187 protein-coding genes, 3 tRNA genes, 4 rRNA genes and 2 pseudogenes (2 of these 196 only partly in view) are annotated in these 230,686 nt (G+C 59.3%); 86 read left to right on the forward strand and 110 right to left on the reverse strand.

Going from position 1 to position 230,686, the window contains the following annotated elements; genetic code table 11:
* The 3 genes from ACMXYJ_RS00275 to ACMXYJ_RS00285 all read left to right on the forward strand — a co-directional run.
* Positions 1-47, forward strand: the 3' end of a protein-coding gene (locus ACMXYJ_RS00275) for a methionine ABC transporter ATP-binding protein (protein ID WP_150656850.1). Its footprint begins 1,075 nt before the window's first position; the window shows 47 of its 1,122 coding nt (coding positions 1,076-1,122); the start codon falls outside the window, past its left edge; the stop codon is at positions 45-47.
* Positions 37-681, forward strand: a complete 645-nt coding sequence (locus ACMXYJ_RS00280) for a methionine ABC transporter permease (RefSeq protein ID WP_033058513.1) — start codon at positions 37-39, stop codon at positions 679-681. Before ACMXYJ_RS00275 ends, ACMXYJ_RS00280 begins: the two co-directional genes overlap by 11 nt.
* Before the next feature lie 194 nt (positions 682-875).
* Positions 876-1,505, forward strand: coding sequence for a class I SAM-dependent methyltransferase (locus ACMXYJ_RS00285; RefSeq protein ID WP_415758376.1), 630 nt, complete (start codon positions 876-878; stop codon positions 1,503-1,505).
* 36 nt (positions 1,506-1,541) lie between these two features.
* Here the strand turns inward: ACMXYJ_RS00285 and ACMXYJ_RS00290 are convergent, their stop codons facing one another.
* The 4 genes from ACMXYJ_RS00290 to ACMXYJ_RS00305 form a co-directional block, all read right to left on the reverse strand.
* Positions 1,542-3,800, reverse strand: a complete 2,259-nt coding sequence (locus tag ACMXYJ_RS00290; protein WP_415758377.1) for a glycoside hydrolase — start codon at positions 3,798-3,800, stop codon at positions 1,542-1,544.
* A gap of 100 nt (positions 3,801-3,900) precedes the next feature.
* Positions 3,901-6,954 carry an efflux RND transporter permease subunit gene (locus ACMXYJ_RS00295; RefSeq protein ID WP_415758378.1) on the reverse strand — a complete coding sequence of 1,018 codons (3,054 nt, stop codon included), beginning with the start codon at positions 6,952-6,954 and terminating at the stop codon, positions 3,901-3,903.
* On the reverse strand, positions 6,951-8,018 hold the full coding sequence (locus tag ACMXYJ_RS00300) for an efflux RND transporter periplasmic adaptor subunit (RefSeq protein ID WP_415758379.1): 1,068 nt from the start codon (positions 8,016-8,018) through the stop codon (positions 6,951-6,953). The genes ACMXYJ_RS00295 and ACMXYJ_RS00300 overlap by 4 nt, the downstream gene beginning before the upstream one ends.
* Positions 8,015-9,118 (reverse strand): efflux RND transporter periplasmic adaptor subunit, encoded by a 1,104-nt coding sequence (locus ACMXYJ_RS00305; protein ID WP_415758380.1) that lies wholly within the window; start codon positions 9,116-9,118, stop codon positions 8,015-8,017. The genes ACMXYJ_RS00300 and ACMXYJ_RS00305 overlap by 4 nt, the downstream gene beginning before the upstream one ends.
* 157 nt (positions 9,119-9,275) lie before the next feature.
* Between ACMXYJ_RS00305 and ACMXYJ_RS00310 the strand changes: the two genes are divergently transcribed.
* Complete coding sequence (locus ACMXYJ_RS00310; RefSeq protein ID WP_415758381.1) at positions 9,276-10,436, forward strand: AAA family ATPase; 1,161 nt, start codon at positions 9,276-9,278, stop codon at positions 10,434-10,436.
* 212 nt (positions 10,437-10,648) lie between these two features.
* Here the strand turns inward: ACMXYJ_RS00310 and ACMXYJ_RS00315 are convergent, their stop codons facing one another.
* From ACMXYJ_RS00315 to ACMXYJ_RS00350, 8 genes are all read right to left on the reverse strand, one after another.
* The gene (locus ACMXYJ_RS00315; protein WP_415758382.1) at positions 10,649-11,512 is read right to left on the reverse strand and encodes a transporter substrate-binding domain-containing protein; all 864 of its coding nucleotides are present in this window, start codon (positions 11,510-11,512) and stop codon (positions 10,649-10,651) included.
* Complete coding sequence (locus tag ACMXYJ_RS00320; protein ID WP_415758383.1) at positions 11,509-12,291, reverse strand: amino acid ABC transporter ATP-binding protein; 783 nt, start codon at positions 12,289-12,291, stop codon at positions 11,509-11,511. The genes ACMXYJ_RS00315 and ACMXYJ_RS00320 overlap by 4 nt, the downstream gene beginning before the upstream one ends.
* A complete protein-coding gene (locus ACMXYJ_RS00325) occupies positions 12,288-12,947 on the reverse strand; it encodes an amino acid ABC transporter permease (RefSeq protein ID WP_046047295.1) in 660 nt (219 codons plus the stop codon). Before ACMXYJ_RS00325 ends, ACMXYJ_RS00320 begins: the two co-directional genes overlap by 4 nt.
* Positions 12,928-13,593 (reverse strand): amino acid ABC transporter permease, encoded by a 666-nt coding sequence (locus ACMXYJ_RS00330; protein ID WP_008148239.1) that lies wholly within the window; start codon positions 13,591-13,593, stop codon positions 12,928-12,930. The genes ACMXYJ_RS00325 and ACMXYJ_RS00330 overlap by 20 nt, the downstream gene beginning before the upstream one ends.
* Before the next feature lie 556 nt (positions 13,594-14,149).
* On the reverse strand, positions 14,150-14,932 hold the full coding sequence (locus tag ACMXYJ_RS00335; protein WP_415758384.1) for a MetQ/NlpA family ABC transporter substrate-binding protein: 783 nt from the start codon (positions 14,930-14,932) through the stop codon (positions 14,150-14,152).
* A gap of 163 nt (positions 14,933-15,095) precedes the next feature.
* On the reverse strand, positions 15,096-16,028 hold the full coding sequence (locus tag ACMXYJ_RS00340; RefSeq protein ID WP_415758385.1) for a sigma 54-interacting transcriptional regulator: 933 nt from the start codon (positions 16,026-16,028) through the stop codon (positions 15,096-15,098).
* 72 nt (positions 16,029-16,100) lie between these two features.
* Positions 16,101-16,682 (reverse strand): alpha/beta hydrolase, encoded by a 582-nt coding sequence (locus ACMXYJ_RS00345; RefSeq protein ID WP_415758386.1) that lies wholly within the window; start codon positions 16,680-16,682, stop codon positions 16,101-16,103.
* A 385-nt stretch (positions 16,683-17,067) separates the two neighbouring features.
* Positions 17,068-18,141 (reverse strand): fatty acid desaturase, encoded by a 1,074-nt coding sequence (locus ACMXYJ_RS00350; RefSeq protein WP_415758387.1) that lies wholly within the window; start codon positions 18,139-18,141, stop codon positions 17,068-17,070.
* A 100-nt stretch (positions 18,142-18,241) separates the two neighbouring features.
* Between ACMXYJ_RS00350 and ACMXYJ_RS00355 the strand changes: the two genes are divergently transcribed.
* Positions 18,242-19,246, forward strand: a complete 1,005-nt coding sequence (locus tag ACMXYJ_RS00355; protein WP_415758388.1) for an AraC family transcriptional regulator — start codon at positions 18,242-18,244, stop codon at positions 19,244-19,246.
* 127 nt (positions 19,247-19,373) lie between these two features.
* On the opposite strand, the gene ACMXYJ_RS00360 is transcribed toward ACMXYJ_RS00355, so the two are convergent.
* Both ACMXYJ_RS00360 and ACMXYJ_RS00365 read right to left on the reverse strand, forming a co-directional pair.
* Positions 19,374-19,739: a response regulator gene (locus ACMXYJ_RS00360; RefSeq protein WP_415758389.1), complete on the reverse strand. Its 366-nt coding sequence runs from the start codon at positions 19,737-19,739 to the stop codon at positions 19,374-19,376.
* Positions 19,740-19,809: 70 nt separating this feature from the next.
* Positions 19,810-20,496: a Crp/Fnr family transcriptional regulator gene (locus ACMXYJ_RS00365; RefSeq protein WP_415758390.1), complete on the reverse strand. Its 687-nt coding sequence runs from the start codon at positions 20,494-20,496 to the stop codon at positions 19,810-19,812.
* Between the two features lie 84 nt (positions 20,497-20,580).
* Here ACMXYJ_RS00365 and ACMXYJ_RS00370 point away from each other — a divergent pair, with 84 nt between their 5' ends.
* Positions 20,581-21,105, forward strand: a complete 525-nt coding sequence (locus tag ACMXYJ_RS00370) for a DUF962 domain-containing protein (RefSeq protein ID WP_415758391.1) — start codon at positions 20,581-20,583, stop codon at positions 21,103-21,105.
* A 91-nt stretch (positions 21,106-21,196) separates the two neighbouring features.
* On the opposite strand, the gene ACMXYJ_RS00375 is transcribed toward ACMXYJ_RS00370, so the two are convergent.
* The 6 genes from ACMXYJ_RS00375 to dibA form a co-directional block, all read right to left on the reverse strand.
* Entirely contained in the window at positions 21,197-22,186 is a 990-nt protein-coding gene (locus ACMXYJ_RS00375; RefSeq protein ID WP_415758392.1) for a sulfate/molybdate ABC transporter ATP-binding protein, read from the reverse strand.
* 3 nt (positions 22,187-22,189) lie between these two features.
* The gene (cysW, locus tag ACMXYJ_RS00380) at positions 22,190-23,059 is read right to left on the reverse strand and encodes a sulfate ABC transporter permease subunit CysW (protein WP_007899636.1); all 870 of its coding nucleotides are present in this window, start codon (positions 23,057-23,059) and stop codon (positions 22,190-22,192) included.
* A gap of 12 nt (positions 23,060-23,071) precedes the next feature.
* Positions 23,072-23,890, reverse strand: coding sequence for a sulfate ABC transporter permease subunit CysT (gene cysT, locus ACMXYJ_RS00385; RefSeq protein ID WP_007899634.1), 819 nt, complete (start codon positions 23,888-23,890; stop codon positions 23,072-23,074).
* Positions 23,891-23,960: 70 nt separating this feature from the next.
* Positions 23,961-24,974, reverse strand: coding sequence for a sulfate ABC transporter substrate-binding protein (locus ACMXYJ_RS00390; protein WP_129439495.1), 1,014 nt, complete (start codon positions 24,972-24,974; stop codon positions 23,961-23,963).
* A 142-nt stretch (positions 24,975-25,116) separates the two neighbouring features.
* Positions 25,117-25,299, reverse strand: a complete 183-nt coding sequence (gene oscA / locus ACMXYJ_RS00395) for a sulfur starvation response protein OscA (RefSeq protein ID WP_007945260.1) — start codon at positions 25,297-25,299, stop codon at positions 25,117-25,119.
* A 128-nt stretch (positions 25,300-25,427) separates the two neighbouring features.
* Positions 25,428-27,353, reverse strand: coding sequence for a phosphodiesterase DibA (gene dibA / locus ACMXYJ_RS00400; RefSeq protein ID WP_415758393.1), 1,926 nt, complete (start codon positions 27,351-27,353; stop codon positions 25,428-25,430).
* 147 nt (positions 27,354-27,500) lie between these two features.
* Between dibA and desA the strand changes: the two genes are divergently transcribed.
* Together desA and ACMXYJ_RS00410 are read left to right on the forward strand one after the other, a co-directional pair.
* On the forward strand, positions 27,501-28,688 hold the full coding sequence (gene desA / locus ACMXYJ_RS00405) for a delta-9 fatty acid desaturase DesA (protein WP_008148210.1): 1,188 nt from the start codon (positions 27,501-27,503) through the stop codon (positions 28,686-28,688).
* 238 nt (positions 28,689-28,926) lie between these two features.
* Positions 28,927-29,916, forward strand: coding sequence for a GGDEF domain-containing protein (locus tag ACMXYJ_RS00410; RefSeq protein ID WP_415758394.1), 990 nt, complete (start codon positions 28,927-28,929; stop codon positions 29,914-29,916).
* Between the two features lie 58 nt (positions 29,917-29,974).
* Here ACMXYJ_RS00410 and ACMXYJ_RS00415 read toward each other — a convergent pair whose 3' ends face one another.
* From ACMXYJ_RS00415 to gabD, 3 genes are all read right to left on the reverse strand, one after another.
* Positions 29,975-31,189, reverse strand: a complete 1,215-nt coding sequence (locus ACMXYJ_RS00415) for an HDOD domain-containing protein (RefSeq protein WP_415758395.1) — start codon at positions 31,187-31,189, stop codon at positions 29,975-29,977.
* 149 nt (positions 31,190-31,338) lie between these two features.
* A complete protein-coding gene (gabT, locus tag ACMXYJ_RS00420; RefSeq protein ID WP_415758396.1) occupies positions 31,339-32,616 on the reverse strand; it encodes a 4-aminobutyrate--2-oxoglutarate transaminase in 1,278 nt (425 codons plus the stop codon).
* Positions 32,617-32,813: 197 nt separating this feature from the next.
* Positions 32,814-34,256, reverse strand: a complete 1,443-nt coding sequence (gene gabD / locus ACMXYJ_RS00425; protein WP_150633171.1) for an NADP-dependent succinate-semialdehyde dehydrogenase — start codon at positions 34,254-34,256, stop codon at positions 32,814-32,816.
* A 350-nt stretch (positions 34,257-34,606) separates the two neighbouring features.
* Here gabD and ACMXYJ_RS00430 point away from each other — a divergent pair.
* A tRNA-Arg gene (locus ACMXYJ_RS00430) sits at positions 34,607-34,683 on the forward strand.
* Between the two features lie 167 nt (positions 34,684-34,850).
* Positions 34,851-36,086 carry a tyrosine-type recombinase/integrase gene (locus ACMXYJ_RS00435; protein ID WP_415758397.1) on the forward strand — a complete coding sequence of 412 codons (1,236 nt, stop codon included), beginning with the start codon at positions 34,851-34,853 and terminating at the stop codon, positions 36,084-36,086.
* A 496-nt stretch (positions 36,087-36,582) separates the two neighbouring features.
* Here the strand turns inward: ACMXYJ_RS00435 and istB are convergent, their stop codons facing one another.
* Together istB and istA are read right to left on the reverse strand one after the other, a co-directional pair.
* Positions 36,583-37,386, reverse strand: coding sequence for an IS21-like element helper ATPase IstB (istB, locus tag ACMXYJ_RS00440; RefSeq protein ID WP_415756579.1), 804 nt, complete (start codon positions 37,384-37,386; stop codon positions 36,583-36,585).
* A complete protein-coding gene (gene istA, locus ACMXYJ_RS00445) occupies positions 37,379-38,878 on the reverse strand; it encodes an IS21 family transposase (protein ID WP_415756686.1) in 1,500 nt (499 codons plus the stop codon). Before istA ends, istB begins: the two co-directional genes overlap by 8 nt.
* A 205-nt stretch (positions 38,879-39,083) precedes the next feature.
* On the opposite strand from istA, the gene ACMXYJ_RS00450 reads away from it, so the two are divergent.
* Positions 39,084-40,004 (forward strand): gamma-glutamylcyclotransferase, encoded by a 921-nt coding sequence (locus tag ACMXYJ_RS00450; protein ID WP_415758398.1) that lies wholly within the window; start codon positions 39,084-39,086, stop codon positions 40,002-40,004.
* A 214-nt stretch (positions 40,005-40,218) separates the two neighbouring features.
* On the opposite strand, the gene ACMXYJ_RS00455 is transcribed toward ACMXYJ_RS00450, so the two are convergent.
* Together ACMXYJ_RS00455 and ACMXYJ_RS00460 are read right to left on the reverse strand one after the other, a co-directional pair.
* Positions 40,219-40,527 carry a type II toxin-antitoxin system RelE/ParE family toxin gene (locus ACMXYJ_RS00455; protein WP_415758399.1) on the reverse strand — a complete coding sequence of 103 codons (309 nt, stop codon included), beginning with the start codon at positions 40,525-40,527 and terminating at the stop codon, positions 40,219-40,221.
* On the reverse strand, positions 40,524-40,823 hold the full coding sequence (locus tag ACMXYJ_RS00460; RefSeq protein ID WP_415758400.1) for a type II toxin-antitoxin system prevent-host-death family antitoxin: 300 nt from the start codon (positions 40,821-40,823) through the stop codon (positions 40,524-40,526). The genes ACMXYJ_RS00455 and ACMXYJ_RS00460 overlap by 4 nt, the downstream gene beginning before the upstream one ends.
* Before the next feature lie 178 nt (positions 40,824-41,001).
* On the opposite strand from ACMXYJ_RS00460, the gene ACMXYJ_RS00465 reads away from it, so the two are divergent.
* Positions 41,002-41,862: a hypothetical protein gene (locus ACMXYJ_RS00465; protein ID WP_415758401.1), complete on the forward strand. Its 861-nt coding sequence runs from the start codon at positions 41,002-41,004 to the stop codon at positions 41,860-41,862.
* Positions 41,863-41,895: 33 nt separating this feature from the next.
* On the opposite strand, the gene ACMXYJ_RS00470 is transcribed toward ACMXYJ_RS00465, so the two are convergent.
* From ACMXYJ_RS00470 to ACMXYJ_RS00490, 5 genes are all read right to left on the reverse strand, one after another.
* On the reverse strand, positions 41,896-42,162 hold the full coding sequence (locus tag ACMXYJ_RS00470; RefSeq protein ID WP_415758402.1) for a hypothetical protein: 267 nt from the start codon (positions 42,160-42,162) through the stop codon (positions 41,896-41,898).
* Between the two features lie 20 nt (positions 42,163-42,182).
* A complete protein-coding gene (locus ACMXYJ_RS00475; RefSeq protein ID WP_415758403.1) occupies positions 42,183-42,815 on the reverse strand; it encodes a hypothetical protein in 633 nt (210 codons plus the stop codon).
* The gene (locus tag ACMXYJ_RS00480; protein WP_056745690.1) at positions 42,812-43,378 is read right to left on the reverse strand and encodes an RNA polymerase sigma factor; all 567 of its coding nucleotides are present in this window, start codon (positions 43,376-43,378) and stop codon (positions 42,812-42,814) included. The genes ACMXYJ_RS00475 and ACMXYJ_RS00480 overlap by 4 nt, the downstream gene beginning before the upstream one ends.
* 1 nt (position 43,379) lies before the next feature.
* A complete protein-coding gene (locus ACMXYJ_RS00485; RefSeq protein WP_415758404.1) occupies positions 43,380-45,089 on the reverse strand; it encodes a vWA domain-containing protein in 1,710 nt (569 codons plus the stop codon).
* An 87-nt stretch (positions 45,090-45,176) separates the two neighbouring features.
* The gene (locus ACMXYJ_RS00490) at positions 45,177-45,737 is read right to left on the reverse strand and encodes a YbhB/YbcL family Raf kinase inhibitor-like protein (protein ID WP_415758405.1); all 561 of its coding nucleotides are present in this window, start codon (positions 45,735-45,737) and stop codon (positions 45,177-45,179) included.
* Positions 45,738-45,876: 139 nt separating this feature from the next.
* Here ACMXYJ_RS00490 and ACMXYJ_RS00495 point away from each other — a divergent pair, with 139 nt between their 5' ends.
* Positions 45,877-47,406 (forward strand): FAD-dependent oxidoreductase, encoded by a 1,530-nt coding sequence (locus tag ACMXYJ_RS00495; RefSeq protein ID WP_415758406.1) that lies wholly within the window; start codon positions 45,877-45,879, stop codon positions 47,404-47,406.
* Positions 47,407-47,525: 119 nt separating this feature from the next.
* Here ACMXYJ_RS00495 and ACMXYJ_RS00500 read toward each other — a convergent pair whose 3' ends face one another.
* The 7 genes from ACMXYJ_RS00500 to ACMXYJ_RS00530 form a co-directional block, all read right to left on the reverse strand.
* On the reverse strand, positions 47,526-49,031 hold the full coding sequence (locus ACMXYJ_RS00500) for a YdgA family protein (RefSeq protein WP_415758407.1): 1,506 nt from the start codon (positions 49,029-49,031) through the stop codon (positions 47,526-47,528).
* 309 nt (positions 49,032-49,340) lie between these two features.
* Positions 49,341-49,979 (reverse strand): NADH:ubiquinone oxidoreductase subunit N, encoded by a 639-nt coding sequence (locus ACMXYJ_RS00505; protein ID WP_415758408.1) that lies wholly within the window; start codon positions 49,977-49,979, stop codon positions 49,341-49,343.
* Between the two features lie 82 nt (positions 49,980-50,061).
* Positions 50,062-51,510, reverse strand: a complete 1,449-nt coding sequence (locus ACMXYJ_RS00510; protein WP_415758409.1) for an efflux transporter outer membrane subunit — start codon at positions 51,508-51,510, stop codon at positions 50,062-50,064.
* On the reverse strand, positions 51,507-52,394 hold the full coding sequence (locus ACMXYJ_RS00515; protein ID WP_033058627.1) for an efflux RND transporter periplasmic adaptor subunit: 888 nt from the start codon (positions 52,392-52,394) through the stop codon (positions 51,507-51,509). Before ACMXYJ_RS00515 ends, ACMXYJ_RS00510 begins: the two co-directional genes overlap by 4 nt.
* Positions 52,391-52,600 carry a DUF1656 domain-containing protein gene (locus tag ACMXYJ_RS00520; protein ID WP_033058629.1) on the reverse strand — a complete coding sequence of 70 codons (210 nt, stop codon included), beginning with the start codon at positions 52,598-52,600 and terminating at the stop codon, positions 52,391-52,393. Before ACMXYJ_RS00520 ends, ACMXYJ_RS00515 begins: the two co-directional genes overlap by 4 nt.
* A complete protein-coding gene (locus tag ACMXYJ_RS00525; RefSeq protein WP_415758410.1) occupies positions 52,597-54,669 on the reverse strand; it encodes an FUSC family protein in 2,073 nt (690 codons plus the stop codon). Before ACMXYJ_RS00525 ends, ACMXYJ_RS00520 begins: the two co-directional genes overlap by 4 nt.
* Positions 54,666-55,094: a MarR family winged helix-turn-helix transcriptional regulator gene (locus ACMXYJ_RS00530; protein ID WP_415758411.1), complete on the reverse strand. Its 429-nt coding sequence runs from the start codon at positions 55,092-55,094 to the stop codon at positions 54,666-54,668. The genes ACMXYJ_RS00525 and ACMXYJ_RS00530 overlap by 4 nt, the downstream gene beginning before the upstream one ends.
* 198 nt (positions 55,095-55,292) lie before the next feature.
* Between ACMXYJ_RS00530 and ACMXYJ_RS00535 the strand changes: the two genes are divergently transcribed.
* Together ACMXYJ_RS00535 and ACMXYJ_RS00540 are read left to right on the forward strand one after the other, a co-directional pair.
* Complete coding sequence (locus ACMXYJ_RS00535; RefSeq protein ID WP_095127693.1) at positions 55,293-55,571, forward strand: antitoxin of toxin-antitoxin stability system; 279 nt, start codon at positions 55,293-55,295, stop codon at positions 55,569-55,571.
* Entirely contained in the window at positions 55,568-55,849 is a 282-nt protein-coding gene (locus ACMXYJ_RS00540; RefSeq protein ID WP_415758412.1) for a type II toxin-antitoxin system RelE/ParE family toxin, read from the forward strand. The genes ACMXYJ_RS00535 and ACMXYJ_RS00540 overlap by 4 nt, the downstream gene beginning before the upstream one ends.
* Positions 55,850-55,852: 3 nt before the next feature.
* Here ACMXYJ_RS00540 and ACMXYJ_RS00545 read toward each other — a convergent pair whose 3' ends face one another.
* Together ACMXYJ_RS00545 and ACMXYJ_RS00550 are read right to left on the reverse strand one after the other, a co-directional pair.
* A complete protein-coding gene (locus ACMXYJ_RS00545) occupies positions 55,853-56,098 on the reverse strand; it encodes a DUF2789 domain-containing protein (RefSeq protein ID WP_046047265.1) in 246 nt (81 codons plus the stop codon).
* 138 nt (positions 56,099-56,236) lie between these two features.
* On the reverse strand, positions 56,237-56,698 hold the full coding sequence (locus tag ACMXYJ_RS00550) for an aminoacyl-tRNA deacylase (RefSeq protein WP_415758413.1): 462 nt from the start codon (positions 56,696-56,698) through the stop codon (positions 56,237-56,239).
* A gap of 241 nt (positions 56,699-56,939) precedes the next feature.
* Here ACMXYJ_RS00550 and ACMXYJ_RS00555 point away from each other — a divergent pair, with 241 nt between their 5' ends.
* The 3 genes from ACMXYJ_RS00555 (at position 56,940) to ACMXYJ_RS00565 (ending at position 59,029) form a co-directional block, all read left to right on the forward strand.
* On the forward strand, positions 56,940-57,473 hold the full coding sequence (locus ACMXYJ_RS00555; protein WP_123369111.1) for an NfeD family protein: 534 nt from the start codon (positions 56,940-56,942) through the stop codon (positions 57,471-57,473).
* A 2-nt stretch (positions 57,474-57,475) separates the two neighbouring features.
* Positions 57,476-58,234: a slipin family protein gene (locus tag ACMXYJ_RS00560; protein ID WP_129439535.1), complete on the forward strand. Its 759-nt coding sequence runs from the start codon at positions 57,476-57,478 to the stop codon at positions 58,232-58,234.
* Between the two features lie 411 nt (positions 58,235-58,645).
* Entirely contained in the window at positions 58,646-59,029 is a 384-nt protein-coding gene (locus tag ACMXYJ_RS00565) for a DUF6124 family protein (protein WP_415758414.1), read from the forward strand.
* Here ACMXYJ_RS00565 and ACMXYJ_RS00570 read toward each other — a convergent pair.
* The 7 genes from ACMXYJ_RS00570 to ACMXYJ_RS00600 form a co-directional block, all read right to left on the reverse strand.
* On the reverse strand, positions 59,026-60,111 hold the full coding sequence (locus ACMXYJ_RS00570) for a sulfotransferase family protein (protein WP_415758415.1): 1,086 nt from the start codon (positions 60,109-60,111) through the stop codon (positions 59,026-59,028). The genes ACMXYJ_RS00565 and ACMXYJ_RS00570 overlap by 4 nt on opposite strands.
* The gene (locus ACMXYJ_RS00575) at positions 60,099-60,884 is read right to left on the reverse strand and encodes an aspartyl/asparaginyl beta-hydroxylase domain-containing protein (protein ID WP_415760837.1); all 786 of its coding nucleotides are present in this window, start codon (positions 60,882-60,884) and stop codon (positions 60,099-60,101) included. Before ACMXYJ_RS00575 ends, ACMXYJ_RS00570 begins: the two co-directional genes overlap by 13 nt.
* On the reverse strand, positions 60,881-61,486 hold the full coding sequence (cysC, locus tag ACMXYJ_RS00580; RefSeq protein ID WP_415758416.1) for an adenylyl-sulfate kinase: 606 nt from the start codon (positions 61,484-61,486) through the stop codon (positions 60,881-60,883). The genes ACMXYJ_RS00575 and cysC overlap by 4 nt, the downstream gene beginning before the upstream one ends.
* Complete coding sequence (locus ACMXYJ_RS00585; protein WP_415758417.1) at positions 61,470-62,984, reverse strand: TolC family protein; 1,515 nt, start codon at positions 62,982-62,984, stop codon at positions 61,470-61,472. The genes cysC and ACMXYJ_RS00585 overlap by 17 nt, the downstream gene beginning before the upstream one ends.
* A gap of 41 nt (positions 62,985-63,025) precedes the next feature.
* Positions 63,026-70,918, reverse strand: coding sequence for an Ig-like domain-containing protein (locus tag ACMXYJ_RS00590; protein WP_415758418.1), 7,893 nt, complete (start codon positions 70,916-70,918; stop codon positions 63,026-63,028).
* A 51-nt stretch (positions 70,919-70,969) separates the two neighbouring features.
* The gene (locus ACMXYJ_RS00595; protein ID WP_415758419.1) at positions 70,970-71,815 is read right to left on the reverse strand and encodes a sulfotransferase family protein; all 846 of its coding nucleotides are present in this window, start codon (positions 71,813-71,815) and stop codon (positions 70,970-70,972) included.
* A 120-nt stretch (positions 71,816-71,935) separates the two neighbouring features.
* Positions 71,936-73,507 carry a glycosyltransferase family 39 protein gene (locus ACMXYJ_RS00600; RefSeq protein ID WP_415758420.1) on the reverse strand — a complete coding sequence of 524 codons (1,572 nt, stop codon included), beginning with the start codon at positions 73,505-73,507 and terminating at the stop codon, positions 71,936-71,938.
* A gap of 245 nt (positions 73,508-73,752) precedes the next feature.
* Between ACMXYJ_RS00600 and ACMXYJ_RS00605 the strand changes: the two genes are divergently transcribed.
* Together ACMXYJ_RS00605 and ACMXYJ_RS00610 are read left to right on the forward strand one after the other, a co-directional pair.
* The gene (locus ACMXYJ_RS00605; protein WP_415758421.1) at positions 73,753-74,340 is read left to right on the forward strand and encodes a phage tail protein; all 588 of its coding nucleotides are present in this window, start codon (positions 73,753-73,755) and stop codon (positions 74,338-74,340) included.
* A 55-nt stretch (positions 74,341-74,395) separates the two neighbouring features.
* Positions 74,396-74,707, forward strand: coding sequence for a DUF6916 family protein (locus ACMXYJ_RS00610; protein ID WP_415758422.1), 312 nt, complete (start codon positions 74,396-74,398; stop codon positions 74,705-74,707).
* Between the two features lie 117 nt (positions 74,708-74,824).
* Here ACMXYJ_RS00610 and ACMXYJ_RS00615 read toward each other — a convergent pair whose 3' ends face one another.
* The 4 genes from ACMXYJ_RS00615 to ACMXYJ_RS00630 are packed head-to-tail and all read right to left on the reverse strand — an operon-like array spanning position 74,825 to position 79,520.
* Positions 74,825-75,322 carry a GNAT family N-acetyltransferase gene (locus ACMXYJ_RS00615; RefSeq protein WP_415758423.1) on the reverse strand — a complete coding sequence of 166 codons (498 nt, stop codon included), beginning with the start codon at positions 75,320-75,322 and terminating at the stop codon, positions 74,825-74,827.
* A gap of 11 nt (positions 75,323-75,333) precedes the next feature.
* Positions 75,334-77,430, reverse strand: a complete 2,097-nt coding sequence (locus ACMXYJ_RS00620; protein ID WP_415758424.1) for a biotin/lipoyl-binding protein — start codon at positions 77,428-77,430, stop codon at positions 75,334-75,336.
* Complete coding sequence (locus tag ACMXYJ_RS00625; RefSeq protein WP_415758425.1) at positions 77,431-78,750, reverse strand: efflux RND transporter periplasmic adaptor subunit; 1,320 nt, start codon at positions 78,748-78,750, stop codon at positions 77,431-77,433.
* Positions 78,747-79,520, reverse strand: a complete 774-nt coding sequence (locus ACMXYJ_RS00630; protein ID WP_415758426.1) for an efflux RND transporter periplasmic adaptor subunit — start codon at positions 79,518-79,520, stop codon at positions 78,747-78,749. Before ACMXYJ_RS00630 ends, ACMXYJ_RS00625 begins: the two co-directional genes overlap by 4 nt.
* Positions 79,521-80,016: 496 nt before the next feature.
* On the opposite strand from ACMXYJ_RS00630, the gene ACMXYJ_RS00635 reads away from it, so the two are divergent.
* A complete protein-coding gene (locus tag ACMXYJ_RS00635) occupies positions 80,017-80,706 on the forward strand; it encodes an NYN domain-containing protein (protein WP_415758427.1) in 690 nt (229 codons plus the stop codon).
* On the opposite strand, the gene ACMXYJ_RS00640 is transcribed toward ACMXYJ_RS00635, so the two are convergent.
* From ACMXYJ_RS00640 to ACMXYJ_RS00695, 12 genes are all read right to left on the reverse strand, one after another.
* Positions 80,687-82,243: an efflux transporter outer membrane subunit gene (locus tag ACMXYJ_RS00640; RefSeq protein ID WP_415758428.1), complete on the reverse strand. Its 1,557-nt coding sequence runs from the start codon at positions 82,241-82,243 to the stop codon at positions 80,687-80,689. The genes ACMXYJ_RS00635 and ACMXYJ_RS00640 overlap by 20 nt on opposite strands.
* The gene (locus ACMXYJ_RS00645; RefSeq protein WP_415758429.1) at positions 82,240-83,304 is read right to left on the reverse strand and encodes an HlyD family secretion protein; all 1,065 of its coding nucleotides are present in this window, start codon (positions 83,302-83,304) and stop codon (positions 82,240-82,242) included. The genes ACMXYJ_RS00640 and ACMXYJ_RS00645 overlap by 4 nt, the downstream gene beginning before the upstream one ends.
* Before the next feature lie 26 nt (positions 83,305-83,330).
* Positions 83,331-84,866: an MFS transporter gene (locus ACMXYJ_RS00650; protein ID WP_415758430.1), complete on the reverse strand. Its 1,536-nt coding sequence runs from the start codon at positions 84,864-84,866 to the stop codon at positions 83,331-83,333.
* 215 nt (positions 84,867-85,081) lie between these two features.
* Positions 85,082-86,008 carry a LysR family transcriptional regulator gene (locus ACMXYJ_RS00655; RefSeq protein WP_415758431.1) on the reverse strand — a complete coding sequence of 309 codons (927 nt, stop codon included), beginning with the start codon at positions 86,006-86,008 and terminating at the stop codon, positions 85,082-85,084.
* 201 nt (positions 86,009-86,209) lie between these two features.
* Entirely contained in the window at positions 86,210-87,076 is an 867-nt protein-coding gene (locus tag ACMXYJ_RS00660) for an ABC transporter permease (protein ID WP_415758432.1), read from the reverse strand.
* Positions 87,077-87,096: 20 nt separating this feature from the next.
* Positions 87,097-87,957 (reverse strand): ABC transporter ATP-binding protein, encoded by an 861-nt coding sequence (locus tag ACMXYJ_RS00665; RefSeq protein WP_056745746.1) that lies wholly within the window; start codon positions 87,955-87,957, stop codon positions 87,097-87,099.
* Between the two features lie 5 nt (positions 87,958-87,962).
* On the reverse strand, positions 87,963-88,988 hold the full coding sequence (locus ACMXYJ_RS00670) for an ABC transporter substrate-binding protein (RefSeq protein ID WP_415758433.1): 1,026 nt from the start codon (positions 88,986-88,988) through the stop codon (positions 87,963-87,965).
* Between the two features lie 18 nt (positions 88,989-89,006).
* The gene (locus ACMXYJ_RS00675) at positions 89,007-89,903 is read right to left on the reverse strand and encodes a TauD/TfdA dioxygenase family protein (protein ID WP_415758434.1); all 897 of its coding nucleotides are present in this window, start codon (positions 89,901-89,903) and stop codon (positions 89,007-89,009) included.
* Positions 89,904-90,091: 188 nt separating this feature from the next.
* Positions 90,092-92,638 (reverse strand): EAL domain-containing protein, encoded by a 2,547-nt coding sequence (locus ACMXYJ_RS00680; RefSeq protein ID WP_415758435.1) that lies wholly within the window; start codon positions 92,636-92,638, stop codon positions 90,092-90,094.
* Positions 92,639-93,028: 390 nt separating this feature from the next.
* A complete protein-coding gene (locus ACMXYJ_RS00685) occupies positions 93,029-94,396 on the reverse strand; it encodes an HlyD family type I secretion periplasmic adaptor subunit (protein WP_415758436.1) in 1,368 nt (455 codons plus the stop codon).
* Positions 94,386-96,542, reverse strand: a complete 2,157-nt coding sequence (locus ACMXYJ_RS00690) for a type I secretion system permease/ATPase (protein WP_415758437.1) — start codon at positions 96,540-96,542, stop codon at positions 94,386-94,388. The genes ACMXYJ_RS00685 and ACMXYJ_RS00690 overlap by 11 nt, the downstream gene beginning before the upstream one ends.
* 44 nt (positions 96,543-96,586) lie before the next feature.
* Positions 96,587-97,939, reverse strand: coding sequence for a TolC family outer membrane protein (locus ACMXYJ_RS00695; protein ID WP_415758438.1), 1,353 nt, complete (start codon positions 97,937-97,939; stop codon positions 96,587-96,589).
* 357 nt (positions 97,940-98,296) lie between these two features.
* Here ACMXYJ_RS00695 and ACMXYJ_RS00700 point away from each other — a divergent pair, with 357 nt between their 5' ends.
* Positions 98,297-116,689 (forward strand): Ig-like domain-containing protein, encoded by an 18,393-nt coding sequence (locus tag ACMXYJ_RS00700; protein WP_415758439.1) that lies wholly within the window; start codon positions 98,297-98,299, stop codon positions 116,687-116,689.
* A gap of 148 nt (positions 116,690-116,837) precedes the next feature.
* Entirely contained in the window at positions 116,838-117,176 is a 339-nt protein-coding gene (locus tag ACMXYJ_RS00705; RefSeq protein ID WP_056745772.1) for a hypothetical protein, read from the forward strand.
* A 137-nt stretch (positions 117,177-117,313) separates the two neighbouring features.
* Here the strand turns inward: ACMXYJ_RS00705 and lapD are convergent, their stop codons facing one another.
* Together lapD and lapG are read right to left on the reverse strand one after the other, a co-directional pair.
* Positions 117,314-119,260, reverse strand: a complete 1,947-nt coding sequence (lapD, locus tag ACMXYJ_RS00710) for a cyclic di-GMP receptor LapD (RefSeq protein WP_415758440.1) — start codon at positions 119,258-119,260, stop codon at positions 117,314-117,316.
* Between the two features lie 14 nt (positions 119,261-119,274).
* The gene (lapG, locus tag ACMXYJ_RS00715; protein ID WP_033056174.1) at positions 119,275-119,967 is read right to left on the reverse strand and encodes a cysteine protease LapG; all 693 of its coding nucleotides are present in this window, start codon (positions 119,965-119,967) and stop codon (positions 119,275-119,277) included.
* Between the two features lie 231 nt (positions 119,968-120,198).
* Between lapG and ACMXYJ_RS00720 the strand changes: the two genes are divergently transcribed.
* The 5 genes from ACMXYJ_RS00720 (at position 120,199) to ACMXYJ_RS00740 (ending at position 127,219) form a co-directional block, all read left to right on the forward strand.
* A complete protein-coding gene (locus ACMXYJ_RS00720) occupies positions 120,199-120,909 on the forward strand; it encodes a GntR family transcriptional regulator (RefSeq protein WP_415758441.1) in 711 nt (236 codons plus the stop codon).
* Positions 120,910-121,587: 678 nt separating this feature from the next.
* Positions 121,588-122,364 (forward strand): DUF3050 domain-containing protein, encoded by a 777-nt coding sequence (locus ACMXYJ_RS00725; RefSeq protein WP_415758442.1) that lies wholly within the window; start codon positions 121,588-121,590, stop codon positions 122,362-122,364.
* On the forward strand, positions 122,361-123,290 hold the full coding sequence (locus tag ACMXYJ_RS00730) for a diiron oxygenase (RefSeq protein WP_415758443.1): 930 nt from the start codon (positions 122,361-122,363) through the stop codon (positions 123,288-123,290). Before ACMXYJ_RS00725 ends, ACMXYJ_RS00730 begins: the two co-directional genes overlap by 4 nt.
* A gap of 13 nt (positions 123,291-123,303) precedes the next feature.
* A complete protein-coding gene (locus tag ACMXYJ_RS00735) occupies positions 123,304-126,720 on the forward strand; it encodes an amino acid adenylation domain-containing protein (protein ID WP_415758444.1) in 3,417 nt (1,138 codons plus the stop codon).
* Positions 126,721-126,751: 31 nt separating this feature from the next.
* A complete protein-coding gene (locus ACMXYJ_RS00740; protein WP_415758445.1) occupies positions 126,752-127,219 on the forward strand; it encodes an SRPBCC family protein in 468 nt (155 codons plus the stop codon).
* 57 nt (positions 127,220-127,276) lie between these two features.
* Here ACMXYJ_RS00740 and ACMXYJ_RS00745 read toward each other — a convergent pair whose 3' ends face one another.
* A complete protein-coding gene (locus ACMXYJ_RS00745; RefSeq protein ID WP_415758446.1) occupies positions 127,277-129,157 on the reverse strand; it encodes a methyl-accepting chemotaxis protein in 1,881 nt (626 codons plus the stop codon).
* 313 nt (positions 129,158-129,470) lie between these two features.
* On the opposite strand from ACMXYJ_RS00745, the pseudogene ACMXYJ_RS00750 reads away from it, so the two are divergent.
* Positions 129,471-129,578: pseudogene (locus tag ACMXYJ_RS00750) on the forward strand (sigma-70 family RNA polymerase sigma factor); the annotation flags it as partial.
* Positions 129,564-131,686: pseudogene (locus ACMXYJ_RS00755) on the forward strand (TonB-dependent siderophore receptor); the annotation flags it as partial. The pseudogenes ACMXYJ_RS00750 and ACMXYJ_RS00755, both read left to right, overlap by 15 nt.
* A gap of 162 nt (positions 131,687-131,848) precedes the next feature.
* Here ACMXYJ_RS00755 and rrf (ACMXYJ_RS00760) read toward each other — a convergent pair.
* The 8 genes from rrf (ACMXYJ_RS00760) to ACMXYJ_RS00795 form a co-directional block, all read right to left on the reverse strand.
* Positions 131,849-131,964: ribosomal RNA gene (gene rrf / locus ACMXYJ_RS00760) — 5S ribosomal RNA — on the reverse strand.
* Positions 131,965-132,070: 106 nt separating this feature from the next.
* A 5S ribosomal RNA gene (gene rrf / locus ACMXYJ_RS00765) occupies positions 132,071-132,186 on the reverse strand.
* 152 nt (positions 132,187-132,338) lie between these two features.
* Positions 132,339-135,230 (reverse strand): 23S ribosomal RNA (locus ACMXYJ_RS00770).
* A gap of 250 nt (positions 135,231-135,480) precedes the next feature.
* Positions 135,481-135,556: transfer RNA gene (locus ACMXYJ_RS00775), tRNA-Ala, on the reverse strand.
* A 27-nt stretch (positions 135,557-135,583) separates the two neighbouring features.
* A tRNA-Ile gene (locus ACMXYJ_RS00780) sits at positions 135,584-135,660 on the reverse strand.
* Positions 135,661-135,743: 83 nt separating this feature from the next.
* A 16S ribosomal RNA gene (locus ACMXYJ_RS00785) occupies positions 135,744-137,282 on the reverse strand.
* The 16S, 23S and 5S rRNA genes sit together here with 2 tRNA genes alongside, the layout of an rRNA operon.
* A 642-nt stretch (positions 137,283-137,924) precedes the next feature.
* Positions 137,925-139,145, reverse strand: coding sequence for a CaiB/BaiF CoA transferase family protein (locus tag ACMXYJ_RS00790; protein ID WP_415758447.1), 1,221 nt, complete (start codon positions 139,143-139,145; stop codon positions 137,925-137,927).
* 13 nt (positions 139,146-139,158) lie between these two features.
* Entirely contained in the window at positions 139,159-140,340 is a 1,182-nt protein-coding gene (locus ACMXYJ_RS00795; protein WP_415758448.1) for an acyl-CoA dehydrogenase, read from the reverse strand.
* A 157-nt stretch (positions 140,341-140,497) separates the two neighbouring features.
* Here ACMXYJ_RS00795 and ACMXYJ_RS00800 point away from each other — a divergent pair, with 157 nt between their 5' ends.
* The 11 genes from ACMXYJ_RS00800 to ACMXYJ_RS00850 all read left to right on the forward strand — a co-directional run bounded on the left by ACMXYJ_RS00800 (position 140,498) and on the right by ACMXYJ_RS00850 (position 150,603).
* On the forward strand, positions 140,498-141,397 hold the full coding sequence (locus tag ACMXYJ_RS00800) for a LysR family transcriptional regulator (protein ID WP_415760661.1): 900 nt from the start codon (positions 140,498-140,500) through the stop codon (positions 141,395-141,397).
* Positions 141,398-141,833: 436 nt separating this feature from the next.
* On the forward strand, positions 141,834-142,955 hold the full coding sequence (locus tag ACMXYJ_RS00805) for a Re/Si-specific NAD(P)(+) transhydrogenase subunit alpha (RefSeq protein ID WP_415758449.1): 1,122 nt from the start codon (positions 141,834-141,836) through the stop codon (positions 142,953-142,955).
* Positions 142,956-142,970: 15 nt separating this feature from the next.
* On the forward strand, positions 142,971-143,294 hold the full coding sequence (locus ACMXYJ_RS00810; RefSeq protein WP_003187010.1) for an NAD(P) transhydrogenase subunit alpha: 324 nt from the start codon (positions 142,971-142,973) through the stop codon (positions 143,292-143,294).
* Positions 143,294-144,730 (forward strand): NAD(P)(+) transhydrogenase (Re/Si-specific) subunit beta, encoded by a 1,437-nt coding sequence (locus ACMXYJ_RS00815; protein WP_064675292.1) that lies wholly within the window; start codon positions 143,294-143,296, stop codon positions 144,728-144,730. Before ACMXYJ_RS00810 ends, ACMXYJ_RS00815 begins: the two co-directional genes overlap by 1 nt.
* 180 nt (positions 144,731-144,910) lie before the next feature.
* Positions 144,911-146,404, forward strand: a complete 1,494-nt coding sequence (locus ACMXYJ_RS00820) for an acetyl-CoA hydrolase/transferase family protein (RefSeq protein WP_415758450.1) — start codon at positions 144,911-144,913, stop codon at positions 146,402-146,404.
* A gap of 319 nt (positions 146,405-146,723) precedes the next feature.
* Positions 146,724-146,939: a DUF1127 domain-containing protein gene (locus ACMXYJ_RS00825; RefSeq protein ID WP_008154465.1), complete on the forward strand. Its 216-nt coding sequence runs from the start codon at positions 146,724-146,726 to the stop codon at positions 146,937-146,939.
* Between the two features lie 259 nt (positions 146,940-147,198).
* The gene (locus tag ACMXYJ_RS00830) at positions 147,199-147,408 is read left to right on the forward strand and encodes a DUF1127 domain-containing protein (protein WP_415760662.1); all 210 of its coding nucleotides are present in this window, start codon (positions 147,199-147,201) and stop codon (positions 147,406-147,408) included.
* A 145-nt stretch (positions 147,409-147,553) separates the two neighbouring features.
* A complete protein-coding gene (locus ACMXYJ_RS00835) occupies positions 147,554-147,871 on the forward strand; it encodes a DUF2388 domain-containing protein (protein ID WP_008044656.1) in 318 nt (105 codons plus the stop codon).
* Between the two features lie 108 nt (positions 147,872-147,979).
* Positions 147,980-148,297, forward strand: a complete 318-nt coding sequence (locus ACMXYJ_RS00840; protein ID WP_415758451.1) for a DUF2388 domain-containing protein — start codon at positions 147,980-147,982, stop codon at positions 148,295-148,297.
* A gap of 27 nt (positions 148,298-148,324) precedes the next feature.
* Positions 148,325-148,645, forward strand: coding sequence for a DUF2388 domain-containing protein (locus tag ACMXYJ_RS00845; RefSeq protein WP_309674344.1), 321 nt, complete (start codon positions 148,325-148,327; stop codon positions 148,643-148,645).
* The gene (locus ACMXYJ_RS00850; protein ID WP_415758452.1) at positions 148,642-150,603 is read left to right on the forward strand and encodes a DUF4105 domain-containing protein; all 1,962 of its coding nucleotides are present in this window, start codon (positions 148,642-148,644) and stop codon (positions 150,601-150,603) included. Before ACMXYJ_RS00845 ends, ACMXYJ_RS00850 begins: the two co-directional genes overlap by 4 nt.
* A 50-nt stretch (positions 150,604-150,653) precedes the next feature.
* Here the strand turns inward: ACMXYJ_RS00850 and ACMXYJ_RS00855 are convergent, their stop codons facing one another.
* The 3 genes from ACMXYJ_RS00855 to trpB all read right to left on the reverse strand — a co-directional run bounded on the left by ACMXYJ_RS00855 (position 150,654) and on the right by trpB (position 153,263).
* Positions 150,654-151,109: an anti-virulence regulator CigR family protein gene (locus ACMXYJ_RS00855; RefSeq protein ID WP_415758453.1), complete on the reverse strand. Its 456-nt coding sequence runs from the start codon at positions 151,107-151,109 to the stop codon at positions 150,654-150,656.
* 121 nt (positions 151,110-151,230) lie between these two features.
* Positions 151,231-152,043: a tryptophan synthase subunit alpha gene (gene trpA, locus ACMXYJ_RS00860; protein ID WP_415758454.1), complete on the reverse strand. Its 813-nt coding sequence runs from the start codon at positions 152,041-152,043 to the stop codon at positions 151,231-151,233.
* Complete coding sequence (trpB, locus tag ACMXYJ_RS00865; protein WP_076029113.1) at positions 152,043-153,263, reverse strand: tryptophan synthase subunit beta; 1,221 nt, start codon at positions 153,261-153,263, stop codon at positions 152,043-152,045. The genes trpA and trpB overlap by 1 nt, the downstream gene beginning before the upstream one ends.
* 125 nt (positions 153,264-153,388) lie before the next feature.
* Between trpB and ACMXYJ_RS00870 the strand changes: the two genes are divergently transcribed.
* On the forward strand, positions 153,389-154,282 hold the full coding sequence (locus ACMXYJ_RS00870; RefSeq protein ID WP_415758455.1) for a LysR family transcriptional regulator: 894 nt from the start codon (positions 153,389-153,391) through the stop codon (positions 154,280-154,282).
* Here the strand turns inward: ACMXYJ_RS00870 and ACMXYJ_RS00875 are convergent.
* Positions 154,279-154,605, reverse strand: coding sequence for a DUF883 family protein (locus ACMXYJ_RS00875; protein WP_046044844.1), 327 nt, complete (start codon positions 154,603-154,605; stop codon positions 154,279-154,281). The two genes, ACMXYJ_RS00870 and ACMXYJ_RS00875, sit on opposite strands and share 4 nt — an antisense overlap.
* A gap of 155 nt (positions 154,606-154,760) precedes the next feature.
* Here ACMXYJ_RS00875 and ACMXYJ_RS00880 point away from each other — a divergent pair, with 155 nt between their 5' ends.
* Positions 154,761-154,976 carry a dodecin gene (locus ACMXYJ_RS00880; RefSeq protein WP_008027736.1) on the forward strand — a complete coding sequence of 72 codons (216 nt, stop codon included), beginning with the start codon at positions 154,761-154,763 and terminating at the stop codon, positions 154,974-154,976.
* Between the two features lie 123 nt (positions 154,977-155,099).
* Positions 155,100-155,324 (forward strand): DUF1161 domain-containing protein, encoded by a 225-nt coding sequence (locus tag ACMXYJ_RS00885; RefSeq protein ID WP_095126739.1) that lies wholly within the window; start codon positions 155,100-155,102, stop codon positions 155,322-155,324.
* A gap of 64 nt (positions 155,325-155,388) precedes the next feature.
* On the opposite strand, the gene ACMXYJ_RS00890 is transcribed toward ACMXYJ_RS00885, so the two are convergent.
* Complete coding sequence (locus ACMXYJ_RS00890) at positions 155,389-156,390, reverse strand: LLM class flavin-dependent oxidoreductase (protein ID WP_076029117.1); 1,002 nt, start codon at positions 156,388-156,390, stop codon at positions 155,389-155,391.
* A 241-nt stretch (positions 156,391-156,631) separates the two neighbouring features.
* Between ACMXYJ_RS00890 and ACMXYJ_RS00895 the strand changes: the two genes are divergently transcribed.
* Positions 156,632-157,063 carry an OsmC family protein gene (locus ACMXYJ_RS00895; protein ID WP_008152515.1) on the forward strand — a complete coding sequence of 144 codons (432 nt, stop codon included), beginning with the start codon at positions 156,632-156,634 and terminating at the stop codon, positions 157,061-157,063.
* Between the two features lie 156 nt (positions 157,064-157,219).
* The gene (locus tag ACMXYJ_RS00900; protein WP_415758456.1) at positions 157,220-157,453 is read left to right on the forward strand and encodes a DUF1161 domain-containing protein; all 234 of its coding nucleotides are present in this window, start codon (positions 157,220-157,222) and stop codon (positions 157,451-157,453) included.
* Between the two features lie 6 nt (positions 157,454-157,459).
* On the opposite strand, the gene ACMXYJ_RS00905 is transcribed toward ACMXYJ_RS00900, so the two are convergent.
* Entirely contained in the window at positions 157,460-157,882 is a 423-nt protein-coding gene (locus ACMXYJ_RS00905; RefSeq protein WP_415758457.1) for a hypothetical protein, read from the reverse strand.
* Positions 157,883-157,922: 40 nt separating this feature from the next.
* Positions 157,923-158,345, reverse strand: a complete 423-nt coding sequence (locus tag ACMXYJ_RS00910; RefSeq protein WP_076029119.1) for a hypothetical protein — start codon at positions 158,343-158,345, stop codon at positions 157,923-157,925.
* A 59-nt stretch (positions 158,346-158,404) separates the two neighbouring features.
* On the opposite strand from ACMXYJ_RS00910, the gene ACMXYJ_RS00915 reads away from it, so the two are divergent.
* Complete coding sequence (locus tag ACMXYJ_RS00915) at positions 158,405-159,481, forward strand: aminopeptidase (RefSeq protein ID WP_415758458.1); 1,077 nt, start codon at positions 158,405-158,407, stop codon at positions 159,479-159,481.
* Positions 159,482-159,603: 122 nt separating this feature from the next.
* Here the strand turns inward: ACMXYJ_RS00915 and ACMXYJ_RS00920 are convergent, their stop codons facing one another.
* Positions 159,604-160,254, reverse strand: coding sequence for an HAD family hydrolase (locus ACMXYJ_RS00920; protein WP_415758459.1), 651 nt, complete (start codon positions 160,252-160,254; stop codon positions 159,604-159,606).
* A 26-nt stretch (positions 160,255-160,280) separates the two neighbouring features.
* Complete coding sequence (locus ACMXYJ_RS00925; RefSeq protein WP_415758460.1) at positions 160,281-160,826, reverse strand: gamma carbonic anhydrase family protein; 546 nt, start codon at positions 160,824-160,826, stop codon at positions 160,281-160,283.
* A 62-nt stretch (positions 160,827-160,888) separates the two neighbouring features.
* Between ACMXYJ_RS00925 and prlC the strand changes: the two genes are divergently transcribed.
* The 3 genes from prlC (at position 160,889) to ACMXYJ_RS00940 (ending at position 165,384) form a co-directional block, all read left to right on the forward strand.
* Positions 160,889-162,967 (forward strand): oligopeptidase A, encoded by a 2,079-nt coding sequence (gene prlC / locus ACMXYJ_RS00930; RefSeq protein WP_415758461.1) that lies wholly within the window; start codon positions 160,889-160,891, stop codon positions 162,965-162,967.
* A complete protein-coding gene (locus ACMXYJ_RS00935) occupies positions 162,964-163,251 on the forward strand; it encodes a YheV family putative zinc ribbon protein (protein ID WP_008152496.1) in 288 nt (95 codons plus the stop codon). Before prlC ends, ACMXYJ_RS00935 begins: the two co-directional genes overlap by 4 nt.
* A gap of 111 nt (positions 163,252-163,362) precedes the next feature.
* Positions 163,363-165,384, forward strand: a complete 2,022-nt coding sequence (locus ACMXYJ_RS00940; RefSeq protein ID WP_415758462.1) for a M3 family metallopeptidase — start codon at positions 163,363-163,365, stop codon at positions 165,382-165,384.
* A 9-nt stretch (positions 165,385-165,393) separates the two neighbouring features.
* Here the strand turns inward: ACMXYJ_RS00940 and ACMXYJ_RS00945 are convergent, their stop codons facing one another.
* Positions 165,394-166,038, reverse strand: coding sequence for a phosphatase domain-containing protein (locus ACMXYJ_RS00945; protein WP_415758463.1), 645 nt, complete (start codon positions 166,036-166,038; stop codon positions 165,394-165,396).
* A gap of 299 nt (positions 166,039-166,337) precedes the next feature.
* Here ACMXYJ_RS00945 and ACMXYJ_RS00950 point away from each other — a divergent pair, with 299 nt between their 5' ends.
* From ACMXYJ_RS00950 to ACMXYJ_RS00980, 7 genes are all read left to right on the forward strand, one after another.
* Entirely contained in the window at positions 166,338-167,078 is a 741-nt protein-coding gene (locus ACMXYJ_RS00950) for a gluconate 2-dehydrogenase subunit 3 family protein (protein WP_415758464.1), read from the forward strand.
* A gap of 2 nt (positions 167,079-167,080) precedes the next feature.
* Entirely contained in the window at positions 167,081-168,865 is a 1,785-nt protein-coding gene (locus ACMXYJ_RS00955) for a GMC family oxidoreductase (RefSeq protein ID WP_415758465.1), read from the forward strand.
* 12 nt (positions 168,866-168,877) lie between these two features.
* Positions 168,878-170,179 (forward strand): c-type cytochrome, encoded by a 1,302-nt coding sequence (locus ACMXYJ_RS00960; protein WP_415758466.1) that lies wholly within the window; start codon positions 168,878-168,880, stop codon positions 170,177-170,179.
* A 402-nt stretch (positions 170,180-170,581) separates the two neighbouring features.
* Positions 170,582-171,118 (forward strand): hypothetical protein, encoded by a 537-nt coding sequence (locus tag ACMXYJ_RS00965; protein ID WP_415758467.1) that lies wholly within the window; start codon positions 170,582-170,584, stop codon positions 171,116-171,118.
* Between the two features lie 114 nt (positions 171,119-171,232).
* Positions 171,233-172,291 (forward strand): PA0069 family radical SAM protein, encoded by a 1,059-nt coding sequence (locus ACMXYJ_RS00970; protein ID WP_150657833.1) that lies wholly within the window; start codon positions 171,233-171,235, stop codon positions 172,289-172,291.
* A 243-nt stretch (positions 172,292-172,534) separates the two neighbouring features.
* Positions 172,535-173,266: a carbonic anhydrase gene (locus ACMXYJ_RS00975; RefSeq protein WP_415758468.1), complete on the forward strand. Its 732-nt coding sequence runs from the start codon at positions 172,535-172,537 to the stop codon at positions 173,264-173,266.
* A 92-nt stretch (positions 173,267-173,358) separates the two neighbouring features.
* Positions 173,359-174,885, forward strand: coding sequence for a SulP family inorganic anion transporter (locus ACMXYJ_RS00980; protein WP_415758469.1), 1,527 nt, complete (start codon positions 173,359-173,361; stop codon positions 174,883-174,885).
* A 120-nt stretch (positions 174,886-175,005) separates the two neighbouring features.
* Here the strand turns inward: ACMXYJ_RS00980 and ACMXYJ_RS00985 are convergent, their stop codons facing one another.
* Complete coding sequence (locus ACMXYJ_RS00985; RefSeq protein ID WP_415758470.1) at positions 175,006-175,656, reverse strand: hypothetical protein; 651 nt, start codon at positions 175,654-175,656, stop codon at positions 175,006-175,008.
* A 371-nt stretch (positions 175,657-176,027) separates the two neighbouring features.
* Between ACMXYJ_RS00985 and coxB the strand changes: the two genes are divergently transcribed.
* From coxB to ACMXYJ_RS01005, 4 genes are all read left to right on the forward strand, one after another.
* A complete protein-coding gene (gene coxB, locus ACMXYJ_RS00990; RefSeq protein WP_415758471.1) occupies positions 176,028-177,155 on the forward strand; it encodes a cytochrome c oxidase subunit II in 1,128 nt (375 codons plus the stop codon).
* Positions 177,156-177,237: 82 nt separating this feature from the next.
* Entirely contained in the window at positions 177,238-178,830 is a 1,593-nt protein-coding gene (gene ctaD / locus ACMXYJ_RS00995; RefSeq protein ID WP_415758472.1) for a cytochrome c oxidase subunit I, read from the forward strand.
* A gap of 27 nt (positions 178,831-178,857) precedes the next feature.
* Positions 178,858-179,415, forward strand: coding sequence for a cytochrome c oxidase assembly protein (locus ACMXYJ_RS01000; protein WP_415758473.1), 558 nt, complete (start codon positions 178,858-178,860; stop codon positions 179,413-179,415).
* A 33-nt stretch (positions 179,416-179,448) separates the two neighbouring features.
* The gene (locus tag ACMXYJ_RS01005) at positions 179,449-180,336 is read left to right on the forward strand and encodes a cytochrome c oxidase subunit 3 (RefSeq protein ID WP_415758474.1); all 888 of its coding nucleotides are present in this window, start codon (positions 179,449-179,451) and stop codon (positions 180,334-180,336) included.
* A gap of 18 nt (positions 180,337-180,354) precedes the next feature.
* Here ACMXYJ_RS01005 and ACMXYJ_RS01010 read toward each other — a convergent pair whose 3' ends face one another.
* Positions 180,355-180,558, reverse strand: coding sequence for a twin transmembrane helix small protein (locus tag ACMXYJ_RS01010; protein WP_415758475.1), 204 nt, complete (start codon positions 180,556-180,558; stop codon positions 180,355-180,357).
* Between the two features lie 70 nt (positions 180,559-180,628).
* Here ACMXYJ_RS01010 and ACMXYJ_RS01015 point away from each other — a divergent pair, with 70 nt between their 5' ends.
* Genes ACMXYJ_RS01015 through ACMXYJ_RS01035 form a run of 5 tightly spaced genes read left to right on the forward strand, consistent with a single transcriptional unit; the run spans position 180,629 to position 184,537 of the window.
* Positions 180,629-181,369, forward strand: a complete 741-nt coding sequence (locus ACMXYJ_RS01015) for an SURF1 family protein (protein ID WP_415758476.1) — start codon at positions 180,629-180,631, stop codon at positions 181,367-181,369.
* The gene (locus ACMXYJ_RS01020) at positions 181,335-181,928 is read left to right on the forward strand and encodes a hypothetical protein (RefSeq protein ID WP_415758477.1); all 594 of its coding nucleotides are present in this window, start codon (positions 181,335-181,337) and stop codon (positions 181,926-181,928) included. The genes ACMXYJ_RS01015 and ACMXYJ_RS01020 overlap by 35 nt, the downstream gene beginning before the upstream one ends.
* 10 nt (positions 181,929-181,938) lie before the next feature.
* Positions 181,939-183,018 carry a COX15/CtaA family protein gene (locus ACMXYJ_RS01025; protein WP_415758478.1) on the forward strand — a complete coding sequence of 360 codons (1,080 nt, stop codon included), beginning with the start codon at positions 181,939-181,941 and terminating at the stop codon, positions 183,016-183,018.
* Complete coding sequence (gene cyoE, locus ACMXYJ_RS01030) at positions 183,006-183,905, forward strand: heme o synthase (RefSeq protein ID WP_415758479.1); 900 nt, start codon at positions 183,006-183,008, stop codon at positions 183,903-183,905. Before ACMXYJ_RS01025 ends, cyoE begins: the two co-directional genes overlap by 13 nt.
* The gene (locus ACMXYJ_RS01035; RefSeq protein WP_415758480.1) at positions 183,902-184,537 is read left to right on the forward strand and encodes an SCO family protein; all 636 of its coding nucleotides are present in this window, start codon (positions 183,902-183,904) and stop codon (positions 184,535-184,537) included. Before cyoE ends, ACMXYJ_RS01035 begins: the two co-directional genes overlap by 4 nt.
* Before the next feature lie 179 nt (positions 184,538-184,716).
* On the opposite strand, the gene ACMXYJ_RS01040 is transcribed toward ACMXYJ_RS01035, so the two are convergent.
* From ACMXYJ_RS01040 to ACMXYJ_RS01050, 3 genes are all read right to left on the reverse strand, one after another.
* A complete protein-coding gene (locus tag ACMXYJ_RS01040) occupies positions 184,717-185,490 on the reverse strand; it encodes a MetQ/NlpA family ABC transporter substrate-binding protein (RefSeq protein WP_415758481.1) in 774 nt (257 codons plus the stop codon).
* Positions 185,491-185,569: 79 nt separating this feature from the next.
* Positions 185,570-186,244, reverse strand: coding sequence for a methionine ABC transporter permease (locus ACMXYJ_RS01045; RefSeq protein WP_140676012.1), 675 nt, complete (start codon positions 186,242-186,244; stop codon positions 185,570-185,572).
* A complete protein-coding gene (locus ACMXYJ_RS01050) occupies positions 186,244-187,251 on the reverse strand; it encodes a methionine ABC transporter ATP-binding protein (protein WP_415758482.1) in 1,008 nt (335 codons plus the stop codon). The genes ACMXYJ_RS01045 and ACMXYJ_RS01050 overlap by 1 nt, the downstream gene beginning before the upstream one ends.
* Before the next feature lie 263 nt (positions 187,252-187,514).
* Between ACMXYJ_RS01050 and katE the strand changes: the two genes are divergently transcribed.
* Positions 187,515-189,653, forward strand: coding sequence for a catalase HPII (katE, locus tag ACMXYJ_RS01055; RefSeq protein WP_415758483.1), 2,139 nt, complete (start codon positions 187,515-187,517; stop codon positions 189,651-189,653).
* A gap of 123 nt (positions 189,654-189,776) precedes the next feature.
* Here katE and ACMXYJ_RS01060 read toward each other — a convergent pair whose 3' ends face one another.
* The 4 genes from ACMXYJ_RS01060 to zur are packed head-to-tail and all read right to left on the reverse strand — an operon-like array spanning position 189,777 to position 192,576.
* Complete coding sequence (locus ACMXYJ_RS01060; protein WP_415758484.1) at positions 189,777-190,493, reverse strand: PA5502 family lipoprotein; 717 nt, start codon at positions 190,491-190,493, stop codon at positions 189,777-189,779.
* Between the two features lie 37 nt (positions 190,494-190,530).
* Entirely contained in the window at positions 190,531-191,319 is a 789-nt protein-coding gene (gene znuB, locus ACMXYJ_RS01065) for a zinc ABC transporter permease subunit ZnuB (RefSeq protein ID WP_056738429.1), read from the reverse strand.
* Positions 191,312-192,097 (reverse strand): zinc ABC transporter ATP-binding protein ZnuC, encoded by a 786-nt coding sequence (gene znuC / locus ACMXYJ_RS01070; RefSeq protein ID WP_095126769.1) that lies wholly within the window; start codon positions 192,095-192,097, stop codon positions 191,312-191,314. Before znuC ends, znuB begins: the two co-directional genes overlap by 8 nt.
* Positions 192,097-192,576, reverse strand: a complete 480-nt coding sequence (gene zur, locus ACMXYJ_RS01075) for a zinc uptake transcriptional repressor Zur (protein ID WP_415758485.1) — start codon at positions 192,574-192,576, stop codon at positions 192,097-192,099. The genes znuC and zur overlap by 1 nt, the downstream gene beginning before the upstream one ends.
* Before the next feature lie 66 nt (positions 192,577-192,642).
* Here zur and ACMXYJ_RS01080 point away from each other — a divergent pair, with 66 nt between their 5' ends.
* Entirely contained in the window at positions 192,643-193,563 is a 921-nt protein-coding gene (locus ACMXYJ_RS01080; RefSeq protein ID WP_415758486.1) for a zinc ABC transporter substrate-binding protein, read from the forward strand.
* A gap of 141 nt (positions 193,564-193,704) precedes the next feature.
* Here ACMXYJ_RS01080 and ACMXYJ_RS01085 read toward each other — a convergent pair whose 3' ends face one another.
* Complete coding sequence (locus tag ACMXYJ_RS01085; protein WP_046044879.1) at positions 193,705-194,655, reverse strand: homoserine kinase; 951 nt, start codon at positions 194,653-194,655, stop codon at positions 193,705-193,707.
* 58 nt (positions 194,656-194,713) lie between these two features.
* A complete protein-coding gene (locus ACMXYJ_RS01090) occupies positions 194,714-195,004 on the reverse strand; it encodes a DUF2782 domain-containing protein (protein ID WP_415758487.1) in 291 nt (96 codons plus the stop codon).
* A 74-nt stretch (positions 195,005-195,078) separates the two neighbouring features.
* Between ACMXYJ_RS01090 and polA the strand changes: the two genes are divergently transcribed.
* Complete coding sequence (gene polA, locus ACMXYJ_RS01095) at positions 195,079-197,850, forward strand: DNA polymerase I (RefSeq protein ID WP_415758488.1); 2,772 nt, start codon at positions 195,079-195,081, stop codon at positions 197,848-197,850.
* Between the two features lie 310 nt (positions 197,851-198,160).
* On the opposite strand, the gene yihA is transcribed toward polA, so the two are convergent.
* Positions 198,161-198,802, reverse strand: a complete 642-nt coding sequence (gene yihA, locus ACMXYJ_RS01100; RefSeq protein WP_046044882.1) for a ribosome biogenesis GTP-binding protein YihA/YsxC — start codon at positions 198,800-198,802, stop codon at positions 198,161-198,163.
* A 191-nt stretch (positions 198,803-198,993) separates the two neighbouring features.
* Here yihA and ACMXYJ_RS01105 point away from each other — a divergent pair, with 191 nt between their 5' ends.
* The 7 genes from ACMXYJ_RS01105 (at position 198,994) to ACMXYJ_RS01135 (ending at position 206,330) form a co-directional block, all read left to right on the forward strand.
* On the forward strand, positions 198,994-199,284 hold the full coding sequence (locus ACMXYJ_RS01105) for a c-type cytochrome (protein ID WP_007947948.1): 291 nt from the start codon (positions 198,994-198,996) through the stop codon (positions 199,282-199,284).
* Between the two features lie 46 nt (positions 199,285-199,330).
* Entirely contained in the window at positions 199,331-199,942 is a 612-nt protein-coding gene (locus ACMXYJ_RS01110) for a c-type cytochrome (protein ID WP_074872296.1), read from the forward strand.
* Between the two features lie 200 nt (positions 199,943-200,142).
* The gene (locus tag ACMXYJ_RS01115; protein WP_415758489.1) at positions 200,143-200,784 is read left to right on the forward strand and encodes a thiol:disulfide interchange protein DsbA/DsbL; all 642 of its coding nucleotides are present in this window, start codon (positions 200,143-200,145) and stop codon (positions 200,782-200,784) included.
* A 14-nt stretch (positions 200,785-200,798) separates the two neighbouring features.
* Positions 200,799-201,677: an endonuclease/exonuclease/phosphatase family protein gene (locus ACMXYJ_RS01120; protein WP_033059783.1), complete on the forward strand. Its 879-nt coding sequence runs from the start codon at positions 200,799-200,801 to the stop codon at positions 201,675-201,677.
* Positions 201,674-203,758: a GGDEF domain-containing protein gene (locus ACMXYJ_RS01125; protein WP_415758490.1), complete on the forward strand. Its 2,085-nt coding sequence runs from the start codon at positions 201,674-201,676 to the stop codon at positions 203,756-203,758. The genes ACMXYJ_RS01120 and ACMXYJ_RS01125 overlap by 4 nt, the downstream gene beginning before the upstream one ends.
* A 103-nt stretch (positions 203,759-203,861) precedes the next feature.
* Positions 203,862-204,641 carry an N-acetylmuramoyl-L-alanine amidase gene (locus ACMXYJ_RS01130; protein WP_415758491.1) on the forward strand — a complete coding sequence of 260 codons (780 nt, stop codon included), beginning with the start codon at positions 203,862-203,864 and terminating at the stop codon, positions 204,639-204,641.
* A gap of 75 nt (positions 204,642-204,716) precedes the next feature.
* Positions 204,717-206,330: an EAL domain-containing protein gene (locus ACMXYJ_RS01135; protein WP_415758492.1), complete on the forward strand. Its 1,614-nt coding sequence runs from the start codon at positions 204,717-204,719 to the stop codon at positions 206,328-206,330.
* Positions 206,331-206,342: 12 nt separating this feature from the next.
* Here ACMXYJ_RS01135 and ACMXYJ_RS01140 read toward each other — a convergent pair whose 3' ends face one another.
* A complete protein-coding gene (locus tag ACMXYJ_RS01140) occupies positions 206,343-208,133 on the reverse strand; it encodes a KinB sensor domain-containing domain (RefSeq protein WP_415758493.1) in 1,791 nt (596 codons plus the stop codon).
* A 10-nt stretch (positions 208,134-208,143) separates the two neighbouring features.
* Positions 208,144-209,490 carry a sigma-54-dependent response regulator transcription factor AlgB gene (gene algB / locus ACMXYJ_RS01145; protein ID WP_415758494.1) on the reverse strand — a complete coding sequence of 449 codons (1,347 nt, stop codon included), beginning with the start codon at positions 209,488-209,490 and terminating at the stop codon, positions 208,144-208,146.
* 434 nt (positions 209,491-209,924) lie between these two features.
* Here algB and ACMXYJ_RS01150 point away from each other — a divergent pair, with 434 nt between their 5' ends.
* The 5 genes from ACMXYJ_RS01150 to ACMXYJ_RS01170 all read left to right on the forward strand — a co-directional run bounded on the left by ACMXYJ_RS01150 (position 209,925) and on the right by ACMXYJ_RS01170 (position 214,419).
* Positions 209,925-210,212, forward strand: coding sequence for a hypothetical protein (locus ACMXYJ_RS01150; RefSeq protein WP_415758495.1), 288 nt, complete (start codon positions 209,925-209,927; stop codon positions 210,210-210,212).
* Positions 210,213-210,293: 81 nt separating this feature from the next.
* On the forward strand, positions 210,294-210,458 hold the full coding sequence (locus tag ACMXYJ_RS01155) for a DUF1328 domain-containing protein (protein ID WP_003177151.1): 165 nt from the start codon (positions 210,294-210,296) through the stop codon (positions 210,456-210,458).
* A 2-nt stretch (positions 210,459-210,460) separates the two neighbouring features.
* On the forward strand, positions 210,461-210,925 hold the full coding sequence (locus ACMXYJ_RS01160; protein WP_415758496.1) for an inhibitor of vertebrate lysozyme family protein: 465 nt from the start codon (positions 210,461-210,463) through the stop codon (positions 210,923-210,925).
* A 696-nt stretch (positions 210,926-211,621) separates the two neighbouring features.
* On the forward strand, positions 211,622-212,953 hold the full coding sequence (gltP, locus tag ACMXYJ_RS01165) for a glutamate/aspartate:proton symporter GltP (protein ID WP_415758497.1): 1,332 nt from the start codon (positions 211,622-211,624) through the stop codon (positions 212,951-212,953).
* 236 nt (positions 212,954-213,189) lie between these two features.
* A complete protein-coding gene (locus tag ACMXYJ_RS01170) occupies positions 213,190-214,419 on the forward strand; it encodes a nucleoside recognition domain-containing protein (RefSeq protein ID WP_415758498.1) in 1,230 nt (409 codons plus the stop codon).
* 118 nt (positions 214,420-214,537) lie between these two features.
* Here the strand turns inward: ACMXYJ_RS01170 and ACMXYJ_RS01175 are convergent, their stop codons facing one another.
* The 7 genes from ACMXYJ_RS01175 to ACMXYJ_RS01205 form a co-directional block, all read right to left on the reverse strand.
* Entirely contained in the window at positions 214,538-215,164 is a 627-nt protein-coding gene (locus ACMXYJ_RS01175; RefSeq protein WP_415758499.1) for an ABC-type transport auxiliary lipoprotein family protein, read from the reverse strand.
* Positions 215,161-216,099: an MlaD family protein gene (locus ACMXYJ_RS01180; protein WP_415758500.1), complete on the reverse strand. Its 939-nt coding sequence runs from the start codon at positions 216,097-216,099 to the stop codon at positions 215,161-215,163. The genes ACMXYJ_RS01175 and ACMXYJ_RS01180 overlap by 4 nt, the downstream gene beginning before the upstream one ends.
* Before the next feature lies 1 nt (position 216,100).
* Complete coding sequence (locus tag ACMXYJ_RS01185) at positions 216,101-216,904, reverse strand: ABC transporter ATP-binding protein (protein ID WP_415758501.1); 804 nt, start codon at positions 216,902-216,904, stop codon at positions 216,101-216,103.
* Positions 216,901-218,049: an ABC transporter permease gene (locus ACMXYJ_RS01190; RefSeq protein ID WP_415758502.1), complete on the reverse strand. Its 1,149-nt coding sequence runs from the start codon at positions 218,047-218,049 to the stop codon at positions 216,901-216,903. The genes ACMXYJ_RS01185 and ACMXYJ_RS01190 overlap by 4 nt, the downstream gene beginning before the upstream one ends.
* 53 nt (positions 218,050-218,102) lie before the next feature.
* Positions 218,103-219,134, reverse strand: coding sequence for a DUF5924 family protein (locus ACMXYJ_RS01195; RefSeq protein WP_415758503.1), 1,032 nt, complete (start codon positions 219,132-219,134; stop codon positions 218,103-218,105).
* Between the two features lie 105 nt (positions 219,135-219,239).
* Positions 219,240-220,628, reverse strand: coding sequence for a M16 family metallopeptidase (locus ACMXYJ_RS01200; RefSeq protein ID WP_415758504.1), 1,389 nt, complete (start codon positions 220,626-220,628; stop codon positions 219,240-219,242).
* 56 nt (positions 220,629-220,684) lie between these two features.
* The gene (locus ACMXYJ_RS01205) at positions 220,685-222,343 is read right to left on the reverse strand and encodes a Na/Pi cotransporter family protein (RefSeq protein ID WP_415758505.1); all 1,659 of its coding nucleotides are present in this window, start codon (positions 222,341-222,343) and stop codon (positions 220,685-220,687) included.
* Between the two features lie 648 nt (positions 222,344-222,991).
* Between ACMXYJ_RS01205 and ACMXYJ_RS01210 the strand changes: the two genes are divergently transcribed.
* Positions 222,992-223,240: a DUF6124 family protein gene (locus ACMXYJ_RS01210; RefSeq protein ID WP_415758506.1), complete on the forward strand. Its 249-nt coding sequence runs from the start codon at positions 222,992-222,994 to the stop codon at positions 223,238-223,240.
* Between the two features lie 150 nt (positions 223,241-223,390).
* Here ACMXYJ_RS01210 and ACMXYJ_RS01215 read toward each other — a convergent pair whose 3' ends face one another.
* Both ACMXYJ_RS01215 and ACMXYJ_RS01220 read right to left on the reverse strand, forming a co-directional pair.
* Entirely contained in the window at positions 223,391-224,158 is a 768-nt protein-coding gene (locus tag ACMXYJ_RS01215; protein ID WP_415758507.1) for a TerC family protein, read from the reverse strand.
* Between the two features lie 85 nt (positions 224,159-224,243).
* Positions 224,244-225,551, reverse strand: a complete 1,308-nt coding sequence (locus ACMXYJ_RS01220) for a CitMHS family transporter (protein ID WP_415758508.1) — start codon at positions 225,549-225,551, stop codon at positions 224,244-224,246.
* Positions 225,552-225,870: 319 nt separating this feature from the next.
* On the opposite strand from ACMXYJ_RS01220, the gene ACMXYJ_RS01225 reads away from it, so the two are divergent.
* Complete coding sequence (locus ACMXYJ_RS01225; protein WP_415758509.1) at positions 225,871-226,272, forward strand: GFA family protein; 402 nt, start codon at positions 225,871-225,873, stop codon at positions 226,270-226,272.
* A 5-nt stretch (positions 226,273-226,277) separates the two neighbouring features.
* On the opposite strand, the gene ACMXYJ_RS01230 is transcribed toward ACMXYJ_RS01225, so the two are convergent.
* Entirely contained in the window at positions 226,278-226,604 is a 327-nt protein-coding gene (locus ACMXYJ_RS01230; protein ID WP_415758510.1) for a DOPA 4,5-dioxygenase family protein, read from the reverse strand.
* An 82-nt stretch (positions 226,605-226,686) separates the two neighbouring features.
* Here ACMXYJ_RS01230 and ACMXYJ_RS01235 point away from each other — a divergent pair, with 82 nt between their 5' ends.
* Positions 226,687-227,358, forward strand: coding sequence for an NAD(P)-dependent oxidoreductase (locus tag ACMXYJ_RS01235; RefSeq protein WP_415758511.1), 672 nt, complete (start codon positions 226,687-226,689; stop codon positions 227,356-227,358).
* Here the strand turns inward: ACMXYJ_RS01235 and ACMXYJ_RS01240 are convergent.
* Positions 227,345-228,295 carry a choline sulfate utilization transcriptional regulator gene (locus tag ACMXYJ_RS01240; RefSeq protein WP_095126794.1) on the reverse strand — a complete coding sequence of 317 codons (951 nt, stop codon included), beginning with the start codon at positions 228,293-228,295 and terminating at the stop codon, positions 227,345-227,347. The genes ACMXYJ_RS01235 and ACMXYJ_RS01240 overlap by 14 nt on opposite strands.
* 114 nt (positions 228,296-228,409) lie before the next feature.
* On the opposite strand from ACMXYJ_RS01240, the gene betC reads away from it, so the two are divergent.
* Both betC and choX read left to right on the forward strand, forming a co-directional pair.
* Positions 228,410-229,924: a choline-sulfatase gene (betC, locus tag ACMXYJ_RS01245; RefSeq protein WP_415758512.1), complete on the forward strand. Its 1,515-nt coding sequence runs from the start codon at positions 228,410-228,412 to the stop codon at positions 229,922-229,924.
* A 16-nt stretch (positions 229,925-229,940) separates the two neighbouring features.
* A protein-coding gene (gene choX, locus ACMXYJ_RS01250; protein ID WP_415758513.1) for a choline ABC transporter substrate-binding protein crosses the window boundary here: on the forward strand, positions 229,941-230,686 show its 5' portion. It continues 175 nt past the right edge of the window; 746 of the gene's 921 nt are visible here — the first part of the coding sequence; it begins with the start codon at positions 229,941-229,943; its stop codon lies beyond the right edge, outside the window.

Raw genomic sequence — 230,686 nt, forward strand, 5'->3', positions numbered from 1 at the left:
CCGGCAACTGGGCGCAACAGGTGGAGGTGCTGGGTTATGTGGTTTGATCGCTTGCTGCAGGGCTTCATCGACACCTTCCTGATGGTCGGCGTGTCGTCATTGATCGCACTGCTGGCGGGCATTCCGCTGGCGGTGATTCTGGTCACCAGCTCCAAGGGCGGAATCTATGAAGCACCGGCGCTGAACCGTGCGTTGGGCGCGTTCGTGAACCTGTTCCGCTCGATTCCGTTTCTGATTTTGATGGTGGCGCTGATTCCGTTTACCCGGCTGATCGTCGGCACCACGTACGGCGTTTGGGCGGCCGTGGTACCACTGACCATCGCCGCTACACCGTTCTTTGCGCGCATTGCCGAAGTCAGTTTGCGTGAGGTTGATCACGGGTTGATAGAAGCGGCGCAGGCGATGGGTTGCCGGCGCTGGCATATCGTTTGGCATGTGTTGTTGCCTGAGGCGTTGCCGGGGATTGTCGGTGGTTTCACGATTACGTTGGTGACGATGATCAACTCGTCGGCCATGGCGGGCGCGATTGGTGCCGGCGGGTTGGGCGACATCGCTTATCGCTATGGGTATCAGCGCTTTGATAGCCAGATCATGTTGACGGTGATTGTGTTGCTGGTGGTGTTGGTGGCGGCGATTCAGTTGGGCGGGGATCGGTTGGCTCGGGGGCTCAATAAGCGTTGAGCCTGGCTGAAGTTATTGGTTGTCAGTGACACCGCTTTCGCGAGCAGGCTCGCTCCCACAATGATCGCGTCGTACACAAATCTTGTGTTCACTGCCGGTCCAGTGTGGGAGCGAGCCTGCTCGCGATGGCTGCGCAGCAGCCTTCTGCCTCATGGCGTATATTCGGCAAATCCCAATTGCCTGCGCAGCCGACCATGAAACAGACCCCTACCGACCTCGAGCAGATAACCTCCACCACCCTGGGCCATTACAACTCGGTGGCTGAAAGTTTTCGCGAAGGGACTCGCGATCATGATGTCAGCCAGAACATTGCTGCGCTGCTGCGGCATATTCAGGGTGAGGCGCCGTTCAACATTCTCGACTTTGGCTGTGGACCGGGTCGTGATTTGCAAACCTTCACGCGCATGGGCCACACCGCTGTCGGGCTTGATGGCTCGGAGAAGTTCGCGCAGATGGCGCGCGAAGACAGTGGTTGTGAAGTCTGGCAGCAAGATTTTCTGAAGCTGGATTTGCCGGCTGAGCGCTTTGACGGGATCTTCGCCAATGCGGTGTTGTTTCATATTCCGCGTCAGGAATTGCCTCGGGTGTTGAAGGAGTTGTGCGGGGCTTTGAAGCCGGGCGGAGTGTTGTTCAGTTCCAATCCGCGTGGCGAGAATCAGGAGGGGTGGAATGGGCCGCGTTATGGGGCGTACCACGATCTTGAGTCGTGGCAGCAATTGCTGACGGCGGCGGGGTTTGTGGAGTTGGAGCATTACTACCGGCCGGCGGGACTGCCGCGCGAGCAGCAGCCTTGGTTGGCGAGTGTTTGGCGTAAGCCGGCGTAGCCTGTCAGGACGCCTTCGCGAGCTCGCGAAGGTTTTCTAAGGTTGCACAGCGACTTGATAGGTTGCCACTGCGCCATTCGCGTCAAACGCGGTGATGCTTCGATCGGCCAGCTGTCGCCCATCAATCTCACGTTCGCGCACATCAAAATTCGCCACCAGCCTGGTGCCATCGGCGAACGTTGTCTGCTGTACCTGACGATCCTCAGTCAGCCAACGGAAATCTGTCATCGCCTGAGTCGCCAGACGCTCATGCAGCGGGCGGAAGAACACATCCTGACGCGCAATCACCGGTAACCGCTGCTTCAGCGTCGCCGCACTCAGGTGATACAGCGGCGGCACGTTGTAGAGCAATTGAGTCAGCTCATTCTCGGCGCGCACATTGCTCAACTTAAGGCTGTCGAACAGCCAATGATGGGTGGTGATCACCGAGCCATGGAACACCGCCTGATAAAGCGGCAAGCGCGTTTGCGGAGCAAAGTGAACCGTGCGGTAGGGTTCCTTGAGCGGCACGGTCTTGAAGAAAACCTGCGGCTGTTCATCAGGAAACCAGGGGCCCAGGTAATAGGGCGACTTCGGATTCTTGCTCATATCCGAATCACCCCAGCCAATCACCGGTGTCTGCATCCCATGGGCAAACAGAACACCTTGGGCCGTGGTGGCGTTGCCATCCTCGGAGCCGGTCGGTAGCTTCAACGTCTCGTTGACCCAGCGCGAGGCGGCGATGTTGCCCTCGGCATTTTGCATCTGAGTCATGGTCGCGCCCACACGGTAGCTGTCGAACAGCATCCCGGTGGCGTAGGCATCCAGAAACCAGCTATTGAACCCGGCTTTGCTCTGTACAGCCTTGATGCGCGCCTCAAGCAAGGGCCGAACACAACTCGGATCGGTGTAATGCCCCGATTGCTGAAACCCGCTTTTGAACGTCCCGGATTCCAACACGATCGCACATTCCTGATTGGCTCTGGAGCCCAGGTGCGCGGTGGTCCAGTCCGGGTTTTCAGTGATGGTCAGTGCCGTCTCATAGGAATCATAAGGCGCCACCAGGTAGCCTGCGGCAACACCTTGACGCACCGTTTCAGGGTGCCAGAGCCCCCCTTCCCAACCCTCGCCAAGGCCTAGCCATAATCGCGACAGGCCCGCAGCTTTCAGTTGTTCGATCGTCGTGGGTGACAAGGTATTGCCCCACCGTTCCGGTATTGCCGTCAAAGCATCGGCGAACGCCACTGCCAGTTCTGCACGTAACACGCCGTAGCCGTCAGCCAATTTTTGCATGTCCGGCTCGACCACAGACTGCCAGCCGCTGCGTGCCTTCTTGTTGAGCGCAGCATTGAGGCTGCGTAGCAACGTGACTTGCTGGTAACGATCAAGCGGTGGCTCAGCCCGGGCCAGTAACTGCGAGCTTTCAGCGTCAAAACCGGTACGTAACTCGCTGGCCAGTACGCCGTTACCGCGCAACCCTTTCAGCAAGGCTGGCCAGCTTCGAACATCGTCCGGTCCGAGCAGGTCGTTACCCCACAGATAAACATGGCTGGCGCCCAGGAGCTTTTTGGCTTCGGGAGTCTTCAGCAGTTTGTCGCTCAAGGTTTCGTATTGCCCGTTGTCGACCAACCATTTCCGATAGCGCTTGGCACCCGCCAACAGATCGACATCACCCAATGACAGCTTGAACGTTAGCGGTGCATTGGGCTCAAGGTAGGTGAATTGATGATGGACAGTCAGAGCAAGGGTGTTGTTGTTTTCGGCGCTGAAGATCAGGCGATTGTTGTAAGGATTGGTCATCAGCCAGTTCAGCGTGAAGCCACCGTGATCAACGCCCCACAGCGGCAAACTCAAGTCTTGGGTGGTATTGAACGCCCCCTGATCGAGCAGAAAGGTTTGCCACAGCGGATCACCGGCAGGCACGTAACGCCCCTCGGCCAGCGGCCAGATCAGTCCTTTGCCCATAGAACTGCCGGGCTGCTTTAGAAAGCTCAGCTCACCGGGATCACGGGCCGTGATGGACAGGGACAGGTCACGCTGATCGAGGGCGGCACTCAGCGTCCAGGCCCCGTCATCCCACTGCCAGTCCATGCGACTGGCGCTTTGCTTGAGGTTGCTGACCTTATACCCGGTGACGCCCGACGAGGCTTGCACTGGCGAATGTTGTGCGGGGATGACGCGGATCGCCAGCGTGGCGGGATCGAGTTCGACGCGCCACAGCGAATTTTCCAGCACGCTGCCGGCCAGCGTCGGGGGTGAACACAACAGAGCGCCGAGCAACAGCACATAGCGCAGACAATAGGTCATCGGTGACATCGAAGTCCCTCCTCCATTTGGAAAGGGACCGTACAGCAACGCACCGGCCATGTAAGTAGGACCGTTCCCAAACATCACTCGGGAACGATCAACGCATCCATTACTGCGCTTCTTTTTTCGGTTCGCGAATCTTGTACCAGGCCACATAAAGCGCCGGCAAAAACAGCAACGTCAGCAACGTCGCAATAATAATCCCGCCAATCATCGCGTAAGCCATCGGGCCCCAGAACACTTCCCGGGCGATCGGGATCATCCCCAGGCTCGCCGCCGCAGCCGTCAGCAGAATCGGCCGGCGACGATGCTCCGTGGCTTGCACCACGGCATCCCACGGTGCATGACCGTCCTTCTCCAGCGCGTCGATCTGCGTCACCAGAATCACCGAGTTGCGGATGATGATACCGATCAGCGCCAGAATCCCCAGGATCGCCACAAAGCCCATCGGCGTGCCCGTCGGGATCAGCGCCAGCACCACGCCGATCAAGCCGAGCGGCGCGACGCTGGCCACCAGGAATAGCTTCTGCACGCTGTGCAACTGGATCATCAAAAAGGTCGCCATCAAAAACAGCATCAACGGCACAACCTTGGCAATTGGCCCCTGGGCCTTGCCGCTTTCCTCGACGGTGCCGCCGGTAGCGACCTTGTAGCCCACCGGCAAACTGGCGGCGAATTTATCGATGTCGGGTTGGAGTTGTTTCACCAGATCGGTCGGCTGGATCTCGTCGCGCACCGCGGCCTTGATGGTGATGGTCGGTTTGCGGTCGCGGCGCCAGACCAGCGGTTGCTCAAGTTCATAACGCACGGAAGCGAATGCCAGCAGCGGAATCGACGTGCCGCCCGGCGTGACGATCTGCAAATTCTGCAGGGTTTCCGGGGTGCCGCGTTCGGCGTCTTCCGCACGCCCCACCACGTTGATCAGGTAAATATCGTCATCGACCTGAGTCACTGGCGCACCGACCACGATGCTGTTCATCAGGTTGGCCACGTCTTCCGACGACAGTCCCAATTGCCGAGCCTTGTCCTGCGCGATATCGATGCGCAGGACTTTGCCCGGTTCGTTCCAGTCGTAAATGATCTCGCCAATGTGCGAGTTTTTATCCAGTTCGGTGGCCAGCGCAATGGCGTGTTTGCGCACCTGATCGATGTCCTTGCCGCTGACCCGGTACTGAATCGGCCGCCCCACTGGCGGGCCCATTTCCAGCGCCTGGACGTAACTGCCGATACCGACAAAATCCTTGCGCAGCCGCTCGCGCAAGCGTTGGCTAAGCGCGTTACGCGATTCCAGCCCTTTGCTGACGATCACCAGTTGCGCGTAATACGGGTTCTGCAATTGCTGGTCGAGCGGCAGGTAGAAACGGATCGCCCCTTCGCCGATGTAGGTACTCCAGCGCACGATGTCCGGATCGCCCTTGAGCGTCGCTTCGAGCTTGTCCACAGCCTTGCGGGTTTCGGCGATCGAAGCGTTTTGCGGCAGGTTCAGGTCGACGAGGATTTCCGGGCGGTCCGAGGACGGGAAGAACTGGTTCTGCACGAACTGCATGGAAAACACCGACGCCGCAAACAGTGCAACGGTGATGCCGATCGCCCACCAGCGATTGCGCATGGCCCAGAGCATGCCGTAATTGAACGCCCGACCGATGCGCCCCGGTTCTGCGTTGTGAGGTTTCACGTTGGCGCTGAGGATGTGCACGCCGATCACCGGGGCGAACAGCACCGCGACAATCCACGACACGATCATGGCCACCGCGATCACCGCGAACAGCGTGAAGGTGTACTCGCCAGCCGAGCTCGCGTTCAGGCCGATGGGCACGAAACCGGCCACCGTCACCAACGTACCGGTGAGCATCGGGAACGCGGTCGATGTGTAGGCGAACGTGGCCGCTTGCTCCTTGGTCTCGCCCATTTCCAGGCGCGTGACCATCATCTCGACGGTGATCATCGCGTCGTCCACCAGCAACCCGAGCGCAATGATCAACGCGCCGAGGGAAATCCGTTGCATGGTGATGCCGCTGTATTCCATGAAGACGAAGACCATCGCCAGCACCAGCGGAATCGAGCAGGCCACCACCAGTCCGGCGCGTACGCCGAGGCTGATGAAGCTGACGATCAGCACGATCACCACCGCTTCGAACAGAGCGCTGGTAAAACCGCCGACGGCTTTTTCCACCACTTCGGCCTGGTCGGAAACGTTGTGCACGCCGACGCCCACCGGCAGATCGGCAGTCAGGTCGGTCATGCGCTGGTGCAACGCCTTGCCGAACACCTGAATGTTGCCGCCCTTCTTCATCGCAATGGCGAGGCCGATGGCTGGATGGCCGTTAAAGCGGAATTCCGGCGTCGCCGGGTCAACGTAGCCACGGCTGATTTCGGCGACATCGGCGAGGCGGTAGAAGCGATCGTTGAGTCGCAGGTTGACGTTTTCCAGGTCTTTCTCCGAGGCAAACTGCCCCGTCGTACGCACGGAAATCCGCTCGGGACCGGCCTCGATCACCCCGGCCGGGGTCACCGCGTTTTGCGATTGCAGGCTCTGCACCACTTGACGCTGATCGATGCCCAGCGCCGCCAGTTTGCGAGTGGAGAAGTTCAGGTAAAGGACTTCATCCTGCTCACCGACCATCTCGACCTTGCCCAGCCCCGGCACTTCGCGGATCTCGGCGCGGACCTGCTCGACGTAATCGCGCAACTGGCGCATCGATAAGCCGTCGGCGGTAAAGGCGTACACCGAACCAAATACATCACCGAACTCATCGTTGAACCCCGGTCCTTGCAGGCCTTGTGGGAAGTCGCCGCGAATGTCGTTGATCTTCTTGCGCACCTGGTACCAGATTTCCGGAATGTCCTTGGCGCTGGTGGTATCACGCAAGTTAACGAAGACCGTCGACTCCCCGGGGCGGGTGTAGCTTTTCACGTAGTCGAGGGAGTCGAGCTCTTCGAGTTTTTTCTCGATCCGGTCAGTGACCTGTTTGAGGGTTTCTTCCTGAGTCGCGCCCGGCCAGCGGGTCTGGATCACCATGGTTTTGATGGTGAACGACGGGTCTTCCTCACGGCCGAGGTTCAGGTACGAGAACACGCCCATCAGCAGCGCGACGAACATCAAATACCAGACAAACGACTGATGCTTGAGGGCCCATTCGGATAAGTTGAAACTCCCTTTCATTGCGGGCTGTCCTCATCGACTTTTACTTTTTGCCCCGGTTTCAGGCTGTTCACGCCGGCACTGACCACTCGCTCGCCGGACTTCACGCCGCTGGCCAGGACCATGGTTGAGTCAGTGCGGCTGATCAGGCGGACGTCTCGCGGGGAAACGGTTTGGGTCTGCTGATCGATGACCCAGATCCGCGGTTTTCCATCGACCTCCTGAAGCGCGGTCAGGGGCAGTTCGATACGCGGTTTGATCGCGGAACTGAGGGTCACACTGATCGCCGTGCCCAGGCGAAACCCCGGCGGCGTGTCGGTCAGTGTCAGGCGGGCCCTACGGGTACGGGTCGCGCTTTGTGCCTGGGGTTCGATTTCGCGCACGATGGCTGTGGTGGTGATGCTCGGGTCGAGCTGGACGGCCACCTGAAACACCACGTCTTCCGGCAACTGGTCGACCAGGGTGTCCGGCAGATCTATCACCGCTTCCTTGATGTCCGGCTGCGCCAGGGTCACCACTTGCTGGCCGGCGCTGACGACTTGCCCGGCTTCGGCGTTCCACGCGGTGACGATGGCCTTGTGATCGGCACGCAGTTCGACGTAGTTGAGCTGGTCCTTGGCCTGATCGACCGCAGCCTTCGCTTGATCGAGGGAGGCCAGGGTGGTTTTGAGGTCGGTCTGTGCGACGTCGAGTTGCGCCTGGGCGCCCACGCCGCGATCGAACAACTCTTGCTGACGCCGGGCGTTGGCCTGGGCGTTGATAAGTTGCGCCTGGACGCTGGCCAGATCTCCCTGGGCGGAGCGCAACTGGTTCTGCTGATCGGTGGGGTCAAGCGTGGCGAGCAACGCGCCCTGATCGACTTCGGCACCGACATCGACATGACGGCTGGCGATGCGTCCCGGCACCCGGAACCCGACATTGCTTTCATAACGGGCCTGGATGCTGCCGGCGAAGCGGCCCAGGCTTTCTTCGTCCAGCGCCTGGACCTTGATCGATAGCACCGGGCGTACAGGCTCCGGCGGCGGTTCTTTTTCCGAGCAGGCCACCAGCATCACACCGGCGCAAACCAGTAACAGACGCTTCATGGCTGGGCTCCTTCGGCTAAATCCTTATAGGTGTTTTCGGCGATCTCCACCTTCACGCCGGGGTGCAGCAACTGGCCGCCGGCGATGACGACTTTTTCGCCACCCTTCAGGCCGGCGCTGATGATCACTTTGCCGGTCAGGTAGCGGCCGACAGTGACCGTATGCAACTGTGCCTTGCCCTCGCCGTCCACCAGCCACACGGCCGGGTCGCTGAGATTTTTCGTCAGCGCCGACCAGGGCAGTTCGACCGCCGATTTGCCTGGCGTCTTGGCCGTGGCACTCACCACCGAGCCGAGCTGCATGCCTTCCGGTAGTCCGTTCAGAGTGACTTTGACCTGCACTGTGCCGGTCTGCGCGGAGACGGCCGGGGTGATTTCCCGAACGGTGCCGGTGGTTTTGATCGCGGGGTTGTCGAGCAGGCTGACGATCAACGTTTTACCCTCTGGCGGCTCTGTCAGCAGCGACTCGTAGACGTTGAACACTGCGTCGCGCTCGCCGTCCCGGGCCAGGCTGAAAATCGGCACGGTGGCCTGCACCACCTGGCCAACCTCGGCCTGGCGCGCGGTAATCACCCCCGGCACGTCGGCGACCAACGCGGTGTAGCCCAGTTGTTCACGGGCGTTGGCCAGTTGAGCCTGGGCCGCCGTCAGGGCGCTTTGGCTGCTGCGCAAGGCGGCCTGGGCGGAATCGTATTCGCTTTGGCTGGTATAGCCCTTGGGCAGGAGTTTTTGCTGGCGAACAAATGCGGCGGCGGTCTGTTTGACCCGGGCCTGCTCGGCAACGACCTGAGCCTGGGCCGAGTCGACGCTGGTTTGCAGGTCCTTGGGATCGAGTTTAGCCAGGACCTGTTTGGCCGAAACCCGATCACCGACATCGACCGTACGCTGGATGATCTTGCCGGCAACGCGGAACGACAGGTCGGTCTGGACCCGTGCCTGAACATCACCGGTCAGGGTCACCGTCGCCGCGTAATCCGCGGGTTTTACCTCTTGCACGAACACCCGAGGGCGCTCCTTTTCGACCGGTTTTTTATCGCCACAGGCGCTCAGCAGGACAAGGAGGCTCAGGCCAACCACTGTTTTCAATCCGGGACCTACCATGCAGACTCCTTTGCGTTGTACGTTCGTGCCAATGGCGATACGACTGTGAGCTTAGAACAGGGTTCCAAGGGCGCGCCTCACGGTTTGAAATAAAGCCTGGCGCACGATGACGTCGACAATAAGGCAGAATCGCGCACCACGCAGCAGGAAGCTTCCCATGCTCAAAACCCTCGCGGTGGCCAATTACCGCTCGATCAATAAATTGGTGATTCCGTTGGGCCGGTTGAATCTGATCACCGGCCCCAACGGCAGCGGCAAATCCAACCTCTACCGCGCGCTGCGCCTGTTGGCGGAAACCGCTCAGGGCGGCGTGGTCAATGCGTTGGCCCGCGAGGGTGGGCTGGACTCGACCTTTTGGGCCGGCCCGGAAAACATCAGCCGACGGATGCGAAACGGCGAAGTCCCGATCGAGGCGAGCGTACGGCATGGCGCCAAACGCCTGCGCCTGGGGTTTGCTGGGGAAGATTTCAGCTACTCGATCGCGCTGGGTCTGCCGGAGCCGAGCCTTTCCGAGTTTTCTCTGGACCCGGAAATCAAGAAGGAATGCATCTGGTCCGGCCCGTTTTACCGCCCGGCCAGCCTGCTGGTGGACCGCGACGGCCCGATGATCCGCACCCGGGTCGGTCGCGCCTGGGACGTGCTGGCCCAACACACGCCGAATTTCGACAGCCTGTTCGATCAGGTCGGCAGCTTTCGCACCTCGCCGGAAGTCATGCAGTTGCGTGAATTCATCCGTCGCTGGCGGTTCTATGATCACTTTCGCAGTGACGCCGACGCGCCGGTGCGCCAACCGCAATTGGGCACCCGCACGCCGGTGCTGCATCACGACGGTCGAGACTTGGCGGCCGCGTTGCAGACGATCCACGAAATCGGCGATCCCGACGCTTTGCAGGCCGCCGTCAGCGACGCCTTCCCTGGTGCGCGATTGAATATCGCGCCGTTGCAGGGTGGTCGGTTTGCGATCGAGTTTTACCAGGAAGGATTGTTGCGGCCCTTATCGGCGGCCGAGCTGTCGGACGGAACGTTGCGCTATTTGCTGCTGGTCGCAGCGCTGCTGACGCCTCGGCCGCCGACGCTGATGGTGCTGAACGAGCCGGAAACCAGTCTGCACCCGGACCTGTTGCCGGCGTTGGCGCGGTTGATTATTCGCGCGTCGGAGCAGTGTCAGGTGTGGGTGGTCTCTCATGCCCGGCGGTTGATCTCGGCGTTGCAGGAGGACCCGGAGTGCAATTGCATTGTGCTGGAGAAGACATTGGGCCAGACCGGGATTGTCGGGCAGCGGATGCTGGATGAGCCGGCGTGGTATTGGCCGGATTGATTGGCTGGGCTTTAGATCCACCCCCTCACCCTAGCCCTCTCCCCGAGGGGCGAGGGGACTGACCGAGTTGTACTTTCGAGTTTCATCGACCTGAAAGTCCGAGTCGAACTCAGGTTCTGAAAGGCCCCCAATCTGCTCCCTTTCCCCCTCTCCCCCGTGGGGAGAGGGCTGGGGTGAGGGGTGGTTTCCAGCCTCACCGAATAATCAGCAGATCACCCCTGCCACTTCCCACCCTCGACAATCACGCTCTCAGGCTTGGTGTCATCGCTCAGTTCTTTACGCACATACTGGTCATACAGCTTGAGCAAAAACTTCTCTTCACCCAGCTTCGCCAACTCGACATTCACCCAATCACGCAGCTCGATATTGCCCTTCTTCACTGCCGGCGCAATCGGTGCTTCAGCGCCCAACGTCTGGGTCAGCACGCGGTAGCCAGGGTTCTGCTTCGCCCAGCTGAACAGCACCAGATTGTCCTGCGCATACGCATCGCCCCGTCCATTGGCCAACGCTTGCAGGGATTCAGAGTTTTTCTCGAACTTCAGAAGCTTCCAGTCCGGATGGTTCTTGGTCAGCCAGATATCCGCCGTAGTGCCGGTGGTGACGATGGTGGTGCGGGTCGCCAGGTCATCAAGGTTTTTCACCGAACTGGCCTGCGGCACCAGCGCCTGCACGGCAACTTTGAGGTTCGGGTTGGTGAATTCCACCGCTTCCTTACGCTCGGGGGTAACGGTCATGTTGGCCAGAATCAAATCGACCTTGTCGCTTTGCAGGAACGGAATCCGGCTCGCCGGTTCTACCGCGACGAACTCGACCTTGTTTTCGTCGCCCAACAGATCTTTGGCGAATTGACGGCCGATGTCGGTATCGAAACCCACGTAGCGCCCGGCTTCGTTGACGAAACCGAACGGCGGTTTGTCGGTAAAGACGCCAACGATCAGCTTGTCCCGGGCCTTTATTTTTTCCAGGTAGCTGGCGGTCGCGGCAGGTTTGGCCGGTTCTTCGGTTTTGTTGCAACCGGCCAGCAACGCGAGGCCGAGCAGCGGGAGTAGCAGCAGTGAAGTCTTGGCAGTTTTCATAGCAGTTCCAGTTCCTTTGTTTGAGTCGTTTTGGGTAGTGCGGCGACGTAGGAGAACTTCTCCAGGAACTGCTGCGCTCGTGCGGTTTGCGGGTTCGTAAAGAAAATCTCGGGAGGGTTTTGCTCAAGGATTCGCCCGGCATCCATGAACACAATGCGGTCAGCCACGGCGCGGGCAAACGCCATTTCGTGGGTGACGATCAACAGGGTCATGCCTTCGCGGGCCAGGCCCTGGATGACTTCCAGCACTTCCTTGACCATTTCCGGGTCGAGGGCGGCGGTGACTTCATCGAACAACATGACGTTCGGGTTCATGCACAGCGAACGGACGATGGCGATGCGTTGCTGCTGGCCACCGGAGAGCTGACGCGGGAAGGCATCGCGTTTGTCCGCAAGGCCCACGCGTTCGAGCAAGGCTTCGGCCTGGGCACGGGCCTCGCGGCGGTCGCGCTTCTGCACTTTGACCGGGCCGAGCAGCAGGTTGTCGAGCACGCTCATGTGCGGGAACAGGTGATAACTCTGGAACACCATGCCGATCTGCTGCCGCACTTCGCGCCAGTCGGTGCCTTTGCCCAGCAACTCGCGGCCGGCAAAATTCAAGCTGCCGCTGTGGGCAACTTCAAGACCATTCAGGCAACGCAGCAAGGTGCTTTTACCGCAGCCGCTGGGGCCGAGGATGACGATCACTTCGCCTGACTTCACTTGCAGGTCGATCTCTTTGAGCACCTGCTGCTGGCCGAAAAACTTGTTGAAACCCTTGAACTCGATCAATGCGCTCATGCTTGCGTCCAGCGCCGCTCCAGCACGCGCGAGGCGGCCGAGAGCGGGTAGCAGATGAAAAAGAAAAACAGGAACAGTGCGCCGTAGATCAGCACCGATTCGTAAGTGCGTTCGATGATCTGCTGACCGACCTTGATCACGTCAACCACGCCGATCAGCACCGCCAGGGAGCTGGTCTTGATGATCCGCGTGTAGACGTTGATGGTCGGTGGCGTCATGCGCTTCAGCGCTTGTGGCAGCAGCACGTAGCCGTAGAGTTGCGGGCCGTCCAGGCCAATCGACAACCCCGCTTCGCGCTGCCCGCGCGGCAATGAATGCAACGCACCGCGCACCACTTCGCCGACTTCGCTGGCGCCCCACAACGACAACACCAGCACTGCGCACCAGAAACTCGGAATGCTCAGGCCGAAGAAAATCGGCAGACCAAAAAACAGTAAGTACAACCAGACCAGCACCGGAATTGCGCGGAACAATTCCAGATAAACGCGCAGGATTGCGTTCAGCCATTTCGAATTCAGCGTGCGCAACACACCGTAAAGCACGCCGCCAACGGTGCTGATGGCGATGCTCAGGAAAGAGATCGACAGGGTTTGCGCAGCGCCCTTGCCCAATTGCGGCAACGACACCCACAGCAACTCAAGACCCGAACTGGCCATGCTGGAGCCTCCTTTCCAGACGGCTGAGCAACAGCGACAGCGGTAGAAACAGCAGCACGCAAATCAGCGTCAGCACGGCGAGCATTTCGTAGGTTTTGTAGTAGAGCGCGATGTAGCTCTTGGTGGTGTAGAGAATCTCCGGCACCGCCACTGCCGAGACCACGGTGGTTTCCTTGAGCAGGAAAATGAAATTGGCGAACAGCGACGGCAGGCTGAGGATGCCGGCTTGCGGCAGGATCACGTAGCGCAGCAATTGCCCGTGGGACAGGCCGATGGAGCGGCCGGACTCGAGCTGCGCCTGTGGCACCGCATCGACGCCGGCACGCAGCACTTCGGTGAGGTAGGCGCCGCCGAGGAAGGTCATGGTGATGATCGCCGCTGCAAAGCCCGAGACCTTGATCCCCAGTGCCGGCAAGGCGAAGTAGACGAAGAACAGTTGAATCAACAGCGGCGTGTTGCGCGCCAGTTCCACATAGAGCCCGACCAGGCGCTGCAAGTAAGGCGTGCGGAACACCAGAATCGTCGCGTTGATCAGCGCCACCAGCAACGACGTGCCGATAGCGATGAAGCCAACTTGCAGCGTCACGCCCACGGCTTTGAGAAACGCCGGCAAGGTGCTGAGGATAAATGCGTAATCGAAGTTCATTGAACATCCTGGACGCCGCAGGGTAAGCGACGGTGGTGCAGTCCATGGGCGATGGATAACCACCCGGCAGGCACCGACTTTAAAGGTATAAAAAGAAGAATTTAAATACCGTTAAAGCATATTGATATCACGCAAAAAACTATCCTCCGCATTTGCTGTGGCAGCGGAAGACGACTATTTTTCTTTGCGCTGTAGGAAGGATCTTTTTTTCAGAATCCCCCTCCAAGGATGCACAGCTTTTGGCCAGACTCCCCGGCCGAACCATCACAAGGAAGAGAAAAATGGCTGACGTAAAAGTGCCACAGCGGCTGGACCCGCAGGACATCGTGAAGCTGTTGATGGCGTTGCGCAGGGCGTTGAAGGCCGGGGCGGCCTGAACCTTTAAGCAAAAGATCGCAGCCTCGTTTCACTCGACAGCTCCTACATTGAAATGCGTATCCCCTGTAGGAGCTGTCGAGTGAAACGAGGCTGCGATCTGTTGATCCTGGCGCAATAAAAAACGCCGACGCTCTACAAGCCGTCGGCGTTGAAACCTTGAAGGGGTTTACCTCGCGAATCAGAACGCCGGCAATACCGCGCCGCTGTACTTCTTCTCGATGAATGCTTTCACTTCAGGACTGGTCAAAGCCTTGGCCAGTTTCTGGATGGCAACGCTGTCCTTGTTGTCCGGACGAGCCACCAGGAAGTTCACGTATGGCGAATCCGCACCTTCGATCACCAGCGCGTCTTTAGCCGGGTTCAGACCTGCTTCCAGCGCGTAATTGGTGTTGATCATGTCCAGGTCGACCTGGTCCAGAACACGCGGCAGCATGGCCGATTCCAGTTCCTTGAACTTGAACTTGTGCGGGTTCTTGGCGATGTCTTTCGGGGTGGCCAGGGCGTTTTTCGGGTCTTTCAACTCGATCAGGCCAGCCTTCTGCAGCAGGATCAGGGCGCGGCCGCTGTTGCTGCCTTCGTTCGGGATAGCGATGGTTGCGCCGTCTTTCAGCTCAGCCAGGGTTTTGACTTTCTTCGAATAGCCGCCGAACGGTTCGACGTGTACGCCGATCACGGTCACCAGATTGGTGCCTTTGCCTTCGTTGAAGCTTTTCAGGTACGGCAGGGTCTGGAAGTAGTTGGCGTCCAGACGCTGCTGGTCGACCTGAACGTTCGGCTGAACGTAGTCGGTGAAGACTTTGATTTCCAGGTCCACGCCTTCTTTGGCGAGGGTTGGCTTGATCAGTTCCAGAATCTCGGCGTGTGGAACCGGGGTCGCCGCAACCACCAGTTTCTCGCCAGCCTGGGCCAGGCCCGCGGTCAGGGCAGCCGCCAATGCGGTGAACAACAGAACCTTTTTCATGCAGTGTCCTTATCGAAAATCGCGGTCGTGATCGACGACGGCTTGTTTAGTACGAGTGCCAGTGAAGTGCTATCGCTGGCGTGACGCGGACAATACCGGGATTTTTTATTCCCGAACAATATCTTTTATTCACTTTCATATTCCATTTTGTTCATACAGATCGCTACAACGTCTGCGCCAGGCTTTCGAGCAAATGCTTGAGTGCAGATCGCTCGGCAGCCGTGCCGTTTTTAATCAGCTGAGCAGCTTGTTGCTCGATCTGCACCAATGACGGCGGCGCCTCGGGCAGATTCAAATGCTCCGGCAAAATCTCATCGCCAGTGCTGACCAACAACGCAAAGTGAATGACGTTTTCCAGCTCCCGGGTGTTGCCCGGCCAACTGTGTTGCTCTAACAAATGCTGCGCGGTTTCACTGATCAGCGGCACTGGCAGGTCCAGGCGTTGGCTATAGATGCCGAGGAAATATTCGGACAGCGACAGAATATCGCCCACCCGTTCACGCAAGGCTGGCAGTTCGAGCTGGCCCTCGCTGAGGTAGTGGTAGAGCCGCTCATGGAATTTTCCGGCGGCCACCGCTTGGGCCAGGTCGATGCTGGTCGCGGCGACCAGGCGCACATCCACCGGGCTTGGTTGGTGAGCGCCGACCCGAGTGACTTCGTGATTTTCCAGTGCCGCGAGCAATTTGATCTGGATCGGTAGCGGTAAGTCGCCGATCTCATCCAGGTAGAGCGTCCCGCCATTGGCAGAACCGAACCAACCTGCGCGACTGCTGGCCGAACCGCTGTAACTGCCGGCGGCATAACCGAACAATTCAGCATCGGCGTAAGTCGGGCTGATCGCGCCGCAATTGACCGAGACGAACAACCCGCCACGATCACTCGCACGATGGATGTGCCGCGCAAGCAACTCCTTGCCGCTGCCGGTTTCGCCACGGATCAACACCGAGATCGAGCGCGGTGCCAATAGCTCCAGCTCCTGGCGCAACTGACGCGAACGCGGATCGACAAACACCAGCGCCTTGGCGCGAATACTCAGAGGACTTTTTTCTGCATCGGGGAAGGTCAGCAGCGGCTGACCGAAGGCTTCAAAACTCATGGCAGACTCCCGCCCTGAACCGCCGGGAGACGGGGGGCGTTGTTTAAAAAACAAAAGCAAAAAAGAAAAGGTTCAAGCGCGGCGCAGGGCGTGGTGTTCCATTCGGTTTTGCAGGCGATAGAGATAGGCAAAACCCTGCTCCCAGCGTTGGTGACCGGACTTCACGTTGATGTGCCCGGCGCCCGACAAAATCCCCGCCTCGGCGCCCCAGTTACGTGCCAGTTCCAATGCACGCGGTGTGCTCACGGCGCTGTCGTTGTCGGAGCTGACAACCTGACTCGGGAACGGCAGCAGGTTTGTCGGAATCGGAGCGAAATTGCGCAAGGCCGGTGCGCAGGCCGGACGTTCGACGTCCGCGGGGGCGACCAGCAAGGCGCCACGAACCTGACGCAAAAACTGCACGGGCGCGGCGGCAGCCCAATGCGCGACAGTGATGCAACCCAGGCTATGGGCGATCAGGATCACCGGCGTGCTGTCAGCGGCAATCGCCTCAGCCAGTGCCGCGACCCAGTCTTCACGACGCGGTGTCAGCCAGTCAGCCTGCTCCACCCGCGCGCTGTTCGGCAGGCTGTTCTGCCAATGACTTTGCCAATGATCTTCTGACGATCCTTGCCAGCCCGGCACAATCAGGTAGCGAATTGATTCGTTGCGCATGGGGGAGCTCTCCTGCTGCGTGTCTGTTCCTGCGCAAGTATAGGGAGGAGAGTTATATTCGTTAAGGAATAAGAAGCTATTTATTAAGATCTATAAAGAATATACAGCAGTTTGGGATGGGCAAAAAAAAGGGACCGCACCCTGCCAAGGAGACGGCCCCGGAAACTCAAAATCTGTTAGCGCGATCAACATCACTGGATGCGATGATTGGCTGAAACGGTTATCTGATAAAGGAATATTTAATTACTTTGTTAGATCAAAAACACATATACCAATCACACCACAGTGATCGCTGAGCACCACTGCTCGCGTCATAACGTAGCGACCTTTTGGGTCAGATTGATGACGAGCGCCTTTGCCGTTTTGAGTTTCCGGGGCACATCGATCAAGCCTGAGCGGCACGAACCTCCTGCGCCTCTGCTGTTTCCTTGCGCACAAACCGGTTCGCCCGCCCAAACGTCCCGAAATCATTGAACCGCACACCCATCTCGCGCATCACCTTATGGGCCACCGGCACGGTCATCTGGCGGATGTAAAACGGTTCTTTGACCACAAAGTGATGGATGCCGTGAGTGCTGCCGAAGTTGAAGCAGAACGCCTGCAACGGCCACATCCACCACGGGTTCAGCACCTGGGTCTGCTGGATTACATTGCCCGGCTCCACGTCACCGTAGTAGTGCATGTTCGAGCTGACGAAATGCAGGCAAAAGGTACGCAACACGTTCGGGCCGATGATCACCACGGCGGCGATGTCGATGACTTGCATCACCGACAAAGCAGTCGCCGACCATTCAATCGACGTTCCCATCAGATAGGCGATGCCATTGGCCGCATGGAAGCCCAGGAACAGGTACCAGGCGCCCCAATGCACCAGCGCCAGCGGCGCGTAGACCTTCAGGGTGCGCTTGATGATGCTGATCTTGTGAGCCCAGGTCTTGGCCCGCAACATACGAATGAACGCCGACATCACGTTGTCGCCGACCATCAACAGCCGCGCAAAACCCCACGGCTCGCCGTTGGTGATGGCGCGCTCTTCCAGGTCGGACTCTGTGCCGGAGACTTTGTGGTGATTGAGGTGCAGATGCCGACGAATCCACGGATTGATCGTGCTCGGGCGCGCCAGCCACACCAGGCCCATCATCAGGTTGTGCGGCACGCGCTGTTTGCGAAAGTACATGCTATGAATCAGGTCGTGTTCCAGCTCGTGGGTCAGCGAGGCAAAAAATGCGTTGAGCAACAAGCATACCCACCAGGCCATATGGCCAGTCATGTAGAGCGTTGCCGAGCCAATCATGCCGACCAGTGCGAAGGCCAGAATGCCCGCGCCCAAGGCGTCCTGATGGTTGAGAATCGGGTAGCGCTGACGCAGTTCGACTCCCTTGGCCAGCACCACTTGGCGAATATGCGCTGATCGCTGAGTTGCATTCAGTCGCTGGGGACTTGCAGAAGTACCGTGCATGCTTCCATCCTCTGGTTATTGATGTTCGCATCCTGCCTTGTGAACCCTCGCAACGCGGTAGCCGTGAACGCCAACCTGTTGACCGGAAGCGCCAATCAGCATGACTGAACCGACCTCCCTCGCCAGCTGGACCCGCGCCCTGCGCAAGCAACTCGATGCCCTGGGCCTCGACAGCACCGCTCTGTGCCAACAGGCGGGGCTCGACCCGCAACTGATGGACGACCCGAACGCCCGTTACCCGTTGTCCGGCACCACGCGTCTGTGGGAAATCGCGGTGCAAGTCAGCGGCGACCCGGCGATTGGGTTACGCGTATCGCGCTTCGTCAGCCCCACCACGTTTCACGCACTCGGTTATGCGCTGGTGGCCAGTGGCAGTCTGCGAGAAGTGTTCGAGCGCATCGTGCGTTATCACCAGGTGGTCAGCGATGCCCTGGATCTGGAGCTGACTCGCGCCGAGGACCGCTACCGTTTCCGTCTGAAAGTCCCGCCAGGCAATCCGGCCCCGGCCTTCGAAGCCATCGACGCCTTCACGGCGATTTACGTACGCACCTGCCGCAATCGCCTGGGCCGCGATTACGCCCCGCTGGCGGTGTACCTGCGCCGCCCGGAGCCGGCGGACCCGCATCAATGGCACAAAGTCTTCCGTTCACCGGTGTACTTCGCCGCCGATGAAGACCGACTGGAGTTCGCCGTCGTGGACTTCGACAGCCACCTGGACGACGCCAACCCGGAACTGGCCGAGCACAACGAAGCCGTGCTCAAACGCACCCTCGCCCAACTCAAACCCCTGACCTGGGAACGCAAGGTTCGCGACGCCATTGAGGAGCAATTGCCGGAAGGCGAGCCCAGCGCTGAACACATCGCCCAGGCCCTGCACCTGAGTTTGCGCAGCCTGCAACGGCATCTGGCGGACGAGGGTTGTCGGTTCGATACGCTGCTCAACGAGAGTCGCGAGAACCTGGCGCTGCTGCATTTACGCGATCCGCAATGCTCATTGAGCGAGATCAGCTATCTGCTGGGATTTGCGGACACGAGCAGCTTCAGCCGCGCATTCAAGCGCTGGACGGGGATGACACCGGGGCAGTTTCGGGATGGGTTGCGGTAACAAATCCTGAAAGTGGGTTGTCTGGTCTGGCCTCTTCGCGAGCAAGCTCGCTCCCACATTGGAATGCGGTCAACTGTGGGAGCGAGCTTGCTCGCGAAGAGGCCAAACCAGACGCTACAGAAACGCCTCAGCGCCCCCGATCCCGCCGCAACAACTTGCGCACTCGCTTCACCAATTCACTCACGGCAAACGGCTTGAGCAGGTAATCATCCTCATGCAACTCCAGGTCGCGCAGGCGATCCTCAATGCCGTCCTTGGTGGTCAGGAACAGCACCGACGTATCACCGAGCTTGCGGATCTGCTGCAGCAACTGCCAGCCATTGAGCCCGGGCAGCATCACGTCGAGGATGATCAGCTCGTATTCGCCAGACTCGATGAAACGACGGCCGTCCATACCGTTGACCGCCACATCGACTGAGTAACTTGCCTCGCTCAGACCTTTAGCCAGGAGTTTGGCGGTCTCAGGTTCGTCTTCCACTAACAGCACACGCATGGCACACCTCGATTGTCGTCATCACAGGCTAGGCGCCTTCGCGTCCAAAGCCCACCACTAACGCCGGGTTTTAGATAATCGCCAACTTGCGCAATCGTTGCGCATCCAGAATCTCGATCTCGCCGTACTTGAGATTCACAATCCCCTGCCCCTGCAAGTCCTTGAGAATCTGGTTGGTGGTCTGGCGCGACAGCGACAGCATCGACGCCAATTGTTCTTGGGGCAGTTGCAACACCCGTCGCGGCGGGTCGATCTCGCCATAACCCTCGGCGATCATCAGCAAGCGATGAGCCAGTCGAGCGGCGGCTGGCATCAGGCTCAGTTGTTCGAGATTGATGAAGGTCAGGCGTAGTTTCTGGCTCATCAGCAACGCCAGTTGCCGCCAGTACGCCGGTTGCTCATCAAGCAACGTCAGCAGCACTGCTTGCGGGATGTGCAACAGGGTGCAATGACCCAGACCGAATGCATCATGGGTGCGCGGCTGGCCATCGAACAGGCAGATTTCGCCGAACCAGTGCGGCGACTCCACCAGGCTCAACAGCGCCTCCTTGCCTTGCTCGCTCACCGCGCCGATGCGCACCGAACCTTCGAGCACCGCGTACAGCCCGCACGGCGGATCGCCGCGCTTGAACAGCCGCTGGCCTGGCGACAACCGCCGCACCTTGGCGGCGGCCAGCAGACTATTCTGTAAAGGAACAGGTAAATGGCTGAACCACTGCCCTTTATCCAGCCGCGAACGCCAAACCTGCATGTCCATGAAAACTCCTGGAGATTGTCGCCTGCCTGACAGAGCGAAATGTGGACCCGGGGCATGATCCATCACCCAACAGGAGGAACAACAATGAAAAGCCTCGTCGACCATCTCAGTCAATACGCCGCCTACCACCGTGACCCGCGCAATATTGCCAGCCACTTTATCGGTATTCCGCTGATCGTTGTCGCCGTGGCAGTGCTGCTGTCACGGCCCGAGTGGTCGCTGGCCAGGGTTTGGGTGTCACCGGCCGTGCTTCTGGCGCTGGCTTCGGCGTGGTTTTATCTGCGATTGGAGTTACGGCTGGGCATGCTGATGACGGTGTTGCTGGGGCTATGTGTCTGGCTGGGTCATGTGCTCGCGCAACAAAGCACGCTGGTCTGGCTGGCGAGTGGCATCGGGATGTTTGTGGTGGGTTGGGCGATTCAGTTTGTCGGTCACCACTACGAAGGACGCAAACCGGCGTTTGTCGATGATGTGACGGGGCTTATTGTCGGACCGTTGTTTGTGGTGGTTGAGTTGGCGTTTTTGCTGGGGTTGCGGCATGACCTGAAAGAGCAGATCGAGGCGCGGGTTGGGGGCGTGCGGGTCAATCCGAATCGTGCGGCGGTTTAGACCGCAATCGCCAGCAGGCTGGCTCCCACAGGGTATTTGTGTCGATCACAGATCCAATGTGGGAGCCAGCCTGCTGGCGATGCTTTTTGCTTTAGATGTTGGCGAGTTTCTGCCAGACCTTCGGCTTGAAGAACAGCGTCTCGCCCTTCGCTAACCCGATTAGGCTGTCGTGATCTTTCACCACTTCAGCTTCGATCAACTCGCTCTGGCCTTCGACCTTCAGCGTCACCCGTGTCGTCGCGCCCAATGGACGAATATCCCGCACCTCGGCCGCGTGGTGATCCTCCAGCTCATGACGCGACAGCGACACTTCGTGCGGACGGAACAGCACATGGTTGTCTTCACCCAGATGCAACCGGTTCGAGTCACCCAGGAAGTGATAAACGAAATCGCTGGCCGGGTTTTCGTAGACGTCACCCGGTGAGCCGATCTGCTCGATCACGCCCTTGTTCATCACCACGATGCGGTCGGCGACTTCCATCGCTTCTTCCTGGTCGTGGGTCACGAACACCGAGGTCAGGTTGATGTCTTCGTGCAGCCGCGCCAGCCAGCGACGCAGTTCTTTACGGACCTTGGCGTCGAGGGCGCCGAAGGGTTCGTCGAGCAGCAGGACTTTCGGTTCAACCGCCAAGGCACGAGCCAAGGCAATACGTTGACGCTGACCGCCGGAGAGTTGTTCCGGGTAGCGATCCGACAGCCAATCCAGTTGCACCATGTTCAGCAGCTCGTGGACTTTCACCGCGATCTGGCTTTCGCTCGGGCGCTGTTTTTTCGGTTTCATGCGCAGGCCGAACGCGACGTTGTCGAACACGGTCATGTGGCGGAACAGCGCGTAGTGCTGGAACACGAAACCGACGTTGCGATCACGCACGTCGTGGCCGGAGACGTCTTCGCCGTGGAACACGATGTTGCCCTGATCCGGGGTTTCCAGACCGGCGATGATCCGCAGCAGGGTGGTCTTGCCGCAACCGGACGGGCCAAGCAGCGCCACGAGTTCGCCGCTTTGAATGTCCAGGCTGATGTTGTCCAGCGCCTTGAACGCGTGAAAATTCTTGCTGACGTTACGCACTTCGATCGACATGACTTATTCCTCCGCGGCGCTGGCGCGCAGGCGGTTAATACGGTTTTCGCTCCACTGCTTGAGCAGCAGGATGAAGAGCGCCAGGATCAGCAACAGGCTCGCCACAGCGAACGCGGCCACGTGGTTGTATTCGTTGTAGAGGATCTCGACGTGCAGCGGCAGGGTGTTGGTCACCCCGCGAATGTGCCCGGAAACCACCGACACCGCACCGAACTCACCCATGGCCCGTGCCGTACACAACACCACGCCGTAGATCAGGCCCCATTTGATGTTGGGAACGGTGACGTGCCAGAACATCTGCCAGCCATTGGCCCCGAGCAAGCGCGCGGCCTCTTCTTCCTGCGTGCCTTGTTCCTGCATCAGCGGGATCAGCTCGCGAGCCACAAATGGCACGGTGACGAAAATCGTCGCCAGCACGATGCCCGGCAAGGCGAAGACGATCTGGATGTCGTGGTCCTGCAGCCACGGCCCGAACAGACCCTGGGCGCCGAACATCAGCACGTAGACCAGACCGGCGATCACCGGCGAAACCGAGAATGGCAGGTCGATCAGCGTGACCAACATACTCTTGCCGCGGAACGAGTATTTACTCACGCACCACGCGGCGCTGACACCGAACACCAGGTTCAGCGGCACTGAAATCAGCACGGCGATCACCGTGAGTTTCAGGGCCGACAAAGCGTCGGGTTCGAAGATCGCGGTGAAGAACGCACCGATTCCGAGCTTCAGGCCCTGAGACACCACGATCACCAGCGGCAGCAACAGGAACAGGGCGAACACCAGCCAGCCAAGGCCGATCAGGATTCGCCGCGATGAAGCACTGCCACGGCGGGCGGCGTTCGAGGAAGCAGCAGCAATAGACGATTGGGACATTTTTGCGCCTCCTTATGGGGTTTCGATGCGCCGCTGCAGCAAGTTGATCAGCAGCAACAGGACGAAGGAAACCACCAGCATCAGTACACCAATGGACGTGGCGCCGGTGTAATCGTACTGGTCGAGTTTGACCATGATCAGCAGCGGCAGGATCTCGGTTTTCATCGGCATGTTGCCGGCGATGAAAATCACCGAACCGTACTCACCGACCCCGCGGGCAAAGGCCAAAGCAAAACCTGTGAGCCAAGCCGGGAGCAGCGCGGGCACCAGAATATGGCGGAAAACCTGTAGCGGTTTTGCACCCAGGCACGCCGCCGCTTCTTCCACTTCACGCGGGATATCGGCCAATACTGGCTGTACGGTACGTACTACGAATGGAAGTGTCACAAAAGTGAGGGCAAGGGTGATGCCGAGGGGGGTATACGCGATCTTGAAACCCAGGTCCGCTGCAAACTGACCCACCCAACCATTGGGCGCGTATAGCGCAGTCAGCGCGATACCGGCCACAGCGGTGGGCAATGCGAAGGGTAAGTCGATCATCGCATCGATGACTTTGCGTCCAGGGAAGGTATAGCGCACCAGCACCCAGGCCAGCAGCGTGCCGATGATGCCGTTGATGATCGCGGCATAGAGCGCGGTGCCGAAGCTGAGCTTCAACGCCGCCAGCACCCGTGGCGCCGAGATAATCGCCCAGAACTGGTCCCAGGTGAGTTGAGCGGCATGCACGAACATCGCCGCCAGTGGAATGAGCACAATCAGGCTGAGGTACACCAAGGTGTAGCCCAGCGTCAGCCCGAAGCCGGGTATGACGGGGGAGATACGACGCGACATAAAAGTCCTTGGTTGAGAACGCGCAAAGCCTCGAATCGGAATTCGAGGCTCGTTTATGGCTTATTTCAGGTTATTGCGCCTGATAAATCTGGTCGAACACGCCACCGTCGTTGAAGAATTTCGGTTGAGCGGTTTTCCAGCCGCCGAAGTCCTTGTCGATGGTCACCAGGTCCAGTGTCGGGAACTGTTTGGCGTACTTGGCGGCAACATCCTTGTCACGTGGACGATAGAAGTTTTTTGCCGCGATTTCCTGGCCGGCCGGGCTGTACAGGTGCTTGAGGTACGCTTCGGCGATCTCGGTGTTGCCCTTTTTCTCGGCGTTCTTGTCGACCACGGCTACCGGTGGTTCGGCAAGGATCGACAGCGAAGGCACGACGATGTCGAACTTGTCAGCGCCACCGTCTTCTTTCAGGGCCAGGAAGGCTTCGTTTTCCCAAGCCAGCAACACGTCGCCCTGACCGTTGTTGACGAAGGTGATGGTCGAACCGCGAGCACCGGTGTCCAACACAGGCACGTGCTTGAACAGGGTTTGCACGTATTCCTTGGCTTTCGCTTCGTTACCGCCATTGGCTTTCAGGCCATAGGCCCACGCCGCGAGGAAGTTCCAGCGTGCGCCGCCGGAGGTTTTCGGGTTCGGGGTGATGACTTCCACGCCGTTCTTGGTCAGGTCACCCCAGTCCTTGATGCCTTTAGGGTTGCCCTTGCGCACCAGGAACACGATGGTCGAGGTGTAAGGCGTGCTCGCTTCCGGCAGACGCTTCTGCCAATCCGCTGGCAGGGTCTTGCCGAGCTTGGCGATTTCGTCGATGTCACCGGCCAGGGCCAGGGTCACCACGTCGGCACGCAGACCGTCGATCACTGCCCGCCCCTGCTTGCCCGAACCACCGTGGGACTGCTGGATTTTCACGCTGTCGCCGGCGTGGTCTTTCTGCCAGAACTTGACGAATTCAGCGTTGTAGTCCTGATACAGCTCGCGAGTCGGGTCGTACGACACGTTAAGCAGTTCGTAATCCTTGGCAACCGCGGAACCAGCAAAAAGGGCACTGGCCAAGGCGGCCAAAGCGAAATGACGAATCGACGACATGGTGAAAGCTCCTGGAATTCTGTTTGTAATGGCTTTTTATGGTCTGGAATCGGGGTTGCCTGCCAAAGATCGCAGCCTTCGGCAGCTCCTACACAAAGCCCCCGTAGGAGCTGCCGCAGGCTGCGATCTTTTGATCTTTGTTTCAGCTCGGTTTGTTGCTTGGGTTCTGCAACCGGAATTTCTCTTTGCGTTCGATCTGGACCACCTGCGCGTTGTGCACGGTGATTTCCACTGCGCCAAAACGCAGATCGCGCAAGGCGCTCTGGATCTCACGCAAAATGGTTGCTTCGTCCTGGCCGTCAACGCTACGTAGGGATGCGCTCATGGTGCTGCTCCTTCAACTAGAGGTTGCCTGGCAGTGGCGAGACTGCTTGCGGCGTGAGACCAATAGTAGATAAGCGCTGATATTCTTAAAAAGACTATTTAAGAATTTTAATATAACCAAAAGAACAATCAGTGCTGGCGAATCTGTGGCGTCCGGCCCCAATCCAGCTGCCCGGCCGGCACCGGCCGCCCAAACCAGTAGCCCTGCCCCAGATCGCAGCCGTGCTCGAGCAGGAAACCCGCCTGCTCGACCTGCTCGATCCCCTCGGCATGAACTTGCATTCCCATGCTCTGGGCCAGCGCAATGATCACCCGCACAATCGCCGCGTCATCCTCATCCCACGGCAACCCCGCAACGAAGCCCTGATCGATCTTGAGTTTCTGTACCGGCATTCGCTTGAGGCGCAACAACGACGAATAGCCTGTACCGAAGTCATCGATGGCCAGCCGCACACCTAATTCACGCAACCGGTGCATCTGCTCCAGCGCGACTTCCGGGTCATCCATCACAGCGCTCTCAGTGACTTCCAGCTCCAGACAGGCAGGATCCAGCCCGGTTTCGTGCAGCACCTTCGCCACCTGCCCAAACAGCTCACGGCGGGCGAACAAACGAGAAGAAACATTCACCGCGACAAACGACAACACCACCCCGGCCTGCTGCCACTGGCACATCTGCTCACACGCCTGGCGCATCACCCAGGCATCAATTTCGGCGATCAGACCGGTGCGCTCGGCAATGGGAATGAATTCTGCCGGCGACACCAATCCTCGCTGTGGATGCTCCCAGCGCACTAAGGCCTCGACGCCGATCAGGCGGCTGGTGTTGAGGTCGTGAACCGGCTGGTAATAAACCCGAAGCTCCTGCTGCTCCAGCGCACGGCGCAATTCGAAAGCAGTCTCGACCCGCTGCTGGGCATGAGCGGTCAATTCTTCGGTATAGAGGGCGTAGCCGTTGCGACCGGTACTCTTGGCCTTGAACAGCGCCGAGTCGGAGTTGCGCAACAGCTGCTCGGCGCTCAAGGCGTCGCCGGGGAACAGGCTGATGCCGACGCTGATATTGACGAACAATTGATGCCCGTCGATCTGGAACGGCTCTTTGAGACCATCGATGATCCGCTGAGCCAGCGCCGCCGCGTGCACTATTTGCGGACAGCTTTCAGCCAGCACGGCGAACTCGTCACCGCCAAGGCGCGCCAGGGTGATTCCCGGACCGACCATCGCGCTCAAACGCTCGGCAACACCCTTGAGCAACTGGTCCCCAATGCTATGCCCGAGGCTGTCATTGATCATCTTGAAGTGATCAAGATCGATCATCAGTAACGCACAGCCGCGCTTGTGAATCTGCGCCGAAGCCAGGGCCTGCTCGGTGCGGTCGGTGAACAGCAAGCGGTTGGGCAGATCGGTCAGCGGATCGTAGTGAGCCAGGTGCGTCAGCTCATGTTCGGAGTTCTTGATTGCACTAATGTCGGAAAACACGGCCACGTAATGGCTGCGCCGCCCCCTCTCGTCATCAATGACGCGGATGGTCTGCCATTGCGGGTAGATCTCGCCGTTTTTGCGGCGGTTCCAGATTTCCCCGCTCCACTCGCAGGTGCTGTTGAGTGTCGCGAACATCGCCTGGTAGAAAGCCGGCGGGTGATGACCGGACTTGAACAGACTGGGGCGCTGCCCGAGCACCTCCTCGCTCTGATAGCCGGTAATTGCCATGAAGGCCCGGTTTACATGGACGATCAACCCTTTGTTGTCGGTGACCAGCACCCCCTCACGCGTGCAATCGAACACCGCGGCCGCCTGACGCAAACGCTCGCGCTCTTCAGTACGCTCACGCAATTTTGCGCCGATCCCCAGGCAACGGAATAATCGCGCCCGGGCGAGAAAAATCAAACCGGCGCTGAATACCACCCAAGCGTAACCGTTGATCAGTTGCCATCGCATTAACTCAGCGGAGCTATCGAAGAAACTGTTCAATAAATAACCGCTAAACAGCAACCAACCTACAGAAACCAGAAGGTAAAGCAGCGCTGCACGCAAAGCATCGCGATAGGTGGCAGACATTCGGCTGTCCATGTCCCTTTAAAATGGAAGGAATTATAGTTAAAAGAAACATCCAGCCACTCTTATCTGAAAGGGCGACTGGTTTTATCTGTGGGCTAAGTGATAATGCAACGGCTGTTTTTTTCTTTATCGAGGGCCCAATAGCCTATGTGGTACGAAGGTTTTCTCGGCTTGTCGCCCTGGTCACTGGTGGCAGTCACCCTGCTGATGACCCACGTGACGATCATCGGCGTCACGGTCTATCTGCATCGTTATTCAGCCCATCGCTCGCTTGAGCTCAATGCAGGCCTGAAACATTTCTTCCGCTTCTGGCTGTGGTTGACTACAGCACAGAACACTCGTGAGTGGACCGCTATCCACCGCAAGCACCACGCCAAATGCGAAACTGTCGATGACCCGCACAGCCCGGTCATCAAGGGCCTCTCCACCGTTCTGCGCAAAGGCGCCGAGCTGTACCGTGCCGAGGCGGAAAACCCCGAGACCCTGCGCATCTACGGCAAGAACTGCCCCGAAGACTGGATCGAACGCAACCTGTACAGCCGTTTTCCGCTGCTGGGCGTAGCCATCATGGGCGTCATCGACCTGCTGCTGTTCGGCACCATCGGCATCACCATCTGGGCGATCCAGATGATGTGGATCCCGGTCTGGGCCGCCGGCGTGGTCAATGGCCTGGGTCATGCCATCGGCTACCGCAACTTCGAATGCCGCGATGCGGCGACCAATCTGGTGCCATGGGGCATCCTGATCGGCGGTGAAGAACTGCATAACAACCATCACACCTACCCTAATTCGGCAAAACTGTCGGTGAAGAAGTGGGAATTCGATCTCGGCTGGGCCTGGATCCAGGTCTTCAGCTTCCTGCGCCTGGCCAAGGTTCAGCGGGTCGCGCCCATCGCCCATCGGGTCGAAGGCAAAGGCAACCTGGACATGGACACCGCCATGGCGATCCTCAACAATCGCTTCCAGATCATGGCCCAGTACCGCAAATTGGTGATCGCACCGCTGGTCAAACAAGAGCTGGAAAAGGTCGATCACTCGGTCCGTCACCAGTTCCACCGCGCCAAGCGCCTGCTCTCGCGGGAAACCAGCCTGCTGGATGACAAACACCACATTCGCATCCAGACCATGCTCGAGCACAGTCAGGCGCTGAAGGTAATTTACGAGAAACGCCTGGCCTTGCAGCAGATCTGGGTCAAGACCAGCTCAAATGGTCACGATATGCTGGCCGCCATCAAGGATTGGGTACACGAAGCCGAAGCCAGCGGGATTCAATCCTTGCGCGACTTCGCCGATCAGTTGAAAACCTACTCCTTGCGCCCCGCCGCCGCAGTCTGACTGTGGCGAGGGAGCTCGCTCCCGCTCGACTGCGCAGCAGTCGCAAAACCTGACGACGCGTTCTTTCATTGAAAAACGCGTCGCCAGTACCGCCCGGCGGGAGCAAGCTCCCTCACCACATAAGGCGGGAACTAAGCTCAAAATCCCCTATCTCAAAGACACTTCGCCATCCAGGCGGGCCCTGGTATTGGCCGCTTTCGAACCTCGAGCGGCACACGCCCTTTGAGATTTTGTGTCGATGGTCAATAAAAGCCTACAAGACTCATCCTTCCCGCAGTGGCCCGAGGCCGCTCAAACCCTGCTGGCGCTAATGCATGCACAAGGCGAAGTGGCGCGCCTGAGCGAACGCGAACAACTGTTCAGCGCTCTGCTGGTGAGCGTCAACGCGGTGCTTTGGGCCTTCGACTGGGAATCCCGTCGGGTTCTCTATGTCAGCCCCGCGTATGAACGTATTTTCGGCCGCTCCGCAGGCTTGTTGCTGTCCGACTACAACCAATGGCGCGACAGCATTTACCCCGACGATCTGGACTATGCCGAACGCAGCCTGGCCGAAGTACTGGTCAAAGGTGCCGATGAAGACCGCGAATATCGAATCATTGCCGCCGACGGCCAGGTCCGCTGGCTCAGTGACAAGTGCTTCATCAACCGTCAGGCCGAGCCGGGGCAACCGGTGATCATCGTCGGCATTGCCGAAGACATTACTGACAAGAAGCAGATGGAAACCGAGCTGCAACGCCTGGCTACCACCGACGTGCTGACACAGAGCAGCAACCGCCGCCACTTCTTCGACTGCGCTCACCGCGAATTCGAACAGGCACGGCACCAAGGCACGCCGCTGGCCTTCCTGCTGCTGGACATCGATAACTTCAAAGTAATCAACGATACCTACGGCCACCAGGAAGGCGACAACGTGCTGCAACGAATCGCCGAGAGCGGTCGCGCGGCTTTGCGTCGAGGCGATGTGTTCGGGCGAGTTGGCGGTGAGGAATTCGCAGCGGTGTTTCCCGGTTGTGCGCCAGACATGGCCATGCAAGTGGCCGAGCGCCTGCAACGGGAGATTCAGCGATTGAGTTTCAGCCATGGCGACCAGACCTTCGGCATCACCGTCAGCCAGGGCCTGACCAGCCTCACCGCCGAGGACGAAAGCGTCGACAGCCTGTTTGCCCGCGCGGATGCGGCGATGTACCAAGCCAAACACCAGGGCAAGAACCGCATCGTCTGCGGCTAGTGGGCCCAACACAGAACAATGTGGGAGCAAGCTCGCTCCCACAGGTTTTGTGTGATGCCTATTTCTTGCGCAAACGCATCAATTCCGGCAACCCGATCTTGAGCAACCGCGCCGTCCGGCTCTTCGCCAGGTCCTCAATGCCCTCATGCTCGGTCAGTCGCGCCAATTGCGCAGCCATGTTCATCACCAGCGCTTCGCGGGAGTAAACCCCGCCACCGAACTGGTAGACCGCTGCAATCAGCTCTCGCAGCTCCAGCGGCAGGCGCCAGCGAGTGCGAAGCGCCGAACCATAAGCCGCGCCGAATTCAGCCAGCGCCTCGCCAACCTCCTCCCACTCATCCAGCTCACCACCGGCCTGCTTCCACTCCTGCAAACACCGCAACAGCGCAAGGTCGCCGAGGCGATGCAGCATGCCAGCGCAGTAACAGCGCTCTTGATCCAGATCCAGCAAGCGCGCCAGGGTCCGGCCATACTCGGCGGTGCGCAGCGACAACTCCCAATAGCGCTCGGCATAGTCGGCCAGAAACGGATCGCTGAGGCGGGCACTGCGCTTGAGGGCCAGCCCCAGAATCAGGTTCATGCTTTGCCCGGTGCCGAGGCGGTGCAGCGCCTGGGACAGGGTTTGTACGGCGGCGCCATGATGCTGGGCCGCGCTGTTGGCGGCGGCGATCAGCACAGCGGTGATTTGCGGATCGGTACGGATCTCGTCATGCAGCAGTGTCAGATCGAGGCCATTGGGATTGAGGCTGCGCTTGACCGCCAACTGCACGTCAGTCATCAGCGGCGCACCGTCGGCAAACTCACGACGACGCTCCAGGTAAACCGCCAACGTCATGCCTGGCGACAGCGAAGGTGTTTCGCAAGTCAGCTCTTCACCGGCGTTCAGCAGCAAGTCCTGCAGGCGTTGGGTCAGGCTTTCCATGTTCAGGGGTTTGGTCAGGTACGCCGCAGGCGCCAGGGGCAAGACTTCGCGCACACTGGCGCTGTCGTTACGGCTGCTCATCAAAATGAACGGCAGCGGCGGGTTGCGTTTGCGCTGACGGACATTGCGCAAGACATTCAAACCATCGACGCCGGGCAGCTCCCAGTCGACGATCACCAGGTCGTAAGGATTTTCCGCCAACAGGTGCAGCGCTTCCTGACCATCGGCACACAGATCCAGCCGTGCGTCGCAGCGCACATTCAACAACACCTGCTTGAGCAGGTCGCGGGACCAGGGGTCGGCTTCGGCAATCAGCACACGCGGCGCAGCGGGTAACACCACAGCAGTCATTTACACACTCCAAGGTAGTGCTTGCACCTTAGTCAATGCTGGCCATTCGATACAGCGCATTTGCCATCGATAGGCTCCAGGGACACAAAAAAACCCGCCGAAGCGGGTTTTTTGTCGATCAGTTCACACACTCATCGGAGCACTTTAAATCAAAGCTCAGAGAAGCACTCTTCGATGATTGCCAGACCTTTGTCCAATTGCTCGTCCGGCGAAGTCAGCGGTACCAGGACGCGCAGAACGTTGCCGTAAGTGCCGCAGGACAGCAGGATCAGACCCTTGTCGCGAGCCTTGGCCACAACGGCGGCTACCGCTGGAGCGTTCGGTTTGTGGCTGTCTCCGTCAACGAACAGCTCGACCGCGATCATCGCGCCCAGGGCACGGACTTCGCCGATCACCGGGTATTTCGCCTGAATGGCTTTCAAACCAGTAACCAGACGCTCGCCGACCGCTTTGCAGCGATCCAGCAAGTGCTCTTCTTCGAACACTTCCATCACGGCCAGGGCCGCGGCGCAAGCGATCGGGCTACCGGCATAAGTGCCGCCCAGGCCGCCTGGAGCAATGGCGTCCATGTATTCAGCCTTGCCGCAAACACCGGCCAACGGGAAGCCGCCAGCGATGGATTTGGCGAAGGTGGTCAGGTCGGCAGCAACGCCCATCTGTTCCATGGCGAAGAAAGTGCCGGTACGACCAGCGCCAGTTTGTACTTCGTCAGCGATCAGCAGGATGCCGTGCTGGTCGCACAGGGCGCGCAGACGCTTCATGAACTCTTTAGGTGCGACGTAGAAACCACCTTCGCCCTGAACTGGCTCGATGATGATTGCAGCGATGTCACGCGGCTCGGCGTCGTTCTTGAAGATGCGTTCGATGCTGGCGATCGAATCGTCGATGCTCACACCGTGCAGTTCGTTCGGGTACAGCGCGCGGAAGATGCCGCCTGGCATCAGGCCCATGCCGGCCGAGTAAGGCACGACTTTACCGGTCAGGCCCAGGGTCATCATGGTGCGGCCGTGGTAAGCGCCGGTGAACGCGATCACGCCGGCACGACCAGTGGCGGCACGGGCGATCTTGATGGCGTTTTCCACGGCTTCGGAGCCGGTGGTCACCAGCAGGGTTTTCTTGTCGAAATCACCCGGCACCTTGGCGTTGATTTTTTCGCACACTTCTACGTACGGTTCGTAAGCCAGTACCTGGAAGCACGTGTGGGTCAGCTTGTTCAGCTGCTCGGTCACGGCGGCGATGATTTTCGGGTGAACGTGGCCGGTGTTCAGCACGGCGATACCGCCGGCGAAGTCGATGAACTCGCGACCTTCAACGTCGGTCACGGTGGCGTTCTTCGCGGACTCGGCGAAGATCGGGTGAATCTGGCCAACACCGCGTGGTACAGCGGCTTCGCGGCGTTTCATCAGGGATGCGTTAGTCTTGCTCATAAAGTCCTCATTCACCGCTCATCGGGCGGCGTGGTTCAAGGAAAATGCGGCGGGGAGGCAACTACGGCAGCATGCGATGATCGACTGCCACAGCTTTCCCGGCCACAGAGAAAATTCCGTTTGAAGCACGCAAAGGGACAGCGCTCTCGTGCCCTTTGCGTTTGAAGCAATGCCTTGCCGGGCTTATCCCTTCGAGCTTAGATGCCCAGGCAGAGGTATTTGATTTCCAGGTAATCTTCGATGCCGTACTTGGAGCCTTCACGGCCCAGGCCCGACGCCTTGATGCCGCCGAATGGCGCGACTTCGTTGGAGATCAACCCGGTGTTGACGCCGACCATGCCGTATTCCAGGGCTTCAGCCACACGGAACACACGACCCAGGTCGCGAGCATAGAAGTAGGAAGCCAGACCGAACTCGGTGTCGTTGGACATCGCGATCACTTCGGCTTCATCTTTGAAGCGGAACAGTGGAGCCAATGGACCGAAGGTTTCTTCCTTGGCCACGGCAGCGTTTTTCGGCACGTTGGTCAGGATGGTCGGCTCGAAGAAGTTACCTTCCATGACCTTGCCACCTGCCAGAACGGTTGCGCCTTTGCTGATCGCGTCAGCAATGTGCTCTTGAACCTTGGCCACGGCTTTTTCGTCGATCAGCGGACCCGTGGTGGTGCCTTCTTCCAGACCGTTACCGATCTTGAGTTTGGCGACTGCCACTTTCAGCTTCTCGGCGAACGCGTCGTAGACCGAATCCTGAATGTACAGACGGTTGGCGCAGACGCAGGTCTGGCCGTTGTTGCGGTACTTGGAAATGATCGCGCCTTCGACGGCCTTATCCAGGTCCGCGTCGTCGAACACGATGAACGGCGCGTTGCCGCCCAGCTCCAGGGACACTTTCTTGATGTCCTTGGCGCATTCAGCCATCAGCTGACGACCGATTTCGGTCGAGCCGGTGAAGGACAATTTGCGCACGATCGGGTTGCTGGTCAGCTCGCTGCCGATGTCGCCGGCGCTGCCGGACACCACGCTGAACACACCGGCAGGAATGCCGGCACGCTGGGCCAGTTCAGCCAGAGCGAATGCGGAAAACGGAGTTTGCGAAGCAGGCTTGAGCACCATGGTGCAACCGGCGGCCAGGGCCGGGCCGGCTTTACGGGTGATCATCGCAGCCGGGAAGTTCCACGGGGTGATTGCAGCGGTCACGCCGATTGGCTGCTTGATCACGATCAGGCGCTTGTCTGGCTGGTGGCCCGGAATCACATCACCGTAAATGCGCTTGGCTTCTTCAGCGAACCACTCGATAAAGGAAGCGGCGTAAACGATTTCGCCCTTGGCTTCGGCCAATGGCTTGCCCTGTTCCAGGGTCATCAGGCGAGCCAGGTCGTCCTGGTTCTCGATGATCAGTTCGAACCAGCGACGCAGCTTGTTCGCACGGTCCTTGGCGGTCAGTGCACGCCAGGCCGGCAGCGCTTTGTCAGCGGCTTCGATTGCACGGCGGGTTTCGGCAGCGCCCATTTTCGGCACGGTACCCAGAATTTCGCCCGTTGCCGGGTTGTTGACCTTGATCGTCTGACCATTGTCCGCATCAACCCAAGCGCCATCGATGAAGGCTTGCTGGCGGAACAACTGGGTGTCTTTAAGCTGCATGTCGGCTTTCCTTAACAGCACCGCGGCAAGCGCGGAGCGAATTATGATTATAGAAAGGCGCCTTATAGGCTGCCGTCAGGGAAATCATTCACCGGGCTGAAGCACATAAATAGCGCACTGATTGAAACTCGTGCGGTTCAGCACCCAGACAAGAGCGTTTGAAATCTCAAACGAATCCTAGGATCAAAGGGGGTAAAGGACAATAGCCTGTTCGAAAAAAAGAACGAAAACGCCGCATTTGCCTAATTTTTCTGATCAACGTAGCAACCGCAGGTTACGCTTTTGAAAAACGCAGGCGATTCAGCAGCATGGACGCCCGCAGTGCATATGAGTATCATGGCGCCCGCATTGCACCAGTAGCTCAGCTGGATAGAGTACTGCCCTCCGAAGGCAGTGGTCGTGGGTTCGAATCCCGCCTGGTGCACCATATAGCAGTCTAGACCTGTCTCAGACAGTCTACGAAACACCCCAAGAAGCCCGCCCCGTGCGGGCTTTCTTGTTTCTGGCTATCCCTCCTTGTCTACCCCTATAACTTCACGCCGTGTATGCCCACGTGTATGCTTTGAGATTCATTGAACTGGAGGCATACACGCAGTGAAGCGTACTGAAATCAAACGCCGCCCACTGGCCGACACTACTCTTGCAGGCTTGGAGGCAGAGAGTGCGACGTACCGGGAGCAAGACGGCAACGGCTTGTATTTTCGGGTCAAGGCAAATGGGCAGAAGTCGTGGGAGTTGCGCTACAAAAAACCAGACGGGAAATGGTCCTGGCTGGGCCTAGGCGGTTACCCCGAAATCAGTGGCTCGCTAGCCAGGCAGAAGGCGGCGCAACTGCGGGATGACGCATCGACTGGCAAAAATCCTTTAGTCAGTAAGCAGGCTCGCAAGATTGCTGACCGGGTGGCTGCCAACAACACTTTCGAAGCGTTAGGGCGCGAATGGTTTGAGGCTAGGCGCTCAAGCTGGGAAGCCGGCACGTCCCGTCGAGTCCTTGGAGCCCTGGAGCTTCACGTATTCCCCGTTTTCGGCAAACGCATCTACACAGAAATACTGCCCCTTGAATGGATGGAGTTTCTGCGCGGCATGGAGCAGAAAGGGATCATTGAGCAAATGGGCAGAGTTAGGGCCTTCTGCAAAGAGATCTACGACTTGGCACGCGTGACAGGCCGAGCGATCCACAACCCCCTTGAAGGCCTTAATAAATTTCTCCAGACACGTAGTGCTAAAAATTATGCACACGTATCAATAGAAGAGCTGCCTGCATTACTTCGAGCTATCAACTCTTACCCTCACGCAAAGGATGTCCGTCTTGGGCTCCGTTTGCTTGCTCTGTTAGCGGCACGCCCGAGCGAGATTAGAGAAGCACGCTGGTCAGAAATCGACCTCAATAAAAAGCTCTGGACGATTCCAGCCGAGAGAATGAAGCGTCGGCGCGAGCATGTAGTGCCTCTATCTCGGCAGGCCATTGAAGCGATAACGGAGCTGCGCACGCTGACAGGGGCGTACCCTCTGTTATTTCCAGGAAGAAAAGATCGGACCATACCCCGCAGCAATACCGTGTTTCTGATGGCGCTGCGCAGACTGGGATATGCGGGCCGGCAAACCGGTCATGGTTTCCGTCACATCGCCAGCACGATCCTGAATGAACAGGGATTCGACGAAAACCATATCGAGGCTCAGCTCTCTCACGTAAAAGAAGGAATTGCAGGTGTGTACAACAAGGCGGTGTACCTGCCACAGCGCAAAGTCATGATGCAGTGGTACGCCGATCGTCTTGATGAGCTAGCCACTGGCAATGTCGTGCAAGGCCAATTTGGAAAGGCAGTATGAGATTTCTTATCCATCCCCCCTTCAAAAGCGGTGTTACGCGTGTTACCGGTGTAGCGAACAACACCAAGCCATTGATTATATTGAGCTTTATGCCTGTAACACGTTTGAGAACGGTGGCATACACCTCGTGTAACGCTAGCCATTGGTGTAACACCGAGAGCCCATCATTGCCACTGCTGGCTAGCCATTTACGGTGTGCGCGACCACGCTCGGCCCGCTGGTTTTGCCGCAAAAACACAGGGCGTGGGATGGCTTGGGGTGAATTGGCAAAGAGATTGTTCGCGTGCCAGTGATCCATATTCAGGAATCCTGTGAAAGTCCGAAACCTGTCGGCGCTGATTGAAAACTGACCCACCCTGCCGATTGAAAATTGACCCAGGGCGGATTGCTGATTTTTGCATCAGCAATTGTGGATAAGCTTAGCAGTCGTGTCCCGGTGGAAGAGGCATTAAGCCCCACCGCATGTGGGCATGCGGCAGGGTATTTTCGGTGCTGATCAGAATAGCTCATCGTCCTCGATACCATCTTCGTCCTTGCGCTTTCGTTCACGTGATTTGATCTTTGTCTGCGCGGCCAGAGTGCTGTGTTGCAGGCGGTAGGACTCGTTGCCCGTTTCGACGATGTGGCAGTGGTGTGTCAGCCGATCCAGCAACGCTGTGGTCATCTTGGCGTCACCAAATACACTCGACCATTCCGAGAAGCTGAGGTTGGTGGTGATCACCACGCTGGTGTGCTCGTATAGCTTGGATAGCAAGTGAAATAACAGGGCACCACCGCTCTGACTGAAGGGCAAATACCCCAGTTCATCGAGTATCACCAGGTCTGTTCGTAACAGCCCTTGAGCTATGCGGCCCGTCTTGCCGTCGTACTTTTCGCGCTCCAGCAGATTGACCAGATCCACCGTGGAGTAGAAGCGCACGCGTTTGTGATGCGTCGTGATCCCGGACACGGCTAAGGCGGTGGCGAGGTGTGTTTTGCCTGTACCAGGCCCGCCGATGAACACGACATTCTGCGCGGTATCGGTGAATTCCAGGCTGGACAAATCCCTGACCAGGCGGGCGTCTGCGCTGGAAGCGCTGAAGTCGAAACCGGCCAAATCACGATGCATGGGGAGTTTGGCCATGTTCATCTGGTGGTTCACTGAGCGCACCGCTCGATCCGCATGTTCTTGTTGGAGAAGATGCTCAAGCAGCCATTTCGACGAGGTCGTTGAGGCTTCGCCTTGCGAGGCCAGTTCTTCCCAGGCGCTGGCCATGCCATGCAGACGCAGTTCTTTGAGTTCCGCCTTAAGATCACGCATTGCGAGTCTCCTCATCGGTGGTACGGAGCCGGTCGTAGCGTGCCGTATTGGCGACAGGCGCTATCTTGAGTTGCAGGCTGGTTTCGGCGGACGGAGGGGCTGCTGTCGATGTCAGTCGAGCCAGGACATTCAGGATGTGGTCAGCACTCAAGCTGCCTGATTCCAGTACCAACTCCACAGCCACCAATACGGCGTCGAGCCCGGCGATGGGAACAGCCGCCAGTACCTGCGTCATGACTCGATCACCATTGGTGTGCCGCCTCAGACCGCGTTTTAGCAGTTGCAACGGCTTCGGCAGATCGGTAAACGGAGCGCCATTGCGCAGCGCACCGGGCTTGCGTTCGATGAGCGGGATGTAATGCTGCCAGTCAAAACTGACCTGATCTCGATCAAACAGGCGCTCGTGACTGGCAATCATCGTTTCATCGGCGATGACCACCACCCGCGTGGGATACAAACGGCTGCTGACCCACTGACCGACCCGCTCACACGGCACCGAGTAGCGATTTCGCGCCACGCTGATCAGGCATGTGCTGGAGACCCGTACGGTGCGCTCGACGTAGCCATCAAAGGCAGTCGGCATCGGCATCAATTCGGCGCGTTCCAGCGCCAGGACGTCCGCCACTGTCAGCCCGTTGTACTGCGGGTGCACCAGTTCGTCCCAGAGCGCACGGCAGCGTTGGCCGAGCCAGGCATTCAATTCCTCGAAGGTGTGGAACATGCAGTTTTGAGCATCGAGCCAGATGCGCCGTCGGCTGTCTTGGACGTTCTTTTCAACGATGCCTTTTTCCCAGCCGGAGGCCACGTTGCAGAAGTCCGGATCGAATAGGTAGTGCGCACACATGACCGCAAACCGGGCATTGACCGTGCGGCCTTTACCCTTGTTGACCTTGTCGACAGCCGTTTTCATGTTGTCGTAGATGCCACGACGCGGCACCCCACCTAACGCGCCAAAAGAGCGGGTATGGGCATCGAACAACATCTCGTGGCCTTGGCTGGGATACGCAACCAACCAAAATGCGCGACTGGCGCACAGCTTCATATGGGAGACCTGGATGCGTCGGAACAGGCCGCCGATCAGCAGACCTTCTTCGCTCCAGTCGAATTGAAAGGCCTCGCCGAGTGCAAAGGTCAGCGGCACAAAGGCCCGTAAAGACTTGCCTTGCTGGCCGCGCCACGTGCGTATGAAGGCGGTGAGCTGGCTGTAGCCGCCGTCGTACCCCTCGGCCTTGATCTGTTCGAAGAGTGCTTTGGCACTTCTGCGGTTGTGCTTTGCCCGAAACGAATCGGCCTTGAGCGCCTGCTCAAGCGTCTCGTGAAATGGACTGAGTTTGTTGAAGGTTGCGCACCGTTGGTACGCCGGCTGAGTGGCTTCGGGTGCTCTGACCCATTTTCGAATGGTGTTTCTCGACAGCCCGGTACGCTTGGCTATCTGATGCAGCGAGAGCTTGTCGCGGAAGTACATCCGCCGGATTTTTCCCAACATTTCCATGCTGATCACCCTGTGTTCTCCTGCTCGAAAAGTGAGCAGAAGCAATTGAACACCTGGGTCAGTTTTCAGTCGGCAGAACAGCCTTTACTGGGTCAGTTTTCGGTCAGCGGCAACAGCCCAAGCTGTCATCCCCACCGTTTCGGCTGGCGTACGCGCCATAGCAGTGCTATTGAAAATGACTAGTCGACTGGCAAGGAAAGCAATGATGAGTGACGAGCAAGATTCGCAGATTGAAGGGGAGTGCACCGTTCACTCCCACCCCGTCCCAGCCGATGAACTCTCGCGTTACAGCGTCGAGAGCGACCTCCATGCTGAAAGGGACATCGCTAATTATGTTGAGGGCCAGGCACCCGATGAGATTGTTCAGCATGTAGAGCGGATCAAAAAAGAAATCGTGCTGGGAGACATTTATGAAATTTGGGACGTAACGACCGATAAAGATCGTTGGTGGGTGATCACAAACCTCACGAATCTATACTCCCAGAAGCATTTCCCGACACTCGACTACACCATCTCTTTTCACATTGGCCTGATGATGCGGCTGAGAAGCCGGCCTGATCGGATAGATAGCTCGGACCCCACACCGTTTGACGAGGTCTTTCGACGCATGGACCAGGCGGATGCTCGTCATGGCGCGGCGGTTGAAGCAGAAGACTTTCAAGCCGTAGGCATGCTGTTGCGCGAGGCATTGGTCTCGCTGATGGGTGCCGTCAGAAGATTGAGCGAAATTCCCCAAGAAGCGGAACGCCCACAGGATGCCAATTTCATCGCATGGATCGAATTGTTGATGAATCATCTATGTGGAGGCGGGAGCAACAAGGAGTTACGTCAGCATTTGAAGAATCTGGCCAAGGAGGCTTGGCAGCTTTCGAATTGGTTGACGCACACCAAGAGCGCGAGCAGGACGGCATCTTCAATAGCCATACATACTTGTCAGACGGTCGTAGGTCATATGATGCAGATCCTCAAACGAGAAGAACAGGATCGGACAGACCAGTGCCCGGTTTGTAAATCTCGTGACGTTCGCAAGCACTACGACATAGACATCGCTCCTGACGGCGATTCCTATCTCAGCTGTGGCGTTTGCGACTGGGACGATCATCCGGGAGCCAATCCTAGGAACTGATTTTGTTCATCACTCTGACCGCAGCAGCGGACACTGTGTATGCCCACGTGTATGCCTAACCAAAGCACGACCAGCCAAGCCCTTATAAACCGGGAACCAGAGCCTCCAGTTCAAACGACGCCTGGGCACCATACGTAGAAATGAAAAAGCCTCAGATCTTAGGGTCTGGGGCTTTTTTGTGGGTCTCGGGAAAGTTTGGCAACACGGATGACAATTAATGATTGTTGGTCGAAGACTCGAACAGGCGCCCTATGTCTCTCGCTCCATGCAACACCCGCTCAATCCGTATGTCGTTTTCGACCTGGCAATAAAAGATCAGATACGAGCCGTGGCTTATTCTGCGCAAGCCTTTTGCGCAATCCTCTTGGGAAACGCCAAGAACAGGCTGCTCAAGAAGTAGCTCACATTGCCTACGGAGCTCGCCAACAAAAGACTTGGCCCTGACAGGATTGTCCCGGGCGATAAAACGGGCAATTTGCTGCAAATCGTCACGCGCCATCGCGGTGAGTATCAGTCGCCTCATCGACGATTTTGCTCGGTTGCGACGTCATCAATAATGGCATCCAGCTCCGCAAAAACCGTGTCCCCATCAATGTCTGGGCGCGGATCATTTCTACTGGCAGCAATCGCCTCGCGAATCTCGGCAGCCTGCAATCGATCAAGAAGCTGTTGATAAGCCGCCTGCGGCAAAAGGTAGGCGGCCGGGCGATTGTGGTTCAGCACCGCCACCGGCTCTGATCCGGCCTGCTCAATCACAGTGCTTGGGCTGCGCTTGAGTTCTGTGATGCTGACTGACCGGCTAGCAAGTAGTTGCTCCATGAGCAGGCTCCAAGGTACTGAAAAAGGTACCTGATAGTGCTCGATTTATCTTCACGCGGTCAACGTGCATCTGATCAGCAACCACCCAAGCCAAACAAATGCCGATACATCTCTATCCTTCCGTACCACGCACATTAAGGTTTTCATACGCGCCTTATTTCTGGACAGGAGGTCCTCGATGTTGCTTGACCCATACCTCAATCAACCTTATCTACCAAAGCTTTCGTATTGGGTCGGCAGCTTTAGTGTGTATGACAGGGAGGAAGCCTTGGGTGAAGAACTGAACAAGTACGACCCCAATGACCCAATGGATCGTGACCTACTGATTCGACGGTACTGTTTGCGCGTGCCCCCACGGGAAACTTTCCGTCACCGCAGGGCAGAATATGACTTGCTTGAGCAGGCATTAGCCGATCCAGATTTCGACTTCGCCTCTGTCTGGGAAGATGATGAGGACGAAGAATACTTTTACGACTACTGGTCTTGGCCAAGTGACTGGCCAGAAATCGCTGACCCTCGAGGTTTATTCCAGGCCATTAGAGACATTGCCGAAGAGGTCTGGCAGGAAGATCTGCGGCGCTCCAAGTTACCTACTCTTCAGAGTTGCAGAGAAATACCTGAGCGCGATCTTGGAACTCACGACTGGTTGTTCCGCGTAGACAACCCTCAAAACTGGAAGGAAGTTTTCAATCTCGCCGTTACTCCTAATGACCTAACAACCCAAGGTCCGGTTTTTCACAAAGAAGGTTTCACAATAAGCATTGAGGGCCCGTTAAACAGACTAATTTTTCGACCACCGCATTGGCCTCCAAGCACAGCGTTCAGCTATTGCAATCTCGATGCAACGGTCTCAGGTATCAGCGAAGTGGAAGTGCGCGGTAGCCAGTTTGCCGGTCCATTAAGAGGAGTGCTGACGCGCCTTCGGGATGGATACTACCTGCGCCTGGAAATAGGTTTCGACTGCGTGATCGAATGTGTCGCTCTTCATATACGCATAAGCAACGTGATCGGAAGCCATCGAACCAAAAAGTACGGATAGCGCAAATACAAAAAAACCGCCGAAGCGGTTTTTTCATTCTGTCGTCCAGTCAAACTCGTCGTACTCATCATCCTCGTCGTCCTCGACCACTTCATCATCAAGAACGTCTTCCTCAAACGCTTCCTCTGCCTGCTTCGCCAGCAGAAACTCCTTACGACTCTCAGTAACCGCGCGCCGTAATTCCTGACCCTTCACCGGGCAGTTGAGCATTTGGGCGATGCGATCGATTTTTTTCGCCATGGCTACCTCCAACGCATCGGCTATAGGCCGATAGTGCGCGCTTTCGGGTGTCGATGCCAAATGACTGACCGCTCTGCCTCTCAGTTTTTCTGCAAATCCTTGAGTCTGGCCGTGAGATTTTCCTTGGGAAAGCGTTTGTGCAATGTCGCCATCAGGTCAGCGGCCGCTTGAGCCTGACCAGCCTTTTGCAGGCGGATCACTTCCCTTAATTGATCGTCGATAAACGTTTCCGGAGCTATCGCCGAGCGTTTGCTGACCTTCGCTTCATCAGCCATGCCAGCGCTGATCGATTCGCTCTGCGCGGGGGCGGCAAAATCGGCCATTGGCGCAGCAGGCGCGGGGGCGGACATCGCGCCGGCCGGGACAGCCAGCGAGCGAGCAACCGAAGGTGATACCTCTGCGGCTTCTTTTTTGGCGACCGGTGCAGACGCTTTGGGAACAGGGGCGAAGTCATAACTCGGCAGCTGCTCCTCCGTGCGTTGCACCAGTGCAAGCATCAGGGCCACGCCGACGAGGCTGGCAAATGCGACTTGCCAACGGGGTTTCTGGCAGGCCTGGACCCAGCGTTTCCACAGACCTGGCTTCTGCACCGGGACTTCACGGTGTGCGGCAGCCAGGAGGAACGCGTCGAGATGAGCAGGCGGTTCGCTGGTGGCGTGTTCACGATAGTGCTTCAACACTTCGTCTTCGGGCGTAGGACGGGCGTCAGTCATGTCAGTACCTCCTCGGCCAGCAGCCGACGCAGTTTTTGCTGGGCGTAGCGCAAGCGGCTTTTGACGGTTTCCAGCGGTGTTTCGGTGAGGGTGGCGATCTGCGGCAAATCGAGATCGCCGTGGGCGCGCAGCAGGAACACTTCGCGCTGGTCCGCGGGCAGGTTTTGCAGGGCCGCTTCGAGGCGCTGGTTGTCGCGGCTCAGGCTCAGCAGTTGTTCGGGATCGGCAGCATCATCGCTCAGCGCGTGGATCTGTTCGTCATAGCTGTCGTGCAAGGGGTTGTGGATTCCGTGTTTGCGCCAGTGATCGATCAGGCGGTTGCGGGCAATCTGGTAAAGCCAGGTACGAAAATTCGCCCGGCCTTGTGGCTGACTGGTGCTGCGGATCAGGCTCAGCCAGGTGTCCTGGTAAACCTCTTCGGCCAGCTCGGACTTGCCGCTCAGGCCGAGCAGGAATCGGTAGAGCCCTTGGCGGTGACGGGCGTACAGAATCTCGAACGCCGGCCCGTCGCCTGCGCGATAACGGGCCAGCAGCGATTCGTCGCTCGATTCAGGCGCTGACATGTCAGTTGTAGCCTCCTTTAAGCGGCTCACTGTTCGATGCGGTGGTGGTTCGCAGACTTTGCGCCAACTCCACCAATTGCACGAACTCTGCCCGCAGACCAAATCGATCCTCGCCCCGCGCACCGCGCGCCAAAGCCTCGGTGTCCTTCAGACTGAAATCACCGGTATAACGCCCATCCTTGAGCTGCTGGGAAAACGCCGCGACGGCCGCCGCAAATCGCAGGTCTTCACTGGCTGGCGCAGCACTGTCAGTGATCGGACGCTCGATCAAGCGACTGTTGCCACCTTCGGGCAACTGATATCGCACGCGCAGCATGGCCATTTCCCCAGATCTCCCGGATGCAACTGCCCCAGAGTTGCCATACCGCAGCGGCTCCAGCCAGCCCTTCTCGCCCTTGGGCACAATTTCGTACAACGCCGTTACCGTATGTCCTGCGCCGATTTCACCGGCATCGACCTTGTCGTTGCTGAAATCCTCACGCTTCAACGCACGGTTTTCATACCCCAACAGCCGATATTCACTGACCTGCGCCGGGTTGAACTCCACTTGCAGCTTCACGTTTTTCGCCACGACGGCGAGGGTCGAACCGAGTTGATCCACCAGCACTTTGCGCGCCTCGCGCAGGTTGTCGATGTAGGCGTAGTTACCGTCGCCGGCATCGGCCAACTGTTCCATCAGGTGTTCATTGTAGTTATCCACACCAAAACCCAATGTGGTCAGTGAAACGCCTGTCTTGCGTTTATCCACAGCCATTTGCTTGAGGCTGTCGAAGTCGCTGATGCCGACATTGAAGTCGCCGTCGGTGGCCAGCAGGATGCGGTTGATGCCCTTGGGAATAAACGCCTGCTGCGCCATCTGATAGGCCAGTTCGATGCCTGACGCCCCAGCGGTTGATCCGCCAGCGGTCAGTTGATCGATGGCGGTACGAATTTTCGCTTTGTCGCGTCCTGAGGTCGGCTCCAGCACCACACGCGAATCGCCGGCATAGACGACCAATGAAACCCGGTCCTGCTCGCGCAATTGATCGACCAGCAATTTCAGGGTGCTTTTGACCAGCGGCAACCCCTCGCGTCGGTCCATCGAGCCAGACACGTCCACCAGAAACACCAGGTTCGCCGGGGCCAGTTCCGCCACCGCGCGGTCCGAGGCCTTGATGCCGATGCGCAGCAATCGGGTATGCGGGTTCCACGGCGACGGCGCCAGCTCGGTGGTCACGCCGAAGGGCGAGCCATCGGTGGGCAATGCGTAATCGTAGGGAAAGTAATTGACCATTTCCTCCAGTCGCACTGCACCTTCCGGTGGCAGGCGCCCCTGATTGAGCAAGCGGCGGACGTTGGCGTAAGCACCGGTGTCGACGTCGGCGCTGAAGGTCGAGACGGGCGCTTCGGCCACGCTGTGAATCGGGTTATCCGCCAGCGCTTGATATTGCTCCCGCTGCTCATCCCGATATCCCTGCGCCGATGCCTCGCCCGTCGGCATCGGTGCAAAGCTCGCCGTCGGGGCGGTGCGAACGCTGCGCTTGGCCATCGAGGTGTCTGCCATAACAGCCTCGCTGTGCACCAATACTTCAGCTGGCAGCGCACCTTGAACCGGTGGCGGCGCCGAGGCGGAATCAGGCTTGGATGAAACGCCGCAACCGGCAATGACCAGCAGCAACCCGGCAGCGAAACCCTGGGCGGCCGGGCGGAGAAAATGCAGAGGGAGGGACATGGGGGCTGACCTCAGGAGGAAATTGATCCATTCATCCTCTGAGACGGACAGCCCCGTCGATTCGGGTTAAGACCGCTGAAAAAAACTTCAGCGGTGATAACGCCGCACCACACTGCTGTTTTTCAGCACATGGCCCTTGATTTTTTCCAGTAGCTGCGCGCGTGTCAGGCCGGCGGGCAAAGCTTCCGGCGCCAGGTCCAGGGCGTAGAGCTGGATAATGTAGTGGTGCGCGCTGTCGCCGACCGGCGGGCAAGGACCGACATAACCCGTGGTGCCTTTGCTGTTGGTGCCACCGACGCCCTCAAGGGCGGATTTTGCGCCGACGCCAGCGGCAATCTGATGCGTCGTGGCTTTGATGCCGTAATGCACCCAGTGATCGACGCCTTGGCCTTTTTGCCCGTCAGGATCGTGCATGACGATGGCATAGCTCAACGTACCCGCCGGCCCGGCGTTCCAGTTCAGTGCCGGTGACGCGTTATGCCCGCCGCAACCCGGAGCATCGCTGGCGGCTGCCGAGGTGAACAGTCGATCGTCGGTGACACCTGGGATGTTCAGGGTGAAACGCTCCTGGGCCTGCGCCGGAAACTGCACGCAAAAGGCGACTGCAACGGCCGCCAGCCAAGGGTTCAAAGAGGTCAATCGGGGCATACCGGAGCACCTTGTGCGGGTGGGGCCGTCGTCGGCGTGCAAACTATAGCCGGACCGTTCATTCGGTGGCAGTGGGAATTGGCTGAACCTCCAGATAAGCGCCAAACTCTTAAGTGAAACGCTTGCCTGGAGAGTGATCATGGCACTGCACCGTGTCGCCCGTTTCGCCGATGTGTCCGAAAACCGGGGCCTTGAGGTTCAGATCGCAGACACGAAAATTGTCCTGCTGCGGGTGGGCGATCAACTACGCGCCTTTCAGGGCGAATGTCCCCATGCCGGGGCGCCGCTGGCTGAAGGCGCTCTGTGCCACGGACGTTTGATCTGCCCGTGGCACAAGGCTGCGTACCGGATCGAGGACGGCGCGCTGTGCGAACCGCCGGCCCTGGACAGCCTCAAGCGCTATCCGCTGGAGGTGCGCGATGACGAGGTCTGGGTCGACGATCAGCCGATGTCCGACGCTCACACCCCTCCGGCGGACGACGAGCGAACGTTTGTGATCATCGGTGCCGGTGCAGCAGGCACGGCGTGCGCGGCAGCGTTACGCGAAAAGGGTTTCGGTGGCCGGGTGCTGTTGATCGACCGTGAAACCGACGCCGGTTACGACCGCACGGTCTTGAGCAAATTCGTGATTGCCGGGGAGATGCCGCCGGAAGAAGTCCCACCGCTGCGTGATGAGCACTTTTACCAAGCACAGCGCATTGAGCGAGTAAACGCTGAAGTGACGAGCCTGGACGCCGCGAACAAAACGTTGCGCCTGTCTGATGGTCAATCGCTGAGCTACGACGCTGCCCTGCTCGCCACCGGCGGCACACCCAACCCACTGACGCTGCCTGGCGCCGACCTGCCGCAGGTGTTCGTGCTGCGTTCGAAGGATCAGGCGCAGCGGATTCTGGGCTCGGCAAAACCAGGCCAACGAGCGGTGATCATCGGCGACAGTTTTATTGCCTTGGAATCCGCGTCCTCCCTGCGTCAATACGGTCTGGACGTCACGGTTCTGGCCCGCCATGCAGTGCCTTTCGCCAAACAGTTTGGCGACGCGGTCGGCAAATCGATTCGTGCCCTGCACGAGGCCAATGGCGTGGTGTTTCATACGGATGGCAACGCAACGCACATCGAAGGAACTGCCAAAGTTGAAGCGGTGCGCCTGGACAACGGTCAACGTTTACCGGCGGATTTGGTGCTCGTCGGCATTGGCGTCAGCCCGGCAACCGGCGCATTTACCGGCCTGCCCCTGGAAAAGGACCAGTCGCTGAAGGTCGACGGCGGGATGCGCGTGACCGATGGGCTTTGGGCCGCCGGTGATATCGCGACCTTCCCGCTCAACGGCCAGCCCCAACGGATCGAACATTGGCGCCTGGCACAGCAACAGGCACGGATCGCGGCGATGAACATGCTCGGCGGCGACGAGCATTACCTCGACGTGCCCTATTTCTGGACCTGGCACTTCGGCAAAAACTACGACTACCTTGGACACGCCGCGACCTGGGATGAGGTCGAGTTCAAAGGTGACCCTGACCATCCCCCTTTTATCGGCCTGTACGGCAAGGATGGATTGGTGGTCGCCGCGGTGGCATGCGATGAAGAACGTGCGATAGCGCTGCTCGCCGAACGGATGAAACAGCCGCTGCCGGTGGATGAGGCGTGGCAGCTGATTCGGGATCTGAATTAACGAGATGAGGGAGTCCTTCGACCTCCAGCGGGAGCAAGCTCCCTCGCCACAAGCCACACAGCAAAACGCCCGGCGTCTGCGTTGCGCAGAGGCCGGGCGTCGGTGTGTAAGCCCTGGGTTTACTCGACGGCGACATTACCGCCGAATTTGCTCATGACAAACCCGACAAACTCTTCGACGGTCATCTTCTGGCCGTTGAATTCCACCTGATTATTGGCGTAGTGCAGTTTGGCGACGATGTTGTTGTCTTCCAGTTTTGCCAACTGCGTACCGACTGCCATGCTGCCAAACATGTCGGCAGTGGCGGTCGCCTGATCGGCGATGAGCTTGGCGTCAGTCTGACCGTCGATTTGCGACTGCACGCTCAACAGGTCAACGAGCATTGGCTTGGACACTTTCACATTGACGTCCAGCAGCGCGATCAGTTGTTGGGTCAACTGGTCGGGCGGCAGGTCCATGGATTGTGGTTTGGTCAGGTCGAGCACCAGGTTGGCGCGGCTTTCGCCATTGGCGGTGTTGAACGACAGATTCTCCAGGGCAACCTGCGGGCCGGCGGCCAGCAGTTTCTCCAGGCCGGTTTTGACCTGCGCCTCTTCGGCCGGGGTCAGGACCAGCTCTGGCGCCGGTTCACCCGCAGCGACGGCCTCAGCAGCGGCCCTCTCGTACGGTTGCAGTTTGGTCTGGTAAATCTGCATCAACGACATTGTTGCCGGGATGTCGAGGTTCTTCAGGCTCATGGCCATCTGCGCAGAGCCGACAGCCTTGCCGTTCAAGGACACTTCACCCACCTTGTAATCGGCACGCCCCGAAGCGCTGGTGCCGGATTCCTCGGTCTGGTTCTTCATTTCAAATTTCTTGATACCCAAGTCCGACTGCTTGGCGCCGAAGGTGGTCTTGCTGTCGGTCAGCTCGACGGTGTTCTCGCCGGTGTAGTAGCCGTAGGTACTTTTTGTCAGGTTGCTGGCCAGGGTCAGGCCGTTCAGTTCGACCTTCACTGGCGTCTGATCTTCAGCGACCGTGCTCAGTGTCAGGCTGTCCATGTAGCCGTCGGCCTTGACCTTTTGCGCTTGAGCGCTGGCGGCGACATCGAGGTTCAGCCCGGAGAATTTCAGGCTGGACTTGTCGTCCAACGCCACGTCCAGCGGCAGCAATTGCAGGGTGCCGTTGGTGGCATTGTCGTAACCGATGTTGACCACGCCCGTGAGTGGCGATTTGTCCTTGGCAGCGACGAACCATTTCTCGGTGGTCGGGGTTCTTTCCAGTTCGTAGTGACTGGTGGCCAGGACCGGCAGCCACTTCAACGACATCAGGCGCGAAAACGGCAGCGGACCGTGTTCGATGCGATCGACGAACAGCAACTCTACCGGTGCTTCACCGAACATCTCGCCTTCGCCCTTGAGGCGGTAGTGCGCGGTGCTGCTGAACACATGGCGCTCCAGCGACACCAGTTCCAGCGACGCTGTGCCGTTGGAACCGACCAGCGCGGCTTGCAGCTCTTTGTTGGCGTCGGAGATCGAGGTGTTCAGCACACCTTCGAGTTTGGTGCCGGTGTACCAGGCTCCGCCGGCGCTGATTGCACCGATGGCAACGACGATTCCAAGAAGCACGCCTGCTGATTTATTCATGAATGACCCGATCAATGTCCGTTGTTTGAAGGTGTTGTCGTCTTCCCTGAACCCATGACGGGTTGCGGTCACGACTGCGATAAAAGTGCGATGGAGATTAGCATCAGGCGCACCGGGCGGCCCAATGATTAAAGGTTAAAGAGTGTCTATGGAATGCCACTGCTTGTGGACAACTGGCAGGGGGCGAGAGTTTCGGCGGATATGAAATCGCCATCGCGAGCAGGCTCGCTCCCACAGGGTCCTGTGATCGACACATAACCCATGTGGGAGCGAGCCTGCTCGCGATGGCGTCAGTCCTGCCAACACAGATCAGGAATACTGAACCTCGATCTCATCCAATTGATGATCAAAGCTCTTGAGCCGTGCGGTCCATGTATAGACCAGCACTTCGAAGTCGCGATTGATCACCGCCGTGCCGCTTGGGGATTCCGAGCGCGGGTCGCAGAAGTCCAGTTGATAACGTTCGCGGGCCATGGCGGTGGCGACATCGGAGAGTTCACGGGCGTTATTGAGCCAGTGCCAGCCCTCCTCGGACACTTGCTTGTCCAGCGCCTGGCATTGTTTTTTCAGGGTTTCGAGGCTTTTTTCCAGCGGTGTGCCGGTGAGTTCGCCCATGACTTCCTGGAACGTACGCCCCGGTTGCCAGTAACTGCCCCAGAAATACCGATCGAACACCGTTTCGACACGGCGCAGCGCGACTTTGGTGTCCCAAATCAGCACCAGGGTCTTGCCTTGTTCGAGCTGTCTTTTTTTGATGCGCTGACCCTGGACCGACGCCCAGGCCACCACCACGATTGCCATCACGGCAATCAATGCCGCGGCGCTGTCGAGGAACACCAGTGCCTTGTCGATCTGGTGGGCCAGCATGATGCCGTAGAAATAAGTGGCCGACAGCAACACCAATGCCGCTATAGCGCACCAGAAGCCGGGAGCATAAGGGTTTTTCATTATTGGAATCCCCATGACCAACGCGAGCCTTGATTGATGAGCTCGACGCGCGACCTCATCAACTCAAAGCATAGCAACGGCCTCAGGGTTTGCCGGAGTTCGTGCCTTGCGTTCGTCCGCTTTCCCAGCCGCCACCCAAGGCCAGGAACAAATCGATCTGACTCATGGCAACCTGCGTGCTGGCGGAAGCCAGCTGCGCCCGCACGTCGGTGTAGGTGCGGGTCGCCTGCAAGTCCGCCAGGAACGATGCGCGGCCAGCCTGGAAGAAGCGGTGAGTCTGGTCTGCGGCCAATTGCGCCGATTGCTCGGCGTCGGCCAACGCATCGCGACGTTGCAGCAACGCGGAGTACTGGGCCAGACCGGTTTGGGTTTCGCGGATGGCGTTGAGCACCACGCCATCGAAATGTGCCAGCGCGCCTTGGGTCGTTGCTTCGGCCTCGCGGATTCGCGCCCGGGAGCCGTTGGACGGCACGGTCCAGGTCAGCAACGGCCCGAAGCCCCAGCGATTGGTCGCCGGTTTGCCGAGGTTTTCCAGGATCCCGACGGTACCGACGGTCGCGCCGATACTGATGTCCGGGTACAACTCGCCGGTGGCGATGCCGATGCCGGCGGTCGACGCAGCCAATCGTCGCTCGGCCTGCCGCACATCGGGACGGCGTTTGAGCAAGGTGGCGCCGTCACCCACCGGCAACAATTGCGCAATCTTCGGCAGCTCCGCGCAGCGGTCGGTGCCGGCTGGCAGTTGATCCACAGGTTTGGCCAACAGCATCGACAATCGGAACAACCCGGCCTGACGCGCCGCCTCATAACGCGGCATATCGGCGCGCAAGGATTTGAATTGGGTTTGTGAGCGGGTCACCTGGGTTTCATCGCCACGCCCGGCGTCACGCAAGCGCTGGATCAGCGTGGTGCTCTGGGCTTGCAAGTCGAGGGAATGCTGGGCGATTTCCTGCTCTTCGTTGGCTGCGCAGACTTGGGTGTAGGCCCGAACGACATCGGCTACCAAGGTGATTCTTGCAGTATCGGCCGCGGCTTGCGTCGCATCGGCATTGGCCTTGGCCGCCTCGATGCCGCGCTGCAACGTGCCGAACAAATCGAACTGATACGAGGTGGTAATGCCAATGTCGCCGACGTTGGCCACCGGCACTTTCTCCGGCAGCAGGAATGCTTCGCCGGACTCCTGCAAACGCTGGGCGCCCATCTTCACGCCGCCGCTCCAGCCACCTGCCGCTTGAGCTTCATCGACCTGCGCGCGCGCTCGGGAAAGGTTCGCCGCCGCCACGCGTAAATCGGTGTTGGAGGCCATGGCCTGCTGGACCATTTGATCGAGGCGCGGATCCTGATACAAGCGCCACCAATCGCTGGGCACCGGGGCCGAGACGACATTTTTGCCATTCACCGCCAAGTCGCCCTGCAAGTCTTCACGGTGTACGGCGGCCTCGTCCGGCAAGTGATAATCCGGCCCGACCACCTGACAGGCCGACAGCAACAGGCCTAAGCCGGCGATAGCCAAACCCGAGGCCCTGCTCATTTCGCGGGCTCCTGGGTTTGATCGTCAATGATCGACACCGTGGCGGTCCGCCCGGCGATCATGCGGAAATCCGCCGGCACGTCGTCGAAGGCGATCCGCACCGGAATCCGCTGGGCCAGCCGCACCCAACTGAACGCCGGGTTGACGTTGGGCAGCAGGTTGCTGCCGCTGCTGCGGTCGCGGTCTTCGATGCCGGCGACGATGCTTTCCACGTGCCCGCGCAGGCGAGCGCGGTCGCCGATCACCCGAATATCGACGCTCTGGCCGACATGGATGCCGTCCAGTTTGGTTTCTTCAAAATAACCGTCGATGTGGAATGAATTGCTGTCCACCACCGACAACACCGGACGCCCGGCGGTAACGAATTCCTGATTGCGCGGTGCACGGTCGTTGACGTAGCCGTCCACCGGGCTGCGGATGGTCGAGCGGTCGAGGTTGAGCTGGGCGCTGTCCACCGCCACCTGGGCCTCCATCAGCGCCACCTCGGCGCGGGCCACCCGGGACTGACTCTCTTCCAGTTGCTCACCCGGCACCAGATTGCCGAGGCCACGGTTACGCTTGGCTTCGCGTTGCGCCTGCGCCAGGGTTTCCTGACGGTCGGCGACTGCCGCCTTGGCCTGACGCAGTGCCAGTTTGAAACGGTCCTGATCAATGCTGAACAACACCTGGCCGCGCTTCACTAATTGGTTGTCACGCACATCGACTCGCTGGATCAGCCCGGACACGTCCGGCGCGATCTGCACGATGTCGGCACGGATGTGGCCGTCCCGGGTCCAGGGCGCGAACATGTAATACATCACCATGCGCCAGACCACGACAACGGCGAAGGTCACGATCAGCAGGGTCAGCACGACGCGACCGATGGTCAAAAAAGGTTTTTTCATGTCATCAGGTATCGACTGAGTGAGTCCACGGCGCCGAGCAGCACAGCGTAGAGAGCCACGTTAAACAATGCCCGGTGCCAGACCAGACGGTAAAAGTGCAGACGCGTCAGCAACCCGTGCACCAGCAGGAACAACACGTACGTAATGCCCATCAGCACCAGCAGCGTGGGCAGGAACACCCCGCTGATATCCAGATCACCGATCATAAAGGCGCTCCATCGATGCCATGGGGAAGCGGTTCTTCGAGCTCGCCGGTGCCGACGAATTCCACCCCTGGCAACAGCGACAGACGCAGGCCGCTCAGGGCATGCAGCAGATGCAAACGCGCACCTTCATCGCACTCCGTGTTGAGGGCACGGCGGGTGCGGTCCAGGGTCATCAGCAACGGACTCGGTGCCGGCAACCGTTCGCCAGCCTTGAGGCAGGCCTTGAAATACTCGCCAACCTCGGCCACCACCTGATGCAGCAACATTTGCGGTGCGCCGAGCACTCGCGGTGTATAGGCGAGCAAATCCAGCAGGTTCAGCGCCACGCGCACTTCCCGCAGGGCGATGCCGGTGTCCTGGCCGGTCATGGCCAGGCGCGGCAAATGCTGCATGAGGCGATCGAGCATCTGCACACCCAAGTGCCGGTGCTCAGACAACGTGGCCGGTTCGGTCAGGCTGACAATGTCGCGCCAGCTGAAACGGGTCAGGCGCTTGGCCGCCAGTTCAGAGCCGAACGGCCGGGCAATCAGGGTCCAGACGAAGGCGAACAACAAGCCCACGGGGCCCGCCAGGTTGGAGTTTACGAAACTAAGGAAATCCGCGTCGTAGGCGCCCTGAATACTGATGAACGACGAGGTGTTGACGAGGGTCAGCAGCATGCCCAGATAGAACTGCGGCTTGACCGTCAGGGTGCCGATGCAAATAAACGGCACGGCAAACGCCAGCACCAGCATCGGGAAGTCATGCAGGTTGGGCAGGACCAGAAACAGATAAAGACTGGCGAACAATACCGACATCGCCGTCCAGAAAAAGAACCGGTAGATCTGCGGCGCCGGGTCGTCCATCGACGCGAAAAAACTGCACGCCACCGCCGCCAGAATCACCGCGGCGCCGCCGTCGGTCCAGCCGAGCAGAATCCACAGCACCGACGCGACGATGATGGCGGTGACCGTGGACGCCGCCGAATAGAGCATCAGCCCACGGTCGAGAAACGGCGACAGCCGACCAAGCCGCCAGTGGCGATAGACCGCGCGCCAGCTGTCCTGGCTTTCGCACTGGATGGCGTACTGCAGGCTGCGGCAGTCCTGCCACACATCGATCCACTCGCCGAGGCGATACAGAGCATTGGAGAACAGCAGCTGCTTGCGATCATCCAACGCTTCGGCGGACGGTTGCAGGGCTTCGAGTTGGTCTTTCAGCGCTTGCCAGCGGGTGAGGTCGGCGTCTTTGTGGCCGAGCCATTCGGTGGTCGCGGCCAGCAGCGGCGCGAACTTATCCACAAGCTCGGGCGTGCGCCGCTCAAGGGCATAGAGCGCGTCATCGAGGGCATCAATCACCGGCAGCAGGTGAATCATTCGCCCGCGCAGTTCCTTGGTGTTGCGCACCGTTTGCGGCCGCGCGCCTTCGTGGGGCAACTGACCGATCATCAACTCCAGCGTGTTGAAGGTCGCGACCATCGAGGAGCGCAGCGCACTGACTTCGTCCGGCTGCACGTTGCGGCTGAGGAAACGCAGGCTGTAAGTCGAAGCATCGGCAAACCATGTGTTCACCGAATCGTTGAACACCGGCGCCAGCCGTCGGGGCCAGAACATGGCGCCGACCACCGCTGCCACGACGATGCCGAGGAAGATTTCTTCAGTCCGCGCCTCTGCGATGTCCCATACCGCTAACGGGTTATTCACCACGGGCAGGGCAATCAGCGGCAAGGTGTACCCGGCGAGCATCAGCGCGTAATTGTTGGCGGTGCGCAGGTGCATTGAGAGGAACAGCAGAATCCCGGTCCACAGCGCGATGACCACCACCAGCACATAAGGGCTCTGGACAAACATCGGCACGAAAAAAACCGCGGCGGCGGCACCAAGAAGGGTGCCGACCGCGCGGTACAACGCCTTGGAACTGGTAGGGCCGACAAACGGACTGGAAACGATGTAGACCGTGGCCATCGCCCAATACGGCCGGGGCATTTGCATGAGCATGGCGATGTACAACGCGATCATCGATGCCGCGAACGTTCGCACACCGTAGAACCAGTCCCGCGCCGGGGGCATACCGGTAAAAAATCCGCTCAAGGGTTGATCACCGGCAGGTGATTGGCCGATTCAAAAGCCCTCAGCACCCGCAACGCCGCTTCCAGATCACTCTGATCGATCCCTACGAGCACTTCATGGCGCAAGCGCACCAGCTCGATTTCGACGGCTTGCACCAACTCGCGACCCGTCTCGGTCAGGCTCAGGCATTTGGCGCGACGGTCATGGGCGTCTTCGGTACGGCAGACGTAGCCGGCATGACACAACTGATCCAGCAGGCGCACCAGCGACGGGCTCTCCATCCCGGCCGCCTGCGCCACCGTCACCTGCCGCACACCCTCGCCCAAACGCCCGATCATCAACAACGGAACGGCGCAGGCTTCGGAGATTCCATAGTTGGCCAGCGTGGTTTGGCAGATCCTCCGCCAATGCCTGGCGGCCACCACCATGGAGCTGCTGATGTTCATCTGGAGAGCGTCGAGGTTCTTCGGCACGAAGGGGAAACACACACTGTTAGTTTGCTAACTATCAATATGGCATTTGAGGGGAAAGTTGGTCAAGTTTTGTAACAAATTGACTGCCATCCGTCGCGAGGCGGCTGCCTGAATGAACGCCGGTACTGAAGACGTATATACTTCGTCAGTATTCGAATCGAGGATATGAAAATGTCTAAACAAGCTGTTTTCACGATGAAACTTGAACCAGAACTGCGAGAAGAGTTCATGGCCGAAGCTGAAGCTTCTCATCGCCCCGCATCGCAAATCGTCAGGGAAATGATGCGTCAGTTCGTTCAAACACAACGAGAGTCGCGCGAGTACGAAGCGTTCTTGCAACGCAAAGTCGACAGTGCACGTATTTCCATGCGAGCTGGTGAAGGCTTGACCAATGAGGAAGTTGAAGCACAATTCGCTGCCAGGCGTGCGCAGGTAACCAAGAAAGGATGAAGATAATCTGGACGCCCGCAGCCGCACAGGATCGTGCAGACATCTGGGATTACCTGCATTCCGTCAACCCGATAGCCGCCCTCGAAATGGACAACCGCTTAATTGATGCGATATCTCGTATTTCCCAGTTTCCTGAAAGCGGCCCTGTCGGAATCATTGCAGGTACTCGCGAGATGATCCCCCATCAAAGTTATCGAGTGGTTTATCAGCCGGGATCGGATGCAATTTGGATACTCGCGCTACTCCATACATCTCGACAGTGGCCACTAGAAAGGTGATTTTCACACCCCCCGCCCCTTCCTCAACAGCACATCAAGCTGATCCACCACCTCCGCCCAATCGGCGTCATCCAGAATATCGTCACGCAAGAAATCCGCCTGGCTCTTGCTCCAGAAGAACGCATCCGCCAGGTGCAATTCGGGTTTGAGCGGTGAGTGGGTGGCGATGAATTTGTCGATGCTTTCGGCGTCGTCAGGCAGGCCGAGTTGTTTGAACAGGTTGGGGAGGCTGTGGGTTGGGGATTCCATGGTGGGCTCCTTTTTTCATGGCAAATGATTGGGTGACTGCTGCGCAGTCAATCGCGAGCAGGCTCGCTCCCACATGGAATCGCGCTCAACTGTGGGAGCGAGCCTGCTCGCGATGGCGATGTAACTGACGCCGAAAAACTACTGACTCAACTCGCACACTTCAGCATGTGGCACCATTTTCAGGTATTCCGGCACGCTCATGTGCAGCAGGTTGTTGTGGTTACCCGCCTCCAGGTAGATGTCTTTTTGCCGGGTCAGCAGTGGGTCGATGACCATGTCCAGGCCATAGGATTCACCCAACGCAGGCACCGCGCCGCGTTCGCAATCCTGGAACAGATGCGCCAGGGTGCTTTCCCGGGTGATCTGCCATTCGCCACTGCCGCGTACTTTGCTCAGGTCCAGGTGACGACTCGCCGGCAGCACAGCCATCAGGAAATGACCGTGGTGGTCGTCGAGGATCACCGATTTGGCCACCCGTTCAGCAGGAATGCCCGCGACCCGCGCCGTTTCAAGGCTGCTGGCCGAGTGCGGATGGGTGACAACGTCAAATTCGCAGTGAGCCTTGGTCAGGCTGTCCTGCACTGTTCTTGCCATACGCATGATGCACCTCGGTGTCCGCAACAACGTTTCGCGGACGATGGTTAAACCTTTTCTCTCCACTAAAAGTCTAGGCCCGCTGGCGCAATCGCGCGGGAAATCTGCCCGCCGGAACAACGTCAACAACTGATCAAAATTCGTACGATTCAGAGCTCAGCTAGACTGTATGTAACGCGGATCGCCTGAATCGGCACGGTGCTCTCAGGTTCTTCGCGAGCAAGCTCGCTCCTACAGGGAGGGTCACGTGAACACTCGTTGTTGTGCAGTTGCGCTGCTGTTGGCCTTGAGCGGATCGGTATTCGCGGCGGACACCGTCGTCCTGCTGGTGCCCAACCCCATCGGGATCTGGCTGATCACGTTCGGCATCGCGTTTCTGATCGCCGAGGCGGCCTTGCCCAATTACGGCGTGATTGGCCTGGGCGGCATTGTGATGTTCGTGATCGGTGCGGTGATTCTGACCAACACCGAGGTGCCGGTTCCGTTGATGATCGGCCTGGGACTTGTCAGTGCCCTGCTGCTGATTTTCCTGCTGATCCGTGCCCTGAAAACCCGACCGCGCCACAACGTCAGTGGCGATGCCGAACTCATTGGCAGCGTGACCCCGGTGATGTCGTTACAAGCCGGCAACGCCTGTAACGGCTGGGTGCACCTGCAAGGAGAACAGTGGCAAGTACTCAGCGCCACGCCATTGCGACCCGGGCAACAGGTCCGGGTGGTGGCACGCAAGGGATTATTGCTGCAAGTGGCCGCGGCTGACGCGGCGCCGGGTGGAGAATAACCATGGGCCTGCAACTGGGTTTTGCCGCGCTGCTGTTACTGGTGATTGCACTGGCGGGGTCGACCTTCCGCATCCTGCGCGAATACGAGCGCGGGGTGGTGTTCCAGCTCGGACGCTTCTGGCAGGTCAAAGGCCCTGGCCTGATCCTGCTGATTCCGGTGGTGCAGCAAATGGTTCGCGTCGACTTGCGTACCGTGGTTCTCGACGTGCCGCCGCAAGATGTGATCACCCGTGACAACGTCTCGGTCAAGGTCAACGCGGTGCTGTATTTCCGCGTCCTCGATCCGCAGAAAGCGATTATTCAGGTTGAAGACTTTCTCATGGCCACCAGCCAATTGGCGCAGACCACGTTGCGGGCGGTGCTCGGTAAACATGAGCTCGATGAACTGCTGGCCGAGCGTGAGCGGTTGAACATCGACATCCAGCAAGTGCTCGACGCCCAGACCGATGCGTGGGGCATCAAGGTCGCCAACGTCGAGATCAAACACGTGGACCTCAACGAATCGATGATCCGCGCCATCGCCAAACAGGCTGAAGCCGAACGGGAACGCCGGGCCAAGGTGATCCACGCCGAAGGCGAATTGCAGGCCTCGGAAAAACTCATGCAGGCCGCCGAAATGCTCGGGCGCCAGCCGGGGGCCATGCAACTGCGGTATATGCAGACATTGAGTTCGATTGCCGGGGACAAGAGTTCGACGATTGTCTTTCCGCTGCCGATCGAGCTGCTCAAGGGGATGGCGGATTTGTCTTCAAAACCTTGATGGCCCCAAAAGATCGCAGCCTTCGGCAGCTCCTACAGGTGTACGCCGCGCCCATGTAGGAGCTGCCGAAGGCTGCGATCTTTTGACCTTCCCCATAGACACCAACGTCCGGTAACCGCGTCGGAGATTTCCTTCAAGTTGTAGCGGTGTTGGTGAACTTGTTCCGGTCCGAAGCCAGGTCTAGTCTGGCTTTGTCACTGAATAAACGGTGACACGGACGTGCAAGTCCGACGAAACTGTTTAGGTCGCAATTGCCATGGCTCATTGCTTTATGGCGGCTGCGCGCAGGAGATCCTCGGATCTGCTGGGTGTCCTAAACAGTCCCGGTCTTGCACACCTGCGCACGGCCGCCACCCAATTCGCGTGCAAGCGAACGGTGACGGCTCCAACTTACTGTTTAGGATTTTTTATATGCACAAAATTACCCCGAATCCTCCAGAGAACTCTGGAACCGATTCCCAAGATTCCCTCGAAACCGAAAAACTCAAAGAAGCCGCCGACCGCGCCTTCGCCCACTACTTCCCCCCGACCACCGAAAAGCCGCCCAGGCACCGCAAAGGCCACCTCTTCACCGTCGCCCCCGAGGTCAACACCGAAACCCTGCTGGCCAACGCCGCCGAAGACCTGCTGTCCATCAGCGCCATCGCTGCCAATCTGGCAGACGAAGTGGACGGGACGCGGCGCTCGGTAGCCTTGGCGCTCAGCCGCATGGCCGATGGCGTGCAGTTGCTCGTAGAGCGAGTGCAGGATCATTGGGAGGCGTCGGAGATCATGCAGGCTCGGGTCAAGGTTTAGCCGGGTGTGTTTGTGGTGAGTTGACTACCGCCATCGCGAGCAGGCTCGCTCCCACAGTTGATCTTCAGTGAACACAGCTTCTGTGTACGACCGAGATCCAATGTGGGAGTGAGCCTGCTCGCGATGGCGTCAGTGCTGTCGATACATGACTCAGCAACTAGCGCTTCATAAGGCGCTCGCGCCCAACGTTCCACACGTTCACGCAACAGCACCGAGGCTTCGCTGCGCTTGCTATCGCTGTCCCCGACAAACACGTCAGAAGGCTGTTTGGCATGCTGCCCCACCGCCGCAAACACTTGCTCACGCTGCACGTCATCCAATCCAAAAAAATCAGCCAACCGCCCGGCCATTGCCCCGGGCAATTCACTGTAATTCACCGCCAACCCGCCAAACGCCCGGCATTGCGCCAACCCTGCTTGCAGCAATCGCCCCAACCGCCGTGCAATGAAGTCCTCTCGGCCAGCAAACGGCAACTCATCATCGAGCACACTCGCCCCGATCATCCCCGGCACCATGTGCATGCCCGGACGGCGTAGATGTGAAACGGCAATTTCCAACGGATCGCGATAAAGAAACAGCCACAGCGTGTCGGGAAAACACTCACGCAGCAACGGCAGTTCACCGATGTTCCAGGCATCGAGCTTGATCACCAAACGTTGCTCTGAACCGAGCCGACGCTGGCCATACGCGGACAACAACCCTTCGATGGCGACACGCCGTTCGGCCGGCGGCAAACCACTGCGCAGCAAGGCGTCCAACGGTGGTGGTTCGCTGACAACGATGTGGCTGTCGAGTCGGGCGAGCATTTGACTGATCAACGTCGAGCCGCAGCGCGAAGCGTGGAAGATAAACGCGCTCGGCGCCAAACCGGGGCTGGTCGTCTGCCAGTCGCCGAGGGCAGACAGCGGTGTTTGCCGGCGAAACGCCTGATTGAACGGCAACCTCAGCGCGTCTTCCACGGCATCACGAAAAAACGGCTGATGCAGCGGCGTGTCACCGAACCAGCACCAATCGACCTGCCAGTCGCCGGCCGGCTGCCAGACCCGAATCGGCAACCAACCGTCCAGGTTCAGGCGTTCCATTGTTCATTCCATTGGCGTCGGCCGTTACGCATCGCCGCACGCAGTTCTTCGCGGGAAAACATCAAACCTCGCTCAACCGCCAGTTCCAGAGTGCGGGTGATAAAAACCTCGGTGTCCGGCAAGCCCTGCAACGTCTTCGAAAGCTGCAAATCGCTGGCCACCAAACGCTGAAACTGCAGCAAAGCCCCCTCACCGGTATCTGACGAAGGCGTGGTCGGTAAACCCTCGACAATCGCCTGCTCCAGCCAGGGACCGGGGCGGCAATCGAGGACCAGATGAATCCGTGTGCCGGTGTCGCGATTGTCCACGCGATGGGGCCGCGACAGGTCGAGAAACCAGCATTCACCGACAGCCATCGGCATGCGCTGACCATCGAGCAGGAAGTCCACTTGAGGTGGGCTGAGCAGCGGAATGTGCAGACGTAAATCGGCGTCCGGCTCGCCCAGATCATAGTCGCGATGTTCATGAATTTGCCCGCCCGGACCGAGCCGCAACAGGCGCGCAGACACGATTTCCAATGGCAGATCCCGCAAGCCTTGCTGCCACCTGACATCTCGCAGCCAAGGCACACGCAACAGCGGTTCACCGCGACCCGGCGCCAGTTCGGACAACGCATCCGCCGCAGAAATCAGCGCCACACCACTCCAGTCGCCGGTGTAGTAAGCACTGTTGAAATGACCGCGCCACTCATCCTCGCCAATCGCCATCAGTGCCTGCAACAGCAACGGCAGATCCACCGTCACCGGCAAGCGAGAAAACGCCGCTCGGCTCATCGCTTCGGCAACACCGCGCATTCGCCGAGCCAGGTCAGCAAGTGATCGAGACAGGCCTCAACCGACTGCACCCCGGTATCGAGCACCAAGGAGGCGGACGGCGGCGGTTCATACGGCGCAGACACGCCGGTAAATCCTGGCAAATCGCCCCGTCGTGCACGGGCGTAATGACCTTTCGGATCGCGCTGCTCGCAGACGGCCAGGGAGGCGCTGCACCAGACTTCGCGGTAATCCTCGCCCAGTCGCCGGGCGAAGACCTCGCGCAGCTCCATCAGCGGCGCGATCATCGCGAGGATGACGATCTGCCCATTCTCCACCAGCAGCGCCGCGACTTCGCTGGCGCGACGGATGTTCTCCAGACGATCACTGTCGACAAAACCGAGATCACGATTGAGCCCGACCCGCAGCCCGTCGCCATCGAGCACGATGCTCTGCACGCCGTGCTCGAACAGCTCGGCATGCAGCGCCTGGGCCAGGGTCGATTTGCCCGCCGCCGGCAAACCGGTCAGCAAAATCGCCGTGCCGCGATGACCGTTGCGCGCCTCCCGCTGTGCGCGGCTGATGCTCGCCGTCGGCGCCAGCAGGTTATTGGACCGGGGCATGGGCCACCGGCATCGTGATGTTCCCGGCCGCCCACGCCGCTTCGCGGTTGGCCAACGCGGTGGCAATGGATTGCACTTCGGTGGATTGCACCTGATCCGGCAGTGGATCGAGCCCCGCACTGGCAAAGATCTGGCCGTAAGCGTTACGCAGATCGGCGTACGACAGGTCGCGACGCAAATCGGCCTGCAAGGTGTTCAGTTCGCCCTGGATCAAGTCCAGTTCACCCAGACTGGCCGCCTGATAACGGTTGCGCAGCTGGCCAACGATCTGTCCGTCGATGTCCGACAGTTGCTGATTGGTCTTGAACTGCCGCAACGCCTCGCGGTAGTTGGCGTTGGCCACATAAAGCTGCGCCAGCACCGCGATCGACATGGCCTGGCGGCGCGCCGCGGCGACTTCTTCGCCAGCCTTGGCGACGTTGATCGCCGCCGGTGCGGAGATCACGTTGAACAGGTTCCACGTCACTTTCACGCCGTAGTCGGCCCAACCCTGCTCCACCAGGAACGAGTTGCTGTCGTAATGCCCGCCGGCCGAGAACTCCAGACCCGGCAGCAGCCGCAACATGGCTTTGCGGGTTTCGGCCGCGCTGATGCGGCTTTGGTAATCCTGCTCGCGCAGCTCGGGACGACTGGTCAGGGCTTCCTGTTCCAGGCTGGCGAGGTCAACTTTCAATTCCGGAATGACATAGTCGTCCTGGGTCGCCAGGGTCAGATCGGTGCCCAGCGGGAGATTGATCAGGGTCGCCAGTTCGGTTTTCGCCAGCGACAGCGCACGACGCTGTTCCTCCAGTTGGCGCGTGGCTTCGATCAGCGAGCGTTGATAACCCAGCGCCTGAATCGGATCGCCGATTCGTTGCTGGCTCATGCTTTGGCTGTTGCCGCGTGCGGTGTCGACCCGGGCCATGAGGCTGTCGATCTGCTTGAGCAAACGCTCGGCGGCCATGGCCCGCCAATAGGCCGAGCGCACGTCCTGAACGATGGTGTTGATCACCTTGCGCCGACGCTCCTGAACGATCAGTCGCTGGTCGCCCTGTTGCTTGGCGCTGATGTAGCTGACGCCAAAATCGAGCACGTTCCAGACCATGGTCAGGTCGGCGACTTCACGGTCGCGGTCCTGAGAGGTCGATGGCTCCAGAGACTGGGTTCCGGTCCGTACGCTCTGGCTGCTGGAGGCGTTGACGTTGTTGCGGCCGACGTACCCGGCGTCCAGCGCCATGCGCGGCAGCATGTCGAAACTGGCGAGGTCGAGTTGGCGCTTGGCCAGGGCCTCTTCCATGATTTTGAGCCGGCCTTCGAGGTTGTACTTCACCGCGCGGGCCATGGCCTGATGCAGGGTCAGCGGACCGCTGAGGGGTTCCTGATCCTTGTACATATTCTGCAGGTCGCTCCTGGCGCGCTGTTGGCTGACGCTGCGTTCGATCGGTTCACTGGTGACTGCACATCCGCTGACTGCAAGCGCCAGCAGGCTGGCGCCGAACAACTTAGAACTTCTATTCATCCTTGACTGCCCCTGGACACAGCATTGTTTTAGGTGTTTTTTCAGGCCTGCATTTCGCTGATGCCGACCTGTCGCAAAGCCGCGGCCAGGCTGTCGACCTGCCGTTGCTCGGTGTCTTTGAGCTGTTGCAATTGCTGGACGAGACTCGGCGCCCCAAACACGCCGCGCAGCCCCTGTGAAACATCCCCGGCCTTGATCGAATGACTGCCGAATGAACTCAGCGAGTCTCGTTCGCTGCCGGAATCCTGATTGAACAGGCTCGACAACGTACTGGTGCTGAACACCCCGCCATCGCCACCGCCAAAGCCGAGGAAGCCGTTGCCCGAGCCTTCGCCACCGTTGTCACTGCTGCTGAACACCTGGGCGATGAAGCTGGGCGCCAGCGCGCCGTGGTTCATGAAGATGTCGCCCAGCGGCCGGATGCCGTTGCCGATCACGCGGCTTTCGAACAACGGGGTAAAGGTCAGCGGTGAGCCGAGATCGCCGGTCGGGGGAGTGAAAATAATCGGTTGCAGTGGCACGTTGGGCTGATCGGAAACGGTGACCGGTGGCGGGATCCGGGCCAGTGGGTCAGGCGTCACGACCACGGCAGGCGTCTGCACCGGCACGGTGTCGATCACGTAATTGTTGGAGACCGCCACGCCGCTAACGGCATTGCCCGAAAGGTCGCTGACGTTGCTGGTGTCCAGCGCGATGAAATTGCTCGGGTCGGTGATGCTCGCGGTCGGCGTGAAGGTCGCCGTCCAGGTCTTGCCGCCGTCGCTGCTGACCAGGTTGGTCAGCTCGCCGTTGGTGACGCTGAGGTCCGACAGGTCGAAATCGCTTACCACTTCGCTGAAGGTGATCGTCACAAGCGTGGTTTGACCCACGCCCAGGTTCGGGTTGGCGACCACGATGGTTGCCGTCGGCCGGGTGGCATCGAGCGCGTAGTTGTTGGAGATCGCGATCCCGGCACCGGCGTTGCCCGCGGCGTCCGCCACATTGCTGCTGTCGAGCAGGATCAGGTTGGTGGTGTCGTTGATGTCGGCGGTCGGGGTCAGCGTGGCGGTCCAGGTCTTGCCGCCGTCACTGCTGAGCAGGTTGGACAAGGTGCCATTGGCGACGCTGAGGTCCGACAGGTCGAAACCTGAAACCGTCTCGGTGAAGGTGATGGTGACCGTGGTCGTCTCGCCGATGCCCAAGCGGTTATCCGCCACCACGATGGTCGCCGTCGGCCGCGCCGTGTCGATGGCGTAGTTGTTGGAATCGGTCACGCCCACGCCGCTGTTGCCTGAGGCGTTGGTGACACCGCTGTTGTCCAGGCTGATCAGGTTGCTGGTATCGGTCACATTGATGGTAGGCGTGAAGGTGGCGGTCCAGGTAACGCCGCCATCGCTGGACGACACGTTGCTCAGCGTGCCGTTGGCAATGGACAGGTCGGCGTTGGTGAAACCGCTGACCGCTTCGCTGAAGGTGATGGTCACCCCTGAGGTTTCACCGGCCTTGAGGGCGTTGTCGGCGACCACGATGGTTGCGGTCGGCACCTGTGTCTCCACCACATAATTGGCGGAGTTGGTCGTGCCCGAGCCCGCGTTGCCGGCCAGGTCCGAGACGCCGCTGTTGTTCAGGGTGATGAGATTGGTGGCGTCGGTCACGCCGATAGTCGGCGTGAACGTCCCGGTCCAGGTGATACCGCCGTCGCTGCTGCTGACATTGCTCAACGTACCGTTGGCGACGCTCAAATCGCTGTTGTCAAAACCGCTTACCGCCTCGCTGAAGGTAATGGTCACCAGCGCGGTTTCGCCCGGTTTCAGGGTTGTATCGCTCAATACGATGGTCGCGGTCGGGCGTTGGCTGTCGATCACATAGTTATTGGAATCGGTGGTGCCGCTACCGGTATTGCCAGCCCCATCGATCACTCCGATGTTGTCCAGGGTAATCAGGTTGGTCGAATCGGTGACGCTCGCCGTCGGCGTCAGGGTTGCGGTCCAGGTGATGTTATCGCTGGTACTCAGATTGCTCAGGGTACCGTTGCTCACCGTCAGGTCGGCTGTAGTAAAACCGGTTACCGCCTCGGAGAAGGCGATGGTCACCACCGAGGTTTGACCCACCGCCAGCGCCGCGTCCGCGACCACGATGGTGGCCGTCGGACGCTGAGTGTCGATGGCGTAATTGTTGGAATCGGTGGTGCCGCTACCAGCATTGCCCGAGCCGTTTTGTACACCGCTGTTGTCCAGGGTGATGACGTTACTGGTGTCGGTGATGGCATTGGTCGGCGTAAAGGTGGCGGTCCAAGTGATGCCGCCGTCGCTGCTGCTCACCGAGGTCAACGTGCCGTTGGCGATGGTCAGGTCGGCATTGGAGAAACCGCTGACGGCTTCGCTGAAGGTGATGGTCACCAGCGACGTTTCACCGACGCTCAGCGCATTGTCGGCGACCACGATGGTGGCCGTCGGCAACACCGTATCGATGGTGTAGTTACCCGAGTTAGTCGTGCCGCTGCCGGTGTTGCCGGCCACATCGGTCACACCGGTATTGTTGAGGGTGATGACGTTGCTCGAGTCACTCACGCCGACCGTAGGCGTGAACGTCGCGGTCCAGGTGATGCCGCCGTCGCTGCTGCTCACCGCGGTCAAAGTGCCGTTGGCGATGCTCAGGTCGGCGTTGGTGAAACCGCTCACCGCTTCGGAGAAGGTAATGGTCACCAGCGAGGTTTCGCCGGCACTCAGGGTCGGGTCTGCCAGGACAATCGTGGCGGTCGGGCGCACGGTGTCGATCGCGTAATTGTTGGAATCGGTGGTGCCACTGCCGGCGTTGCCCGCTAGATCGACCACGCCAGTGTTGTCCAGGGTGATCAGGTTGGTCGTGTCGTTGATGCTCGCGGAAGGCGTGAAGGTCGCCGTCCAGGTGATGCCGCCGTCGCTGCTGCTCACCGAGGTCAACGTGCCGTTGGTAATGGTCAGGTCTGCGTTGGTGAAACCACTGACCGCTTCACTGAAAGTGATAGTCACCAGCGAGGTTTCGCCGATTCTCAGCGCAGTGTCCGCCACCACGACCGTGGCCGTCGGGCGCACGGTGTCGATGGCGAAGTTGTTGGAGTCGGTGGTGCCGCTACCGGCGTTGCCCGAGGCATTTTGCACACCGCTGTTGTCCAGGGTGATCAGGTTGGTCGCGTCGGTAATGCTGGCCGTCGGCGTGAACGTCGCTATCCAGGTAATGCCGCCATCGCCACTGCTCACCGCCGTCAGCGTGCCATTGGCGATGGTCAGGTCGGCGTTGCTAAAACCGCTCACGGCTTCAGAGAAGGTAATGGTCACCAGAGAGGTTTCACCGATTTTCAGCGCGTTGTCGGCCACCACGATGGTGGCCGTCGGCAGCACGGTATCGACGGTGTAGTTGCCGGAGTTGGTGGTGCCGCTGCCGGTGTTGCCGGCCACATCGGTTACACCGGTATTGGCCAGGGTAATGACGTTGCTCGAGTCATTCACGCCAACGGTTGGCGTGAAGGTCCCGGTCCAGGTGATGCCGCCGTCGCTGCTGCTCACCGCGGTCAACGTGCCGTTGGCGATGCTCAGATCGGCGTTGGTGAAACCGCTCACCGCTTCGCTGAAGGTAATGGTCACCAGCGACGTTTCGCCTGCTGTCAGTGTGGGATCGGCCAGCACAATCGTGGCGGTCGGGCGCACAGTGTCGACGGCATAGTTGTTCGAATCGGTAGTGCCGCTACCGGCGTTACCCGCCAGGTCGGCGACCCCGGTGTTGTCCAGGGTGATCAGGTTGGTCGTGTCGTTGATACTCGCGGAAGGCGTGAAGGTCGCCGTCCAGGTAATGCCGCCGTCGCTGCTGCTCACCGAGGTCAACGTGCCGTTGGTAATGGTCAGGTCTGCGTTGGTGAAACCACTGACCGCTTCACTGAAAGTGATAGTCACCAGCGAGGTTTCGCCGATTCTCAGCGCCGTGTCCGCGACCACGATGGTGGCCGTCGGGCGCACGGTGTCGATGGCGTAGTTGTTGGAACTGGTCGTGCCGCTGCCCACGTTGCCGGTGCCGGCAGCCTGTACGCCAGTGTTGTCCAATGTGATCAGGTTGGTCGTATCGGTGATGCTGGCAGTCGGGGTGAAAGTGGCGGTCCAGGTGATGCCGCCGTCGCTGCTGCTCACCGCGGTCAACGTGCCATTGGCAATCGTCAGGTCGGCGTTGGTGAAACCGGTCACGGCCTGATTGAAGGTGATGGTCACCAGTGACGTTTCACCAATTCTCAACGCAGTGTCCGCCACCACAATCGTCGCGGTCGGTGGAGCGGTGTCGATGGCGTAGTTGCCCGAGGAGCTGACTCCGCTGCCGGTATTGCCCGCCAGATCCGCCACGCCGGTGTTGGCCAGGCTGATGACGTTGGTCGCGCTGATGATGCCTGCTGTCGGGGTAAACGTGGCCGTCCAGGTAATCCCGCCGTCGCTGCTGCTCACCGCGGTCAACGTGCCATTGGCAATCGACAGGTCAGCGTTGGTGAAACCGCTCACTGCTTCGGAGAAGGTGATGGTCACCAGCGAGGTTTCACCCGCCGTCAGCGCCGTATCCGCCAGCACAATCGTCGCGGTCGGGCGCACGGTGTCGATCGCGTAATTGTTGGAATCGGTGGTGCCACTGCCGGCGTTGCCCGCTAGATCGACCACGCCGGTGTTGTCCAGGGTGATCAGGTTGGTCGTGTCGTTGATGCTCGCGGAAGGCGTGAAGGTCGCCGTCCAGGTGATGCCGCCGTCGCTGCTGCTCACCGAGGTCAACGTGCCGTTGGTGATGGTCAAATCGGCGTTGGTGAAACCGCTGACCGCTTCACTGAAGGTGATCGTGACCAGCGAGGTTTCGCCGATTCTCAGCGCCGTGTCTGCGACCACGATGGTGGCCGTCGGGCGCACGGTGTCGATGGCGTAATTGTTCGAATCGGTGGTGCCGCTGCCAGCATTGCCCGCCAGGTCGCTGACCCCGGTGTTGTCCAGGGTGATCAGGTTGGTCGTGTCGGAAATGCTGGCGGTCGGGGTGAAGGTCGCCGTCCAGGTGATGCCGCCGTCACTGCTGCTCACCGCGGTCAACGTGCCGTTGGTGATGGTCAGGTCGGCGTTGGTGAAACCACTCACCGCCTCGGAGAAGGTGATGGTCACCAGAGAGGTTTCGCCGATTTTCAGCGCATTGTCCGCCACCACGATGGTCGCGGTCGGACGGAGTGTATCGATCGCATAGTTGTTGGAATCGGTGGTGCCGCTGCCGGCGTTGCCCGCCAGATCGCTGACCCCGGTGTTGTTCAGGGTGATCAGGTTGGTCGTGTCGTTGATGCTCGCGTTCGGGGTGAACGTGGCGGTCCAGGTGATGCCGCCGTCGCTGCTGCTCACCGAGGTCAACGTGCCGTTGGCGATGCTCAGGTCGGCGTTGATGAAACCACTCACCGCTTCGGAGAAGGTGATGGTCACCAGTGAGGTTTCGCCAATTCTCAGCGCCGTGTCCGTTACCACAATGGTCGCGGTCGGCCGCACGGTATCGATGGCGTAGTTGTTCGAATCGGTGGTGCCACTGCCGGCGTTGCCCACCAGATCGCTGACCCCGGTGTTGTCCAGGGAGATCAGGTTGGTCGCGTCAGTGATGCTGGCGGTCGGGGTGAAAGTCCCCGTCCAGGTGATGCCGCCGTCGCCGCTACTTACTGCCGTCAAGGTGCCGTTGGCAATCGTCAGGTCGGCATTGGTGAAGCCGGTGACCGCTTCGTTGAAGGTGATGGTCACCAGCGAGGTTTCGCCGGCCCTGAGCGCCGTGTCGGTGAACACGATGCTGGCGGTTGGCCGTGCCGTATCGACGACGTAGTTATTGGAGTTGGTGGTACCGACGCCGGCAGTGCCCAGACCGTTGATCACCCCGGTGTTGTCCAGGGTAATAACGTTGGTCGTATCGGAAAGACTGGCGGTCGGCGTGAACGTTGCCGTCCAGGTGATGCCGCCATCGCCGCTGCTCACCGAGGTCAACGTGCCGTTGGCGATGGTCAGGTCTGCATTGGTGAGACCGGTCACGGCCTCGGAGAACGTGATCGTTACCAAGGACGTTTCGCCGATGCCCAGTGTGGTGTCAGCGACCACAATGGTCGCGGTCGGCGGCGGCGAATACGCGGTGTTGAGTACACCACCGTCGTTATAAATTGTCGCGACGGAGGCTGGCGAAGTGCCCGTTGTTCCCCCGCCCAGTGCAGCGCCACCGGCACCACTGGCCGCGGCATTACCGGCCAGGGCCGCGAAGTTGGCGGCCGTGATCAGCAGCGTGCCTTTGTTCCAGATCGCACCGACACCCTTGCCGCCCACGCCGCCATTGGTGGCGTTGCTGCCATAGCCACCACCGCCACCGCCGCCGCCACCGGCGCCAATGTTGTTGCTGATGGTCGAGGTGCCGACGATGGTCATGGTGCCGGTGGTGGCGTTGTAGATCCCGCCTACCGCGTTGCCGCCAGCGCCACCGACCTTGTCCCAACCGGCCCCGCCGCCGCCGCCGCCAATGGAAATCGTGCCATTGGTGGCCGTCGAACCGTTACCGCCGTTGCTGTAACCGCGAGTACCCAACCCGCCCGCTCCGCCGGTGCTGGTGCCTCCGCGACCGCCCATGTGGATCGAATCATAACCGCCGCCGTAACCACCGACACCGCCGCCGCCCGCCTGGCCGCCATAAGTGCCGATGCCAGTTCCTGCTGAACCGCCATGCCCGCCGCCCTGGCCGCCTAAACCGCCCCCACCGCCACCGGCACCTCCGTAAGACGCTCCCGTAACACCGCCACCGCCACCGCCGCCGGAAGCGGCGTTGGAGGTCACACTCACGTTGTTCAGCGTCAGAATCCCTGCGTTGAAAATCCCCCCTGCCATCGATCCCGTGGCCCCGTAGCCACCGTTGCCGCCCGTGCCCGACACCAGGCCTCGGGTGATCACCAGGCCATCGAGCGTCACGATTTTGCCCGCCGCTACTTCAATCACTCGGGTCTTGTACTGACCATCGAGAGTCACGTCAGCCACGTTATCGTTGTTTAAGTCGCCATCAACGGTGATGTTCTTGTTGATCAGCAACTCGGACGTCAGCTGCACTGTCATGCTGCTGCTGAAGGTGACGAGATCGCCGTTCTGCGCGGAGGCGATGGCGGCACGCAATGAGCCGACGCCCGTGTTGGCGTTGTTGGTGGCGGTCCAGGTGGCCAGGCCCCACTGATACTCGCTCATGGCCGTGGTCGAGAGGACGTTGGCGCTTTCAATATTGCCGGTGGCGATTTCCAGATTCCAGTCGCCACCGATCCCGGTCCGATTGCTGGAAGCGGCTACATCGCGGCCGGTCAGTTGCGCCAGCGAGTCGACAAAACTCAAGCCGCGCTCACCTTCGGCGGTGTAGCAGCCGTAGATCAGAATGTCGCCGCCGACGTTCATGTCCTTGCCGATTTCCGCCAGCACCGCGCTGCGGGCCGCGACGTTGTCGGCGGACAAATAACTGTTGCCCAGCCACAGATCGCCCGCGTTGCCGTGGGCAATGATCTGCACCGAACTGATGCCCTGATGGGTGTCCAGATAGGCGGCAATCTGCTGCAAACCGTCCTTGCTTGCGTCCAGCTGGACCACTTGGGTGCCAGGCGCCACGCCCTTGAGCAGGCTGTCGGCCTCCTTGACCCGGGAATCGACGAACACCACGCTCTGGCCCGGCACTGCCACCGGGTTTGGTGCAGGCGTGGCATCGGCCTGGCCGTGGGTGTCCTTGCTGGCGACCGGCTGGTCGGTCGTCGGCGTCTTGGCGGCATCCGCCGTGCTGTGGCTGTCAGCCTGAGCGGTATCGGCCACCGTGGCCGCCACCGCGCCGTCGAACAGCATTCGCGGCTCCAGGGACATGATCATGGGAGAGGCCAGCGCCCGTGCGCCTTCGGTAACTCGCGACTTGCCGTTGCTCCACCACATGCTGCTCACCCGGACTCGAACTTGCTTGATGCGTCAATGAAAACGCCGCGATCAACTGATCGCGGCGTCGGCCTTCATACGAATGACATTGGCGGCGCTGGCTGAGCCATCGAGCCAAAAGGACAATTCTGCGTATTGTTTGAACAAGTCCGGTGGCAGGATCGTGCGCCGCGATTGCAGCTCGACCTTGGGTTTGACTTTGTGCAGGCCGGAGACGCCGAGGGCTTGATCGAACTCTGGCGCGTCGTAGGCGAGGTTGTTGAAGTCATGCTCGAACCACGGCTCGCCAATGAAATCGTAGACCAGCCGCATGACCCGTTCAGGGGCCTGGGTCAGCAAGTCGTAATCGACAATCAGCAACGAATCGGCGTGTTCGCCGTAATAGGCTTCCTTGAGCGCGGCCCAGGCAAACCCCACCAGCCGATTGCGTTGCGCCAGGGTTTCGCAACGGCTGTAGACCGTGTTGCGCTCGACCGCGTCGCCGAACAGCTTGGTGTTTTCAAAGGGGTTGGCGCGATACAAACGCTCGATGCTGTCCATGACCCAGGCGACATTGCGCACGCAGGCAATGACCTTGGCTTGAGGGAACAGATCGCTGATGGCCGGCAGGCGCGAACTCCATAACCGATTGGTGTCGAACACCACCGGTTTGTCGGCCTTGTCGGCGTAGAAGGAGTCGAACAGACCGCGTAGCAAACGGCGGCGCAGATCGGTATCGATCACCGCACCGAACTCGCTGCCGGCGCTGCACTGTTCCAGAACACCGGAAAACAGGGCGCCAACGGGGCTGGTCATGCCGGCATGAAAGCGCGGGTTCTGCAAAAGGATCGCAGAAAGCAGGGTCGAGCCTGAGCGCGGCAAGCCGGAAATAAAATGGAACTGTGACAATCCCTTCACCCTGGTCATAAGTCCTTTATGTATGACGGAGCGTAGACCATGGATGGTCTTACGGGTAATGTTGTTTTGATATCAAATCGAAACTAAACCCTCTCCAAAACGCGATTTTTCGTTACAGGCTCAATGCAACACGAACAAACGCGCGTTGGCGCCTCCCGCCTGCGTTACGCCAACGTTCTGCCAGCCTGCGGGCAACGGCGCGAACTCGTCTGGCACCTCGACGGTGCCGATCAACCACACTCGGCCAGTGCCTTTGGGCAAGTTACCGAGGCTGTCGAGGTAAATATCCTGAGTCACCAACGTGCCGAAACCATAGGCATTCGGCCGGCTCGAAGCGCCATTGGCCAACGGCGGGGTGTACAGCAGCGGTTTCGCGTCGGTGCGGTTGTAGTAGACGTAACTGAGGTACCAGAGCATGTCGCTGGTGACGATCCGGTCACCGACAACGAAGTGCTGGTTCACGTAGTCGACCATGACGCTGATTTGATCGTTGGTATCGACCGTGGCGTTGTTGTTCAGGCCCACCAGTTCGACGCCGACAAACAACACCAGCACCGTCACGGCCAACACCCGGAAGACGGCGTACAGGCGATCGATGGCCAGCGCGGCAATCATCGGCAGGCCGAGGGCATACGCGGTGAGGTAACGCTCGATGAACACCGGTGAGATGAACGACACCGAAAACACCAGCAACAACGGCAAAACGGTGTAGATCACCACCAATGCACTGCCACGAATGACACTGCGATCCCGCGCCAGCGCCACCCACATCAAGGCCAGCGACGCCAAGGGTAACGTGATGAAAATCCATGTGGGCAGGGTCTCGCCATCGTCCTGAGTCAGGAACGACCAGATCATCGAAGGCAACGAGGCGAACGTGACCGGCGTCTCCCACCCCACATCGCCATTGGCTTTGAGTTGATCCATGTGTTGAATCAGATCGATCAGGTTGGGTACCCACGGAAAGTACACCAACGCAATCGCCATGTTTGCCACCCACCAACCGGGCTGCTGGATATGCCGCAAGCGATAACCAGGCTGTACGCGGATCAGCCCCAGATACAGCCAGTGACACAGCACGCACAGGGCCGTGAAGTAATGGGTGTAGAACGCCGCGCTCATCAGCAGTGCGTAAATCACCAGATAGCGTTTACGTCCAGGACGTTTGATCCAGTAAACCAGGGCGATCGTGGCACCGATCAGCCACAGCCCCAGCAACGAATACATGCGCACTTCCTGGCTGTAACGCACGGCGGTAGGCAGCAGCGCCAACAAGACGCCGGCCAACAACGCGGCGCGACGAGTGGCGAGCAAGTCCACCAGCCAGACGCCCAGCGCCACGGTGGCAATCCCCGGTAGCGCGCTCAGGCTTCGAATCGAAAAAATGCCATTGCCGAACAGCTCGATCCAGCCATGCAGCAGCATGAAATACAGCGGCGGATGCACATCATGGGCGGCATGGGTCCAGATCCCGGCCAGCGAATACTGACTCAGCAGCAGGCTGGAACCTTCATCGCCCCAGACCGCCGCCGCGGTCAGGTCATAAAAACGTGCCAGCGCGGCCAATGCCAGGATCGGCAGCAGCCAATGCTCGCGCACCCATCGAAGCAAGCGCTGAACACTCGCCCAGGCGCCGGGTGCCGCGTGGGGGCCTTGGGTGCCGTCAAGCGGCGTTTCTCTGCGCGCCTCCATTGCCTCCCCTCGAGACTGCCGGTGAAAAACCTTGAAGCTTGCAATCACTGTAGGACAGCGACAGCGCCGTCGTCGATGCTGGCTTTGCGACCAACGACATTCGGCAGTGATGCGGATCAACTACGCTCTGGCGTGGCGTGACCCAGCCACGGAGATGAAAGGAATCGGCCAATCGCAACGATCTGCCCGGGTACCCGGGCCACCCGCGTGGCGCGCCAGACAACTAACCTGAGGGATGAGGAACTATGGAAGTATTCATGGGCACGATTCAGTCTTTCGCCTTTAACTTTGCCCCCAACGGCTGGGCCCTGTGCAACGGCCAGACACTGGGGATCTCGCAATACCAGGCGCTTTTCTCACTGCTGGGAACCTACTATGGAGGCAATGGCACCACCAATTTCATGCTACCCAACCTGCAAGGCCGTCTGCCGATGGCACAGGGCAACGGCCTGGGACTGACCCCGCGCGTCATCGGTGAATTCTCCGGGACCGAGAACGTCACCGCCACCATCACCAACCTGCCCAATCACACCCACGCCTTGTCCGGGCTCACGGCCACCACCACCCTGCAACTGGCCAGCCCGGCGAGCAACCCGGTCACCAACCCGACCGCGACCAACTCGTACATCGGTGCCTCGGGCGGCGGCCCGGGTTCGGCGAGTATCTACTCCGATGCGCAAGGCGCTTCAGCCGTGCCACTCAAAGGCGTGGCCACCACGGTCACGGGGGAAATCTCGTCCGCCGGTAATGGCTTGCCCATGGAAACGATGAACCCCTTCCTGGTGCTCAACTTCAGCATCGCCTTGAACGGGTTGTTCCCTTCGCGCAACTGAGGACGCGCCGGGGGACTCAGCGCCCCCGGTCACTTTCGTTTTTTGGAGTGACACCATGCTGCAACAGGTTCAAAGCCAACACTTTCAGGCGCTGCTGGGCAAGACAGGGACCCTGCGACTGCCGGATGGAAGTGAAATGCCGATCCATATCGACAGCCTTGAAGAAACACCTCGCTCGCGGATGCCCAACAACGAGCGCATGCCGTTCAGTGTCGAGTTCAACAGCCTGCAACCCACAGCGTTTGTCGATGGGTTATGCACGCTGGAGTTGCCGGAACTGGGTCAGGTGGAAAACATCTTTGTCTCCCGGGTACCGACCATGGGACGTGATCCGCAACTGGGGTACTTCTATATCGCCTTCAACTAAATAGCGACGCTGATCGCCTTATGTAGGAGCTGCCGCAGGCTGCGATCTTTTGATCTTGCTCTTTTAAGATCAAAAGATCGCAGCCTGCGGCAGCTCCTACACGGGATTGTGATGGCTTCAAGCCTGTGGATACCACACCAACCGCTCCGCCGCCGGGTTGCGCTCTTCGACCTGAAACCCCAGCGCCAGGTAATGCTGGCGCGCGTGGGGATTATTGGCCCAGACCACCGTCGCTACCGGGCAACGAATCTGTTGCGCCGCTTTCTGTACACCTTGCAGCACCTTGCGCCCATAGCCCTGGCCGCGAGCCTTGGGAATGAACGCCAGGTACAGCACACGAATTTCATTAGGGCCAAAATCGGTGGTCAGCGCACCGATGGCCGTGTCGAGTTTCTCGATCACGTAATGCATGGCGTTGGGGAAGCGCTCCCCCAGCCCTTGCTCCTGCACTCGAAATTGCTGGGCCACCACCTGCTCAACCACCTCTTGCTCCCCATCAATCCACTGCAAATCCGGCCGCGCCGACTGATAAAGACTCTGCAAAAAAGCCCCATCGCTGGCCCGTGAAGGCCGAACCACCAAGCCGTCGGCCGTCACTGAATCGGTACTTGCCATCGCTGCGCTCCTTAAAAACCGCTTTCCCTTACGCCCAGCGCCGCCAGACGCCGCCAGGCGACACCCAGCAACGACTCGCCTCGCCCCTGCAACACCACAATGCCGCGCAAAGGTTGCACCGGCGTCGGCACCTCTTCGAGGACGCTCAACCGCGCCCCATATTGAGCCTGTACCGGCTCCGCTCTTTGATGCTGATCCCGGCGCACGGCAATCGGTCCATGGTGATCGGAGGTCAACGCTTCCTGATCGACAAAGGCCGCACCGTTAGTGTCGATTTCGCTCAGTTGCACGGCGATCGCCGAGTGCATCGGATCGTCGGCGATGAAGCGTCCGCTGGCGCCCGTGGCGACGCGCCAGAGCTCGACTTCGGCCAGATAACCGCGCAACCGCGCGCCGTCTTCGACCACCCGCGCCAGCGGATCTTTGGTTGATAACCAGCGACCGACCGTCAACTGTGGCAACAGATCGCGCACCTTGCCGGCATGGGGCGCCCGCAGCAGCAGGCGCTCACGCTGGGCGGCCAGGCCTCGGTATTCGGCGACCGCTTCGGCCAGGCGCTGCTCGACGATACCGGCGTCGGCGGCGGTTTCACTGCGGCTGGCCTGGCGGCGCATCTGCAACTGCTGGATCTGGATTTCGCGGCGGACGATGGCCTGACGCGAATCCAGGTCCGGGGATTCCAACTCAATCAAAACCTGGCCCTGGGCAACCGCTTCACCGTCGTGAACATTCACCGTTTTGACCCGCGCCGCGACCGGCGCATGCAAGGCACTGGCGCGGCCAGCCTCCAGCATCGTCGGCAACTCAACGGCGCTGCGCCACGGCACAACCAGCATCAGCAACAGCCCAAGCAAGGCCAGGCCACTGAGCAGCACGCGAGGCGCATAAGCCTGTTCGCGGCGAGTCCACCATTGCCGCCACTCACTCATGATCGGCAGGAAGATGAACCACACCAGTTCCACCAGCATCAGGAAAATCCCCAACACCTTGAAAAACAGGTGGTAGACCGCCAGCGCAATCCCGAAAAACAACACCGCGCGCCACAGCCACGAGCCGTAACCCCAGATCAGCAAACGCCGTTGCATCTTCGGCGACCATGGCTCTGGCGCCGGCGCACCGTAACCGAATAAAAACTCACGCAAACGCCAGCGACAAAGGGCAAACGCTCGCCCTTGAAGGTTGTCGACTTGCCAATAGTCGCTGAGCAAAAAATAGCCATCAAACCGCATGAACGGGTTGAGGTTGATCACCAGCGTGGTCATCCAGGTGGCGCTGGCCAGCATGAAGGCCGCCGTGCGCCCGGGACCGTCCGGCAACAGCGACCAGGCGAGCAGCGCGATACTCGCCAAAAGCAATTCCGCCAGCACTCCACCGGCGCCAATCAGCAACCGCGCACGGCGATCATTGACCCGCCAGGCATCGCTGACATCGGTGTAAAACATCGGCAGCAACACCATGAACGCCACGCCCATGCTCTGCACTCGACAACCGGCGCGCTTGGCCATGAAGGCGTGTCCGAATTCGTGGCAGAGCTTGGCGAAGAACAGCGCCACGCCGAACGCCAGCGCGCCGCCGAGGCTGAACAGATGCGGAAAAGTCGCGATGAAGCGCTGCCAGTCCCGCGACACCAGAAACACGCCGAGCCCCAGGGTTATCGGCAATCCATAGCGCAACGCGCGCGGACCGAAGCGCTCCAGCCATGGCCAGGCGCGATTGAGAAAAGCGTCCGGGCGCCACAGCGGAATGCGGAAAAACAGGTATTGGTGCAACAAGATCTGCCACAGCGACTGCCGTTGAGCGGCCGCTTTGAGGCTGTAACTGGCGCGCTGTTGCGGATCGAGGGCGGTGATCAGGTCGTGGCTGCGCAAAAAGCCCAGCAATTGCTCAAGCTCCGCGCCATCGAGGGGCAAACCTGGCTCGCGGTTGGCTGCACGCAGCACTTGCTCGGGATCACCCAAGGACCAATGACGCAGCAGGCGCATCGCCGCCACGCCGAGTTTGAAATAGCGACCGCGCACCGGATCGGCCAGGGTCCAGCGCGGCGAGCCATCGAGCGCCGGTGATGCAGGCGTCAGCTGCAAATCTGCACGCAGGTTCGGCAGGCTCATCTAAAGCCCTACGCTCTGGCGCAAACCGGCCAGGGGTTTACGTAACAGGTACAGCGCCAGTGGCGCACGATCACCGAAGACTTTAGCCGTCCCTCGCAGCCCGATACGCGGTGGTATTTGCTGGAAACTGGCGTCGAGCCGATAAGCCAGCTGCCCGCCGGCCGTGGGTTGTGCTTCATAAGCCGCGCGCTCGAGCCGGGCCAGATGCCGTTGCAACGGATCACTGTCGAGAAACAGCGCGACCTGCGCACCCGGCTCCAGCGCAATCGCATCGCCCACCGCCAGTTCGATGCGCAACTCAGCCTGGGTCGGGTCGGCGATTTCCATCAGCCGCTCGCCGGTCTGCACCGGCTTACCGGTCCAGCGTTCCGCGTCGGCGAACACCGCAATGCCGCCCCGTTCGGCGCGTACTTCGCTGCGCTTGAGCAGTTCGCGGGCGTAATCCCGTTCAGCGCGTTTTTGCTCGACTCGCGCAGCCAGCAGATCGATTTTCGAGCTCGATTCGGCATCGGCGAACGAGCGTTGGGAATTGGCCTTCAGCTCGGCTTCAGCAACGCCCAAGGCGCGCTCGGCCACGTCGGCCTGAGCCCGAAGCGTGGTGCTTTCAAAGCGCAACAACAGGTCGCCGGCTTTCACCGTCTGATTGGGTTTGACCAGGAACTCGGCAATCACCCCGTCCAGCGGCGCCGCAACGACTCGGCCGCCCAGCGGAACGACTTCGGCCGGTGCCAGCACCGATTGGCGCACCGGAATGAGCAACCCGAGCAACACCACCGCGACCAACGCCACCTGACGCTTTCTCGTCCAGCGCAGCCGCCAAGGTTTGCGCGGTTGCAGCGCCAGCCAGGCATGGCTGTAGGTGTCCCCCAATTGCGACAGCAACACTTGCTCGGAAGGATTCCACGGCAGATCCCGCGCCAGCCACAGACCGCCAAACATTTCACCTTGGTGATCGATCAGTGGCAGCCAAAATACCTGAGCTGCTGACAGGCTTTGCCAGTCCGCCTGAATCGATTCGCTGAGAACATTCGCCGGAATCACCCGCGCCTGTTTCAGCACCTCGAGTTTGAACAACTGCGCCACGGCCTGCTCGACAAACGCCACGAACGGCGCATTCGGCTCCACCGCACTGACACCCGTTACGGCCTGCACCTTGCCGGCAATCACCAGCGCCGCATGGCGAAAGCCGAACAGCGCCTGACCGTCATTGACCAGGCTGTAGGCCAATTGCGAAGGCGTGCGAGCGGCGCGGGTAAGGCGTTCGAGATCCAGAAACCTTGCGAACACCTGTTCAGCGCCGCCCGTGACCGGGGCGTTCACTTGAACTCCGCGAAACGCGCCGTGCCACTCATGCCGGCCAGCAAACCGTTGGCGTTGGGAAGCGTCGCCACCAGCAGCAAGGTCTGACTGCCTTCGTCAATCCGTGCGCCGAGGCGTTTGACCGTCGCGTCCAGTGGCTGACCGGTTTCATCGGGAACAAAACTGAAGGTCTGGCCAGGCTTGAGCCGGGCCATCCAGCGTGACGGCACCAGCAGATGAATTTCCAGAGTGCGGTTGTCGACCACGTCCAGTAACGGCGTGCCGGCAGCGACGCTTTCATAACGCTTGACCTTGCGCTCGACGACCTGGCCATCAAACGGCGCCAGCACGCTGCAGCGTTTGACCTGGACCTGATAAACCTGGGACTGCGCCTGAGTCTCGCTGACCTTGGCCTCGGCCCGCGCCACTTCAAAACGCCCGACCGAATTCAACGCCGCCAATTGCTTGTTGTGGGACAGCTCTTCACCGGCACCACGATTGGCAGCCTGGGCCGCATTGAGCTGGGCTTGATAAGCCGAACAGTCAAAACGCGCCAGGGTGTCGCCCTTCTTGAACGACTCGCCCTCACTGAACGGCAACTCGACAATACGCCCGGACAACTCACTCGCCAGCACCGCCTGATCCCGGGCCCGCAGCACGCCACGGGCCTCACTGCTGGCGTTTGCACTGCCGCTGCTGTCCAGCAGCGGATCATCGGGCGCAGGCGTTTGCGCCTGTACTACGCACGTTACAAAGGTCAATCCAAGAACCCACACACGAACACGCCGCATAACCGTTACTCCCTTACGGATGAGCGGAGTCTATGACAGCGTGGGTGGGCGTCAAGGAGATAGATGTCCTTGGATAGAAATGTGATGTTTCAAAATAGACAAATTTCTCAGCAAAGATACTTGGGCTTTCCTCCAGTACCTCTCGGTAATAAATCTCACATCAAATTGGGAACATACATTCAATCGATACGGAGAGCAGCGGTGGACACTTCAAACTTTTATCGAAATGCAGCACCTCGACACTCTTCCTGTAGCAATCACTAATAGATCAGGCCAACAACGCCTTGACCATCACCTAGGCCGGTGATCAAAACTGACTCGCCGGCGCTGGAGTGCATGCCGTCGTGCAGCTCCTGGTCAATCGGTGGTTGACGTGCGTGGCGAGCACGACTTAGGATTGCTCCAACTCAACCCCGTACGCAGAGATTCAGTTCTCTGGCAGTTGGGGTGAAGAAACCGGCCTAGGCCGGTTTTTTCGTTTTTGAGGATTAAGTTAGTGCGCACCGCTTTTTTTGTTGATGGCTACAATCTGTTTTACGGGTTGCTCGCGGGCACTCCCTATAAGTGGCTCAACCTCAAAGGCCTGCTGGCCCACGTCGCACATATCGAGAACCCGCAAAGCTCAATCATCTCCGTTGATTACTTCACTTCTTCCGTCAAACCGATACTCGCCACTCGGGGCAGAATCTCGAAAGAGGCTCAAGACTCCTATGTGCGAGCACTGAAAGCGACCAAAGTAGCAGTGCACTATGGCCGGCACTCGCTCGAGCCGGCGAAAGCTCCGCGTTTCATAGACAGGAAAACAGGTGCTTCACGTCAAGACAAGGTCGACATTTGGAAGCTTGAAGAGAAAGAAACGGATGTTCACATCGCGATCAGCATGTACCGCACTGCTACCAAGCAAGCCGCTCTTGAAGTGCATGACCGTATTGAACAACTCGTACTGGTTTCCAGCGACACAGACATGACTCCAGCCCTTAAAGCTATTCGCGAAGATTTTCCTGACATAACTATCGGGGTCATTCTTCCTCATCGAGCTGAATTGAACTGTCCTTCACCAGGTTCGCTAAAGGAACATTCCCATTGGATGCGTCGAGTCATCTCTGCAGAAGAGTTGCAGTCACACCAGTTCCCGGAGCGCGTACCTACCCGTAAAACGCCTGCCATCAAACCGGATTACTGGTAACGACGCTAGCCAACGGATACACCGACTCCCATCCCCCACCCAACGCCTTGTACAACCCGACCATCGCCAGCGACACCCCGGTCGAACTCTCCACAAGCTGCTCCTGAGTCGCCAGCAACGCGCCTTGCACGGTCAGCACGTTAACGAAATCCACCACCCCTTCCACATATTGCTGTTGCGCGGTGCGCAGGGCGATCTGGTTTTGGCGGACGGCTTCGGCAAGGCTGTCGCGGCGCAGTTGGCTGGCGTTGTAGGCGGTCAGTTGATCGTCGATTTCATGCCAGGCGCGCAGAACGGTTTGCTGGTAGGCGATGGCGGCTTCCTGTTGTTGGGCTTCGCGTAAATTCAGCACGCCGCGTAGGCGACCGCCGTCAAACAGCGGCAAGCTGAATTGCGGGCCGATACCGAACGAGCGCGAGCCCCAGGAGCCGAAATCACTGAGTTGCATGGCTTGCGATCCGATGTTGCCCGACAGGGTGATCCGCGGATAGAAATCACCCTTGGCCACACCAATGCTCGCGGTCGCGGCATGCAGGCGGGCTTCGGCCTGGCGGATGTCCGGGCGGCGTTCGGCCAGTTGCGACGGCAGACCGATAGCAACCTGACGCGGGGTTTGCGGCACCGGGGCGTCTGTGGATAACTCGGCAGACAGCGCTTGCGGCGGCTCGCCCATCAACAGGCTCAAGGCGTTGATCAGTTGCGACTGGCGCTGCTCCAGCGCGGGCAGGCGAGATTCGATAGCCGCTACCTGAGCGGCGGCTTCGGCGACATCCAGGTCGGTGGCGACACCGTCGGCCAGGCGCAGCTGCGAGAGTTTCAGGCTGTGGCGGGCGACGTCGAGGTTCTCCTCGGTGACGGCTCGGGTGCTTTGCACACCGCGCAGCTGAATGTAGTCCTGGGCGGTTTCGGCGAGCACCGACAGCAGCACGCCGCGTCGGTCGTTTTCCGCGACTTCCAGGGTGGCGTCGGCGGCTTCGGTTTCGCGGCGCACACGGCCCCAGAAATCCAGTTCCCAGGACGCGGAGAAGCCTGCGTCCCACAGGTTGTACGCCGAGTCGCCGTTGTGTCCCGACGGATCGTTCAAGCCTTCGCCGCTGTTGCGTTTACGCCCGTAGCTGCCAGTAGCAGCGGTATTCGGGTAACGGTCGGCGGTGATGGCCTGACGCACAGCTCGGCTTTGCTGCAAGCGGCTGCTGGCGAGTTTCAGGTCGAGGTTGTCGGTCAAGGCACGTTGAGTCAGGGCCGAGAGTTTGGGATCGTGGAAGACGTCCCACCAGCGTTCGTCCATGGTTTCGGCGACGGCTTGGCTGGCGGCGGACTTGGATGGCTTCGACCAATCGGTGATTTGCGGTGCCTGAGGTTTCTGAAAGTCCGGGCCGACGGTGCAGGCTGAAAGGCTCATGATCAGCAAGGCGCAAAAAGTCAGTTGAGTCTGACGGCCTCTTCGCGAGCAAGCTCGCTCCCACATTGAAACACGGTCCCCTGTGGGAGCGAGCTTGCTCGCGATGACGTCAGCCCGGCCAATAAATCTCTTCATCGTTGCGCGACCTCATGCTCGCTCGCACTGGCAGTATCAATACTCGCCTCAACCGACATCCCCACGCGCAACCGCTCCGCCAATGGCTGACCCGGATCGAGGACGATTTTCACCGGAATCCGCTGCACCACCTTGGTGAAATTGCCGGTAGCGTTGTCCGGTTTGACCGAAGCGAACGTCACGCCCGTTGCCGGCGCGATGCTCTCGACGCGACCGCTCAGGGCCTCGCCGCCGAGGCTGTCGACACGCACTTGCACGTCCTGCCCCGGCTGCACGTCAGTCAGTTGGGTCTCCTGAAAATTGGCGACCACATAGGCCTGCGCAAGTGGCACCACCGCAAGGATTTTGCTCCCCGGCGTGACATACGCACCGACCCGAACGGCGCGCTCGCCGACCATGCCGTCCTGAGGTGCAACGATGCGTGTATAGGACAGCTCGTAGCTGGCCATTTCCAGCGCCGCTTGCGCCCGTTTCAACCCTCCTTCCGCCGCGTCACGCTGAGCAGTGAGGATTTCCACCTGCTTGCGCTCCGCCGCCAGCATCGCCGTCACGTTGGCCAGCCGCGCGGTGGCCTGATCGATGCGGGTCCGTGCTTGTTGGGCGTTCTGAACCGTGCCGGCGCCTACCCCGGCGAGGTGGTTGTAGCGATTCAGTTCATGCTCGGCGAAAACCATTTCAGCCTTGGCCGACACCACCGTGGCCTGCGCTTGAGCGATCACCGAAGCCTGACGTTCAAGGGTCGCACGGGCATTTTGCAGTTGCGCCCTGGCCACCAGAGTTTCAGCATCTGCCGCTTGAGCGGCGGCACGCAGATCACGGTCATCAATCAACGCCAGCAACTGCCCGGCCTTGACCTGCTGGTTGTCCTCCACCAGCACTTCCTTGATGAACCCGGCCACGCGCGGTACCACCAGCGTGAAGTCCGCCGAGACAAAGGCGTCATTGGTGTTCTGCTGCGTACGCTTGCCGAACAGGCCCGGCGCCAGCCAATACACCAGCACACCGAGCGCCACCACCGCGGCGACGCCAACGGCCACTTTTTGCTTTGATTGAGTTGTCATAAAAACCTTCTGTTTCAGTGAAGCATTCAAGTCGGCGCGCGCGGCGGATAGATCCGCGTCGGCAGCCAGAAAATCAGCAGGATCAGCGCCAGTGCGACGCCGGCCATGCACAGATAAAGATCCGATGCCGTCAGCACCACGGCCTGCTCATGCAGTCGGTGGGCAAGTCCCGCGCTGTCGTTGTCGACCAGAGGTGAATTGCCGAGGTTGTCCACCAGCATCACCGAGTGGAAATGCAACCTTGAGGTGGTCAACGCCTCCAGCACGCCGGTGGCGATCACCGCCGCCAGGCCTTTTACGGTGTTGAACCAGGCCGAAGCGAAGGGCCCTTCCATCGGGCTGATGCTGCCGGTGGAGAGCATCAACAGCGGCAGCACCGCCATCGGCTGACCGAAGATTTGCAGCAGTTGCAGCACATAGAAGTCGTCGCGTATCCACACCGACGTCAGCTGCGACCCACCAATGCAGGACAGCGTCAGCATGCTCAGGCCGATCCCCAGCACCCAGCGGCAATCGACCCAACGCAGGTTGCACAACGCCGCCACCAACGGCAGCGCGATCAACTGTGGCAACGCGGCCAGCAACATGATCGGCGCGGTCTGAACCGGGCGATAACCTTGCACCTGCGCCAGGAAGCTGGACGGAATAATGATCACCGCCAGCAGCACCACCAACACCCCGGCCAAAGTCAGCAAGGCGAACGACAGGTTGCGGATGCCGAGCATCTGCAGCTTGAAAAACGGCATCGGTTGCGACCATTCGTTGATCAGGAACAACACCAGCAACAACAATCCACCCCCGAGCAATCCGCAGATCAGGCTCGACTCGAACCAGTCCAGCCGATTGCCTTGCAAAATGCCGATCACCAGCATGCAGATCGCCGGAAACCCCAGCAGCAAGCCGCGCCAGTTGAATTGTTTGAAGCGCTCCAGGCGCAACGGGTCCTGGGGCAAGCCATACGCCACCGCGACCATGGCGATCAGGCACGGCGCGATGATTTGCCAGAAGGTCCATTGCCATCCGACGTGTTCGGTCCACAACCCGGCCAGCGGCGTGCCGAGGCCTGGGCCGAATGTCGCGGTCAGGGCATAACCGGCCAGACCATAAAGCTTCACGCTGGCCGGCAAAAAGCGCAGCGCGACGGTCATCAGCATCGGCGGCAACGCACCGCCCGCCAGGCCTTGCAAGGTGCGCATGACCAGCAGGCTTTCGTAGTTTGGAGCGAACGGGCACAACACGCCCAACAGGGTGAATGCGCTGATGGCGCAGAGGGTGAACCGTCGCAGCGAGAACGTCACCGAGCACCACGGCGCGAAAGCCATGGCCGCCACCGAGGTCGCGGTGTAACTGGCGACCAGCCAGGTGCCTTCGTCGTAGCCGATGGCCAATGCGCCGCGGATGTCGGCGAGGGCAACCTTGGTCACCATCTCGTTCAGGCCCGACACCAGCACCGCCAACAACACGCCCACCAGGCCGATGATGATCCGCGGACCAAAGACCGGTGGCGTGACGGCAGCCGGGCTGGCCGCGGCGAGAGGTGCCGTGACCGTGAGGGAATTCATGTACTGCAAGCTCCGGGGTTTGAATACCGAAGCATTTTAAGAAGCGCGGGACCTTACGAAAATTGACTTATTGGCAGCTTATAAGTGCGCTGGACGCAGCAATACAAAACCCCTGTGGGAGCGAGCTTGCTCGCGAAGGGGCCATCACATTCAACATCAATGGTGACTGATAAACCGCTTTCGCGAGCAAGCCCGCTCCCACATTAGATCAGTGATCAACTTGAGGTGGGTTGTGCGGCCAGCCACGTCTCGTCGCAACAGGTTTTGAGGGTTTCGCGCAGCCAGCGATGGGCCGGATCCTTGTCGAAGCGCGGGTGCCAGGACTGGGTCAGCATAATGGTCGGCAGCGGAATCGGCAGCGTGAAGGACCGCAGCTTCAGACCCAGGCGCTGGACGCTCAGTAACGCCTCCTTCGGCACCGGCAGAATCAAATCGGAATCAGGCAAGGCAAACATCGCCGCATGGAAACTCGGTGCAATCACCGCCACCCGCCGCTCCAGCCCCAAGGCGTTGAGCGCGGTATCGATCGGGCCACGGGCGATGCCGCGACGGGACATGCTGATATGGGAAAACCCGGCGTAACGCTCAGCCGTGATCTCTTCGTCGAACAGCGGATGGTCTTCGCGAACCAGGCCCACAAAGTGGGTAGAGAACAGATTCTGAATCTTCACCTCCGGGGTCAACGGCCGGGTATTGCTGATGCTCAAGTCGATCCGCCCTTCGCGCAGCGCCTCATCATCGCCATCGCCTTCCGGCACAAAACGCAGTTCGCAGTGCGGCGCCTGACGATCCAGGGTGTCGAACAGTTTCCCGCCGTAAACACCGACGAAAAAGTCATTGGCGCGAATGCTGAACCGACGGCGCAACGTGCCCAGCTCCACCGCATCGGCCGAGCGAAACAACAGCGCGGCCTGCTCCACCACGTCACGCACCTGCTCGCGTAACGCCAGCGCCTTGGGCGTCGGAACCAAACCACGGCCGGCGCGCACCAGGATCGGATCGCCGAGGGCCTCGCGAATGCGCGTCAGCGTCCGGCTCATGGCCGCCGGGCTGAGGTTCATCCGCCGCGCAGCGCCCACCACACTGCCCTCGTCGAGCAAGGCGTCGAGGGCGACCAACAAGTTCATGTCCGGGAGTTGCATGCTGAGCACTCGTGTCTGATCTGGATTGATGCAGACGCAATGCTAGCAAACATCTCTCAATTGATGTGTTGGCTGGACTGGCCCCATCGCGAGCAGGCTCGCTCCCACAGGGTTATGTGTCGAATACAGGGTGTGCATCCACTGAAGATCACTGTGGGAGTGAGCCTGCTCGCGATGGCGTCAGACCTGTCACCGCAGAATTTAGCGCTGCATCCCCCAACGCTTCACCGTGACCCGCTCCAACGTGCTGAACACCAGGTTTTCCACCAGCAAGCCGATCAGGATCACCACCGCCAACCCCGCAAACACCTTGTCGGTGTACAGCTCGTTGCGGTTCTGGAAGATGTACCAGCCCAAGCCGCCCTTGCCACTGGTGGCGCCGAACACCAATTCAGCGGCGATCAGTGTGCGCCAGGCGAAGGCCCAGCCGATTTTCAGCCCGGCGAGAATCGATGGCAGCGCTGCCGGAATCAGGATGAACAGCACGAAGCGCATGCCTTTGAGGCCGTAATTGCGCCCGGCCATGCGCAAGGTTTCCGAGACCCCGAGGAACCCGGCATAAGTGTTCAACGCCAATGCCCAAAGCACCGAATGCACCAACACAAAAATCAGGCTGTTCTGCCCCAGGCCGAACCACAGCAACGCCAACGGCAACAGCGCAATGGCCGGCAGAGGGTTGAACATCGAGGTCAACGTACTCAACAGGTCGCGACCGAACTGCGTCGACACCGCCAGCGTGGTCAGGGCAAACGCCAGGACGATGCCGATCAGGTAACCCTTGAGCAACACCACCAGGGAAATCCACACCTTGCCCAGCAACTCACCACTGAGCAAACCGTCGTACAGCGCGCTCCCGGTTTGCAGAAAACTCGGCAGCAGCAGGTCGTTGTCCTGAACACGGGCCACCACCTCCCACAGGACCGCGAGCAAAATCAGGATCAGGCTTTTGCGTAACCAGCCTTGTTGCCACAGGCGCTGACCGAGCGGTAACTCACGCTCCAGCGGCACGCTCGTCAGCGGCTGCAACACCGTTTCAAATTCTTCACGCGGGGATGATAAAAGGCTCACCGGGCACTCCTCTCAATGGCTCAATAAGCGATGCGTATGTCGGAGAAATCCAGCTCACGCTCGGTTTGCGGGGACTGGCCTTCATCGAACAACAACCGATGAATGCGTCGCGCCGATTCCTGAAACGCCACGCCGCCGAGGCTGTGCAAGTCGTATTGATGGCTGTGGACTTCCGCCCGCACTCGCCCCGGATGCGGCGACAGCAGCAGGATTCGATTGCCCACCACCAGCGCTTCTTCGATGGAGTGCGTGACGAACAGCAGCGTGAAGCGCACTTCTTCCCAGAGCAGCAGCAATTCTTCCTGCATCTTGCGGCGGGTCAGCGCATCAAGGGCGGCGAAGGGTTCGTCCATCAAGAGGATTTTCGGCTGCATGGCCAACGCACGAGCAATCGCCACCCGTGCTTTCATGCCGCCGGACAAGGTATGCGGATAGGCATCGGCAAACGCCGCCAGACCAACCTTGTCCAGATAGTGCAGCGCTCGTTCCTCAGCTTCTTTGCGCTTGAGGGTTTTCGAGGCAAGCAGCGGAAACATCACGTTCTGTTTGACGGTTTTCCACGGTGGCAGTTGATCGAATTCCTGGAACACCACGATCCGGTCCGGCCCCGGGGCATGAACGGTTTGCCCCTGAAGACGAATCTCGCCTTCACACGGCTGGATGAACCCGGCGACCGCCTTGAGCAACGTTGATTTGCCGCAACCGGACGGCCCGAGAAGCACAAAGCGGTCCGCCGGATCGATTTCAAAACTGACCTGATGGGTCGCACGAACCACCCGCTGAGGCGTGCGGTATTCGAGGCTGACATTGTCGACCGACAGCAGCGCTTGGGCTGCCGCGATCGGTTTGCTGACCGTGTGGCCTTGCAAAGGGGCGTTCATCTCGATCAGCTCCCTTGCAGCGGTTTGGCGTCCTGGAAGAAGTAGTCCTTCCACGAGTCCGGTTTGTTTTTGATCGCGCCGACGCGGTAGAGGAACTCGGCCAGCGGGTAAGTATTTTTCGGCGTGACGCTGAATTCGAACTGCGGGTTATCGATGATTTTCAGCAGCGCAGCGCGGTCGATTTTGGCCTTGGTGACGCGAATGTAAGTGTCCGCCGCCGCGCCTTTATCGTTCTGGGCAAACTCGGCCGCCTCAGTCAGCGCCTGGACGAACGCCTTATAGGTTTTCGGGTTCTCGTCGCGGAATTTCTCGGTGGCGAACAGCACCGTCGGCGAGTTCGGGCCGAGCACGTCATTGGAATTCAGCACGACGTGGACGTTAGGGTTGGCCAGCTCTTGATCCTGGAACGGCGGGTTGGAAAAATGCCCGGTCAACTCGGTGCCGCCGGCAATCAGCGCTGCGGTGGCGTCGGGGTGTGGAACGGCGATGGTGTACTTGTCGAGGCGATTGAATTCCTTGTCGCCCCACTGCTTGGCGGCCGCGTATTGCAGGATGCGCGACTGCACCGACACGCCGACCGCCGGCACTGCAATGCGGTCCTTCTCGGTGAAGTCGGCGATGGTTTTGACCTTGGGATTGTTGCTCACCAGGTAGTAAGGAAAGTTGCCGAGGGAGGCGACGGCCTTGACGTTCTGCTTGCCGTGAGTGCGATCCCAAATCGTCAGCAGCGGACCAACGCCCGCACCGGCAATATCAATGGAACCGGAGAGCAACGCATCGTTGACCGCCGCGCCACCGGAGAGCTGGGTCCAGTCGACCTTGATGTCGATGCCTTCCTGCTTGCCGTACTTCTCGATCAGGTTTTGATCGCGTACCACATTGAGCAACAGATAAACGATGCCGAACTGCTCGGCGATGCGGATCTCACCTTCAGCGCGGGCCACAGTCGGCGCCACCAGGCTGCCGGCGATCAGGCTGAAACCCAGGCCGATGGCCGCGGCCAACGGTGCAAATGGAAGACGTTTGGACATGAGGGTTTCTCCGACAAATCAGAAAGGCGCGTCGCCCTGGATGGTGGTGCGATACAACTTGCGGCGCAGGTAGCTCGGGCATCCGGCGGCGAGATGAATCAGCGAACGGTTGTCCCAGAACACCAGGTCGTGGGCCTGCCATTGATGGCGGTAGATGTTTTGCGGCAGCACGCTGTGGGCGTAGAGCTCGTCGAGCAGTTGTTGGCTTTCGTCTTCCGGCAAACCAACGATGCGGGTCGTGAAACCCTCGCTGACGAACAACGCCTTGCGGCCGTTTTCCGGGTGGGTACGAACAATCGGGTGGACCACTTCAGCGACCTGAGCAAGCTGCTCGGGCGTCAGCGTCGGGCGCCAGTTGCCTTCGAATTTGGTCTCGCTGTAGCGCGCCGTATAGGAATGCGCCGCCGAGCGCCCTTCGACGGCTTTGCGCAGCGCTTCGGGCAGGTTGTCCCAGGCTTTGTGCATGTCAGCGAACAGCGTGTCGCCGCCTTCGGACGGCAGCTCCTGGGCGTGCAGCATCGAGCCCAGGCTTGGCAGTTCTTTATAGGAAAGGTCGGAATGCCAGAACTTGCCGGCGTCACCGAGGCCGATGGATTGGCCGTTTTCGATGATGTTGGAAACGATGAGGATTTCCGGATGCCCGGCCAGCAGGAATTGCTTGAGCACATGGATCTGCAACACACCGAAACGACGGCTGAAAGCGATCTGCTGATCGGGGGTAATGCGCTGGTCGCGGAACACCACGACGTGATGATCCAAGTGCGCACGATGGATGCGGGCGAAGTCCTGATCATTGATCGGGCGGGACAAGTCTAGGCCGATGATTTCGGCACCGACGGCGCCACTGAACGGGCGGATGTCGAAGGTTTGCGGCGCGATATTCGCGGCGCTTGGGAAAGCCGTTGCTGCAGACATAAATCACTCCCACGCACGGCACGCTCAAGGGCGCGCGCGTCGATCAAGAAACTCACGGAGGTCCCGTGTTGGTTCGTGTCGTGCGGCGCGCCGATTGGTCGGCAGGTACGCAGGAGAATGACTTTATAGATATAAGAACTGAAATTTAAATACCGTTAGCGAATAACGATATGGCTTTTGGCGCGCACTCAGCCGAACGCATAGCGTTTTTCCAGCCAACGTCCCAAATCCTCTGCGGCCAAGGGTCTGGAGATCAGGAATCCTTGCGCGATCCGGTAACCCTGATTTTGCAGAATGCGCTGTTGCTCCACTGTCTCAATGCCCTCGGCTACCACTCTTAATTGCAAACTTTCGCCGATGCGAATGACGGCCTCACTCAATGCCTGGCTGGTTGCGTCGCTTTCCAGATCATGCACAAAACTGCGATCAAGCTTAAGTTCCTGGATCGGCATACGCCGCAAATAACTCAGGCTGGAATAACCCGTGCCGAAATCATCCATCGCCAGGCTGATACCCAGCGCATGCACCTCTTCAATCGTGGTCAAGGTGTAGGGATTGGTGTCCATCAGAACACTTTCGGTAATCTCCAGCGTCAGATCCTTTGCCTGCAAACCATACTGTTCAAGGGTTCTGGCGATGATGCTCGGCAAATTGCGATTATGGAAATTGGTCGGCGACATGTTCACCGACACGGTCGGAACCCGCAGCCCTTGTCGCCGCCAAGTCGCCAATTGTCGGCAGGCCTCACGCAATGCCCATAAGCCGAACTCACCGATCAAGCCGCATTCTTCCGCCAGCGGAATAAAACACGTGGGCGAGACTTCCCCTAATTGAGGATGAGTCCATCGCGCGAGGGCCTCAATGCCATAAAGCTCGGATCCATCAAGGTTGATCTGCGGCTGATAAACCAAATGCAGGGCTTCGCCATCAATGGCTTCACGTAAAGCCGCCTCCAGACGCAAACGTCCTTGGGCCAGTTGATCCAATCCGTCACTGAAAAAACAGACACGCCCACGGCCGCTGGTCTTGGCTTGATACATCGCCATGTCGGCACGATGCAGCAACACCTCCATCGTCCGACCGTCATCCGGAAACATACTGACGCCGATACTCACCGACGGCTTGAGGGTTACGCCTGATATCTGGCACGGAGCGCTCAGTTGCCCTCTCATCTGTTCTATCAAGTCGGTCGCATGCGCCAACGTGCACTGCGGCAGGACCAGAACGAACTCATCACCAGATAGCCGGCTGACAATATCGCTTTCCCGCCGACGTTCGGACAATCGATGAGCAATGACGCGCAAGAACTCATCCCCGGCGGGGTGTCCAAGGGAGTCGTTGACCTGCTTGAATCGATCCAGATCGATAAACACCACAGCCAGACTCGATTGATGCCGCGAAGCTTGAGCAATGGCCTGCTCCGCCCGGGCATGCAACAAGTTGCGATTGGCCAACCCCGTCAGGTCGTCATAGAACGCCAATTGGCGTATGTGCAGGCGCGACTCCTCACGCTCCAGCGCCAGGGCGCACAAATGGATGCACGCATCGACCAGCAAATAGTGAAGTGGGCTCGGCTCGCGCACGTCGCGGTAATAGAATGCGAACGTGCCCAACACTCGTCCGTCGCTGGATTTTATCGGCGTTGACCAACAGGCCTTTAAACCAAGTGGCAGCGCCAGATCGCGGAATGCCTCCCAGGACGGGTGAGAGGCGATATCGCTGACCATGACCGATTCGCCACTGAACGCCGCCGCCCCGCAAGAACCTGACTCGGGCCCGATTGCCGTCCCATCCAGCGCCTTGGAATAAGCGGCCGGAAGACCAGGGGCCGCCAACGTATGCAGCAACCCCTGCCCATCGACCCGCAATACCGTCGCAATCACTTCCGGCGCGATTCGCTGCACTTCCATACACGCCAGGTTCATCAAGGTTGCCAGCGACTCTTCGCGGACCATCGCCTCCAGCATCTTGTGGCGTAGCACTTCATGCATGCGTGTATGGGTCACATCGATCATCACACTCACCGTATTGGTCAGGTGCCCATGAGCGTCGTGAACCGGGTAGGTGGTGACGTTACACCACACACGCTGGCCGTCGCAGTCATAACCGAACTCCTGCCCGTGATAAGCATCATTCTTGACGAGCTGATTGCGGATCGCTGCGATGCGCGAAGGCGTGAAGTACGGCGCTAGCACTTCAATTGGCGTCTTGCTGACAACGTCTTGCGCGCTGTAACCGAACATTTGCGTGAAGCCGTCGTTGACGTAAATGATTGCCCATGACGCGTCAGTGATGATGATCGCGTTCTCGGTGGTATCGACCACCAATGACAACAGGTATAATCGACGCTGCTCTTCATGTTGCCGGGTAATGTCTTTGATAAACGCGGCGTAGAGGATCTGCCCCTGAGCGTCGATCCGGGAAATGGACATTGACCCCCATCGCCGGGAACCGTCCTTGCATTCGATCAACACATCGCGACTGGTGCCGACGATTTTGTTGATGCCGGTACGGCGGTTCGCTTCGATGTAACTGTCATGCAGGGGGCGAATCAGTTTCGGAACCAGCTGTTCGACATTTCGCCCCAAGACCTCGTCAATGCCGTATCCCCAGAGCTTTTCCGAGGCCTCATTAAACAGAATGATCCGGTTTTGACTGTCGATGACCACGACACTGTCAACGCTTTGCTCCAGGGTCTGGATGAAGACTTGCGAGAGATCCTTACGGTTCGACATGGCGGCGATCTACTGAATGGGAAGCGATGAGGGGCTGGGATCCCTCCCAAATATCAGGCGCTCGGCGAGGCAAACCCAGCCGATTTCCGTATGCGGTCGAGTTGATCGAAATGAGGGGTCAATAACTGGCTGGATGAAATCGCAACGGCACGCAGAACGGTTTAAAGCGTGCATCCGGACTGTGCGAAGACATTTGAAATATCTGCATGCGGGCATGTCTCTTTATTAGTAGAAGTATCGGTCTTATGCCGATATCAATATGCCGCTAGTGCACCTTTTCATGCTTGATTCAAATCAATGGACAAGTCGAAAACGGATATGACTTTTTGACAAACGGCGCCATTTGACGCCGCCTGCTCGCGAAAAAGGGCCGTCAGCCCCAGACAGAAATTACCGCTCGTGCAACGCCTCGGCGCGGGCGCGAATGATCGGCTTGAGCAGGTAGCTCAGCACGGTCTTCTTACCCGTGATGATGTCCACCGAAGCCACCATCCCCGGGATGATCAGCAACGGCTTTTCATCCGTCCCCAAGTGGCTGCGATCAGTGCGCAGTTTGATGATGTAGTAAGTGGTTTTCTTGTCTTCATCGGTAATGGTGTCAGCACCGATCTGCTCAAGCTTGGCCTTCAGCCCACCATAAATGGTGTAGTCATACGCCGTGAACTTCACCGTCGCTTCCTGCCCCGGATGCAGGAAGGCGATGTCTTGCGGGCGAACTTTTGCTTCCACCAGCAAGGTGTCGTCCAGCGGCACGATTTCCACCAGGTCGCTGCCCGGCTGGATCACGCCGCCAATGGTATTGACCAGCAACTTGTTGACGATGCCGCGCACCGGCGAGGTAACCAGCGTCCGGCTGACCCGGTCTTCCAGCGCCTTGCCGGTGGCCTGGGCCTTGTTCAGATCAGTGCGTGCTTCATTGAGTTGAGTCAGTGCTTCGCTGCGGAATTTGCCGCGAGTCTCGTCGATCTTGCGTTGCACTTCCTTGATCGCCGATTGGGCGCGTGGAATGGCCAGGGTGGTCGCGTCCAGTTGCCCGCGGGTTTCAACCTCGGCGCGCTTGAGTCGCAGCACTTCAACCGGCGATACCGCGCCCTGGGCCACCAACGGCTCGGACATGTTGATTTCCTGGCGTTGCAGCGCGAGACCGTTGCGGTACTGCGACTGCTTGGAAGTGAACTCGCGCAGCTCCTGCTGACGCTGGATCAACTGCTCCTCCAAACCGCCAATTTCATCGTGCAACTGCTGACGGCGGCTGATGTACAGCGACTCTTCGCTGGCTGCCTGACCGGGCACGGCCTTGAGCACGTCAGCCGGGAAGTTCAGCGGACGGTCATCGACTTCCGCGCTCAAGCGCTCAACTCGCAGCAGCATCGACAACCGATCGGCCTCGGTTTCGCCGACGTTGGAGGCGAATCGCGTGTCGTCCAGGCGAATCAGCGGCGCGCCGGCTTCGACGATCTGCCCTTCGGTCACGAACAACTCGGAGACGATACCGCCCTCAAGGTTCTGGATTTTCTGGATCTTGGACGAGGGAATCGCCTTGCCGTCGCCCTTGGTGACTTCGTCGATCACGGCGAAGTTGGCCCAGAGCATCAGGAACACGAAGAAGCCGATGATCGCCCAGATGGTCAGCCGCACCACACGTGGGGCGTCTTCGATCAGCGCTTTGTTGACCTCGGGAAGTGGCTGGCCATGCAGCGAATCGGTGCCTTTGAAATAACGGCCGATCGAATTCTTGAACCCCGACTTAAGCAACACTGATCTGCCCCTTCTTCAACGCTTCCATCACCGCGGCTTTCGGGCCGTCGGCAAGTATCTGCCCGCGGTCGATGACGATCAGACGATCCACCAGCGACAACAGTGAAGCCCGGTGCGTCACCAGCACCACGGTCTTGTTTTCAACCACCGCCGCGAGGCGTTGCTTGAGGCGTTCTTCGCCGGTGTTGTCCATGGCGCTGGTCGGTTCGTCGAGCAGCAGGATCGGCGGGTTGAGCAACAACGCACGGGCCAGGGCAACGTTCTGGCGCTGACCGCCAGACAGGTTCTGCCCACGCTCGCCGACTTGCAGCTCATAACCTTGCGGGTGCAGACGGGCGAATTCGTGGACGCCGGCCAGTTCGGCCGCTTGCAGCACCATTTCGTCTTCCACATAACGCGCGCCCGACACCAGGTTGTCGCGCAGGGTCCCGGCCAGCAGCTGGATGTCCTGGGCCACGTAGCCGATGTTGTGGCGCAATTCGCTGACGTCGATCTGACGGATATCGACGCCATCCACCAACAGGGCACCGTCGTCCGGCTGGTAGAGGCCTACGAGCAGTTTGGCCAGGGAGCTTTTCCCCGAGCCGCTGCGCCCAATGATGCCGATCTTCTCGCCAGGCTTGATGATCAGGTTGATGTTCTTCAGCGCCGCGTTCTGTTGATTCGGGTAGGTGAAGTTCATCTGCCGGCATTCGATGGCGCCTTGCAGCACCTTGCGGCTCAGTGGGCGCTCCTCGAAGTTGCGCTCTTGCGGCAGCTCCATCATCTGATCGACCGAGGTCATGGTCACCCGCGCTTGCTGGTAACGCGTCAGCAGGCCAGACAGCGAGGCCAGCGGGCTGAGCGCGCGGCCACTGAGCATGTAGCAGGCGATCAAACCGCCCATGCTCAGGTGACCGTCGATGATCTGGTACACGCCGAAGACGATCATGATCACCCCGGCCAGTTGCTGGATCAGCAAGGTGATGTTCATCGCCAGACCGGAGAGCATTTTCACCCGCAACTCGAGGCGGCTGAGGGTGCCGATGGTCTGCTCCCACTGATATTGGCGTTCGCTTTCGGCGTTGTTGACCTTCACCGCATCGAGGCCGGCGAGGGTTTCGATCAGGCTCGACTGCCGCTCGGCGCCCAGGGCCATGGTCCGCTCCATGGTCGCCACCAGCGGCTTCTGCAAGGCATAGCCGATGAGCAGGGCAATCGGGAACGCCAGCACCGGAATCCACACCAGATGCCCGCCAAGAATCGCGATGACCATGAAGATCAGCAACGTAAACGGCAGGTCGATCAGGCTGGTGAGGGTCAGCGAAGCGAGGAAGTCGCGCAGGCTCTGAAACTCATGGATGTTCTGGGCGAAGCTGCCGACCCGTGCGGGACGGTACTTCATGGCCATGCCGACGATGCGTTCGAACAACGTGGCCGAGATGATCAGGTCGGTTTTCTTCCCGGCCAGGTCCAGGCAGAGGCTGCGCAGGCTTTTGAGGATCAGGTCGAACAGGTAAGCCCCGGTGATGCCGATGGCCAACACCCACAAGGTCGATTCAGCCTGGTTCGGCACGACGCGGTCGTAGACGTTCATCACGAACAGCGGCGCGGCCATGGCAATGATGTTGATCAGGAAACTGGCGGCGATGGCGTCGGCGTACAGCCAGCGCGAACGCTTGAGGGTGTCGCGGAACCACGAGCGCGCGCGCGGGATCAGCGTGCCGTGATTGACGTCGAATTTGTGCTGGGGTTGAGCGAAGAACACTTTGCCGATGTAGTCATCGGCCAGCAGTTCGCGGCTGACGACACTTTCGCCGCCATCGCTTTCGCTGAGCAGCAGGCGCGCCTGGTCGTCACCGAGCCAACCGAGCAGGACGGCACTGCGACCGTCCTTGAGCAGCAACAGCGCCGGCATGGCAATCGCCGGGATCTGTTCCAGTTTGCGTACCAGCACCCGCCCTTGCAGGCCGGCGCGAGCGGCCGCGCGGGGCAACAGTTCGACACTCAGGCGCTGCTTGGGCAACGGCAGGCCGGTGGTCAACATCGCGGCGCTGGCCGGTTTCTGATGCAGGGTGCAAAGAGCCAGCAAGCCATCCAGTAACGGATCGTCGTGCAGCGCGCGTGGATCATGAATGAGTTGAACTCGACTGACTTCTGATTCCACGCTCGGCACACTCTTGGCTAACAATTGAACAATGAAGGTTCTGCTCAATTCATACCGGGCAGTTGAACCTTAGGCTTCACGTCGTTTTGCACAACGGATGCCAACGGTGCGACCACTCCCTGGCTCTTGAGCAACTCGCCCATGGTCGCCTTGATTCGGTACTGAGTAAATAACTGAATGTTCTTGATCTCCGCCAGGCGACGAGAAGCCGAGAACAGCTCGTTTTCACTGTCGAGCAGGTCGAGCAAGGTGCGCTCGCCGAGACTGAACTGCTTCTGATAGGCGGTGCGCACGCGGGTGCTGTGATCGACATATTGCTGGGCGATCGGCACTTGGGCATTGGCGTTGTTCAAGGCATTCCAGGCCAGGCCCAGATCTTCGTTCAACACCCGCAAGGCGTTGTTGCGAATATCCAGTGCCTGGTTGGACAGGTAGGACTTGGCTTCCAGATCAGCCTTGTTGCTGCCGCCGGCATACAGATTGAAGCGCATGCGCAACATGGCCTGCCATTCATTGCTGTGACCGTTCTGGCCGTCGAGATCGTTGTCGGCAGTGCGACCCAATTCGGCATCGAAGCGCGGGTAGAAGGTCGACTTGGCGGCTGCGTACTGTTTCTCGGCAGCGGCAATGTCCGACTCGGCGGAACGCAGGATCGGGCTGTTTTCCAGCATCTGCGCCCGGGCTTCATTCAGGTTGGCCGGCAACAGCGCCATGAAATCGGAAGGACGCTCCAGCTGATCGGGCATCTGGCCGACGGCGCTGAGGAAGTTGGTCTCGGCGTCAGCCAGGTTGGTCTGTTCAGTGATCAGGTTATTGCGGGCCTGAGCCATGCGCGCTTCGGCCTGATCGAGGTCGGCGCCGCTGCCCACGCCACGCTGGGTGCGCAGTTTGATCTGATCGAAAATCCGCTCGTGGCTTTTCAGGTTGTCGGTTGCCAGGCGCACGAACTCGCGGCGGGTCAACACGTCGAGATATACCTGCGCAACGGTGAGTGCGGTGCGTTCGGACGTGCCCAGCAAGGAGTAGGCGCGGGAATTAACAGTGGCTTGTTGACGCCCCACTTCACTGGAGGTCGCAAAACCGTCAAAAACCATTTGCGACAACCGCACACTCGACTCGCTGCGATTCAGGTTTTCCCAGTGATTGTTGGTGGCGCCGACGCGCGTGGTGACGTTATCAGTGCCTTCGCGACCATAACCGCCCAGCAGATCGACCCGTGGGAGGTATCCACCTTTTGCTGCCTTTAACTGATAATCCGCGGCCAATCGACTGTTAACGCCTGCCTGGATCTCCGGATGGACATCCAGTGCCTGTTGCATGGCTTCCGGAAGGGACTGCGCCTGAACAAAACTGGCGGCTATGGCGAAGGGTAAAGCCTTGAGCAGGTGCAAACGCATGGTTGGAGTTTCCAGGAATTACTTGTCTTGAATCACTGCAGAACGTGCCGCTGCATCGGATGATGACAACCGGAATGACCGTGTGTCGGAAAGTTTGATTTTTGAACTGCGTCACACTCACGGGGCAGGTCACCACCTAAATATCAATGTGACATTACGGAGGGGAGTGTTTAGGATGACAGGCAGAAGGTCAATAGTTTGGCATAAAGTTTATAGCGAAAAAATATAGCCAATTTATTGACGAATAACCGCGTCAAAGTTGTGCCTCTATTATCTTGAAAGTACGTCCAGACTGTTTGGCAAACACGCCGCCAGGTCCATGGAAGTCAATTGAATGCGACACCCGGAGAGTCTTCAATGAGCAGTGTTGTGGCCATCGTCAAAAGCATTGTCGGTCAGGTTTTCGCTGTGTCCCCAGAGGGCGTGCGCCGCGTACTCGTTGAAGGCGATCGGTTGTTTGTCGGCGATCAGGTAGACACCGGCGCCGCAGGCGCCGTTACGCTTGAACTGGCTGACGGCCGGACCCTGGACCTGGGCCGCGACACCCAGTGGAGCGGCAGCGATCCGGATTCCAGCGCTGACCTTGCACAAGCCACTGCACAAGCCGCGCCATCAGTTGAAGAGCTGCAGCAAGCCATCGTTGCCGGTGCCGACCCGACCACAGACCTTGAAGCCACCGCGGCCGGCCCGACGGCTGCCGGCACGGGCGGCGCAGCAGGTGGCGGCCACAGCTTCGTGATGCTGGATGCCACCGCTGGCCGGGTGGACCCGACCATTGGTTTCCCAACCGACGGCCCTGATTCCACTGCCACAACCACCACGCTCGATACCGGCAGCCAGAACACCTCGGCCACCAACGCCACCAACGCTCCGAGTGTACTGATCGCTGATACTGGCACTCAGGCCGAAGACAGCGTCGCGACCGGCAATGTACTGAACAACGATAGCGATGCCGAAACGCCCCTCAGCGTCGCCAGCTTCACCGTCGCCGGCATGACCGGCAGCTTCACCGCAGGCCAGACGGCGACCATCGTCGGCGTCGGCACGCTGACCATCGGCACCAATGGCAACTACACCTTTACTCCGGACGCCAACTACAACGGCGTCGTACCGCAAGTCACGTACACCACCAACACCGGCTCGACCAGCACGCTGGATCTCACCGTAACGGCGGTCGATGATCCGAGCGTTTTGACTGCAGATACCCAAACCATTGCAGAAGACGCCCCTGCGATTGGCAATGTGTTGGGCAATGACAGCGATGTGGACAACGCCCTGAGTGTGGCGACCTTTACCGTCGCTGGTGTGACGGGTTCCTTTACTGCGGGTCAAGTTGCAACGATCGCCGGCGTAGGCACAGTGACTATCGCCGCCAACGGCGACTACAGCTTCACCCCGGTTGAGAACTACAACGGCGCCGTGCCGCAAGTCAGCTACACCACCAACACTGGTTCGAGCAGCACCCTGGACCTCAATGTCACCCCGGTCGACGACGCGAGCGTACTGACCGCCGACGCCCAAACCATTGCCGAAGACGCTACAGCGACCGGCAATGTGCTGACTAATGACAGCGATGTGGATAACAGCCTGAGCGTGGCGACCTTTACCGTCGCCGGTGTCACCGGCTCCTTTACTGCGGGTCAAGTCGCCACCATCGCTGGCGTTGGCACGGTGACTATCGCCAGCAACGGCGACTACAGCTTTACTCCGGTAGCGAACTGGAACGGTGCGGTGCCGCAAGTCACTTACACCACCGACACCGGTTCGACCAGCACCCTGGACCTGAGCGTTACCCCGGTCGACGACGCAAGCGTCCTGACCGCCGATAGCAACACCGTCGCCGAAGACACCGTTGCCACCGGCAACGTGCTCGACAACGACAGCGATGTCGAAAGCACCCTGAGCGTGGCCAGCTTCACCGTCGCCGGTGTGACTGGCAGCTTCTCCGCCGGTCAAGTCGCCACCATCGCTGGCGTCGGCTCGGTGACCATCGCCAGCAACGGCGACTACAGCTTCACCCCGGCAGCGAACTGGAACGGCGCGGTGCCGCAAGTCACGTACACCACCGACACCGGCGCCACCAGCACCCTGGACCTGAGCGTTACCCCGGTCGACGACGCAAGCGTGCTGACCGCCGATGCCAACACCGTCGCCGAAGACACCGTTGCCACCGGCAACGTGCTCGACAACGACAGCGATGTCGAAAGCACCCTGAGCGTGGCCAGCTTCACCGTCGCCGGTGTGACTGGCAGCTTCTCCGCCGGCCAAGTCGCCACCATCGCCGGCGTCGGCACGGTGACTATCGCCAGCAACGGCGACTACAGCTTTACTCCGGTAGCGAACTGGAACGGCGCGGTGCCGCAAGTCACGTACACCACCGACACCGGCGCCACCAGCACCCTGGACCTGAGCGTTACCCCGGTCGACGACGCAAGCGTCCTGACCGCCGATGCCAACACCGTCGCCGAAGACACCACGGCCACCGGCAACGTGCTCGACAACGACAGCGATGTCGAAAGCACCCTGAGTGTTGCGACCTTCACCGTACAAGGCGTCACCGGTTCCTTTACTGCAGGCCAAGTCGCCACCATCGCCGGCGTCGGCACGGTGACCATCGCCAGCAACGGCGACTACAGCTTCACCCCGGCAGCGAACTGGAATGGCACCGCCCCACAGATCAGCTACACCACCGACACCGGCGCCACCAGCACCCTGGACCTGAGCGTTACTCCGGTCGACGACGCAAGCGTGCTGACCGCCGATAGCAACACCGTCGCCGAAGACACCGTTGCCACCGGCAACGTGCTCGACAACGACAGCGATGTCGAAAGCACCCTGAGTGTTGCGACCTTCACCGTACAAGGCGTCACCGGTTCCTTTACTGCAGGCCAAGTCGCCACCATCGCCGGCGTCGGCACGGTGACCATCGCCAGCAACGGCGACTACAGCTTCACCCCGGCAGCGAACTGGAACGGCACCGCCCCACAGATCAGCTACACCACCGACACCGGTTCGACCAGCACCCTGGACCTGAGCGTTACCCCGGTCGACGACGCGAGCGTGCTGACCGCCGATAGCAACACCGTCGCCGAAGACACCGTTGCCACCGGCAACGTGCTCGACAACGACAGCGATGTCGAAAGCACCCTGAGCGTGGCCAGCTTCACCGTCGCCGGTGTGACTGGCAGCTTCTCCGCCGGCCAAGTCGCCACCATCGCCGGCGTCGGCACGGTGACCATCGCCAGCAACGGCGACTACAGCTTTACTCCGGTAGCGAACTGGAACGGTGCGGTGCCGCAAGTCACTTACACCACCGACACCGGTTCGACCAGCACCCTGGACCTGAGCGTTACCCCGGTCGACGACGCAAGCGTCCTGACCGCCGATAGCAACACCGTCGCCGAAGACACCGTTGCCACCGGCAACGTGCTCGACAACGACAGCGATGTCGAAAGCACCCTGAGCGTGGCCAGCTTCACCGTCGCCGGTGTGACTGGCAGCTTCTCCGCCGGCCAAGTCGCCACCATCGCCGGCGTCGGCACGGTGACCATCGCCAGCAACGGCGACTACAGCTTTACTCCGGTAGCGAACTGGAACGGTGCGGTGCCGCAAGTCACGTACACCACCGACACCGGTTCCACCAGCACCCTGGACCTGAGCGTTACCCCGGTCGACGACGCGAGCGTCCTGACCGCCGATGCCAACACCGTCGCCGAAGACACCACGGCCATCGGCAACGTGCTCGACAACGACAGCGATGTCGAAAGCACCCTGAGCGTGGCCAGCTTCACCGTCGCCGGTGTGACTGGCAGCTTCTCCGCCGGTCAAGTCGCCACCATCGCTGGCGTCGGCTCGGTGACCATCGCCAGCAACGGCGACTACAGCTTCACCCCGGCAGCGAACTGGAACGGCGCGGTGCCGCAAGTCACGTACACCACCGACACCGGCGCCACCAGCACCCTGGACCTGAGCGTTACCCCGGTCGACGACGCAAGCGTGCTGACCGCCGATGCCAACACCGTCGCCGAAGACACCACGGCCACCGGCAACGTGCTCGACAACGACAGCGATGTCGAAAGCACCCTGAGTGTTGCGACCTTCACCGTACAAGGCGTCACCGGTTCCTTTACTGCAGGCCAAGTCGCCACCATCGCTGGCGTCGGCACGGTGACCATCGCCAGCAACGGCGACTACAGCTTCACCCCGGCAGCGAACTGGAATGGCACCGCCCCACAGATCAGCTACACCACCGACACCGGCGCCACCAGCACCCTGGACCTGAGCGTTACTCCGGTCGACGACGCAAGCGTCCTGACCGCCGATAGCAACACCGTCGCCGAAGACACCGTTGCCACCGGCAACGTGCTCGACAACGACAGCGATGTCGAAAGCACCCTGAGCGTGGCCAGCTTCACCGTCGCCGGTGTGACTGGCAGCTTCTCCGCCGGCCAAGTCGCCACCATCGCCGGCGTCGGCACGGTGACCATCGCCAGCAACGGCGACTACAGCTTTACTCCGGTAGCGAACTGGAACGGTGCGGTGCCGCAAGTCACTTACACCACCGACACCGGTTCGACCAGCACCCTGGACCTGAGCGTTACCCCGGTCGACGACGCAAGCGTCCTGACCGCCGATAGCAACACCGTCGCCGAAGACACCGTTGCCACCGGCAACGTGCTCGACAACGACAGCGATGTCGAAAGCACCCTGAGCGTGGCCAGCTTCACCGTCGCCGGTGTGACTGGCAGCTTCTCCGCCGGCCAAGTCGCCACCATCGCCGGCGTCGGCACGGTGACCATCGCCAGCAACGGCGACTACAACTTCACCCCAACGGCGAACTGGAACGGCACCGCCCCACAGATCAGCTACACCACCGACACCGGTTCGACCAGCACCCTGGACCTGAGCGTTACCCCGGTCGACGACGCGAGCGTGCTGACCGCCGATAGCAACACCGTCGCCGAAGACACCACGGCCATCGGCAACGTGCTCGACAACGACAGCGATGTCGAAAGCACCCTGAGCGTGGCCAGCTTCACCGTCGCCGGTGTGACTGGCAGCTTCTCCGCCGGCCAAGTCGCCACCATCGCCGGCGTCGGCACGGTGACCATCGCCAGCAACGGCGACTACAGCTTTACTCCGGTAGCGAACTGGAACGGTGCGGTGCCGCAAGTCACGTACACCACCGACACCGGTTCCACCAGCACCCTGGACCTGAGCGTTACCCCGGTCGACGACGCGAGCGTCCTGACCGCCGATAGCAACACCGTCGCCGAAGACACCACGGCCATCGGCAACGTGCTCGACAACGACAGCGATGTCGAAAGCACCCTGAGCGTGGCCAGCTTCACCGTCGCCGGTGTGACTGGCAGCTTCTCCGCCGGTCAAGTCGCCACCATCGCTGGCGTCGGCTCGGTGACCATCGCCAGCAACGGCGACTACAGCTTCACCCCGGCAGCGAACTGGAACGGCGCGGTGCCGCAAGTCACGTACACCACCGACACCGGCGCCACCAGCACCCTGGACCTGAGCGTTACCCCGGTCGACGACGCAAGCGTCCTGACCGCCGATGCCAACACCGTCGCCGAAGACACCACGGCCACCGGCAACGTGCTCGACAACGACAGCGATGTCGAAAGCACCCTGAGTGTTGCGACCTTCACCGTACAAGGCGTCACCGGTTCCTTTACTGCAGGCCAAGTCGCCACCATCGCCGGCGTCGGCACGGTGACCATCGCCAGCAACGGCGACTACAGCTTCACCCCGGCAGCGAACTGGAATGGCACCGCCCCACAGATCAGCTACACCACCGACACCGGCGCCACCAGCACCCTGGACCTGAGCGTTACTCCGGTCGACGACGCAAGCGTCCTGACCGCCGATAGCAACACCGTCGCCGAAGACACCACGGCCATCGGCAACGTGCTCGACAACGACAGCGATGTCGAAAGCACCCTGAGCGTGGCCAGCTTCACCGTCGCCGGTGTGACTGGCAGCTTCTCCGCCGGCCAAGTCGCCACCATCGCCGGCGTCGGCACGGTGACCATCGCCAGCAACGGCGACTACAGCTTTACTCCGGTAGCGAACTGGAACGGTGCGGTGCCGCAAGTCACTTACACCACCGACACCGGTTCGACCAGCACCCTGGACCTGAGCGTTACTCCGGTCGACGACGCAAGCGTGCTGACCGCCGATGCCAACACCGTCGCCGAAGACACCACGGCCACCGGCAACGTGCTCGACAACGACAGCGATGTCGAAAGCACCCTGAGCGTGGCCAGCTTCACCGTCGCCGGTGTGACTGGCAGCTTCTCCGCCGGCCAAGTCGCCACCATCGCCGGCGTCGGCACGGTGACTATCGCCGCCAACGGCGACTACAACTTCACCCCAACGGCGAACTGGAACGGCACCGCCCCACAGATCAGCTACACCACCGACACCGGTTCGACCAGCACCCTGGACCTGAGCGTTACCCCGGTCGACGACGCGAGCGTGCTGACCGCCGATAGCAACACCGTCGCCGAAGACACCACGGCCATCGGCAACGTGCTCGACAACGACAGCGATGTCGAAAGCACCCTGAGCGTGGCCAGCTTCACCGTCGCCGGTGTGACTGGCAGCTTCTCCGCCGGCCAAGTCGCCACCATCGCCGGCGTCGGCACGGTGACCATCGCCAGCAACGGCGACTACAGCTTTACTCCGGTAGCGAACTGGAACGGTGCGGTGCCGCAAGTCACGTACACCACCGACACCGGTTCCACCAGCACCCTGGACCTGAGCGTTACCCCGGTCGACGACGCGAGCGTCCTGACCGCCGATGCCAACACCGTCGCCGAAGACACCACGGCCATCGGCAACGTGCTCGACAACGACAGCGATGTCGAAAGCACCCTGAGCGTGGCCAGCTTCACCGTCGCCGGTGTGACTGGCAGCTTCTCCGCCGGTCAAGTCGCCACCATCGCTGGCGTCGGCTCGGTGACCATCGCCAGCAACGGCGACTACAGCTTCACCCCGGCAGCGAACTGGAACGGCGCGGTGCCGCAAGTCACGTACACCACCGACACCGGCGCCACCAGCACCCTGGACCTGAGCGTTACCCCGGTCGACGACGCAAGCGTGCTGACCGCCGATGCCAACACCGTCGCCGAAGACACCACGGCCACCGGCAACGTGCTCGACAACGACAGCGATGTCGAAAGCACCCTGAGTGTTGCGACCTTCACCGTACAAGGCGTCACCGGTTCCTTTACTGCAGGCCAAGTCGCCACCATCGCCGGCGTCGGCACGGTGACCATCGCCAGCAACGGCGACTACAGCTTCACCCCGGCAGCGAACTGGAATGGCACCGCCCCACAGATCAGCTACACCACCGACACCGGCGCCACCAGCACCCTGGACCTGAGCGTTACTCCGGTCGACGACGCAAGCGTCCTGACCGCCGATAGCAACACCGTCGCCGAAGACACCGTTGCCACCGGCAACGTGCTCGACAACGACAGCGATGTCGAAAGCACCCTGAGCGTGGCCAGCTTCACCGTCGCCGGTGTGACTGGCAGCTTCTCCGCCGGTCAAGTCGCCACCATCGCTGGCGTCGGCTCGGTGACCATCGCCAGCAACGGCGACTACAGCTTCACCCCGGCAGCGAACTGGAATGGCACCGCCCCACAGATCAGCTACACCACCGACACCGGCGCCACCAGCACCCTGGACCTGAGCGTTACCCCGGTCGACGACGCAAGCGTGCTGACCGCCGATGCCAACACCGTCGCCGAAGACACCACGGCCACCGGCAACGTGCTCGACAACGACAGCGATGTCGAAAGCACCCTGAGTGTTGCGACCTTCACCGTACAAGGCGTCACCGGTTCCTTTACTGCAGGCCAAGTCGCCACCATCGCCGGCGTCGGCACGGTGACCATCGCCAGCAACGGCGACTACAGCTTCACCCCGGCAGCGAACTGGAATGGCACCGCCCCACAGATCAGCTACACCACCGACACCGGCGCCACCAGCACCCTGGACCTGAGCGTTACTCCGGTCGACGACGCAAGCGTCCTGACCGCCGATAGCAACACCGTCGCCGAAGACACCGTTGCCACCGGCAACGTGCTCGACAACGACAGCGATGTCGAAAGCACCCTGAGCGTGGCCAGCTTCACCGTCGCCGGTGTGACTGGCAGCTTCTCCGCCGGCCAAGTCGCCACCATCGCCGGCGTCGGCACGGTGACCATCGCCAGCAACGGCGACTACAGCTTTACTCCGGTAGCGAACTGGAACGGTGCGGTGCCGCAAGTCACTTACACCACCGACACCGGTTCGACCAGCACCCTGGACCTGAGCGTTACCCCGGTCGACGACGCAAGCGTCCTGACCGCCGATAGCAACACCGTCGCCGAAGACACCGTTGCCACCGGCAACGTGCTCGACAACGACAGCGATGTCGAAAGCACCCTGAGCGTGGCCAGCTTCACCGTCGCCGGTGTGACTGGCAGCTTCTCCGCCGGCCAAGTCGCCACCATCGCCGGCGTCGGCACGGTGACTATCGCCGCCAACGGCGACTACAACTTCACCCCAACGGCGAACTGGAACGGCGCGGTGCCGCAAGTCACGTACACCACCGACACCGGTTCCACCAGCACCCTGGACCTGAGCGTTACCCCGGTCGACGACGCGAGCGTGCTGACCGCCGATGCCAACACCGTCGCCGAAGACACCACGGCCATCGGCAACGTGCTCGACAACGACAGCGATGTCGAAAGCACCCTGAGCGTGGCCAGCTTCACCGTCGCCGGTGTGACTGGCAGCTTCTCCGCCGGCCAAGTCGCCACCATCGCCGGCGTCGGCACGGTGACCATCGCCAGCAACGGCGACTACAGCTTTACTCCGGTAGCGAACTGGAACGGTGCGGTGCCGCAAGTCACTTACACCACCGACACCGGTTCGACCAGCACCCTGGACCTCAACGTCACCCCGGTCGACGACGCGAGCGTGCTGACCGCCGATGCCAACACCGTCGCCGAAGACACCACGGCCATCGGCAACGTGCTCGACAACGACAGCGATGTCGAAAGCACCCTGAGCGTGGCCAGCTTCACCGTCGCCGGTGTGACTGGCAGCTTCTCCGCCGGCCAAGTCGCCACCATCGCCGGCGTCGGCACGGTGACTATCGCCAGCAACGGCGACTACAACTTCACCCCAACGGCGAACTGGAACGGCACCGCCCCACAGATCAGCTACACCACCGACACCGGTTCGAGCAGCACCCTGGACCTGAGCGTTACCCCGGTCGACGACGCGAGCGTGCTGACCGCCGATAGCAACACCGTCGCCGAAGACACCACGGCCATCGGCAACGTGCTCGACAACGACAGCGATGTCGAAAGCACCCTGAGTGTTGCGACCTTCACCGTACAAGGCGTCACCGGTTCCTTTACTGCAGGCCAAGTCGCCACCATCGCCGGCGTCGGCACGGTGACCATCGCCAGCAACGGCGACTACAGCTTCACCCCGGCAGCGAACTGGAATGGCACCGCCCCACAGATCAGCTACACCACCGACACCGGCGCCACCAGCACCCTGGACCTGAGCGTTACTCCGGTCGACGACGCAAGCGTCCTGACCGCCGATAGCAACACCGTCGCCGAAGACACCGTTGCCACCGGCAACGTGCTCGACAACGACAGCGATGTCGAAAGCACCCTGAGCGTGGCCAGCTTCACCGTCGCCGGTGTGACTGGCAGCTTCTCCGCCGGCCAAGTCGCCACCATCGCCGGCGTCGGCACGGTGACCATCGCCAGCAACGGCGACTACAGCTTTACTCCGGTAGCGAACTGGAACGGTGCGGTGCCGCAAGTCACTTACACCACCGACACCGGTTCGACCAGCACCCTGGACCTGAGCGTTACCCCGGTCGACGACGCAAGCGTGCTGACCGCCGATAGCAACACCGTCGCCGAAGACACCGTTGCCACCGGCAACGTGCTCGACAACGACAGCGATGTCGAAAGCACCCTGAGCGTGGCCAGCTTCACCGTCGCCGGTGTGACTGGCAGCTTCTCCGCCGGCCAAGTCGCCACCATCGCCGGCGTCGGCACGGTGACTATCGCCGCCAACGGCGACTACAACTTCACCCCAACGGCGAACTGGAACGGCGCGGTGCCGCAAGTCACGTACACCACCAACACTGGCTCGACCAGCACCCTGGACCTGAGCGTTACCCCGGTCGACGACGCGAGCGTGCTGACCGCCGATAGCAACACCGTCGCCGAAGACACCACGGCCATCGGCAACGTGCTCGACAACGACAGCGATGTCGAAAGCACCCTGAGTGTTGCGACCTTCACCGTACAAGGCGTCACCGGTTCCTTTACTGCAGGCCAAGTCGCCACCATCGCCGGCGTCGGCACGGTGACCATCGCCAGCAACGGCGACTACAGCTTCACCCCGGCAGCGAACTGGAACGGTGCGGTGCCACAAGTCAGCTACACCACCAACACTGGCTCGACCAGCACCCTGGACCTGAGCGTCACCCCGGTCGACGACGCGAGCGTGCTGACCGCCGATAGCAACACCGTCGCCGAAGACACCGTTGCCACCGGCAACGTGCTCGACAACGACAGCGATGTCGAAAGCACCCTGAGCGTGGCCAGCTTCACCGTCGCCGGTGTGACTGGCAGCTTCTCCGCCGGCCAAGTCGCCACCATCGCCGGCGTCGGCACGGTGACTATCGCCGCCAACGGCGACTACAACTTCACCCCAACGGCGAACTGGAACGGCGCGGTGCCGCAAGTCACGTACACCACCGACACCGGTTCCACCAGCACCCTGGACCTGAGCGTTACCCCGGTCGACGACGCGAGCGTGCTGACCGCCGATGCCAACACCGTCGCCGAAGACACCGTTGCCACCGGCAACGTGCTCGACAACGACAGCGATGTCGAAAGCACCCTGAGCGTGGCCAGCTTCACCGTCGCCGGTGTGACTGGCAGCTTCTCCGCCGGCCAAGTCGCCACCATCGCCGGCGTCGGCTCGGTGACCATCGCCAGCAACGGCGACTACAGCTTCACCCCGGCAGCGAACTGGAATGGCGCGGTGCCGCAAGTCACGTACACCACCAACACCAATTCCATCAGCACGCTGAACATCACGGTCAACTCGGTCAACGACGCACCAACCGTCAATACCACCTCGGCCACGGGTAATGAAGATCAATTGATCGCCGTGCAGCTCGGCGGCAATGACCTCGACGGCAGCATCGGCCACTTCACTCTGACCGGCCTGCCGGCCAATGGCGTGTTTTACGCTGACGCCGCCGGGACCATCGCGTTGACCGCCAGCAGCGTCATCTCCGCAACCGCCAACGGCGCAACGGTTTACTTCAAACCAACCGCCGATTGGAGTGGCACCACCAACTTCACCTACAGCTCGACCGACAACCAGGGCATGCCTTCCGTGTCTTCGGCAACCGGCACCATCGTCGTCGCACCAATAACCGATACCCCAAGCCTGTCACTGACCGGTGGCGGTATGGTCGTTTCGACCGACTTCCAGGAAGTCGCTCTGAACGGCGCCGTTGGCGACGTCAATGTCAGCCAGCTCGGCAACGGCGTATGGCACACCGACAACAGCGGTGGCAGGGTCGAAATCGGCAAGGCCAGCGTCTACGGTGCCGGCGGCGATAACCAGGTCATCGAACTGGAGCGCAATGCCGGCGATGCCAGCAACCTCTACACCACTATCGATGCCAAGGCCGGCAGCACCTATAACGTGTCGCTCGACTACGCACCGCGTGCCGGTGTGGATAATTCGCTGATCAATGTGTACTGGGGCGGCCAACTCATTGGCACCCTGAACACTTCGACCCCCGGCATGCAGCACTACAGCTTCGACGTTCCGGTCACTGCCGATGGCAGCCAGAAACTCGAGTTCCGCGCTGGGGACAGCAACAGCCTGGGCGGCCTGCTGGACAACATCAATGTCTCTCAGGTGCTCAACTCGGGCCTTGAAGACCACGCGATCCTGTTGTCGACCATCCAGGCCCACACCAACGACGTCGATGGTTCGGAAACACTCACCCTCACGCTGAACGGCTTGCCGGCGGGTTCCCAACTCACCGACGGCACCCACACCTTCAATGCTGCCGGCGGCTCGACGTCGGTGGACATTACCGGTTGGAACCTGTCCACGCTCAAGCTGACACCGCCGACGAACTTCAATGGCGACATCCCCCTGACCGTGACGGCCACCGCTAAAGACGGCGATGCCCCAAGCGCCAGCACCTCGCTGCCGTTGGTGGTGCACGTCGGTGCCGTCGATGACGCAAGCGTGCTGCAGGCGGACAAGATCACTGTCGACGAAGACCACAACGCGACCGGCAACGTGCTGGGTAACGACAGCGATATCGATAACGTCCTGAGCGTCACCAGCTTCAACGTGACCGGGGTCAACGGCAGCTTCACGGCGGGCCAGACCGCGACCATTACCGGTGTCGGAACGCTGATCATCGCCAGCAACGGTGACTACACCTTCAAGCCGGCTGCCGACTGGAATGGCAACGTTCCGCAGGTGACATACACCACCAACACTGGCTCGAGCAGTACGCTGAACATCAGCGTTACACCAGTTAATGACAACTTCACCGATGCCAGTGAAACCGTCACCGTTAACGAAGACTCCGTGGCTACCGGCAGCGTGCTGTCGGGTACTTCGAGCGTCGATGGCGCAGTCAGCGTGGTCAACTTCACCATCGGTGAGACCACCTATGCCACAGGCAGCACCGCGACCATCGCCAACGTCGGCACCCTGGTCATCGGGGCGAGCGGGGCTTATACCTTCACTCCGACCGCCAACTACAACGGCAGCGTGCCGAGCGTGAGCTACACCGTCACTGATGGTTCGGGCAGCAACGTTACCTCGACCCTGAATATCAGCGTCACGCCGGTCAACGACAACTTCACCGATGCCAGTGAAACCGTCACCGTTAACGAAGACACCTTGGCTACCGGCAACGTGTTGTCGGGCACTTCGAGCGTTGACGGCCTGGTCAGCGTGGTCAACTTCACCATCGGTGCGACCACTTACACGGCAGGCACCACGGCGACCATCGCCAACGTCGGCACCTTGGTGCTTGCGGCGAACGGGGCCTACACCTTCACCCCGGCCGCCAACTACAACGGCACGGTGCCGACAGTCAGCTACACCGTGACTGACGGCTCAGGTACCAATGACACCTCGACCCTGAACATCAGTGTCACGCCGGTTGACGACAGCTTCACCGACGCCAACGAATCGATCTCCACCCTGGAAGACACCGCCATTACCGGCAGCGTCCTCACCGGCACGAGCAGCGTCGATGGCGCAGTCAGCGTGGTCAACTTCACCGTCGGTGCGACCACCTATGCCGCAGGCAGCACCGCGACCATCGCCAACGTCGGCACCCTGGTGCTTGCGGCGAACGGGGCTTACACCTTCACCCCGGCCGCCAACTACAACGGCAGCGTGCCGACCGTCAGCTACACCGTGACTGACGGCTCAGGTACCAATGACACCTCGACCCTGAACATCAGCGTCACGCCGGTTGACGACAGCTTCACCGATGCCAACGAATCGATCTCCACGCTGGAAGACACCGCCATTACCGGCAGCGTCCTCACCGGCACGAGCAGCGTCGACGGCGCGGTCAGCGTGGTCAACTTCACCATCGGTGCGACCACTTACACGGCAGGCAGCACGGCGACCATCGCCAACGTCGGCACCCTGGTGATCGGGGCCAACGGGGCTTACACCTTCACCCCGGCCGCCAACTACAACGGCACGGTGCCGACGGTCACCTACACCGTCACCGACGGTTCGGGAACCAACGACACCTCGACCCTGAACATCAGCGTCACACCGGTCGACGACAGTTTCACCGATGTCAGCGAAAGCGTTACGGTCAACGAAGACACCTCCGCCATCGGCAATGTGCTGACCGGTACTTCGAGCGTCGATGGCGCGGTCAGCGTGGTCAACTTCACCGTCGGTGCGACCACTTACACGGCAGGCACCACGGCGACCATCGCCAACGTCGGCACCCTGGTGCTTGCGGCGAACGGGGCTTACACCTTCACCCCGGCCGCCAACTACAACGGCACAGTGCCGACAGTCACCTACACCGTCACCGACGGTTCAGGAACCAACGACACCTCGACCCTGAACATCAGCGTCACACCGGTCGACGACAGTTTCACCGATGTCAGCGAAAGCGTTACGGTCAACGAAGACACCTCCGCCATCGGCAATGTGCTGACCGGTACTTCCAGCGTCGATGGCGCGGTCAGCGTGGTCAACTTCACCGTCGGTGCGACCACCTATGTGGCAGGCGCCACGGCGACCATCGCCAACGTCGGCACCCTGGTGCTTGCGGCGAACGGGGCTTACACCTTCACCCCGGCCGCCAACTACAACGGCACGGTGCCGACCGTCAGCTACACCGTGACTGACGGCTCAGGAACCAACGACACCTCGACCCTGAACATCAGCGTCACGCCGGTTGACGACAGCTTCACCGATGCCAACGAATCGATCTCCACGCTGGAAGACACCGCCATTACCGGCAGCGTCCTCACCGGCACGAGCAGCGTCGATGGCGCAGTCAGCGTGGTCAACTTCACCGTCGGTGCGACCACCTATGTGGCAGGCACCACGGCGACCATCGCCAACGTCGGCACCCTGGTGCTTGCGGCGAACGGGGCTTACACCTTCACCCCGACCGCCAACTACAATGGCACGGTGCCGACGGTCACCTACACCGTCACCGACGGTTCGGGAACCAACGACACCTCGACCCTGAACATCAGCGTCACACCGGTCGACGACAGTTTCACCGATGTCAGCGAAAGCGTTGCGGTCAACGAAGACACCTCCGCCATCGGCAATGTGCTGACCGGTACTTCGAGCGTCGACGGCGCGGTCAGCGTGGTCAACTTCACCATCGGTGCGACCACTTACACGGCAGGCAGCACGGCGACCATCGCCAACGTCGGCACCCTGGTGATCGGGGCCAACGGGGCTTACACCTTCACTCCGACCGCCAACTACAACGGCACGGTGCCGACAGTCAGCTACACCGTAACTGACGGCTCAGGAACCAACGACACCTCGACCCTCAACATCAGCGTCACACCGGTTGACGACAGCTTCACCGACGTCAGTGAAAGCGTCATTGTTAACGAAGACTCCGTGGCTACCGGAAACGTGCTGTCAGGCACTTCCAGCGTCGACGGCGCGGTCAGCGTGGTCAACTTCACCATCGGTGCGACCACCTATTTGGCAGGCACCACGGCGACCATCGCCAACGTCGGCACCCTGGTGATCGGAACCAACGGGGCCTACACCTTCACCCCGGCCGCCAACTACAACGGCACAGTGCCGACGGTCACCTACACCGTCACCGACGGCTCAGGAACCAACGACACCTCGACCCTGAACATCAGCGTCACACCGGTAGACGACAGTTTCACCGATGTCAGCGAAAGCGTTACGGTCAACGAAGACACCTCCGCCATCGGCAATGTGCTGACCGGTACTTCGAGCGTCGATGGCGCGGTCAGCGTGGTCAACTTCACCATCGGTGCGACCACTTACACGGCAGGCACCACGGCGACCATCGCCAACGTCGGCACCCTGGTGATCGGAACCAACGGGGCCTACACCTTCACCCCGGCCGCCAACTACAACGGCACAGTGCCGACAGTCAGCTACACCGTAACTGACGGCTCAGGAACCAACGACACCTCGACCCTCAACATCAGCGTCACACCGGTTGACGACAGCTTCACCGACGTCAGTGAAAGCGTCATCGTTAACGAAGACTCCGTGGCTACCGGAAACGTGCTGTCAGGCACTTCCAGCGTCGACGGCGCGGTCAGCGTGATCAACTTCACCATCGGTGCGACCACTTACACGGCAGGCACCACGGCGACCATCGCCAACGTCGGCACCCTGGTGATCGGAACCAACGGGGCCTACACCTTCACCCCGGCCGCCAACTACAACGGCAGCGTGCCGACCGTCAGCTACACCGTGACTGACGGCTCAGGTACCAATGACACCTCGACCCTGAACATCAGCGTCACGCCGGTTGACGACAGCTTCACCGATGCCAACGAATCGATCTCCACGCTGGAAGACACCGCCATTACCGGCAGCGTCCTCACCGGCACGAGCAGCGTCGATGGCGCGGTCAGCGTGGTCAACTTCACCATCGGTGCGACCACCTATTTGGCAGGCGCCACGGCGACTATCGCCAACGTCGGCACCCTGGTCATCGGAGCCAACGGGGCTTACACCTTCACCCCGGCCGCCAACTACAACGGCACAGTGCCGACGGTCAGCTACACCGTCACTGACGGTTCAGGAACCAACGACACCTCGACCCTGAACATCAACGTCACCCCGGTCGATGACCCGAGTGTGCTGGCTGCTGACATCAACATAGTCCTCGAGGACAAGATCGCCACCGGTAACGTGCTGACTAACGACCGCGATGTGGATAACGTCCTGAGCGTGGCCAAGTTCACGGTGGGTGGCACCGAGTACGCAGCAGGCGTCACGGCGACCATCGCCAACATGGGCACCTTGCTGCTCGCGGCGAACGGGACTTACACCTTCACCCCGGTCAGCAACTGGAGCGGCAAGGTTCCGACTGTGACCTACACCACCAATACCGGTTCTAACACCACCCTGGATATCAGTGTGACCGCGGTCGCAGATGCACCGATCGTGACCGCCACCACGACTCAGGTGGCCGAGAACAGCAGCATTGCGTTGGGCTTGAAGGTAACGTCGCCGGACACTGATGGTTCTGAAACCCAGACCATCACCACAATCGGCGGCATCCCGGCAGGTGCGACCCTGACCGACGGCACGCACACCTTCACGGGCACGACCGGTAACGCTGTCGTCAACCTCAGCGGGTGGGATGTGAGCAAGTTGAGCTACACCCCGGCACCGTACGCCACCGGTACCAACACGCTGACAGTTACGGCAGTCTCGACCGAAAGCCAGGGTGATTCGGCCACCAGTTCGATACAGATTCCGATCACGATTAACCCGGCGGTCTACAACGCCGTCACCGCCACAGCGGCTGATGACACCATTACCGGCACCAGCGGCAACGACATCATGGTTGCCGATATCGGCGGGCTGACCGTGGTGCCGGGCACCAATTACAACATCGCATTCATGGTCGACAGCTCGGGCAGTATGAGCGACGCCTCGGTCAAGTCTGCGAAGGACTCGCTGACGTCGGTGTTCAACACGCTCAAGCAGAGCATGGGCGGCAACTCGGGGACGGTGAATATCTTCCTGGTTGACTTCGACACCCAGATCAACAAGTCGGTGTCGGTCAACCTGAACGATCCGAATGCGCTGATCTTGCTCAAAGCGGTACTGGATTCGATGGCTTCCGGCGGCGGCACCAACTACGAGGACGTGTTCAAAACCACGGCCAACTGGTTCCAGAGCGCCGACGCGCTCGCCAACAAGGGCGCGACGAACCTCACGTACTTCATCACCGACGGCAAACCGACTTACTACCAGAGTGGCGAGCAGACCAACCCGACCTTGTTCGGCAACGTGCAGCTCGATGAAGTCATCAACACCTCCAATTACAAATTGGGGCAGACCTTCGGCAATTATCTGGACAGCACTCACTACCTGAGCATCGACACTTCCGGTTCAGTCACGCTGCAGACGTACAAGTCTTCATGGTTGGGCGGTTACTGGAGCAGCGACGAGTTGGGTACCCTGCATGCCGAGGGCAACGGCACGTACGAGCTGTCCTATCGCGACGGCAACGGCAGCAGCACCGGCTCCAACGCCATCGACAACTCAACCGCCGGCTTCGCGCTGCTGGGCAAGGTATCGACGGTAGAAGCCATCGGCATAAACAAGGACGTCACCCTTGCCGATCTGAAGCCCTACGACTCGGATAAAACCCCGCAAACCAACATCGATCCGAAAGACCTGGCCAACTCGATCATCGGTCACACCGAAGCGACAATGCCAGGCGCCGACACGGTCAATGGCGGCGATGGCAACGACATCCTGTTCGGCGACCTGGTGAGCTTCAACGGCGTTGCTGGCGAGGGTTACCAGGCGATGCAGTCGTTCGTCGCCCAGCAAACCGGCGTGGACGTCAGCAAAGTCACCACCAGCAACGTGCACCAGTTCATCACCGAGCACTACACCGCGTTCGATGTGTCCGGGGCGCATGACGGTAATGACTCGCTGCTGGGCGGTGCCGGCAATGACATTCTCTTCGGCCAGGGCGGCAACGACCTGCTCGACGGCGGCAAGGGCAATGACATCCTGCTCGGTGGTAGCGGTAACGACTCGCTGATGGGCGGTCAGGGCAACGATATTCTGATCGGTGGTTCGGGTGCCGACACCTTCGTCTGGAAGGCTGGCGACACCGGCAGCGACGTGATCAAGGACTTCAAGGCCAGCGAGGGTGATCGCATCGACTTGCGCGATTTGCTGCAGGGTGAAACCGGCAGCACCATCGACAACTTCCTGAAGATCACCACCGTCGATGGCGTTTCGTCCCTGCAAGTCAGCTCCGCCGGCAAGTTCAACGGCGCTGACGCTGCAGCGGCGCAACCCGATGTGACGATCAAACTGGAAGGCAACAACTGGTCCAGCGCCAACATTCACTCGTTGATTGCCGGCAGTGATCCGACCATCAAGATCGATCACAACAACAGCTGATCCAACGAAAAACGGCCGCCCTTATGGGGCGGCCGTCACGTTTGCGTCCAACACCCCGGTGACGATTTCGTCGCCGCACCGCATACTCGCGTCCAGTTGGCCTATGCTGCTGACAGCATGACGCTGGTCCATTTCCGAGGGATGTTCAATGTTCTACGTGCAACGCGATGCGCAAGGTCAGTTAGTGCGCGTGGAAGCCGCGGCCTACGCCGAGGCCACGGAAACACTGCCGGCCGACCACCATGAAATCCAGGCCTGGTATGCCAATGAAGTAGTGGAAACCAGCCTCAAACAACTCAAGCAGAGTGACCTGGAAATGATCCGGGTACTCGACGACTTGATCCAGGTGCTGACCAGCAAAGGCGTGATCCGCGTCACCGACCTGCCGCCGGCCGCACAAGCCAAGCTGATGGACCGGACACAGGCCCGTGAGGCGTTGGGCGGGTTGAGTCAATTGATCGATGATGATGAGACGGGGTTGATCTAAGGTCCCGTCATTGTTGTTGTCTGTACTGACGCCTTCGCGAGCAGGCTCGCTCCCACAGGGTTTTGGGTTGGCCCCAATTTAGTGGTCAACACAGATCCACTGTGGGAGCGAGCCTGCTCGCGATGGCGGTATCAGCCTCACTGCCAAGGCTTCGGCTCACCAAACAACTGCCCCTGAACCCCATACAACCCCATCTCGCGAATCACCATCAACTCCCCTTCCGTCTCGACCCGCTCGGCAATCAACGGCAAGTCGATGCTGTGCGCCGCCCGCTGAATCGCCTCGATGAACAGGCGCTTGTCGCTCTCCTGATCAATCGCCCGGATGTAACTGCCGTCGATCTTCAGATACGCCAACCCAAGCCGCGCCAGGTTGCCGATCATGCTGAAGCGCCCGCCAAAGCGTTGCAGGCTCAGGGAGAACCCGAGTTCGCGCAGGCGTCGCGTCAGCTCTTCCAGCATGGCTTGCTCCGGCAACTGCTCCTCACCAATTTCCAGGGTCAATCGCTCCCCGAGATCCGAATGCTGACGCAGAATTTCGAAGACTTTATTCAACGCCTGAGGGTCGGCCAGCGTCGCTGAAGACAAGTTCAGCGCCAGCGACTCTTCATGGTTGGCCATCTGCTCAAGTACCAGCTCCAACATCAGCCGATCAAGCCGCGCGGTCCAGCCAAAGCGCTCGAGCCACGGCAGAAAGCGCCCGGCGGGAATGGTCTGGCCCTCGTCGTCGATCAAACGCGACAGCACCTTGTAATGCAGCACCAACTGCGTGTCCTGGGCGGCCACCACCGGCTGGAAATACAGCTCGAAACGCTGTTGGCTCAACGCCTGCTCCAGTAAGTTGTGCCAGGCATGATGGTCGTCGCCGACGCTGGCCGACGCGCTGTGATCCAGGCAAACCCAGCTCGAATCGCCCTTGCCTTCCGCCTGAGCCAATGCCTGATCACCCAGCCCGAGCACCGCTTGCGGGGAGTCGCCATACACAAACGGCGCCAGCCCGATCGAGGCCACCGAGGCCACGTCGGTGGCGCCCGTCGCGTGCAGGCTCGCCAAGGCACTGTCGAGGTTCTGTGCCAGTTGCAGCGCTTCTGCGCGCACCAGACCCGGCGCCAGCACGGCGAACTCACCGCCGCGAATCCGCGTCACGAGGTTCAGGGTTTCCGGGTATTTGGCGCACTCTCGGGACAGCTGCTCGCCCACCGCTATCAACAACTGATCAGTGCGTTGACCGCCCAACCGCTGGTTCAATCCGGCCAGGTCACTGACCCGCAATAGCAGCAAATAACCGGAACTTGTCTGCTCCGGATTGCTTACCCGGGCGTTCAATTGCATTTCGAAATAGCGACGGTTGGCCAGGCCTGTCAGATTGTCTTGATAGGATTCGACCCGCAGTTTTTCACTACGCACGGCCTGCTCCTGAAACAACGCCTTGAGCTTCTCGACCATCTGATTCATGGCTTGCACCACGCGGCGCAATTCGGGCGTGCGCGGCAGTTCCGGCAAGCTGAGGAATTCTCGGCGAGCGATGGCGTGGGATTGCTTGACCATGTAATCCAGCGGCTTCAGTTGCCGACGCAACAACAGCGCGCCCAGCACCGCGCTCACCGCACCGCAGATCAGCAACCAGCCAAGACTGCCCAACGCGCTCTGCCAGAGTTTGGCCAACGCGAACATCGGGTGGCTGACCACCTCGACCCGCGCCGCCTGCTCCCAGCCACGGCTGACGAGGGCATCACCACCGGCCGCTTCCAGCCCGATCATTTTGACGAACCAGTCCGGCACGTTGTTCACCGCTGGAATGCCGCTGCGCTCGACGATGGTCTGATCGGTCTTGAGGTCGACCACGCGGATGTTCGCGTAATAACCGCTGTCGAAGATCGAACTGACCAGCAACTCGACCATCGCCGGGTCGTCGATGCTTGGCGTCAGGGACAGCGCCAATGCCGTCGCCGCATCCTGGGCGTGGGAGCGCAACTGGTTGACGTATTGGGTGCGCGAGCTTTCCAGGCTGACCACGAAGCTACCGGTGAAGGCGATCACCAGGAATAGACAGATAGCGATCAACAGCTGTTTGAACAAGGACATCTGAGCGCGTGCTCCTAGTTAGTCGTCTCGACCGGGAAACCTTCGGCCTGCATTTTCTTCAACACATCCTGCCAACGAGACAGGCGTTTGGTGTCACCGACTTTCTTGTTGCCCTTGGCGCCCGGCAACCACAACCCTTCGGCATTAAAAGAGTAGACCGGCAGCAAATCGGTTCGTTGGCTGGCCGGTTTGATCGCATCGATCAGGCTGTCGAGTACCAGCGGCATGGCCTCGGGGCTTGAGTAGTAGGTCAACACCATGTGCGCCCGATTCAGGCGCAAGGCCTTGACGTAAGTGATGCGTAGCTTGTCACTGGCGACGCCGAGATGACGCAGGCTGAAATACTTGGCGATCGCGTAATCTTCGCAATCGCCGGCGCCCTTCCACAGGGCCTCGATGGGTGTTTCCCAATAATCGACCTCGTGCCACAGGTCGATGTCTTCCTCGTAACGCATCTGTTTGTTGAAGAACTGGTTGACCACTTTAAGCTGTTCCAGCTCGCCGACCTGCTTTTGCGTGACCAACAAATGCTGCCAGGCATCAATGCGTGGCTGTCCTTCGCCCAATGGCCCGTACAATGCCTGCGCGCGACGGCTGATCAGCGAAAAATCCCAATCGGCATGCAGCCCGCCCAGCATAACGCCGGCCAGCAGCAACGCGCAGCACAGCCAGCGCAAAGTCCGAGGGATCGCGAAACGTACCGCCAATGCGAGGCATCCAGATCAGGCAGGTGGAAAGCGGTCGATGGTGCAGGTTAGCCCGGTAAAAGACAATGGCACGGTGAGATCACCGCTGGCGCGCTAAACTTTGAATGGCAGGTGTCATTAAAAACACCGTGGCCACGTCGGGGCGACCTTTTGTCCGTTTGACAACCTGTCAGGCAGTCACTAGGGTCCCCTTGGATCCAAATTTATTTCAGTCAAACAGGGTGCGTAGTTGTGACACAGAAGCCCAATCCTCTGAACAGCATCAAGGTCAACGGGCCGATTCCCGCTCACCTGGCACGCTCGGTGATCGAAGAAACCCTGCGTTCGGCCATTCTCGACGGCCGCATACCCTGCGGCACCGCCCTGCGTCAGCAAGATTTGGCTGATCTTTTCGGTGTTAGCCGCATGCCGGTGCGCGAAGCCTTGCGCCAGCTCGAAGCCCAGGCCCTGCTCAACGTCATCGCCCATAAAGGCGCCGTGGTCGCACCACTGGTTCAGGGCGATGCCGTGGAAACCTACGCGCTGCGGATCCTGCTGGAATCCGAAGCGCTGCGCCTGTCGATCCCGTTACTGGTCAATGAGGATTTCGAACAGGCAGCCCGCTACATCGACGAACTGGAAACGCAAAACAACTACACCGAAATCGGCCGGCTCAATCGGCTTTTCCACATGGCGCTGTACTGCAAGGCGCCAAACCAACGGCTATTGAGGCTGGTGGAAGACGGACTGAACGAAGAAGAGCGCTTCCTGCGCTTCAACCTGGAAGCCATGGGCCTGGGCAAACTGTCCCAGGAAGACCACCGGGCGCTGTTGCTGGCCGTCGAAGGCCGGGACGTCGAGCGCGCGGTGAAGTTGCTCGAACAACACCTCAACCGGGGCGTCGAGGTCATCACACGCTACCTCAACAGCCCCGAAGCGCTGAACAAGAAAACCTCCAAGTAAACCGCACCGGCAAGCCTGAGCGAGCAGATCGAACTGCTCGTTCTCGCTTGCCGCGCTGTGCTGCGCCCCTCTCCAAAGCCCTGCCCTCGATTGACCCCTCTCAAGACCAACAATGACTCCGAGTCGATGACGCGCCGGTGATAGCGGCTGTCGTGATTTACGCTCACTCTTGGGCTGCCAATAAATAATGAACGGGCGACGCACCGCACGAGCGGAGCAGTCCCCGCACCAAGAACCTACGGAAGGAGTCTTGCCACGGGAAAGGAAGAACCGGCGTTGATCCCAGCCAACTTCCGCCCCCTCAATTCACTTCAACGACTCAATTAGAAAGTTGCTTCGAGTGAGGCATTCACTCTTCATTTCAATTCTGACTTATATAAGCCGGAAGGAGTAACTACATCCAAATAAAACTCAAATGAAAAGTTTTATTGGAACTTGTCGCGCGCGGGAAAGTTGAACTTTCAAATAATATAAAAATAACTTGCCCGACACTTTATTCCTGTATTAGTTTTTCTCCGCCGCCTTGAATACTGGCGCCAGGCCGTCACTTAACGACGCATTGCAACTTGCCCATATCAATTCGTTTGAGGCATCTGCTCGCCAACAAAAGTTCCAACTCACAATCGCTTACTTATCAAACACCCCAACGGTATTTTCAGTTCACTTATAGGCTCGCCCATGAAATCGACTAAAGAACGCCTCAACCAGAAGAAAGCAGAACTTAGCGCTCATCCGATATTTTCTGAAATCCACTCACTGTCGGTATTGCAACGTTTCATGGAAACCCATGTGTTTGCGGTATGGGATTTCATGTCACTGACCAAACGCCTGCAACAGGAACTGACCTGCGTCCAGCTGCCCTGGCTGCCGCCGCGAGATCCGCAGGCGGCGCGTTTGATCAACGAGATCGTGCTGGGTGAAGAGTCCGATGATCGTCCGGCTCACGGTCACTACAGCCATTTCGAGTTGTACCTGGATGCCATGCGCGAAGTTGGCGCCAGCACGGCGGTGGTCGAACGCTTCGTCGCGCTGCAAAAAGAAGGCGTGAGTTACGACGTGGCATTGCAAAGCGTGGACGTCGATCCGGCGGCAGCGCAGTTCGTGCGCAACACATTGCATACCGCGTTGCATGCGCCGGGACACAGCGTTGCGGCGGCATTTCTGCATGGTCGCGAGAGCGTCATCCCGCAGATGTTCCAGCGAATTCTTGATGACTGGGGCATCGGCATCGAACAGGCGCCGACCTTCCGTTACTACCTCGAACGGCACATCGAAGTCGACTCCGAAGACCACGGCCCCGCCGCTGAAAAACTCCTCGCCCGGCTGGTCAATGGCGATCCGCAACGCGAGGAAGACGTCTACGCCAGCGCCATCGCCGCCGTGGAAAGCCGCATCGCCCTGTGGGACGGCCTGCGCCTGAGCATGACCGAACCTATGCCTGAGGTGAACGCATGAACGCCGCCGACTACCAATCCTTCGCCGACGCCTGGGAAAGCCGCGCGACCATCCGTACCCGCCCCCGGCGCGTGCTGGAGAATGACGACAAGCTGATCTACCCGTTGAGCCGCCAACCATTGGTGTTGAGCGAAACCTTCCTGCGCGAATGCCCGGAGCAACGCGACTTTGCGCTGGTGCAGACGCTCTACAAATTCATCAATGACGTGGTGATTTTCGAAACCGAAATCGTTGACAAGACCGCCCGCAGCATCGCCAAGAATCGCTTCGCCGTGGCCTTCCCGTTCGCCTGCCGCTACGACGCCATGACCGTGGTGGTGGACGAGGATTACCACGCGCTGGTGGCAATGGATTTCATGCAACAGACCGTCGCCATGACCGGCATCACGCCCATCGAACTGCCGGATGAAATCGAACTCAGCCGAGCCATTCCAGCGGCCGTGGCGCTCGCGCCGGAACACTTGCGCAGCGCCGTGGAATTGATCTGCGTGGCCATCGCCGAGAACACCGTGACCGGCGATGTCGCGGCGTTCGCCAAGGACGACACGGTCAAGCAGTCGATCAAGGGCCTGATGGCCGACCACTTGCTCGACGAAGGTCGCCACTCCGGGTTCTGGGCGCGGCTGGTGCGCATCTACTGGCACACCGCGAGCGAAGACGACCGCCACTGCATCGCGCACATCCTGCCGATATTCATTGGCCATTACCTGACCAACGACATCCAGAAGTCGTTCGACTTCCGGCTGATCGAATCCTTGCAGATCAGCGATGGCGCACGCCACGCCCTCAAGAGCGAAGTGTCGGGGCTGGCCTTCCCGATCAATCGCCATCACCCGCTGGTCGCCAACATCGTGCGGTTTTTCCGCAGCAGTTCGCTGCTCGATTCGCCGTGCGTGCAAGACGCCCTCAGCGATTACCTGGTTTAACGAGGAGCCCATCATGAGACGTCTCGACATTCTGCTCATTGGACACAGCCAGGCCTTGACCGACCTGGCGCTGGAACTTGAACAACACGGTCATTCTCTGGTGCGCCTGACAGCCGTCGACGAGCAGCCGTTGGGTAGCGCTGATTTGCTGATCGACGACGCCAGCCTGCCTGTTCAAGACGTCGGCGCTGCACCGCGACTGACGCTGCAACTGGGCATCGGTGTGCCTGGGGTTTCAGGCCTGCCGCCGCTGGACCTGCTGTGCACCTACGGTTCAACGCTGTTCACTCGCGTGCCGATCACCGACGAACCTTCGGGCAACGGCCAGGCATTGCGCCTGCGGGCAGTGGCAGAACTGGTCGATCACGTGGCGTTGCTGGTCAGCCGTATCTCTCGCGATGCCGACTATTTTCTGCTGGCTGAGCCTGTTGCTCCCGCTTGCTTCGAGCACGTGGAAAACCTGCTCTATTTGGAGAACCTCGCGTTTTTCCATCGGCTCAACCTCACCGCGGCACCCGCGCTACTGGAGCTCAGCCAAATCCCGATGATCGAGCGCCTTGAGCGGCGCTTCATCCAGTGTGCCGAACGACCCGCGCTGAACATTGCCGGCACGTCCCTGAGCTATCGGCATTTGCACGCCCACAGCCGCGCCATCCAGCAGCGTTTGCAGCCATTGCTCGCTCAGCATCACGGGCCGTTGGTGATCGGGATCTGTCTGCCAAAATGCAGCGCGTTGTATGCGGGGATTCTCGCGATTCTTGGCAGTGGCGCGGTGTACCTGCCGCTGGAACCGAGCCATCCCTTGCAACGTCAGCAGTACATTCTGGAAAACGCCGGAGCAGTGTTTTTGCTGCATGACGGTGAGCATCCGCTCGCGGCGCAAATGCCGGGACTCGACATCAACCGCATCGACATCGGTGACGTGGATCTCGATCAACCCTTGATGCGCCAACGACCCGATCCAGACGCGCCGTGCATGGCGCTCTACACCTCGGGCACCACCGGCCATCCCAAAGGCGTGTTGCTCAGCCAGGCCAACCTCGCGCACTTCACCGCGTGGTACGCCGACTATGTGCAGCTGACCGAACAGAGTCGGGTGCTGCAGTTTTCGTCGTTGAGTTTCGACTCGTCGCTGATCGATATCTTCCCGACCCTGCTCCAGGGCGCCGAACTGATCGTGCCCGACGACGATCAGCGCCGCGATCCGTTGCAACTGGTCGAGCTGATCCGCCATCAACAACTGAGCCATGCCTTTTTGCCCCCAGCGTTGTTGAGCATCCTGCCGCTGGATCAATTGCGCTGCCTCGATCACGTGATGACCGGCGGCGATGTCTGCGAACCCTACGTCATCGAGCAGCTCACCCGTCAGGGCAACCTCTACAACCTCTATGGCCCGACCGAAGCGACGGTGTTGATCACTGCGCGGCAACTGCGCGCCGGCGACAGCAACCGCACCCTCGGCGCGCCTATCGCCAACAGTCAGGTGCTGATTCTCGATGAGGATTTTCAACCGGTGGCCGAACAGACTGTCGGTGAGTTGTACATCGTCGGGCCGGGCGTCTGCCTGGGGTATCTGAACAACCCGCAGCAGACTGCCGAACGTTATCTGAACCTGAGCCTGCCGAATGGCCAGGGCCTGCGCGCCTACCGCACCGGCGACATGGCGAAGTGGACCCGCGACGGCATCGAGCTGTGCGGACGGCGCGACAACCAGGTGAAGATTCGCGGCTTTCGGGTCGAACCGGAAGAGATCGAACGCTGCTTGCGCGACAGTCAGTTGTACCGCCAGGTGGCGGTGGTCATCGACAGCCAGCGACGGATTCTGGCCTTCCTCGCGCAGCCTCAGGAGGACCAACCCGGCGTCGCTCGCGAAGCGCTGAAAGCTCACGCGACACAGTTTCTGCCGGATTACATGCAGCCCACAGCGTGGACCGAACTGCCGAACATGCCGTTCGCCAGCAACGGCAAGGTCGACCGCAAGGCGCTGCTGGCAATGCCCGTGAATGTGTCCGAAAACACGCTGCGGCGTTTGCCCGTCAGTGCCGACGAGGCGCTGCTGCTGGAGATCTGGGCTGAGCTGCTGGAGCTGCCGACCAGCGATATTTCCACCGATGAAAGCTTCTTCAATCTCGGCGGCCACTCGATCCTGCTATCGCGCATGTTGTTGCGTCTGCGTGAGGAGTTCGGTCGCAGCATCTCGATCAACCGCTTCATCGAATTGCCGACCATCGCCAAGTTGGCGACCTTGGTGCGCGGCTCCGGCACCGAAGAGGTATTGAGCGAAAAAGCCTTGGCCGATGCCTTCCGCGAACTGGATATCCAGCCGTTACCAGTCAACCGCATGGGCGATGTGCACAAGGTGATCGTTACCGGCGCCAACAGCTTTGTCGGCGTGCACATCGTCGAAGCGTTGCTCGCCTGGGGCGCCAGCGAAGTCGCCTGCCTGGTACGCGATGGCGGTGGGCAGTCGGCGGCCGAGCGGTTTGCCCATGCCCTGCGAGAAAACCGTCTGGAGCATCTGGACCTGAGTCGGGTGCGGGTTTATGCGGCGGACATTACGCGTCCGTCATTGGGGCTCGAAGCGGATGTATACGAGCGACTGGATCGGCAGTTCGGCGCGTTGGTGCATAACGCCGCCAACGTCAATCACGTACTCGATTACGAGTCGCTGGCGCGGGACAACGTCGAGCCGATTTTCGAGTGCCTCCGGTTGTGCGAAGGGCGCAGCAAGAAGATCTTCAACTTCGTCTCGACGCTCTCGGCTTCCAGCACGATTGCCGCCGATGGCCGGGTGCTGGAATTGCCCGCCGCGCAGACCCCGCCGATCTACATCAAGAACGGCTACAACCTGTCCAAATGGGTCGGTGAGCGGATCCTGGAGCGGGCTCGCGAACGTGGCGTACGGGTCAATCTTTATCGCCCCGGCAACATCAGCTTCAACAGCCTCACCGGTGTCTGCCAGCCGCACAAAAACCGCTTGATGCTGATGCTCAAAGGCTCGATCCAGCTAGGCCAGGTGCCGGAATTCGCGCTGAATTTCGACCTGATGCCGGTGGACTTTCTGGCCCGGTTCATCGCCTTCCATGCCAGCCGTTATTCAGCCGAGAAAGCGGTGTTCAACCTGCACAACCCCGAGCCTCTGAGCTGGGACAACTACGTCGCCTCATTCCGTGAGGCGGGTCGGGAGTTTTCCATGGTCAGCGTCGCCGACTGGCAGCAGCAACTGGGCCGGGTCGACAGCGACAACGCGTTGTTCGGCGTGCTTGGTTTCTACCTCAACGGCTTCGAGGAAGACATCGGCGACATCTCAATGATCGGCCACGCCAACGCCCAGGCGGGCGTACGGCAGATGGGCGCACATTACCCGGAAAAATCCCCGGCGCTGCTGCGTCGCGGCTGCGATTACCTGAAAGAAATCAACTTCATCTGATTCAACCCAACCCCAAGAATGGAGCAAGACCATGAGCACTCTGCAACCCGATACCCTGATCAAGAATCCTCAAGGCTGCCACGTGGTGTCCTCGGTGGAAGTGCCGGCCGATGCCAAGAAGGTCTGGGCAGTGGTCGGTAACTTTGCCGGCTTCGATCAATTCATTCCGGCGCTGTCGCACATCGAGATGACCGGAGAAGGCGTGTCGTCCCTGCGCAAGAAATTCTTCAAGGACGGCAACCTGGTGGTCGAGCAACTCAACTCCCGCGATGACCAGGCGCTGAACATGACCTGGACCACGATTTACAACACCTTGGGCGTGGCCAATTTGTGGGCAGCGATGAGTGTCGAGCCGCTGGGCGCGGGCAGATCCCGAGCGACCTGGACCATCATCGCCGAACCCGCACAGGCTGGCGCCGAGGCGTTGCCGGGGTTCACGGATTTCGTGCAGGGCTTTGCTGATGACTCGATGAACAATGTGCTGAAGCTGTTTGCGTAAGGCATGAAAAAGCCCGCTGTGGATGACTCCACAGCGGGCTTCTTTTACATCGTTTGATCAGATTTTGAAGCTGTCGACCAACTGCTTCAACCGGTTCGCCTGCAGGGACAACGCATCGCAATCCTTCAACGTTTCATTGAGGTTGGCTACGCTCTGCTGGTTCAGCAGGTTGATCTGGTTAACGTCCACGTTGAGGGTTTCCACGACCGCCGTCTGCTCTTCGGTCGCCGCGGCCACCGACTGGTTCATGCCATCGATTTCGCCAATGCGCTGGGTCACGCTGACCAGTCGCAAACCGGCCTGATTCGCCACTTCGACACTCTGTTCGCTGGAGACCTGACTGGCGTTCATGGTGGTCACCGCTTCACGAGAACCGATCTGCAGCGAAGTGATCATCTTGTGGATCTCCTCCGCCGATTCCTGAGTACGGTGAGCGAGGTTGCGCACCTCGTCCGCCACCACCGCAAAACCACGACCGGCTTCACCGGCACGGGCCGCTTCGATGGCCGCGTTGAGCGCGAGCAAGTTGGTCTGCTGGGAGATGCCTTTGATCACATCCAGAATGTGCCCGATGTTGTCGGTACTGGCGTTCAGGGTTTCGATCTGGGTGCAGGACAGACTGATTTTCTGCGACAACTCGGTCATCGCCAGAATGGTTTTTTCCACCACCTGACGACCGTCATCAGCCTGCTCGCTCGCACCGCTGGCGTGCTGGGAAGCATCGGCGGCGTTGCGGGCGATTTCCTGGGTGGCGGCGCCCAACTGGTTGATCGCCGCGGCCACACTGTTGGTGCGGGCGCTTTGCTCGTCGGAACCGACGATCGAGGCGTTGGACGAAGCCATTACCCGTTGCGACAGGTCGTGAACCTGGCGGGTGGCCGACGACACTTCGGAAATCGACGCGTGAATTCGCTCCACGAACTGATTGAACGAACCGCCCAGCTCACCGAATTCGTCTTTGCTTTCCACGGCCAGACGTCGGGTCAGGTCGCCCTCACCTTGAGCGATGTCCTGCATTGCACGGCTCATGGTGGTCAACGGACGCATCAGCACGTTGATCAGCAGGCTCAGCAGCACGGCAATGGCCGTCACGGCGATAAACATCGCGATCAGCGCAGAAGTGCGGAACTGGCTGAGGGGTGCGTAGGCCTTGTCCTTGTCGATCGACAGACCGATGTACCACTCGGCATTCGGCAAACCACTGACCGGCGTGAACGAAAGGATACGGTCCTGCTTGTTCAGGGTGACTTCCTGGTTGCCCTTCTCGATGCGCACACCGGCGTTCGGGTAGATGTCCTTCAGATTTTTCATCACCTGGTCTTTGTCCGGGCTGACGATCACCTGACCGTCGGCGCTGACCAGGAATGCGTGGCCGATACCACCGAAGTCCACCGAGTTAATGATCTTCACCAGGGTTTCCAGGCTCAGGTCACCACCGACCACGCCGAGCAACTCGCCGTTCTTTTTCACCGGCAGGGCGATGGTCACCACCAAGCCACCGACGGCGGCCATGTAAGGCGGGGTCAGCATGGTCTTGTCGGCAGCCACGGCCTGTTTGTACCAAGGGCGCTGACGCGGATCGTAGCCATCAGGCATCTTCGCGTCCGGGCGCTGAGTGAATACACCGTTGGCCTGGCCGACATAGGTGAACTGGAAGTTCGAGGTCAGGGACGGTTGATTGACCAGCCCCGGGAGGTCGGCATTGGCACCTTGATGGGCGACGTTCTGCGCGAGGTTTTCCAGCACCAGCACGCGGCCGCTCATCCAGTTCTGTACGCTGCTGGCGGTCAGATCGCCGGCCTGCTGGACGCTGGATTCGAGGTTTTGACGGATGGTGTTTCGCTGCAGATAGTCGTTGTACAAAGTGAACAACGCAAAAGCCAGCACCACGACGCCGGAGGCGGCCAGAAGGATTTTATGGCTGAATTTGAGATTCATTTCATGGGACTTCTTATGCAAAAAGTGGGGATGCGTTCCGGGTTGCAACATTCCATGTAACAGCGCAGGCAGGGCTCTGTGTCCGCTCTACTTTGGTGCACGCATGTCTCATCAGGCTGTCGGCACAAACCGGAGAAAACTTAGGCGTTTGTACGAAATGGTCGGCATTCCTGTCAGATACCCGCCGAACGGCGTCCCAGAGCGCCGGCTCAGTCTTTTGTGATGGCGTTTGTTCGTGCGGCAGTTGCAAATTCCTCAACCCTTGATGACAATGCGACTAATTATCATTTGTGACGTTCGGGCTGTCGCGTTCATGTCCTCACCTGAGTTTGCAGTTCAGGCGCTTTACAGTAGCCATCACGGTTGGCTCAACACGTGGCTGCGCGCGCGGTTGGGTAATGCAGCCGATGCGCTGGCATTGCCCACTACAGACATCAAAGGCTTCGCCCTCGGCAATGCGTTGGGCAGCATGGACGGCTACAACGCGACGCATAGCCAAATCGCCAAATCGCCACCAAGACCAGTATCGCATTGCTGGAAACCTCGCAAAGTGTATCTGTGGTAACCCGTGAGCAAATGGACGATCAAGGTTCGCAAACCGTCTCCCAGGCCATGCGTTACACCCCCGGCGTGTTGACCAATCCTTATGGCGCAACCCACCGCTATGACTACGTGGCGCTGCGGGGCTTCAACGATGGTTCGGTGGATAACATCTATCTGGATGGCTTGAAGTCCATGGGGGATAGCGGCACCTACAGCACCATGCAAGTGGGCCCGTATTTCCTCGAACGCGTCGATATTCTCAAAGGGCCGTCATCGGTGCTCTACGGTCGCAGCTCACCCGGCGGTCTGGTGGCGCTAACCAGCAAGAGGCCGCTGTTTGAGGCCTATCATCAGGTTCAAGCCACAGTGGGCTCCCAGGGGCAGCGCGGCATGGGTTTCGACTTCAGCGGCCCGGTGGATGATGACAAACGCATTGCCTATCGCCTGACAGGGCTGGCGGATCAGTCCGACACACAGTTCGATCACAACAAAGAAAAACGCTTCGCTCTCGCGCCTACGGTGAGCATCGATTTCACCGAAGACACCTCGCTGACCCTGCAAGCGTATCTGCAACACGATCCGGACGGCGGTTATCACGGTGGCGTGCCGGCCGACGGCACAATTCATCAGCGCAATGGGAATCGGATCTCCCCGCACTTCTTCGAGGGAGAACCGAGCATTGATGGCTTCCAGCGCGATCAGCAGTCCTTCGGTTATCAATTCGAGCATCGCTTCAACGACGTCTTCACTGCACGACAGAACTTCCGTTACCTCGACTCCAAAGTGAAGCTGGATCAGGTCTATGCCTATGGCTGGACCACACCCACCAGCAATGAGTTGAATCGTTATTTCACCGGTGGTGACGAGAAACTGCATGCGTTCATTGTCGATAGCATGCTGCAAGCGGAGTTCTTCACCGGTGCAACCAAACATACTGTACTGATGGGCGTGGACTACCAGCGTCGCAAAACCGTGGTCGACTGGGCCAGCGGTGGACTTGCACCGATTAATGCGTTCAACCCTGTGTATGGAAATTCGGACATCGACTTCTACAGTCCGACCAGCTACCTGCGTCGCCTGGAACAAACCGGTGTGTACCTGCAAGACCTGATCGAGATGGACAAGTGGCGCTTCTCGCTCGGGCTGCGCCAAGACTGGGTCGAAACGTCCGATGAGAATCGGCTGGCTGAAACCGGCCGGCCGGTGGGAACTGAAATCAGTGACAAGCGCACCAAGCTGACGGGTCGCGCCGGGGCGCTGTATCTGTTTGATAACGGCATTGCGCCTTACATCAGCTACTCCGAGTCGTTCAACCCGAACTCCTATTCGGACAGTGCAGGTAATCCCCTGGCACCGACCGATGGCACTCAGTGGGAGGTGGGTCTGAAGTACCAACCGCCGGGCACCGATAACATGTTCACCGCGTCGCTGTTCCGCATCGATCAGGAGAACCTGGCGACCAAACTGCCGCAGGAAAACTTCTATCGCTCCATAGGTGCTGTGCGCTCCCAAGGCTTGGAACTGGAAGCGCACATGCAGTTGACTGACAACTTTAAAGTGCTCGGCAGCTACACCTTCACCGACCTCGAGTACTCCAAGTCGATGATCAGCACCTTGAGTACGGCCACCGACATAATCGAGAACAAGGGTAACTCGCCAACCCAAGCGCCACGGCACATGGCCTCGATCTGGGCTGACTACAAGTTCGACAGTGCGGCACTCGATGGTCTGCGATTGGGTGGTGGTGTGCGATATGTCGGCTATAGCTGGGCCGACGCGGAAAACACCATGAAGGTGCCGTCCTACACGCTGTTTGATGCGTCTGTTGGCTATGACTTAGGCAAAGTAGGGTTGAAGGGCGTGGATGTTCGCCTGAATGCGAACAACCTGACCAATGAGTCCTATGTGGCCTCCTGTGCCAGCCTGAACTTCTGCTACCTGGGCGAAGAACGCAATGTCGCCGCGACGGTAAGCTACCAGTTCTAATCCCTCGTCATTCCAACAAAGCCAGCGCCTGAATCCGGGGGCTGGCGTTGTCGTCTCTGCGGGAACATTCCACTGGTTTGGCGATGGCGTTTCTGAGCGTTTAGCGAGCCCAGAACGACAAAACCCCTGTCTGCGTTAGCAGACAGGGGTTTCGGAATTCAATCTTGACGATGACCTACTCTCACATGGGGAAACCCCACACTACCATCGGCGATGCATCGTTTCACTGCTGAGTTCGGGATGGGATCAGGTGGTTCCAATGCTCTATGGTCGTCAAGAAATTCTGTGACCAGCCCGTTACAGCGTAACGTGCCAGCAAAATAGGTGACTTCTACTAAAACAAAACCCCTACCTGCATACGCAGATAGGGGTTTCGGAATTTAATCTTGACGATGACCTACTCTCACATGGGGAAACCCCACACTACCATCGGCGATGCATCGTTTCACTGCTGAGTTCGGGATGGGATCAGGTGGTTCCAATGCTCTATGGTCGTCAAGAAATTCGGTAGCCAGGTCGTTTACCTTTCGGTTCACGCTCCAGCGAATGGGTATGCGATAGCTTGGTGTTTTGTGAGTATCTCGAACTTTCGGTTCGTTTCGTCTTCACACACCGCAATCTGGCCTTTCGACGCAAATTGCTTGGGTGTTATATGGTCAAGCCTCACGGGCAATTAGTATTGGTTAGCTCAACGCCTCACAGCGCTTACACACCCAACCTATCAACGTCGTAGTCTTCGACGGCCCTTCAGGGGACTCAAGGTCCCAGTGAGATCTCATCTTGAGGCTAGTTTCCCGCTTAGATGCTTTCAGCGGTTATCTATTCCGAACATAGCTACCCGGCAATGCCACTGGCGTGACAACCGGAACACCAGAGGTTCGTCCACTCCGGTCCTCTCGTACTAGGAGCAGCCCCTCTCAAATCTCAAACGTCCACGGCAGATAGGGACCGAACTGTCTCACGACGTTCTAAACCCAGCTCGCGTACCACTTTAAATGGCGAACAGCCATACCCTTGGGACCGGCTTCAGCCCCAGGATGTGATGAGCCGACATCGAGGTGCCAAACACCGCCGTCGATATGAACTCTTGGGCGGTATCAGCCTGTTATCCCCGGAGTACCTTTTATCCGTTGAGCGATGGCCCTTCCATACAGAACCACCGGATCACTAAGACCTACTTTCGTACCTGCTCGACGTGTCTGTCTCGCAGTCAAGCGCGCTTTTGCCTTTATACTCTACGACCGATTTCCGACCGGTCTGAGCGCACCTTCGTACTCCTCCGTTACTCTTTAGGAGGAGACCGCCCCAGTCAAACTACCCACCATACACTGTCCTCGATCCGGATAACGGACCTGAGTTAGAACCTCAAAGTTGCCAGGGTGGTATTTCAAGGTTGGCTCCACGCGAACTGGCGTCCACGCTTCAAAGCCTCCCACCTATCCTACACAAGCAAATTCAAAGTCCAGTGCAAAGCTATAGTAAAGGTTCACGGGGTCTTTCCGTCTAGCCGCGGATACACTGCATCTTCACAGCGATTTCAATTTCACTGAGTCTCGGGTGGAGACAGCGCCGCCATCGTTACGCCATTCGTGCAGGTCGGAACTTACCCGACAAGGAATTTCGCTACCTTAGGACCGTTATAGTTACGGCCGCCGTTTACCGGGGCTTCGATCAAGAGCTTCGCGTTAGCTAACCCCATCAATTAACCTTCCGGCACCGGGCAGGCGTCACACCCTATACGTCCACTTTCGTGTTTGCAGAGTGCTGTGTTTTTAATAAACAGTCGCAGCGGCCTGGTATCTTCGACCGGCATGGGCTTACGCAGTAAATGCTTCACCCTCACCGGCGCACCTTCTCCCGAAGTTACGGTGCCATTTTGCCTAGTTCCTTCACCCGAGTTCTCTCAAGCGCCTTGGTATTCTCTACCCAACCACCTGTGTCGGTTTGGGGTACGGTTCCTGGTTACCTGAAGCTTAGAAGCTTTTCTTGGAAGCATGGCATCAACCACTTCGTCACCCAAAGGGTAACTCGTCATCAGCTCTCGGCCTTAGAATCCCGGATTTACCTAAGATTCCAGCCTACCACCTTAAACTTGGACAACCAACGCCAAGCTGGCCTAGCCTTCTCCGTCCCTCCATCGCAATAACCAGAAGTACAGGAATATTAACCTGTTTTCCATCGACTACGCTTTTCAGCCTCGCCTTAGGGACCGACTAACCCTGCGTCGATTAACGTTGCGCAGGAAACCTTGGTCTTTCGGCGTGGGTGTTTTTCACACCCATTGTCGTTACTCATGTCAGCATTCGCACTTCTGATACCTCCAGCAAGCTTCTCAACTCACCTTCACAGGCTTACAGAACGCTCCTCTACCGCATCACCTAAGTGATACCCGTAGCTTCGGTGTATGGTTTGAGCCCCGTTACATCTTCCGCGCAGGCCGACTCGACTAGTGAGCTATTACGCTTTCTTTAAAGGGTGGCTGCTTCTAAGCCAACCTCCTAGCTGTCTAAGCCTTCCCACATCGTTTCCCACTTAACCATAACTTTGGGACCTTAGCTGACGGTCTGGGTTGTTTCCCTTTTCACGACGGACGTTAGCACCCGCCGTGTGTCTCCCATGCTCGGCACTTGTAGGTATTCGGAGTTTGCATCGGTTTGGTAAGTCGGGATGACCCCCTAGCCGAAACAGTGCTCTACCCCCTACAGTGATACATGAGGCGCTACCTAAATAGCTTTCGAGGAGAACCAGCTATCTCCGAGCTTGATTAGCCTTTCACTCCGATCCACAGGTCATCCGCTAACTTTTCAACGGTAGTCGGTTCGGTCCTCCAGTTAGTGTTACCCAACCTTCAACCTGCCCATGGATAGATCGCCCGGTTTCGGGTCTATTCCCAGCGACTAGACGCCCTATTAAGACTCGCTTTCGCTACGCCTCCCCTATTCGGTTAAGCTCGCCACTGAAAATAAGTCGCTGACCCATTATACAAAAGGTACGCAGTCACCCAACAAAGTGGGCTCCCACTGCTTGTACGCATACGGTTTCAGGATCTATTTCACTCCCCTCTCCGGGGTTCTTTTCGCCTTTCCCTCACGGTACTAGTTCACTATCGGTCAGTCAGTAGTATTTAGCCTTGGAGGATGGTCCCCCCATATTCAGACAAAGTTTCTCGTGCTCCGTCCTACTCGATTTCATGACTAAGAGATTTTCGCGTACAGGGCTATCACCCACTATGGCCGCACTTTCCAGAGCGTTCCGCTAATCTCAAAGCCACTTAAGGGCTAGTCCCCGTTCGCTCGCCACTACTAAGGGAATCTCGGTTGATTTCTTTTCCTCAGGGTACTTAGATGTTTCAGTTCCCCTGGTTCGCCTCTTAAGCCTATGTATTCAGCTTAAGATAACCATCTTATGATGGCTGGGTTCCCCCATTCAGACATCTCCGGATCAAAGTCTGTTTGCCGACTCCCCGAAGCTTTTCGCAGGCTACCACGTCTTTCATCGCCTCTGACTGCCAAGGCATCCACCGTATGCGCTTCTTCACTTGACCATATAACCCCAAGCAATCTGGTTATACTGTGAAGACGACATTCGCCGAAAATTCGATAATACTCAATTAAGAGCAACTCACAAATTTTACCTTAGCCTGATCCAACACCAGTGAAAGTGTTGTCCAGTCTATCTTTCTATCACATACCCAAATTTTTAAAGAACGATCTAATCCAAAGACTAGAAATCAACATTCACCATCATCACGATGGAATGCTCATTTCTAAGCTTTCAACAAACAGAAGCAGTAGTGGTGGAGCCAAACGGGATCGAACCGTTGACCTCCTGCGTGCAAGGCAGGCGCTCTCCCAGCTGAGCTATGGCCCCGTATTTCTACAGGTTCCCACACAAAATTGGTGGGTCTGGGCAGATTCGAACTGCCGACCTCACCCTTATCAGGGGTGCGCTCTAACCAACTGAGCTACAGACCCAATTTCGGGCTGCTTCTTTATCGTCTTCTTCAATGAATCAAGCAATTCGTGTGGGAGCTTATGGAGCAGCTGATGTCGTCGATTAAGGAGGTGATCCAGCCGCAGGTTCCCCTACGGCTACCTTGTTACGACTTCACCCCAGTCATGAATCACACCGTGGTAACCGTCCTCCCGAAGGTTAGACTAGCTACTTCTGGTGCAACCCACTCCCATGGTGTGACGGGCGGTGTGTACAAGGCCCGGGAACGTATTCACCGCGACATTCTGATTCGCGATTACTAGCGATTCCGACTTCACGCAGTCGAGTTGCAGACTGCGATCCGGACTACGATCGGTTTTCTGGGATTAGCTCCACCTCGCGGCTTGGCAACCCTCTGTACCGACCATTGTAGCACGTGTGTAGCCCAGGCCGTAAGGGCCATGATGACTTGACGTCATCCCCACCTTCCTCCGGTTTGTCACCGGCAGTCTCCTTAGAGTGCCCACCATCACGTGCTGGTAACTAAGGACAAGGGTTGCGCTCGTTACGGGACTTAACCCAACATCTCACGACACGAGCTGACGACAGCCATGCAGCACCTGTCTCAATGTTCCCGAAGGCACCAATCCATCTCTGGAAAGTTCATTGGATGTCAAGGCCTGGTAAGGTTCTTCGCGTTGCTTCGAATTAAACCACATGCTCCACCGCTTGTGCGGGCCCCCGTCAATTCATTTGAGTTTTAACCTTGCGGCCGTACTCCCCAGGCGGTCAACTTAATGCGTTAGCTGCGCCACTAAGAGCTCAAGGCTCCCAACGGCTAGTTGACATCGTTTACGGCGTGGACTACCAGGGTATCTAATCCTGTTTGCTCCCCACGCTTTCGCACCTCAGTGTCAGTATCAGTCCAGGTGGTCGCCTTCGCCACTGGTGTTCCTTCCTATATCTACGCATTTCACCGCTACACAGGAAATTCCACCACCCTCTACCATACTCTAGCTTGTCAGTTTTGAATGCAGTTCCCAGGTTGAGCCCGGGGATTTCACATCCAACTTAACAAACCACCTACGCGCGCTTTACGCCCAGTAATTCCGATTAACGCTTGCACCCTCTGTATTACCGCGGCTGCTGGCACAGAGTTAGCCGGTGCTTATTCTGTCGGTAACGTCAAGACACCAACGTATTAGGTTAATGCCCTTCCTCCCAACTTAAAGTGCTTTACAATCCGAAGACCTTCTTCACACACGCGGCATGGCTGGATCAGGCTTTCGCCCATTGTCCAATATTCCCCACTGCTGCCTCCCGTAGGAGTCTGGACCGTGTCTCAGTTCCAGTGTGACTGATCATCCTCTCAGACCAGTTACGGATCGTCGCCTTGGTGAGCCATTACCTCACCAACTAGCTAATCCGACCTAGGCTCATCTGATAGCGCAAGGCCCGAAGGTCCCCTGCTTTCTCCCGTAGGACGTATGCGGTATTAGCGTCCGTTTCCGAGCGTTATCCCCCACTACCAGGCAGATTCCTAGGCATTACTCACCCGTCCGCCGCTCGCCACCAGGTACAAGTACCCGTGCTGCCGCTCGACTTGCATGTGTTAGGCCTGCCGCCAGCGTTCAATCTGAGCCATGATCAAACTCTTCAGTTCAAACATCTTTGGGTTTTTAAGAAACCCTAAACTTGGCTCAGCAATCGTTGGTTACATCTTTGATTTCTCGCGGAGTAACTTGTGATGCTGATAATCTTGTTGACTATCAGTCTGACTCCACAAGCACCCACACGAATTGCTTGATTCAGTTGTTAAAGAGCGGTTGGTTAAGATCTTTCGTCTCAACCGAGGCGCGCATTCTACAGCAGCCCCTGTTGCTGTCAAGCGGTTATTTTTCGAAGTTTTCAAAGTTTCCTTTGCAACTTCAACCACTTGCGCTTTCGATCTCTCGTTAGCGGGAGGCGAATTCTACAGCGTTAGTCGCTGCTGTCAACACCTCTTTTACACCGCTTTCGACCGAGAAGATCGAATCGTCAATCAAGCTAAACCACCCTGCCTGACCGACTCCTTCTGGGCTTCGATGACCTGAAGCAACTCGCCGCCGAAAACTGCGTAACTCTTTGTTTACCAAGGAGTTTTCCGTTTCGACTGCGCCGGAAGTGGGGCGAATTATAGACTTCCAGAATCTGCCGTCAACCCTTAATTACGCTTTTCTATCAAACACTTGCAGAACACCGGAAAACAGCCCGTTTCCTCTCTATACAGGAGAGGAAACCGACTCACTCTATATAGAAGAAGCCCTCAGAGCACCCCGGCCTCTTTGAATGCAGCCACAACGCCAGCATCCAGACCCAACACCCGCTGCAGAACCTCCAGCGTGTGCTCCCCCAATAGAGGAGGCGCATTGCGATACTCCACAGGCGTTTCGGACAGTCGAATCGGACTCGCCACTTGCGGCACCATCCCGGCCAGCACATGGGGCAGCTCGATCGCCAACCCACGCGCCTTAACCTGAGGATCCGCAAACATCTGAGCCAGATCATTGATCGGCCCGCACGGCACACCTGCTTGCTCCAGCTGCAGCACCCACTCAGCAGTCGTCTTGAACACCGTCGCCTGGCGAATAAGCGGAATCAATACCGCACGATTCGCCACCCGCAACTTGTTGGTCACAAAGCGTAGATCATCTGCCCACTGCGGCTGACCAGCCACTTCAGCAAACTTGCGAAACTGCCCGTCATTACCCACGGTAAGGATGAAGTCTCCATCCGCCGTAGGAAAGTCCTGATAAGGGACGATATTCGGATGAGCATTACCCAAGCGCTTCGGAGCATTGCCCGTAGTCAGGTAATTCATTGCCTGGTTAGCCAGGCAAGCCACCTGAACATCCAGCAGCGCCATATCAATATGCTGACCACCACCGTCATGATCCCGATGCGCAAGCGCTGCAAGGATCGCCACGGTCGAATAGAGTCCGGTCAAAATGTCCGTCAGCGCCACGCCGACTTTCACCGGCCCGGCCCCCTCGTCACCTTCGGGACGCCCCGTCAGACTCATCAGACCGCCCAGCCCCTGGATCATGAAGTCATAACCCGCGCGCTTGGCGTAAGGGCCAGTCTGGCCAAACCCGGTAATCGAGCAATAGATCAGATTCGGATTGATCGCCTTTAGAGACTCATAGTCCAAACCATATGCCGCCAGCCCACCGACCTTGAAGTTCTCGATCAGGATATCCGACTTCGCCGCCAGATCACGCACCAGCTTCTGCCCTTCAGGCCGCGTGAAGTCGATGGTCACCGATTGCTTGTTGCGATTGGCCGACAAGTAATAAGCGGCCTCGCTAGTGTTCTCGCCATAAGCGTCTTTAAGGAAGGGAGGCCCCCAGGCGCGCGTGTCATCGCCGTTGCCCGGGCGCTCGACCTTGATCACCTCAGCCCCGAGGTCAGCAAGAATCTGCCCGGCCCAGGGCCCGGCCAGCACCCGCGATAAATCCAGTACCCGTAGATGCGAAAGCGCGCCCATGGCCGTTCTCCTATTAATAGAACGCCTGGATGCCAGTCTGCGCACGGCCGAGGATCAGTGCATGGACGTCATGCGTACCCTCATAAGTATTCACCACCTCCAGGTTGACCAAGTGGCGAGCAACACCGAACTCATCGGAAATACCGTTACCACCCAGCATGTCGCGCGCCATGCGAGCAATGTCCAGGGACTTGCCGCAGGAGTTGCGCTTCATCATCGAAGTGATCTCGACCGCTGCAGTACCCTCGTCTTTCATACGACCCAGACGCAGGCAGCCTTGCAGCGCCATGGTGATCTCGGTCTGCATGTCGGCCAGCTTCTTCTGGATCAGCTGAGTGGCGGCCAATGGGCGACCGAACTGCTTGCGATCCAGAGTGTACTGGCGAGCGGTATGCCAGCAGAACTCGGCAGCACCCAGCGCCCCCCAGGAGATGCCATAGCGTGCGGAGTTGAGGCAGGTGAACGGACCCTTCAGACCGCGCACATCCGGGAAAATGTTTTCTTCAGGGACAAACACGTTGTCCATGACGATCTCGCCGGTGATGGATGCACGCAAGCCGACCTTGCCGTGAATCGCCGGAGCGCTCAGGCCTTTCCAGCCCTTCTCCAGAACGAAGCCACGGATATCACCCGCATCGTCCTTGCCCCATACGACGAACACATCGGCGATCGGGCTGTTGGTGATCCACATTTTGCTGCCGGTCAGGCTGTAGCCACCTTCCACTTTGCGCGCACGAGTGATCATCGAGCCCGGGTCGGAACCGTGGTCAGGCTCGGTCAGACCGAAGCAACCAATCCATTCGCCTGAAGCCAGTTTCGGCAGGTACTTCTGCTTCTGGGCTTCGGTACCGAATTCATTGATCGGCACCATGACCAGCGAGGACTGCACGCTCATCATCGAGCGATAGCCGGAGTCGACGCGCTCGACTTCACGGGCTATCAGGCCATAGCTGACGTAGTTCAGGCCGCTTCCACCATACTGCTCAGGGATGGTCGCGCCCAACAGACCTATTTCACCCATCTCGCGGAAAATCGCCGGGTCGGTCTTTTCATGGCGGAAAGCTTCGAGAACACGCGGCGCAAGCTTCTGCTGAGCGAATTGCTCAGCGGTGTCGCGAATCATGCGTTCTTCTTCGGTGAGCTGTTGATCCAGCAGCAGGGGATCAATCCAGTTGAAGCTAGCTTTACCGCCCATGAGTGCGTCCTCTCGAATCGGGTCAAATAACGTGGGCTGATCCTAGGCCGGGTTCGGCGTTACGGCAAACGAGGATTTTGCATACTGTTGTGCTAATTTCTCACTCCGAAACATCGCAAAATAGCTTTTATGCGATGTATTAGTGAGGTTGACGTACATGCGCAGGAAAATCCCCAGCACCACGGCCCTGATCAGCTTTGAAGCGGCAGCTCGCCACGAAAGTTTTACCAAGGCAGCCCAGGAGCTTTCGCTCACTCAAGGCGCCATTTGCCGACAGATCGCCAGCCTTGAGGAGTTCCTCAGCGTAGAACTGTTCCGACGCTCGCGACGCGGGGTCAAGCTGACGGAAGCCGGACTTTCCTACAGCCGCCGAGTGGCCACCCAACTCGATGCGGTAGAGCGCGACACCTTGTCAGTGATGGGTCAGCAAGGCGCCAACGTGATTGAGCTGGCGGTGGTTCCAACGTTCGGCACTCAATGGCTGCTGCCACGACTCAAGGATTTCCAGCAAAAACACCCGGAGGTGACGGTCAACCTCACCAACCGAACGCGCCCCTTCCTGTTTGCTGATACCGACTTCGATGCCGCGATCTATTTTGGCGACGCGGACTGGTCGGGTACTGAATCCCACAGGCTGATGGGCGAAAATCCGATGCCGGTGTGCAGCCCCAACCTCATGGGGAAAAAGACACACCTGTCTCCCGCCGAAGTCGCCGAATTGCCCCTGTTGCAGCAGACCACTCGCCCTTATGCCTGGCGTCAATGGTTCAATTCCCAAAACCTAAATGTCCCACGAGACATGACAGGGCCGCGCTACGAGCTATTCTCCATGCTTGCTCAAGCCGCCATGCACGATATGGGAATAGCGCTGATCCCACCGTTCCTGATTCAACGCGAACTGGCCGAGAAGCGCCTGGTCATTGCCAACGCCCAGGCGTTATCAAGCATCAAGGCGTATTACTTGATGATTCCCGAGCGAAAGGTCGAATCGGCCTCTTTAAGGGCATTTCGCGATTGGCTGGTCAATCAGGCACAGAGCTACAGCCTAGAAGGATAAAGGCTTGGCGCTATTAGCTGACCTCGTAGTCAGAAAATTCAAAGCACTACAGATATAAGTATTTGTCGCATATTCGAAGACTGTACCGACAAGCAGTACAAACGTCCCACAAGAGCCTGAAAACGTGGCCTTGAGCCTCTATTGCGGAGCAATAACGACTCATTCACCTGACCGATGCGCAATTTCTTCAATTTTTACAAGAATCCTTACAAGGCACGGCCTGCAAGGGATTGAACCGGTCAGTTGCGACATTCGGTCACGGGGTGACTTGTAGTTAATTTTCCGTCACCCGTCATAAACCCTTGAAGGGCACTAAGTTCGCCTGCAAAATGCCGCGCCCCGCCCTGATTTGGCGGGATCGTGCTGATCGGCCGCCCCCAGCCGCACCATCCGAAGTGCCTGGGTTTACTCAATAAGATCACGCAGGAGATTTGACGTGCACATTGGTGTTCCTCTCGAAACCCAGACCGGTGAAACACGGGTTGCTGCAACCCCGGAAACCATCAAGAAGCTGATCGGCCAGGGTCATAAGGTCACTGTGCAAAGCGGCGCCGGCATTAATGCCAGCGTTGTCGACAGTGCCTATGAAGCGGCAGGCGCAATTATTGGCAGCGCCAACGATGCGTTTGGTGCCGAGCTGATTCTCAAGGTGGTCGCCCCCAGCGACAGCGAACTGACGCTGATTAAAAGCGGCACCGTTGTGGTGGGCATGCTCAACCCGTTCAGCAATGAAACCATTGCCAAGCTGGCTGAGTGCGGCATTACCGCTTTTGCATTGGAGGCCGCACCACGCACCTCCCGCGCTCAGAGCCTGGATGTGCTGTCCTCCCAAGCCAACATCGCCGGTTATAAAGCTGTGTTACTGGCCGCTCACCACTATCCACGCTTCATGCCGATGCTGATGACCGCTGCGGGTACCGTGAAAGCGGCGCGCGTGCTGATTCTCGGCGCAGGCGTAGCCGGTTTGCAGGCGATCGCTACGGCGAAACGTCTGGGTGCAGTGATCGAAGCCTCTGACGTACGTCCTGCGGTAAAAGAGCAGATCGAATCCCTCGGCGCCAAGTTCGTCGACGTACCTTACGAAACCGATGAAGAGCGCGAATGCGCCGTTGGTGTCGGCGGTTACGCACGACCAATGCCTGCCAGCTGGATGCAACGTCAGGCCTTGGCCGTGCACGAACGCGCCAAACAGGCTGACATTATCATCACCACAGCACTGATCCCGGGCCGCAAGGCACCGACGCTGTTGAGCGCGGAAACCGTGGCGCAGATGAAGCCGGGCTCGGTGGTCATCGACCTCGCTGCAGCCCAGGGCGGCAACTGCCCGCTGACCGTGGCCGATCAGGTCGTCGTCGAGAATGGCGTGATCATTTGCGGCCCGACCAATCTGGCCGGCGCAGTCGCGGCAGACGCTTCAGCACTGTACGCGCGCAACCTGCTGGACTTCCTGAAGCTGGTCTTCAACAAAGAAGGCCAGTTCGAGATCAACCTCGAAGACGACATCGTCGCCGCGTGCCTGATGTGCCGCGACGGCCAAGTCATCCGCAAAAACGCCTAAGCAGGGATTCAGACGATGGAAGAGCTTATCTCCCCCGGTATCTACAACCTGATCATCTTCGTGCTGGCGATTTATGTCGGTTATCACGTGGTCTGGAACGTTACACCTGCACTGCACACGCCTTTGATGGCAGTGACCAACGCGATCTCGGCGATCGTGATCGTCGGCGCCATGCTGGCGGCGGCATTGACCGTCACACCCCTGGGCAAAACCATGGGCACCCTGGCGGTAGCTCTGGCAGCGGTGAACGTATTTGGTGGCTTCCTGGTTACCCGCAGGATGCTTGAGATGTTCAAGAAAAAAGCCCCAAAAGCAGTAAAAGAAGAGGCGCCTAAGTAATGAGCATGAATCTCGTCACGACGCTCTACTTGATCGCGTCGATCTGTTTCATCCAGGCCCTCAAAGGCCTGTCGCACCCGACCACGTCGCGGCGCGGCAACCTGTTCGGCATGCTTGGCATGGCGCTGGCCATCCTGACCACCGTGGGCCTCATCTATAAGCTCGGCGCAGAGCTGGCCACCGCCGGGATCGGCTATGTCATCGTCGGCCTGCTGGTCGGCGGCACGGCCGGTTCGATCATGGCCAAACGCGTTGAAATGACCAAGATGCCGGAACTGGTCGCCTTCATGCACAGCATGATCGGTCTGGCCGCAGTGTTCATCGCCATTGCGGCGGTGGTCGAGCCGCAGTCTCTGGGCATCGTCAAACAGCTAGGTGATTCGATTCCGGCCGGTAACCGCATGGAGCTGTTCCTTGGCGCAGCGATTGGTGCCATCACCTTCTCCGGTTCGGTAATTGCCTTCGGCAAGCTGTCGGGCAAGTACAAGTTCCGTTTGTTCCAGGGCGCACCGGTACAGTTCAGCGGTCAACACAAGTTGAACCTGGTGTTGGGCTTGGCGACGCTCGGCCTGGGCATCACTTTCATGCTGACCGGCAACCTTGGCGCCTTCGCCCTGATGCTGGCCCTGGCCTTCGTGATGGGCGTGCTGATCATCATCCCGATCGGCGGTGCCGATATGCCGGTGGTGGTGTCGATGCTCAACAGCTATTCCGGTTGGGCAGCAGCGGGTATCGGCTTCTCGCTGAACAACTCGATGCTGATCATCGCCGGGTCGCTGGTGGGCTCTTCCGGTGCAATCCTCTCGTACATCATGTGCAAAGCGATGAACCGCTCGTTCTTCAACGTACTGCTCGGCGGTTTCGGCGGTGCAACGGAAACCGCAGGCCCCGCTGGCGCCAAGGAAGCTCGTCCGGTGAAGTCCGGCTCGTCCGATGACGCCGCGTTCCTGCTGACCAACGCCGACACCGTGATCATCGTCCCGGGCTATGGCCTGGCGGTGGCACGTGCCCAGCACTCGCTGATGGAACTGGCGGAGAAGTTGACTCACCGTGGTGTCACTGTGAAGTTTGCGATCCACCCGGTCGCCGGGCGGATGCCAGGACACATGAACGTCCTGCTGGCCGAGGCCGAAGTACCTTACGAGCAAGTGTTCGAGATGGAAGACATCAACTCCGAGTTCGGTCAGACCGACGTGGTGCTGGTGCTCGGCGCCAACGACGTGGTCAACCCGGCCGCGAAGAACGATCCGAAATCGCCAATTGCCGGTATGCCGATTCTCGAGGCTTATAAAGCCAAGACCGTGATCGTCAACAAGCGCTCGATGGCCAGCGGCTATGCCGGCCTGGACAACGAGTTGTTCTACCTCGACAAAACCATGATGGTCTTCGGCGACGCCAAGAAAGTCATCGAAGACATGGTCAAAGCCGTCGAGTAAAACCTGCTCCAGCGCAATACCCAAAACCTCAGCCTTTAGTAGGCTGGGGTTTTTTATTGCCCGCTAAAAACCGACCAAAGGCTCTAAATCGGGGCTCTGCATTCGACCATGGTAGCGGGAGGAATTTTTTTGAAATCACTAGACTGCATACCTTGCTTTCGTTGCCCGAGATAACAATCCATGTACCGTGATCGTATTCGCTTGCCTTCGTTGTTGGATAAGGTGATGAGCGCCGCTGACGCTGCCGCTCTGATTGAGGACGGCATGACCGTCGGCATGAGTGGTTTCACTCGCGCCGGCGAAGCCAAAGCCGTGCCCCACGCATTGGCCGAACGCGCCAAAATCACCCCGCTGAAAATCACGTTGATGACCGGCGCGAGCCTGGGCAACGACCTCGATAAACAGCTCACCGAAGCCGGCGTATTGTCACGACGCATGCCCTTCCAGGTCGACAGCACCCTGCGCAAGGCCATTAACGCCGGCGAAGTGATGTTCATTGACCAGCATCTGTCGGAAACCGTGGAGTCGCTGCGCAATCAGCAACTCAAGCTGCCGGACATCGCTGTGATTGAAGCCGTGGCGATCACCGAGCAAGGCCATATCGTGCCGACCACGTCGGTGGGTAACTCGGCCAGCTTCGCGATTTTCGCCAAACAGGTGATCGTCGAGATCAACCTGGCGCACAACCCGAATCTCGAAGGTCTGCACGACATCTATATCCCGACCTATCGGCCGACCCGCACACCCATTCCGCTGGTCAAGGTCGACGATCGTATTGGCAGCACTGCCATCCCGATTCCGCCGGAAAAGATCGTCGCTATCGTGATCACCAATCAGTCTGACTCGCCGTCCACCGTACTGCCGCCGGACGTTGATACCCAGGCCATTGCCGACCACCTGATCGACTTCTTCAAGCAGGAAGTGGCTGCCGGGCGCATGACCAACAAGCTCGGCCCGCTGCAAGCCGGGATTGGCAACATCGCCAACTCGGTGATGTGCGGCCTGATCGACTCGCCGTTCGAAGACCTGACGATGTATTCCGAAGTGCTTCAGGACTCGACCTTCGACCTGATCGACGCCGGCAAGCTGAGCTTTGCTTCGGGCAGTTCAATCACCTTGTCGAGCCGTCGCAATACCGATGTTTTCGGCAACCTTGAGCGCTACAAGGACAAACTGGTCCTGCGCCCGCAAGAAATCTCCAACCACCCGGAAGTGGTGCGCCGGCTCGGCATCATCGGCATCAACACGGCGCTTGAGTTCGACTTGTACGGCAACGTCAACTCCACCCACATCTGCGGCACGCGGATGATGAACGGCATCGGCGGCTCGGGCGACTTTGCGCGCAATGCGCATTTGGCGATCTTCGTAACCAAATCGATCGCCAAGGGCGGCGCGATTTCCAGTGTGGTACCGATGGTCAGCCACGTTGATCACACTGAGCATGACGTCGACATCCTTGTCACCGAGATCGGTCTGGCGGACTTGCGTGGCCTGGCGCCGCGAGAACGCGCTCGAGTCATCATCGACAACTGCGTGCACCCGGACTATCGCCAAGCCCTGGATGACTACTTCACAGCCGCTTGCGTAGTCGGTGGGCACACGCCGCATATCCTGCGTGATGCCCTGAGCTGGCACATCAACCTGGAAGAAACCGGGCGAATGCTCGCGGTGTAATTGGTACAGATAGCAGCTGACGCAAACACAGTTTCGTCAGCTTGCTGTTGCCAGACCAAATACTGAATAAAACTGTACTGCTGTACCGGTCTTTTCCTACCGTAATGACCTACCTTTCCGAGTCAACCAAGCAAAAACGCACGATATTAGTGCAGACAAGTACAGTTGCCTCAAATTCGACCAGTACACCGCCCTTTAACAGTTAACTGGTACCTCACAATACAGATGAACTGTATCTAGAGAGACTGGCCAAACGAGAGGATCATTGGCATCAGTTAAACCACTACCTAATCCCGCCATAAGCGGAAGGATGTCAACCATGGAACGTACACTCAGTTCCGAGCTGTTTTTCGAAGACAACGCTGTAAAAACCCAGGCTTCCACGCCTCTTCGCGTTCTCGCCAACCTGATGCTGTGGCAGCGCCGCATCTCCAGCCGCCATCAACTGGCTCGTCTGGATTCGCGTCTGCTGGCTGACGCAGGGATTAGCGAAGCACAACGCTACGAAGAGCTGAGCAAGCCGTTCTGGCGCTAAGTTAGCGTCGCTGGCTCTGACCCACCGGGTCCATCGCCAGCACTCCAAATTGAAAAAACAAAGCCCGTCGTGGGAAACCACGACGGGCTTTGTCGTTTTTCAGATCCTCAACACGGGGCATACAGTAGCGCTCTCGCTTACAGGTACAGTTTTACTATTTAAACAATTGAACCAGTACAATTTTATCCTAGTGTGTCTGTTGCGGAAGAAAGGACGGGATCACCATGAAATCCCGAACTGCCAGCAAAAGGACCGCGCCATGAATCACTTACTGGATGTTTCCGTTTCCAAACCTCACTCAACGCCTCGTTTCCTCTGGTTTCGTAGATTACTGAGGAGCGTTGCCAATAACCTGGAAAGGGCCCGAACCCGGCGTTTACTGGGCCAACTTGATGACCGGCAGCTCTCAGACCTGAACATCAGCCACGCGGATCGTCTCAACGAATTGGATAAACCGTTCTGGCGCTAGCGTCCTGCTTGAACAGACGGGACTGTGCGAACCGATACTCATAGGCCTAATATCCAGATTGAACGTGGCGAACGCCGCATGATTGGCGTCTGATTCAACAGACACTGCGCCACCTCTCAATCGGTTTACCCAAAGGAGTTTCACCATGTCCCGTCTTCGTCTGCTCAGCGCTGCAGCCCTGCTTGCCGTGGCCGCCAATTCCCACGCCACCAGCTTTATCGTGACCACCGACGCCGTCGTCGGCGCACTCAAGGCCACGTCCGATGCGACCTCCGATGTCACTTCTTCCTTTCGCGATGACAAAATCGTACGCGCCGCCCGTGATGATGCCGCCAGCTTCGTGGCCAGCGAAGGCGCCATTCGTGGCGTGAAACTGGAAAGCGCACTCGACCATATTCGCCACCAGGCACCTCAGCTGAACGCGACTGATGCACAGCTGGCGCAAGCCATACTGACTATCTAAAGCGTCACCACTGACGTGGGACACGCCCGCCGTGTCCCAATGTTTCGGCGCTGGCTCTAGACCGGGTGTTGCGCTAGCCTTGCGACTCGCCTTCAGCTATCGAGTCTCATGCGTTTTCTTTCAAATCTGTTGATCTCTCCGATTTTCGTGGCCACCTGCTGGGTGGGCTCCGTCCATGCCTATGACGCCTTCAATCTGTCTACACAAGGCATCGTGGCCACCGGTTACGCCACAAGCATGGTGACCTCCGCTCCCTTCGACCGTAAGCTGCTACTCGCGGCACACGATGACGCTGCGGCGTTCATCGCCAGTGACGGTCAACTGCGAGGAGCACAACTGGAGTCCGCCCTGATTTATCTGCGCCGGACCCAGCCAAAACTTCATGCCAGCGACCTTGAACTGGCGCAGGCAATTCTCGTCCAATAGTTATCCTTGTTCTTGCGGAGTCGTTCCATGCGTAGCCCTCTGATTGTTGCCGCCCTTGGCCTTCTGTTATTGGCCGATGTGGCTCAGGCGCACACTCTGGTCGCCACCAGTAACATCATCATCAATGCCACCCAACGCACGCTTGATTTCACTTCCGATACCACGACGTCCATCCGTGACTCGAAAATCGTTCGTGAAGCCCACGACGATGCGGCCAGTTTCGTCGCCAGCGATGGCGAGATTCGTGGCGCGCACCTGGAAGCGGCCTTCAACACGTTGCGTACCCGCGTACCGGAAGCCCGCGATGCCAGTGATCAGGTTCTCGCCGAAGCCATCCTCGCATTGTGAGGTCGCCAGGCGCCTGGCTGTTGGCCGGGGTCATGTTGCTGCTCGGCAACACGGCCCAGGCTGACTTGCAATTAAGGCTTAAAACCGAAGGCCTCAGCCCCGCTCAACAACAAGCCAGTCAGGCGTTGCTCGATGAAGCCATGCAGGCGCTGCCGCCGCGGTTCATCGAGCAGCTAGACCGACGCATCGACGTCGGCTGGACCGATGACATGCCGAGCAACGCTTACGGCCAGGCGTCGCTGGTGTCCGAGCTCGATCTGAACCGCAACCTGCTTGCCAGCCTCACTGACGGCAGCGCCGCGACCAAAAAGACTTATCGCCCCCATGGCACCGTGCGCCGCGAAATGCTTGCCACGGTGTTGCACGAACTCACCCACATCTATGACCGCTCGCGCCTGTGGCCAGACGCAGAGCGCACGCTGATTCAGCACTGCACCCGGCGTAACAGCAGCACAGGGCTGATTGGCATTCCCGATCAATGCCGCGGCCAGTCCGACCGACGCTTTACGCTCAGCGACGACCCGCACCTGCTCGACCTAGCCGGCTGGCCACAGTATGTCGGCCGTCGTGGCGAGCGCGAACAGTACAACCGGCAAATTGCCCGCAGCCCGGACATTTACGAGACGAGCAGCCCCAAGGAGTTCGTCGCGGTCAACATGGAATATTTCCTTCTCGACCCGGCCTACGCCTGTCGCCGTCCTGCGCTGTACCGCTACTACAAAGAACATTTCGGCTGGGCGCCCGCCGCTAAAGACACCTGCGGCAAAACCTTCTCCTTTCTCAATGCCGGCAACGATTTCGCCAAAACGCCACTGGGCCAGGTCGATCCGGAACGGGTCTACGCCGTCGACTATCTGCTGGCTGAAGCCAACCAGAACTGGGTCAGCCGCTGGGGCCACAGCATGTTGCGGTTGGTAATCTGTGCACCCGGGCGACCACGTGGGCCGGATTGTCGGCTGGATCTGGATCAGCACCTGGTGTTGTCCTACCGCGCCTTCGTCGGTGACGTGCAGCTGTCGAGTTGGGACGGACTGGTGGGCAAATACCCGTCGCGCCTGTTTGTCCTGCCTCTGGCCCAGGTGATCGACGAATACACCAAAACCGAACTGCGCAGCCTGGCCTCGGTGCCGCTGAACCTGTCGCGCAACGAGATTGAAGACGTGGTGGAACACGCCGCCGAAATGCACTGGAGTTACGACGGCAACTACTTCTTCCTGTCCAATAACTGCGCTGTAGAGGGCCTGAAGTTACTGCGTAGCAGCACCAACAATACAAAACTGGTCGGGTTGGACAGCATCATGCCCAACGGTTTGCTGGAAGTGCTCAAGGGCCGCGGACTGGCGGACACCAGCGTGCTGGATGATCCCCGCGAAGCGCTGCGTCTGGGCTACCGATTCGACTCCTTCCGCGATCGTTATCAAGCGATGTTCGAAGTGCTGAAGAAGCACTTGCCGATCAAGCAGGAAAAGGTCGAAGACTGGCTCGCATTGAAAGCTGAAGAGCGCCGGCAATGGATCGACCAAGCCGATTTGCGCACCAGCGCAGCATTACTGTTACTGGAGCAGGCAGCCTTCCGCCAACAATTGGTGCTGGCCCAGGACGAAGTAAAGCAACGTTATCTGGGTGCTCGGGAATTGAAGAACGGCGGCATGGACAAGGCCAACGCGACCTTGCAGCAAATTCTTGCCAACAGCGGCTTCCTCAGCCGCCCGGCAGAGTTGCTTGGCACCGGTGGTTATGGATTGCCGCAGCCGAGTGAGTGGCAGCGGCTGGAATCGGAAAGCAGCCTGCGGCAGAAACAACTTCAGGCGCTGACAGGCGATCTGGACAAAGAAGTGAGAGCGCTGCTCGAACCGAGCCGTGCAGCCGAAATGGCCGCCAATGAAGCCAACCTGAAGCAGGTTGGCGAGCATCTGAGGAAGTTGCACAAGGCTGCGGGCGGGTTGGAGCTGCCGTAAACAAAAGGCTTCGCGGCTAACCCGCGAAGCCTTCACCGCCTACCTGCTATTCAAAGCACCCCTTCGAGAATTTCATAAACGATCCCGGTTCCTACGGCGATCAGCACAATATCGCCTCCCGCACGGCGCCATTCGTACCCCGGGTAATATGGCAGCCGGCCCAACGCCCGGTTATCCAGGCGTTCGCCGTAATAGCCGTGAGGCAGCGGTCGGCCACGCACCAGATGAATACCTGGAGGTGGCGGAGCACCGCGCACGAAATAGCCATGGTTATCGTGGATAGTCTGGCGCACCGGGCCGAAGTCCCGTGGTGGAGGGGCGCCGCGATGATTGTCCTGCGGGCCACGGTGATCGTCGCCATGATTCTCACCATGGTTATCGTAATGGCCCTGCTGCGGGCCGCCGCGGTCGTGATCGTCACGCTGATCGGCATTCGCATTCAGCAATGGAGTGGCACTGAGCATCAGCACACCCAGACTGGCAATCAGACGTTTCGGCATTTTCATCGGGTCTTTCCTCACTGCACATACAGCAAAAAGGGCTTCAGAACGTAGTCCTGAAGCCCTCGGTCTTGCTGTTTAGTCTGTGCCGCGAGGCTCTAATTCCTCTGTATCAGGAACTTTACCTTCAGCTGACGCGGGCTTTACGCACGCCGTCTGCCAGCGCCGAGCAAAGGCTCAACACACCATCAATGGCTTGATCCGGCGTCGAGGCATTGGCGATGTGATCAATCAGCGCCGAACCCACCACCACACCATCAGCCAAACGCGCGATGGAAGCCGCTTGCTCTGGTGTACGAATACCGAAACCGATGCTGATCGGCAGATCGGTATGGCGACGCAGACGCGCAACCGCTTCTTCAACATGCTCCAGCGTCGCCGCGCCCGCACCGGTCACACCGGCAACAGACACGTAATAGACGAAGCCTGAGCTGCCGTTCAGGACGGTCGGCAGGCGCACATCATCAGTCGTCGGGGTGGTCAGACGGATGAAGTCCAGACCGGCAGCCTGGGCCGGTTCGCACAGTTCGCCGTTATGCTCGGGCGGCAGATCGACCACGATCAGACCGTCAACACCGGCCTCTTTGGCGTCAGCGATGAAACGTGGCACGCCATACATGTGAATCGGGTTGAAGTAACCCATCAGCACCAGCGGCGTCTCGGTATTGCCTTCACGGAACTCGCGAACCATTTGCAGGGTTTTCGCCAGGTTCTGCTTGGCGCCGAGGGCGCGGATGTTGGCCAACTGGATTGCCGGGCCATCGGCCATCGGATCGGTAAAGGGCATGCCCAACTCGATCACGTCGGCACCGGCGCCAGGCAAGCCTTTGAGGATCGCCAGAGAGGTGTCATAGCTCGGGTCGCCAGCGGTCACGAAGGTCACCAGGGCGGCACGATTCTGTTCCTTGAGTTCGGCAAAGCGCGTTTGCAGGCGGCTCATCAGTGTTTCTCCTGCTTTGATTGTTCCATGTGATGCATCACGGTTTGCATATCTTTGTCGCCGCGGCCGGACAGGTTGACCACCATCAGGTGATCTTTCGGCAGGGTCGGTGCGCGCTTGAACACTTCGGCCAGGGCATGGGCGCTTTCCAGTGCAGGAATAATCCCTTCCAGACGGCAGCATTTGTGGAACGCGTCGAGGGCTTCGTCGTCGGTTACCGAGGTGTACTGGACGCGGCCGATGTCATGCAACCATGCGTGTTCCGGGCCGATGCCTGGATAGTCGAGGCCGGCAGAGATCGAGTGAGCGTCGATGATCTGGCCATCGTCGTCCTGCAGCAGGAAGGTACGGTTGCCGTGCAGCACACCCGGTACGCCACCGTTCAGGCTGGCCGCATGCTTGCCGGTTTCGATGCCGTAACCGGCCGCTTCAACGCCGATGATCTCGACGCTTTTGTCGTCGAGGAACGGGTGAAACAGGCCCATGGCGTTGGAGCCGCCACCGATGCACGCCACCAGGCTGTCCGGCAGACGACCTTCCTGGTCTTGCAGTTGCGTACGGGTTTCTTTGCCGATAACGGACTGGAAGTCGCGAACCATCGCTGGATAAGGGTGCGGACCGGCCACCGTGCCTATCAGGTAGAAGGTGCTGTCGACGTTGGTCACCCAGTCACGCAGCGCTTCGTTCATTGCGTCTTTCAGGGTGCCGGTACCGGCCACGACCGGGATCACTTCGGCGCCCAGCAGCTTCATGCGAAATACGTTGGCCTGCTGACGTTCGATGTCAGTGGTGCCCATGTAGATCACACAATCGAGGCCAAAACGCGCAGCCACGGTGGCGGTCGCCACACCGTGCATGCCAGCGCCGGTCTCGGCGATGATGCGTTTCTTGCCCATGCGCCGCGCCAGCAGAATCTGGCCGATGCAGTTGTTTATCTTGTGCGCGCCGGTGTGGTTCAGCTCTTCGCGCTTGAGGTAAATCTTCGCGCCGCCGCAAAACTCTGTCAGACGTTCGGCAAAGTACAGTGGGCTTGGACGACCCACGTAGTCGCGCTGGAAGTAGGCCAATTCCTCTTTGAATGCAGGATCTTCCTTAGCCAATTCGTATTCACGGGCCAGATCGAGGATCAACGGCATCAGGGTTTCGGCGACGTAACGGCCGCCGAACGCGCCAAACAGGCCGTTGGCGTCGGGGCCGTTGCGCAGATTAGTCTGGGTCATGGGTCGCTCCAGTTGAATGCGTGGGATGATGCTTTTGAAGAGAGAGTGGGCTAACTCTACCCCTGACGCCTTGAGCTGAAAACCGATAAGATCGCCGCAACCTGTCAGGAAAACTCACAGATATCATGAGCCATGACCTTCCTCCTCTGAACGCCCTTCGGGCCTTCGAAGCGACTGCCCGCCTGAACAGCGTCAGCAAGGCGGCCGAACAGCTGCACGTCACCCATGGTGCGGTCAGCCGGCAACTCAAGGTGCTTGAAGAACACTTGGGCGTGAGCCTGTTCATCAAGGATGGTCGCGGCCTTAAACTCACAGATGCCGGCATTCGTTTGCGCGATGCCAGCGGCGAGGCGTTCGAGCGTTTACGAACTGTTTGTGCAGAACTGACCCAAAGCACCGCCGATGCACCGTTCGTACTGGGTTGCTCGGGCAGCTTGTTGGCACGCTGGTTTATTCCCAGGTTGGGACGATTGAATACCGACCTGCCGGACCTGCGCCTGCACCTGTCGGCTGGCGAGGGTGATCTCGATCCACGTCGCCCGGGGCTGGACGCCTTGCTGGTGTTTGCCGAGCCACCGTGGCCAGCGGACATGCAGGTCTATGAGTTGGCGAGCGAACGGATCGGCCCGGTCATGAGCCCGCGATTCGCGGGCTACGAACGACTGCAAAACGCACCGCCCGCAGCGCTGCTGAGCGAGCCATTACTGCACACCACCTCACGCCCTCAGGCCTGGCCAAGCTGGGCACAGCAAAGCGACCTCGACGCCAACACGTTGAAGTACGGGCAGGGTTTCGAGCATTTGTATTATTTGCTGGAAGCAGCAGTGGCCGGCCTGGGTGTGGCGATTGCGCCCGAGCCGCTGGTCGCTGAGGACTTGAAGGCCGGGCGCCTGGTTGCACCATGGGGCTTCAGTGAAACCCCGGCGCAACTGGCGTTGTGGCTACCCAAGCGCGCCGCGGATGGGCGCGCTAGGCAACTGGCGCAGTGGCTCAAAAACGAGCTGCGCCAGACGGATTAGTCACCGCGCTTGAACAGCAGATAAGCCGCGAGCAGACCCAAGGCACCGACAGCCACACCCGCTGTCGTCCAAGGGTGTTCCTGGGCGTAATCCCGCGTGGCAATCCCGGTTTCACGGGTTTTGACTTTGACGTCTTCGTACGCATCGCTGAGCAGATGGCGCGAATGCTTCAACGCGTTCTCGGCGTTGCTTTTCAAGACTTTAAGGGTTTTACGCGACTCGTCCGAGGCGTCGTCCTTCAGGTTTTCCAAAGACTTCAGCAGACTCTCGATTTCGGCTTCCATGCTTTGCAATGAGGCTTTACGTAAAGAGGTGTTGGCCATGGTGGCTCTCCTTCATTGATTGAGTTGCGTGTGTTGGTTGGGACTTCAGGGGTTCGAGAAAGTGCAGTAAATCTGAACTTCCACTTCGGATTGGCCGACAGAAGTAATACGAAAAATCACTGCTAGGCTGTATTTCACACCCTGAGGAGAACGCCATGACTGATCATCACACCTACAAGAAAGTCGAACTCGTCGGCTCGTCCACCAGCAGCATTGAAGACGCCATCAACAACGCACTGGCCGAGGCCAGCAAAAGCCTAAAATATATGGAATGGTTTGAAGTGACCGAAACCCGCGGGCACATCAAGGACGGTAAGGCTGCGCACTTTCAGGTGACGCTCAAAGTCGGGTTCCGGATTGCCAGTAGCTGAGTTTGAGCTAATCTTCTGAGCCTGCGCGCTGGCCGAGCGCCATAGGGAATGGCAAAGCGCTACATATTTACATCCGGCTGATTGCTGGGTGACCCTATTGACCCGACCAGGGAATGCGACCCGATGAAGAATTTTATTTTAGCAGTAGGTTTGTTGATTTTTGCGGGAACAGCCCTGGCCCAGGGCAAGTCGTGCGAAGAGCTAAAAGCTGAAATCGCCGCGAAACTGGATGCCAAGGGCATTGCTAATTATTCACTGGAAATCGTCGATAAAGGCGCTGCCGCTGACGGCAAAGTCGTCGGCACTTGTGAAAAAGGTTCCAAGCAAATCGTCTACAAGCAGGGCTGACCTCCCTCGAAAATGAAAAAGCCGACGCAATGACGTCGGCTTTTTTGCGCTCGCGATTTGGGCGTCAGCCCTTCATGACCTGGGCCAGCAGTTCATAGGAGTGCACGCGATCGGCATGTTCGTACAGGTCGCAGGTAAAAATCAGCTCGTCCGCCTGGGTCTGCTCGATCAGCACTTCCAGTTTGGCGCGGATTTTCTGCGGACTGCCCACCATCGCCAGGCCAAGGAAATCGCCGACGGCTTCTTTTTCATGAGGCAGCCACAGACCGTCCATGGTTTTTACCGGAGGACGTTGCACCAGGCTCTGGCCACGCATCAACGCCAGGATGCGCTGATAGACCGAGGTCGCCAGATAATCGGCCTGCTCGTCGGTGTCGGCAGCCACCAAGGGCACACCGAGCATCACGTAAGGCTTATCCAATACCGCTGAAGGCTTGAAGTGATTGCGGTAGACGCGAATGGCCTCATGCATGAAGCGCGGTGCGAAATGTGAAGCGAAGGCATAGGGCAAACCGCGTTCACCGGCCAGTTGTGCACTGAACAGGCTGGAGCCCAGCAGCCAGACCGGGACATTAGTGCCAGTGCCTGGCATTGCGATGATCCGCTGGTCCGGGGTGCGCGGTCCGAGGTAACGCATCAGCTCCGCCACGTCCTCCGGAAACTCGTCGGCGCTGCCGGAGCGTTCACGACGTAAGGCGCGGGCGGTCATCTGGTCGGAACCGGGTGCACGGCCCAGGCCCAGGTCGATCCGGCCCGGGTACAGACTTTCGAGCGTGCCGAACTGCTCGGCGATCACCAGTGGCGCGTGGTTTGGCAGCATCACCCCGCCCGAGCCAACACGAATGGTCGAGGTGCCGCCAGCCAGGTAGCCAAGCAGTACCGAAGTCGCCGAACTCGCAATGCCATCCATGTTGTGGTGTTCGGCAACCCAGAAACGGTTGTAGCCGAATTTTTCGACGTGCTGAGCCAGGTCCAGGGAATTGCGCAGCGACTGGGCCGCGCTGCCGTTCTCCCGCACGGGCACCAGATCGAGGGTCGAGAACTTGATATCGGACAGTCGTTTCATAAGCCTGCTTCTCCAATTGAGGGCGCAGGTTTTTTCTTACAAACGAAAACCTGCCGAATCTATAAGCGTGATTCATGCAATGAGGGCATATACCCGAGTTTCAATGGCAGAGCCAAAATTCCTACGAAATAAGAGGACCGATCAGATCAGGTGAACTTTGCACCACGGTCTATCCTCAGAACCCTAGCAACCGAAAACCACAAAGGCGCGACGCTTCGCGCTGGATCTTGAGGAGGCAGACATGGCTATTACGAAGAAAGCATCGGCTCACTGGGAAGGTGACCTGAAAACCGGCATCGGCTCGATTTCCACGGAAACCGGTGTCCTCAGAGAAGCGCCCTACGGCTTCAAGGCCCGTTTCGAAGGCGGCAAGGGCACCAATCCGGAAGAGCTGATCGGCGCAGCGCACGCGGGCTGCTTCTCCATGGCGTTTTCGATGATTCTCGGCGATGCCGGTCTCAAGGCTGACAGCATCGATACCAATGCCGAAGTCACCCTGGACCAGGTGGACGGCGGTTTTGCGATCACGGCAGTGAAATTGATCCTCAAAGCGAAGATTCCTGGGGCGACTCAGGCTCAGTTTGAGGAATTGAGCAATAAAGCCAAAGAAGGCTGCCCGGTTTCCAAAGTGCTGAATGCGAAAATCAGTCTGGATGCAACATTGGTCAGCTGATAGGAGTTGTCGCGATCCCCGATAAAAGATCGCAGCCTCGGCGGGCTGCGTTCTTTTTTTGCCCTGGAACAAAACCTGGCTGGCGAGATTGTGGTCGAATAAATGACAGCAGCTAAAGCGCATTACCGTGCGCGCTGCCTCAAAGGAGCTTCAACCATGAAACGTTTTGCCTTGGCGATTATCTGTTGCGCGCTGGCCACACCGGCCCTGGCGGCAACGAAATCCTGTGAAGAACTCAAGGCCGAGATTGAAGCCAAGATCCAGGCCAATAACGTCTCGTCCTACACGCTGGAAATCGTCACCAACGACGAAGTGCACGATCAGAATATGGTCGTTGGTACGTGCGACGGCGGCACGAAGAAAATCATCTACCAGAAGAACGACCGCTGATTCACCTCACGGGACGCAATGAGACTCCCGATCTTCAGCGACAATCTCCCGCTTGGCGTTGTACAACCGGGCGCCAGGGGTGAACGCTATCGAACGGCCTTCCAGTACATAACGCTGGCCGGCTTCGAAATGGTCGTAGTTGATGGTCAGGTAGCACAACCGATCCGTGGGCTCACTCATCATGCCCATGCCTCCACCACCGGGTACTTCAAAATCGAATCGAACAATCAGCTCATGGCTGCCGGGGGTGACCTGGAAAAAACGCCCGTCGCGCAATCGCTGATTGTCCAGGCGTTCGGCCATCAGCAATTTATCGTTGGGGAATGGCGTAGAAAACTCGACCCAGGCCATCTGCGGATTAACCGCTGGCAACGGGCTCTGACAGCCAGCAACGATGCTTGCAGCAAGAAACAGCGTTAACCTGCGCATGATGATTTTCTCAAGGACTAGTCCTTTAGAATAACGCCGATCAGGTGCGTTGGCAGCCTGCCGGTACACCCTGGCCAATCACTTTTCGCTGTTGATCGTAGAGCTTTGCCCACGGCCGAAAGCCGATATTTCCTGCTTTCAGCTGATACCGCTCGCCAGCATTGAAGTCGTTGAATTTCACGTTTAGCTGGCAGTCACGCCATAGCGGCTCGGCATCTGGTCCGATGTTGGTGGGTGCGACCGGAAACTGGTAACGGACCGTCAACTCATGGCTACCCGGCTGAACCTCGAAATAGCGCTTGTCGGTGGCGGCCTTGTCATCGACTTCCAGCGCTTGCAGCGCGGTGTCTTCCTGCTTCGAATCCAGGTCGATCCACGCTTGAGCCGGATCATGGGGGGGTAATCCGAATCCAGCACAACCTGCCAGCATCAACAGGCTTCCTGTCAGCATCAACGTGCGCATAGCGGAGCTCCAGTCAGGCGGGATAGTCTTGCGGGCAGACTCTCCAGGGATGATTCATTTTGATCAGGCCGCTTCCAAGCCTTGGGTTACTTGATCGCGTTTTACGCATTTTGTTTCCGGGTGTGTTGTTTTTGTTTCTCAACGGTTGCGCCGGCGTCAGCTATTACGGCCAATTGGCCAGTGGTCAGCTGCAATTGCTGCGGGCACGCGAGCCGGTTTCCACAGTGATTGCCGATCCCGGGCGCGATCCGCTATTGCGTGCGCACCTGACTCAATCGCAAAAGGCCCGCACGTTCGCCAGCCAGAAGCTGCAGCTGCCGGATAACCAGAGTTACCGTTTGTACGCCGACATTGGCCGGCCGTTCGTAGTCTGGAACGTGTTTGCCACGCCGGAATTTTCCCTGACACCCCAGAACCATTGCTTCCCGATCGCCGGTTGCGTCGCCTATCGCGGTTACTACAGCCAGAGCGCGGCCCGCGGTGAAGCTGCGTTGCAACGATTGCAAGGTATGGACGTGTCGATCGGTGGCGTCGAGGCTTATTCGACGCTCGGCTGGTTCAACGATCCGATTATCAGTTCGATGATGGCCTGGGGTGACGAACGACTGGCCACGCTGATCTTCCATGAACTGGCGCATCAACGTTTTTATGTGAAGGACGACACCGAGTTCAATGAGTCTTTCGCCACCTTCGTCGAACAGGAAGGCACCCGCCAATGGCGTGCATTCCGCGGCCTGGCGCCAGACAACGGCGCGCCGATGCAGCAACGGGACCAGTTCATTCAATTGGTTCTGGATACCCGCACGCGACTCGAACGGCTGTACACCCTGCCCCTGCCCGCCGACCAGATGCGCCAGCGCAAAGCCGACGAGTTCGAACGATTGCGGGGTGAATACCTACAGCTGCGCGACAGCCAATGGGCTGGGGACAAACGCTATGACGCGTGGATCAATGCGCCGATGAACAATGCCCGGCTGTTGCCATTTGGGCTGTACGACCAATGGGTGCCGGCGTTTGCGGCGTTGTTCAGGCAGGTGGGCGGGGATTGGGTGAAGTTTTATGCGGCAGTCGAGCAGCTCGGCGCGTTGCCGGTAGGTGAGCGCAAGGTGGCGTTGAAGGCTTTGGCGGGATCATAAAGTTCAGTGGCTGAACGGGCCCCATCGCGGGCAAGCCCGCTCCCACAGGATCCGTGTCGTATACGAAAAATGTGTACGACACCGCTCCTGTGGGAGCGAGCTTGCTCGCGATGGCGGTTCAATTAACGCTGCAAAAACGCCTGATGCATTTCATCCAGCGTTTCAAAGTGATAAGCCGGAGCCTCTGCACTCAACTCTTCCCGACTGCCAAAACCGTAACCCACTGCCGCCGCATCCAGCCCGTTACTGCGCGCACCGATCAGATCGTGCTTACGGTCGCCAATCATCAGGGTGTTGGCCGGGTCCAGGCCTTCTTCGGCCATCAAGTGGGCGATCAGCTCGACTTTGTTGGTCCGGGTTCCATCCAGTTCGCTGCCATAGATCACTTTGAAGTGCTTGGCGAAGTCGAAGTGCCGGGCAATTTCCCGGGCGAAAATCCACGGTTTTGACGTCGCGATGTACAGCTGTCGCCCTTGCCCGCCGAGGGTTTCCAGCAATGGTGTGACGCCGTCGAATACGCGGTTCTCATACAGACCGGTGACCTTGAAGCGTTCGCGATAGAAATTGACCGCTTCCCAGGCCTTGGGCTCGTCGAAGTCGTAGAACTGCATGAACGCCTGCAACAACGGCGGGCCGATAAAGTGTTCAAGTTTGGTCAGGTCGGGTTCATCGATGCCCAGTTTGCTCAAGGCGAACTGGATCGAACGGGTGATGCCCTCGCGTGGATCGGTCAGGGTGCCATCGAGGTCGAACAATACGGTTTGGTAATGCATGTTGAATCCTGAATAAGGGCGCAGGGTCAGAGCTGGTCGTAGCCTTCGGCCAGATGCAAATTCTTGAGCTTCACGTAGTTCGCCGCGCTGTAGGTGAAAAAGGCTTTTTCCTTGTCAGTCAGTGGCCGGACCTGTTTCACCGGGCTGCCCACATAAAGGAAGCCGCTTTCCAGGCGTTTGCCCGGGGGCACCAGGCTGCCAGCGCCAATGATCACATCGTCCTCGACCACCGCACCGTCCATGACGATGCTGCCCATGCCGATCAGAATCCGATTGCCCACGGTGCAGCCGTGGAGCATGACTTTATGCGCGATGGTCACATCGTCGCCAATCAGCAACGGAAAGCCATCGGGATTGAACGGCCCGGCATGGGTGATGTGCAGCACACAGCCGTCCTGCACGCTGGTGCGCGCGCCAATACGGATGCGGTGCATGTCGCCACGAATCACCGTCAGCGGCCAGACCGAGCTGTCTTCGCCGATTTCGACGTCGCCGATCACCACCGCCGAACCGTCGACAAAGGCGCCTTTGCCCAGTAGCGGCGTGTGGTTCTGATACTTGCGAAGGGTCACGATAGGCTCTCTCTCTTTTGCTGATAGCTGCGGTGAGCGTCGATTGTAATTAAGATGGCGCAATGTTTCTTCCAGCCAAGGTGCCAAACGTGAGCGTGAACAACCCTCTTTTGCAGTCCTACGACCTGCCGCCGTTCTCGGCGATCCGGGCCGAACACGTGCAACCGGCCATCGAACAGATCCTGGCTGACAACCGCGCCGCCATTATCGAGATCCTCAAAACCCAGGGCAAACAACCGACCTGGGCCGGCCTGGTGCTGGCGATGGACGAGCTGAATGATCGACTGGGCGCCGCCTGGAGCCCGGTCAGCCACCTGAATGCCGTGTGCAACAGCGCCGAATTGCGCGAAGCCTACGAATCCTGCCTGCCAGCCTTGAGCGCCTATTCCACCGAATTGGGCCAGAACCGCGAGTTGTTCGAGGCGTTCGAAGCACTGGCTAACAGCCCCGACGCTGCCGGTTTCGAGGTGGCGCAGAAAACTATCCTGGAACACTCCCTGCGTGACTTCCGTCTGTCGGGTATCGACCTGCCGGAAGCCGAACAAAAGCGTTACGCCGAAGTGCAGAGCAAATTATCGGAGCTGGGCAGCCGCTTCTCCAACCAACTGCTCGACGCCACTCAGGCCTGGACCAAACACGTCACTGACGAAGCTACCCTCGCCGGCCTGACCGATTCGGCCAAGGCGCAAATGGCTGCGGCGGCACAGGCTAAAGGTCTGGAAGGCTTCCTGATCACGCTGGAATTCCCGAGCTACTACGCGGTGATGACCTACGCCCACGACCGCGCCCTGCGCGAAGAAGTCTACGCCGCGTACTGCACCCGTGCGTCGGACCAAGGACCGAATGCCGGTCAGAACGATAACGGTCCGGTCATGGAAGAAATCCTCGACCTGCGTCAGGAGCTTGCAAAACTCTTGGGCTTCGCCAGCTTCTCGGAGCTGAGCCTGGCCACCAAAATGGCCGAATCGAGCGATCAGGTACTGAGTTTCCTGCGCGATCTGGCCAAGCGCAGCAAGCCATTCGCCGCCCAGGATCTGGAACAGCTCAAGGCGTACGCCGCCGAACAAGGCTGCCCGGACCTGCAAAGCTGGGACAGCGGTTTCTACGGTGAAAAGCTTCGTGAGCAGCGCTACAGCGTTGCCCAGGAAACCCTTCGCGCTTACTTCCCGATCGACAAAGTGCTGGGCGGCCTGTTCGCTATCGTTCAGCGCCTGTACGGCATCGAAATCGCCGAGCAGAAAGGCTTCGACACCTGGCACCCGGATGTTCGCCTGTTCGAAATCAAGGAAAACGGCCAGCACGTCGGCCGCTTCTTCTTCGACCTCTACGCCCGCGCCAACAAGCGTGGCGGTGCCTGGATGGACGGCGCCCGTGACCGTCGCCGCACGATCAGCGGCGTATTGCAGAGCCCCGTGGCAAACCTGGTGTGCAACTTCACCCCGGCCGACAGCGGCAAACCTGCCCTGCTGACCCACGATGAAGTGACCACCCTGTTCCACGAATTCGGTCACGGCCTGCATCACCTGTTGACCCGCGTTGAACACGCCGGCGTATCCGGCATCAACGGCGTGGCCTGGGATGCGGTCGAGCTGCCAAGCCAGTTCATGGAGAACTGGTGCTGGGAGCCGGAAGGTCTGGCGCTGATTTCCGGTCACTACGAAACCGGCGAACCGCTGCCTCAGGACCTGCTGGAGAAAATGCTCGCGGCGAAGAACTTCCAGTCCGGTCTGATGATGGTCCGTCAGCTGGAGTTCTCGCTGTTCGACTTCGACCTGCATGCCACCCACGGCGACGGCCGTAGCGTGGCGCAGGTACTTGAAGGTGTGCGCGACGAGGTGTCGGTCATGCGTCCACCCGCCTACAACCGTTTCCCGAACAGCTTCGCCCACATCTTCGCCGGCGGTTATGCGGCGGGCTACTACAGCTACAAGTGGGCTGAAGTGTTGTCGGCAGATGCCTTCTCGAAATTCGAAGAAGAAGGTGTGCTCAACGCCGAGACCGGTCGTGCGTTCCGCGAAGCGATCCTGGCGCGTGGTGGCTCCCAGGAGCCGATGGTGCTGTTCGTCGACTTCCGCGGACGCCCGCCGTCGATTGACGCACTCTTGCGCCATAGCGGCCTGAGTGAGGTCGCGGCAGCATGAGCGAGGGTCCTGTGATCACGAAAAAGCGCTTTATCGCCGGGGCGGTCTGCCCGGCCTGCAGCGAGCCGGACAAGTTGATGATGTGGAACGAAGACGAAGTCCCGCACCGCGAGTGCGTGGCCTGCGGTTATTCCGACACGTTGAATGAACAAGGCCTGTCCGTGCCCAAGGAATTGGGCACGCGGGTCAACACCTCGGCGCTGAAAGTGCCGGACGCCAAGGTTCAGGCCGTGCAGTTTTTCCCAAACCCGAAGCTGAAGAAAAAGCCTGACGAGCAACACTGATTCACTACCACCTCCACACCGGGCTGTGTGGAGGTGGTAACTATCTACCACCTTTCCCCTGCGCTTCCTTTATAGGCTGACCGAATTCAGCCTCTACTCAAGGAAGACGCCATGCCCGATACCAATCCGCTTTTGCAGGCCTGGGACCTGCCGCCCTGGTCGGAGGTCCGCACCGACCACCTCGTGCCGGCAATCACAGCCATCATTGCCGAAACCATCATCAGCCAATCCGTATTTCCCAATTGGGATGACCTGGTTCTGGCCATCGATGAAATCGATGCGCGCCTGGACGAGGCTTTGGGGATCATCCAGATCCTGTCGATGGCCAAACACAACGATACCGCCTGGAGCACGGCAACTGCCGCATGCAGCGACGCTGTGGTGCAGTACCGATCCGAAAGAATGAACAATCGTCCGTTGTTTGATGCATACCAGCGGTTGGCGAACAGTTCGATCGCCCTCAACTTCGATGAACCGCGCAAGGCCGTGCTGGCCAAGACTCTGCGCAAGTTTCAATTGTCGGGAATCGACTTGCCCCTGACGCAACGGGAAAAGCTGGCCCGGTTGAACCTCGACATCGATCGGCTCGAAGAGCTGTTTCTCATCCACCTGAAAAGCGCCAACGCTGCATGGACGAAACACGTCGATGACATTGCGGTACTGGAAGGTTTATACCCCACCGTAAAAGATCGTCTGAGACACCTGGCCAAAGAGGCAGGGCATGAAGGCTGGCTGATTCCCCTGGATGAAAACACCTACCAGCAAATCATGAGGTATGCCGAAAATCGGGCATTGCGAGAGGAGTATTTCGTGGCGTACTTCACGCGCGCGTCCGATCAAGGCCCGCATGCCGACGAGTTCGATAATGATCCTGTACTGACGTTGCTGCTTTCGCTGCGCCACCAGAAAGCCGAACTGCTAGGTTTCGATAATTTCGCGCAACTGCGTCTGGCCACCGCCGCGGCCGAGTCCACCGATCAAGTTCATAGTTTCCTGCGTCGGCAAGTGACGTTGAACGCACCGCCCCTGGCACGGGATTCAAAAGAGCTACAAGCGTTTGCGCTCGAACGGGGCATCTCTGAAATACACGCCTGGGACCACGAATTTCTCGCGGAACAGCTGCGCCACTATCGTTTCCCTGAAGCCCTGAAGAATCTGCGCGACTATTTTCCCCTGGACGGCACCTTGCGACGACTCTGCCTGTTCTGCGAACGCCTGTTCGGGATCCGGATCCTCGAGCAGGCTGAATTCAGTCGCTGGCATAAGGACGTGCGCCTGTTTGAGATCAGCGAGCATGGTCAGACCATCGGGCATATTTATCTTGACCCGTTCCACCGCAAAGAAGCTCCGGATTACGCCTGGACCGGTACGCTGCGAAACCGACGAATAAACGCCGAAGGCCGCGTAGCGCTACCGATTGCCGATCTTCACTGCAACTTCACGCCCGGGGTCGACGGCCATCCGTGCCTGCTTGAGCACAAGGATCTGCGGGTGCTTTTTCATGAGTTCGGTCATTGTCTGCAACACGTGCTCACGAGCTCGCCGCATCACAACCTTTCCGGCATTTCCCAACTGGGGCGCGATAGCGCGGAATTCGCAGGGCAGGTATTCGAGCAGTGGTGCCTGTCACGGGAGTTTCTGTTATGGCTGGGTGCCCACCATCAAAGCGGTGAACGCTTGACCGAGGCGCGGGTAGACGCGGCACTGGCAGCCCTCGAAACCCAGACCAGCCGACAAGCCGCACTCCTGCTGACGGGTGCAATGTTCGATTTCGAATTGCACCGCAGCCAAGGCGATGGTCGTAGCGTTCAGCAGGTTTTTGAAGACGTTCAGCGGGAGGCTCCCCACTTGCAATTGCCGTCTTACTGCCGATTCGCAAGCAGCTTTGACTACATGGTGACCGGTTACGCCGCCTCCGTTTACGCCTACACGTGGTCAGGCGTACTGGCCATCGAAGCCTTCAAGCGATTCCGTCAGGATTGGGTCTTCAATGTGCAAACAGGGCGAGCCTTTCGCGAGGCGTTTTTTTCTCCGGGCGATTCGCGCTCCTTGGTGACCGCTCTGGAAGCATTTCTTGAATGGCCGATCGCCGACGATCTTTTCGCGCTTTCGTCAGAGGCCGTTGCCCGCTGAAGCAACGGTTTACTCGACATGGGCCGATTTGAACCAGCTCTTCATCGAACAACTGGCGAACGGGCTCGTGCTGCAATCGCCGTTGGCCAACGCGGTGCGGAGCTTGTCGACATCGGCCTGCATCATGTAGCGGATGCCGTCCTTGAAATGAGTGCTGTCACCAAAGCCGCCCTGGGTCATTTCGTTCAGGGCGTCTTCCTTGCTCCAGCCCTGCACTACGACCCGGTACATGGCCGCCATCAGACCCGTGCGGTCCGAGCCATGTTTACAGTGCATCAGCACCGGTCCCATGGCTTCGGCAGTCTGGATCGTACGAAGGGCTTTGAGTACATCCGCGTCATCCACATGGTTGGTGCGATAGGGCAGCTGTACTTGTGCGATCCCTGGTGTCGACAACCAGCTGGAGTCCGACTCGGGCAGGAACGTGATAACGGTCCCGACCTTGAGTTTTTCCAGTAACGGCACGGCGCCTCTGTCGGGCAATGCACTGCGATAGAGCGTCGGGGACATTTTGAACAGGTTGTATTGCACCTCGACCGATTGAGCCCACTCCGCAGGTCGAGGCAACGCACTGTCGTCGGCAAGGGCCAGCGTCAGGTTCAAAAGTGCGGCCAGCGACAGGCAAATCGCCGGGATACAACGCGGTAGAGACATGCTTGGAGTGACCGTTCAGGAAGAATCGGGAAGATGACGCCCAGCTTCAACCTCGAGCAGTCAAAGGCCTGTGACCCCGCTGTCAAAGAATCGTGAATCGGCCGACCGCCTTCGTCACAAAATCGAGGTTTTTTAGCTGAATCGGTTCATCTTTATGCTTAGCCTGCTACCATTTGTTTCTCCATATTACCGATGCGTCCTATTGCTCCCCGCTTGCTGGCGATCTTCATCGGTGCCAAAACGAAAAGTCGTCCTGCGAGACGGCTGAAAAACCGCTATGCCTGATGAGGTGCCCCCCTATGTCCGATCAAGATCGAGACAACCCGCGGCGTGAGTTTTTGCGCAAATCCCTGACCTTGATCCCGGTGGTCACCGTTGCCAGCACCGGTCTGGGCAGCACGGTCCTGATGGCCGCGCCCGAAGCCCCCCCGGCCAGTTCCGGCAAAGCGCCAGTCAGCACCAGCTCCTATGAACCCAGCTACTTCACCGCCGAAGAATGGACGTTCATCCAGGCGGCTGTCGCCCAGCTGATTCCGAGCGATGCCCAAGGGCCAGGCGCCCTGGAAGCTGGTGTACCCGAATACATCGACCGCCAGATGAACACGCCTTACGCGGCCGGCGCGCTGTGGTTCATGCAGGGACCGTTCAACGCAGACGCTGCGCCGGAAATGGGCTGGCAGAGCAAACTGGTGCCCAAAGAGATTTATCGCCTGGGCATCGCTGCCACGGATGCTTGGTCGAAAACGTTCAACGGTAAAGTATTTGCTGAGCAAGACAGCGCTACCCGAGACGATTTACTCAAACAACTCGAGGTCGGAAAACCTCAGTTCGACAGTGTTCCAGCGAAGATTTTCTTCAACCTGCTGCTGCAAAACACTAAAGAAGGGTTCTTCTGCGACCCGATTCACGGCGGCAATAAAGGCATGGTCGGCTGGACCATGATCGGCTTTCCCGGCGCCCGCGCCGATTTCATGGATTGGGTGGAACGCAACGAGCAATACCCCTTCCCGGCAGTTTCGATTCGCGGCGAGAGGGCGTAAGCATGGCAACGGTAATGAAGAAGGTCGACGCAGTGATCGTCGGTTTTGGCTGGACGGGCGCGATCATGGCCAAGGAGCTGACAGAAGCCGGCCTGAATGTGCTGGCGCTGGAGCGCGGGCCGATGCAGGACACTTACCCCGACGGCAACTACCCACAGGTGATCGACGAACTCACCTACAGCGTGCGGAAAAAACTCTTCCAGGACATTTCCAAAGAGACCGTGACCATTCGCCATAGCGTGAATGACATCGCCCTGCCGAACCGTCAACTGGGCGCCTTCCTGCCCGGCAATGGTGTCGGCGGCGCCGGTTTGCACTGGTCCGGTGTGCACTTTCGGGTCGACCCGATCGAGTTGCGCATGCGCAGCCACTACGAAGAACGCTACGGTAAAAGCTTCATTCCCAAGGACATGACCATCCAGGACTTCGGCGTCAGCTATGAAGAGCTGGAACCGTTTTTCGATTACGCCGAGAAGGTCTTTGGCACGTCGGGTCAGGCCTGGACGGTGAACGGTCAGTTGGTCGGCGAAGGCAAGGGCGGCAACCCGTACGCGCCGGATCGTTCAAATCATTTCCCGCTGGAGTCGCAGAAGAACACTGTTTCCGCACAGCTGTTTCAGAAAGCGGCCACCGCGGTGGGTTACAAACCCTACAACCTGCCCTCGGCCAATACGTCAGGCCCCTACACCAACCCCTACGGCGCACAGATGGGGCCGTGCAACTTCTGCGGCTTTTGCAGCGGCTATGTCTGCTACATGTATTCCAAGGCATCGCCGAACGTAAACATTCTGCCGGCGCTCAAACCGCTACCCAATTTCGAGTTGCGGCCCAACTCCCACGTACTGCGGGTCAACCTCGACAGCACCAAGAGCAAGGCGACAGGCGTCACCTACATCGATGGCCAGGGCCGGGAAATCGAGCAGCCGGCAGACCTGGTGATCCTCGGTGCCTTCCAGTTCCACAATGTGCGGCTGATGTTGCTTTCGGGTATCGGTAAGCCGTACGACCCGATCAGCGGCGAAGGCGTGGTCGGCAAGAACTTCGCCTACCAGAACATGGCCACCATCAAGGCCTACTTCGACAAAGACACCCACACCAATAACTTTATTGGTGCCGGCGGTAACGGCGTGGCGGTGGACGACTTCAACGCCGACAACTTCGATCACGGCCCCCATGGCTTCGTCGGCGGTTCGCCGATGTGGGTCAACCAGGCAGGCAGTCGACCGATCGCAGGCACATCCAACCCGCCGGGCACCCCGGCCTGGGGCAGTGCCTGGAAACGTGCAACCGCCGATTACTACACCCATCAAGTGTCGATGGATGCTCACGGCGCGCATCAATCCTACCGTGGCAATTACCTCGATCTGGACCCGGTGTACCGCGATGCCTACGGCTTGCCGCTGTTGCGGATGACCTTCGACTGGCAGGAAAACGACATCAAGATGAACCGCTTCATGGTCGAGAAAATGGGCAAGATCGCCGAAGCGATGAGCCCCAAGGCCATCGCCGTACTGGGCAAGAAGGTTGGCGATCACTTCAACACCGCGTCTTACCAGACCACCCACCTCAACGGTGGTGCGATCATGGGCACCAATCCGAAAACCAGCGCCCTGAATCGTTACTTGCAGAGCTGGGATGTGCATAACGTTTTCGTCCCCGGAGCGTCAGCTTTCCCACAAGGTCTGGGCTACAACCCTACCGGCCTGGTGGCAGCCTTGACCTACTGGTCGGCCCGGGCGATCCGCGAGCAGTACCTGAAAAACCCCGGCCCGCTGGTTCAGGCCTAAGGAGCGATAACCATGAAAGCACTTGTTATCGCGACCCTGGCGCTGCTCGGTTGTGGCTCGATCAACGCCGCAGAAATCGATCAGAACCTGATCAAACAAGGCGAGTACCTCGCCCGCGCGGGTGACTGCGTGGCTTGCCATACCGCCAAGGACGGCAAGCCGTTCGCCGGCGGCCTACCGATGGAAACGCCGATCGGGATGATCTACTCCACCAATATCACGCCGGATAAAACCGGCTTGGGCGACTACAGCTTCGAGGACTTCGACAAAGCAGTCCGGCATGGCGTCGTCAAAAACGGCAGTACGTTGTACCCGGCGATGCCCTATCCGTCCTACGCCAGCGTGAACGAACGCGACATGCAAGCCTTGTACGCCTACTTCATGCACGGCGTAGCGCCTGTCGCTCAGGAGAACAAGGACAGCGACATCCCCTGGCCTTTGAGCATGCGCTGGCCGCTGACTGGCTGGCGCTGGATGTTTGCCCCCGCCGCCGAGGACTACAAAGCCACCGCGGGTGAAGATGCCGTGGTCAGCCGTGGGGCTTATCTGGTCGAGGGCTTGGGACATTGCGGTGCGTGCCATACGCCACGTGCCCTGACCATGCAGGAAAAAGCCCTGAGCGCCGGCGAAGGCAGCGCTTTTCTGTCAGGCAGTGCGCCACTGGAAGGCTGGATCGCGAAAAGTCTGCGCGGCGATCACAAAGACGGCCTCGGTAGCTGGAGCGAAGAACAACTGGCGCAGTTCCTCAAGACCGGTCGCAGCGATCGCAGCGCAGTGTTTGGTGGCATGAGTGATGTGGTGACGCACAGCATGCAGTACATGACCGATAACGATCTGACCGCGATTGCCCGTTACCTCAAGTCCTTGCCGGCGAACGATCCCAATGATCAGCCGCACCAGTACGACAAACAGGTCGCACAGGCGCTATGGAATGGAGACGACAGCAAGCCTGGCGCTTCGGTGTACATCGACAATTGCGCGGCTTGCCACCGAACCGATGGTCATGGCTATACCCGAGTGTTCCCGGCGCTGGCGGGCAACCCGGTGCTGCAGTCGCAAGACCCGACATCGCTGATTCACATTGTGCTCAAGGGCGGTACGCTGCCGGCGACTCACATGGCCCCTTCGACCTTCACGATGCCCGGGTTCGCCTGGCGTCTGTCGGATCAGGAAGTGGCGGATGTGGTGAGTTTCATCCGCGGCAGCTGGGGTAACAAAGGTTCTCCGGTCAAGGCGAGGACGGTGGCCGACTTGCGCAAGGATGATATGAAAACAACGTCAAACGATGACCTTGGCCAAATAAATACACACTAGGCAAAAACAGAGGCGGCACGGAATCTTCCGTGCTGCCTCGACAAGATCGTCATTTCAAAAGTTCGACTGCGGTAACAAGCTCTGTATAGAACTCAAGCAACACTTCCGTCCCTATCAAGATCTTTCAATAGAAATACAAATTCTTTAGTCGCCATCATGCCACCTCATCCGTAAGTACATTAAGAGTCAGGTTCCCACGTAAGTGAAAGGCTTTCTGGCCAAGCTAGCCCGGTGCAATACTCTCGTCTACTGTCAAAGATGTCAGGTGTAAATACAGACAGTCTGTTATATCACTGGATGCATAAACACCTGTCAACTATGACAGTAGACGTTCCTTGGCGTGCAGACTAATTTCGAATATGGAAGCCACTACTAAACCTGACAGGTTCGCAAGGAGCAAACATGAGCTATAAACAACTCTATGAAATTAAAGACATTGAAGCTGACGGCTCTCCGGAAGTGGTGATGTCGCGCTATAACGAAGGTAATAACGACCTGAGCCATCCGAACTTCTCCATTACCATTTCTTCCTCCAACAAGGACGGCATCTTTGACACCACCACCGGCCCGGAAGACGTTGACGGCGACGGTGATCGTGACGAAGAGGACGAATCCTACTATACGGTAGCCGCCAAGTTGGTATCGGCCATGGTGAGCCTGAGTTCGGTGGGAGATCGAAAAGTCTTTGATCGCATCTTGTTGTTATTTAAAGATGCGATTGAAACCGATGTCAGTATCTTGCACTTTAGACTTGGTAATACGGATCTGCAGAATCCAGACTTTACCGTTACCGCTACAAATCCCGACACGTTTGGCAGCTATCGCACGATCAAGGATGCGATCGACGCAGATGGTGATGAGGATGTTGATAAGGACGATGAATTGATCTACCGGAAAATCGCGACGTCCTTCGCGTCGATGCGCGATTTACAGTCGTAAAGCTTGCATTCAAACCAACCTCGGTAACGGGATTTTCCGCCCCCCGCCGAGCGGTGCTGGCCCGGGCATACAACTCGATGTACTGTATGCCCATACAGCAACCGAGTCTTTGCCATGACCACCCCTCTTCCCCCGCGCGGTCGCGGCACCGCCACCAACCCGCACAACCGCTTCGCGCCGAATCGCTCGGTGGCCGAGGATGACGGCTGGTATCAGGAAGCGCCGATCACCCAAGGCACCGAGGTGCGCATCGAAACGGCGAAAACCATCATCACTCGCAACAACTCGCCAGACTTGCCCTTTGATCGTTCGATCAATCCCTATCGCGGCTGCGAGCACGGTTGCATCTATTGCTATGCGCGGCCCAGCCACGCTTATTGGGATATGTCGCCAGGGCTGGACTTCGAAACCAAACTGATCGCCAAGACCAACGCCGCCGATGTGCTGGAAGAACAACTGTCCAAGCGCGGCTATCAATGTGCGCCGATCAATCTGGGCTCCAATACGGACCCTTATCAACCGATCGAACGCGAACACAAAATCACCCGCAAAACCCTCGAAGTGCTGCTGCGTTATCGTCACCCGGTGACCATCATTACCAAGGGCTCGCTGATTCTTCGGGATCTGGACTTGCTGGTCGAACTCGCCGAGCAAAGGCTGGTGGCGGTGATGATCAGCCTCACCACCCTGGACGACGAGCTCAAACGCATCCTCGAACCGCGCGCCGCGGCACCCAAGGCTCGGTTGCGGGCGATCCGCGTGATGCGCGAAGCGGGAATTCCAGTGGGCGTTCTGTGCTCGCCGATGATTCCAATGATCAACGACAGCGAACTCGAAAGCCTGCTCACCGAAGCGCATGCCGCGGGGGCGCAAAGTGCGGCCTACATGATGCTGCGCCTGCCACTGGAAGTTGCACCGCTGTTCGAAGAATGGCTGGCGGCCCACTATCCTCAGCGTGCCGCTCATGTGTTGAGCCTGATTCGTCAGAGCCGTGGTGGCGAGCTCTACGACAGTCGCTTCGGTGCCAGGATGCGTGGCGAAGGGCCGTTTGCCGATCTGCTGGCGCAACGCTTTGCCAAAACCATCAAACGCCTTGGGCTCAATCGTCGGGAAGGTTTCAATCTGGACTGCGAAGCCTTCTGTCCGCCGGGTCGCCAGATGTCGTTGATTTGAGGACAATTGACCTATTGTCGGGTAGTGTGAAATGCACTTTGCCACTACGCCGGTCACATTTTTTGTAACCTGGAACACACGTTCTAGAGCGTTTTATTCAGTTTGAGTTAAGTTTCGGCCGCTACCTTGTTCATCGAGTGACTGACGGGTCGATATTTTCGGCCTGGATGTTTTTTAAACAGCCACTGGCTTCACACCGGACAACACGGGAAAATTCCCTGACTCCGCCAAAGAGGATGAATCATGAGTGACAAGGATAAACAGCCGTTGGCTGCGTCGGCTTCAGCCCAACCCGAGGCGGAAACCGCCGATGCAGCGCTGAAGCATATCGTTGACGGTTTTTTGCATTTTCATCACGAGGTTTTTCCACAGCAGGAAGAACTCTTCAAAAAACTCGCCACGGCCCAGAGCCCCAGAGCGATGTTCATCGCCTGCGCCGATTCGCGCATCGTTCCAGAGCTGATCACCCAAAGCGCCCCCGGCGACCTGTTCGTTACCCGTAACGTCGGCAACGTTGTGCCGCCTTATGGGCAAATGAACGGCGGTGTTTCCACGGCAATCGAATACGCCGTTCTGGCCCTCGGCGTGCAACACATCATCATCTGCGGGCACTCTGACTGTGGCGCGATGCGCGCAGTGCTCAACCCGCAAAGCCTGGAAAAAATGCCGACGGTCAAAGCCTGGTTGCGTCATGCCGAAGTGGCAAAAACCATGGTCCAGGAAAACTGCCATTGCGCTGACGAAAACGAAAGCATGCACGTCCTCACCGAGGAGAATGTGATCGCTCAGCTGCAACATTTGCGCACGCACCCGTCGGTTGCCTCGCGCATGGCCAATGGTCAGTTGTTTATCCATGGTTGGATCTACAACATCGAAACCAGCGAAATCAGAGCTTACGACGCGGACAAGGGTTGTTTCCTGCCGCTCGATGGCAGCCATCCGATTCCGGTGGCGACGCCCAAAGCGCGCTTCTAAATCCTCCTAAATCATTGTGTGGTTTTTAGCCGAGGCTGCCGATCAGGCAGCCCGGCTTCGCCACGCCTGAAGAAAACTTCGGGAGAGTCACCATGCGTGCTGCTCAACTTAAAGCTGTTCTGCCACGGGAGCTGCTGGCGTCCGTGGTTGTGTTTCTCGTCGCCCTGCCCTTGTGCATGGGCATCGCCATCGCCTCGGGGCTGCCGCCATCCAAAGGCTTGATCACCGGGATCATCGGTGGCCTGGTGGTGGGCTGGATTGCCGGTTCGCCACTGCAAGTCAGCGGCCCGGCGGCCGGTTTGGCGGTTCTGGTGTTCGAACTGGTACGCCAGCACGGCATCGACATGCTCGGACCCATCCTGCTGCTGGCCGGTTTTCTGCAGCTGGTGGCTGGGCGTTTGAAGCTGGGCTGCTGGTTTCGGGTCACGGCGCCTGCGGTGGTGTACGGCATGCTCGCCGGGATTGGCGTGCTGATCGTGTTGTCACAGGTGCATGTGATGCTCGACGCCGTGCCCAAGCCTTCCGGCCTGGATAACCTGGCCGCCTTTCCGGCTGCCGTCGTGCAGGCCTTGCCGTCCTTGGGTTGGCAAGCCGGTTTGCTCGGTCTGTCGACGATTGCGGTGATGTGGTTGTGGGAGAAATTCCGCCCCCATTCCCTGCGCTTCATTCCCGGCGCACTGCTGGGTGTAGGCCTGGCGACCGTCGCCAGTCTGGTGCTCGCCTTGCAGGTCAAACGAGTGGAAGTCCCGGCCAACCTGGCGGAAGCCATCGACTGGCTGAAACCCGCAGATTTACTCAACCTGGCTGACCCGACGCTGCTCATTGCCGCGTTTGCCGTGGCCTTCATCGCCAGCGCCGAAACCCTGCTGTCGGCCGCCGCGGTCGACCGCATGCACAGTGGTCAGCGCTCGGACTTCGACCGGGAATTGTCGGCTCAAGGCGTCGGCAACATGCTCTGTGGTCTGCTCGGCGCACTGCCAATGACCGGCGTGATCGTGCGCAGTTCGGCCAACGTCCAGGCGGGCGCCACCACGCGAATGTCGACGATCTTCCATGGCCTGTGGTTACTGGCTTTCGTATTGCTGCTGTCCAGCGTGCTGCAAAGCATTCCGGTGGCGAGCCTGGCGGGGGTTCTGGTTTATACCGGTTTCAAACTGGTCGACCTCAAGGCCTTCCGCGGTCTGGGTCGTTATGGCCGGATGCCGATGTTCACCTACGCAGCAACAGCCCTGGCGATCATCTTCACCGACCTGCTGACCGGCGTGCTGATCGGCTTCGGCCTGACCTTGGCCAAACTGGCCTGGAAGGCTTCGCGGCTGAAAATCAGCCTGATCGATCTGCCCAAGGACGGCGAAATGGAACTGCGATTGATAGGCGCAGCGACCTTTCTCAAAGTGCCGGCGCTGACCCAGGTGCTGGGGACCATTCCGCCAGGCGCGACGGTGCATGTGCCGCTCAACAACCTGAGCTACATCGATCACTCGTGTCTGGAGTTGCTGGAGGAATGGGGTCGGGCCAATGCGGCCAAGGGATCAAAACTGTTGATTGAAGCGCGGGGGTTGAAACGCCGGTTGGAAGGGCGATTGCGCACCACGTCCGGAGTGGGTTCGGCTGCATAGAAAACAATGTGGGAGCGAGCTTGCTCGCGATGGCGATTGGTCATTCAACATTCATGTCGACTGACACACCGCAATCGCGAGCAAGCTCGCTCCCACAGGGGGATTGTGTTGATCAATGGATCAAGCCGCCGGCTGATCCAGCTCCAGGCCCACGCCTAACCGACGCGACATGCACGGCCAGCGCTTCCACGCAGCGCCAGTGTCCGGGCTGCTTAGCTTTCCACGGTAGGTTTCAACCGACTCCAGCGCGAAGCTTTCGTCGTTGAGCATCTCGTCCACCGCGTGATGTACAGCCTCATCCAGTTGGTTGGCAAACTCCTCACCGATCAGTTGGTGGGCAATCAGGTTGGCGACAGTCATGTCCAAGGGGATCAGTGGCTGGCCAAAATGCTTGATGTACAGGTCGTTGACCTCTTCGACAAAACGGTGCGCCAGATAGGCTTCGTCCAGCAGGCTGTCGAGCCCGATGTGCCCAGCCATTATCGTCGGCGGCTGGAGGAAGTACTGTTCGGCAATTTTCAGCACCGGTTTGATCTGTGACTCGATACCCGCTTCCCTGGCAACTTCATTGGCTGCATCCAGCAGATCAGGAACTTCATCGATGTAGGCGGCGACAAAACGCGTCAGCACACCATTGGCGTCCGCTTCCGGCAATTGGATGGATGGGTGTAGATGAGGCAGTTTGCTTTCCAGCTGACGAGTCAGCAGACCGGTTTCGGCTTCGTGTTGTTGGGCTTTTTGGATCTGCTCGCGCAATGCGGCGGTGTTCATGAAAACTCCAGGAAACAAAGGCAATGAAATAGGGAAGACATAACTTAGCTGGCATACGAAAAATGCTAAGACGCATTTGTCATAATTATTTCATCCTTGATACATCAAAGTTATATCGATTTGCCACCACTCGTCTGCATCCTTCTCCATTCGTGCCCTGGAACGCAAGTCCCACCTGTTTCAGATGATTTACGCCCTCACATTGCGAGGTGGCAGTCGCTGTCTATACTCGGGTGGGAATGGAGTTAGCTGATGACGCCCGACTGCACACGCAGCAAGGCTCGGCGATTCAAGTTCGTAGTCTGAAAAAGCCGCTCCCTTGCCGCAGGTGAAAGCCGGCGGGATAAAAAGAACTATAAGGGGAACCCGCAATGATGCGACATCCACACGTCTGGATGGGCCTCCTGTTGTGGTCGATTTTCAGTCAGGCACAAGCGGCCTGGACTGTGAATATGGCGCCGGGAGCGACTGAAATCAGTCACGCAGTATTTGACCTGCACATGACCATTTTCTGGATCTGTGTAGTGATCGGCATCATCGTCTTCGGCGCCATGTTCTGGTCGATGATTCTCCACCGCCGCTCGACCGGGCAGGTGGCCGCAAAATTTCATGAAAGCACCACCGTTGAAATCCTCTGGACCATCGTGCCCTTCCTGATCCTGGTGGCCATGGCGGTTCCCGCGACTGCAACCCTGATCAAGATGTACGACGCCAGTGAGCCGGATATCGATATCCAGGTCACCGGCTATCAGTGGAAGTGGCACTACAAATACCTGGGCCAGGACGTTGAGTTCTTCAGCAACCTGACCACGCCGGCCGATCAGATCCACAACAAGGAAGCCAAGGGCGAGCACTACTTGCTTGAGGTCGATAAGCCTTTGGTGCTGCCGATCGGCGCCAAGGTGCGCTTCCTGGTGACTTCGGCCGACGTCATCCATTCCTGGTGGGTGCCGGCCTTTGCGGTCAAGCGCGATGCGATTCCGGGGTTCGTCAACGAAGCCTGGACTCGCGTCGACAAGCCCGGCATTTACCGCGGTCAATGCGCTGAATTGTGCGGCAAGGACCACGGCTTCATGCCGATCGTGGTCGAGGTCAAGGAAAAGGCCGATTACGAAAAATGGCTGGCCGAGCGCAAGGCTGAAGCCCTGCAGCTCAAAGAGCTGACCAGCAAGGAATGGACCCTCGACGAGCTCAAAGAGCGCGGCGACAAGATCTATCACACCACCTGCGTCGCCTGTCACCAGGCCGAAGGTCAGGGCCTGCCGCCGATGTTCCCGGCGCTCAAGGGCTCGAAAATCGCTACCGGACCGAAAGAAGGGCACCTGAGCATTGTCTTCCACGGCAAGCCCGGCACCGCCATGGCGGCGTTCGGCAAGCAGCTCTCGGAAGTCGATATCGCAGCGGTCGTGACCTACGAACGTAACGCCTGGGGCAACAACAAGGGCGACATGGTCACCCCTAAAGAAGTGCTGGAGCTGAAACAGGCGGAAAGCAAATGACCCGGTCTATTGCGCACGTAAGGAACCCGTCGGGGCATCGCGCCCCGGTCCGCCCAGCCCATCTGTTTGCAGGAGACAGGACATGACTGCTGTAGTCGATGACCATGTTCATACCGACACCGCCCATGCCCACGGCCCCGCCAAAGGCCTGATGCGCTGGGTGCTGACCACCAACCACAAGGATATCGGCACGCTGTACCTGTGGTTCGCGTTCTCCATGTTCTTGCTCGGCGGCTCGTTCGCGATGGTGATTCGTGCCGAGTTGTTCCAGCCGGGACTGCAAATCGTCCAGCCGGAGTTCTTCAACCAGATGACCACCATGCACGGCCTGGTGATGGTCTTCGGTGCGGTGATGCCGGCCTTCGTCGGCCTCGCCAACTGGATGATCCCGTTGATGATCGGCGCGCCGGACATGGCCCTGCCACGGATGAACAACTTCAGCTTCTGGCTATTGCCAGCGGCGTTCATCCTGCTGGTATCGACCCTGTTCACTCCCGGCGGTGGACCGAACTTCGGCTGGACGTTCTACGCCCCGCTGTCGACGACCTACGCACCGGAAAGCGTGACCTTCTTCATCTTCGCCATCCACTTGATGGGGATCAGTTCGATCATGGGCGCGATCAACGTGATCGCCACCATCCTCAACCTGCGCGCCCCCGGCATGACGCTGATGAAAATGCCGCTGTTCGTCTGGACCTGGCTGATTACCGCGTTCCTGCTGATCGCGGTGATGCCGGTACTGGCCGGTTGCGTGACGATGATGCTGATGGACATCCACTTCGGCACCAGCTTCTTCAGTGCCGCCGGTGGCGGTGACCCGGTGTTGTTCCAGCACGTGTTCTGGTTCTTCGGTCACCCCGAGGTGTACATCATGATCCTGCCGGCCTTCGGTGCCGTCAGCTCGATCATTCCGGCCTTCTCACGCAAGCCGCTGTTCGGCTACACCTCGATGGTCTATGCGACAGCGAGTATCGCGTTCCTGTCGTTCATCGTCTGGGCGCACCACATGTTCGTGGTCGGCATTCCGTTGGTGGGCGAGTTGTTCTTCATGTACGCCACGCTGCTGATCGCGGTGCCGACCGGAGTGAAGGTGTTCAACTGGGCCAGCACCATGTGGCAAGGCTCGCTGACCTTCGAGACACCGATGCTGTTTGCGGTGGCGTTCGTGATCCTGTTTTCCATCGGCGGTTTCTCCGGGTTGATGCTGGCCATCGCCCCGGCGGACTTCCAGTACCAGGACACCTACTTTGTGGTCGCGCACTTCCACTATGTATTGGTACCGGGGGCGATCTTTGGGATCTTCGCCTCGGCCTACTACTGGCTGCCGAAATGGACCGGCCACATGTACGACGAAACCCTCGGCAAGCTGCACTTCTGGCTCTCGTTCATCGGCATGAACCTGGCGTTCTTCCCGATGCACTTCGTGGGGCTGGCGGGCATGCCGCGGCGGATTCCCGACTACAACCTGCAGTTCGCCGACTTCAACATGGTGTCGTCGATCGGCGCGTTCATGTTCGGCGCCACGCAGATCTTCTTCCTGTTCATCGTGATCAAGACCATCCGTGGTGGCCCGCCAGCACCGGCCAAACCATGGGATGGGGCCGAAGGCCTGGAATGGAGCATCCCGTCGCCGGCGCCGTATCACACCTTCACCACGCCACCGGAAGTGAAATGAACGCTGTAGCCCTCGAGGCCCACCACCATGGCTGACTCAATTTCGTTGAAGAAACTGGTCACTCGCCTGCTGATGGTGGTGGTGGCGATGTTTGTCTTCGGGTTTGCCCTGGTGCCGATCTACGACGTGATGTGCAAGGCGTTCGGCATCAACGGCAAGACCGGCGGACAGTACGAGGGCGAGCAAACGGTCGACACCTCGCGGCAGGTTCGCGTGCAGTTTCTGTCGACCAATTCCGCCGACATGTCCTGGGACTTCTACCCCAAAGGCGATGAACTGGTGGCGAATCCGGGGGCGGTGAACGAGATGATTTTCATCGCCCATAACCCGACCGATCGCCCGATGAGCGCCCAGGCGGTTCCGAGCATCGCACCCAGCGCTGCGGCGGCGTACTTTCACAAGACCGAATGTTTCTGCTTTACCCAGCAAGTGCTGCAGCCCGGTCAACGGATCGAGATGCCGGTACGTTTCATCGTTGACCGTGACATGCCCAAGGATGTGAAGCACCTGACGCTTTCCTACACGCTGTTCGATATCACCGCACGTCATCCACCCCCAGCTGTTGCTGCAAACACTGGTGGCTAGGCGTTAAAGCGTGCCCGATAAGGAGAACAATAAATGGCAACTCATGAGCATTATTACGTTCCGGCACAGAGCAAATGGCCGATCATTGCCACGGTCGGCATGTTCGTCACCGTGTTCGGCCTGGCCACCTGGTTCAACGACCTGAAGGCGGCGCGGCCGGAGTCCCACGGCCCGCTGATCTTTTTCGTCGGTGGCCTGCTGGTGGCCTACATGCTGTTCGGCTGGTTCGGTACGGTGATAAAGGAAAGCCGCCAGGGGTTGTACAGCGCACAGATGGATCGCTCGTTCCGCTGGGGCATGAGCTGGTTCATCTTCTCGGAGGTGATGTTCTTCATCGCGTTCTTCGGCGCGCTGTTTTATGTGAGAACTATTTCTGGCCCGGCGCTCGGGGGTGAAGGGGCCAAAGGCGTCGCTCATATGCTCTGGCCTAATTTCGAGTTCGTCTGGCCGTTGCTGAACAACCCTGATTCGAAACTGTTTCCGCCGCCCAAGGATGTCATCAGTCCCTGGGGCCTGCCGTTGCTCAACACAGTCCTGCTGGTGAGTTCCAGCGTCACCGTGACCATCGCTCACCACGCCTTGAAAAAGGGCCATCGCGGCGCGCTGAAAATCTGGCTGGCGCTCACCGTGCTGCTGGGCTGCGCGTTCCTTGGTTTCCAGGCCGAAGAATACATACACGCCTACCACGAACTGGGCCTGACGCTCGGTTCGGGCATCTACGGCGCGACCTTCTTCATGCTCACCGGTTTCCACGGCGCCCACGTGACCATCGGCACCATCATCCTGTTTGTGATGTTGATGCGGGTCATGCGCGGGCACTTCGACGCCGATCATCAGTTCGCATTTGAAGCGGCGAGTTGGTACTGGCACTTCGTGGACGTGGTGTGGATCGGGCTTTTCGTTTTCGTCTACGTGCTCTGAGGCTCTTGACTTAAAGAGCTACCAAGGTGCGTGCGACACCAACTGGCCGCTGAAAAAACCCCAGGCAATCAAGCCGACGGTAATGGCGGCCAGCGCCACACGAACACTCAAGGCAATGACGAGGCGGTTCGAGCGGCTGTCGTCCTTGACCAGAAAAAACAGGCCGCTGAACAGGCTGACAACCGTGGCAATCAGCATCAGGACGATGGCTGCTTTGAGCATGGTGAGACTCCGGGGGAAAGGCGATGCACTTGAGTATAGCTATCGCGACTACCGACTTTCTGGCGACGCCATGAAGCGTTTTCGGCCGGGCATCGTGCCGACCCTGGTGGTCGCAGTGTTGTTGCCCATGCTGGTGTCACTCGGGTTCTGGCAATTGAGCCGGGGCGCAGAGAAAAGCGCGCTGCTGCAAAGCTACACCGAGCGCCGTGCCGCTGAACCGATGGCCAGCACCGAGCTGCAACCTACCGCAGATCCGGCCTTCCGCCGGGTTCACCTGCACGGCCAGTTCGATGCCGCACACAGCCTGTTGCTGGATAACCGTCAGCGCGACGGCAAGGTTGGCGTCGAACTGCTGCAACCGTTTCAGGATCAGGCGACCGGGCTCTGGCTGCTGGTCAATCGCGGCTGGCTGCCGTGGCCGGATCGCCGCACCCCACCGCAATTCACCACACCGGCTCAGGCCTTGAGTCTCGTGGCCTGGGTCTACGTCTCCCCCGGCGCCACCTTCCAATTGCACGCCGACCCGAACACCACGACCTGGCCACAACTGATCACCGCGGTCGAACCGGCCAGGCTCTGGACGGCGCTGGATCGCGAAGGTTTTGCCTACGAATTACGCGCAGAAAGCGGTCCCGCGACTTACCAGGCTGATTGGCCGGTAGTCGCCATGGGACCGGAAAAACACCTGGCTTATGCCGTGCAGTGGTTCGCCATGTCGATCGCCCTGTTCGGCCTCTATCTCTATCTCGGCTGGCACAACGCAAAGGAGAAACACCATGGGAGCGGCCATGAATCCACCCAGCATGTCTGAGGCAAAAACGCCGGCGAGTCGGCGTAAAGGTCGTTTGCAGTTGCTGCTGATCCTGCTTGGGGTGATCGGTCCGATGATCCTCGCCACCGGCATGTACAAATTGCAGTTCTGGGTGCCGGAAGGTCGCAGCTATCACGGCGAACTGATCGGCAACGGCCAGACCCGCGCCGACCTTGGCGTGCAGGCACAGGAGGATCGTTGGCAGATACTGGTGACCGCGCCCAAGGATTGCTCGGTGGACTGCCAGCAACTGGTGTATCTGGCGCGGCAGATCCAGATCGGCCTCGGCCGTGATGCCGGGCGCGCCAGTCATGCCTTGGCTGCGGCACAACCGCTGAGCAGTGAATACGACGCCAAGCTGACGCGCGAGTATCCTCAATTGCAGCGCTATCCACTGAGCCTGACCGACTTCCAGAAAACTGCCGGCGACAAGGCTGTGCCGCAGCTGTGGATCATCGATCCGCATGGCAATCTGGTGCTGCGCTACGACCCGACGGTGAAAGGTAAGGATCTGCTCAACGACCTGCGCCATTTGCTGAAACTGTCGAACATCGGATAAGGGCATCGTCATGGCCAAACCTGGATTTCGCCTCGCGCTGTTTGCCACCTTGCTGGCACTGATTGTGGTGTTGCTCGGCGCCTACACCCGCCTGACCCACGCCGGCCTCGGCTGCCCGGACTGGCCGGGTTGCTATGGCTTTATCAGCGTGCCCAAAGGCGAAGTTCAATTGGCCCATGCCGAACTGCATTTTCCCGACGCTCCCGTCGAAGCCCATAAGGGCTGGAACGAGATGATTCACCGCTACTTCGCCGGCACGCTGGGGCTGTTGATCTCGGTGCTGGCGGGTCGCGCGTGGGTTCATCGTCGTCATCCGGGGCAACCGGTGAAGTTGCCGTTGTTTTTGCTGGCAGTGGTGATTGCCCAAGCGGCATTCGGCATGTGGACGGTGACGCTCAAGCTCTGGCCGCAAGTGGTGACCGGGCATTTGCTCGGCGGCTTTGCGACGTTGAGCCTGCTATTTTTGCTGACGTTGCGATTGTCCGGCGTGTTGCCGGCGCTGACCGTGCCACGGCGTTTGCAGTACTGGGCGACCGCCGGATTGCTGCTGGTGATCCTGCAAATCGCCTTGGGTGGATGGGTCAGTTCCAACTACGCGGCGGTGGCCTGTATCGACTTCCCGACCTGCCACGGGCAATGGCTGCCGCCTGCGGACTTCGCCAACGGTTTTCACCTGACCCAACACATCGGCCCCAATTACCTCGGCGGGCAACTGGACAGCGATGCCCGCACGGCGATTCATCTGACTCACCGCATCGGCGCTTTGCTGGTGACCCTGGTGCTGCTCGGGTTGGCGTGGCAACTGAAGGTGGTCGGCATGACTCGCCTGGCGGGGTTGGTGCTGATCGCCCTCGCCGCGCAAATCACCCTCGGCATCAGCAATGTGCTGTTTCACCTGCCGCTGCCAGTGGCCGTCGCGCATAACGCGGGCGGCGCCGCACTGTTGCTGACGATGGTGCTGGTCAATTATCACGCGCGAACCAGTCTGGTTCGGGTCAAGCAGCAACCCCCTGCACGCTGGCGGTTCAGCCCGCGTAAACACTCAGCCGGGCCCATAACAATAAAAGGAGAGATGCCATGGCGACTCTGATCGGCGCACGTCACAGTCAGGCGATCTGGCGTGACTACCTGGAGCTGACCAAACCGAAAGTGGTGGTGCTGATGCTCATCACTTCGCTGGTCGGCATGTTCCTCGCGACCCGCGCCGGGGTGCCGTGGACGGTGCTGGTGTTCGGCAATCTGGGGATCGCGTTGTGTGCCGGTGGTGCGGCGGCGGTCAACCATGTGGTGGACCGGCGGATCGATGCGGTCATGGCCCGCACGCACAAACGTCCCCTGGCCGAAGGCCGGGTGTCACCGGCGGCCGCGCTGACGTTTGCTTTGGTATTGGCGGTGCTTGGGCAAGCCATACTGTTGGCCTTCACCAATCCACTGACGGCGTGGCTGACCCTGGCCTCGCTGCTCGGCTATGCGGTGGTCTACACCGGTTTCCTGAAACGCGCGACGCCGCAAAACATCGTCATCGGTGGACTGGCCGGCGCTGCCCCGCCACTGCTCGGCTGGACCGCCGCCACCGGCCACGTCAGCGCCGAACCACTGTTACTGGTGCTGATCATCTTCGCCTGGACCCCGCCGCACTTCTGGGCGCTGGCCATTCACCGCAAAGAGGAATACGCCAAGGCCGACATTCCGATGCTGCCGGTGACTCATGGCGAGCACTACACCAAAGTTCATATCCTGCTTTATACCTTCGTGCTGCTGGCCGTCAGCCTGATGCCGTACGTGATCCATATGAGCGGCGTGCTCTACCTGATTTGCGCGCTGGGACTGGGCGCGAGGTTTCTGCAATGGGCCATCGTGCTGTACCGTGGCACTCGGCCGCACGCGGCGATCAACACGTTCAAGTACTCTATTTATTACTTGTTCCTGCTGTTTATCGCGTTGCTCGTAGACCACTACTTACTGTTGAACCTATGACTCGAACCCAGAAAACCATCTTCATCCTCGTTGCCCTGATCGCGCTGGTCCTGGGCCTGACCATCAACAAAGTGCTGTCCGGCAAAGGCCAGGGCGACCCGACGGCGCTGATCGATGCCGGGATCATTCTGCTACCGCAAAGCCGCAACCTGCCGAACGTGACGATGACCGACCAGAACGGCAAACCGGTGGCGGTCAACGAGCTGAAAGACAAATGGTCACTGCTGTTCTTCGGCTACACCTTCTGCCCGGACATCTGCCCGACCACCCTCGCCCAACTGCGTCAGATCAAGAGCGAACTGCCGCCAGAGGCGGTGGCCAAGTTGCAGATCATTCTGGTCAGCGTCGACCCGAATCGCGATACACCGCAGCAGCTCAAGCAGTACCTGGGCTACTTCGATCCGCAGTTCCAAGGGCTGACGGCTTCGTCGGTTGAAGACATCCAGAAACTGGCCAACGCGGTGAGTATTCCGTTCATTCCGGCGGACACCAGCAAGCCGAATTACACCGTCGATCACAGCGGCAACCTGGCGGTGATCGGGCCGGACGGGACGCAGCGTGGGTTCATTCGGGCGCCGTTGAACAACGTGAAATTGGTGGCGCAGTTGCCGGTGATGCTTAACCGTAAATAAGTAAACACCGCGTACCCCCTGTAGGAGTGAGCCTGCTCGCGATTGCGGCCTGACCTTCAACATCAATGTTGGCAGTGATTGCGCTATCGCGAGCAAGCTCGCTCCTACAGGGGATGGTGTTTCAGGCATAAAAAAATGGGGCGCATTCAATGCGCCCCATTTTTCGTTACAGCAACAGATCAGAACGCTGGCAATACCGCGCCTTTGTACTTCTCGAGGATGAAGGCTTTCACTTCCGGGCTGTGCAGGGCAGCAATCAGCTTCTTCATCGCTTCGCTGTCCTTGTCGTCTGGACGAGCAACGAGGATGTTCACGTAAGGCGAGTCGTTGCCTTCGATGACCAGCGCGTCCTTGGACGGATCAAGCTTGGCTTCCAGCGCGTAGTTGGTGTTGATCAGCGCCAGGTCGACCTGGGTCAGCACGCGCGGAATGGTCGCGGCTTCCAGTTCACGGAATTTCAGGTCCTTGGTGTTCTCGGTGATGTCCTTCACGGTCGCGAGGATGTTGTTCGAATCCTTCAACTTGATCAGGCCAGCCTTCGCCAGCAGCAACAGCGCACGGCCGCCGTTGGTGGCGTCGTTCGGGATCACCACGTTGGCGCCGCCGGGCAGCTCGGTCAGTGCTTTGTACTTGCTGGAGTAAGCGCCCAGCGGTTCCAGGTGCACACCGGCAACGGCCACCAGGTTGGTACCCTTGGCCTTGTTGAATTCATCGAGGTACGGTTGGTGCTGAAAGAAGTTGGCGTCCAGACGTTTTTCGGCCACCTGTACGTTCGGCTGGATGTAGTCGGTGAAGACTTTGACCTTCAGGTCCACGCCTTCTTTGGCCAGGGCCGGTTTCACGAATTCGAGGATTTCTGCGTGCGGAACCGGGGTGGCCGCGACGGTCAGGGTTTCATTGGCCTGAGCAGAGAACGCTGCAACGGCTGCGAACGCGACGAGTAGTTTTTTCATTCAGCTAACTCCTTGTGAGACGCCGGTCTTCGGCGCCTGCCAGCGAATGGCCGGCTCAATTGTCAATTACGAGAACGCTTTATTTCCTGGAGAAATGCACAACCAACTTGTCGCCAACGGTTTGCAGAACCTGAACGATCACCAGCAGCAACATTACCGTCACGACCATCACATCAGGCTGGAAACGCTGGTAGCCGAAACGGATCGCCAGGTCGCCCAAACCACCCGCGCCAACCACACCCGCCATCGCCGTGTAGGACACCAGTGTAATGGCTGTCACCGTAATCGCTGCGAAGATGCCCGGGCGGGCTTCCGGCAGCAAGGCATTGGTGATGATCTGCCGCGTCGTCGCGCCCATGGCCTGGGTCGCCTCGATGATGCCGCGATCCACTTCACGCAGGGCGGTTTCCACCAGTCGCGCGAAGAATGGCGTAGCGCCCACCACCAGCGGTGGAATCGCGCCGGCGACACCCAGGGACGTACCGGTGATCAACACCGTGAACGGAATCATCACGATCAGCAGAATGATGAACGGCAGCGAACGCAGGATGTTCACCACCAGCGACAGCATCGCGTAGACGCCTTTGGCTTCCAGCAACTGACGCGGGCTGCAGAGGAACAACAGCACGCCCAGGGGCAGACCGAGCAAAACGGTGAACAACAGCGAACCGAAGAGCATCAGAAAGGTATCGCCGGTGGCCAGCCAGATTTCGAACCAGTCGATATTGACGAAGAAACTTGCCAGGACTTCCATTAGCGCAAGACCTCCATGTGGACTTCAGCTGCGGTGAAGTGGGCGAACGCCGCTTCCATGTCGCCACCGGTAACGGCCAGGGTCAACTGCCCGTAGGGCACGTCTTTGATGCGGTCGATACGACCGGCCAGGATGCTGTAGTCCACACCCGTTTCACGAGCGACGGTGCCCAGTAGCGGTGCGTAGGTCGCTTCGCCCTGGAAGGTCAGACGCACGATGCGGCCCGGCACGTGAGCGAAGTCGTCGCGCTGTTCGCTTTCGTCGATCTGCTCGTCTTCTTGCACGAAGCGCTTGGTGGTCGGGTGCTTCGGATGCAGGAACACCTCGGCCACCGAACCTTGCTCGACGATCACGCCAGCGTCCATCACCGCGACCTGGTCGCAGACCCGGCGGATCACGTCCATCTCGTGGGTGATCAACACGATGGTCAGCTTCAGCTCGCGATTGATCTCGGCCAACAATTGCAGGACCGACGCAGTGGTCTGCGGGTCCAGCGCGCTGGTGGCTTCGTCGCACAGCAGGATTTTCGGCTTGGTTGCCAGGGCGCGGGCAATGCCGACGCGCTGCTTCTGGCCACCGGACAACTGCGCCGGGTACTTTTTGGCGTGGTCGGACAGGCCGACCCGCTTCAGCAATTCGGCCACACGCCGGTCGATCTCGCTGCGCGACAGTTCACCGGCCAGGGTCAGTGGCAGCGCGACGTTGTCGGCCACGGTCTTGGACGCCAGCAAGTTGAAGTGCTGGAAAATCATCCCGACTTGCTGACGGAAGCGCCGCAGGCTGTTGGCGTCGAGCGCGGTGACTTCTTCGCCGTCGACGAATATCTTGCCGCCACTGGACTCTTCCAGGCGATTGATCAGACGCAGCAGGGTACTTTTTCCCGCACCGGAATGGCCGATCAGACCGAAGACCTGTCCGTTCTCAATCGTCAGACTGGTCGGATGCAGGGCGGGAATATCCTTACCGGCGACGCGGTAGGTTTTGTGGACGTTTTGAAACTCGATCACGTAGCGAACCTTGTGGGGCGCGTTGGAAAAGGATCAGCGGTTAGCCGGGCGCGCATTTTAGCCTGTCCGTATAGAGGTTATTAGCATTTATTCCGCATTCAACCTTCCATTTGGCAATAACGCGATCAAAGGTTAGAAAAAAGGAACGGCGCAAATCGTCATCAGTCACTAATTAGGCAACTCGAAAACGCCCTCGGTCCGTGCCTGGGGTATTGCTCAAGAGTCCTGGCTACGGCGGGAATCGCAACGAGGAGTTTTGTCTGATGAGTACTAAAAAACCTGCCGCAACCAAAAGCGCACTGGCCGGGACCGATACCCCGGACCGCGGGAACACCAATACCAAGCTCGACAGCCTGGAGCCATTTCGCTCCGACGCCACTGAACAGGCCCTGCGTACCAATCAGGGCGTGAAAGTCTCAGACAACCAGAACACGTTGAAGGCCGGCGCCCGCGGGCCATCGTTGCTGGAAGATTTCATCATGCGTGAAAAGATCACGCACTTTGACCATGAACGCATCCCCGAGCGCATCGTCCACGCGCGCGGCACCGGTGCTCACGGCTACTTCCAGAGCTATGAAACCCATTCCGTGCTGACCAAGGCCGGATTCCTACAAGACCCCAGTCAAAAAACCCCGGTCTTCGTCCGCTTCTCCACGGTGCAGGGCCCTCGTGGGTCGGGCGATACCGTGCGGGACGTACGAGGTTTCGCGGTGAAGTTTTTCACCGACGAAGGCAACTTCGACCTGGTGGGCAACAACATGCCGGTGTTTTTCATTCAGGATGCGATCAAGTTTCCTGACTTCGTGCATGCGGTGAAACCCGAGCCGCACAATGAGATACCCACCGGCGGTTCAGCTCACGACACCTTTTGGGATTTTGTCTCTCTGGTACCGGAGTCGGCGCACATGGTGATCTGGACCATGTCCGACCGGGCGATCCCGAAAAGCCTGCGCAGCATGCAAGGCTTCGGCGTGCACACCTTCCGCCTGATCAATGCCGAAGGTAAATCGCGCTTCGTCAAATTTCACTGGCGCCCCACGGCCGGGACCTGTTCGCTGGTGTGGGATGAAGCGCAAAAACTCGCCGGTAAAGACACGGATTACCACCGTCGCGATCTCTGGGAGTCGATCGAGATGGGCGATTACCCGCAATGGGAACTGGGCGTGCAGATCATCGAGGAGGAGAACGAACATAAATTCGACTTCGACATCCTCGACCCGACCAAGCTGATCCCGGAAGAACTGGTGCCGATCACCCCACTGGGCAAAATGACCCTCAATCGTAACCCCGACAACTTCTTCGCCGAAACCGAACAGGTCGCCTTCTGCCCTGGGCATATCGTGCCGGGGATCGACTTTTCCAACGATCCATTGCTGCAAGGCCGGCTGTTTTCCTACACCGATACGCAGATCAGCCGACTTGGCGGGCCGAACTTTCACGAGATCCCGATCAATCGCCCCGTGGCACCGTTCCACAATGGTCAACGGGATGCGCTGCATCGCACCACCATCGACAAGGGCCGCGCGTCCTACGAGCCGAACTCCATTGATAGCGGCTGGCCAAAAGAAACACCGCCGGCAGCCCAGGATGGCGGCTTCGAAAGTTATCCGGAGCGCATCGACGCCAACAAGATCCGCCAGCGCAGCGATTCATTCAGCGACCACTTCTCCCAGGCGCGCCTGTTTTTCAACAGCATGAGCAAGCACGAGCAGGAACACATCATCTCGGCTTACAGCTTCGAGCTGGGCAAGGTTGAGCGGGCGCTCATCCGCACGCGCCAGGTGAATGAGATTCTGGCCAACATCGATCTGGAATTGGCCAAGCGCGTGGCGCAGAACCTGGGGTTGCCAGCGCCGAAAGCCGGGACGGTCGAAGTACGCAAAACCTCACCGGATCACTCGCCGGCCCTGAGTCAGGCCAACTTGCTGCCAGCGGATATCAAAACCCGCAAAGTGGCAATCCTGGCGGCCAATGGCGTCGATGGTGCAGCGATTGATGCCATGAAGAACGCGCTGAAGGCCGAGGGTGCGCACGCCAAACTGCTCGGCCCGACGTCTGCGCCAGTGACGACTGCCGATGGCAAAGCATTGCCGGTCGATGCGTCGATGGAGGGCTTACCTTCAGTGGCGTTCGATGCGGTGTTTGTGCCCGGCGGCGCGGCGTCGATCAAGGCGTTGAGCACTGATGGTGTGGCGCTGCATTACGTGTTGGAGGCGTACAAGCACTTGAAGGCGATTGCGCTGCAGGGCGAGGCCAAACAGTTACTGGATGTGTTGAAGCTGGAGGCTGATGCAGGGTTGATCGTGGGGGCGGATGCGAAGTTGATCAAACCGTTTTTTGCCGCGATCGGGCAACATCGGGTGTGGGACAGGGAGCCGAAAGCCAAGGCGATTCCGGCTTAAGGATTTGTATCGATGGCAAGGACGCCTTCGCAAGCAAGCCCGCTCCCACATTTGATCTCAGTTGGTTACAGAAATTGCGTACACAGGAGATCAAATGTGGGAGCGGGCTTGCTCGCGAAGCTTTTAGGGTTTACGCGGACTCAAGACCATCTGCGCAGGCACGTTGCGCAGAATCTGCTTCTCCAGATTCAGGTCAAAATCCGCATCGAGTCGCTTAACTCGCTTGGTCAGCAACGTGGTCAACCAAGGGAAGTCCTGGGTGCGTGGCGCCTGAATGCTCACGTCGCACTGGTAATTCACTACATCGGCGGCGATCGCATCCAGTTGACGACGAAGTTTCGTCATATCAGTCAGGTTCAACGCAACTGTGGTGCTTTCAGCCGTCGGATCAATGACCTTGGCCTGTGGCTTGGCTTCGGCAGCCATGAGCGCCGCTTCGGCTCTATCCAGCTCGGCTTTGCGGGCATCGACGATGGCATTGTTCAGCCCACCGGTCAGCGCCGGAGCCTTGGGCATCAACGCCCGGGCGCGGCTCAGCGCAGTGGCAGCGGCATTCACATCGCCTTTTTGCAGCACGATCTGACTGCGGCGCAGATAGGCTTCGGCCAGTTGCCGCTGGTATTGCTCAAGGGATTGATCATTGGGCGACTCGGCCTGCAAGGCAGCGAGTTGATCTTCGGCAGTCGCCAGCTCACTGCTGGCAAGGCTTTGTTGCAGCTGTGCGATGGCCGTGGCCCGTGCACCGGTAGCCTCGGGGGCCGCCGGTGGCGTGCTTTGACAAGCGCCCAGTAGCAGCGAAAATGCGACAAGGAGCAGATAACGGGAGGCGAACGGCTTCATTCCTGCGACTCTCTATTTGCGCAAAAAACGAGCAAGTCTACACCCCTCGACGGGGCAGGACAAAACTCAGCAGAAACAGTGCGGCGGCCGTCACAACAATCGATGGGCCCGCCGGGGTGTCCTTGAACCACGACAGCGACAGCCCGCCACAGACCGCGAGCATGCCCAGCAGGCTCGCGCCCAGTGCCATCTGCTCCGGTGACCGGGCGTGACGTTGTGCCGCAGCCGCCGGGATGATCAGCAAGGACGTAATCAGCAACACACCGACGATTTTCATCGCCACTGCGATCACCACAGCGATCAGCAACATCAGGGTCAGGCGCAACGCCGCCACCGGCAGACCTTCAACCCTGGCCAATTCTTCGTGCACCGTGATTGCCAGCAATGGCCGCCACAACGTCACCAGCAAGGCCAGAACGGCCGCGCTACCACCGAGTATCCAGGCCAGATCGGTCGGGCTGATCGCCAGCAAATCGCCGAACAGATAAGCCATCAGGTCGATCCGCACTTCGTGCATGAAGCTTAGTACGACCAAACCCAAAGAGAGCGTGCTCGGTGCGAGAATTCCCAAAAGCGTGTCGGACGCCAGTGGCTGGCGTTGTTGCAAGGTCACCAGCAACACCGCCAACAGCAGGCAGCCCACGGTGACCGCAACGGTCGGGCTGACATCCAGCAGAAAACCCAGCGCCACGCCGAGCAGCGCGGCATGGGAAAGGGTGTCGCCGAAATAGGCCATGCGCCGCCAGACCACGAACGAACCCAGCGGGCCCGCGACCAATGCCAGGGCCAGACCTGCAAGCAGGGCGTAGAGCAGAAAATCAGCCATGCTTGCAGCTATCTCCGTGAACGTGGGTAGGGGCCGACGGGGCCGCGCTGACCACCGAGCCATGCAAGTCATGGGCGTGGTCGTGATGGTGGTGATAAATCGCCAGGCTTTGTGCGTTCTTTCCGAACAGCTCGACGAAAGCCGGATCGCCGCTGACTTGCTCAGGGTGCCCGGAGCAGCAGACGTGACGGTTGAGGCAGACCACCTGGTCAGTGGTGCTCATGACCAGGTGCAGATCGTGGGACACCATCAACACGCCGCAACCGTGGCGGTCGCGCAATCGTGTGATCAGGCTGTAGAGCTCGGCCTGACCGGCCACATCGACGCCTTGCACAGGTTCGTCGAGCACCAGCAGTTCCGGCTCACGCAGCAATGCCCGGGCCAGCAGCACGCGCTGCATTTCGCCACCGGAAACACTTTGCACCGGGCTGTCGATCACCTGTTCGGCGCCGACTTCCTTGAGTGCCGCCAAGGCCATGGCGCGGTCCACGCCCGGTACCAGACGCAAGAAGCGCAGCACCGACAGCGGCAGCGTCGGATCGACGTGAAGTTTTTGCGGCATGTAACCGACCCGCAGTTTCGGCTTGCGCCACACGCTGCCGCTGTCTGGCTTCAACAGACCGAGTACAGCGCGCACCAGCGTGGTCTTGCCGGCGCCGTTAGGGCCGATCAGGGTGACGATCTGCCCCGGCTCGACGCTCAGCTCGATGTTATCCAGCACGTTTTGCCCGGCAAAGGTGACGGCAACCTGCTCGAGGCGGATCAGCGCGTTGCTCATCACCCCTGGCAACCTGAGCAGAGGCCGACCACTTCAACGGTCTGGCCCTCGACGACAAATCCGACATCCTTGGCGCTACTGATGATCGCGTCACTGATGGATTTCTGTTCGAGCTCGATGGCGGCGTGGCATTCGCGGCAAATCAGGAACTGGCCCTGGTGGGCGTGCCCCGGCTGATTGCAGCCGACGAAGGCGTTCAGCGAGGAGATGCGGTGTACGAGGCCGTTTTCCAGCAGGAAATCCAGCGCACGGTACACGGTCGGCGGCGCCGCACGGCGGCCGTCCTGCTCGCTGAGTACCGCGAGAATGTCGTAGGCACCCAACGGTTTGTGGCTTTGCCAGACCAGTTCCAGCACCCGCCGGCGCAAGGCGGTCAGGCGCAGACCTTGACGTGCGCACAGAACATCGGCCTCAGACAATGCGCTATGAACGCAATGAGAGTGGTCGTGGGGACGGCTGGCAATCGGTGTTTTAGGCATGAGCGGCGACGAGTTTTGTGAGAGACGTTATTATGTTACCCGTTCTCGCCTCTTCGAGTGGTCATCGTGTCCCGACTTTTTTCTATCTTTGTCGCATTTGTCGCAAGTTTTCTGCTGATCAGTTCAGCTCAAGCCGAAGTCAAGGTTCTCACCAGTATCAAGCCTCTACAGCTGATCGCCGCGGCGGTGCAGGACGGTGTGGCGATTCCGGAAGTCTTGCTGCCGCCCGGCGCCTCGCCTCATAACTATGCCTTGCGCCCATCCGACGTACGGAAGGTGCAATCAGTGGATCTGCTTTACTGGATCGGTCCGAGCATGGAAGGTTTCCTGCCCCGCGTGCTGAATGGTCGTACGCTGCCCAGCATCGCCGTGCAGGATTTACCGGGCCTGAAACTGCGACATTTCGCCGAAGATAGTCACTCCCACGCTGAAGAAGCCGACGAGCATGATCACGATCACCGTCCCGGCAGCCTGGATGCCCACTTGTGGCTTTCGCCGGTCAACGCCCGTGTCATCGCCACAAAAATGGCCGCAGACCTGAGCGCAGCCGATCCGGCCAATGCCGCGCGCTATCAGAGTAACCTCAAGGCGTTCGATGAGCGTCTGGATGCCATGGATCTTCGCTTGAAGGCGCGTCTGGCCGGCATCGCGGGCAAACCGTACTTCGTATTCCACGAGGCCTTCGACTACTTCGAAGACGCCTACGGCCTCAAGCACACCGGCGTATTCAGCGTCGCCGCCGAGGTCCAGCCCGGCGCCCAGCACGTCGCGGCGATGCGCACTCGATTGCAGGAAGTCGGCAAAACCTGTGTGTTCAGCGAACCGCCTCTGCGTCCGCGCCTGGCGGAAACCCTGGTGGCCGGTCTGCCGGTGAAGCTGGCGGAACTGGACGCGCTGGGCGGGTACACGCCGGCGACCGCTCAGGGGTATGAGCAGGTGCTGGAGAAGTTGGGGAATGATTTGGCGGGGTGTCTGGAGTCGTTGTAACCGACACAAAACCTGTGGGAGCGAGCTTGCTCGCGATGGCGGCATTACTTTCAGCATCAATGTTGACTGAACCGGCGCTATCGCGAGCAAGCTCGCTCCCACAGGGACTTCAGTGATCCCACCCCTTATCTGACTGGCAATTTAAAGGGCGAACGGCAGCGGCGTGCTGACTTTCTGCCGCTGCGCCAGACGCTGCTGAAACTCCATCGGATCGTGAATCAACACATCCTGCCCGGCAAACGACTCGGCGGCGATCAACCGCGACAACCAGAACCGCACACACGCCACTCGCAGCATGGTCGGCCACAACTCCGCCTCGGCCGCCGTGAACGGTCGCAGCGCTGCATAAGCACCGAGCAACGCCCTCGCCCGTGGCCCGTCGATCAACCCGCTCTCGTCCGAACACCAGTCGTTCAAGGCGATCGCCACGTCGTAGAGCATCGGCCCCGAACACGCATTGTAGAAGTCGATCAACCCGGTCAGGTGAGTGCCTTCGAACATCGCGTTATCGCGGAACAGGTCGGCGTGGATGTTAGCTCGCGGCAGCGCCAGAATTTTCGTCTTCTGCTGTGTGATTTCGTCCAGCGCCCGCTGCAGCAGATCGCTTTGCTCGGCATTGAGGTGCGACAGCAACTGCGTGCCCTCTTCCAGCATCCAGTCCAGGCCGCGATCGGTCTTGCGCTTGATCATGTTGGCCTGGGTCGCCAGATGCAGATGGCCGAGCAACTCGCCCACCTGAGCGCAATGCTGCGCATTGGCTTCCTTGATGTGTTTGCCAGCCAGACGTGGCTGCAACAGCGCAGGTTTGCCGGCGAGTTCGCGCAAGGCGACGCCGTCGGTAGTGCGCAAGGCATAAGGCACGGGCAGGTCGGCGTCATGCAGCACGTCGAGCAGTTCTATGAAGAACGGCATTTCCTGAACGGGACCACGCTCAACCAGGGTCAGGACAAATTCGCCCTGCTCCAGGCTGATAAAGAAATTGGTGTTTTCGCTACCGGCGGCAATCCCCTGGAAATCAAGCAGGCGGCCGAGCCCGTAAGGGGCGAGAAAGGTTTCCAGCTCGGGCCGAGCCAGCGGGGTGAACACAGACATGTTTGAACTGCCAGTACGGGCGCCGCTGCTTGAGCCAGCGCCGATTGAAATTAAGAAACTACTTCCACTCAAAGATCTTCCACGAAGGAATCAGCATATCCGGCTGATCCGAGCGGATGAAGTTTGCATCGGTCCCGTCCGCGCGCACCAGAAAATACGGCGGTGCGCCCTTCGGTGTGACCTTGATCGCATACAGGAAACCGTTTTGGCGGTACTCCTGGATGGTTTTATCCCCTTCCGTGCGGATAGTGACTTCCGGCTCCGATGTCGGGGCCCCATCCGCCGCCATGACGGACAGTGGAACGGTTGCAAACAAGCCAGCCAGCAACAGGCGATTTAGTGTGCGCATGATAACCTTGTCCCTTTGTCGTCAACGGTCCCGCTATTCTAGCGCCGGACCCGCCGAAAAGGTTGATCCTGCTCATGAGCCAAGCCCCCCTCGTCCTGGTGGACGGTTCTTCTTACCTGTACCGCGCCTTTCACGCCCTCCCACCGCTGACCACGTCCAAAGGTCTGCCGACCGGTGCGGTCAAGGGCGTATTGAACATGCTCAAGAGCCTGCGCAAGCAGTATCCGGAAAGTCCGTTCGCCGTGGTGTTCGACGCCAAGGGTGGGACATTTCGCGATGACATGTACGCCGAATACAAGGCCAACCGCCCGAGCATGCCCGACGACATGCGTGTTCAGATCGAGCCGCTGCACCAGAGCGTGATCGCCCTGGGCTTCCCGCTCCTGTGCGTCGAAGGCGTTGAAGCCGATGACGTGATCGGCACCCTGGCCCGCAGCAGCGCAGCGGCCGACCGTCCGGTGGTGATCTCCACCGGCGACAAGGACATGGCACAGCTGGTCGACGGCCACATTACCTTGGTCAATACCATGACCGGTAGCGCGCTGGACGTGGAGGGCGTGAAGGAGAAATTCGGCGTCGCTCCCGAGCAGATCATCGACTACCTGGCACTCATGGGCGATTCTTCCGACAACATTCCGGGCGTTCCGGGCATTGGCCCGAAGACCGCTTCCGGCTTGTTAGTCGGCGTGAACGGTGGCCTGACCGAGCTCTATGCGCAGCTCGATATCGTCCCGACCCTGCCGATTCGCGGGGCCAAAACCCTGCCCGCCAAGCTCGAAGAGCACAAGGAGATGGCGTTTCTCTCCTATCAATTGGCAACCATCAAGATCGACGTACCGCTGGATATCGGCCTCGACGACCTGCAAATGGGCAAGCCGGATCACGACAAGCTCGCCGAGCTCTATACCCTGCTGGAGTTCAAAAGCTGGTTCGAAGAGAACCAGCGCGACGCCAAGCGTTCCGGCCAGGAAGTCGTCGCTCCGGTGGCTGAAGAAGCGGCCGTCGATACCGAACTCAAGTACACCACCCTCCTCACCCAGGCTGATTTCGACCTGTGGCTGAAGAAGCTCAACGACGCCAAGCTGATTGCCTTCGATACCGAAACCACCGGCATCGATGCTCAGCAGGCGCAACTGGTGGGCCTGTCTTTCGCTGTACAAGCCAACGAAGCGGCCTACATCCCGCTGACCCATTCCTACATGGGCGTGCCGGATCAGCTCGATCGCGACACCGTGCTGCGCGCGCTGAAGCCAATCCTGGAAGACCCGAGCAAACTCAAGGTTGGCCAGCACGCCAAATTCGACATGAACATCCTGGCCAACTGCGCCATCGGTGGCGATCAGAGCTGCGGCATCACCGTGCAAGGCGTCGCTTTCGACACGATGCTCGAATCCTACGTGCTGGACTCCACCGCGACCCGCCACGACATGGACAGCCTGGCGCTCAAGTACCTGAATCACACCACCACCAGCTTTCAGGACATCGCCGGCAAAGGCGCCAAACAGCTGACGTTCGATCAGATATCGTTGGATCTGGCCGGGCCTTACGCCGCCGAAGACGCCGACGTGACGCTGCGCCTGCATCAAACCCTGCAGGAAAAGCTCAATGCCATCCCGAGCCTGAGCAAGGTCCTGAGCGAAATCGAAATGCCGTTGGTGCCGGTGCTGGCACGGATCGAACGCCAAGGCGCGCTGGTTGATGCCAACTTGCTGGGCATTCAGAGCGTTGAGCTGGGCGAGAAAATGGTCGCCCTCGAGCGCGAGGCGTTCGCCATTGCCGGGGAAGAATTCAACCTGGGCTCGCCGAAGCAATTGGGCGTGATCCTGTACGAAAAACTCGGCCTGCCAATCCTCAGCAAAACCGCCAAGGGCCAGGCGTCCACCGCCGAAGCCGTGCTGGCGGAACTGGCCGAACAGGATTTCCCGCTGCCCAAAGTGCTGATGCAGTACCGCTCGATGAGCAAGCTGAAAAGTACCTACACCGATCGCCTGCCAGAGCAGATCAACCCGCGCACCGGGCGGATTCATACCTCTTATCATCAGGCCGTCGCGGCGACCGGGCGTTTGTCGTCCAGTGATCCAAACCTGCAGAACATTCCGATCCGCACCGCTGAAGGGCGTCGGATTCGTCAGGCGTTCGTCGCGCCAAAAGGCTACAAGCTGCTGGCAGCGGACTATTCGCAAATCGAATTGCGAATCATGGCTCACCTGGCCAAGGACGAAGGTTTGCTGCACGCGTTCCGCAACGATCTGGACGTGCACAAAGCCACTGCAGCGGAAGTCTTCGGGGTTGAACTGGCGGACGTCACCACCGACCAACGACGCAGCGCCAAGGCGATCAACTTCGGCTTGATCTACGGAATGAGCGCGTTTGGCCTGGCCAAGCAGATTGGTGTTGATCGCAAGCAATCCCAGGCCTACATCGACCGTTACTTCGCCCGCTACCCAGGCGTGCTCGAGTACATGGAGCGCACCCGCGCTCAGGCCGCCGAACAAGGTTTCGTCGAAACCATCTTCGGTCGTCGCCTGTACCTGCCGGAAATCAACGCGAAAAACCCGGCCCTGCGTAAAGGTGCCGAACGCACGGCGATCAACGCCCCAATGCAAGGCACCGCGGCGGACATCATCAAGAAAGCCATGATTGCCGTGGATACCTGGCTGACTGCGTCAGGCCTCGACGCCAAAGTCATCCTGCAGGTGCACGATGAGTTGGTTCTGGAAGTGCGTGAAGATTTGGTCGACCAGGTCCGCGATGAAATTCGCGCGCACATGAGCGACGCAGCGAAGCTTGATGTGCCCCTGTTGGTAGAGGTTGGTGTAGGAAATAACTGGGATGAGGCTCACTGAGCCGTCTGAAAATGCGTTTTCTGCTGCGGCATAGTGCCGCAGCAGAAAGGCCGAAGGGCTCTGAAGGGCTCTATAGTTCGGAAAATTCGATGGTCTATTCCAAAGGCTTTTTAAAAAATTCTGAACTAATCGCCTGAATCGCCACTCAGAGTTACTGAATGGGTGGTGAAGCCCTTCGATGCTCCTAATGTTGTGTTAAGTGTTGGCAGATATCTGGACCCCGCCCTAGCGGTCCGGAACTTGAACCCCGGAACTTCCCCCTCCCCATAAGAAGTCCGGGGTTTTTTTTGCCCGCAGTTTTGTAATGAGCTTACTCCGCGAGCTCGGCGCCCTTGTCCGCCAGTTCCATCCAGCCTGCCAGTACAGTGTAGGCGTCTTCCAGGCCCATGCGTTTTGGCGCCGAGAACAGCTGGATGCTGATCGCATCTCCCCAACCCTTGCGGATGTCTGCCTGAACCTTGAGCAGGACGTTTTTCGCCGCGCCGTAGGTCAGCTTGTCGGCTTTGGTCAGCAAAATGTGCATCGGCATGCCGCTGGCGACAGCCCAGTCGAGCATCAGCAGGTCGAAGTCGGTCATTGGATGACGGATGTCCATCATCAAAATCAGACCCTTCAAACTCTCCCGACCACCCAGATAGGCTTCCAGGTGACGCTGCCAGTGCAGCTTCAACGGGATAGGCACTTTCGCGTAACCGTAACCCGGCAGGTCGACCAGACGACGATCATCGTCTAGCTTGAAGAAGTTCAAGAGCTGCGTGCGACCCGGAGTTTTCGAGGTCCGCGCAAGGCTGGCGTGCGTCAGGGTGTTCAGCGCACTGGACTTGCCGGCGTTGGAACGCCCGGCGAAGGCCACTTCAAAGCCTTCGTCGTCGGGACATTGATCGACTTTGGCAGCGCTGAGCATGAAGGTGGACTGTTGGCACAGGCCGAGGATGGGGTTCTTGAGTTGCATGGGATTTCCGATGTGGGCGGCGCCGGGAATGGACGCGGCGAGCAGTGTCGTTTCCGTTTCAGTGACGCCAGTATATAATGCCGCAGATTTTGTGTGCGCTTTGTCCCAGCGTAGGATGAAGTTCACGAGAGCGATTGACCTTGATTGCGCATTAGAACGCAGAACGCTCTCAACCCTGAAAAGGTCGTTTTATGACGAAATGGCTGCTAGCTGCCGGTGTCTTGATGCCGCTTTACAGCGCTCAGGCTACACAGGATCCGGAAGCTGTGTACAACCGTGTTTGTGGTGCCTGTCATTCCGGCCAACTACCCATGGCGCCCCAAAAGGGCGATCAGGAAGCTTGGACGCCGAGGTTGGCGAAAGGTATGGAGACGCTGGTGCAACACGTGACCCAGGGTTTCAAGGCGATGCCGCCGCGTGGTTTGTGCATGGACTGCAGTGCCGAGGATTACCAAGCAATCATCCAGTGGATGAGCGAGTGATCCCGGCCCATAACTCTTTAACCCTTAGCCGTAGTTGGATTAGCTGATGAACAAATTGATCGTGAGTCTGCTGTTGACCGTGGGGATCTCCGGCATTGCCCATGCTGCAGGTGATGCGACTGCTGGTCAGGCGAAAGCCGCAGTATGTGGCGCCTGTCATGGCCCGGATGGCAACAGTATGGCGCCTAACTTTCCGAAACTGGCAGGCCAGGGCGAGCGTTATCTGAACAAGCAGCTACACGACATCAAGTCCGGCAAACGCACGGTACTGGAAATGACCGGCCTGCTGACCAACCTGAGCGATCAGGATCTGGCCGATATTTCCGCCTACTTCGCCAGCCAGAAAGGCAGCGTGGGCGCCGCCGACCCGAAAGTCGTTTCTCGCGGTGAAGCACTGTTCCGCGGCGGCGATCTGGCCAAGGGCCTGCCGGCCTGCACCGGTTGCCACTCTCCAGACGGCAAGGGCAACGCTGCTGCCGGCTTCCCGCACCTGGGCGGCCAGCACGCTCAATACATCGCCAAGCAACTGACCGACTTCCGCAAGGAAGAGGCCGGCCGCACCAACGATGGCGACACCAAGCCGATGCAGAGCATCTCCAAAAAGCTGAGCGATGAAGATATCGCAGCGGTGTCCAGCTACATTCAAGGTCTGCACTAAGACCGACGAATCGGGCGTTGCGGGAGGTGTACACCTCCCGCAACGTTAACGCTCGATTAATCCGTCGGTGCAAGCATAAAAAGGGTGGCTTTGGCCGCCCTTTTTTGTGGCCGCTGCCGTTACACTACAGAACTCAAGCCCGCCAGGACCTGTCTGAAAACAGGTCGCGCGAGGCGACCAAAATTGTCCAGGAGTAAAGCATGCGTAATCTGATCATCAGCGCCGCACTCGTCGCTGCCAGCCTGTTCGGCATGACCGCCCAAGCGGCTGAAGCACCCGCAGCGCCTTATGTCGAACTGACCAATCCCGTCCCGGTAGCTGTGCCTGGCAAGATCGAAGTGGTGGAGCTGTTCTGGTACGGCTGCCCGCACTGCTACTCTTTCGAGCCCGTGATCAATCCATGGGTTGAGAAACTGCCTTCCGACGTGAACTTCGTCCGCATTCCGGCCATGTTCGGCGGCCCGTGGAACGCACACGGCCAGATGTTCCTGACCCTTGAAGCCATGGGCGTCGAAAACAAGGTTCACGCCGCGGTGTTCAACGCAATTCAGAAAGAACACAAGAAGCTGGTCGACAAGAATGAAATGGCAGACTTCCTGGCCACTCAGGGCGTAGACAAGGACAAGTTCCTGGCCACCTTTGACTCCTTCGCCATCAAAGGCCAGATCGTCAAGGCCACTGACCTGGCCAAAAAGTATGAAATCTCCGGCGTTCCGACCATGGTCGTCAACGGCAAGTATCGCTTCGACGTGGGCTCTGCCGGCGGTGCCGAGCAAGCATTGCAACTGGCCGACAAGCTGATCGACAAAGAGCGAGCGGCTAACAAGGCTGCTGCCAACTAAGCGCGGCGACTGCCATGCGCCGCTGGGGCACTGAACGCGTCGTTGGCCTGCACGATCCGCGGGTCAACGAACATCATCTGGAGTCGACGGGCCTGCCCGCAGACAGTCGTCTGCGTCTGCTCAGTTTCAATATCCAGGTCGGCATCAGTACCGAGCGCTATCACCACTACCTGACCCGGGGCTGGCAGCATCTGTTGCCGCACACCGGGCGTGCCGACAATCTGCAAAAGATCGGCAATCTGCTGGGCGACTTCGATCTGGTCGCCTTGCAGGAAGCCGATGGCGGCAGCTTGCGATCAGGCTACGTCAACCAGGTCGAACACCTGGCCCAGCTCGGCGCATTCCCCTACTGGTATCAACAACTCAATCGCAATCTCGGACGTCTCGGCCAGCACAGCAACGGTGTGCTCAGCCGCCTGCGCCCGTGGGCGATTGAAGATCATCCGCTACCGGGGCCCAAGGGTCGCGGGGCGATTCTGGTGCGCTTTGGCGAAGGTCCTGAGGCGTTGGTGGTGGTCATGATGCACCTGGCGCTGGGCGCCCGCGCCCGCAGTATGCAACTGGCTTACATCCGCGAGTTGATCGGCGGCTATAAACACCAGGTGCTGATGGGCGACATGAATACCCACGCCAGTGACTTGCTGCAAAATTCCCCGTTGCGTGACCTCGGCCTGCTCGCACCGCAACTGGAAGCGACGTTCCCTAGCTGGCGCCCGCAGCGCTGTCTGGACCATATTCTGCTGAGCCCCACCCTGACCCTTGAAAAGGTCGAGGTGCTGGCACAACCCATTTCCGATCACCTGCCGGTCGCGGTAGAGATTCGTCTGCCGGGTTCGCTCACGGCTGATGCATTGCCCGCGTTGAGTCCTGCCCCTCGCGGATCCCATGAATGAGCGACGAAGCACAGCGCTGGAAAGAGAAATACCTCAAAAGCATCGAACAACAGGAAAAGCTCGAACGTCGCTGGGACGCCCGACTCGACCTGCTGCGTCGTGGCCTGGTGCGCAGCACGCTGGCCGCCGAGGGCAGCGACCGCGTCGTTGACCAATGCATGAAGGAAATGCGTGAAGTCGTGCGCACCGACGACATGGACGCCGGCCTCGCCGCCCTGCTTCCGCGGCTGGAAAAAGCGGTGCTCGACTCCGAACAACGCCGGGAAACCCGGGTTAATCAGACCAGCGCTGCATTGACCGCGCTGGTCTCGCAGCTGCAAACATTACCGCTACCCCGCGAAGTAAGCCGGCCTCTGAAAAACTTCGCCAAGCAACTGGATGCAAGAGTCGGGCAGGCGCGCGAAATTCCGTTACTGCTCAGCGAACTGAGCGGTCTGCAAGGCAAAGCCCTGCATCAGCTTGAAAACCCGGCAGAACCCGGGCGCCCTGGCTTGCTGCAGCGACTGTTTGGTAGCCGTGAAGCGGATGAAGCGGCATTACAGGTTGCCTCCGGCACCTTCCCGACACCCGCCCCGCAGCCAGCCGAAGCCGTTGCTGTGCCTCATGCCGAAACACCACAGGTAACCGTCGATCTCGCACCAGAGATCGATAAGCCGCAAGTGGCGGTTACACAAGTTGCCGCGCCCGCGACTGCATCCGAGCCACCGACAGTCGAGGCTCCGCCCGCTGCAGCGCCTTCTGCTGCAGTTGTAGCGTTTGTCCCGCCGGTGCTCGAGCCGGAGCGAGCACGCGCCCAGACTCCAGAGACGCAACCGCAACCGCAACCGGACATAGAACATCCAGAAGAACCCGCGCCATCAATCATCGAGCCGAAAATACAGGCTCAACCGGCCATCAATCCCGACGAACTGACCCCGATGGTCTATCTCGATAGCCTGCCGTTGCCCCCAGCCATGGCCGAGATGTTGACCGCCGTAGCCCCTGAACAAGCCGAGCAGGATGTTCTCTATGCCCTGCCGGACTCGCCCGAGCCGTCCTACAGCTCGGTGGCCAAGCATATCGAAGACACGCTACTGGGCCTTCTCGACGACCTGACGCTGCCCGAGCGTCATCGTCCGCAAGCCGAAGCGATGCGTGATCGTCTGCAAAACGGTTTGAATTGGTACGAACTGCTGCCAATCCTCGATGATCTGGCAACCTTGATGCTGGCAATCACCGACAGTGGCCAGCATGAATTCGAAGCCTACTTGCAACAGCTGAACGAACGCCTCGAGTCGTTCCAAAGCAACTTGCAAGCCGCCAGCGAAGGCCATGCCGACAACCGTTCCGCCGCACGCGAGATGGACACGCAGATCCGCGAGCAGGTCGACGGCTTGCAGAGCAGCATGCAGGAAGCCGCCGACCTGGACGATCTCAAGCACGTCCTGGAAAACCATCTGGAAGGCCTGCTCGGCACCATGGACCAGCATCAGAAGCAGCGTGACGAGCGCGAGCAGGAAGTCGCAGCCCGCCTTCATAGTCTGGCCGAACGCGTTGCGCACATGGAGCAGGAAGCCCTGGGCTACCGCGAGCATCTTGAAGAGCAGCGTCAGAAAGCCTTGATCGACCCGCTCACCGACCTGCCTAACCGGGCAGCCTGGAGCGAACGACTGGATCACGAAATCAACCAATGGCAGCAACACGGCAACACCCTGTTGCTGGCAATGCTCGACCTCGACCATTTCAAACGCATCAACGATAACTATGGTCACCTGGCGGGTGACAAAGTACTGAAAATCATCGCCAGCGTGCTACGCAAGCGCCTGCGCGGGACGGATTTCATTGCCCGGTTCGGCGGTGAGGAGTTTGTCCTGTTGATGCCAGACACAGTGCTAACTGCTGGTGCGAAACTGCTGGAAAAGCTCCGTGCATCGATCGAAGCCTGCCCTTTCCACTTCAAGGGCGAACCAGTAACCATCACCATTTCCATGGGTCTGACGGCATTCAAACCCGGCGAACATAGCGATCTGGTTCTTAAAAGAGCCGATCAGGCCCTATATCGCGCGAAACATGCCGGCCGTAACCAAGTCGCACTGGGCTGATGGGTAATTGTTCCATTTTGTTTAAAACTTCGCGTTGGCCGTCTGCGCGCAAGACAGTACGTTACACTGTTGCATTACTGTCTTGCGTGTATTGCCTTCTGCCATGAAATATCTATCTCTCATCGCCTCGCTGATTCTGTTGGCCGGTTGTGCCAGCGGCCCGCGAATCGACACCCGTCACCCTTCAGCCAATTACGACAGCCGCATTCAGTTCGTGGTGGTGCACTACACCTCCGCATCACTGGAGCGCTCGCTGCAACTGCTGACCCACGGCGACGTCAGCAGCCACTATCTGATTGGCGACGACAAGGGCGCCACCATCTACAAGCTGATGGATGAAAACCTCCGAGCCTGGCACGCCGGGGAAAGCGAATGGCAAGGCCGGACCTGGTTGAACTCCAGCTCCATCGGTATCGAAATCGTCAATCCGGGTTTTAAAGACACCCCTACCGGGCGTCTTTGGTACCCCTACAGCGAAGACCAGGTCCAGTCCCTGATCGTCCTGCTCAAGGACATCAGCAAGCGTTACGCCATCAATCCCCGCAGCATCATCGGCCACAGCGACATCGCCCCGCTGCGCAAGCTTGATCCGGGACCGCTATTCCCCTGGAAGCGTCTGGCTGCCGAAGGCCTGGGAATCTGGCCGAACGAGCAGGCCGTAACGCGTCAGCAAGCACAGTTCGAAGTACAACTGCCAACCATCAGCTGGTTTCAGGCACAACTGGCCCGCGCGGGTTATCCCACGCCGCAAACCGGCGAGCTGGATGTCGCGACACGTCATGTGATTGCGGCCTTCCAGATGCATTTCCGACCGACACGTTTCGATGGCACACCGGATGCGCAAACCGCGGCGCTACTACAAGTCTTGAACCAGACAAAATAATGACGCCCGCCCGACGGTCAGGGCTTTTTTCCAATCAGCAGCTATAACTCATTGGTAATTCTTCGGATATTCCCTATGCCTGCTGCTCGAGAGACACTACGTAGTTGGTTCTTTCGCCCTTGGTTTTTGGCGATGCTGGCTGCTGCCTTGAGCGCGACACTCCTTATGGCTGGCAGCCTGTTCGTGGCCATGCATCAAGTTGAGCAGAGCGAAAGCGAAGAAATGAATGCCCAGGGCGAGCGCTTCCTTGCTCGTCTGGAGCAGCTTTTCGGGCAGTTGCGAGAAAGCCTCGACGACCTGGAAGCCCAGCCGTTACGCGGCTGCGATGACGAAATGATCGCGACCTTGCAACAGGTCAGCTTCAATTACCGTTTCGTTTACGAAGCCGCTTATATGGACGCCTCGCGGATCTGTTCCAACCGCCCCCGCCAGGAAGGGCTGTCGATGATAAGGCCGCCAGACATCAAGGGGCCGACCTACAGCTACTGGCTGAACACCACCACCGAACCCGATGAAAACCGTGCCGCGCTGATGCTCGGGCGCGGCAATTTTCGTGTCGCGACGTCTCGCGGGCATTTGACCGACATGGTCGACTTGCCACCGGGAAGCAGCCTGCTGGTAGTGCTCGACCACGGTACGCGCGCGATTCCGGTACTGGGTGTCTCGCAGGCCTGGCCACCCACCGAACCCTGGCCCCCGAAAAGCCTCGACTCGCTACAAGTGACGCATTCCCGCTTGATTTACCGCATGCCCACCAACAATCCGGAATACCAATTGGTGCTGATCAGCCCACGCACCGGTATGCATGTGCCCGCAGTCTGGTGGTGGTTGCTGCCGGCCAGCCTGGCACTCGCCTTATGTGTGGGTTTTCTGGTGCTTCTGCTGGTGCGCCAGCGACAGTCGCTGGACGCCGAACTGAGTGGCGCCATACGGCGAGGCGAATTGCAGGTGCTGTATCAGCCGATCTTCGACCTCGACAGCCGCAACTGTGTCGGGGCAGAGGCCTTGCTGCGCTGGCGAAGGCCGGACGGCACCCTGACCAGCCCCGACCTGTTTATTCCGATGGCGGAGAACACCGGCCAGATTCGCCAGATGACCGACTTCGTCCTGCAACGCCTGCTTGAGCAGCTGGGTCAATTGTTGCGGGCCAATCCGCAACTGTACATCTCGGTCAACCTGGCGGCCTGCGACGTCATGGTGCCGCGTATCGGCCAAGTCATGGCGCGCCTGCTGACTTTGCACCGCGTCGCGGCAAAGCAAATTGCCTTTGAGGTCACCGAGCGGGGATTGATCGATGTCGTGGTAGCCCGGGAAAACCTGCAAGCCTTGCGGGATGTCGGGCATCAAGTGCTGATTGATGACTTTGGCACCGGCTATTGCAGCCTCGCCTATCTGCAAACCCTGCCCGTCGATTGCCTGAAAATCGACAAGGCGTTTATCGATGCGCTGGGTCATGACGCTGCAAGTAGCGGTGTCGCCCCCCACATCATTCACATGGCCCAGGCCCTGCAACTCAAGGTGATTGCCGAAGGCATCGAACTTGAATCCCAGGCGGCGCTTCTGAGCAGTGAAGGCGTGAAGTTCGGTCAGGGTTGGCTATTCGCCCGTGCGTTGAGTGCGGTGCAGTTCATCGAGCTGATTACCCGTGGTCGCCGATTGGCTGCCCGACGTCTCGATGACGAAGCCTGAAGCGGCTGCGGCTCAAACCGACAGCGCCATATAGAACTGAGTACCCTGCCCCGGCCGCGAATAAACCCCCATCCGACCGCCGTGCAACTGCACGATTTCCTTGCACAGTGCCAGACCGAGTCCGGCACCGCCCTTCTTGCGACCGACCTGGACAAAAGGTTCGAAAATCCGCCCCTGCTGACCATAGGCAATGCCTTCGCCGTTGTCCTCGACGCTGATAATCACTCGCTCCCCATGGCGCCGAGCCTGCAAACGTATTTGCCCGCCGGAAGCGGTGTGGCGCAACGCGTTGTCGATCAGGTTATCGAGCACCCGATCCAGCTGCGGCTGATCGGCCTGCAATCGCGGCAATGGCCCTTGCACTTCCACCAGCAGGTCGATGCCCTGCTCTTCTGCCGGGCCGGTAAAACGTGCACGGGCCTGCTCCAGCAAATCCTCGATGGAGCACGGCGCCAACGTGAGTTTCTGCAATCCGTTCTGGTAGCGAGAGAAGTTCAGCAAGTCGTTGATCAGCTGCATCAAGCGCTGCATCTCTTCATTCACGGTGTCCAGCAGATCAGCTTCACGCGAGTCCTTGGCAAAGTGCGCACGCTCGCGGAACAGGCCGAACGCCATGTGCATCCCGGTAACCGGCGTTCGCAATTCATGCGAGGCGCGCAGCACGAACTCGCTGCGCACCCGCTCAAACGCCCGCTGTTCGGTGACGTCATGCAGCACCATCACGGCGCCGAGGATATGACCCTGTGTATGGCTGACCGGCGTCAGACTGAAGGTCAGCAACCGCGACTCACCGTCGACCTCAATACTCAGGTCCTCAGGCGCCCGCTCCAGGGTGCCGCCGCGCAGTACCAGTTGTAGCTGATCATCGAGTTCGGGACGCTCAAGCGCCGTACCCAGACCTTGACCGAGACGATCGCTGTCCCAACCCAACTGACGCTGCGCCACTGGATTGAGGTGCTCCAAACGGCCATCGCGATCAATCATCAACAGCCCATCGTCGATGCTGTCGAGCACGGCCTGCAAACGCTGCTGGCCTGCGAGCAGTTCATCGACATTGGTGGCCTGATGCTCGCGCAAGGCCTCGGCCATGATCCCGAAGCGCTTGGTCAGCTGGTTCATTTCCACGGCCGAGGAAATCGGTAGCGTCACTTCGAAATTGCCTTGGCCGATGTTGTCCGCCGCCTGGACCAGGGCCTCGATCGGTTCACCAAAACGTCGGGCGATAGCGTGGGCGGTGACGAAGCCGATGATCAGTACCGCCAGCCCCACCAGCCCGAGCAGGCCGGCAACCAACAGCGCCCTCTCCCGAGCCTGCCGTTCGGTGGCATTGATGTTATCCAGCGCCCGCTGTTGCACGGCGATCAAACCAGTGCGTAGCGCGTTGAATTTTTCGATGAGCTCTTCGTTGCCACTCAACACCTGTGTCGAGTCACGTGACAGGTCGTACGCCTGCAGAAAGCTCAGGTAGTCATTCTTGGCCTGTTCGAAACCGTGCTGGCGCTCATCGCCACCCGAGGCATGGACAATGCCGTCATCAAGCATCTGGAAATAATGCTGCTTGGACGCCTCGAACGCTGCAGGATCCGGCTTCTCGCTGAGCATGATCATCAGCTGATCGCCCAGGGTCTGACGCAATTTCAGTCCCAGGTCGAGCGTGACGAAATTATTGCGAATCAGCGCTTCCTGGGAACTCGCCATCTGCATCACGCTGACCAACCCGAGCAACAGCCCAAGCAATGCCACGGTGATCAGTGCGGAAATGCTCAGAAACAGCCGCGTGCGCAACTTCATCGCCAGTCTCATCGGAGACAGCTCACAAGTTGTACTGCTTGCGTTTTCGGTACAACGTCGAGGCATCGATACCCAGGGTCTTGGCGGCCTGGTCCAGCGTATCTGCAGTGGCGAGGACCGCTCCGATGTGGGCTTTTTCCAATTCATCCAGACTCAGCGCAGCGCCGATGCGAGGAGCGTTGTTGACCGGGCTTTCAGCCATGCCCAAATGACTGATCTCGACCCGTTCCTGTGGACAAATGATGCTTGCCCGCTCCACAACGTTGCGCAGTTCGCGAATGTTCCCAGGCCAGCGGTAGCCGAGCAGCGCTTCACGGGCTTCGTCGCTGAAGCCCCGAGCCGGGCGCGCGTACTCCTTGACGAAACGGGCCAGAAAGCGATCGGCCAGGTTCAGAATATCCTCCCTGCGCTCGCGCAGTGGCGGCAGGTGCAGGGTGATCACGTTCAGGCGGTAGAGCAGGTCTTCGCGGAAACGGCCATCGCGCACCATGTCTTCGAGGTTCTGGTTAGTGGCCGCGAGGATGCGCACATCGGCACGGCGGGTGATCGGGTCGCCCACCCGCTCGTATTCTTTATCCTGGATGAAACGCAGCAGTTTAGGTTGCAAAATCAACGGAAAATCGCCGATCTCGTCAAGAAACAGCGTCCCACCGTCGGCCTGATTGACACGACCCAGAGTACTTTCGCTGGCCCCGGTGAACGCGCCACGGCTGTGGCCGAAGAGCTCGCTTTCCATGAGTTCGGCGGTCAGGGACGGGCAGTTAATCGTGATACAGGATTTCTTCGCGCGCTTGCTCCAGCCGTGAATGGCCTGGGACAGTTCGCCTTTACCGGTACCTGATTCGCCGAGAATCAAAATATTGGCATCGGTGTTGGCCACCTGGCGGGCGGTTTCGAGCACGACTTTCATCGCCGGGCTGTGAGAGTCCAGGCCATCCTTGGGTTTGCGCACTTCGCCTTCAAGGGCTTCCAGACGTGCCGACAGTTGCCGCACTTCCAGCTGCTTGGCGGTGGCCAGGCGTAATTGATCGGGGCTGCAAGGCTTGACCAGATAGTCTGCGGCACCGGCCTGAATGGCATCCACCGCGGTATCCACGGCCGAATGAGCGGTGACGATCACCACCCTCATCCACGGCGCCTGAATGCGCATTTGGGCCAGCACATCGAGGCCATTGTCTTCACCCAGGCGCAGGTCGAGGAAGCACAGGTCGAAGACTTGGCGCTGAAGCAGTGCATCAGCCTGAGCGGCACTGTTGGCGGTAGCGACGCTATAGCCTTCATCTTCGAGGCAATAGCGGAAAGTACGCAGGATGGCGGACTCATCGTCCACCAGCAGAATGCGGCCTTGGTGCTCAGTGGCTGATTCCATTTTCCTACGCTCCTTAATGAATGATCTTGGTTAGTCCCGGAAAAATCGGGCAAGTTGCATGGTTGATTCTGGTCGATTCCAGCTACAGCAGCGTAGCTCTCTCCTCACCCTACGGCTAATCGCCTGATTTTGTTGTTTTTTTATCAGATAGCCGGTTCGCAGACGATTGCCGGTGTCTCTTTGTGACATCCACGCCCTCCTCGCAATTCAAAAATATTGAAAGTTCCTACGAGTCCATCGTGCATTACGCACGACTTCAAAAGGACCATCGTGCAGGATGCGTCCGACGCGTTTCCCACACCATTCATAACTAATTGATTTTATTGGATTTTATTATCATGAAAAGCTGGCATGCAGGCTGCAATAGTCTGATTAACCAGGGCATTTAAAAGTCGCCCCTAACAAGATCACCACAGTGTGGGAGGAGCTTCAGGATGAGTCGCCAACGTGCCGCCCAGTTGCGTATCTCGCCACTGCATATCCAGCAAGGTCTGTTTGCTGTTCTGGCGCTACTGATCACCTTGATCGTCGGCCAGCAGTTTCAGCGCTGGGAGCAGAACCAGCAGCAAGAAGCGCCACGCCTGTCGATTCAGCACCCGACCCAAACCCATTTCAGCGCGGCCAGCAGTAACCAGGCTGACAGCCCCCCAATGCGAATGATGGACGTCGACCAGGCTCAGCCTGCGGATGAGATGCCTCGCCAGGAACGTTGGGTGTTCTAGACACATGAACTTGGCGCGTTTGATGCGCCGGGAAAAGCACCACAAGCAGCACCTCTAAATAGAAGCGTAAGGAGAATCACCATGTTGAGCTGGGCAATCACATTCTTGATCATTGCCATCATCGCTGCGGTACTGGGCTTCGGTGGTATCGCGGGCACCGCCACGGGTATCGCCAAGATTCTCTTTGTCGTGTTCCTGGTGATGTTCATTGCTTCCTTCTTCTTTGGCCGTCGCGGTCGAGGGTGAATATGAGCGTTTTGTTAAAGACACTGGCAGCCGCCCTGCTTCTGGGCGGCAGTGCCATGGCAACAGCGGCCAATGACGGCCAGGCGCGGGTCAATGAGTTACTCAATGCAGACCCGCAATACCGTGAAACCTGGCAAGGCGTGGTGAAGAAAGAAGAACGCCTGCCGGAATGGGTCATGAACCTGTCCGGCGACGCCGAGCAAATGAATGCTGTTGAAGAAGATGGTGAAAAATATCTGGTTGGGCCGCTCTGCGAATCGCAGGCGACATGCCTCAACAAGCGCTTGATCGTTGCCGTCAGCTTCGACAAGAAGGATGCCTACGCCATGCTGGTCGAAGTGCCTGCGGGGCTGCCGGCCGACAAGTCGCCCACGCGACATGCCGACTACCGCTTTCTTGGAAAGCCGGACCAGGGTATGCAGGACTTGTTGAGGGAACAGCTGAAGAAAGATCCACACTGGTACTGAATTCGTAACATGAAAGAAGCAGCATGGCTTCTTTCCACTGCGCTACCCGAGGACGGTAGACGCATGATCAAGGGGCCGGGACGTTCTGCCTGTTTCAGGGGCGGAGTGACCTACGGGTACAGGGAGTGCCTGCGCAAGGGCCGGGTCAGGCAGAAGCTGCGACGCAAGTTCGCCGGTCACTCATGGATCGACGAACTTGCGAAGAGCTTCCTCAGCGCAAAGCATTGTCTTAGAGCGTTCTGCTCACCTGCTCAGTGAATCCCTCGCAAAACCATTTCGCGGTGTTTCTTTGGTGACCGTATATCGAGAAAACTGCGACTCAAAGACCGAGAAATTTCGCGCTTAAACGTAGGCTTTTTCCCGAGTTTTAGCCCACATCCCCTTGTTCAAAAAACAACCAACCTCCTCTGCGATGGCCGGTTCACGGCACTTATGCCTGCCGAAATGTCGTATTCGAACCGGTTGGGACGCGTGTTTCAGTTAAAAAAGCTCATGCCGATTCGGCATAGGGTAGGCGTTTACGGCATTAGACGTCGCTTCCTTGCATCTGAATAGTTGCGCCTTTTTTCGCCTGCCAGAGAGCCGATAACAAGCGCTCCGGGGCACCTTATACGGGGGTAGATGCACAAGACTTTTTCGCCACAAGCGTTCCAGTTCTTGCATCTGCCTGAGTCAAACGCAAGTAAGGGTAAAGATATGAAGAAGGCAAAGCTTAGCCTCGCCTGGCAGATCCTCATCGGTCTGGTATTGGGGATTGCAATCGGTGCGCTGCTCAACCATTTCAGTGCCGAAAAAGCCTGGTGGATCAGCAACGTCCTGCAACCAGCAGGCGATATCTTTATCCGTCTGATCAAGATGATTGTGATCCCGATCGTGATCTCTTCGCTGATCGTCGGTATTGCAGGTGTCGGCGACGCGAAGAAGCTTGGGCGCATCGGCCTCAAGACCATCCTTTACTTCGAGATCGTCACCACCATCGCCATCGTGGTCGGTCTGGTGTTGGCCAACGTGTTCCATCCGGGCACCGGCATCGACATGAGCACCCTGGGTACCGTGGATATTTCCAAGTACCAGGCCACTGCCGCCGAGGTTCAACATGAACATGCGTTCATCCAGACGATCCTCAACCTGATCCCGTCGAACATCTTCGCGGCCATGGCCCGCGGCGAGATGCTGCCGATCATCTTCTTCTCCGTATTGTTCGGTCTCGGTCTGTCGAGCCTGCAATCGGACCTGCGCGAGCCGCTGGTGAAGATGTTCCAGGGCGTGTCGGAAAGCATGTTCAAAGTCACTCACATGATCATGAACTACGCCCCGATCGGCGTTTTCGCACTGATCGCCGTGACCGTGGCCAACTTCGGCTTCGCCTCTCTGATACCGCTGGCCAAACTGGTGATCCTGGTTTACGTCGCCATCGCCTTCTTCGCCTTTGTAGTGTTGGGCCTGATCGCTCGCCTGTTCGGCTTCTCGGTGATCAAGCTGATCCGCATCTTCAAGGATGAGCTGGTGCTGGCCTACTCCACCGCCAGTTCCGAAACCGTGCTGCCGCGCGTGATCGAGAAGATGGAAGCCTACGGCGCGCCGAAAGCCATTTGCAGCTTCGTGGTACCGACCGGCTACTCGTTCAACCTCGACGGTTCGACCCTGTACCAGAGCATCGCGGCCATCTTCATTGCCCAGCTCTACGGCATCGACCTGTCGATCAGCCAGCAATTGCTGCTGGTGCTGACCCTGATGGTCACCTCCAAAGGCATCGCCGGCGTACCGGGTGTGTCCTTTGTGGTGCTGCTGGCCACCTTGGGCAGCGTGGGTATTCCACTCGAAGGCCTGGCGTTCATCGCCGGTGTCGACCGCATCATGGACATGGCCCGTACCGCACTGAACGTGATCGGCAACGCCTTGGCCGTGCTGGTCATCTCCCGTTGGGAAGGCATGTACGACGACGCCAAGGGCGAGCGCTACTGGAACTCCCTGCCGCACTGGCGCAGCAAGGAAAAATTGCCGGTGGGTGAAGTTTCCAGCAACTAACGCATAACCCCTGTGGGAGCGAGCTCGCTCGCGATGACGGACTACCAGCCAACTTAGATGTCGACTGATACACCGCAATCGCGAGCAAGCTCGCTCCCACAGTTGATTGAGGCCAGCCCATAGTATTGGGTTCAACAAGGCCCAATGCAGTGCCAAACAAACCCTGGAGAAATCCGGGGTTTGTCGTTTCTGGCTACCCCGCTATCATTCGCCGCATTCTTCGGGGGATTTGACTGATGCTTAATGGCCTGTGGCTTGGCTTCTTCATCGTGGCTGCCGTTTCGGCACTGGCGCAATGGCTGATCGGCGGTAACGCCGGGATCTTCGCGGCGATGGTGGAAAGCATTTTCGCCATGGCCAAGTTGTCAGTCGAAGTCATGGTCCTGTTGTTCGGCACTCTGACGCTCTGGCTGGGCTTTCTGCGAATTGCCGAGAAGGCCGGGATCGTCGAGTGGCTGGCCAAAGCGTTGGGTCCGTTGTTCCTGCGGTTGATGCCGGGAGTGCCGGCCGGGCATCCAGCCATCGGCCTGATCACGCTGAACTTCGCCGCCAACGGCCTGGGCCTGGACAACGCCGCCACGCCGATCGGCCTCAAAGCCATGAAGGCGCTGCAAGAACTCAACCCCAGCGACACCATCGCCAGCAACGCGCAGATCCTCTTTCTGGTGCTCAACGCCTCTTCCCTGACCCTGCTGCCGGTGACGATCTTCATGTACCGCGCCCAGCAAGGTGCGCCCGATCCGACCCTGGTGTTCCTGCCCATCCTGCTCGCCACCAGTTGCTCGACAGTGGTCGGCCTGCTGTCGGTGGCGTTCATGCAGCGTCTGCGCCTGTGGGACCCGGTGGTGCTCGCGTACCTGATTCCCGGCGCCCTCGCCCTCGGTGCCTTCATGGCGCTGCTGGCGACGCTCTCAGCGACCGCTCTGGCCGGCCTGTCATCGATCCTCGGCAACCTGACGCTGTTCGGGCTGATCATGTTGTTTCTGGTGATCGGCGCGCTGCGTAAGGTGAAGGTGTACGAAGCGTTCATCGAAGGCGCCAAAGAAGGCTTCGACGTGGCCAAGAACCTGCTGCCGTATCTGGTGGCGATGCTGTGTGCCGTCGGCGTGCTGCGGGCGTCCGGAGCGCTGGACTTTGGCCTGGACGGGATTCGGCATCTGGTGGAATGGGCCGGTTGGGATACGCGCTTCGTCGATGCGCTGCCGACCGCCATGGTCAAGCCGTTCTCCGGCAGCGCCGCCCGGGCGATGCTGATCGAAACCATGAAAACGTCCGGCGTGGACAGCTTCCCGGCGCTGGTGGCGGCGACGATTCAGGGCAGTACCGAAACGACCTTCTATGTATTGGCGGTGTACTTCGGCGCGGTGGGGATCCAGCGGGCGCGGCATGCGGTGGGTTGCGCGTTGCTGGCGGAGCTTGCCGGCGTTCTCGGCGCGATCGGGGTTTGCTACTGGTTCTTCGGATAAACCAAAAACCCTGTGGGAGCGAGCCTGCTCGCGATGAGGTCGGCACATTCAACAATTCTGTTGGCTGTTAAACCGCCATCGCGAGCAGGCTCGCTCCCACATTGATATGTGTAGGTCTTCAAGGCCTCAGCGGCGGGGCAACCTTCTGTCCTTGCTCCACCGCCCAGCTCACCACCTGCGCCGTCAATTGATCACCGGCCTGACCAAACCCGGCCACCACCGCCGGCACCTTCACATCACTCAACGGCTGGCGCACTTCGAAGCGTCGGCTGGCGAGAATTCGCTGGTCATAACCACGCACCAGCAATGCATCCAGACGCACGACGACGCTCGCGTTCGTTCCTTGGTACTCAGTCTGGAACGCCTGCAGGTTACCGCCCAGTTCAAGATCAGCCTGGAAATTGCTGTCATCGGTACTGAGCAATGGCACCCGACCATCACGCTGGAAACCATCAAGCAGACGATTGCGCAGCAACACCGGTGCCGGGTCGCTCCAACGCGAAGCCTTGTAGCTGCTGATCAGATCACCCTGAGGGATCACGGCGATCTTGGGGCTGTTCAAAGCCTCGCTGGCCTGCGGCTTGGTCAGACGCAGCGACCAGCGCTGCGGCACCCCTTGACTGGCCGATGTGCTGCTCTGGGCCGAAGGCAACCGATAGACATCGGACGGTTCAGACTTGGGCAGGATCGAGCAAGAACTGAGCACAATGAAGCTGGCGAGGAGGGCGAGGTGAGGCAGCTTCATGGCGTGAACTCCTTGTTCTTGTCATTGCCCAGCAAATAACCGGTGGGGTTGGCTTCCAGACGCTGGGAGATGGCCCGCAACGACGTCAGGGTGTCACGCAATTCACGCACCGCCGGAGCCAGGCCATTGAGGCCTTGCATGCCGCTGTTGAGCGAGTCCTGATTGGTCGTGAGCAGCTTGTTGATGGTCGCGCTGCTCTGTTCCAGCGACTTCATCGCCTGCTCGGCACTGCCGAACATCTGCTTGCCTTGATCGTTGAGCATGCCATTGGCGTTGCGCATCAGCGCCGACGTCTGTTCAAGCATGGCGCCGGCCTGTTTACCGACTGATGCCAGTTGCTGCATCGCCTGGCGAATATCGCCGCGCTGGTCGGCGATGGTGCCGGTGGTTTGTTCCAGATTCTCAAGGGTCTTGCTGATGCGCTCGACGTTCTCCGAAGAAAACATCTGATTGGCGTTGTGCAGCAGCATGTTCACACCGGCCACCAGGTCGCCGCTGTCATTCAGCAAACGGGCGATGGGCGAGGGCGATGCAATGATCGTCGGTAAATGACCGTCCTTGCCCTTGAGCGTCGGACTTTGCGGTGTACCACCGCTGAGCTGAATGATCGAGGTGCCGGTGATGCCGGTCAGCGCCAATATGGCCCGGGTATCTTCCTTGATCGGCGTATCACCACCCAGACGAATCCGCGCCAACACCCGGCGCGGGTCTTTCGGGTCCAGGCGCAGGGTCACCACGTCGCCGACCTTGATCCCGCTGTACTGCACGGCGCTGCCCTTGGACAGACCGCTGACGGCTTCGTTGAAGACGATTTCGTAATCCTTGAACTCGGTGTCGACGCTGGACTTGGCCAGCCACAGGCCGAAGAGCAGGGCGCCCGCCACCACAATCACGGTGAACAGGCCGATCAATACATGATGGGCTCGGGTTTCCATGTCAGACCTCCTTAAGCTGTTGAGCGGCGGTCAACGCCGCGCGGCCGCGAGGGCCATGGAAGTATTCGTGAATCCACGCGTCGTCAGTTTCCGACACCTTGTCGATGGCATCCGCCACCAGCACTTTTTTCTGCGCCAGCACCGCCACCCGGTCGGTGATGGTGTAGAGCGTGTCGAGGTCGTGGGTGACCAGAAACACACTCAGGCCCAACGCATCGCGCAGGGTCAGGATCAATTGATCGAACGCGGCCGCGCCAATCGGATCGAGGCCGGCGGTGGGTTCGTCGAGAAACAGGATGTCCGGGTCCAGCGCCAGCGCGCGGGCCAGTGCCGCTCGCTTGATCATTCCGCCGGACAGCGAAGCGGGGTACTTGTCGGCCGCCGACAGCGGCAGCCCGGCCAAGGCCAATTTCACTGCCGCCAGGTGCTCGGCATCCTCTCGGCTCAAACCGGCATGCTCGATCAGGGGCAAGGCGACGTTCTCGGTGACCGTCAGCGAAGAGAACAGGGCGCCTTTCTGGAACAGCACGCCGAAGCGCCGTTCGACCATCGAGCGCTCGTGTTCAGACAGGGTCGGCAGGTTTTTACCGAAGACCTTCACCACCCCTTCGCTGGGCTGGCGCAAGCCGACGATGCTGCGCAACAGTACTGACTTGCCGCTGCCGGAACCGCCGACCACCGCCAGGATTTCGCCCTTGTACAAATCCAGATCGAGGTTTTCATGCACGCTCTGACTGCCGAAGCGATTGCACAGACCGCGGACTTCGATCACCGCCTCGGAGGGCGCTCGGGGTAGACGACTCACCAGCCCATCTCCATGAAAAACAGCGCGGCCACGGCGTCGAGCACGATCACCACGAAAATAGACTGGACCACACTCGACGTGGTGTGAGCACCGACGGACTCGGCGCTGCCGCTGACTTTGAAGCCTTCGAGACAGCCGATCGCGGCGATCAGAAACGCGAAGATCGGCGCTTTGACGATCCCCACCAGAAAATGCTGAACGCCAATATCCGATTGCAGCAGCGACAGGAACATCGCCGGCGAGATATCCAGCGCCACCGCGCAAACCACACCGCCACCGATAATCCCCGAAAGCATCGCCAGAAAGGTCAGCATCGGCAGCGCGACCAGCAGGGCCAACACGCGCGGCACCACCAGCAGCTCCATCGGGTCGAGGCCCAAGGTGCGGATGGCGTCGATTTCTTCGTTGGCTTTCATCGAGCCGATCTGCGCGGTGAACGCACTGGCGGTGCGGCCGGCCATCAGGATCGCGGTCAGCAACACACCGAATTCGCGCAGGAAGGAGAACGCCACCAGGTCCACGGTGAAAATACTCGCGCCGAAACTCGCCAGCACCGTCGCCCCGAGAAACGCCACCACCGCGCCCACCAAAAAGGTCAGCAGGGCAACGATGGGCGCGGCGTCGAGGCCGGTCTGTTCGATGTGCGCCACCATCGGCGTAATGCGCCAACGTTTCGGGCGAAACAGACCGCGGGCGATGGTTTCCAGAATCAGGCCGACGAAACCCAGCAGTTGCAGGGTGTCCTGCCAGACCGCGTCGACCGCGCGGCCGATGCGGGTCAGCAGTTGAATGCCGACGCTGATTTCCGGTTCCTTGATCGGCACGCAGAAGTCGGTCAGCGAGCAATAGACGGTCTGCAACAAGGCACGGTCGGCGGAGGACAGTGTGCAATCGGGGTGTTCGGCGGATCGGCCCAAACGCTCGGACCCGAGCAACTCCACCAGCAGCGACGCGCCGGCGGTGTCGAGCGCGCCGAGGCCGTTGAGGTCAATGTGAGTGCTGTCGTCGTATTGGCCGCGGAGCTTTTCGCTCAGGTGCTTGAGATCGGCGTAATGGGCAAGCGTCCAGTCACCCGTGACCCGCAACTGAGCAGGGGAGTGAGAGGTGTCCAGTCGGGCACTGCCGGGCATTGTGCTGCTGGTCATAAGCTCCATGCTTTATCGGCTATTACGCGGCTCTACGTAATAGCACGAACGGGTCACTTTGCGGCAGTCGCAGGCTTGTTGTCCTTTACCACGAAGCGCAACACACCGATGACCTGGCCATCTTCGGTCAGCACCCGAACCTGCCATTTACCCGCGGGGTTGCCGGGGAAATTCTGCTTGTGGGTCCAGGCCCGATAGCCTTCCTTGCGCCCCCCGTTGATATCCAGCGGGATACGGTCGACTTCTTTACCGTTGAACATCCAGACGTGATAAATCCGTTCGGCCAGACCGCGCGGGGCATTGATCGCGGTGTACGCGTACAGCCCACCTCCGCGAATCTGCTCGGCGCTGACTTCTTCCAGACTCTTGCCTGGTGTGCGGTCCTGCATTTGCGTGCTGATTGCCACGTCGGTCATCCACAGGGTCGCCGGCGGCACCCAGGACCGCAGCACCCAACCGAGCGCGCCGATGCCCACCGTAATACTGAGAATCGCCAAGGCATTGCGCACGGTACGAATCGGGAAGATCGACGCCAGACTCGGGAACGACAGGACAACGGCGGTGCCCAGGGCCAGTTTGAAACTCTGAGCGGTGGTCAGGTGCAGGATGACGGGCAGGGCGGTCAGCAGTGCAGCGAACAGCGTCAGGGTGTGCAGTGCCAGGAACGCCCAGCGCCGGGGGGCCAGCCATTTGTAGTAGAGCGGGTCGATGATGGAGATCAGCGCGGCGACGCCCAACAGCCCGGTGAAAAACAACTGGCCGCTGTTCCAGGTGGTGGTGATAAAAAAGAACGGCAGGACGAAGAACAGGCTTTCCTGGTGGATCATCTGCGTGGCGTAACGCAGCAGAGGTTTGGGGATTTCGCGTTTGAAGATCCTGGCGAACAGCTTGGTGAGGCTGTTTTCCAGCATCAGCCAGATCCAGCTGATCAGCATGATGGTGGTGATCCAGGTCGCCAGACCTTGCTGGCGATCCACCAGAATGAAGCTGCCAACCCCGGAAATGAAACCGCCGAGCGCAATGACCCCTGGGTAGCGCTTCATCAGTTCCAGGATGCGCTGGACGTATAGGGTCAGAGTAGGCATTCGGCGGTTCGCAATAGTCGTGGGAAAAATCCCCGACAGGGTAACCGCCGAGAGGGCGGCGTGGCGAGGGGCTGCGGTCCGATCACGAATCCCCTCACCACAACGCTACACGGTTGGCGGCTTCCTTCGATGCAAGCGCCAACCCATCAGCATCAATACGACGAGCCCCAGCACCCCGGCAATCGCCCAAATAAACTGATCATCACTGATCAACGGCTGTTCGATCCGCAGGTAGCCCGGCTGCATGAGCAATTCACGCATGGCCTTGTTGGCTTCCTCCAGCGTCACCCCTTGCAGTTCCTTGGCCGGGTTGGCGAAACGGCCGTCCTCGTAGTCCCCAAGGGCACTCCAGTAATAATCGGCCAACGCGCTGTTGCCTTGCACGGCCCAGGCCTGGCGGGCGATGGCGGCCTGCTTGAGGCGGTTGAAGGTGTTGGCATTGAGACCGTCCCTGAGCAACCCGGCCTTCAGGTCCTCCAGCACCTGTTCGGCCTCGGGCACGTCGTCGCGCTCAAGGTCCGCGTTCAGGCTCATGAAGCCCACGCCGCCAAACACCTCGCGCTCGGCCGAAGGCCCGTAGGACAAGCCATGGGCCAAGCGCATCTGGCGGTAGAGCGCCCAGTCCAGATAGTCCTTGAGCAAGTCGAAGGTTTCGTCATGCTGATCCTCCAGCACCGGCTCTGGCACCAGCCAATGCAACTTGGCACTGCCGCCGACAAAACCGTGACTCAGGGTGCGCTCATGGGCAGCACTGGCCTGGATGGCCGGCAGGGGCGGGTGATCAGTCGGGTCGACCGCTTCAAGCGCTCCATAAGACCGTTCCAGATAGGCCGGCAGCACCCGCTCGAGGTCGCCGACCACGATCAGGGTCATGTTGTTGGGCGCGTACCAGGCCTTGCGTACCTTTTCCAACTGATCGCGGGTCAGGTGATCGACCTCGGGCCGCTCGGGGCATTTGAGGCCCAGTTCCACTGCCAGCTGATTACTCGCCGTGTGGCCAAGGTCCTGGCGATCCAGCCAGCGTTGCAGGTGCGAGTAATGGCCGCCGTCTTCGCGCTCGACCACTTGTTTGGCGGCGTTGATGGCGTTGTCGTCGATTCGGGTCTGGGTCAGCAGCGCCAGCAGCAGGTCGAGGACCTTGCGCTGGTTTTTCGCCGGGGCTTCGATGACGAACGTCGTGTCGGCATTGCTGGTGTAGGCATTCCACTCGCCACCCAGGGCCTGCATGCGTTCTTCCAGCCCGCCTTCGCCCGTGGCGTCGATGCCGCTGAACAGCAAGTGCTCAAGCAGGTGCGGCAGCTCCTTGTCGGCGCAACTGAAATCATCGATGCCGACGCCGACCACCAGACGAATCGCCACATGCCCGCGCTCGGTGCCGGGTTTGAGCATTAATTGCAGGCCATTGGGCAGCGTATAGCCCTCGACCTGAAAGCGATCCAGGGCAAATGAAGGGAATGAGCCAAGCAACAGACAGGCAAACAACAGACAACGCATAACGGGTTTCCATACGGCTAGCGTAAGTTCAACAGACTTCAGGCAACTGTGGACGTTCAGGGTGAATGAGTGATGTCAGCGAAATCGTCGACCGCCAGGGCACCGGTGTCGGAAGTTTCCAGCACCACATAGGCGCTGCTGCAAAACAGCGAATTCAGACGCTTCATGTCGGCAATCAACTCCAAGTGCAACGAGCTGGTCTCGATACTCTGCACGATCTTACGTTGCAATCGGCTGACGTGAGCATGAGCCAGGCGGCGTTCCTGTGCGCGAAAGCGACGTTTCTCACGCAATAACTGGCGGGCACTTTCCTTATCGGCACTGAGGAACACCGACAACCCCAGGCGCAGATTGGATATCAACTGAGTGTGCAGCCCCGCCAACTCTTCCAGGCCGACTTCGGAAAAAGACCGGCGCTGCGAGGTTTTCTGCTGCTGGACCTTGCGCAGCATGCGTTCGATGAGGTCGCTGGCGAGCTTGAGGTTGATCGCCAGTTCGATGATTTCCGCCCAGCGCCGACTGTCCTGCTCGCTGAGGTCTTCGCGGGGCATTTGCGCCAGATACAGCTTGATCGCACCGTAGAGCGATTCCACATCATCGGTCAGGCGCCGCATTTCCTGGGTAACGGCGGTTTGCTTGCCGTTCAGCACGTCGAGCATGGCCTCGAGCATGTTGTCGATCAGGTCGCCGATACGCAGGGTTTCCCGGGCGGCATTGGCCAGCGCCAAACTGGGCGTGACCAGCGCCGTCGGATCAAGATGCCGCGGTTTGGCAGTGCCGTTGAGTTGCGGGCGCTCCGGCAGCACCCACGCACAGAACCTGGCCATCGGCCCGACACTCGGCAGCAAAATCAGGCAGCGCGCGGTGTTGTAGAGCAGGTGAAAGCCGATGACCATTTCCTGAGGGCTGAAGTCCAGACTGTCGATCCAGTGCACCAACGGGTCGAGCACCGGGATGATCAGCAACAGACCAATCAACTTGTACAGCAAGCTGCCCAACGCCACCTGGCGGCCGGCGGCGTTCTGCATGCTGGTGCTGAGGAAGGCGAGGATGCCGCTGCCGATGTTGGCGCCGATCACCAGACCGATGGCCACGGGCAGGCTGATCACTGCGGCACCGGCCAGGGTCGCGGTCAGCAGGACGGCGGCCAGGCTGGAGTAGGAAACCATCGCAAACAGCGCGCCGACCAAGGCATCCAGCAGGATGTCGCCGGTCAGCGAGGCGAAAATCACTTTCACGCCTTGGGCCTGGGTGATCGGCGCGGCGGATTCGACGATCAGTTGCAGCGCCAGGATGATCAGCCCCAGGCCGATACCGACCCGACCCATCTGTCCGACCCGGGTCTGTTTGCGCGACAGGAAGAAAATCACCCCAAGAAAGATCAGCAGCGGCGACAGCCACGACAGGTCGAAGGTCAGCACCCGCGCCATCAGCGCAGTACCGACGTCGGCCCCGAGCATGGTCGCCAGGGCCGGGGTCAGCGCCATCAGGCCCTGACCGACAAAGGAGGTGACGAGCATGGCGGTGGCGTTGCTGCTCTGGACCATCGCCGTCACAACGATCCCCGAGACGAACGCCAGCCAGCGCTTGGACATGTTCCGGCCAATCACATGGCGCAGGTTGGAACCGTAGACCCGCAGGATGCCGGTTCGGACGATGTGCGTGCCCCAAATCAACAAGGCCACGGCAGATAACAAATTGAGCAGGGTGAGCATGCAGGCCCCCTGTGGTGGTAGCGCCCCAAAGGGGCAAGTTGACGGTGCCGCGCGTTCTTCTACGTTCTGTACTTAAGCTGTAGTTGGCTAACGGTCTGCGCGCCAGCATCGCACAGCTAAAGTAGCGATTGAAACAAAACTGTCATGAAAACAGGTTGATGCAGGTATGAAAAAGGGGCCCATAGATCTCAGCACCTCAGTTGAAAGGTTACGCGAACATAACCTGCGGTCTGTGCGTCAACCTTTGGAAAGAACTGTCGGCTAATTCTTCAACTGCGTTGATGTGATTCACGCGCTCTGCAACACATGTTTAATGACACCCAGAGTTACTTCTCGGAGGCTACAACGCCTTGCGCCGTTGCCTACGGTTACGCCAGAATCCGCCGGCTTGTGCGCCTAGAGGCTCGTCGGTAACTTGGCTCCCGTCACTGCCCATCAGTGATCGGGTTTAGTAGTCCGGCCAGTCATCTCGGTTGTACAAGCGTCATCCAGTCAGGTATCCGCCTGCGCTTGATGGTGGCTGTGCATAGGGCGCCCTCGGGCGCGCCGGGTGTTTTAGGTGACTTTGCCGGTCTACTAACCTGTGCACAGCTGCCACCCTTTCGTATTAGTAGCGAACGGGTTGCGGCCATACTGGAGAAAGTCCCTATGTTCAAAGTCACACCCAACCCACCGCGAAAATCCAGCACCATCTTCCTCATCAACCCCGAGGTCGATAACGAAACCCTGCTCGCTCACGCCTGCGAATCGTTGGCGTCGGCCAGTGTCATGGCCAGTGATTTTGCCGGTTTTCTGGAAGGTTCTCAGCGCAACACCCTGCTGGGGATTCAGCAAAGCATCATGTTGGGGGAATTGGCGGTGAATCGAGTGCTGGATAACCTCGATCCGCCAGGGTAATCACAGAGCAAAAAAAATGTGGGAGCGAGCCTGCTCGCGATGGGGCCGTCACATTCAACATCGATGTTGACTGACAGGCCGCTATCGCGAGCAGGCTCGCTCCCACAAGTTTTGTGCACTGGCTGACACCAGCCAGTGCACAGGCTCGGGTTATTGACCCGGAATGTCCTTGCGCAGTTTCACCGGGTCCTGCTGTTTGCGCTTTTTCGCCATCGCGGTGCGCATCTTGATGTTGATCGCTTCCACCGCCAGCGAGAACGCCATGGCGAAGTAGACGTAGCCTTTTGGCACGTGAACGTCCAAGGACTCAGCAATCAGCACAGTACCGACGATCAACAGGAACGACAGCGCCAGCATCTTCAGCGACGGGTGCTTGTCGATGAACTCGCTGATGGTGCCCGAAGCCCACATCATCACCAGCACGGCAACCACGATCGCCGCGACCATGACCGGTACGTGGGACACCATGCCCACAGCAGTGATGACCGAGTCCAGCGAGAACACGATGTCGATAATTGCGATCTGAATGATGGTGTAGAGGAAGTTGCCGCCCTTGCCGCCCGGCTCCTCATTGGTTTCGTCTTCACCTTCCAGCGCGTGGTACATCTCTTGCGAGCTCTTCCACAGCAGGAACAGGCCACCAAAGAACAGGATCAGGTCTCGCCCGGAAATGCCCTGGCCGAACACTTCGAACAAGTCGGCGGTAAGGCGCATGACCCAGGTGATCGACAGCAGCAACAGGATCCGCGTAACCATGGCCAGTGCCAGGCCGAAAATCCGGGTGCGCTGCTGCATGTGCTTGGGCATGCGGCTGACCAGGATCGAAATCATGATGATGTTATCGATACCCAGGACGATTTCCAGGGCGGTCAGGGTGAAGAAGGCAACCCAGATTTCAGGGTTGGTCAGCCATTCCATGTGTATTCCTTTGTGCGAGTGTTAAACCACGAAGGGCCCAGGCTTCAAACAACAAAGCCTGGACCCGTCATGGTGAGTCTTGGGCTTATAGAGTGCTGAACAGCGGAAAAATCCCCATCAGCAAAGCGGCAATCAGTATGCACATGCAAACCAGCACTGCCCACTTCAGGGTAAAACGCTGGTGATCACCGAAGTCGATACCGGCCAGGGCCACCAACAGATAGGTCGATGGTACCAGCGGGCTCAGCAAGTGGACGGGCTGACCGACGATCGAGGCACGTGCCATTTCAACCGCGGTTATACCGTAATGGCTGGCGGCTTCCGCAAGTACCGGTAACACGCCGTAATAAAATGCATCGTTCGACATAAAGAATGTGAACGGCATGCTCACCAGTGCAGTAATCACCGCCAGGTACGGGCCGAGGAAGTCCGGGATGACCGCCAACAGGCTTTTCGACATCGCATCGACCATGCCGGTGCCCGTCAGGATACCGGTGAAGATACCGGCCGCGAAGATCAAACCGACCACCGCCAGCACGCTACCGGCGTGGGCCGCGACGCGATCCTTCTGTTGTTGCAGGCACGGGTAGTTGACGATCATCGCGATGCTGAAAGCCACCATGAACAGCACCGGCAGCGGCAACAGACCGGCAGCCAGGGTGCACATCAGGGCCAGGGTCAGGGCGCCGTTGAACCAGATCAACTTCGGACGACGGGCATCCGGGAATTGCGAAACGCTGATTTCACTGTGGTCGATTTCATCGCCCACCAGGTGCAGCTCACCCAGGCGCGCACGTTCACGCTTGCCGTAGAAGTAGGCAATCGCGAGGATGGCCAGCACCCCGAAAGCCATCGCCGGAATCATCGGTACGAAGATGTCGGACGGGTCCACATGCAGCGCACTGGCCGCACGAGCGGTCGGGCCGCCCCATGGCGTCATGTTCATCACGCCACCGGCGAGGATGATCAGGCCAGCCATGATCCGCGGGCTCATGCCGATACGGGCGTAGAGCGGCAGCATGGCGGCCACGCAGATCATATAAGTGGTCGCGCCGTCACCATCGAGGGAGACGACGAGCGCCAGTACGGCGGTGCCGACCGAAACTTTCAACGGGTCGCCCTTGACCATTTTGAGGATCTTGCGCACGGCCGGGTCGAACAGGCCGGAGTCGATCATCAGGGCGAAGTACAGAATGGCGAACATCAGCATCACACCGGTCGGTGCGAGCTTGGTGATGCCTTCGAGCATCATCGGGCCGATCTTCGGCGCAAAACCACCGAACAGCGCGAACAGGATCGGGATGATGATCAGAGCGATCAGCGCGGACAGGCGCTTGGTCATGATCAGGAACATGAACGTGATGACCATGGCAAAGCCAAGGAAAGTCAGCATGGGAATACTCCAGGCATAGCGCGGCTAGGGAATGGGCGAACCGGGTGGGTCAGCGCAGAACGGGAAGCACGAGGCGTATGGGCGGAGTGACAGCGAAGCGGCGGGTAGAAGAGGACATCAGGATCACCATTGTTGTTGTTAAATGGGCTGTGCGAGCGATAAAACACTGGCATTGGCCGACCGGTCTGTTGCCGGTAGTGGGGGCGATCCTAATCGGGGAAGCTTTCACCCAGCTTTCGCGGATGAAAGCATTGACCAGATGTGCAACCGGTCGTCGGACGGGTTTCAAGTCCCTGAACACAGGGCAGGAGGACAAAACATGGCCGAAATTCATACGGGCGGCTGCCACTGCGGACATCTGCGCTATCAATTCAGCGGGCCTTTGCACGATATCGCCCACTGTCATTGTTCGATTTGCCGACGGGTCAGCGGCGGGATCGTGACCACCTGGATCACCGTGCCCGCGTCAGCCTTTGAATGGGTGAAAGGAACACCAGCGCAGTACAACTCTTCAACACCCTGCGTGCGGTATTTCTGCGGCAACTGTGGGGCGCAACTGGCGCTGATAACGCAGCTGAGCCCGGACAGCATCGACGTGACCATCGCCACCCTCGATCATCCCGAGCAGGCACCCGCCGAAAAACATATCTGGACTGACAACCGACTGCCGTGGCTGCATCTGGATGAACATTTGCCCGGCGAAGCTGAGGAACAGTTGTAAACTGATCAAAAAATAGACAGATCCAGTGGCCGAATCGCGCCCATCCAGATGGCGTGCTCGGTGTGGTCGAGCAGATCGTCGCCGGTGTCCGGGTGCAGGAACACCACCAAACCCTTGCGGTTGAGCGCAAGCCAGGGCAGCACGTCGCCGATGTATTGCGGCTCGAAAGCCAACTGGCAGCTCCAGTCCGGATGCGGACCCACCGGTCGTTCATGGACGCGGCCCATCTTCACTGGAAACAGTTGCGCCGCCTGCTCACACAAGGCTCGCGCCTGAGCAAGGGTGCTGGCGTCGAAGTAGACATGGGCGTGGTAGCCCTTGATCCGCTGCATTTGAAACCCTCTGAACCGAGTCGAACCGGCGTTGTTTCCCACAGGTCACACGCCATAGAGACAGGAAGAACGGAGCACGGCCATGAAAAATGCCGAAACCCCGGTGGTGAAAGTGGTGCTTTATGGTGCCATGAGTAGCCTGGGCAGTGCGCTGATGGCTGAAATGCTAAGGCGCCAACATGAAGTAATCGCGATTCTCGATGACCTGACGGCCCTCGCGCCGCGCCCGGGATTGCGGACCAAGACCGGCGATTTGTTCGACGCCAAGCGGGTCAAGCAGAGTGTCGCCGGGTGTTCGGCGGTGATCTGTCTGCTGGATGCACCCGGGTTGCCGATGAACAGCGAGCACGTGGAAAAATCCATCGTACCTGGCCCGGTCGAGCAAGTGCTGGCGGTGGATGCTCTGATCGATGGCATGCAGGCCTCAGGGATTGCCCGGCTGTTTCTGGTCGGAGATTTCGAGGCACTGGACGATCCGGAGATAGAAGATCGACTGCAACGCCACGCCGCCGAAGAAATCCGCGAGGCCCTGCAAAGCAGCACCCTGCACTGGACGCTGGTGAATACGCCGCGCGGGGTGCCCGGGCTGACCATCGAGCATTTCAGCCACGTCAGCAGCAGCCTGGAGCCGGGCCTCGCCGAACCGCTTGAACAGTTGAGCCGGGCGGCGGTCGGAATTGCCGATGAGTTGCGGTTGAACCTGCATGTCGGCGAACACGTGACCTTCGTCGCCACCGAGGCTATACAGCGATAGACGGCAGCGGCAGGCCATTCAACGATTGCGCACTGCTGGCCTGCTCAGCCATCAGCCAGTCCACAAACTGTTGAATCAGCGCACCACGCCGTTTCCGCTGGGGCAGGACCACGTAATAGCCGAGCCTGGAAATCACCGTTTCCGCAATCGGTCGACACAACAAACCTTGCGCCAGCAAGTTATCCACAAGGTGCCGCCATCCAATCGCCACGCCCTGGCCGCCAATCGCCGCTTGAATCAGCAGCGTGTAATTGTCGAAGCGCAATTGCCCAGGCGCAGGTGCCGAAGCGATCCCCAGCTCACGAAACACGCCGCTCCAGTCGAACCAGTTGCTGCTGTTTTCGCCTCGAAGGTGCAGCAGCGGGAACTCGAGCAATGACTGGGAGGGCAAGGGCAGGGGACGATCCTTCAACAGCAGCGGGCTGCACACCGGAAATACTTCCTCGCTGAACAGCCAATGGCTTTCGCCCTGCTTGAATCGGCCATCACCAAACAAAACCGCCACATCAATATCGGTGCGCAGCATATTGAGGCTGCGTTCGCTGGTGACCAGGCTGACGTCCACTTGAGGATTGGCGGCATGAAAGCGGTGCAGGCGCGGCATCAGCCAATACGCGGCGAAGGCAAAATCGGTGGCGACCTGCAACACTTCATGCTGATGCTGTGCGCTGATCGCACTCAATCCTGCGTCGATGTTCTGCAATCCGAGCTGAACCTGCTCAAACAGGATCGTCCCGGCCTCGGTCAGCTCGATGCCGCGATAGATCCGGTCGAACAGCCGTGTCCCGAGTTGTTCTTCCAGCCGTTTGATCTGTTGGCTGATAGCCGGTTGCGTGGTGCCGAGCTCCACCGCTGCAGCCGTGAAGCTGCGCTGACGGGCCGCTGCTTCAAAAGCACGAAGTAAATCCAGAGACAAATCACCAAGGGCGTCATACATAAGCTGTGCTTATCCTAGTCATTGCCGCGCATGGGCTTTACCACAAATTGCATGGGCTACATGCTCGATCGCAGCACTCTCGCATAAATATTCACTATGGAATGCCGCGATCACATGAAGCGCAAGAATATTCTTTTCATCATGGCCGATCAGATGGCCGCGCCAATGTTGCCGTTCTACGGCCCTTCGCCCATCAAACTGCCGAATCTCAGCCGCCTCGCCGCCGAAGGTGTGGTGTTCGACGCCGCGTATTGCAACAGCCCACTGTGCGCGCCGTCGCGTTTTACCCTGGTCAGCGGTCAGTTGCCGAGCAAGATCGGCGCCTACGACAACGCGGCCGATTTCCCCGCCGATGTACCGACTTATGCCCACTACCTGCGTCGACTCGGCTACCGCACCGCGCTGTCGGGCAAGATGCATTTCTGCGGCCCGGATCAGCTGCACGGCTATGAGGAACGCCTGACCAGCGACATCTACCCGGCCGATTACGGTTGGTCTGTGAACTGGGACGAGCCGGACGTGCGTCCAACCTGGTTTCACAACATGTCATCGGTGCTGCAGGCCGGGCCGTGCGTACGCACCAATCAGCTGGATTTCGACGAAGAGGTGGTGTTCAAGGCCCAACAGTATTTGTTCGATCACATCCGGGAAGACGGCGATCAGCCGTTCTGCCTGACCGTTTCGATGACTCACCCACACGACCCGTACACCATTCCCAAGGCTTTCTGGGATATGTACGACGACGCCGACATCCCGTTGCCCGAAACCCCGGCGCAGACCGAACTTGATCCGCACTCCCAGCGTTTGCTCAAGGTTTACGACCTGTGGGACAAACCGCTGCCTGTGGATAAGATTCGTGATGCGCGCCGGGCGTACTTCGGTGCGTGCAGCTATATCGATAGTAACGTCGGCAAACTCCTGCAAACACTCGAGGAAACCGGCCTGATCGATGACACCATCATCGTATTCTCCGGCGACCACGGCGACATGCTCGGCGAGCGTGGGCTCTGGTACAAAATGCATTGGTACGAAATGGCCGCCCGCGTGCCGCTGTTGATCAGTGCGCCGGGGCAGTTCGGGGCTGGCCGGGTCAGCGCGGCGGTCTCCACTGCCGATCTGTTGCCGACCTTCGTCGAACTGGCCGGCGGTTCGCTGGAGCCGGGGCTGCCGCTGGATGGCCGCTCTCTGGTCTCGCACCTGCAAGGGCAGGGCGGTCATGACGAAGTCTTCGGCGAATACATGGCTGAAGGCACCATCAGCCCGCTGATGATGATTCGCCGCGGCGCCTACAAATTCATCTACAGCGAAGACGATCCTTGCCTGCTCTTCGATGTACACAACGACCCGCGTGAACAGGAAGAACTCAGCCAATCGCCGCAACATCGGCCGCTTTTCGATGAATTTCTCGCCGAAGCCCGGGCCAAATGGGATATCCCCGCGATCCATCAACAAGTACTCGCCAGCCAACGGCGCCGACGTTTTGTCGCCGAGGCGTTAACCCTCGGCAAGCTAAAGAGCTGGGATCACCAGCCGCTGGTGGACGCCAGTCAGCAGTACATGCGCAACCACATCGACCTCGACGATCTGGAGCGTAAAGCACGTTATCCACAACCCTGCCAAAACCAATAATGTTAAGGGGAATGCCATGCGTAGGTTATCCACAGCAATGACGGTCGGGCTTCTGGCTCTGGGCAGTGCATCGGCCTATGCCGATCAGAGTTGCGAGACGGTGAAAATGGCCGACCCTGGCTGGAGCGACATCGCCGCGACCAACGCCATCACCGGGTTTCTGCTGGACGGCATGGGCTACAAGGCCAAGGTCGACACGCTGGCGGTGCCGATCACCTTTGGCGGCTTGAAGGATGGTCAGGTCGACGTGTTTCTGGGTAACTGGATGCCGGCGCAGCAGGGTTTCTACGACAAGTTCGTGGCCACCGGCGATGTCACGCAATTGGCGAAGAACCTCGACGGCACCGAATTCACCCTCGCGGTCCCGGATTACGTCTGGGATGCGGGTGTGCATAACTTTTCCGACCTGAACAAATACGCCGACAAGTTCGACAAGAAGATCTACGGCATCGGCTCCGGCGCTCCCGCCAACATCTCCTTGCAGGAAATCATCAAGAAGAACGACTTCGACATGGGCCAGTGGAAACTGGTCGAGTCCAGCGAGCAGGCCATGCTGGCGGAAGTGTCTCGCGCGGTGAAAAAACAGAAGTTCGTGACCTTCCTCGGCTGGACCCCGCACCCGATGAACGTGCAACTGAAAATGCACTACCTCAAGGGCGGCGAGAAGTACTTCGGCGACACCGGCAGCGTTCACACCCTGACCCGCAAAGGTTATGCACAGGCCTGCCCGAACGTCGGCAAACTGCTCACCAACCTGAGTTT

Source organism: Pseudomonas arabinosi, from assembly GCF_047758675.1.
In the GTDB taxonomy this organism is placed as follows: Bacteria; Pseudomonadota; Gammaproteobacteria; order Pseudomonadales; family Pseudomonadaceae; genus Aquipseudomonas; species Aquipseudomonas arabinosi.

Coding starts and splice junctions, on each gene's coding strand:
- ACMXYJ_RS00280 (WP_033058513.1), top strand. CDS start 37: ATGTGGTTTGATCGCTTGCTGCAGGGCTTCATCGACACCTTCCTGATG.
- ACMXYJ_RS00285 (WP_415758376.1), top strand. CDS start 876: ATGAAACAGACCCCTACCGACCTCGAGCAGATAACCTCCACCACCCTG.
- ACMXYJ_RS00290 (WP_415758377.1), bottom strand. CDS start 3,800: ATGTCACCGATGACCTATTGTCTGCGCTATGTGCTGTTGCTCGGCGCT.
- ACMXYJ_RS00295 (WP_415758378.1), bottom strand. CDS start 6,954: ATGAAAGGGAGTTTCAACTTATCCGAATGGGCCCTCAAGCATCAGTCG.
- ACMXYJ_RS00300 (WP_415758379.1), bottom strand. CDS start 8,018: ATGAAGCGTCTGTTACTGGTTTGCGCCGGTGTGATGCTGGTGGCCTGC.
- ACMXYJ_RS00305 (WP_415758380.1), bottom strand. CDS start 9,118: ATGGTAGGTCCCGGATTGAAAACAGTGGTTGGCCTGAGCCTCCTTGTC.
- ACMXYJ_RS00310 (WP_415758381.1), top strand. CDS start 9,276: ATGCTCAAAACCCTCGCGGTGGCCAATTACCGCTCGATCAATAAATTG.
- ACMXYJ_RS00315 (WP_415758382.1), bottom strand. CDS start 11,512: ATGAAAACTGCCAAGACTTCACTGCTGCTACTCCCGCTGCTCGGCCTC.
- ACMXYJ_RS00320 (WP_415758383.1), bottom strand. CDS start 12,291: ATGAGCGCATTGATCGAGTTCAAGGGTTTCAACAAGTTTTTCGGCCAG.
- ACMXYJ_RS00325 (WP_046047295.1), bottom strand. CDS start 12,947: ATGGCCAGTTCGGGTCTTGAGTTGCTGTGGGTGTCGTTGCCGCAATTG.
- ACMXYJ_RS00330 (WP_008148239.1), bottom strand. CDS start 13,593: ATGAACTTCGATTACGCATTTATCCTCAGCACCTTGCCGGCGTTTCTC.
- ACMXYJ_RS00335 (WP_415758384.1), bottom strand. CDS start 14,932: ATGAAAAAGGTTCTGTTGTTCACCGCATTGGCGGCTGCCCTGACCGCG.
- ACMXYJ_RS00340 (WP_415758385.1), bottom strand. CDS start 16,028: ATGAGTTTTGAAGCCTTCGGTCAGCCGCTGCTGACCTTCCCCGATGCA.
- ACMXYJ_RS00345 (WP_415758386.1), bottom strand. CDS start 16,682: ATGCGCAACGAATCAATTCGCTACCTGATTGTGCCGGGCTGGCAAGGA.
- ACMXYJ_RS00350 (WP_415758387.1), bottom strand. CDS start 18,141: ATGCACGGTACTTCTGCAAGTCCCCAGCGACTGAATGCAACTCAGCGA.
- ACMXYJ_RS00355 (WP_415758388.1), top strand. CDS start 18,242: ATGACTGAACCGACCTCCCTCGCCAGCTGGACCCGCGCCCTGCGCAAG.
- ACMXYJ_RS00360 (WP_415758389.1), bottom strand. CDS start 19,739: ATGCGTGTGCTGTTAGTGGAAGACGAACCTGAGACCGCCAAACTCCTG.
- ACMXYJ_RS00365 (WP_415758390.1), bottom strand. CDS start 20,496: ATGGACATGCAGGTTTGGCGTTCGCGGCTGGATAAAGGGCAGTGGTTC.
- ACMXYJ_RS00370 (WP_415758391.1), top strand. CDS start 20,581: ATGAAAAGCCTCGTCGACCATCTCAGTCAATACGCCGCCTACCACCGT.
- ACMXYJ_RS00375 (WP_415758392.1), bottom strand. CDS start 22,186: ATGTCGATCGAAGTGCGTAACGTCAGCAAGAATTTTCACGCGTTCAAG.
- cysW (WP_007899636.1), bottom strand. CDS start 23,059: ATGTCCCAATCGTCTATTGCTGCTGCTTCCTCGAACGCCGCCCGCCGT.
- cysT (WP_007899634.1), bottom strand. CDS start 23,890: ATGTCGCGTCGTATCTCCCCCGTCATACCCGGCTTCGGGCTGACGCTG.
- ACMXYJ_RS00390 (WP_129439495.1), bottom strand. CDS start 24,974: ATGTCGTCGATTCGTCATTTCGCTTTGGCCGCCTTGGCCAGTGCCCTT.
- oscA (WP_007945260.1), bottom strand. CDS start 25,299: ATGAGCGCATCCCTACGTAGCGTTGACGGCCAGGACGAAGCAACCATT.
- dibA (WP_415758393.1), bottom strand. CDS start 27,353: ATGTCTGCCACCTATCGCGATGCTTTGCGTGCAGCGCTGCTTTACCTT.
- desA (WP_008148210.1), top strand. CDS start 27,501: ATGTGGTACGAAGGTTTTCTCGGCTTGTCGCCCTGGTCACTGGTGGCA.
- ACMXYJ_RS00410 (WP_415758394.1), top strand. CDS start 28,927: ATGGTCAATAAAAGCCTACAAGACTCATCCTTCCCGCAGTGGCCCGAG.
- ACMXYJ_RS00415 (WP_415758395.1), bottom strand. CDS start 31,189: ATGACTGCTGTGGTGTTACCCGCTGCGCCGCGTGTGCTGATTGCCGAA.
- gabT (WP_415758396.1), bottom strand. CDS start 32,616: ATGAGCAAGACTAACGCATCCCTGATGAAACGCCGCGAAGCCGCTGTA.
- gabD (WP_150633171.1), bottom strand. CDS start 34,256: ATGCAGCTTAAAGACACCCAGTTGTTCCGCCAGCAAGCCTTCATCGAT.
- istB (WP_415756579.1), bottom strand. CDS start 37,386: ATGCGTGATCTTAAGGCGGAACTCAAAGAACTGCGTCTGCATGGCATG.
- istA (WP_415756686.1), bottom strand. CDS start 38,878: ATGGAAATGTTGGGAAAAATCCGGCGGATGTACTTCCGCGACAAGCTC.
- ACMXYJ_RS00450 (WP_415758398.1), top strand. CDS start 39,084: ATGAGTGACGAGCAAGATTCGCAGATTGAAGGGGAGTGCACCGTTCAC.
- ACMXYJ_RS00455 (WP_415758399.1), bottom strand. CDS start 40,527: ATGAGGCGACTGATACTCACCGCGATGGCGCGTGACGATTTGCAGCAA.
- ACMXYJ_RS00460 (WP_415758400.1), bottom strand. CDS start 40,823: ATGGAGCAACTACTTGCTAGCCGGTCAGTCAGCATCACAGAACTCAAG.
- ACMXYJ_RS00465 (WP_415758401.1), top strand. CDS start 41,002: ATGTTGCTTGACCCATACCTCAATCAACCTTATCTACCAAAGCTTTCG.
- ACMXYJ_RS00475 (WP_415758403.1), bottom strand. CDS start 42,815: ATGACTGACGCCCGTCCTACGCCCGAAGACGAAGTGTTGAAGCACTAT.
- ACMXYJ_RS00480 (WP_056745690.1), bottom strand. CDS start 43,378: ATGTCAGCGCCTGAATCGAGCGACGAATCGCTGCTGGCCCGTTATCGC.
- ACMXYJ_RS00485 (WP_415758404.1), bottom strand. CDS start 45,089: ATGTCCCTCCCTCTGCATTTTCTCCGCCCGGCCGCCCAGGGTTTCGCT.
- ACMXYJ_RS00490 (WP_415758405.1), bottom strand. CDS start 45,737: ATGCCCCGATTGACCTCTTTGAACCCTTGGCTGGCGGCCGTTGCAGTC.
- ACMXYJ_RS00495 (WP_415758406.1), top strand. CDS start 45,877: ATGGCACTGCACCGTGTCGCCCGTTTCGCCGATGTGTCCGAAAACCGG.
- ACMXYJ_RS00500 (WP_415758407.1), bottom strand. CDS start 49,031: ATGAATAAATCAGCAGGCGTGCTTCTTGGAATCGTCGTTGCCATCGGT.
- ACMXYJ_RS00505 (WP_415758408.1), bottom strand. CDS start 49,979: ATGAAAAACCCTTATGCTCCCGGCTTCTGGTGCGCTATAGCGGCATTG.
- ACMXYJ_RS00510 (WP_415758409.1), bottom strand. CDS start 51,510: ATGAGCAGGGCCTCGGGTTTGGCTATCGCCGGCTTAGGCCTGTTGCTG.
- ACMXYJ_RS00515 (WP_033058627.1), bottom strand. CDS start 52,394: ATGAAAAAACCTTTTTTGACCATCGGTCGCGTCGTGCTGACCCTGCTG.
- ACMXYJ_RS00520 (WP_033058629.1), bottom strand. CDS start 52,600: ATGATCGGTGATCTGGATATCAGCGGGGTGTTCCTGCCCACGCTGCTG.
- ACMXYJ_RS00530 (WP_415758411.1), bottom strand. CDS start 55,094: ATGAACATCAGCAGCTCCATGGTGGTGGCCGCCAGGCATTGGCGGAGG.
- ACMXYJ_RS00535 (WP_095127693.1), top strand. CDS start 55,293: ATGTCTAAACAAGCTGTTTTCACGATGAAACTTGAACCAGAACTGCGA.
- ACMXYJ_RS00540 (WP_415758412.1), top strand. CDS start 55,568: ATGAAGATAATCTGGACGCCCGCAGCCGCACAGGATCGTGCAGACATC.
- ACMXYJ_RS00545 (WP_046047265.1), bottom strand. CDS start 56,098: ATGGAATCCCCAACCCACAGCCTCCCCAACCTGTTCAAACAACTCGGC.
- ACMXYJ_RS00550 (WP_415758413.1), bottom strand. CDS start 56,698: ATGCGTATGGCAAGAACAGTGCAGGACAGCCTGACCAAGGCTCACTGC.
- ACMXYJ_RS00560 (WP_129439535.1), top strand. CDS start 57,476: ATGGGCCTGCAACTGGGTTTTGCCGCGCTGCTGTTACTGGTGATTGCA.
- ACMXYJ_RS00565 (WP_415758414.1), top strand. CDS start 58,646: ATGCACAAAATTACCCCGAATCCTCCAGAGAACTCTGGAACCGATTCC.
- ACMXYJ_RS00570 (WP_415758415.1), bottom strand. CDS start 60,111: ATGGAACGCCTGAACCTGGACGGTTGGTTGCCGATTCGGGTCTGGCAG.
- ACMXYJ_RS00575 (WP_415760837.1), bottom strand. CDS start 60,884: ATGAGCCGAGCGGCGTTTTCTCGCTTGCCGGTGACGGTGGATCTGCCG.
- cysC (WP_415758416.1), bottom strand. CDS start 61,486: ATGCCCCGGTCCAATAACCTGCTGGCGCCGACGGCGAGCATCAGCCGC.
- ACMXYJ_RS00585 (WP_415758417.1), bottom strand. CDS start 62,984: ATGAATAGAAGTTCTAAGTTGTTCGGCGCCAGCCTGCTGGCGCTTGCA.
- ACMXYJ_RS00590 (WP_415758418.1), bottom strand. CDS start 70,918: ATGTGGTGGAGCAACGGCAAGTCGCGAGTTACCGAAGGCGCACGGGCG.
- ACMXYJ_RS00600 (WP_415758420.1), bottom strand. CDS start 73,507: ATGGAGGCGCGCAGAGAAACGCCGCTTGACGGCACCCAAGGCCCCCAC.
- ACMXYJ_RS00605 (WP_415758421.1), top strand. CDS start 73,753: ATGGAAGTATTCATGGGCACGATTCAGTCTTTCGCCTTTAACTTTGCC.
- ACMXYJ_RS00610 (WP_415758422.1), top strand. CDS start 74,396: ATGCTGCAACAGGTTCAAAGCCAACACTTTCAGGCGCTGCTGGGCAAG.
- ACMXYJ_RS00615 (WP_415758423.1), bottom strand. CDS start 75,322: ATGGCAAGTACCGATTCAGTGACGGCCGACGGCTTGGTGGTTCGGCCT.
- ACMXYJ_RS00620 (WP_415758424.1), bottom strand. CDS start 77,430: ATGAGCCTGCCGAACCTGCGTGCAGATTTGCAGCTGACGCCTGCATCA.
- ACMXYJ_RS00630 (WP_415758426.1), bottom strand. CDS start 79,520: ATGCGGCGTGTTCGTGTGTGGGTTCTTGGATTGACCTTTGTAACGTGC.
- ACMXYJ_RS00640 (WP_415758428.1), bottom strand. CDS start 82,243: ATGAAGAGATTTATTGGCCGGGCTGACGTCATCGCGAGCAAGCTCGCT.
- ACMXYJ_RS00645 (WP_415758429.1), bottom strand. CDS start 83,304: ATGACAACTCAATCAAAGCAAAAAGTGGCCGTTGGCGTCGCCGCGGTG.
- ACMXYJ_RS00650 (WP_415758430.1), bottom strand. CDS start 84,866: ATGAATTCCCTCACGGTCACGGCACCTCTCGCCGCGGCCAGCCCGGCT.
- ACMXYJ_RS00655 (WP_415758431.1), bottom strand. CDS start 86,008: ATGCAACTCCCGGACATGAACTTGTTGGTCGCCCTCGACGCCTTGCTC.
- ACMXYJ_RS00665 (WP_056745746.1), bottom strand. CDS start 87,957: ATGAACGCCCCTTTGCAAGGCCACACGGTCAGCAAACCGATCGCGGCA.
- ACMXYJ_RS00670 (WP_415758433.1), bottom strand. CDS start 88,988: ATGTCCAAACGTCTTCCATTTGCACCGTTGGCCGCGGCCATCGGCCTG.
- ACMXYJ_RS00675 (WP_415758434.1), bottom strand. CDS start 89,903: ATGTCTGCAGCAACGGCTTTCCCAAGCGCCGCGAATATCGCGCCGCAA.
- ACMXYJ_RS00680 (WP_415758435.1), bottom strand. CDS start 92,638: ATGTCGAACCGTAAGGATCTCTCGCAAGTCTTCATCCAGACCCTGGAG.
- ACMXYJ_RS00695 (WP_415758438.1), bottom strand. CDS start 97,939: ATGCGTTTGCACCTGCTCAAGGCTTTACCCTTCGCCATAGCCGCCAGT.
- ACMXYJ_RS00700 (WP_415758439.1), top strand. CDS start 98,297: ATGAGCAGTGTTGTGGCCATCGTCAAAAGCATTGTCGGTCAGGTTTTC.
- ACMXYJ_RS00705 (WP_056745772.1), top strand. CDS start 116,838: ATGTTCTACGTGCAACGCGATGCGCAAGGTCAGTTAGTGCGCGTGGAA.
- lapD (WP_415758440.1), bottom strand. CDS start 119,260: ATGTCCTTGTTCAAACAGCTGTTGATCGCTATCTGTCTATTCCTGGTG.
- ACMXYJ_RS00725 (WP_415758442.1), top strand. CDS start 121,588: ATGAAATCGACTAAAGAACGCCTCAACCAGAAGAAAGCAGAACTTAGC.
- ACMXYJ_RS00730 (WP_415758443.1), top strand. CDS start 122,361: ATGAACGCCGCCGACTACCAATCCTTCGCCGACGCCTGGGAAAGCCGC.
- ACMXYJ_RS00735 (WP_415758444.1), top strand. CDS start 123,304: ATGAGACGTCTCGACATTCTGCTCATTGGACACAGCCAGGCCTTGACC.
- ACMXYJ_RS00740 (WP_415758445.1), top strand. CDS start 126,752: ATGAGCACTCTGCAACCCGATACCCTGATCAAGAATCCTCAAGGCTGC.
- ACMXYJ_RS00745 (WP_415758446.1), bottom strand. CDS start 129,157: ATGAATCTCAAATTCAGCCATAAAATCCTTCTGGCCGCCTCCGGCGTC.
- ACMXYJ_RS00790 (WP_415758447.1), bottom strand. CDS start 139,145: ATGGGCGCGCTTTCGCATCTACGGGTACTGGATTTATCGCGGGTGCTG.
- ACMXYJ_RS00795 (WP_415758448.1), bottom strand. CDS start 140,340: ATGGGCGGTAAAGCTAGCTTCAACTGGATTGATCCCCTGCTGCTGGAT.
- ACMXYJ_RS00800 (WP_415760661.1), top strand. CDS start 140,498: ATGCGCAGGAAAATCCCCAGCACCACGGCCCTGATCAGCTTTGAAGCG.
- ACMXYJ_RS00810 (WP_003187010.1), top strand. CDS start 142,971: ATGGAAGAGCTTATCTCCCCCGGTATCTACAACCTGATCATCTTCGTG.
- ACMXYJ_RS00815 (WP_064675292.1), top strand. CDS start 143,294: ATGAGCATGAATCTCGTCACGACGCTCTACTTGATCGCGTCGATCTGT.
- ACMXYJ_RS00820 (WP_415758450.1), top strand. CDS start 144,911: ATGTACCGTGATCGTATTCGCTTGCCTTCGTTGTTGGATAAGGTGATG.
- ACMXYJ_RS00825 (WP_008154465.1), top strand. CDS start 146,724: ATGGAACGTACACTCAGTTCCGAGCTGTTTTTCGAAGACAACGCTGTA.
- ACMXYJ_RS00830 (WP_415760662.1), top strand. CDS start 147,199: ATGAATCACTTACTGGATGTTTCCGTTTCCAAACCTCACTCAACGCCT.
- ACMXYJ_RS00835 (WP_008044656.1), top strand. CDS start 147,554: ATGTCCCGTCTTCGTCTGCTCAGCGCTGCAGCCCTGCTTGCCGTGGCC.
- ACMXYJ_RS00840 (WP_415758451.1), top strand. CDS start 147,980: ATGCGTTTTCTTTCAAATCTGTTGATCTCTCCGATTTTCGTGGCCACC.
- ACMXYJ_RS00845 (WP_309674344.1), top strand. CDS start 148,325: ATGCGTAGCCCTCTGATTGTTGCCGCCCTTGGCCTTCTGTTATTGGCC.
- ACMXYJ_RS00855 (WP_415758453.1), bottom strand. CDS start 151,109: ATGAAAATGCCGAAACGTCTGATTGCCAGTCTGGGTGTGCTGATGCTC.
- trpA (WP_415758454.1), bottom strand. CDS start 152,043: ATGAGCCGCCTGCAAACGCGCTTTGCCGAACTCAAGGAACAGAATCGT.
- trpB (WP_076029113.1), bottom strand. CDS start 153,263: ATGACCCAGACTAATCTGCGCAACGGCCCCGACGCCAACGGCCTGTTT.
- ACMXYJ_RS00870 (WP_415758455.1), top strand. CDS start 153,389: ATGAGCCATGACCTTCCTCCTCTGAACGCCCTTCGGGCCTTCGAAGCG.
- ACMXYJ_RS00875 (WP_046044844.1), bottom strand. CDS start 154,605: ATGGCCAACACCTCTTTACGTAAAGCCTCATTGCAAAGCATGGAAGCC.
- ACMXYJ_RS00880 (WP_008027736.1), top strand. CDS start 154,761: ATGACTGATCATCACACCTACAAGAAAGTCGAACTCGTCGGCTCGTCC.
- ACMXYJ_RS00885 (WP_095126739.1), top strand. CDS start 155,100: ATGAAGAATTTTATTTTAGCAGTAGGTTTGTTGATTTTTGCGGGAACA.
- ACMXYJ_RS00890 (WP_076029117.1), bottom strand. CDS start 156,390: ATGAAACGACTGTCCGATATCAAGTTCTCGACCCTCGATCTGGTGCCC.
- ACMXYJ_RS00895 (WP_008152515.1), top strand. CDS start 156,632: ATGGCTATTACGAAGAAAGCATCGGCTCACTGGGAAGGTGACCTGAAA.
- ACMXYJ_RS00900 (WP_415758456.1), top strand. CDS start 157,220: ATGAAACGTTTTGCCTTGGCGATTATCTGTTGCGCGCTGGCCACACCG.
- ACMXYJ_RS00905 (WP_415758457.1), bottom strand. CDS start 157,882: ATGCGCAGGTTAACGCTGTTTCTTGCTGCAAGCATCGTTGCTGGCTGT.
- ACMXYJ_RS00910 (WP_076029119.1), bottom strand. CDS start 158,345: ATGCGCACGTTGATGCTGACAGGAAGCCTGTTGATGCTGGCAGGTTGT.
- ACMXYJ_RS00920 (WP_415758459.1), bottom strand. CDS start 160,254: ATGCATTACCAAACCGTATTGTTCGACCTCGATGGCACCCTGACCGAT.
- prlC (WP_415758461.1), top strand. CDS start 160,889: ATGTTTCTTCCAGCCAAGGTGCCAAACGTGAGCGTGAACAACCCTCTT.
- ACMXYJ_RS00935 (WP_008152496.1), top strand. CDS start 162,964: ATGAGCGAGGGTCCTGTGATCACGAAAAAGCGCTTTATCGCCGGGGCG.
- ACMXYJ_RS00940 (WP_415758462.1), top strand. CDS start 163,363: ATGCCCGATACCAATCCGCTTTTGCAGGCCTGGGACCTGCCGCCCTGG.
- ACMXYJ_RS00945 (WP_415758463.1), bottom strand. CDS start 166,038: ATGTCTCTACCGCGTTGTATCCCGGCGATTTGCCTGTCGCTGGCCGCA.
- ACMXYJ_RS00950 (WP_415758464.1), top strand. CDS start 166,338: ATGTCCGATCAAGATCGAGACAACCCGCGGCGTGAGTTTTTGCGCAAA.
- ACMXYJ_RS00955 (WP_415758465.1), top strand. CDS start 167,081: ATGGCAACGGTAATGAAGAAGGTCGACGCAGTGATCGTCGGTTTTGGC.
- ACMXYJ_RS00960 (WP_415758466.1), top strand. CDS start 168,878: ATGAAAGCACTTGTTATCGCGACCCTGGCGCTGCTCGGTTGTGGCTCG.
- ACMXYJ_RS00965 (WP_415758467.1), top strand. CDS start 170,582: ATGAGCTATAAACAACTCTATGAAATTAAAGACATTGAAGCTGACGGC.
- ACMXYJ_RS00970 (WP_150657833.1), top strand. CDS start 171,233: ATGACCACCCCTCTTCCCCCGCGCGGTCGCGGCACCGCCACCAACCCG.
- ACMXYJ_RS00975 (WP_415758468.1), top strand. CDS start 172,535: ATGAGTGACAAGGATAAACAGCCGTTGGCTGCGTCGGCTTCAGCCCAA.
- ACMXYJ_RS00980 (WP_415758469.1), top strand. CDS start 173,359: ATGCGTGCTGCTCAACTTAAAGCTGTTCTGCCACGGGAGCTGCTGGCG.
- ACMXYJ_RS00985 (WP_415758470.1), bottom strand. CDS start 175,656: ATGAACACCGCCGCATTGCGCGAGCAGATCCAAAAAGCCCAACAACAC.
- coxB (WP_415758471.1), top strand. CDS start 176,028: ATGATGCGACATCCACACGTCTGGATGGGCCTCCTGTTGTGGTCGATT.
- ctaD (WP_415758472.1), top strand. CDS start 177,238: ATGACTGCTGTAGTCGATGACCATGTTCATACCGACACCGCCCATGCC.
- ACMXYJ_RS01000 (WP_415758473.1), top strand. CDS start 178,858: ATGGCTGACTCAATTTCGTTGAAGAAACTGGTCACTCGCCTGCTGATG.
- ACMXYJ_RS01005 (WP_415758474.1), top strand. CDS start 179,449: ATGGCAACTCATGAGCATTATTACGTTCCGGCACAGAGCAAATGGCCG.
- ACMXYJ_RS01010 (WP_415758475.1), bottom strand. CDS start 180,558: ATGCTCAAAGCAGCCATCGTCCTGATGCTGATTGCCACGGTTGTCAGC.
- ACMXYJ_RS01015 (WP_415758476.1), top strand. CDS start 180,629: ATGAAGCGTTTTCGGCCGGGCATCGTGCCGACCCTGGTGGTCGCAGTG.
- ACMXYJ_RS01020 (WP_415758477.1), top strand. CDS start 181,335: ATGGGAGCGGCCATGAATCCACCCAGCATGTCTGAGGCAAAAACGCCG.
- ACMXYJ_RS01025 (WP_415758478.1), top strand. CDS start 181,939: ATGGCCAAACCTGGATTTCGCCTCGCGCTGTTTGCCACCTTGCTGGCA.
- cyoE (WP_415758479.1), top strand. CDS start 183,006: ATGGCGACTCTGATCGGCGCACGTCACAGTCAGGCGATCTGGCGTGAC.
- ACMXYJ_RS01035 (WP_415758480.1), top strand. CDS start 183,902: ATGACTCGAACCCAGAAAACCATCTTCATCCTCGTTGCCCTGATCGCG.
- ACMXYJ_RS01040 (WP_415758481.1), bottom strand. CDS start 185,490: ATGAAAAAACTACTCGTCGCGTTCGCAGCCGTTGCAGCGTTCTCTGCT.
- ACMXYJ_RS01045 (WP_140676012.1), bottom strand. CDS start 186,244: ATGGAAGTCCTGGCAAGTTTCTTCGTCAATATCGACTGGTTCGAAATC.
- katE (WP_415758483.1), top strand. CDS start 187,515: ATGAGTACTAAAAAACCTGCCGCAACCAAAAGCGCACTGGCCGGGACC.
- ACMXYJ_RS01060 (WP_415758484.1), bottom strand. CDS start 190,493: ATGAAGCCGTTCGCCTCCCGTTATCTGCTCCTTGTCGCATTTTCGCTG.
- znuB (WP_056738429.1), bottom strand. CDS start 191,319: ATGGCTGATTTTCTGCTCTACGCCCTGCTTGCAGGTCTGGCCCTGGCA.
- znuC (WP_095126769.1), bottom strand. CDS start 192,097: ATGAGCAACGCGCTGATCCGCCTCGAGCAGGTTGCCGTCACCTTTGCC.
- zur (WP_415758485.1), bottom strand. CDS start 192,576: ATGCCTAAAACACCGATTGCCAGCCGTCCCCACGACCACTCTCATTGC.
- ACMXYJ_RS01085 (WP_046044879.1), bottom strand. CDS start 194,655: ATGTCTGTGTTCACCCCGCTGGCTCGGCCCGAGCTGGAAACCTTTCTC.
- ACMXYJ_RS01090 (WP_415758487.1), bottom strand. CDS start 195,004: ATGCGCACACTAAATCGCCTGTTGCTGGCTGGCTTGTTTGCAACCGTT.
- polA (WP_415758488.1), top strand. CDS start 195,079: ATGAGCCAAGCCCCCCTCGTCCTGGTGGACGGTTCTTCTTACCTGTAC.
- yihA (WP_046044882.1), bottom strand. CDS start 198,802: ATGCAACTCAAGAACCCCATCCTCGGCCTGTGCCAACAGTCCACCTTC.
- ACMXYJ_RS01105 (WP_007947948.1), top strand. CDS start 198,994: ATGACGAAATGGCTGCTAGCTGCCGGTGTCTTGATGCCGCTTTACAGC.
- ACMXYJ_RS01110 (WP_074872296.1), top strand. CDS start 199,331: ATGAACAAATTGATCGTGAGTCTGCTGTTGACCGTGGGGATCTCCGGC.
- ACMXYJ_RS01115 (WP_415758489.1), top strand. CDS start 200,143: ATGCGTAATCTGATCATCAGCGCCGCACTCGTCGCTGCCAGCCTGTTC.
- ACMXYJ_RS01120 (WP_033059783.1), top strand. CDS start 200,799: ATGCGCCGCTGGGGCACTGAACGCGTCGTTGGCCTGCACGATCCGCGG.
- ACMXYJ_RS01125 (WP_415758490.1), top strand. CDS start 201,674: ATGAGCGACGAAGCACAGCGCTGGAAAGAGAAATACCTCAAAAGCATC.
- ACMXYJ_RS01130 (WP_415758491.1), top strand. CDS start 203,862: ATGAAATATCTATCTCTCATCGCCTCGCTGATTCTGTTGGCCGGTTGT.
- ACMXYJ_RS01135 (WP_415758492.1), top strand. CDS start 204,717: ATGCCTGCTGCTCGAGAGACACTACGTAGTTGGTTCTTTCGCCCTTGG.
- ACMXYJ_RS01140 (WP_415758493.1), bottom strand. CDS start 208,133: ATGAGACTGGCGATGAAGTTGCGCACGCGGCTGTTTCTGAGCATTTCC.
- algB (WP_415758494.1), bottom strand. CDS start 209,490: ATGGAATCAGCCACTGAGCACCAAGGCCGCATTCTGCTGGTGGACGAT.
- ACMXYJ_RS01150 (WP_415758495.1), top strand. CDS start 209,925: ATGAGTCGCCAACGTGCCGCCCAGTTGCGTATCTCGCCACTGCATATC.
- ACMXYJ_RS01155 (WP_003177151.1), top strand. CDS start 210,294: ATGTTGAGCTGGGCAATCACATTCTTGATCATTGCCATCATCGCTGCG.
- ACMXYJ_RS01160 (WP_415758496.1), top strand. CDS start 210,461: ATGAGCGTTTTGTTAAAGACACTGGCAGCCGCCCTGCTTCTGGGCGGC.
- gltP (WP_415758497.1), top strand. CDS start 211,622: ATGAAGAAGGCAAAGCTTAGCCTCGCCTGGCAGATCCTCATCGGTCTG.
- ACMXYJ_RS01170 (WP_415758498.1), top strand. CDS start 213,190: ATGCTTAATGGCCTGTGGCTTGGCTTCTTCATCGTGGCTGCCGTTTCG.
- ACMXYJ_RS01175 (WP_415758499.1), bottom strand. CDS start 215,164: ATGAAGCTGCCTCACCTCGCCCTCCTCGCCAGCTTCATTGTGCTCAGT.
- ACMXYJ_RS01180 (WP_415758500.1), bottom strand. CDS start 216,099: ATGGAAACCCGAGCCCATCATGTATTGATCGGCCTGTTCACCGTGATT.
- ACMXYJ_RS01190 (WP_415758502.1), bottom strand. CDS start 218,049: ATGACCAGCAGCACAATGCCCGGCAGTGCCCGACTGGACACCTCTCAC.
- ACMXYJ_RS01195 (WP_415758503.1), bottom strand. CDS start 219,134: ATGCCTACTCTGACCCTATACGTCCAGCGCATCCTGGAACTGATGAAG.
- ACMXYJ_RS01200 (WP_415758504.1), bottom strand. CDS start 220,628: ATGCGTTGTCTGTTGTTTGCCTGTCTGTTGCTTGGCTCATTCCCTTCA.
- ACMXYJ_RS01205 (WP_415758505.1), bottom strand. CDS start 222,343: ATGCTCACCCTGCTCAATTTGTTATCTGCCGTGGCCTTGTTGATTTGG.
- ACMXYJ_RS01210 (WP_415758506.1), top strand. CDS start 222,992: ATGTTCAAAGTCACACCCAACCCACCGCGAAAATCCAGCACCATCTTC.
- ACMXYJ_RS01215 (WP_415758507.1), bottom strand. CDS start 224,158: ATGGAATGGCTGACCAACCCTGAAATCTGGGTTGCCTTCTTCACCCTG.
- ACMXYJ_RS01220 (WP_415758508.1), bottom strand. CDS start 225,551: ATGCTGACTTTCCTTGGCTTTGCCATGGTCATCACGTTCATGTTCCTG.
- ACMXYJ_RS01225 (WP_415758509.1), top strand. CDS start 225,871: ATGGCCGAAATTCATACGGGCGGCTGCCACTGCGGACATCTGCGCTAT.
- ACMXYJ_RS01230 (WP_415758510.1), bottom strand. CDS start 226,604: ATGCAGCGGATCAAGGGCTACCACGCCCATGTCTACTTCGACGCCAGC.
- ACMXYJ_RS01235 (WP_415758511.1), top strand. CDS start 226,687: ATGAAAAATGCCGAAACCCCGGTGGTGAAAGTGGTGCTTTATGGTGCC.
- ACMXYJ_RS01240 (WP_095126794.1), bottom strand. CDS start 228,295: ATGTATGACGCCCTTGGTGATTTGTCTCTGGATTTACTTCGTGCTTTT.
- betC (WP_415758512.1), top strand. CDS start 228,410: ATGAAGCGCAAGAATATTCTTTTCATCATGGCCGATCAGATGGCCGCG.